The following is a 230,686-nucleotide window of genomic DNA, read 5'->3' as shown; positions in this document are numbered from 1 at the left end:
ATTTGTTTTTTCTCTTCAATTAAAGAGTTAAAGGCGTAAAAAAACTCTTCCTGAGTGCGGTTTTTTTTAGCAAAAAACTGAATATCATCAATCAGTAATAAATCGAGGGAGTGATATTGCTGCTTAAATTCGTCAAACGCTTTGTTTTCGTAAGCTTTTACCACGTCAGATACATAGCGCTCGGCATGCAGATAGCGTATTTTGGCCTCTGGCTTGGCTTTTTTCAGTTCGTTACCAATGGCTTGTAACAAGTGCGTTTTACCCAAGCCAACACCGCCATAAATAAACAAGGGGTTATAAGCCTGCCCAGGGTTACCAGCAACCTGAATCGCCGCGGCACGCGCTAACTGGTTGGCACGGCCGGTGACGTAGTTATCAAACAAAAAGCTGTCATTGAGGCCACTGCTTTTTTCTGCTTTGATATGTTTGGCCGGGGCGCGATTGCTGACAGGTTTTTTATCAATGACTCTGGCTGGCGGCGACGGTACGTGTGATGCGCCAGCACCATAGGCTTCAACCATGGCTTCTACGGATTGTTGTGCTGAGGGCTGCGGCTTAGTGGCGGCGACGGTTGGTGTGGGGGCCGCTTGTTCACTGGTATCCACGATCAGTTCTACCACTGCGGTGGGAGATAGCTCGGTAGCGATAGTCGCAATGCGGGTGAAAAACTTGCTTTTTACCCATTGCATGACAAACTTGTTAGGCGCAACAATTTGCACAGCCTCACCATTGACGCGTGCTTTGAGGGGTTTAATCCAGGTATTGTATTGTTGTGCTGACAGTTCTTTTTCGAACTTGAGCAAACAATAGGCCCAAAAATTTTCCATTGCTCCAGTGCTTTTTTAAAAGTATTAGCAAAAAGTCGGCCTGTTTCCGTGTTTCAGGCACTGTTTGCGTTTATTCGTTATAATTGCCAGGAAGAGTGGCAGAAGACGTGGCCGTGTGGTGATTGCCACCTTGGCTTGTTGCAGACATTCTAAACGTTTTAACCTGAGTTATCCACAGCCACAGTCTATAAAATAATAAAAAAAATCATTGACATAAGGTTGCGATTTGCTGTTTAATTAAGGGTTTTTGAAATCGGCAAATATTCACTGTTAAATCAGCGTTGCCGGATTAGAGTTTAATTGCCTTTTTGGCAGGAGTTTAATAATGAAACGTACCTATCAACCATCCAAAACCCGTCGTGCACGTACCCATGGCTTTCTGGTACGCATGAAAACCAAAGGTGGCCGTGCAGTGATTGCTGCTCGTCGCGCTAAAGGTCGTAAACGTCTGGGTCTGTAATCCCACGATGCATTGCTTGAAACTCAATGCATGACATTGTACAAGCTAAAAAAAACGGATGAATTTTCATCCGTTTTTAGTTTCAGAAAACGGTTTTATGGTGAGTGGCTGTTTGCCAACATCAAACCCAATCTGCAAGACCATCACCGTTACGGTCTGGTTGTGTCTAAAAAAGTCGCAAAACTGGCAGTCAGGCGTAATTATATGAAACGCGTATTGCGTGAGTTGTTACGCGCGCAAGCGTCGCCTGCAGCCAATGGTTTCGATGTTGTGCTTCAGGTGCGCAAGGCTTTTCAGCATGATGATTTTCCGGCCATACAACGTGATTTGTTGCAATTACTGGCAAGGTTGAAAAAAACCGTGCCCGTTTCTTAACGACGCTGATGAAAACAATACTGATTACATTGGTGAAATGCTACCAGTGGGGCTTGAGTCCCTGGCTGGGCCGTCAATGTCGTTTTCACCCAACCTGTTCACACTACGCCATTGAGGCATTGCAACGCTACGGTGCCTGGCATGGTAGCCTGTTGGCTTTGCGCCGCATTGGCCGTTGTCATCCCTGGCATCCTGGTGGTGTGGATCCCCTTCCTTGACTTGTAAAAACGAAACCTTATGGATACTCGCCGTTTAATTCTGTTTGTGATCTTCTCTTTTTCTATTATGTTGCTATGGGATGCCTGGCAACAGCAGCATTCGCCGGCGCCTGTTGCGCAACAAGAGGCGGCACTCGCCTCCCCTGCCGATAAGCCTCAAGAAAGCGGCTTTAAATTGAGCCAGGGCACGCGTATTGCTGTTAAAACAGACCGCTATGCGGCGGTGATTGATACTGTTGGCGGTGATTTACGTCAATTATCACTGTTGGAACATCAGGCAGATGATAACTCGGGTCCTTATGAGTTGATGAGTGATGCCAGTGCGGATAAATTGTATGTGGCGCAGACAGGGTTGAAGGGCGATGGCCTGCCAACTCACTATGTGACGTTTACTGCCGCTGAAAGCAGCTACAGCCTGCAAGAGGGTCAAGACACGCTGGAGGTGCGCTTAACCGCGCCTGAAACCAATGGGGTGGCTGTGGATAAAGTTTACCGCTTTCATCGTGGCCAATACTTGATTGATGTGCGGTATGAAGTTAAAAACAATAGCGATAAAGCAATTTCGCCTTCTGTTTATTACCAGATTATTCATGATAACGAGTCCAATCAGGGCTCAAAAATGATGCCTACCTTTACTGGCGGTGCTTATTTCACCGAGGCGGATAAATATAACAAGGTCAAGTTTGATGAAATGGCCAAGAAAGATGTGTCGATCAATGCCAAGGATGGCTGGGTTGGCTTGGTACAGCATTATTTTGTCAGTGCCTGGGTACCGCAATCTAATGCTGAGCGCAAGTTTTACACTACTAAGTTAAGTGAGCATGACTTTTCTATCGGCACTATTTTACCGGTGGGTGAAATTGCCGCTGGTAGCAGTAAAACTATAGAGGCGAAACTGTTTAGTGGTCCGCAATCTCCTGATGATCTAGAAGCGGCTGCGCCTGGCCTGGAGTATGTCGTTGATTACGGCATTTTGACCGTGATTGCCAAGCCCTTGATGTGGCTGTTGACGCATATTCATGAGCTGGTGAAAAACTGGGGTATTGCCATTATTGTGCTGACGATTTTAATTAAGGCTGCCTTCTTTAAATTGTCTGCTTCTGGTTACCGCAACATGGCGCATCTACGTGAAATGGCGCCACGTATGCAGGCGCTTAAAGACAAGTTTGGCGATGACAAGCAAAAACTGCAACAAGCCATGATGGAGATGTATCGCACCGAGAAAATCAATCCAATGGGTGGTTGTTTGCCTATTCTGGTGCAAATTCCGGTGTTTATTTCTCTGTATTGGGTGCTGTTGGGCTCGGTTGAGTTACGCCATGCGCCATTCTTTGGCTGGATTCAAGATTTGTCAGCCACTGACCCCTACTTTGTGTTGCCGGTACTGATGGGCGCCACCATGATCATTCAAACCTTTTTGAATCCGCCGCCTACCGACCCGATTCAAGCAAAAGTGATGAAAATCATGCCGGTGGCATTTAGTATCTTCTTTTTCTTTTTCCCGGCTGGCCTGGTGTTATATTGGTTGGTAAACAACATTCTGTCTATTTGGCAGCAATGGGCGATTAACCGTATGATTCATGCAGAAGCTGTGACAAAAAAAGGACATGGCAAATAATCAGCCAGTCTTAACAGAGACCATTGCCGCCATTGCAACTGCACCAGGTGCGGGCGGCATTGGCGTGGTTAGGGTATCTGGCCCTTTGGCGGCAGAGATTGCTACGCAGATTTTAGGTCACTGCCCTGCCCCACGCCATGCAGCCTACCTGCCTTTTTTACAGGCTGATGCCACGTTAATTGACCGTGGCATTGCTATCTACTTCCCTAATCCATACTCTTATACCGGCGAAGACGTGCTCGAGTTGCAAGCGCACGGCGGAACCGCGCTGATGCAAATTGTGCTGGCGCGTTGTATCGAATGTGGTGCGCGCCATGCGCAAGCAGGTGAGTTCACGCAGCGTGCTTATTTAAACGATAAGCTCGATTTGGCGCAAGCCGAGGCAGTGGCCGACTTGATTAATGCCGCCACCGTTGAGGCGGCGCGCAGTGCTGTGCGCTCGCTTTCTGGTGAGTTTTCACAAGCGATACAGGCATTGTTGCAACAGCTGGTTGATTTACGCATGTATGTTGAAGCTTGCCTGGATTTTCCTGAAGAGGAAATTGACTTTATTAGCCAGGGCCGCGTCCGCGAAAAGCTGCAGGCAAATCAAGCTGCGTTACAGCATATCTTTGGCCAAGCCAGACAAGGTGCGTTGTTGCGCGAAGGTATTAATGTCGTGTTGATCGGGCAGCCCAACGTAGGTAAGTCTAGCTTATTAAATGCGTTGTCTGGTGAAGAGGTGGCGATTGTGACGCCGATTGCAGGCACGACACGCGATACCATCAAGAGTGCGATTCAAATTGAAGGTGTTCCCCTGCATGTGATAGATACGGCTGGCTTGCGTGAGACAGACGATGCGGTTGAACAAGTAGGCATAGCACGCACCTGGAAAGCGATAGACACCGCGCATGTGGCTTTGTTGCTAGTGGATAGCCAGCATGGTATTGGCGCTCAAGAAATGGCTATTTTGAAAAAATTGCCACCAGAAGTAAAAAAAGTGTGGGTGCATAACAAGATAGATGTTTCACGTGAAACATCGCGCATTGAAAAAACAGAAAATGAGCAACACGTGTTTTTATCGGCCAAGACAGGCGATGGTATTACCAGCCTGCAAAAAACGCTGCTAGAAATTGTTGGTTATCAACCAGGTGGTGAGGGTGTGTTCATGGCTAGGGCTCGCCATTTACTTGCGTTGCAAGAAGTTGAGCGGCATTTGGGTCAAGCAATGTTGCAAATGCATGCAGCTGAGTTGGTGGCTGAAGAGTTACGTTGTGCGCAAGAAGCGCTTGCCAAAATCACCGGTGAATTTACCCCGGATGATTTGTTAGGTGAAATTTTTAGCCGTTTTTGTATAGGCAAATAAAAACCCGCCTTAGCGGGTTTTTTTTCGCGGGAACGGTGTGTTGCGTTGATTAAAGCGTTCATCAATACTGCATACCCGTTTGCAGCCGGTAATCATGGCCCAAATCAGGTTGTCGTGATTGATGAAGCTTTCAAAAATAACCCCCAGCACGTGCACCACCACCACTGCCAGCCACGTCCAGGTCGCGTAGTGGTGTAATACCTTACTCATGTCGTCATCAATCATGCCCCAGCCATTGTTATAGACAATGCAGCCGGAGCCGACGGTGATAATGCCAAGGCCAAGCATGGCATAGATGGCAATTGAACCGGTTGGGTTGTGCCCAATGTAGTGTCTGGCGGTGCCTTTGAGTAACTTGAACAGATGTTTGACTGCCCACACCGGGTTAAGTGGAAAGCTACGAAAACTGGCGTATCCGGTGGCGATTAAGCCCCAGATAATGCGGGCAACAATCAAGCTTCCTGCCACGTAGCCTGCGTAAGCGTGATGTAATTGGTCCCACATGGAGGCGTGGGTATAAAAAGCATACCCAAACGCCGCCACTAAAGACCAGTGGAAGATCCTGATAAAAGGATCCCAGACATACCGTAGCATGTGATTTATTTGCTAGGTTTAGTTTCGGTTAGCAGATAAGCAATGAAGTTGGCTTTCTCTGAAGCTGCGCAGTCGGCACCCAAAATATCATTGCAGTGTTTGGTGAACTCTTCTTCTACTTTGTCTATATCAGTAAAGCGCTTGGTGTTGACGCGTGGTGCCAATGGTGGGATTTCTTTGCCAGTCACAATGTTTTTACCCACGTTGGCTGGATTGTTGGTATGACAAGATGCACAAGCCGCTTCTTTACCGCTGGCTGTATTAAACTTGCGATTAAAGAAAATCTTACCGTCGGTAATAGAGGGCGCTTGAAAAGTTGGGTTCGCTGAGTGTGCGATATTGGTGTATTTGTACACCAGTTTCTCAGCGTTGGTCACATCAGCCAGTGCATGAGCAGAAAATAAGACCCCAAATGCAGCAATAATTGTTTTGATTTTCATGGTAAAGGCTCCTTGGTTGTTATGAAAAAATTCTATTCTTTTTATGTTAAGTAAATATGGCCTGCTTGTAATTGATTTGTATTAAACCGTAATAATTTTGTATTAAAACACGGAACAAGTCGATCAAAGCAGTGAATTAAATGACCATTTGATTAGTTTACGCTAAAATCACAACTCTTTTTAAATCAAACAGTTCAAGATTATTTATGATGGACTTTCCTGATCGATTCGATGTCATTGTGGTGGGTGGTGGCCATGCCGGTACAGAGGCGGCATTGGCGGCTGCGCGCATGGGGCAGAAAACCTTATTGCTGAGCCACAACATTGAAACCTTGGGGCAAATGTCCTGTAACCCTTCTATTGGCGGCATTGGCAAAGGCCATCTGGTGAAAGAGGTTGACGCCCTGGGGGGTGCCATGGCGATGGCGACGGATATAGGCGGCATACAGTTTCGCATTTTAAACTCTAGCAAAGGCCCTGCTGTGCGTGCCACGCGCGCCCAGGCTGACCGTATACTCTATAAAGCGGCCATTCGGCATCGCCTCGAAAACCAGCAAAACTTGTGGCTGTTTCAACAGGCGGTGGACGATATTATTCTGGAGGGTGATCGCGCAGCGGGAGTTGTGACGCAAATTGGTCTGCGTTTTTATGCAAAATCAGTTGTGCTCACTGCTGGCACGTTTTTGGGTGGTTTGGTGCATGTGGGTTTGCAAAATTACAGTGCTGGGCGCGCGGGAGATCCGCCATCCATCTCGTTGGCTGCCAGGTTGCGTGAAATTGGCCTCCCGGCCGGTCGCTTAAAAACGGGCACTCCGCCCCGTATTGATGGCCGTACCATTGATGTGAGTGTGATGACAGAGCAGCCTGGTGATACGCCTGTGCCTGTGTTTTCATTTTTGGGTAATGTCGCGCAACATCCGCAGCAATTACCTTGCTGGATTACACATACCAATCAGCAGACGCATGACATTATCCGCAGTGGTCTCGATCGCTCGCCTATGTATACTGGCGTGATTGAAGGTGTTGGGCCGCGCTACTGTCCTTCAGTGGAAGATAAAATTCATCGTTTTGCCGATAAAGAATCGCACCAGGTATTTTTGGAGCCAGAAGGCTTAACCACACATGAGATTTATCCTAACGGTATTTCTACCAGTTTGCCGTTTGATATTCAGTTGGCATTGGTACGTTCGATTCGTGGCATGGAGAATGCGCACATCCTGCGCCCCGGATACGCCATTGAATATGACTACTATGACCCAAGAGGTTTGAAGTCGACTCTTGAAACCAAAACAGTGGGCGGCTTATTTTTTGCCGGCCAAATCAATGGCACTACCGGGTATGAAGAGGCTGCAGCGCAAGGTTTGTTGGCGGGTGCAAATGCTGCGCTGTTTGCGCAAGATAAAGAGGGTTGGTGCCCTTCCCGCGAGCAGGCATATCTTGGGGTATTGGTAGATGACCTGATTACGACGGGTGTTAATGAGCCCTACCGCATGTTTACCAGTCGCGCTGAGTACCGTTTGCAATTGCGTGAAGATAATGCCGATATGCGTCTTACTGAAAAAGGCCGTGAGCTCGGGTTGGTCGATGATGTGCGTTGGGAGGCTTTTTGTAAGAAACAGGAAGCGGTGGTGCGTGAGCAGGCAAGGCTTAAGCGCACGTTTTTGCAGCCGGATAATGGTCAGGTTGCTGGGGCTGGTCAAAATAAAATTGTTTCACGTGAAACACAGGTGGCTGTTTTTGGTAAGCCACTGGAGCATGAGTATTCCTTATTTGAATTGTTGCGCCGCCCAGAAATTGCCTACCAGGCATTGTTGGCGTTAGTGCCTGCGCCCGAAGTGTTAGCTGATGATGTGCTGGAGCAAGTGGAAATCGCGGCTAAGTATCAAGGCTATATTGATCGCCAAAATGAAGAGATTGTCCGCCAAAAAAATAGCGAGAGCATTAAGCTTGGTGAGGCTATTGATTACAATGATGTACATGGCTTGAGTAATGAGGCGCGGCAAAAATTGTTGGCGCAAACACCGGAAACTATTGGACAAGCCAGTCGTATACAAGGGATTACTCCCGCTACTATTTCGTTGTTGCTGGTTTACTTAAAGCGTAAACAAAAAAAGCAAAGCCAATCTGGCGATATTGCAGCAGCATGATGAGTTTGTTGCCGCAATTAACTGCCGGAGTGGAGGCGCTTGGTTTACAATCTGTTGTGACCGTTGCTATGCAGGAGCAATGCCTGGCTTATTTGGCTTTGCTACAAAAGTGGAATAAGGTTTATAACCTGACCGCGGTGCGTGATCCGCAAGAAATGCTGGTATTGCATTTGCTGGATAGTTTGAGTGTATTGCCTTATATCGCGCCTGGAAATTTGCTGGATGTGGGCAGTGGTGGTGGTTTGCCAGGTTTGGTTGTCGCAATTACGCGGCCAGATGTGCAGGTCACGACGATTGACACGGTGCAGAAGAAAGCCATTTTTATGCGCCAGGTAAAGGCGGAGTTAGGTTTGTCGAATTCAACAGTTGTTCATGGCAGAGTCGAAGCTTATCAGTCGCCCTCACCTTTCAATCAGATTATCTCGCGTGCTTTTTCTGATATTGCGTTATTTAAGCAGTTGACGACGCATTTGATGGCGCCGCAGGGTTGTTGGTTGGCGATGAAGGGGTTGGTGCCAAGTGATGAGTTACAGCAAGCGGGAGTGTTTCCTAAAGAGGTCATCCGTTTGCAGGTGCCAAATCTGCAAGCTGAAAGACATTTAATTGTGTTTGAGAATACATAATGAAAATAATCGCAATCACCAATCAAAAAGGGGGCGTTGGTAAAACGACCACTTGTGTCAATCTGGCAGCTAGTCTGGCTGAGCACGGTAAAAAAGTATTGTTGGTTGATTTGGATCCACAAGGCAATGCCAGTACTGGCAGTGGTATTGATAAAACACATTTAAAAGACAGTATTTATCAGGTACTGATTGGCAACAAGACCTTGCAAGAGGTTGTGATTCATGCTGAAGCAGCCAAGTTTGATGTTGCGCCGTCTAACCGTGATTTAGCGGGTGCTGAGGTTGAGTTGGTGAATGAGATGGCGCGCGAAACGCGTTTGAAAAATGCCATTTTAAAGCTGGGTGATGAGGCCTATGACTACGTACTGCTCGACTGCCCGCCTTCACTCAATCTAGTGACGGTTAATGCCTTAACCGCCGCCCATTCGGTGATGATTCCCATGCAATGTGAATACTATGCACTGGAAGGATTGTCAGATTTGGTCAATACCATCAAGAAAGTGCGCGCTCACTTAAACCCGGTGCTTGAGATAGAGGGTTTGTTGCGCACGATGTTTGATAATCGCAATATGTTGGCGCAGCAGGTATCGGCGCAACTGGTGAGCCATTTTGGCAAAAAGGTGTATCAAACCATTGTGCCGCGCAACGTGCGGCTGGCCGAAGCACCGAGTTATGGCATGCCGGTATTGTTATATGATCGCTCCTCCAAGGGCGCACAAGCCTACCTGGAGTTGGCGCAAGAAATAATCCAGAAAAATTAACCGTCATTTAACGACGCTTTTAGATACTCATTACAAGGAAGTAGCAGCATGGTGAAGCCCAAAGGACTTGGACGCGGACTCGACGCATTGTTATCAGGGGATACAGAAACGATCTCTCAGTCAGATACGTTGCGCACCCTCCCCGTCGGTCAGTTACAGCCGGGAAAATATCAGCCACGCTCTTACATGAACGAAGAGGCGCTGCAAACGCTGGCAGACTCCATCGCTGCGCAAGGCATTATGCAGCCCATCCTGGTACGTGAAATTGGCGCGCAGCAGTTTGAAATTATCGCGGGTGAACGTCGCTGGCGTGCGTCACAAAAAGCCGGCTTGTTAGAGGTGCCGGTGCTGGTGCGTGAAATCGCAGACGAAGCCGCCCTCGCCATGGCATTGATAGAAAACATCCAGCGTGAAGATTTAAACCCGCTGGAAGAAGCGATGGGTATCAAACGTTTGATTGATGAGTTTGATATGACACATGAAAAAGCCGCTGCGGCGGTTGGCCGCTCTCGCGTAGCTGTTTCAAACTTGCTGCGCTTGTTAACGCTGACGCCCATGGTGCAAGACATGCTGCTGGATAACCAGATTGATATGGGCCATGCCCGCGCCTTAGTCGGCAGTGAACCTGCACAGCAAATCTTGCTGGCAAATAAAGTGGTGCAAGACGGCTTGTCTGTGCGCGAAACTGAGCGCTTGATTCAATCTGAGCCAGCCAGCGGTAAAAAACCTAAACAAAGCGTGCATCCTGATGTCGCGACATTGCAAAACCAGCTCAGCGAACAATTGGGCGCAGCGGTCGCGATTAGTAGTAAAGCAAGTGGTGCCGGCGTATTAAAACTGAGCTTTTCAACCCTGGATCAACTGGATGATTGGATAGCGAAACTGACCGATAATCACCTGAAATCGTAAGTTAAATCGCGTATAAGCGGTTCTGAGCCCGATTTTTCCCGCACATTCAGACAGTTAAGTCCTGTTTGGTGCTTGACTTCGGCGAGTGAATAATTCAAAATCTCGCGTCTTTGTAGTATTTTGTCTTGAATTTTAGCGGTCTAACCCCATGAGTGGTCAACAAAACACTGCGGCTGGCATGTCGCTCTATAGCAATATGCTGCGTTGGCAGGTCATGGCGACTTTGGCCGTCACTGTTATTGCCTACGCAGTTGGTGGCTTAACGGCTGGCTTATCCGCTTTAATGGGCGGTGTTTCTGTGGTGATCGGTGCATGGTTTGCCGCGAGAATTGCAGAAAAAGGTCGTTTAAAAACAGACCCAACGGCAGTGTTGGTCAATTTGCTCAAGGCCGAAGCAGTAAAAATAGTAGTCATCGCGATTATCCTGTTTGTGGTTTTCAAGCTGTATCAACCATTGGTGCCTTTTGCACTGGTGGCAGGCTTGGCGGCTGCGGCGCTGTTTTCTGGCGCAGCACTGGCAAAATCACAATTAGATGTGTAGACACGTTAATTTAAAAATAGTTTGAAAATATGACAACCGAACACGCACAACTCACTCCTTCTGAATATATCGCGCATCATTTGAGCTTTAATGCCCAGGGTGTTAACGGCAATACTGCCTCTGAAGGCTTCTGGGTGCTGCACTACGACACCCTGTTTACTTCTGTTGTGCTGGGTTTACTGGTAATGGGCCTAATCTGGTGGGTTGCGCGCGGTGCGACCGCTGGCGTGCCAAGCAAGCGCCAGGCGTTTGTTGAGTTAATGTTTGGTTTTGTGGATGACCAGGTCAAAAACATTTTTCATGGTGACCGTCACTCATTTATTGCCCCTACTGCACTTACAGTGTTTATCTGGGTGCTGGCGATGAACTCGATGGACTTCCTGCCGGTTGACTGGATCGCTTCTATCGTGTCATTTTTTGGTGGCGAACACGCAAAATGGCGCATCGTCCCTACTTCAGATATCAACACCACATTCGCTTTGGCGTTGGCTGTCTGGTTCCTGATGATTTTCTTCTCCATCAAAGCCAAAGGCCTGGGTGGCTGGATTCACGAACTGTTCTGTTCTCCATTTGGCGGCAACCCACTGGTTTGGCCTGCTAACTTCCTGTTCAACCTGATTGAATACGTTTCAAAACCACTTTCTCACTCCTTGCGTCTGTTCGGTAACATGTACGCCGGTGAAATCATTTTCTTGCTGTTGGGTATGTGGGCAGCCACTGGCCTGACCGGTACTGTGTTTGGTGCCATTTTGGGCGCTGGCTGGTCTATCTTCCACATTTTGATTGTGGCATTACAAGCGTTTATTTTCATGATGCTGACTGTGGTCTATCTGGCCATGGCGCATGAGTCGCACTAGTTTTAACTTTGTCGTTGTTTTAATTCTTTATAAGAGAGGGTATTAAATGGAAGCATTAGCATTGATTCAAGCCTACACAGGCGTTGGTATCGGTTTGATCATTGGTTTGGGTGCCGCTGGCGCTTGTATCGGTATTGGTATCATGTGTGCAAGTTTCCTGGAAGGCGCTGCTCGTCAACCAGAAATGATCCCAGCCCTGCAAGGTAAAGTATTCCTGCTGTTAGGTCTGATCGACGCATCTTTCATTATCGGTGTTGGTCTGGCAATGATGTTTGCATTTGCAAACCCATTGTTGAGCGTTGTTGCCAAGTAATTTTTACTCGGTAATCTCCGCCCGGTAGGGTTTAAGTGTGACTTAAACCTTTCAACCAATCAGTATGATGGATCCAAAATGAATATTAATTTCACACTCATCGCGCAAGCTATCGCATTTGCAGTGTTGATCTGGTTCACGGTGAAATTCGTTTGGCCGCCGCTGTTAAAAGCGATCGAAGCACGCCAAAAGGAAATCGCAGATGGTTTGGCTGCTGCCCAGGAAGGCAAAAGTGCCCTGGAAGTGGCTGCCAAAAAATCTGAAACGACGCTGAACGAGGCCAAACACAAAGCAAGTGAGATCATTGGGCAAGCCGAAAAACGCGCCGCTCAAATCATTGATGAAGCCAAGGGTAATGCCAAAGCTGAAGGTGATCGCATTATCGCCGGTGCCAAAGCTGAAATCGATCAGGAAGTGAACCGTGCCAAAGAAGGTCTGCGTGCACAGGTTTCGACATTGGCCGTGGCCGGTGCAGAAAAAATCCTGCGTAAAGAGATCGACGCTAAAGCACACAGCGAAATGTTGGCTAAACTCGCTGCGGAACTTTAAGGTAAAAGGGATAAAACATGGCTGAACTCTCAACCATTGCAAGGCCTTATGCTGTCGCTGCCTACAAGCTGGGCAAAGAAACAAAAGCATTGGCAACATGGTCTGATATGTTGGTATTGGCCGCGGCAGTCGCAGCCAATGACCAAATGAAAACCCTGATTGATGACCCTAAGTTGAATGCGGCAGATGTTGAAGCAGCATTTCTCAAGGTCTGTGGCGACAAGCTCAACGAACAAGGGCAAAATTTGATCAAAATTTTGGTTGAATATGGCCGTTTATCCTTATTGCCTGCCATTGCTGAAGCTTTTGAGGCTTTGAAAGCGCAAGATGAAGGCACCTTGGACGCACAAATCATTGCCGCTGCCAAAATCACAGCAACGCAAACTAAAGATTTGGTAAAACGTCTGGAAGCCAAGTTCGGCAAGAAAATTGAAGCAAGCGTTTCCGTAGATCCGGAAATCATCGGCGGCATCAAAATTATTGTTGGCGACACCGTTATCGACGCGTCTGTCCAAGGTCAGTTACAAAATTTAGCCTATACGCTCACAGCATAAGGCATAGGAGAATTAAATGCAGTTATCTACATCAGAGATTAGCGAGCTCATTAAGAGCCGTTTGGAAAACTTCTCTACTTCTGCGGAAGCCCGTACTCAGGGTACCGTGATTTCCGTAACAGACGGCATTGTGCGTATCCATGGCCTGTCTAACGTGATGTCCGGCGAGATGATTGAGTTTCCAGGCAACACGTTTGGTTTGGCATTGAACCTGGAGCGTGACTCCGTTGGTGCGGTGGTATTAGGTGATTACGAACACATTACAGAAGGCGATACCTGTAAATGTACAGGCCGTATTCTGGAAGTGCCAGTCGGCCCTGAGCTGATTGGTCGCGTGGTGAACGCACTGGGCCAGCCTATTGATGGCAAGGGCCCGGTTAACGCCAAGCTGACAGACAAGATTGAAAAAATTGCACCAGGCGTAATTGCACGTAAATCCGTGTCACAGCCTGTGCAAACTGGCCTGAAGTCTATCGACTCCATGGTGCCGGTTGGCCGTGGTCAACGTGAGTTGATCATTGGTGACCGTCAAACTGGTAAAACAGCCGTAGCGGTTGATGCGATCATCAACCAAAAAGGTCAGAACATGACTTGTATCTACGTTGCGGTTGGTCAAAAAGCGTCTACCGTGGCTAACGTGGTACGTAAGCTCGAAGAGCACGGCGCCATGGCTTACACCATCGTGGTTGCAGCGACTGCTTCAGACTCTGCTGCCCTGCAATTTTTGGCGCCTTATGCCGGTTGTACTATGGGTGAATACTTCCGTGATCGTGGTCAAGATGCATTGATCGTTTACGATGACTTGTCTAAACAAGCGGTTGCTTACCGTCAGATTTCTCTGTTGCTGCGTCGTCCACCAGGCCGTGAAGCTTACCCAGGTGACGTGTTCTACATCCACTCACGTTTGTTAGAGCGTGCTGCGCGTGTAAACGAAGAGTATGTTGAAAAATTCACTAACGGTGAAGTTAAGGGCAAAACAGGTTCATTGACTGCCTTGCCAGTGATTGAAACGCAAGCCGGTGACGTATCTGCATTCGTTCCAACCAACGTGATTTCGATTACCGATGGTCAGATTTTCCTGGAAACTGACTTGTTTAACGCGGGTGTTCGTCCTGCGATCAACGCCGGTATTTCAGTTTCTCGCGTGGGTGGTGCTGCACAAACTAAAATCATCAAAAAACTGGGTGGTGGTGTGCGTTTGGCGCTGGCTCAGTATCGTGAACTGGCAGCGTTTGCGCAGTTTGCTTCTGATCTGGATGAAGCAACCCGTAAACAGTTGGACCGCGGTCGTATGTTTACCGAGTTGATGAAACAGGCACAATATGCGCCATTGAACGTAGCAAACATGGGCGTGAGCTTGTTTGCAGCAAACAAAGGTTTCTTTGATGACGTGCCAACCAACAAGGTATTGGCATTTGAAAATGCATTACATGGTTTCTTGAACTCCAAGTACAAGAACATCATTGACGCAATCGAGTCCAGCAAAGATCTGAGCGGTGACAACGAGAAAGCATTGGAAGCTGCGATTCAAGATTTCAAAGCAACCAACGCTTATTAATCTCTGACACTTCGACTTAGGAACCTAATATGGCAGGTAGTAAAGAGATTAGAACCAAGATCAAGAGTGTAGAAAATACACGCAAGATCACCAAGGCGATGGAGATGGTGGCCGCTTCTAAAATGCGTAAAGCGCAGGACAGAATGCGTGCTTCTCGCCCTTATGCGGATAAAATCCGTAACGTGGCGGCTCACCTCTCCTTTGCACAGTCCGAGTATCGTCATCCGTTTTTGATCAAACGTGACGTGGTGAAAAATGTGGGTCTGATTGTTGTCAGCTCAGACAAAGGCCTGTGCGGTGGTTTAAACACCAACGTATTGCGTTTGTCATTAAACCAGATGAAAGCCTGGGAAGCTGAAGGCAAAGGCATTAGCGTGAGTGCGATTGGTAACAAAGGCTACGGCTTTATGAACCGTATCGGCGCGCAGGTGAAGTCCCATATCACTGGTTTGGGCGATACTCCGCATCTGGAAAAGTTGATCGGTACGATCAAGGTCATGCTGGATGCGTACATTGCCGGTGAAATTGATCAGCTTTACATCTGCTATACCAAATTCATCAACACCATGAAGCAAGAGCCGACCATGCAACAATTGTTGCCACTGACCGGTGAGCAATTGGGCAGCCCGAATGGCCATTGGGATTATATCTATGAGCCTGAAGCAAAACCCGTGGTCGATGAGTTGATGGTGCGTTATATCGAGTCGCTGATTTACAACGCAGTGGCTGAAAACATGGCGTCCGAGCAGTCTGCACGTATGGTGGCGATGAAATCTGCTTCCGATAACGCGAAAAGCGTCATTGGTGAGCTGAAATTGGTTTACAACAAAGCCCGTCAGGCCGCGATTACCAAAGAGATTTCAGAAATCGTCGGCGGTGCGGCAGCGGTCTCGTCCTAAGGCGTACGTTTTAAGGCACATCTGCTTTTAAAGCGTAAGTAAAAGAATTCAATTAGATCTGACTCATACAGTTAGGAAAAGAAAATGGCAAAGGCAAATCAAGCAGTAACAGGTAAAGTAGTGCAGTGTATTGGCGCTGTGGTTGACGTGGAGTTTCCACGTGACCAAATGCCTAAAGTATTCGATGCATTGATTATTGATGCAAAAGACACCAATGCAGAAGCCGGTTTGACACTGGAAGTGCAGCAGCAATTGGGTGACGGCGTGGTTCGTACCATTGCGATGGGCTCTTCTGACGGTTTGGCACGTGGTACCGCATTCAAAAATACTGGTTCAGCGATTTCTGTGCCAGTGGGTGAAGGTACTTTGGGTCGTATTATGGATGTATTGGGTCGCCCAATTGATGAAGTCGGTCCAATCGACTCTACAGAGTTCCGTTCTATTCACCAGAAAGCACCTGCTTTTGAAGAGCTGTCACCTTCTGTTGACCTGTTAGAAACAGGCATCAAGGTGATTGACCTGGTTTGTCCGTTTGCTAAAGGCGGTAAAGTGGGTCTGTTCGGCGGTGCTGGTGTGGGTAAAACCGTGAACATGCTGGAACTGATTAACAACATCGCTAAACAGCACTCCGGTTTGTCCGTGTTTGCTGGTGTAGGTGAGCGTACCCGTGAAGGTAACGACTTCTACCACGAGATGGCCGATGCTGGCGTAATCAAGCTGGACAACATGAAAGAATCAAAAGTAGCCATGGTGTTCGGTCAGATGAACGAGCCACCGGGCAACCGTCTGCGTGTTGCATTGTCTGGCTTGACCATGGCGGAAAAATTCCGTGATGAAGGCCGTGATGTATTGTTCTTCGTTGACAACATCTACCGTTACACATTGGCCGGTACAGAAGTATCTGCGCTGTTGGGCCGTATGCCTTCAGCCGTGGGTTACCAACCTACTCTGGCTGACGAAATGGGCCGTCTGCAAGAGCGTATTACTTCGACTAAAGTGGGTTCTATTACCTCTATCCAAGCCGTTTATGTGCCTGCGGATGACTTGACTGACCCGTCTCCGGCAACCACATTCCAACACTTGGACTCAACCGTTGTGTTGTCACGTGACATTGCTTCCCTAGGTATCTACCCAGCGGTTGACCCGCTTGACTCAACCTCACGTCAGCTGGATCCACTGGTGGTTGGTGAGGAGCACTACGCGGTTGCACGTTCTGTACAAGCAACATTGCAACGCTACAAAGAGTTGCGTGACATTATCGCGATTCTGGGCATGGACGAATTGTCTCCAGAAGACAAACTGTCTGTTGGCCGTGCGCGTAAAATCCAACGTTTCTTGTCACAGCCTTTCCACGTGGCAGAAGTGTTTACTGGCGCGCCAGGTAAATACGTGTCACTGAAAGACACTATCAAAGGCTTTAAAGCGATTGTGGCTGGTGAATACGATCACTTGCCAGAACAAGCGTTCTACATGGTCGGTGCCATTGAAGAAGCGGTTGAAAAGGCTAAAACACTGAACTAAACCATTGTTTGATACAAACAGATGCGATTGCGTCTGTTTGTATTTTCAGTGACATAGAAAAGAGAACATTATGGCAAATACTGTGCATATTGATGTAGTGAGTGCCGAAGAGTCCATCTTCTCTGGTGAGGCCGAGTTTGTGGTTGCACCAGCTGGCGCAGGTGAAGTGGGTATTTATCCGCATCACGCACCGATGATTACTACCATCAAACCAGGCGCATTGCGTATTAAACAAAGCGGCGAGCAAGATGAAACCGTCATTTATATTTCTGGCGGCATGCTGGAAGTACAGCCAGGGCTGGTAACCGTGTTGGCAGACACCGCGATTCGTGGCCAGGATCTGGATGAAGCGAAAGCGATTGCTGCCAAAGAGGCGGCAGAAGAAGCCCTGAAAAACCGTAGTGCTGAGATTGATTATGCCAAGGCACAAGCCGAATTGGCAGAGGCAATTGCACAAATTCAGGCAATTCAAAAACTACGTAAATCTGTGCACTAGATTCCTTGCGAGTCTGGTAATAAAACAGGCGGCTTTCGAGCCGCCTTTTTTGTTTCTGAGATAAAATAACCCCATGACTGATTTAAATATCGTAATTCTTGCCGCGGGTAAAGGCACACGCATGCGCTCAGACTTGCCAAAAGTGCTACATGCGGTAGCGGGCAAGCCTATTTTGCATCATGTAATCGCGGCTGCGCGCCAGTTAAATCCACAAACCATCACAGTGGTGTATGGTTTTGGTGGTGAACAAGTGCAGCAATACACGCCAGGTGACGATTTACAATGGGTATTGCAGGCCGAGCAGCTGGGTACGGGCCACGCTGTACAGCAGGCTTTGCCTACCCTCCCCGCGCAAGGCAAAACATTGATTTTGCTAGGTGATGTGCCGCTGGTGGATGTTAGCGCTTGCCAAGAGATGCTGGCACAGGCCGATCAGCATTTGGTCGTGCAAACTTTTATTAAACATGACCCCACAGGCTATGGCCGCATTCTGCGCAATGCCAGCAATGAGGTGGTGGCGATTGTAGAACATAAAGATGCCACAGATGCGCAACGCGCCATACAAGAAGTGAATACCGGCATTATGGCGATGCCGAATGCGCAATTGAAGGCGTGGCTGGCTAAAATCACTAACCATAATGCGCAACAGGAATATTATTTAACCGATATTATTGCGTTGTCTGTGGGTGAAGGCCGCGCCGTGTTGCCACATGTGGTGGCCGATGCCTGGTCAGTCACCGGCATTAACTCCAAGCTCGATTTGCAGCAGATTGAACGCGAATACCAGCGTCGTCAGGCTGTTAGTTTGATGACACAAGGCGTGACTTTGCTCGATGCGCAGCGCATAGATATCCGTGGCACATTGACCTGTGGTCGTGATGTGCAAATTGATGTGAATTGCGTCTTTGAAGGTCAGGTGACACTTGAAGACGATGTGCAGATTGGCCCCAATTGCGTGATTAAAGACGCGATAATTGCCAAAGGTACCCGTTTGGCCGCTTTTACGCATATTGATGATGCTAAAGTCGGGCCTGGCAGCAAAATCGGCCCGTTCGCACGTTTGCGCCCTGGCACACAACTGGCGGCAGACACCCATGTGGGTAACTTTGTTGAAATTAAAAATGCCACAGTTGGGCATGGCAGCAAGGTCAACCATTTAAGCTATGTGGGCGACGCTAGCATAGGCGCCAATGTGAATATCGGCGCAGGCACCATCACTTGTAATTATGATGGAGCAAACAAACATAAAACCATCATTGAAGATGATGTGTTTGTGGGCTCTGACACACAATTGGTGGCGCCAGTGACTGTGGGTCGCGGTGCGACCATTGCAGCAGGTTCAACCATTACCAAAAACGTGCCGGCAGAGAGCTTGACCTTGTGCCGTGCCCGCGAACAACGTTCAATTCAGGGATGGAAACGTCCGCAAAAGGTGAAAAAATAAGCGTATGTGTGGCATTATCGGTGCGGTTTCAAACAGAAATATCGTTTCACTCCTGATTGAGGGCTTAAGTCGTCTCGAATATCGCGGCTACGACTCAGCAGGGATTGCGATTCTCAACCAAACCATTGAACGCGCGCGCGCGGTTGGGCGCGTGGCTGCATTGCAGCTTAAAGCGCAAGACATGCACAGCCAGATTGGCATTGGTCATACGCGCTGGGCAACCCATGGCGGCGTGACAGAGCAAAATGCGCATCCGCATGTATCGCCAACGCAAGATCAGGCGCAAATAGCCGTGGTACATAACGGCATTATCGAAAACCACGACGAACAGCGCGACCGCCTACAAGCGCTGGGGTATACGTTTTATTCCCAAACTGACACCGAAGTCATTGCACATCTGGTGCATTACTATTATCAGCAAACTCAAGACCTGTTTGCGGCAGTAAAAAAAGCGATTACCGAACTCAGCGGTGCTTATGCCATCAGCGTGATTGCACTTAATCAGCCACATCAGATGGTCGTTGCCCGCCTGGGCTGCCCATTGCTGATTGGTTTGGGGGATGGCGAAAATTTTGTTGCGTCAGATGTGTCAGCGGTACTTTCTGCCACCCGTAAAGTGATCTACCTCGAAGACGGCGATGTGGCCACCCTGCAAACCGATGCGGTGGTGATTGTTGATAAACGCGGCGATGTTGTGCAGCGCAAAGTGCATATGAGTGATGTGTCACTGGCCTCGCTGGAGCTCGGCCCTTACAGCCACTTTATGCAAAAAGAAATCCATGAGCAACCCCGTGCGATTAGTGACACGATTGAGGCGCTGATTGATGATGGCGCGTTCAGGAGTGAGTTGTTTGGCCAATCGGCCGCGAACATTTTTTCACAGATTGATAGCGTATTAATTTTGGCGGCAGGCACCAGTTATTATGCTGGCCTCACCGCCAAATACTGGCTGGAAAGCATCGCCAAAATTCCAACCTCGGTTGAGATCGCCAGTGAGTATCGCTATCGTGAGTCTGTGCCTAATCCTAAGCAGCTGATCGTGACTATTTCACAATCGGGTGAAACGCTAGACACCATGGAAGCGCTCAAACATGCGCAAAAGCTTGGTCATCAGCATAGCCTGGCGATTTGTAACGTACAGGAAAGTGCGATTCCGCGTGCTTCGTCATTGATTTTTTACACGCGCGCCGGTGCTGAAATTGGTGTCGCCAGTACCAAGGCATTCACCACGCAGTTGATCGCACTGTTTGTGCTGGCAGTCACCTTAAGCAAAGCACGTGGCTTACTGAGTGCGGCACAAGAGCAGCAATACTTATCCGACTTGCGTCAACTGACAGGTGGCGTGCAGATTGCCTTGAATCTGGAGCCGCAAATCCGCGAATGGGCGCATCGCTTTGGTGACAAAGAGCATGCCTTGTTCCTGGGCCGTGGCGTGCATTTTCCAATCGCAATGGAAGGTGCCCTCAAGCTCAAGGAGATTTCCTATATTCACGCTGAGGCTTATCCGGCCGGTGAGTTAAAACATGGCCCGCTGGCGCTGGTCGACAGCAATATGCCGGTGGTGGTGATTGCGCCTAACGATGCCCTGCTCGAAAAAGTAAAATCCAACATGCAAGAAGTCAGAGCGCGCGGCGGCGAGTTGTTCGTGTTTGCAGATGCAGACAGCCACTTTAAAGAGTCTGAGGGCGTGCATGTGATTCGTACACCGCGCCATGTTGGTGTGCTCTCGCCTATTTTGCATGCAATCCCGGTACAGTTGCTGGCTTATCACGCTGCCTTGCTTAAAGGCACTGATGTGGATAAACCGCGCAACCTGGCCAAGAGCGTGACCGTTGAATAAGCAATAAAGACCTAAAAAGCCTCGACATTCGGGGCTTTTTTCAAATAAGAAAAAGGCTAGTTTCCCTTATACTGAGAGTAGATGCTCATCAGAAAGGCAGTCATGACCACGTCGCAACACAGTATTATCGGCCGCCAGCCGATTGTTAACAGCCAACAAGAAATTATTGGCTATGAATTCTTTTTCAGAAACGATAGCCCAGGTGGCAATGCGCCCTTTGAAGAGGATATTCAAACCTGCGCCAAAATACTCTCTACCACCATTGATGAGATGCAGGAGAATTGGCTGCTAGGGCAACAAATGGCCTTTATCAATGTCGACCATGTCATGCTTAATAGCGTGTTTCTGGAGCTGATGCCAGCCGAAAAAACAGTGCTAGAAATTGTACACACGGTGGATGTCACGCCAGAAATCATTGCCCGTTGCCGCGAGCTCAAAGAAACTAAATTTAAAATTGCGCTGGATAACCCGCAGCATCACCCGCAACTGGAAGCGTTGATTCCCTACGCGGATTACATCAAGCTTGATATGCGTGATGTTGATATTGCGCAGGCCACGCTTTGGTTAAAAAAATATCAAACCACCAATTGCAAGCTGATCGCAGAAAAAGTAGAGCAAAATGCACAATTTACCAGCTTGCTAGACGCTGGTTATCAACAGTTTCAAGGCTACTTTTACGCCAAACCTGAAAATCTCACTAGCAAAGTGATTAACCCCAGTTTTGACGGCGTGCTGCATTTGTTGAACCTGGTGAGCCAGGAGGCAGATAACAAAACCATTGAAAATGGCTTTAAGCGCGACACCACGCTGAGCTACAAGCTGCTGCGTTACATTAATTCTGTTGGCTTTGGTTTGTCTTGCGAGGTGCAGTCCATAGGCCATGCACTGACCATTTTGGGCCGCAACCAGCTCTATCGCTGGTTAACGCTACTCATGGTCACTGCAGGTAATAATAGTAGCTCGCCAGCCCTGATGAAAACATCCATCACCCGTGGTCGACTCACCGAACTACTGGGCGAGCCATTTTTTGAAAAGCGCGACCGTGACAATTTGTTTGTGGTGGGGGTGTTTTCATTGCTGGATGTGATGCTTAAAGTCCCCATGGAAACGGTGCTGGAAAAATTGCAATTGCCGGAGCCGATTGTAGACGCGCTCACAAAGCGCGCAGGTATTTTCGGCCCCTTTCTTAAGTTGACCGAAGCCTGCGAAGATGCCAATAGTGAAGAAATTCTGCAATTGGCGGCGATGCTGCAATTAAACCCTGATAAGGTCAACCAGTGCCATATGGATGCATTGGCATGGACGGAGGCCTTGGGTATTTAAGCTGCTTGCAAAGCCTTGAAAAAATAAAGCGCACTCCCATATTGAAAATACAGATGCTTGCAGTTTGAGGTCTGTCAATCATGTTAATCGCTTTATTTTTACAAGGATCAACCTATGCGTACGTATGACTTAAGCCCTTTCTATAGAACTGCCATTGGTTTTGACCGCTTGGCCAAAATGCTGAATGAAAACCAGCGCAGTGAAAACGAAATCAGCTATCCACCCTATAATATTGAGCTGGTAGACGAAAACGCCTACAAAATTGTGATGGCGGTTGCCGGGTTCCAGCAAGATGAGCTGGAAATAGAAACCGAACACCAGGCGTTGCGTGTCACTGGCCGTCAGGCGAAAAAACAACAGCAAAACACCTTTTTGCATCGTGGCATTGCCACCCGTGATTTTGAACATAAATTTCAGCTGGCTGACCATGTTAAAGTAACCGGCGCCCACCTTGAGAATGGCTTGCTTACCATCGCCTTATTGCGCGAAGTCCCCGAGGCGTTAAAGCCGCGCAAAATTCAAATTGGCACGCAAGCGCAAACTAATACGACGTTTATTGATCAACGTGTTGCAGCCTAGGTTGTGATTAAATAAAAAGGGCCGTCAGGCCCTTTTTATTTTTAAACCTCCTCGCCGCAGATGCACGCGGATAAATGCAGATGTTGCTTGGTTGACGTAGTTGCATATGATTTATTGAAGCAAAATGAATGGGCTACTTCACTGGTTTTCCGCCGACGCGGTAATCACTGTATTGGCCTAGTAAATATAATCATAAAGATTTCTTATCTGCGTTTATTCATGTTCATCTGCGGCAAAAACAAAACCGTTTTTAAACCACGCTCTGGGTTAAAATACCCGCTTTGATCAAGACTCTGGAACCCATTCGTCATGGCACAATATGTGATGTCCATGCTCCGCGTGAGCAAAATCGTGCCGCCAAAGCGGCAAATTATCAAAAACATTTCCTTATCGTTTTTCCCGGGGGCCAAAATTGGCCTGTTGGGGTTAAACGGCTCCGGTAAATCCACCGTGTTGCGCATCATGGCTGGTGCTGACAAAGAATACGAAGGCGAAGTGCAATGGCAGCCAAATCTGTCGATTGGCTATTTGCCGCAAGAGCCACAGCTAGACCCTGACAAAACCGTGCGTCAGGAGGTTGAGGCCGGGCTGGGCGCGATTATGGAAGCCAAGCAAAAACTGGAAGAAATCTACGCCGCGTATGCCGAGCCGGATGCCGATTTTGACAAACTGGCTGAAGAGCAGGCCAAATACGAAAATATCCTGACTGCCAGCGGCAGTGACGTCGAGCAGCAGCTGGAAATCGCCGCCGATGCGCTGCGCTTGCCCCCTTGGGACGCCTTAGTCGGCCCCTTGTCGGGCGGTGAAAAACGCCGTGTTGCCTTGTGTAAGCTGCTGTTATCGCAGCCGGACATGCTATTGCTGGATGAGCCGACCAACCACCTGGATGCGGAGTCTGTCGAATGGCTGGAGCAGTTCCTGGTGCGCTTTCCGGGCACTGTGGTGGCCGTCACCCATGACCGTTACTTCCTCGATAATGCGGCCGAGTGGATTCTGGAACTGGACCGCGGTGAGGGGATTCCATGGAAGGGTAATTACTCTAACTGGCTGGAGCAAAAAGAAGACCGTCTGGCCTTGGAGCAAAAACAGGAAGATGCCCACCGCAAAGCCATGAAGCAAGAGCTGGAATGGGTACGCCAAGGTGCAAAAGCACGCCAAAGCAAAAGTAAAGCGCGTTTGGCCCGTTACGAAGAAATGTCCAGCGTCGAGTACCAGCGCCGTAACGAAACCCAGGAAATCTTTATTCCACCAGGCGAACGCCTCGGCAATCAGGTGATTGAGTTTAATAACGTCTCCAAAGGCTTTGGTGATCGTCTGTTGATCGATAACCTGTCATTCACTATTCCACCAGGTGCGATTGTTGGTGTGATTGGCCCTAACGGTGCCGGTAAGTCCACCCTCTTCCGCATGTTGCAAGGCAAAGAGCAGCCAGATAGCGGTGAAATTGTCACTGGCCCCACTGTTCAATTGGCAGCGGTAGATCAAAGCCGTGAAGGCCTTGATAACGATAAGACCGTATTCGAAGCGATTTCCGGTGGTCTGGATATACTGACTGTCGGCAAGTTCGAAATGCCAAGCCGCGCCTATATCGGCCGCTTTAACTTTAAAGGCGGCGACCAGCAGAAAGTGGTTGGACAGCTCTCAGGCGGTGAACGTGGCCGTTTGCATCTGGCCAAAACCTTGATTTCAGGCGCCAATGTACTGTTGCTGGATGAACCGTCTAACGACCTCGACGTGGAAACCTTGCGCGCACTGGAAGACGCCTTGCTAGAGTTTGCCGGTTGCGTACTGGTCACCTCGCATGACCGTTGGTTTTTGGACCGGATTGCGACGCATATTCTGGCCGCAGAAGGCGATTCACAATGGACCTTCTTTAACGGTAACTACCAGGAATACGAAGCCGACAAGAAAAAGCGGCTGGGTGAAGAAGGCGCTAAGCCCAAGCGCATTCGCTACAAACCGATTACGCGTTAAATTAAAGGCCCATTCAATTGAATGGGCTTTTTTATGTAGATTATCGCTTGTCGCCACCTAAATATCCTACTAAAATAAAACTTTTGCTGTTGGAGGTTAACTATGCAACAAACATTAAGGCGCGCTGGTGGCTCTTTGGTGATGACGGTGCCCAAGGCTTTTATTGACCAAAATCAGCTTAAAGAAGGATCACAGGTAGAGTTGTTGCTAGAAGGTGACCAGATGAAAATTAAAGCACCCCGCAAGCAGCGTTATGACTTAAAAACATTGCTGGATGAGATGCCAGATGGCCTGCCTCTGGTTGAAGGCTGGGATGAGTTGCCCGCTGTGGGCAAAGAGGCGTTGTAATGGCTTATGTGCCTGCACGAGGTGATATTGTTCACTTGCAGTTTGACCCATCCTCCGGTCAGGAGATGAAAGGCCCGCATTTCGGTTTGGTTGTCAGTGCAAAGCTATTCAACCAGCGTGGCCTGGCAATGATCTGCCCTATCTCGCAAGGCGCAGCCGCAGCGGCCAGAACGCATGGCACAGTGGTGACATTGATGGGAAGTGGTACAGAAACACAGGGTGCAGTACATTGCCATCAGTTAAAGTCACTGGATTGGCGCGTGCGCCAAGCTAAGTTTAAAGAGGCTGCGCCAAGCTTTGTGTTGGATGAAGTGGCGATGCGAATAGAGGCTATTTTGGCTGAATAAATCGATTGCGCATTTAAAATGGGCTTTTTACTGTTTTATCTCGTGATTTTGGTAAAAGGTTGATATCAAGCTTTTAAGAACGTATAGTTTTCGCATGGTGATGAAGCTGTGGCTGTGCATAAGCCCTCAAATCTGAGCCATAAAGCGACTCTATGCACGGGTCGCTTTTCTTCATATTTACCAGACCGGATGATCTACAATAACTAGAGGCGCACTTCTCATCAATCCTGCGTTGTAGCTCCCTCTCTCACCCCGGATGATCTACAATAAAGAGCGAGCGCTTACATTAGCGCGCAATGTTGTAGCTCCCTCTCTCACCCCGGATGATCTACAATATTATTGCCAATGATTAGACCAGCGTTGACGTTGTAGCTCCCTCTCTCACCCCGGATGATCTACAATTGTCTGGGCTATGCGATGTGTTCATGAAGCGTTGTAGCTCCCTCTCTCACCCCGGATGATCTACAATGGTTTCGGTTCTTCTATTGTTAGTGGTGGTGTTGTAGCTCCCTCTCTCACCCCGGATGATCTACAATAAATCGTTCAAGCATGCGCCTAGTGCCAGCGTTGTAGCTCCCTCTCTCACCCCGGATGATCTACAATGGCCCGCACTCAAGCAGATGCTCTTCTCATGTTGTAGCTCCCTCTCTCACCCCGGATGATCTACAATGCATCGTCTTTGCTGTAAATCAGTGTATAAGTTGTAGCTCCCTCTCTCACCCCGGATGATCTACAATGCGAACCAAGTCCTGAACAGGATCGCTTTTGTTGTAGCTCCCTCTCTCACCCCGGATGATCTACAATCTAAAACCCATGCAGCCCACGTCATGAAACGTTGTAGCTCCCTCTCTCACCCCGGATGATCTACAATTATTGATAGACATGATGTATTTCCCTTATAGTTGTAGCTCCCTCTCTCACCCCGGATGATCTACAATCCGATGAAGAAAGGGCATTAAAAGATGCTGGTTGTAGCTCCCTCTCTCACCCCGGATGATCTACAATTATGCTTGAGTGAGTTTCTCATCCTGGTTAGTTGTAGCTCCCTCTCTCACCCCGGATGATCTACAATAGCAACAATTCAAGTATGGTCGCGCTTGCTGTTGTAGCTCCCTCTCTCACCCCGGATGATCTACAATTCGTGCTTCCGATCAATACGCGATCACCGTGTTGTAGCTCCCTCTCTCACCCCGGATGATCTACAATCGGTGCGGATGTCACGCCTTATATTCAGTCGTTGTAGCTCCCTCTCTCACCCCGGATGATCTACAATTTACAATTACAGGTCTTGCTGACCCCGTGGGTTGTAGCTCCCTCTCTCACCCCGGATGATCTACAATGCGTCAAGTAAGTCATGGGATGCGGCAGGCGTTGTAGCTCCCTCTCTCACCCCGGATGATCTACAATTTGATGATCGAGAGGGTCGACGTTCACGCCGTTGTAGCTCCCTCTCTCACCCCGGATGATCTACAATTCAATTATGGGCTTCCGCAACTCTTCCACCGTTGTAGCTCCCTCTCTCACCCCGGATGATCTACAATGTTGGAAGCTCTCCAGTTTCAACGCAATGCGTTGTAGCTCCCTCTCTCACCCCGGATGATCTACAATTCATCTGACCATACTGACGCTGTGCGCATGGTTGTAGCTCCCTCTCTCACCCCGGATGATCTACAATCATCGAACGTAAATATGATTTGTATTACCAGTTGTAGCTCCCTCTCTCACCCCGGATGATCTACAATAAGGTTGTCGCGGACTGACTTGGTGGTCGGGTTGTAGCTCCCTCTCTCACCCCGGATGATCTACAATAAGGTTGTCGCGGACTGACTTGGTGGTCGGGTTGTAGCTCCCTCTCTCACCCCGGATGATCTACAATAGGCCAAGCCCACTTAGCGCAAATGTGCAAGTTGTAGCTCCCTCTCTCACCCCGGATGATCTACAATAGGCTCTCACCAAACCCGTACCAGCTAACAACTGGTGCGGGTTTAATTTTTGAAAACACTGATTTAAAACAAAAGAAGTTGGTCTGATTTGACCTTTTTTTCCTGAAAAAGCGGTAGTCCAACCAGTAGTTTCATACTTGCATACTGTTTTTCTGTGACACTTAAGCACCGTACAGAGCCTTCTGGCGGCAAATTATCGACTAATCGTTTTAGGTGTTTATCAAGCGCATCGTTGCCATTGAGTAGGCGACCGTAAATAGAAAATTGAATCATGTCATAGCCGTCATTGATTAAAAAACGCCTGAAGAGCGTGTAGGCACGACGTTCGGCTTTAGTCACCGTTGGGAGGTCGAATAATACTAGCAGTCGCATATATCGTCTGTTCTCCCCACTCATAGTTAATACTCTAGTTGATGTTGCTCCAACCCTATTAAAACCGGCAGTTCCAACATCTCTGGGCTGCCACCATCGAGTACTCGTGCCAAGCTTTCGACTAATTGTTCTATTGCAGATAACACCGACATAGTGCCGCGTGGCATACTCACATCAATATTGAGCAAGTTCACCAACCCTGCTTTGTGTAAAGGCGTCAAAACATCATTTGCGGGTAGCGGCATATTTTTCACACACAAATCAACCAATGGCCGAAAAGGCTCAATCAGGTCATCGGCCAGATTAAACGCATTTTGCTCACTGGCATGAAAAACCCCCATGGCTGGCATCATGCCGTGCGCGACCAGCCCACGTGCAATCGTGCCGCGCAAAATGGCATAACCATAATCCAGCGCAGCATTGGTAAAGCTCTCTTGCATACGCTTAAAGCCTTTGCCAAATAACAGTGGAAAATAAAAAGCAGCTGCCTGACCCTCCATATTTTCAATATCACCAGAGCGAACGCGTCCCACATAAGACTCTAAGCGCTCAACCCCATCCCGGCCCGAAAGGCGCAAGCAAATTGCCTGATTAGCAATTTTGCGCCGTATGATGGCTGCCCAGGTTTGCTTGGATTTTGGTTTAGGAAAATCTAACTGCAAACGCATCCATTTATTGGCGCGTGAATGCGAAAGGTATGGCAGAAAAATGCCATTTGGTTGGTGATTGTCCCCGGTTGAAAATAAGCTGATGCCATATTCACCACACGCGGAAAGCACAGGATGAGTAAGTGTGATCTCCCGGTTGTTTAGCACAATCACCGCAATATCTTCAAAAGGCACAAATGCGGTTTGTGCCTGCTCAATCGCTAGCGAGAAATGCTCACGTCGTAGCTTGGCTGGTTGGGAGATAACAACGCTACGCCAAGTCACTTCGAGTTTCCTTTGGCGCAGGATAGATATTGCCTAAAACATCGACATTGTATTTCTCTAAACTAATGGCTGTTTTTACGCCTAAGCTTCGTAATAAACCATCTTTACCAATTAATCTGTTTCGGTCATGACTCCATAAGTCAATATTGCCGGTTGTTCTGTCGCATCCGGCATAATATCCATATAAGGGTGACTTTCCTTTTTGAATGAGGCATACATAATCATTAGGATATAGCGTAAATTTGAAAGCAAAACTTTCATCAATCAATGTCCATTCTGCCTCATCTTTAGCTTGTAATATCGCCCGATTCGGTAATCCTGTGACGCGATGATGCACATACACCGGCACAAGATAAAATTTACCTGCTTTGCTAAATACATCCACTCGCAACATGGAGTCATTTTTCGCAACACCGCCCCTAATCGGAATGCCAGATAGTTTATCAATCACTGCCGTCACAGTTCGCACTACAGGCCCTGGCGACCCGTCATTGGTAGGTTTGCGTGGTAAAGCTCTTAGTCGCTCAACTTCTGCTTTTTCTTCAGCAGTCATTTCACGTTTATCTTTACCTCGGCCTAGGCTCGTTTCAATTTCTTTCACGCGCTTTTCTCGCTCGTCCTTTCCTTTCAGCCACTCTGCAATTTCGGCATAAAGTTTTTGATTGCGATGTGGTTCAACGAGCTTATCCAGATCGGATAACTTCAAATCTGTCACGACTATTTTTTGGGTGACGCTGCCAGTTGTTGCTAACTTTTCAGATTGACCATAAATGGTCTCTTTGTGCGCTGCGCCACCATTGCGCCGTTGCGGTGCACGAGAGACAAATAACGTTTTAGCGTGATCTAGTGCATCAGCGTCGTAGCCCATATTTTCCAGCTCATTGCGCATAGCTTGTAAATCATCTGCGAACAATCTTGCTTGTAACTCTTGCCTAAAGTGCGACCAAGGGAATGGAAAGTGTTGCTCGAGTTGAGCATACATTGCGTGATTTGCAATTTCACCCGTGGTTAGGTCCACAAAACCTTCACGCGCAGCCTCAAGTTCTTTACGCCTTGAGTAGTTCGCCAAGCGTTTAACCATACTATGGCTACAAGCTGCAACGATGGCAGCGTCTAAGGCATGGTGTCGGTCGGAGTCTGAACGTACCTTAACTAAACCCCAGCGTGCTCTCAGAAACGAGGTTAATTGACCATTGACGACGACGCAGCGTTTTGCATCACTTTCATCGGCCAGTTTGAGATAGAGCTCGACATAGTTTTTAAAAAAGCGGCAAATATAACGGGTATCGTTTAAATTGCGCTCACTAAACTCTTTGGCGGCTTCCTCACCAAAATCTTTACGCAATAACCGGTTACGTTTGGCTTGGCGATAAGTTTTGTTCGAGTTCACAAAGGCTACGTATTCAATCCAGCGTACATTGTTTTGAGCACCGCCTAAGTACTCGTAAGGTGTCATATTGCCTTTGTTTCTATTCTCGGCAGCTAGCACTAACACTCGATTACTTTTACTATCATCGTAACTACGCGAATACGGAAGTGCATGATCCACTTCCGCATAGCCCATTTCAAATAAGCGATTCATGTCTAATGCTTGTAATGAATAAGCGCACTTTCCATGCTGTTCACGATAAAGCTGCCATTTTTCAAATTCGCGACCTTTCAATTCGCCAGTAGTATTAAATTCAAGGTTAAAGGTTGAGCGATCTTTCTCGTTACGATCTCTGTATTCGTCCTGTGCTTTTTTAATGTCACGTCTATCATCAAATGATTTAGATAAGTCGCGGGCCATTTCAATATGTACCTGATCTGGCGAGCCATATTTTTTGATGATGGCATTGACGACTTTTCTGGCTTGATTTAATGCACGCAGCACAACAGGGTTGCGGGGTATATCCAGCTCTTCGTTAAATTTAAGACGGCCGTCTTTGTCACGACCGCTATAAAATGGCGGTAGATATCGGTACTCACCAGTACTGATGACATGCTGTTGACTATGGTGGTATCCAGCGGCCAGACAGGCCTCGTCATAGCGCTGGCCTTTTTCCATGTGTGGAAGTATGTTGTACAGTGCTTTAAGGGAAAGATTACTAAACTGCTCAAACCGAAAGGTTTGTAATACTGCAACCATGTCAGGTTTGTTGGGTAAATCTAGTTTGTTTAGCTCGCGCTCAACTTCATCATCTTCTTTATAAACACTCAGAATTCTGGCAATGCCATCATAAAGCTGCGCTTTACCATCCAGCGCATCGACTGCTATTTTCTGCCAATCGCTTTCCAAGTTGGCTTCTTTCATGGCTTTGCGTAACTGTTGCCAGGCAGGTAATTTAATCAGCTTTTCATCTTCCGGGTTTTTGGATTTTTCTTGTTCTGATTGGCTAGGGTAAACCAATCCGGCAAAACGGAACTCGCTTGTCAGCCCCGCTTTGACTAAGGCGTTGCGTAATTGCTTATAGCTGAAATCACTGCTTTGGTCATAGGGTAGATTAATGGCAAGTGCGCGTTCTGCTGGTGTCAGTGCACGTTTCTCACCGTCAATAATCAAACGGCAATTATTCAATCGGGTTAACCAAACATGACGTTCTACAGTAAAGCTGCCTTTCGGTGCGCGGTATTCATTTTTCTCTAATGTGCACTTACCTAGCATGTTTAAAAGTGCTTCACCCGATAGCGAGGGCTTTTGTGCCCATAGCAGTCCATGTTTGCTTTCCAGCAGTTTGTTTTCGAATTCACTAGAGGTATTGGGATTGCCGAATGTGCGCTGGCTTTCAAACAGCATGTGCAATTCACTTGAAAGCAGTTCACGAGATAAGGCTTTACTGTAATCGCCACGTTTGTTGCGTTGCGCATCGGGGAATTCGTTGATCACCATTTCAGCCGCCGAACGATAGCCTTTGTCCTGCATCAGCTTTTTAGTCCCTGCCAAGCCCTTTTTGACTGCGCCACCTTCTTTGTCATCATCTGCTTTTTTCTCTTCAGCTTTGCTCTGCCAATGAAAGCCACGATGTTTACATAAATGATAAATGACTCTTGCCCATTCTTCAGCGCTGAGCTTCCTATCCAGTGCTTCAACACGTAATTGCCATAAGTTTGGTGTAGCAAAACCTTTGGCCGGTGGTTGTTTGAGCACATTGACATCAGCAATCAACCCTTCACGTTTGAATAGTCGTGCAAGCTTGGTTAGCCGCCATGCGCGCCTTCTCAAACGTCGGCGTAGTAAACGTGCAGACCGGCGCGCCAAGTTGAGTGACTCACCTTTGTCGGCTGTTTCTGCTTTATCGAAACAACGTACGCCCAAATCAATAACTCGATGCTCTCCCAGTAGTGCCCAGCCTACAGAGGCAATCCCAATATCCAAGCCAATGCTATATTTCACACCCTGCTTGCTATTCATATTTTTATTCCTTATTATTGAGTCGTTGTGGTCATCCGGGGTGAGAGCCGTTGCTACAATAAAGAGTCGAAAGATTCTGTATCCAAGCCCAGCCTTCGTGCTGGGCTTTCTGTTATGGCAATCACCCACAGTTTTTTATTAAAAAGATGACCAGCATTTGTAAATGTAAAGTATTGTGCGCCATTTTATTTTAAAGTTATGTAAAATTGAAAATGCTTCAATGGTTTTTTACCTGTTTGAAGTGCTTTAATGACGTATCAATTTCTCAACACAAATAGGGAGCGGGCGATGGCGGGTTGGTTTGAACTAACAAAAAGTGATGCGAACGGGCAATTCAGTTTTGCATTGAAGGCTGGCAATGGCGAGCAGATTCTCAAAAGTGAGCAGTACACCACTAAAGCGGCGGCACAGAATGGCATTGAGTCTGTGCAAAAAAACAGTCCGTTGGACGAGCGTTATCAGAAGCTAACTGCTAAAGATGGCCGCCCTTATTTCAATCTACTGGCGGGCAATAGCCAGGTCATCGGTACTAGTCAGATGTATTCTGCAGAGTCTGGCCGTGATAATGGTATTGCGTCGGTGAAAACCAACGGCCCTACCGAAACAATTAAAGACTTAACCTAGTCAGGCTAACGTTTTTGTTAAAGCCTCGCCTTGTGCGGGGCTTTTTTCATGATGAGGTCCCACATGCAGGCAGGTAAGAGTCGCATCAGGCGTGCGGCGATGCCCATTTGCCACGGAATAATGGTGAAGCGCCGTTTAGCTGCAATAGACCGTAGCGCTTTGCGTGCAAACACATTGGCGTCCATCAAAAATGGCATGGGGTAAGTGTTAATCTCTGTCATTGGTGTGCGGATATAACCGGGGGCGATGGTGGTGACGGCAATACCGTATAGCTGCATTTCTACGCGCAGGCTTTCCAGGTAAGTGATGGCAGCAGCTTTGCTGGCACTGTAAGCGCCGGAGCCTGGCAGGCCGCGAATGCCGGCGACACTAGCGATGCCGACCAGTTGAGCTGGCTCGCCTTGGTTGGCGGCCGTTTTCATCGCTTCGATCAAGGGCTGAAAGGTGTGCACTAAGCCCATTACGTTGGTTTCAAACACGGCTTGAAACGCTGGGATGTCTTCAGCATATTCGGTGAGTGTGCCACGGCTGACACCGGCATTGCCGATGACAATATGCGGCGTGCCAAAGCGATTTAAAAAGTCTTGTGCCATAGATTGCATTTGCGCCGCGGCACGCACATCCACACAGTAAATGACGCAGGTGGTTTGATATTGCTGTTTTAAGTGCTTGGCCAGGGTTTGCAATGCGACTTCATTTCTGCCACATAAAGCCAACACTAGCTTTTCGCCATATTGTTCTGCATACGCGTTTGCAAGGGCGGCACCGAGGCCGCTAGAAGCCCCGGTAATTAAAATGCGCATGGCGGACACACTACTTTTCGGCATAAAAAACATCACGGTAAACAAATTTTAATCGGGTAGAATGCCATAAAACAATGCGCGGGGAAACGTAATGAATTTGGAAAAAGTGATTTTTGGCTTTTTTATTATTCTGGCCATGACACTCAATTTTGGTTTTTTTGTGGGCGAGATTGATAATCCGCAACATCACTTGCATTACGAGTTATATGTGGCGATTGTGGTTAACTTGATTGCTACCGTGCTTAAGTTTGGCGACCGCACCCAAATTGGTGCGATTCATCTGGCGACCAGCCTGGTGGCTGACATACAACTGATTGCCGCCGCGATTATCTGGGTGGTGGCCGGGAGCCAAGGCGCAGAACCCGAGGTGATGGTCGGTATTGTTTCTTTGTCGGGCGGTGCTTTTCTGGCCAATATCACTTCGGTGATTTTGCTTATTTACGAAACTGTGACCTTGCGTCGCTAGCGTGCACCCGTAGGGACCGTTTGTGAGTCTCAATCACATCATTTTTCTGATTCTGCGGCGCATGCGTGCGCCGCTACTGATGGTCATCATCAGCTATGCCATTGCACTGATTGGTTTCGTGCTTATCCCAGGCGCAGATGACCATGGCCAGCCATATCACTACAGCTTTTTTGATGCGTTTTATATACTAAGCTATACCGCCACCACTATTGGTTTTGGTGAGATTCCCTACCCTTTCACCACGCATCAACGTGTGTGGATGACGTTCTCGATTTACCTGACAGTGATTTCCTGGTTTTATGCCATTGGGGCGATTATTGCGCTGTTTCAAGAGTCTGCCCTAAAGCTAGCTTTTAAAAATGCCATGTTTCAGCGCGATGTGCGTAACCTGATGGAGCCGTTTTACCTCATTTGCGGCTATGGTGAAACCGGTGGTGAACTGGTGCGCGCACTGGATAAAAATGAATTGCGCGTGGTGGTGCTGGAAATTTCGCCTGAGCGCATCAATGAGCTGGAAATGACCGATTACCAGTTTTACATTCCACATTTGTGTGCAGATGCTAAATTTTCTGAAGTGCTACTGTATGCGGGCATTAAACATCCGATGTGCCGTGGGGTGGCGGCCTTGACCGATGACGACCATGCCAATCTGGCGATTGCGGTGGCGGTGAAACTGATCAAGCCCGATTTGCCGGTGCTGGCCCGGGTACAGAATGATGTCATTGCCGCGAATATGGCCTCGTTTGGTACGGACCGCATTATCAACCCTTATGATATTTTTGGTGAGCATTTGGCCATGCGCCTCAATGCGCTGGGCACCTATTTGTTACACGAATGGCTGACTCGCGCGCCGGGCGATGCAATCGCCACACCGGCCGCGGTGCCGCAAGGGCATTGGATTGCCTGTGGCTTTGGCCGATTTGGAAAATCTGTAGTCAACAGCCTGCAAAATGGCGGCATGCATGTCACTATTATTGAGGCAGACCCACAAGGGACACAATGCGAGGAATGTATTGTCGGCAGCGGGGTTGAATCGCACATTTTGCAGCAGGCCGGGGTAGAGCAGGCGGTGGGCATTGTTGCCGGGACCGATAATGATATTAACAACTTGTCGATTGTAATGACGGCGCTTGAGTTGAATCCAAACTTATTCGTGATTATCCGCAAAAACAAACGGCATAACGATCCGCTGTTTCAGCACTTTAATGCCGATAGCACCATGCAACCGAGTGATGTGATTGCGCACACTTGTTTATCTTATATGGTGTCGCCGATGCTGGCCGAATTTCTGGCCACCGCCAGGCATCAGGGCAATGCCTGGGCTAACGCTGTGATTGCGCAGTTGGTTTCCAAGCTGGGTGAGCAAGTGCCTGATACTTGGGATATTACGATTGCGGGCGATATGGCAGTGGCTGTGTGTGCGTTGATGGAGCAGGACATACAGCCTGCACTCAAGCACTTGATGATGAGTCCCGCCGGACAGCAGCGACATGAAATGCCAGTGGTGCCGCTGATGCTGGTGCGGGGCGAGCAAAAAATGTTATTGCCGACATTATCGACGCCATTGCAGATTGGTGACACGATTTTATGTTGCGGGCTGGATCAGGCGAAATCTATTCAGCGTTTTGTGATGCACGATATTAAAACGCTACATTATCTGGTGACGGGGACGGAGATGCCGGAGACATGGGTGGGGCGGTGGCTGAGGGCTGGGCGCTAATGCATTGGTTAGAATTGGCTAATAAGGTCATTGTTAGGGTGTTATTGCCTCTGGGTGACCACCTTCATACCGTCATTGCGGCGTAGATCGGAATCCAGGCGACGTCTGATGACAATAAAAGGTTGCTCTTTGGTTGGGTGGTTTCTTTTCGCCTTGCTGGGCGCGACGTAGGATGGGTATTGATGCCCACGCGGGTTTTGTAGTTGTTTGTTAGGTTGCTTTTCGCCTTTTCGGCGAGTTACTTTTCTTTGCTTGCCCAAAGAATAAGTAACCAAAAGAAATGCACCCCAGCTTCCGCTTGTTTCCTGTGCTACTCGGCTTGTCGGGCGGTCATCGAAACTCGCCCTAGCGGCTTGCAAAAGACGCAAGCCACCGCGGAACTCGAACAGCCGATGACCGACAACTCCCGCCAATCCTGCGTTGCTCGGCGCGTCAGATGGGGACCCCGAACACCATCCGACTGCAACCGTTAGCGAATTAAAGAAAAAAGAATCTGGTTTTTGAACCGTCCAAACCTCGGCGATGTTACTTAGGTGAGAGAAGTCCCATCCCATCACGCTGAGTAGCGGAGACGAAGTGGGAGTAGTCGGCCATCGGCTGTTTGAGCTCCGCAGCAAGCCACGTTTTGTGTGGCTTGTCAGGGCGAGTTTCGTGACCGGCTTATTTTGTTGAGCAACGCAAGGGAGCCGTCAGGCCGTGATGGCTGGGTGCCCTCTTTTTGGTTACTTTTTTGGGGCAAGCAAAAAAAGTAACTCGCCAACAAGGCGAAAAGAATGCTTTGTAAGATTCCTTGCAACGTCTATTCTGAAAATTCTCAGTCATGAAATCCTATAAGGTTTTATCCGCGTGTATCTGCGTTCATCCGCGGCAAAGATGGTTTGCAGGCGCTTAAAACAAAAAAACGCCTGATGCATCACATTAGGCGTTTTTGAGCGGGCAGTGGCTAGATTATTTTTTACCAGTAGCTTTGTCTTTGCGCACATTCTGAATAATAAAGTCTGCGGTTTGCAGGGCTGTTTCATTACCGCCGGCCATCGAGCTGCCGGTGATGTATTTGCCATCAATAATCAGGCTAGGTACACCCGTGGCACCAGAAGAGCGGAATACTTGCATGGCTTTATTCATTTGCATATTGGTGGCAAACGACTTAAAGGCTTTTTCGACCTTGATTTTGTCCAGGCCACCTTGCTTGGTGATCCAGTCAATGGCCGCGGCTTCGTCAGCCGGGTTCAGTGTTTTAGCTTTATGAATCGCGTCAAACAACTGGGTGTGCAATTTATCCAGCACGCCGAGTTCTTGCATGGCGAAATAGGCTTTTGCCATTGGTGCCCAGTTTGCATTAGGCAAGGCTGGCATGCGTTTAAAGTACACATCGGCGGGGAGTTTTTTGACCCAGGCGTCCAGTGGCTGCTCCATGTGGTAACAATGCGGACAGCCGTACCAGAAAATTTCCATGACTTCGATTTTGGCTGGTTGGTCAGTCGAAATTTGTTGTGCAACCTGATCAAACTGCTGACCCATTTGCGGGTCTGCCCAAGCGGTGCTTGCGGTGAAGCCAGCAAAAAGCATCAAACTCAACAACATATTTTTCATAAAGTCAGTTTCCTAAGTTTTGTGTAACGTTATGCATTAACGTGGCAGCTGCCTATGCGATGACAGCGGCATTAATGGTTTGAAGATTCGATATTGACCTTGATCAGATTGGCCTGGAAGCCATTGGTTTCCAGATCGTGGCTGATTTTGTTGATTTTGGCCAAATCATTGAGCGGGCCGATGCGCACGCGGTGCATGGTGCCTTTATTGGGAATGTCTGCGGTTTGTACAAATGCCTCGAAACCGACCAATGCCAGCCTGGTTTTGAGGTTGTTGGCGTCATCTTCTTTGGCAAACGCGCCCACCTGCACAAAATAGCTTTCTTGCTTGATGGTGGGGTTCTTTTTCACTTGCTGTTCGCTAATTTTGCTTTCGGTATCAGGCAAAATCGTATAGAAATCAAACTTGTTCGGGTCTTCGATCGAAGCGCTGCCTGGTTTGACTTCTTCTTCGGTCACGGTGCTTTTAATGGGGATTTCTTGCTGGTCGTCGTCCTTTTTAAACGCACTGGAAAACGGGCTATGATCGCCTTTGATGTAGATGATCAGCGCCACGGTGAGTGCCACGCCCAAAAACAAGCCCACCAACAGGCCATTAAAAAAGGTGCTGCCGCTGCTTTTACTTTTTGCTTTGGCTTGTGAGGGTTTGTAGTCGCGACTCATGTGTGATGTTTACCAATCAATTTAAGCATTTATTGAGCAGGATGCTTACATTTTTTCTGGGGCACTGACACCCAGTAAAGACAAGCCGTTGCGCAATACGGACCGTGTGGCGGTGATCAGCGCCAAGCGTGCCAGTTTAACCTGCGGCTCATCCACCAAAAATTTGGTGTCATTGTAATAACTATGCAAGGCACTGGCTAGCTCCTTGAGGTAGTTGGCCACCATGTGTGGCGCCAACGCCTGGCAGGCGCTGCTGACCACTTCAGGGTATTGGCCCAGCGCTTGCATCAGGGTGGTTTCAGTGGCGCTTTGCAGCGGCGAGAGTTCAGCCGCGGTTAAGCTGGCTACGTCGCCGTTCCACTGGTTGAGCACACTGCAAATGCGGGCATGCGCATACTGAATGTAATAGACCGGGTTGTCATTGGTTTGCGCGCGCGCGAGGTCAATATCAAACACCAGTTGCGAGTCTGCACTGCGCGCCGCCAGGAAGTAGCGCGTGGCATCGCAGCCAACCTCTTCAATCAGGTCGCGCAGTGTGACATAGCTGCCAGCGCGCTTGGACAGTTTGACCTCTTCGCCACCACGCATGACGGTGACCATTTGATGCAGCACGTACTCCGGCCAGCCTTGCGGAATGCCGACATTGAGCGCTTGCAGGCCAGCACGCACCCGGGTAATGGTGCTGTGGTGGTCTGCGCCCTGCTCGTTGATCACGCGTTTAAAGCCGCGGTTCCATTTTTCGCGGTGGTAAGCGACGTCGGGCACAAAGTAGGTAAAGCCACCTTCTTTTTTGCGCATGACGCGGTCTTTGTCATCGCCAAACTCGGTGGTGCGCAGCCATAAGGCGTCGTCTTGCTCGTAGGTGTGGCCGCTGGCAATCAGGGATTGCACGGTATTTTCTACTTTGCCTTCACTGTATAAAGCGCTTTCGAGTGAAAACACATCAAATTTGATCTGAAAAGCCTGTAAGTCGAGGTCTTGCTCATGGCGCAAGTAAGCCACGGCAAACTTACGGATAGACTCGGTATCCTGCACGTCACCGCTAGCGGTCACTTGCATGTCATCGGCAATGATGGTGGCTTTGGCCTGGTAGGCCTGGGCAATATCAACAATATAGTCGCCACGATAACCATCTTCGGGGAAGCCTGCATCGTCCGGGCCTAGGCCTTGCACGCGTGCCAGCACTGACTTGGTCAGGTTGTCGATTTGCGCGCCAGCATCGTTGTAATAAAACTCACGCGTAACATCCCAGCCATTGGCATCTAACAGGCGGCATAAGCAATCGCCCACCGCCGCACCACGGCCGTGACCAACATGCAAAGGGCCGGTTGGATTGGCAGAGACGAATTCCACCTGTACTTTTTCATGTTGACCAAGCTGATTGCGGCCAAAGGCGGCACCTGATTGCAAAACCTCATGCACAATCGCCTGCTTGCTATCTGCCGATACAAAGAAATTGATAAAGCCAGCGCCTGCAATGTCTACCTTGCTAATGACGTTGTTGGCGGGCAAGGCATCAATAATCTGTTGCGCAATTGCACGCGGATTTTGTTTTAAAGGCTTGGCCAGTTGCATGGCGATATTGGTCGCAAAATCACCATGGTCGGCAGACTTTGGCCGCTCAAGAATGATATTGAGGCTGGAGGTGTCTTCTACCAGTGGTTGCACCGCTTGCAGAATGAGTTCTGTGATCGTTTGTTTCAAGGTTAAAATGACGCTGAATAATCAAACCGCCATTTTAACCTAATTAGCCATTTTCACCCATGTGTTCAACCGCCACCGACCTTGAGGCCATCTCTCCTGCCAGCATTGTGCGCGTGGTGCTGGATGTGCCATTGGATCGCTGGTTTGATTATTTGAACCCTGGCCTGCCTATTTGTGTAGGCAATCGCGTGGTGGTGCCTTTTGCCGGGCGGCAATTGGTTGGGATTGTGATGGCGCTGCTGACTGAAACGGATGTGCCGCAGCATAAGCTCAAAGCCGTGCTGCAAGTGTTTGACGATGTGCCGTTTGATGCGGCCACTTTAAAGTTGCTGCGATTTTGCGCCGACTATTATCACTACCCTTTTGGGCAAACCGTGTTGGCTAGCTTGCCGCTACGTTTGCGCCAGATTAAACCCGCGGTGACGCGCACAATGTGGGTATACCACTTGGCGCAGGCGATCCCGGAAGACTTTGTCGGCAAACGGCAACAAGTGCTCACCAGGCTGATTGCCTGTTTGCAGCAGTATGATGAATGCAGTGAAGCAGTGCTGGGTGAAGTGTCTGCCACTTGGCGCAAAGCGATGCAGCCATTGCTTGATGGTGGGTTTGTGACCAGGCGCGAGGTGATTGCGACCCGCCCTTCTCTACCCGCCTCAGACCAGGCGCCGACACTCAATAATGAGCAAGCCGATGCCGTAAACGCCATTTTAAAAGGGCTGAATCGTTTTCAGCCCTGGTTGTTATTTGGGGTGACAGGCTCCGGCAAAACTGAGGTGTATATTCGCTTGCTGCAAACCGTGCTCGCGGAGCCGCACGCGCAAGCACTGATCATGGTGCCGGAAATTAACCTTACCCCGCAGCTTGAAAGCCGCTTTCGTCGTCGCCTGAGTGAGTTTCCGTTGGTGACGTTGCATAGCCATTTAAGCGAGAGTGAGCGCTTGCAAAACTGGCAGGCGGCCCAGTCTGGGGTGGCGCGCATCGTCATCGGCACCCGGTTGAGTGTTTTTACGCCCATGCCGCATCTCAAACTGATGATTCTCGATGAGGAGCATGACACCTCTTACAAGCAGCAAGATGGTATGCGTTACCATGCGCGGGATGTGGCGCTGGTGCGTGCCAAGCAATGCGGGATTCCGGTGGTGCTGGGCAGTGCAACGCCTTCGCTGGAAAGCTGGTATAACGCCACGGGTGACCAGGGGCAAGGCGCGTCGGCTGCCAAAAAGCCAAGCTACCGATTGCTGACCTTAACCAAACGCGCGGCTGCCCAGGCAAAATTACCCCGCATTTTTTGCATAGATACTACGCACAGTCCGCCAGAAGCCGGGCTCACGCCGCAGTTAAAGCAGGCGATTGAGCTGCGTTTGCAGCGAGGTGAGCAGAGCTTGCTATTTATTAATCGTCGAGGTTACGCGCCGGTACTGCATTGCTCTGCTTGCCAGTGGCTGGCAGACTGCCGCCGCTGCTCGGCCAAAGCTGTGTTGCACTTGCGCCAGCGTGTCTTGCGTTGCCATCATTGTGGCGATGAGCAGCCGATTCCTGTGCAATGCCCTAGTTGCGGTAACCCTGATTTGCGCCCGATTGGCCAGGCCACACAGCGCGTTGAAGAAAGTATGCAACAGCTTTTTCCGCAAGCGCGCGTTGCGCGGGTGGATAGAGACACCATTCAGGCCAAGGATGCCTTAACTGAGCTGTTGTCCGCGGTACATGCCGGTCAAATTGATATTTTAATTGGTACGCAAATGCTGGCCAAAGGCCATGACTTTGCCAATTTGACGCTAGTTGGCGTGCTGGATGTCGATGGTGCGCTGTATAGCCCGGATTATCGTGCCAGCGAGCGCCTGTTTGCCCAGCTGATGCAGGTGGCTGGTCGCGCCGGTCGCGGAGACAAGCCAGGGGAGGTGCTGGTACAAACCGCTTTTCCGCAGCATGCTTTATTTGCCGCTTTGCGCGAGCAAAACTACGCCGATTTTGCTAATGATTTGTTGCAAGAACGCATGGCCATGCAGTTTCCGCCGGCGACCTATATCGCCGTAATGAAGGCTGAGGCGGCTGATTACGCGCTGGTGAATCAGTTTTTGAGCGACTTTAGCCAGGCGGCCAGAGAGTATGTTTCGGCACACGCTGCAACCTTGCCCGAGCAGCCGTTGGTGTATGACCCGGTGCGCCCTGGCATTGCCAGGCTAAACAAAATGGAACGCGGCTATGTGATGTTGCAGTCTGTGCATCGCGGCGCCTTGCAGCAGCTGCTTTTGGTGGCGGTCGATTGGGTAAGAACACATCCGCTGCAAGCAAAAGTACGCTGGGTGCTTGATGTGGACGCGCTGGAATACTAGCGAAAATTACAAATATGCTACTAAATGCCTGATTTATTGTAAAAATACGTTAGTATTTGCGTGTTTTTTAAGGTAAATTTTGGCGTTGTTATACTATTTAAATGATATAGATTTTATAAAGTTTTTGGGGAGTCATCTTGAACACACAATTAAAGCGTATAGGCCTGCTGCAGCTGTTGGCAATCGGCTATACATCGCAAGTACTGGCCGGCGGTGTTTCTTTGCCGGACATTCAGCAAAACTTACCAAGACCGGTGTTGCCTGAGCCAAGACCGATCATTCAGGTGCCTGAAGAAACGCCTGCACCAGAAAGAAAACAAAAAAAATCCAGCCTCAAAATTGTGGTTAAAGAATTTAAGTTTTCTGGCAACAAACAATTTTCAGATGAAGTGCTGGCTGCGCAACTGGCGCACCTGACCGGCCATGAAATTGGCTTGCGTGAACTGAATGAAGCGGTTGGTACGGTGCGTAACTATTATCGTCAGCGCGGCTATTTGTTAACGCAAGTGTATTTGCCCACCCAGGATTTGCAGAAAACCACAGAAGCTGCGGCCGTTGTTGAGCTCTCTATTTTGGAGGGCACATTGGGTGACGTTAAAGCTGAAGTTGGCCAAGGCCTGGATCAGCCTTATTTCCAGTCATTGTCAGAATACGGCTTGAATAAGGGTGATGTGCTCAATGAGCGCAACCTGGTGCGTAACATTATGGTGATGAACGGCTTGCCGGGCATACAGGTGACTTCACAGCTTAACCCCGGTGAGGCGGTCGGTAGCTCAGATGTGGCTGTGTCTGTGGAACCTAGAACCAAATACAGTGGTTTTGTCAGTGCAAACACTTATGGTAACCGCTACACCAACCACGAAACGCTGGGCTTTGGTTTGGCCGTGAATAACCTCAATGGCCGTGGCGACCAATTGGCCGTAGTCGGTAAAACTTCAAGAGATGAAGGTCAGCGCTCGTTAAGCGGCTTGTATTTTACTCCTGTGGGCAGTGCAGGCACGATCATGAACTTAGCCTATAGCTATGTAGATTATAAGCTCGGCGGTGATTTCAAGCAGTTTGATGCCTCTGGTGATGCGCATTATCTGTATGCGTCACTTGAGCATCCGTTGTTGCGTGAAACCAAAAAAGGCGTCGCCTTTAAAGTGGGCACTAACTACAAGATTTTAGATGATGATGTTGATGCATTTTCGATTAATAATCGTCGCGATATCAGTAGCCTGGAGCTAGGCCTGGTGGGTGACTGGATTAACGAAACCGGTAGTGTGGCTTATCAATGGAGCTTCTTGGTCACTGGCGGTAATGTCTCTTATAAAGACTCGCTGGCAAAAGCGAATGACCGGGGATTACTTGATACCCAAGGCAGTTTTGTGAAGTGGAACTGGACCTCCAGCCGTACCCAAGTGTTTGACAATGGTGTGAACTGGATTGTGCGGGCCGATTATCAGGGCGCCGGTAACAACCTGGATATTGCTGAGCGCTTTGGTATTGGTGCCATTAACCGCTGGCGTCAATTTTCAGAGATTCCAAGCCAGGCTGACCAAGGCTGGATGGTAGGCACCGACGTGCGCAAAACATTTGCGACTACCGGTGCGGATGTCACGCCTTATATTCAGTCCGTCACGCCATTTGCATTTTTTGATGCGGGCCGCGGCAAGTTGAACCATGACCCGATTGGCAGCAGTCGGTACGTCAGGTCTAACATGGTTGGTGTCGGTACTGATATTCAGTTCCCGGGGCAATGGATTTTAACCACGACCTACACACAGCAGAAACGCGATCTTGATGCTGCCGAAAGTAATACAGAGTACCAACTCTGGGGCCAGTTAAGAAAAAATTTCTAGTATCACCCCGCTAGTAAACAATGATCCAGGCAATAAGTCTGGACATATAAAAAAGTAAGTAGCATCGCTGAATATTGACTAGTCCAATTGGAGTTGGATTAGTCATAGTGGGCTACATACAAAAATAATTTCCTGAACCAAAATTACACCCATATCAGGAATTGAGAGAAGTGATGGTAACCCACTGGTCTTGGAAGATCAGTGGCGTTTCTTACTAAAGGAGAAGTGTCATGAAAGCAGCATCCTTAAACCATGTTTATCGTTTGGTCTGGAGCAAGCTCCAGCAAGCGTGGGTGGCAGTCGCCGAAACAGCCCGTGCCCATGGTAAATCTAATGTGAGTGGTCAAGTGGGCGAAGCGCCGGCGGCAAGCGGGATGCTTGCTGCAGCATTGACCTCTTCGAGCAAATGGCGTTTTGTCGTTGCGAGTGCATTTGCCGCGGCGATCATGCCTCTCTCATCAATGGCAGATACTAACGTTGTGGCTGGTGTGATTGCCGGTGACCTGACCGTGAAAGAGGTCAGCGCGACCCACACCCAGTATATTCATACCGCCAATGTCAACATTGTTGATTTCTACAAGTTCGGCGTGGCGAAAGGCAATCAGCTGGATGTCATCATGCCTGATGCTGGTCGCGCACTGTATCGCGTGATTGGCAACAGCCGTTCCGAAATTATGGGTACGTTAAACGCTAAGGGTAGCCTGTTTCTGGTGAACCAGAATGGCATCCTGTTTGGCAAAGGCTCAGAGGTCAACGTCGGTAATATTGTGGCTTCTACCTTAAATATTTCCAATGAGGCTTTTTTGCAGGGTAATTATCAGTTTACCGCAGGCAACCTTGTGGGCAATATCGAAAACCGCGGCGTGATTAAAGCACAAAACGAAGGTTATATTGTTTTGCTGGGTAAAACAGTAGACAACAGTGGCACTTTGGTCGCCAGCAATGGCAGCGTGGCACTGGGTTCTGCACAAACGGCAACGTTAGACTTTTTTGGCAATGGCTTGGTAAAAGTTAAATTATCAGGCGATGCGCTTGAAGCAACCATTAAAAACAGCGGGTCCATTTATGCAGATGGTGGTTTGGTGCAATTAGCAACGAATGCCCGTTCGTCAGCAATCAATGTTTCCGGCATTGTTGAAGCCAATCAACTGGTTGAACGCAACGGCATGATCAGCCTTGAAGGTGGCGATAACGCTAAGGTTGAGGTGTCAGGCCAGTTGATCGCACAAGGTCAAGGCACGACGGGTGGGTCGATTGAAGTTACCGGTGAGCAAGTGGCCTTGATGAATGGTGCCTTACTGGATGCCTCTGGTGATACGGGTGGTGGCAAGGTGCTGGTTGGTGGTGATTACCAAGGTAAAAACGACGCTGTTTATAACTCAAGAACCACTTATGTTGCGAGTGGCGCGACTATCAAAGCGGATGCACTCCAACAGGGTGACGGCGGTAAGGTGGTTGTCTGGGCCGATAATTTGACCCGTTACTATGGCAGTATTTCTGCACAAGGCGGTGCGGCCAGTGGTAATGGTGGTTTTGTTGAGGTCTCTGGCAAGCAAGACCTGGCTTTTCTTGGCACTGTGAATGTGGCCGCGGCTAATGGCCTTGGCGGTTCAGTGTTGTTGGACCCTGAGACAATCAACTTGATCAGCGGCGGCTCTGCAGTCACCGATAATGCTTCTGGTACGCCAGATGTGGCGTTTGGTGACAATGCTGGCGGTACAACCAATATTAATGTTGCAGGCATCACCGGCTTTAGCGAGTTGTTTTTGCAAGCGACAAAAGACATTAACGTAAATACAGCCGTCACGATGAACGTGGATGGCAATATTCGCCTTGAAGCCAATAACGATATCAATGTGAATGCGGCGTTGACCACCTCAGGCAAAGGCAGTATCAATCTGAAAGCCGATGCTGATACTGATGGAGTGGGTAATTTGGCGATTGGTGCCAATATTACTGGCCCTGGCGGCGTAATTTTGTCTGCAGCAACATTGACTCACACCGCAGGTAATATTAGTGCCAATGGTGATGATAAAGGCTTTGGCCATGCAGGCAGTATCAAAATCACCGTGGCTGGTTTGGCAGATTTAGGCACAGCCAACATTACGGCGAATGGACGCGTTGCACCGAGCGCAAGCAATGGATTTAATGGCGGTAGCGTGGTTATTCAGGCAGGCAGCCTGAATATGACGGGCAGTATCAATACGTCAGGCTCGAATTCTGGCAGTCCTGGTAATGGCAACACGACACCTACAATTGTATCTGTCGTGCCACTGAAAACATTACCAATTGGCAACGGCGGCACTGGCGGTAAGGTCGACATTACCACTACCGGTGATGCCAAAGTAGGCAATATTACGACGGGTGCAGGTAATGCCGGACGTACTTCTATTGTTTCTGTGGCCTCTGGTGAGGTGAGTGTTAAAAGCACTACAGGCAATGTGACCGTTGGCGATGTGTCTACCAAGGGTGGTTTTAACGCTATTGGCAATAAAGTAACGCTTTCTGCTGCTGGTGGAACCGTGGCCGCTGGCAATATTGATACCAGTGCTGGTACCGGCCGTGCTAATACCGATGGCAAGAGTGCTGGTGCTGTGAGCATCACTGCAGCTAAAGGTATTACTGTTCAGGCGATTACAGCTTCTGGTGCAGATGGTAATGGTACGAATAAGTCCGGTGGTGCAGCAGGAGCCGTGACATTAAAAACCACGGCAGTTGACAGCGATATTAACTTTGGCGCTATCACTGTTGAAGGTGGAGACAAAACGGGTACTGGTATAGCGGGCAATGGCGCTAGGATTCTTGTTCAGGCTGTCCGTGATGTATACATGAATGGCGATATCACAAGCAATAGGAATGAAGTTCCAGCTGATGCAGGTAAAGCAGTCCAGCTGGTTGCGGGCCGTCACTTTATTAATAACGCTAGCCCTGCGGGGCACACTATCAAATTTAATGATGGGGCAACCGGCCGTTGGACCATTTACAGTAATGATCCAACCGGCGATGTAAAAGGCAGTAATTTGCTGGCGACTTATGATTACAAGCAATATGGCACTGCATTTGGTGGCGCCTTGTTAGGCACTGGTAACGGCTTTGTACATCAAGTGACGCCAACAGTCACTGCGACCTTGGCGGGTACATCTACCAAGGTGTTTGATGGTACTAATACGGTGACTGATTTAAGTGGCTTGACGCTGACAACCAGCGGCGTGCTTGATAATGATGTGGTTACCTTCTCGCCAGCGGCATTAACCAGCGCATCGTTTGACACAGCAGCTGTGGGCGCAGGTAAGGCGATTACTACGGGTGCGACAACGATCACCAGTGCGGTGACCAATGAGGGCAAAGTTATTTACAATGCTTATACGACGGTCAGCAATAACTCAACCGCAACGGGTAGCATTACAGCTGTGCCAGTCACGCCAACGCCTGCCGGGTTCGCATCACCACGTGATGATGCCGGTTTAGGTGGCTTGATTCCTAACAACCCGATCTTGAATACGATGTTTATCGTTTCTCTGAACCCTGCTGCTGGTGATGAGGATGATCTGGATGCGGTGGCTTGTCCAACCAATGAGGACCATTTGGGCAGTACGCCTATCCTGAGTTCTGGCGTGAAATTGCCAGACGGCGTCAACTCAAATTGTATTTAATTTAATCAGCCTAGCAAAAGCCGGACAATTGTCCGGCTTTTGCTTTTGTGCCGAATAATGTTTTGTATTCGACCAGACACCAAGTAAAATAGCGGTCATTCGTTCGCGGCTGTAGTTCAATGGTAGAACGCCAGCTTCCCAAGCTTGATACGCGGGTTCGATTCCCGTCAGCCGCTCCAAAGGAATTTTCATGGCTAATACTCCTCCCACCGTTTTAACGTTTGCAGCAACCGACCCGAGTAGTGGCGCCGGTGTGCAGGCTGACATCATGGCATTGTCCAGTATTGGTTGTTACCCGCTGTCGGTAATTACTGGTATCACGGTGCAAGATACGGTAGGCGTTGAAAGTGTGATGCCGCTAGATGCGGACTGGATTAATGACCAGGCCCGTGCGATTCTCGAAGATGTGTCTGTGAATGCCTTTAAATTAGGCTTGTTGGGCAGTGTGGAAAACGTGGCAGTGATTGCCGAAATCGTCGCCGATTACCCAGATGTGCCGTTGATCATAGACCCGATTCTGGCTTCTGGTCGAGGCGATGAACTCTCTAATGAAGAAATGCAGGCCGCCATGTGCGAGCTTCTGTTTCCGCAGGCAACCCTGATTACACCGAATAGCCTGGAGGCACGTCGTCTGGCTTATTACGATGAGGGTGATGAGGTAAAACACAGCTCGCTCGAAGAGTGCGCGTTGCGTTTGTTGAGCATGGGTAGCGAGTATGTGATGATTACCGGCACACACGAGCGCTCGCTGGATGTCGTTAACAGTTTATATGGTGTGCAAAACGAGCTGCCGGGGCTGATTAAAGATTATCACTGGGAGCGTCTGCCAGGTAGTTATCATGGTTCTGGTTGTACCTTGACCAGTGCGATTACCGCCTGCTTGGCACATGGCTTGACCATGGAAGAAGCCGTGCATGAAGCGCAGGAATTTACCTGGCAAACATTGCGCTATGCGTTCCGTCCTGGCATGGGGCAGTTTATCCCTGACCGGTTTTTTTGGGCGCGTGAATCTGACGTGCAGGAAAAAGCGAGTGAACTTCAGCATTAGCGGGTTATATCTGGTCACGCCAGATTGTGATGACACCGGATTACTTTGTGCCCAAGTGACACAGGCCTTGCAAGGCGGTGTTGCGTTAGTGCAATACCGCCACAAAACTGCCAGTGATGCTTTGCGTTTAGAGCAGGCAACTGCCCTGCTCGCTATTTGTCGCCAGGCCAATGTGCCTTTGCTGATGAATGACCATGTGGCGCTGGCCGCGGCACTGGATGCTGACGGTGTGCATGTTGGTCAGCACGACAGTGCCATCAGTGCAGCACGGGCGGTGCTGGGTAAACAGAAAATCATCGGTGCCTCTTGCTATAACCGCTTTGAATTGGCCGAGCAGGCGCAGGCAGCAGGCGCTGATTACGTGGCCTTTGGTGCTTGTTACTCTTCTTCTACCAAGCCTGACGCGCCCAGAGCGACATCTGCCTTGTTCACACAAGCCAAGCAGTTATTATCGGTGCCAGTGGTTGGCATTGGCGGCATTACCTTAGATAACGCCCGCCCGCTGATTGAAGCAGGTGCCGATGCGCTGGCAGTGATTACCGATATTTTCCAGGCTGCGGATATTGCTGCGCATTGCCGCCAGTATCAGCCTTTATTTGCAAAAAATTGAGCGCTAATCGCTACCGCTTTACCAGACGTTGTTTGGTAAAATGCATGCGTTAACTGATCTGGTAAATTCTATGCATATTCACATCCTTGGTATTTGTGGCACTTTTATGGGCGGCATTGCCGTACTGGCCAAAGCGGCCGGGCATCGTGTCACCGGGTGTGATGCCAATGTTTACCCCCCTATGAGCACGCAGCTTGAAGCGCAAGGTATCGAGCTGGTTGAGGGGTTTGACCCCGCGCAAACTAGCCTTAACCCCGATATTTATGTGATTGGTAACGTGGTCACACGCGGTAATCCTCTGATGGAAGAAATCCTCAACCAGGGCTTGCCGTATATTTCTGGCCCGCAGTGGCTGGCCGAAAACGTGTTGCAAGGTAAGTGGGTATTGGCTGTCGCGGGTACGCATGGCAAGACGACCACTTCTTCCATGCTGGCCTGGGTGCTCGAATATGCAGGCTTGGCGCCTGGTTTCCTCATCGGCGGTGTGCCGGAAAACTTTGGTGTCTCTGCCCGTTTACCACAAACACCTAAACAAGACCCAGCATCGGTTTCACCATTTTTTGTGATTGAGGCCGACGAATACGATACCGCTTTTTTTGATAAACGCTCAAAATTCGTGCACTACCGCCCACGCACGGCGGTGCTGAATAACCTGGAGTTTGACCACGCCGATATTTTTGAAGACCTGGCGGCGATCGAGAAACAATTTCATCACCTGGTGCGCACCGTGCCGCAACAAGGTCTGGTGGTTGCTAACCAGCAGGACAGCCTGGACCGCGTGATTGCACGTGGCTGCTGGAGTGGCCTGGAGCGCATAGACACTGCCACTGGCTGGCAAGTGCAAAACGTTGATGCCCAAGGCCGTTTTGATGTCTACTTAAATGGTGAGCGCCAGGGCAATGTGAGCTGGGAGTTGCTTGGTGAGCATAACCGTAGCAATGCGCTGGCAGTGATTGCTGCTGCGCGTCATGTCGGTGTCGCGCCCTGTGTCGCGATTGAAGCATTGAGCGAGTTTAAAAATGTGAAGCGGCGCATGGAGGTCAAAGGCGTTATCAACGAGGTGACGGTGTATGATGATTTTGCCCATCACCCGACGGCGATTGCTACCACAGTAGCTGGCTTGCGTGCCAAAGTGGGCGCGGCCAGAATTTTGGCCGTGCTGGAGCCGCGCTCTAACACCATGAAGCTGGGCGTGATGAAAGACGCCCTGCCCGACAGTCTGCGTGATGCCGATGCGGTGTTCTGTTATGCCAATAACCTGGGTTGGGATGCGGCGGCGGCATTAGCCCCCATCCAGCACAAAGCGCAAACGTTTGATGATTTGGGCCAGTTGGTAGCTGCCGTCACCGCCGTGGCAACACCGGGCGATCATGTGCTGGTGATGAGTAATGGTGGTTTTGGTGGTGTGCACCAAAAACTGTTGCAGGCCTTGCAGGGATAAGCAGGCAGATACCCGATGGGTTTTCGCAATGGCTTGAGTCAACGTTCACCGCTGGTATGGGCGTTATGGTTTTCGCTACTGGCGCATGCGGTGGTGTTGACGCTACATTTTCAACCTGAACTCAAAGCGTTTAAAGACCAGATTCCTTCATTGCAGGTGATGCTGGTCAACAGCAAAACGCGCAGTGCCCCCCAAAAAGCGGATGCGCTGGCGCAAGCCAATCTTGATCGTGGTGGCAATACCGACGAAAAGCGGACCATGAAAAGCCCGTTGCCTAGCGTGCAACAAATACAGGCTGCTATGCCGCACGCGGCCCAGGCCACGCTACCATCGGCAACCACTGCCGCCAGCCCACAAGAGACGGAGCTCGTGCGCGAAAAACAGCGTGTGGCCCAACTGGAGCAAGAGGCGCAAGCGCTGTTAACACAGTTAAAAGCCAGCCAGGCGGTGACCAGTTTGCAGACGCCGCCGTTGTCACAGCCGCATCCGGCCACCAGGCAGCAACCACCCTCCCAGCATGTGCTGGTGCAAGCGCAGCCGCAAACGGCGGCCATGCAAGAGATGGCCAAACTGGAAGCCCTGATCGCCAAGCAGCAAGAAGAGTACGAGATGCGGCCCAAGCGCCAGTTTGTTGGCGCACGTACCAGAGAGTACCGGTTTGCCAATTATGTTGAGCAATGGCGACAGAAAATTGAGCGGGTTGGTAACCTTAATTATCCGCAAACGGCCATGACACAAAAGCTTTATGGCAAATTGCAAATGACCGTTTCAGTCAAAGCCGATGGTAGTATAGAGAGTATCCGTATCCATCAAAGCTCCGGCCACCGGATATTAGATGAATCTGCACGCCGCATTGTCCAGCTGGCTGCCCCGTTTCCGGTTTTTTCGGAAGATATTCGCCAGGATACCGACGTACTGAGCATTACGCGTACCTGGACTTTTAGCAGAGATGCCCAACTCTCCACCGAATAAGGGCTGCCTTCGGTAAGAGGCTTTACAAGGTAATCGTTATGACCGTTAGTCACTTTCAATATCACGTCTTTTTTTGTCTTAACCAACGCGAAAATGGTGAAGACTGCTGCATGAACAGAGGCGCCGAGGCCGTGTTTGACTACATGAAAAAGAAAGTCAAACAACAGGGCCTGGCCGGTGCAGGCAAGGTACGCATCAATCGTGCCGGTTGTCTTGATCGCTGCGCCGAGGGGCCGGTGATGGTGGTGTACCCGGATGCCGTGTGGTACACCTTTGTCGATGAAAGCGACATTGATGACATTATTGAAAGCCACCTGCAACAAGGCAAGGTGGTGGAGCGCTTGCTGGTTTAAGGTGGCTACATGCTAAAAGTGTGGTGCAAACGCCTGGTTATAACCGTATTACTAGCCTGCTTGCTGGCAGGCCTCGGTGTGGCTGCCTGGATCTGGCAACCTTATGACAAAACCGCCTGGCGCGTAAAGTTGCCGCTAGGCAGTGGTGTGCAGGTGCGTGTGTTACCTATGCTGATGTTGGCCACCTCTCCGGCTGGCCGCTGGTTGCTGGATAAAAAAGGCTTTAGTCTGCACCAGGGCGATATCCGTTTATACGATGATGATGGCTTGCGCGTGCATTGCCAGCACTGCTGGCTGGAGGCTAAATCGGTTAGTGACCAGCCGCTTATGCTGGACTCGGTTGAACTGTGGTTAAAGCTCGATGGCCAGCAATTAACTGGCTCTTTGCTGGCAGATGCGGCGGAAAATCCGTTCAAGATTTATTTTGATGGCACGGTCAACATGCGTAGCTTGCGATTACGCTGGACCTTGCCTACCACGCCGCTGGCAAGCTTGTTAGCGCCTTTGCGCCAGTATTCGACCACAATTGCACAAGCTAAGGTGGCAGGTGTGCTAACCGCCGAGGGCACGCTGCGCTGGCCCAGGCAGCGCTGGAGTGCGCAACCGCAGCTGGCGCAATTACAGGTCAGCGGCCTTGACTTAAGCAAAGTGACGACGGCGTTGGTGCAATACGATTGCCCGCTGCTAGATGAACAAAAGCACCCGGAAAAAGTGCATTGGCTAAGCTACGATAAAATGGGCCGCTGGTTGCCCATGGCGACCATTATTGCTGAAGATGCCGAGTTCAGGCACCACCCCGGGTATGCCATCACACAAATGCAGCAGTTGCTCGGCAAAGAGAGCGCCGACAAAGCGGTGGGTGGCAGCACCATTACCCAGCAAGTGGTCAAATATATGTTCACCAATGGTGAGCGTACCTGGAAGCGAAAAATAGAAGAATTGCTCTATGCAGTGCAACTGGAAAACACCCTAGATAAAACACAAATTCTTAACCTGTATTTGAATACGGTCGATTTGGGCCCCAGTTTGTGTGGGGCACACGCTGCGGCAAACTATTATTTTGGTTTAACGCCGATGCAACTGAATCCGACGCAGGCCGCCTGGCTGGCCGGGATTATCCGTAACCCGCATCGCGCCTGGAAGCAGCAGTTTGTGGCGCAGCAGCCAGATATGCGGCGTGCTGAAAGCATTTTGCACTATATGCCGGAAAGTGCACGCAAGCAGCCGGGTAGCCTGAATTTTCGTGCGCCAGCAGCCAAATAAACTACAATAGCATCTTGTTCATCTTTCATTAGTGAGACGACTGTTTTGTCTACGCTCAAACTCAATAAATCCCCCGCTGCTGCTGATCAAAAACGCGAGAAAACGGTCAGACAGAGGTCACCAGAGCTGCGTGATCGTACTAAAGCCCCTGTTGTTAAAAAACAACTGAGTGCAGAGATACAGCCAGAGGCTAACCCGCAAACCCAAACGCCGCGTAAGGATAAAACCTTTAAAGATAAAGCCCCGCGTAAACCTGCAGGTAAGCCAGCCTATGCAGGTGGACGTTCATCTGCATCTACGTCTGGCCGTGGTGAAAAACCGCGCGACAACGCCCGCCCGTTTACTGAAAAAACGTTTACCCGCCCAGCAAGCAGGCCAGTACAGGCCGCGCCAGACAGCGACTTGCAACCACGTTTATCTAAAGTGATGGCAGACCGTGGCCTGTGTTCACGCCGTGAAGCGGACGACTGGATCGTCAATGGCTGGGTTAAGGTCAATGGTGACATTATCGAAACATTAGGCACACGCATTGAACCGGATGCCGAGATCGTGATTAGCGCTTATGCCAAAGAGCATCAGGCAGAAACCGTGACCATTCTGTTGCACAAGCCGGTTGGTTACGTCAGCGGTCAGGCCGAAGATGGCTATGAGCCTGCCGTTGTGTTATTTAATCCTGACAATCAATGGTCAGAAGATAGCAGTGGCATTGATTTCAAGCGTGGCCATTTACGAGGCCTGGCCCCGGCAGGCAGGTTGGATATTGATTCCACCGGTTTACTGGTACTCACGCAAGATGGCCGGGTTGCACGCAAGCTGATTGGCGATGACTCCAATGTAGAAAAAGAATATCTGGTGCGTGTAGAAGGCCAGCTGAGCAATAATGGCCTGGCGTTATTAAATCATGGCCTGAGCCTTGACGGCGTCACACTCAGACCTGCCAAGGTCTCCTGGCAAAATGAAGAACAATTGCGCTTTGTGTTACGTGAAGGCCGTAAACGGCAGATTCGACGTATGTGTGAGCTGGTAGGTTTACACGTTGTTGGGTTAAAGCGGATTCGGATTGGTAGTATCAACTTAGGTAAGTTGCCACCGGGGCAATGGCGGTATTTGGGAGAGCATGAGCGGTTTTGACGTCATTCCAGCTTAGGCCGGAATCCAGGCGTGGTGAGATTGCAATAAAAGGTTGTTTTTTGCGGTAGTCGTAGTCGTTGTAGGGTGGGCATGGTTGCCCACGCGGTTGTGGATGTTTGTTAGGTTGCGTTTCGCCTTTTCGGCGAGTTACTTTTCTTTGTTTGCCCAAAGAATAAGTAACCAAAAGAAATGCACCCCAGCTTCCGCTTGTTTCCTGCGTTGCTCGTCAAAATAAGCGGTCACGAAACTCAACCTAGCGGCCTGCACAAAACGCAGGCCACCGCGGGATTCGAACAGTCGCTCCCTTCCTCCTTATTTTGCCTGTGCTACTCGGCGCGGCAGATGGGGACCCCGAGTACCTACTGAGCGCAACGATTGGTGATTTTAATAAACGAATATGGTTTTTGAACCGTCCAAACTGTGGCGATGCTGCTCAAATGAGAAGAATCCCATTCCATCACGCTGAGTAGCGGAGACGAAGTGGGGGTATTCGGCCATCGGCTGTTTGAGTTCCGCAACAAGCCACGTTTTGTGTGGCTTGTCAGGGCGAGTTTCGATGGACGCCCACTTTGTTGAGCAACGCAAGGGAGCCGTAGGCCGTGATGGCTGGGTGCCCTCTTCTTTGGTTACTTTCTGAGGGGCAAGCATCAGAAAGTGACTCGCCGAGAGGCGAAAAAGTAAGATTCAATATAATGATTATTTAGGAGCCATAATGGGATTATTCGATAGCGTCGCCGGTGCCATGATGAACAAAGTCATGGGTGATAAAGGCCCCCTGGCAACATTGGCCATGGAGTTGTTTCAGCAATATGGTGGGTTGCCCGGCATTTTGCAGGCACTGAAAAATGGTGGTTTAACTGAGCAGGTGGATTCCTGGGTTGGCACGGGCGCTAACCAGAATGTCAACGCGCAACAAATCGGTGCTGCATTAGGCAGCTCTGTGTTGGCCGGGCTTGCGGGTAAGTTGAATATGACATCAGATGAGCTGACTGGCAAAATTGCCGAGCATTTGCCAGATGTCGTGAATCAATTGACGCCGAATGGTGCAGTGGAAAATAATCCGGCACTGATCATGTCGCGCTTAATGGGTATGCTGAAATAAATAAAGCGGGCATTTGCTCGCTTTATTGTTTGGCTCACTGTCTTATCGTACGCAATATTGCGCGCGATACGCTTCAATCGCCGGGAAATATTGCGCCAGGTTGTCGTTGCCTTGCAAGTAGGCAAACAGGTCGGCCAGTTTGGCGATGCTGACCACCGGCATCTGGTTGGTTTGCTCCACTTCTTGCACGGCAGATAATTCACCCAAGCCTTTTTCCTGACGGTCTAAAGCAATGCTCACGGCGCAAGGCGTGGCGCCAGCGTTGCGAATCAACTCTACAGACTCGCGGATAGAGGTGCCTGCCGAAATCACGTCATCAATAATCAGCACGCGGCCTTTGAGTGTGGCGCCGACTAGCGTGCCGCCCTCGCCATGGTCTTTGGCTTCTTTGCGGTTGTAGGCGTAAGGGTAATTTTTTCCCATACGCGCAAAGGCGACGCTGATGGCCGTGACCAGCGGAATACCTTTATAAGCGGGCCCAAACAGCATGTCGAATTGCAAGCCAGACTGTAGAATGCTGTTAGCGTAAAATTCGCCCAGTTTGAGCATGCTTTCGCCATCGTCAAACAGGCCAGCGTTAAAAAAATAAGGGCTCAAGCGCCCGGCTTTGGTTTTAAATTCACCAAAGCGTAATACCTGTTTCTGGATGGAAAAAGCAATAAAATCGGCACTGAGTGTGTTGGCAGTCATTTTTAAAAGCAGAAAGTATTTAAACAATGCGTATTATAACCTTGAACCTCAATGGCATACGGTCGGCCTGTAACAAAGGCTTTTTGCCATGGCTGGCCAATAGTGGCGGCGATATTGTGTGCTTGCAGGAGCTCAAAGCACAAGCAGCAGACATGCAGCCCGAGATGTTGCAGCCACCTGGTTACCACGGCTATTTTCACTATGCTGAGAAAAAAGGCTATAGCGGTGTTGGCATCTATAGCAAGCAGCCTGCGGATAAAGTCATTATCGGGCTTGGCCATGCGCATATTGATGCTGAAGGCCGTTATCTGGAGTGTCAGTACGGCAACCTGAGCGTGGTGTCTTTATATCTGCCCAGTGGTTCCAGTGGCGAAGAGCGCCAGCAATTCAAGTTTGAGGTCATGGCTTTATTTTTACCGCACCTGGAACAATTGGTCGCTTCTGGCCGTGAAGTGGTGATTTGTGGTGACTGGAATATTGCGCACCAGGAGATTGATCTCAAGAACTTTAAAGGCAATCGCAAGAACTCTGGCTTTTTGCCAGAAGAGCGCGCCTGGATGACCGACGTACTGGGGCGTGTCGGTTGGGTGGATACTTATCGTGGACTTTATCCAGATACCACCGATGAATGCTACACATGGTGGAGCAACCGCGGCCAGGCCTGGACCAAAAATGTAGGTTGGCGCATTGACTATCAACTGGCAACGCCAGCCTTAGGGGCGAAAGTAGTGGCAGCCAGTGTCTACAAAGCTGAACGCTTTAGTGACCATGCGCCGTTAACGGTAGATTATGCAGACTGATCACGCATGACCGAACAGCGCACTTTCTGGACGCTGGTCATTGCTGCTGCGGCTATTTTGGCCGTGACCATGGGCATACGCCAGTCGTTAGGCCTGTTTGTGTCGCCACTCAACACCAGCACCGGGTTGGGCATTGTGGCCATTAGTTTTGCCATGGCTATCGCCCAGTTTACCTGGGGCCTGGCGCAGCCACTGTTTGGCATGCTGGCGGATCGCGTGAGTGCGTTTAAAGTCATTGTCATTGGCACGCTGTTACTCGCGGCGGGGTTAGCGCTCACGCCGTTTGTGAGCTCACAGGCTGGCCTCATTTTTTCTATCGGTTTGCTGGCAGCCGTCGGCGCCGGTGCCGGTAGTTTTTCTATTTTAATCGGTGCCGTTGCGGCCAAATTGCCTGCCGAGCGCAGGTCATTTGCGGCAGGGTTTATTAACGCTGGTGGGTCCTTTGGCCAGTTTGTATTCGCACCCTTGTCACAGGCATTGATTCATTCGTTTAACTGGATCAATGCCATGCTGATACTGGCATGTGCGTCGCTGTGCAGCATTGCCATGGCGTTGCCCTTGCGAGACAAGCCAGGCGCCAGCAAACACCCATCGGCAAAAGTGGATGAAGGCATCACACTGGGACAGCAATTGCGCATCGCCTTTAAAGACCGCAGCTATTGGTGCCTACATATTGGCTTTTTCACCTGTGGCTTCCATATCGCCTTTTTGGTCACGCATCTGCCGGGTGAAGTAAACCTCTGCGGCTTGACGCCAACAGTGGGTGCAACCTCACTCGCCATTATTGGCTTATCCAACGTGGCTGGCAGCTTATATGCGGGCTGGTTGGGGCAAACCAGGCGTATGAAAATGATTTTGTTCTGGATGTATGCGTTACGCGCTATTGCAGTCGCTGCTTATCTGGCGGCGCCTAAAACACCATGGACGTTTTATCTGTTTGCCGCCGTGCTGGGATTCACCTGGCTCTCAACCGTGCCACCCACCGCCGGATTAGTCGGCAAGTTATTCGGCCCGCGCTATCTGGCCACTCTGTTTGGATTCACCCTGCTCAGCCATCAGATTGGCGGCTTTTTTGGTGCCTGGCTGGGTGGGTTGGTGTTTTATGCCAATGGTAGTTATGTGTGGATGTGGTGTGGGGATATTGTTTTAGCTGTGTTGGCGGCGGTGGCGAATTTGCCGATTCGGGAGGCTAAGCCAGCGTTGGTGTAGCGCATGCGTGTGGGCGTTTACTCTGTCATTTTGGCGTAGGCGTGGTTTGATTGCGATAAAAGGTTATTCTTTGATTCGTCGTCGTAGGGGGCGGCATTGAGGCCCACATGTTTATGGTTGTTTGTTAGGTTTCTTTTCGCTTTTTCAGCGAGTTACTTTTCTTTGCTTGCCCAAAGAACAAGTAACCAAAAGAAATGCACCCCAGCTTCCGCTTGATTCCTGCGTTGCTCGTCAAAGTGGGCGTCCATCGAAACTCGTCCTGACAAGCCACACACTTCGTGGCTTGTTGCGGAGCTCAAACAGCCGATGGCCGAAAACTCCCACTTCGCCTGCGCTACTCGGCGCGGCAGATGGGGGCCCCGAACACCATGCGACTGCAACCGTTAGTGAGCTGAAGAAAGAAAAAAGAATCTGTTTTTTGAATCGTCCAACTCTCAATGATGTTACTTAAATGAGATGAATCCCATTCCATCACGCTGAGTAGCGGAAACAAAATAAGAGAAGAGGGAGCGACTGTTCGAATCCCGCGGTGGGCTGCGGGGTTTGCAGCCCGCTAGGTTGAGTTTCGTGACCGGCTTATTTTGTTGAGCAACGCAAGGAAGCCGAAGGCCGTGATGGCTGGGTGTCGTCCTCTTTGGTTACTTTCTGGGGGACAAGCACCAGAAAGTGACTCGCCGAGAGGCGAAACGAGTCGTCATAACAACTAACAAATGTTGGTGTGTCGAGTAATGCTGGTTGTGAGCAATTAATTAGCGTTCTCGCCAAGGTGCCACTTTAAACAACAGCAACATCCCCGGAATCGCCAGCAGAGTGCACACATAAAAAAACCGCTCCCACCCGAGGCTTTCCACCATGCCACCAGTCAGCGCGTTAAATACCGAGCGTGGTACAGCAGATAAGCTGGTAAACAAGGCGAGTTGTGTGGCGGTATACGCCGGGTTAGTTTCACGTGCCATATAGGCGACATAGGCTGCGGTGCCTAGACCAACGCCAAATGCTTCAAAGCCAATCACAAATGCCAGCATGCTGCGCTCGGCCGCGCCGATTTCTGTAAATGGGCCGCTTTGTGCCAACCAGGCAAAGCCGAGGATAGATAACGCTTGAACCACGCCAAATACCCATAAGCCACGATTGATGCCTAATTTGAGCATCCACAGGCCACCTACAAAAGCCCCAGCAATTTGCATGAGCAGGCCACTGCCTTTGGCGATGGCGCCAATGTCGGTTTTGCTAAAGCCCATGTCTATGTAAAACGGGGTGGCGAGTGCGGTGGCCATGCTATCACCCAGTTTATACAGTAGGATAAACAGTAATACCCACAGCGCGTGTTGCCAGCCGTTGCGTTGCATGAATTCTTTAAAGGGCTCTACGACTGAGGCGAGCAAGGTTTTGGGGACGCTGACGATGGCAGGCTCTTGCGACCACAGGGTAAAGCCGATGCCCGGCAACATAAACAGGCCCACAATGATGAAGACTTGTGACCATGGCAGGTGATCGGCGAGGATGAGCGCCAGTGAGCCGGGCACCAGGCCTGCAATGCGGTAGGCGTTGACGTGTATGCTGTTGCCAAGGCCAAGCTCTTGATCACTTAAAATTTCACGACGGTAAGCGTCAATGACAATATCCTGGCTGGCGGAAAACAGCGCGACCAATGTCGCCAGTGTGGCGACCATGGTGATGTCTTGTTGCGGTTGAAACATGCCCAGGCTGATGATGCTGGCCAGTAGGGCCAGTTGCGTGGCCAGAATCCAGCTGCGGCGACGGCCTAGCGACTGCAATAAGCTGTATCTATCCATCAGCGGTGCCCACAAGAACTTCCAGGTGTAGGGCAATTGTATAAAGGCAAAGGCGGCGATGGTTTTGAGGTTAAGGCCTTCACTGCGTAGCCAGGCGGGCAAGAGTTGCAGTAGCAGGTAAAGTGGCAAGCCGGAGCTAAAGCCTAAGGCCACACACATCAGCATGCGGCGCGTAAACAGGGTTTGTGCGATGGTCATGCCCGCATTGTAAACGCTTTTATAAAGCGGCTAATATTAGCGCAAAAAAAAGCCAACCCTTGCGGGTTGGCCACACTCGGAGATCAATGGTAAAACAATAGAAAACATGGCATCAGTGAACGCGCGGGCGCATGTGCGACACGCAGCCACTGACGCCATGTTGACTAAACTACAGGCTTAACACCCACTGGACGATGGTTTTGATATCGTCGTCCTTTACTTGCGGGCTGTTAGGCGGCATGGGCATTTCGCCCCAGACGCCACCGCCACCGGTTTTGACTTTTTGTACCAGTTTGGCTTCAGCCGTTTTATCGCCTTTGTATTTGGCGGCGACTTCTTTATAAGCCGGGCCAACCACTTTTTTGTCTACGCCGTGGCACAGCAAGCAGCCGCTTTTTTGTGCCAACGCTTCAGCGCCACTGCTTGCAACTGCGGAGGCAGTCATCGCGAGTAACGCTGTTGCCAGCAATGTTTTGTTAAATAATTGCATCAGAGATCCTCTTTTATAAACTGAATACGTTCATGCCACCGCCACCAGGCGCGGCGTTGTATTTGGTCAGCTCTTTGTAACCACCCGCTGCGCCTAAACCATCGGTATCGTTAGTCAGGCCAAGGTTCATCGCCACGCCTGCCCAGCCACCAATGCCAGACAGCACGCCGACGTATTGCTTGCCTTTGTGGCCGTAGGTGATCATGTTGCCGACCACGCCTGAGCCGACCTGGAATTTCCACAGTTCTTTACCGGTTTTGGCATCGAGTGCTTTTACCCAGCGGTCCAGCGTGCCGTAAAACACCAGGTCAGACGCAGTCACTAATGCACCACCCCAGGCAGAGAATTTCTCTTTGTTGTACCACTGGGTTTTGCCTTTTAAACCGTCCCAGGCCATAAAGCCACCCATTACACCGTCCGGGCCAGCAAACATGGTCAAGGTTGCGCCTACCCATGGTTGGCCAGCCACATATTTGGATTCAACCGGCTCATAGGTCATGCACACATGGTTAAGCGGCACGTAAAAGGTTTTGTTTTTTGGTGAGTAAGCCGCGGGTTGCTCGTCTTTGACACCTAATGCAGATGGGCACACGCCTTTGGCGTTGTAGTCCTGGTGCGTGGAGTATTTTGCATCTTTGACCGGGATGCCGGTTTTCAGGTCGATCTTGCTGGCCCAGTTAACGAATGGATGCATTTTTTCGGCCACCAGCAAGGTGCCGTTGGTGCGGTCAAAGGTGTAGCCAAAACCGTTACGGTCAAAGTGTGAGGCCAGTTGTTTGCCATTGGCTTCCCACAAAATGATCTCGTTCATGCCGTCGTAGTCCCACTCGTCATGTGGCGTCATCTGGTAGCCCCAGCGTGCCATGCCTGTATCGAGGTCGCGGGCAAAAATCGTCATTGACCATTTGTTGTCGCCTGGGCGCACGTCCGGGTTCCAGGTGCCTGGGTTGCCGGTGCCGTAGTACATCAGGTTCAATTTAGGGTCGTAAGAGTACCAGCCCCAAGTTGGGCCGCCACCGTTTTGCCAGCCATCTTTCTGCTGCTGTGGTTTCAGCCAAGTGCGTACACCCAGGTCTGCTTCAGGATATTTTAATTGGGATTTATCCAGCGGCTTGAAGGAGCCGCCTTCTTTGTTGCCGCCGTTGACATCCTGATACACAGACAATGCACTGTAATGCGGGTTTTCCTTGTTGAAGTCTTTGCCTATCAGCATTTCGCTGTCAGCACCTGTGCTGTAAGCTTTCCAGGCCAGGCTGCCATCTTTGATGTTGTAAGCAGAAATATGGCAACGCACACCGAATTCACCGCCAGAACAGCCGGTCACGACTTTGTCTTTAAAAACGTGAGGTACGTTGGTATTGGCTGAGCCCATTTTTGGGTCATTCACTTTAACGTCCCACAATTTGGCGCCAGTTTTGGCATCCAGGGCCACTAATACACCGTTGTTTTGCTGCAGGAATATCTTGCCATCGCCGTAGCCCAGGCCTTTGTTCACGTTGTCGCAGCACAACACAGATTGCACATCCGGGTCTTGCTTGGGGAAATAAGACCAGGCAATTTTCTGGTTATCATCCAGGTCGAGTGCGTATACGTTGTTTGGGAACGCGGTGTGGATATACATGGTATTGCCAATCACCAGTGGCGCACCTTCGTGACCACGGTTGACGCCGGTGGCAAATGTCCACGCCAGTTTCAGTTTTTTGACGTTACTCTTGTTGATTTGTGACAAACGACTGTAACCCTGGTTGGCATAATCCTTACGTGCCATTGCCCATTGGTTATCGTCTTTCATCATGGCGTCCAGTTCAGCGTTGGCCCATACGCTGGTGCTGCCGGCTAGCATCATTGCAGTGATGGCGAGCTTGATTTGGTGTTGCATACATACCTCCAAAATGGTGTGTTTGAAGCTGGAATAAGTGGTCTTGCGTGACAGTCAACAAACGCTTCTTTTGTGACTGCTGACGATTGATTGCAACGCCTGTGCCAACCTTGCTAACTATTTTGGAAAATAGAAAAAATGAATTAAAATCAAATGCTTATTTATGTGTTCTAGTTGGCGTGATCATGGCTGAGGCAGTGGTAACTGTTCAGTGGTGTGTCAAACTGGTACAGTTGTTCAATCGGTGATACAGGTGTTCAGGCAGTCATGTCCAAGTTTTCTCAATCTACTTCACAGTCAGCATTACCGGCCATGCGTGACGATCAGCTTGCCATTGCTGAGGCGATTGAACGCTCCTGGCGGCGCTGCATGGTCAAAGGGGTTGATGAGCAGGCGCCGGCCCATGATCAGATCATTACGGCCCAGGAGTTAACGCAGCGACTGGAAAAAAATCGTTTGCTACTGGCGCATGCCGAGCCAGAGATGCTGACCTTGAGTGAGCAAATTGCACATACCCGTAGCCTGGTCATTTTGACCGACAACGAAGGCGTTATTTTGCGCACCATGGGCGAAGGCGTCGCGCAAGGGGATGTGCGTGCTTCCTTGTTGCCTGGTGCGTCATGGAGTGAAGAGCACCGTGGCACCAATGCGATCGGCACGGCGCTGGTAGAGCGCGCGCCTATCAGTGTGCAAGGGGCTGAGCACTTTATGGCTTATCACCATTCATTGAGTTGTTCTGCCGTGCCTATTTTTGCCGCCAACAACCAGCTGGTGGCTACCCTGGATGTGTCCAACGATTTGAATCAGCCTCAGCAACACACGCTGGCGCTGGTTAAAATGGCCGCACAAATGGTAGAAAACCGCTTGTTCCATGCCATGGTAGAAGGCGATATTGGCGTGCATTTTCATGCCAGGCCAGAGTTTATTGGCACCTTGTGGGAGGGCTTGGCCTTGTTTGATGACACTGGTTTGCTGCGTGCGATTAACCGCAGTGGCCAGTTTCAGTTTGGGCTGCCTTTGGATGAAGATGTGCTGGCGAGCAGGCCGGTTAAGTTTGATGACATTTTTGATGAGTCCTGGCTCGCTTTTAAACAGCGCGGTTTAGGCGCAGATTTATTATTCCCACTCAGATTGCGTAATGGTGCGCCGCTGTTTGCACGTGCGTCGGCACGCGCGTCAAGCCGCAAGCCTGCCATGACACAACCACGAGAATCAGCCGCCAGCCTTGAGTTGCTCGACAGTGGCGATCCACAACTGAAATTGGCGATTACACAGGTTAAGCAAGTATTAAATCGTGAGATTCCGGTCTTGGTGCTGGGTGAAACTGGGGCGGGTAAAGAGCTGTTTTCGCGTGCTATCCATGATGCCAGCACACGGCGCGAACGCCCTTTTATTGCTGTGAATTGTGCGGCATTGCCAGAAGGCCTGATTGAGGCGGAGTTATTTGGCTATGAAGAAGGCGCTTATACCGGCGCCAAGCGCAAAGGCAATCTCGGCAAAATTCAGCAGGCTGACGGCGGCACGCTGTTCCTAGATGAAATCGGCGACATGCCTTTATCGTTGCAAGCGCGATTATTGCGTGTGTTACAAGAGCGTAGTGTGACGCCACTGGGTTCTAGCAAATCCATCCCTGTGAATTTTATGCTGATTAGCGCGACCAACCAAAAATTAAAAGATAAAGTCGCCTCGGGTGAGTTTCGCAGTGATTTGTATTACCGTATTAATGGCTTGACGGTACAGTTGCCAGCCTTGCGCCAGCGTAAAGACCTGCAGCGATTAATCAGCCTGATTTTGCAAGTAGAACAGGCAACCAATAGTGACATAGACACTGAAGTCATGGCACTGTTTGCGCGGCATCCATGGCCTGGCAATGTGCGGCAATTGCATAATGTATTGCGCACCGCGGTAGCACTCGCAGACGGTGCTTTGATCGGCTTGCAGCACTTAACGCAAGATTTTTTGGATGAGCTTTATATTGATGCGACGGTAGAACCGCTTGCAGCGCCCATGTTAATGACGTTAAAAGCGCAGTCGGATGAAGCGATCCGGTTGGCAATGCAGCAGCAGGCGGGCAATATCTCTGCCGTGGCGCGCCAGCTTGGCATGAGCAGAAATACATTGTATCGCCGCTTGAAAGCGTTGAATTTGAGTTAATCAACTGCCCAAATACTAAAAAGCCCCGGCGCAATACCGGGGCTTTTTTTCATGGCGTTATGATAGTAGGTATTATTTGCTGCGACGACGTGCAACCGCGCCCATCACACCCAGGCCCAGCATCATCATGGCATAGCTGTCAGCTTCTGGCACTGAGGACACAGAAGCGACCTGGTCAACCTGGAAGGCCAGTGCTTGTGAGAAACCAGCGCTGAAATTTAAGGTGTAAGAGGTGACCGGTGTAGAAATGCCGCTCAAATCCCATGAGTAGTAGTAATAGTCATCCACAGTGCCGGTATTCACAAAGTTAACCAATGTGCCTGCGATTGCCTGGCTACCACCGTTGTAGCTCAGTGTAATCGTGTAGGCTTCACCACCGAATGACGCATTGAAGTCATTGACGATGCCTTGGAATGCCAAAGCGCTGATGTTGTTTGAAACAGTGTTGTCAGTGAATGTCAGGTTACCGTCACCATACAAACCAAAGCCAGCCGGGTAGTAGCTACCGGATACCTGAGTCAGCAATGCGTCGCCGGAACCTGCCACGTTGCCTTCGGTGCCTGCGGCCAATTGCGCTGCTGTTAATGGGGTGGCTGCGCCAGTGTCATCAACGCGGTTGCGGTTGAGCTGGTTCCAGCCGTCAAATGAGACTGAGTCAGCCACATCTACAAAGCTGCTGTAAGTGGTGTTGGCTTGTGCCAGACCAGTGATTGCGAACAGGCTTGCACCAATAGCGATGCTTAAATATTGAGCTTTCATTTTACTAACTTCCTTTTTGAGTAATTATTAATGACTGGCGTCTTTAATACGCGCCAGAATCTTTTAACTGGCTGCGTTACTCACAAACGTCTTTACCATGTATTCCCACATTGATGATAATGGGAATGATTATCATTATCAATAAATAATGGATGGATGTCAATACATCTATTATTTTTAATCGGTGGTCTTTGGTGAGCGATTGGGCGACATGTGAGTTGCGCCCTATCGGTAGGCGTAGATATTCGTCAGCCAGTGTAGGCCGCGAATATAGGGTAATTATTTGATGTGAAGGTGGTTAGGCGCTGTATTTTCGCAGGCGATACATGGCCAGATTGCCCATCAGGTTAGGCAGTAAGTGCACATCCTGGCCGCCAGTGATGACCTTGCGTTCAATCACCTGAATCTGGTGCTGCACGCAAAAATCGTCAAAATCATTGATGGTGCACAAGTGCACGTTTGGGGTGTCGTACCACTGGTAAGGCAGGCTTTTAGACACTGGCATGGCACCGAATGTAATCTGCATGCGGTTGCGCCAGTAGCCAAAATTGGGGAAGGTCACAATCACTTCGCGGCCGACGCGCAACATCTCTTGCACAATGCTTTCGGTGTTATGCATGGCTTGTAAGGTTTGCGACAAAATGACGGTATCAAACGACTGGTCTTCAAAGCCAGACAAGCCTTCTTCGAGGTTCATTTGAATCACATCGACACCATTTTTGAGCGCAGCCAGCCAGTTGCTATCATCTTTTTCAATGCCATAACCGGTGGTTTCCAGCGTTTCGTGCAAATGAGTCAGCAAGGTGCCGTCACCACAACCTAAGTCTAGCACTTTGGCTTTGGTATTGATCCAGTTTGTAATTAATGCAAAATCTGGACGAATATTTGTAATATTTGCATTAATCATACTTTAACTTGCTCCAGATACGCGCGCATGATGTTGTGATAATACGGGTCAGGCATTAAGAATGCGTCATGACCGTGGTCTGAGGTCACCTCGGCATATTTTACCGGTAGGGCATTATCAAGCAGTGCTTTGACAATTTCACGCGAGCGTGCGGGTGAAAAACGCCAGTCGGTGGTAAAAGAAATCACCACAAATTTGGCCTGGGCACGGCTCAATGCTCTGCTTAAATCACCTTCGTAATCCAGCGCCGGGTCAAAGTAATCCAGCGCGCGCGTCATGCGTAAATAGGTGTTGGCATCAAACTCACCGGCAAACTTGTCGCCTTGATAGCGCAGGTAAGATTCCATTTCAAACTCGACATCAAAGCTGTATTTCACATCGCCATGACGCAGTTTGCGGCCAAATTTTTCGCCCATGACGTCGTCAGACAAATAAGTGATATGGCCCAGCATACGCGCAATGCGCAAGCCACGCCGCGGTACTGTGCCGTGGTTGTAATAATCGCCGTCAAAAAACTCGGGGTCGGTAATAATCGCCTGGCGTGCTACTTCGTTAAACGCCATGTTTTGCGCGGTTAAGTTAGGCGCAGAGGCAATCACAAACGCATGGCGTACACGCGCTGGGTAAACGATGTTCCAGTGCAGCGCCTGCATGCCACCCAGGCTGCCACCAATCACGGCTGCTAATTGCTCAATGCCTAAATAGTCAAGTAAGCGGGCTTGTGATTCTACCCAGTCTTCGACGGTGACTACCGGAAAAGTGGCGCTATAGGGCTTGTCTGTGAGCGGGTCAACGCTGGAAGGGCCGCTACTGCCATGACAGCCGCCAAGGTTGTTGAGGCCAATGACAAAAAACTTATTGGTGTCTAACGGCTTGCCAGGGCCAATCAGGTTATCCCACCAGCCTGGATATTTATCGTCTGCCGAATAGCGGCCAGCGACATGATGGTTGCCCGACAGGGCGTGACAGATCAGCACGGCATTGGTTTTAGCCGCGTTGAGTTCACCATAGGTTTCATAGGTCAGGTGGTATTGTGGCAACACGGCGCCGCTTTTCAGGGTGAGCGGCTGGGTGAAATGCGCGACCTGCGCTTTGACGATACCAACAGAATTCGATTCAGACATGCTGCAATTATACTATGCAGCATGCCAAACGGCGAGATGGGGCGTGGCTTGCTTTTAGGAGGGTGTTGCTGACAAGCATCCCAGTAGTGCAGGCAAATCAGAGACTGACGGAATGGTTGCATCAGGCTCTACCGCAGATAGCCGGGTGTAGGTTTCGCGGTATTTGCCGGTTTTGACCAGCACGCCATGTAGTCCGGCATCTTGTGCGCCGCCGACATCGGCATCAATATCATCGCCTACCATCACCACTTCATGCGGTTTGAGGCGCAAAGCATCAATCGCCATATTGAAAAAATGGTGCGAAGGTTTGCCCATGAGCATGGCTTTGGTGTTGCTGGCGTATTCCAGCCCGGTGACAAAGGCGCCTATGTCCATCTGCAGGCCGGTTTCGGTTTGCCAAAAACGGTTTTTGTGGATGGCGATTAATTGCGCACCATTCACCAGGCAATGAAACACCTCATTGAGCAACTCGTAAGACCAGCGGTCGCCAATATCGCCAATCACCACATAATTGGCCGCCGTTTCTGACTGGTCAAAGCAGGAAAAGTCTTTTTTAACATCGTCTGCCAGCAACAGTTTGCACAACGGGTTGGGCTGTTTTTTAAGGTATTGAATGGTCGCTTGTGGTGCACTCATGATTTCTTCTGGCACTACATTGAAGCCAAGCGCACTAATTTTTTGCTGCAATGCCGTGAGTGATAGGGTGCTGGTATTGGTGACAAAGCGCACGGCGATGCCTGCCTGGCGAATCTTGGCTACCGCCTCAATGGCGCCGTCAATTGGCTGTTGCCCGATATAGAGCACACCGTCCAGGTCAAACAGCACCGCTTTGATTGAATTAAAGTTAAACATGGTCGACCTTTCACTACACACAGATAGACTGCTAGCAGCAAAAATCGTGCGCAATGCGCATGCCCTACTTTTTAAACGGATACATTAGTTGTTGCCAGTAGCCGTTTGGCACCGGATGGCCGCCGATGCCATAACCGCTTGGCCATTGATTTTTAGGCATGTAATAAGTGCCAAACAATTTGTCGAACAGCGGGAAGTGAATGGAAAAGTTGACGTCAATCGCTTCTTTTTCAATGCCATGATGCCAATGATGGAAGCGCGGTGTGACGATCAACGGTTTCAGCCACTCCACATTAAAGCGAACATTGGCGTGCACAAAGGTGGCGTTGAGGTAGACCAGCAAAATATAGAGATGCAAGGCGCCTTCAGCAAAACCGAGCACATACATCGGCACTACGGTCATGCTGCGCAAACCGATAATTTCTACAATATGCATGCGTGAGCCTGCCAGCCAGTCCATCTTTTTGGCAGAGTGATGCACGGCGTGGAAGCCCCACAAAAAAGGGATTTGGTGAAAAGCGCGGTGAAACCAGTACTGCACAAAGTCGGTTAAAAACATGATTTCAATCACTTGCAGCCACAGTGGCTGGCTGGCGATGGCTTGTCGCATACTGGCCCAATCACCGGTGTAGTGCAAAATGGTCATCGAAGGCGCTAGCGTGAACAAGGTCAGTGTTTGCACAAACACGCTGCTGATTAAAAAATAAAACAAATCCTCACGCCACTCGTCACGGAACAAGGGTTGCTGGGTCAGGCGGCCAAACAGTTTCTCCAGCGGAATAAACAAAAAGCCAGTGAGCAAGATATTGAGCACAAACCAGTCCAGGCTAAGAGCAACCCCGCTGGTGCGTGTGGCCTGTGCATCTATGGTTTCGGCAATGGTGATGGTGAGCAGCACCAGAAAAATGGCCGTAAAGCCCAGCACACGATTGCGACGTAACACCAGGTTGCTGCAAGCGAGCAAAAAGCTGGCTAATAACAAGGCTTGAACGATGATTGTGAACTGCGGCAAGGCGTAGAGCGGTGACAGCATCTGGGTTGAAAACACACCTTGCAAACGTTCGCCCAGTAACAGGCACAGGCTGGCGATACCAAGCACTAGTGCGGCCACTCCGCTTAACCAGCCTGAGCCAAAGTGCCTGGCCTCTTCTGGTGCCTCCAGGTCGTTGCGGATCGCCAAGCGTAATTTCTGAATCATGTATTGCCCCCTTGGATAATTTTTAAGTTAATTTTATTGATTATTATTGTTCTGTCACAGGTGTCAGCCATTGCGCTAACGTGACTCGCGGATTGCCACCCAAATCATGCTGGGTTTGAATCTGTTGCAGGCCTGCCGTATGCAGCAGTTGTTGCACCGCGTCGGCCTGATTGTAGCCATGTTCCAGCATCAGCCAGCCACCTGCATTCAAGTAGGCTGGCGCTTGGGCAACAATCTGCCGGATATCCTGCAGGCCATCTGCACCAGAGGCCAGTGCACTCATGGGCTCAAAACGCAAATCGCCTTGTTGCAAATGCGGGTCACTGCTTTCGATATAAGGCGGGTTGCTGACGATGAGGTCAAACTTGCTTGCTGGTAATGCAGAAAACCAGTGGCTGGCAATGCATTGCACATTGTTGAGCTGCAACGTTGCTGCATTTTCCGCTGCGACGGCGAGTGCAGCCGCTGACGCATCTACCGCAACCACCTCACAGCTTGGTGTATGCTTGGCAATCGCCAGTGCAATGGCGCCGGTGCCAGTGCCCAGGTCTAACACGCGCATGCGGCCGTTGATTTTTTCTAAGGCGGCCTCGACCAGCGTTTCGGTATCCGGGCGTGGAATCAGCGTGTCTGGCGTGACTTTGAGCGCGAGCCCGAAAAACTCGCGTGAACCTAAAATATGCGCAACTGGTTCGCCTTGCAAACGGCGTTGTAAGAGTGACTCTACCTTGGTGATAGGCGTGTCAGCCAGGCTGTCAGTCGCGTGTGCAATCAACCAGGCACGGTTCACATTCAGCACATGCATCAATAATATTTGCGCTTCCATACTCGCCTCATCGGGCGGGACAAACTGCGCCAACTGTTGCCGGGCCGTTTGTAGCCATTGTTGTACGGTGTGCGACATCATCACCTGCCCCCGGCCGCTTTGCGCAAGGCAATCGCCGTGGCATGGCCTTGTTTGGCCGGATGGCGCACCGCATGGCGGATTACCCATTTCAGGTCTTTGTCGGCATTTGTGAGCCAGCGCTCACATACTTCAAATGCTACTGCCGGATGGTCTTTGGCAATATCGCCCAAATGATTCGCTACGCTGCGACGCACATACAAACTCGGGTCATTTTTTAGTGCCTCTAGTATTGGTAACACTGGCGTCGGGTCGGCAATCAGTTGCGGAATGCGTGCGCCCCACGGCAAGCGGGAGCGACAACCTTCAGAACACAAACGTCGCACATGCGGGTCTGGGTCGTTCAGCCACAGCGTGAGTTGCTTCAGTGTGCGCTCAAAATCGTGTATCAAAAACGGGCGGATCGAAAACTCTGCTGTAAAGCGGCGCGTCAATTCATACTGTGCGCGCATCGCCGCCTCAAATGGATCTTCGCCGCCGTTGTGCTGCGCATCACGGCCATAGTCGGCAATAAAGCGTGTATGTGGCAAGTAGAAAAACACACTTAAGCCTAAGCGCTCGGTATGCACATTGGGTGGTGTGAGCGTGTTGAGTAGAATCTCTGTGGCGTCTGAAAACTTGGCTGGCAGCGTCGCTTTTAAAGCCGCCGCAATATGCGCCGACCTATCCATAAAGCCTAATGGTGCAATATTGGTAAGCGCTAACTGTTTAAAGGCTTGCCCATCAAAAGCACTGTGCACCAGGCCAATGTTATGGGCCAGACAATCAATGGCTTCGCTATCCAGCAAAAACTTGATTGGGTTATCTTTTTGTATGCTGCGAGGAGCGCTAGGAAGGCGGAAGTTCATTTCAAAAGTTATTAAGAGTATATAGAGATCATAAACTATGAGTGCTGGTTTATTGATTGCCAAACTTTATTGATCAGTTTTCTGAACGTTCTATCTGGCGCAACAGTATATTGCTCAGTATCTTTTATTGTTGCTTGATATAGGGGGTCACCACCCAATAAAAAAGCTTCGGTTAGTAGTTTCTCGACATCCCTTTTACGGTTCAATAGCCAATTACAGTAGGCGATATTACCTAAAATGAATGGTTTACTATTGTCATCACAAATTTCAATACCTAATTCAAATGAGCTAAATGCTTTAATTAAAATAGCCTCTCTTTTGCTTTTCTCTTTCCATTCTTGTTTGGCTAATAACAAATCATCGAATCCTTTGCTGTTGTAAGCTTTTGCAACTTCAGTCAGTACTATTGGATATTTATAATTGGAGAACTTTTCTATCAGATTGCTAAGGGTTTCACTGGATAGCTGAGGTTGATGAAGGTACTCTTTTTGTACATGACTTTTGCTACGATAAGCATTTGCAACATGGGCTAAAACTTCAGGGTATTCAGAGTTTGCAAATTTTTCAATTATGGTGTCGTATGAGGCTATCTCTTCTTCGCGTTGATTAAGAACGTTTCCTTGCGTATAGGCTATATTACGATATGCTGTTACTACTTGTTCTTGTAACTGAGGATTGGTAGATTTTTCAAATTTATTAATCGCTGAGCTGAGAGTGTCAATTGCTGACTTCGGATTATTAAGAAATCTGGACAAAGTGACCCCTTTGTTTCCATAAGCACGTGCCACATACTCTTGGACCTCAGGATGTTCGGAGTTGCCAAATTTTGTAATTGACAGCTCATATGATGCAATTTCCTCTTCAGGCCTTGATAACTGGCCTAAAACCACACCTTTATTTAAATAGGCGCGAGCGACTTGTGCCTGAATGGAAGGGTAGCTGGATTCGATAAACTTTTGGATTAATGTATCGTAAGTGAGAATAGCTGCTTCAGGTTGATTATGTGAGTTATTTAGTGAAGAGCCTTTATTCAAATAGGCGCGAGCTACTTGCGTTTGAATTTCTGGGTTTTTGGAATTGCCAAATTTATTAATTAGACTGTCATAGATCGCAATTTCTTTTTCCGGCTCATTTAGCTTACCCAGCCCAAACCCTTTGTTGCAGTATGCACGAGCAAGATGTTCTTGTACTGCAGAGTTTTCTGAGGAGTCGAATCTGCTTATCAATTTATCGTAAATTGCGATTGCATCTGCGTAACCTTTTAATTGTTCAAGTAGAACAACTCCATGGTTAAAGTATGATTGAGCAATCTGCTCTTCACTTGCATCTGATGATTGGGATGCCAAATCCCAAAATTTAGCTGCATTTTTAAAGTCTTTTTGGTGGTAAGACGCGAATGCTTTTGTATTCCAGTCCTGAAATCTGTACATCGCTTCTGCTATTGATTTCAGTTCATCTAATTTTGCACTTAAAGCAAGTTCTTCTTCAGACGAAATTGTTTTTGATTGACTGTCTAACTCAGAGATTGATCTACTTAATACATCATTTAGATGTTTATTGAATAATTCCTTGGTGCTGATGGCTGCTTTTGTTACCTCATCTTCAAGGATTTTTAATTTATTTCTGAGGATATCTATCTCGCCGTTAAGGTCTTTTGTGTTTTTATCAAACCATATTTTGACTTCTTGTTGAGTGACAATTTGAGCTTCTTGTTTGGCAGCAAGTTGGGCATCGGTTTTTGCATTTCTATAAGAGAAAAAGCCGATAAGTAGTAAAAGCACTGTAATAATAGTACTTCCTATAGATAGATTATTCCCAAATGAGCCTATCTGATGATTAACTTGCTCGAGCAGAGTTTTTTGATTATCAATTTGTGCCTGTAATTGAATTAACTCTTGAGTTTTTAAAGTTTTAAGAGACTCTAAGTTTGCTTCTGTTTTAGCTTTAAACGTTTCATATTCAATTTTTTCTTGAATATTATTAGTGGTAGTGGAGATTGTAATTAAAGGAAAGATTGTCAAAAAAACTAAAAATAGAATGATAATTTTTTTCATAAATCTTCCTGTTGATCTTAGTTATCTTCACCCAAACTCGCCAACAAATCGGCCTGATACTCGGTCGCCAGCGCATTAATCAACTCGTCCATATCACCCTCAGTAATTGCTTCAATTTTGTACAGCGTCAGGTTAATGCGATGGTCGGTGATCCGTCCCTGCGGGTAGTTGTAGGTACGGATGCGTTCTGAGCGGTCACCTGAACCAATCAGGTTGCGGCGTTCGCTGGCGATTTTGCTTTGTTGCTCATCGACTTGTTTGGCTTTGATACGCGCAGCTAACACCTGCATGGCTTGCGCTTTGTTAGCGTGCTGGCTACGGCCGTCCTGACATTCGACCACGATGCCGGTGGGGGCGTGGGTAATACGCACCGCAGAGTCAGTTTTGTTAATGTGCTGACCACCGGCACCAGAGGCGCGGAAGGTGTCAATCCGGATATCGGCCGGGTTGATTTCAACGTCACCCACCTCTTCCACCTCGGGCAGAATCGCGACCGTACAGGCTGACGTATGAATACGGCCTTGCGTCTCAGTATCGGGGACACGTTGCACCCGGTGGCCGCCCGATTCGAATTTGAGTTTTGAGTAGGCGCCGTAGCCGATGATTTTGGCGATGACTTCTTTATAGCCACCGACTTCGCCTTCGTTGGCAGAAACGACTTCGACTTTCCAGCCCTGGCGGTCGGCAAAACGGGAATACATGCGGAATAAGTCACCCGCGAACAGGCCGGATTCGTCGCCGCCAGTCCCGGCGCGAATTTCAAGAAAGATGTTTTTTTCGTCGCTAGGGTCTTTGGGCAGCAGCAGTGTTTGCAGCGTCCGTTCAACTTCTTCGAGGCGTTTTTTGCCGCTGTCTATTTCTTCCTGGGCGAACTCTTTCATCTCCGGGTCGGAGAGCATGGCGTGCGCTTCTTTCAGGTCTGACTCGGTTTGTGAGTAGATGTGGTATTGCTCAACAATGGGGGTGATTTCCGTATGTTCTTGCATGATCTTACGGTAGTTATCCATATTGTCAGTCACGCCTTCACTACTGAGCAGGCGGTTGAGTTCTTCGAGGCGCTCGCTTAAGTTAGCGAGTTTTTGCAGCATGCTTGGTTTCATTGTATTTACCTAATATTCAAAGACCGGGCAAAGGCCAGGCCTTGAAAAATCATTCTTTGATTTGAAAAAGTTGTTTGACCAGATGCTCCATGTGGGCATGCGCATCTCCCTGGCTGTTGTTGAGCGCATGGCTGGGGCCGTGCAAAAATTTGTTGGTGAGTGCATTACTCAGGGCTTCGAGCGCTTTTTCGGGTGATTCGCCTTTTTGCAGCAGTTTAAGTGCTTTTTCCAGCTCGGCTTTGCGCACAGTATCTACCTGGTCGCGCAGCGCTTTAATGGTGGGCACGGCTTCGCGCTGTTTGAGCCACTGCATAAAGTGCTCAACACGCGAGTTAACGATCAGCTCGGCATTGACGGCGGCTTCCTGGCGGTTGCCCAGGCCTTCTGTCACTACTTGTGCCAGATCGTCTACCGAGTATAAAAATACATCGTCCAGCGCCGACACCTCGGGCTCAATGTCACGCGGTACGGCGAGGTCGACCATAAACATCGGGCGATGTTTACGTGCTTTAATCGCGCGCTCTACCATGCCCAGACCCACAATCGGCAATTGGCTGGCAGTGCTGGTGATGACAATATCAAACTCTTGAAAGCGCTCGGGCAAGTCATTGAGCAAAATGGCTTGTACGTTTAAACCCTGGCCACGGATTTTTTCCGCCAGCTGTTCGCCACGCTCTAGAGTGCGGTTGGCGACGGTGATCTTTTTGGGTTTTTGTGCGGCAAAGTGGTCGGCACATAGCTCTATCATTTCGCCAGCACCAATAAACAGCACGCTTTGTGCGCTTAAGTCACCAAAAATACGCTGCGCCAGTTTAACTGCTGCGGCTGCCATCGAAATCGAGCTGCCGCCAATGTCGGTATTGGTGCGCACTTCTTTGGCGACTTCAAACGTGCGTTGAAACAGCTTATGCAGCATGGTGCCCAGCGTGCCAGAATCTTGCGCAATTTTAACCGATTGCTTGAATTGCCCCAGAATCTGCGCCTCGCCTAACACCATGCTGTCCAGCCCGCTGGCCACGCGAAACGCATGCTTGACTGCTTCATGGCTGCTGAGCGTGTAGGTGTAGGGCAGCAGTTTGTCGGCTTCCAGGCGGTGGTAGCTGGCTAGCCAGTCAATGACAATTTCGGGGCGGATAGACTGCACATAGATTTCAGTGCGGTTGCAGGTAGACAAAATGGCCACTTCTGTCACGTTGTGGCGTGCCAGATCCGCTAGCGCATGCGGCAAGGTGTCGTTATTAAATGCAACGTTCTCGCGAATGGCAATTGGGGCGGTGGTGTGGTTAACACCAATGGTATACAGCTGCATGGCGCTATTTTACCTGCGGCACGGGGTCAAAAGAGAAACAAATCGGCGCTTGCAAACAGTTCATGGCTATTTGGCGGTGTCATCCATGTCAAAAGTGCCGACATTTTCTTATATTCACGGACCACAAGCAAGAATCCTGTCAATTTGAAACAAAATGGCGTTAAAATATTGGTTTTACTAAAATTTTTATTAGAATTAATTCACGGAACTCAACCTACGGAACACCAGCATGGACAAAACTTTTCGCATTGCCCCTAGTATTCTTTCTGCCAACTTTGCCAAGTTAGGTCAGGAGATCGAAAACGTCATTAAATCCGGCACCGACATCGTGCACTTTGACGTCATGGATAACCATTACGTGCCTAACTTGACCATTGGCCCACTGGTGTGTGATGCCATTCGTGAGTTGTCCCACAATGCTGGCGCGCTGATCGACGTGCATCTGATGGTTAAACCAGTAGACCGCATCATCCCTGACTTTGCCAAAGCTGGTGCTGACATCATCACTTTTCACCCGGAAGCGTCTGACCACATTGACCGTAGCCTGGCATTAATTCGCGACAGCGGCTGTAAAGCGGGCCTGGTGTTTAACCCAGCCACACCATTGCACTACCTGGATTACGTGATGGACAAAGTCGACATGATTTTGTTGATGTCTGTGAACCCGGGCTTTGGTGGCCAGAAATTCATTCCGGCCACATTAGACAAATTGAAACAAGCGCGTGCGCGCATTGATGCTTACGCTGAGCAAACCGGCCGTCAAATCTGGCTGGAAGTGGACGGCGGCGTTAACGCGAATAACATCGCTGAGATTGCTAAAGCCGGTGCGGATACGTTTGTGGCCGGCAGCGCCATTTTTGGCTCGCCTAAAGACACAGACCCTAACCGTTACGACACGGTTGTGGCGGCCATGCGTGCGTCTTTAGCCACCGTTTAAAAACAACATAATCCGTCACAATGCTTCGTTGCTGCTTAAAAAATCAGGACTTACCTACTACTTGTAGGCTGCGTCCTGCTTTTTTGCGCGCGACCAAACTTCCAAATCGTGGCCTTGTTTAGGCTATGTTGTTTTTTGAGGTTGAGTGATGCGGTTTCAAGTCAACGTAGTGATGTTCGATCTGGACGGCACCCTGCTTGATACCGCGCCACAAATTGCCGAGGCCGCCAACCGTATGCTGGTGGCTTTAGGCAAACCGATGTTGCCGCAAGCGCAAATCACAACCTATATTGGTGAAGGTGTGCAAAACCTGATCAAACGTTGTTTGGTTGGCAGCATGCATGGCGAACCTGATGCGCAGGAATTTGCCCGTGCGCAACCGCTGTATCATGGCTTTTATGAGGCGAATGCCACGCAGAGCCAAGCCTTTGCTGGCGTGTTGCCAGCGTTGCAGCAATTGAAAAAACAAGGCTATCGTTTAGCCTGTGTCACCAACAAGCCAGAAAAATTCACTCTACCTTTGTTACAACATGCTGGATTGGCGGATTTTTTTGAGATCGTTGTCTCCGGCGATACCTTGCCCAAAAAGAAACCAGACCCGCTACCACTGTTGCATATTTGCCAAAAGCTAGGCACTTTGCCAGCCGAAGCGATGCTGGTGGGCGACTCTGAAACCGATATTCAGGCGGCCCATGCTGCAGGGTGCTTTGTCGTGACTGTGCCTTATGGGTATAATCAGGGGCGCGCCATTGATACGGCAACCGTGGATGCCACGGTGCAGCAACTCACCGAGGTGGTGAACTTGCTGGAGTTACCCGCTCTCTTAAGCGGGGATCATAAAAAAATTACCTATACATCATGATGTTTTATGCTCATCATTTTTCCAGTTTGCCAGTATTAAGCTGGCGTCGTTCGTGGCGGGGCTAGCCCTTTTCCCCGGCGCCGGTGCACGCCTATTGCACTGACCTGTCGCGAGGCTTACCCGCGACAACCTCAACGATTAATCTGGAAAAAGCATCATGTTAAGCACTTTGAGCAAGACCGAATTTGACGCGCTGGCGGCGCAAGGTTACAACCGTATTCCGCTGGTGATGGAAACCTTTGCCGATTTAGATACACCGCTGTCGTTGTATTTAAAACTGGCTAATCAACCCTACTCTTACCTGCTAGAAAGCGTGCAAGGCGGCGAACGCTTTGGGCGCTATTCTATTATTGGCTTGCCAGCCACCACGCGTATTGTGGTGCGTGACGCGTCGTTGCAGGTAATTCAAGGCGAGGCAGTGATCGAGTCTCACACCGATCAAAATCCACTCGACTTCATAAAGGCCTACCAGGCCCGTTTCAAGACACCACCATACGAAGGTTTGCCGCGTTTTACCGGCGGCCTGGCGGGCTATTTTGGTTACGAGACCATTCAATATATTGAAAAGCGCCTCGGCAAAAACAAAAAGCCGGACGCGATTGGCACGCCAGACATCCTGCTGATGGTGTCAGAAGAAATTGCGGTGGTCGATAATTTGTCTGCCAAATTATATTTTATCGTCTATGCAGACCCGGCGCAGCCAAACGCCTATGAAACGGCCTGTGCACGCATGCATGTCTTGTTGGCAAAACTGCGCACACAAGTGGAGATTCCGGCTGCGTTGCCCACCCGAAAAACACAGGCTTTGTCAGAATTTGGCGAAGACAATTTCAAAGCGGCAGTTAAAAAGTCGCAGCAATATATTTTAGAAGGCGACATCATGCAGGTGGTATTAAGCCAGCGCATGTCGCAAGACTTTGAAGCGTCGCCACTCAGTCTCTATCGCGCTTTACGCGGCCTCAATCCATCGCCTTATATGTTCTATTACGACATGGGCGACCATCATGTGGTTGGCGCTTCGCCAGAAATTCTGGTGCGCTTGGAAGACACTACCGTGACGTCGCGCCCGATTGCGGGCACCCGTCCACGCGGCAAAAACCGCGATCATGATTTAGCACTCGAAGCCGAATTGCTGGCCGACCCGAAAGAGCGTGCCGAGCACGTGCAGTTGATGGATCTGGGCCGCAACGATGTGGGCCGTGTTGCCCTCACCGGCACGGTGAAAGTGACTGATAATATGACCATAGAGCGTTACTCGCACGTGATGCATATCGTGAGTAATGTAGAAGGCCAGCTCAAACCGGGCCTGGATGCAATTGATGTGCTTAAAGCCACGTTTACCGCAGGCACCGTGTCTGGTGCGCCCAAAGTGCGGGCCATGGAGATTATCGAAGAGCTGGAGCCCTCTAAGCGCGGTATTTACGCTGGTGCGGTGGGCTATTTAGGTTTTAACGGTGACATGGACGTGGCGATTGCGATTCGCACCGCCGTGATTAAAGACAAAAAATTGTATGTGCAGGCCGGGGCAGGCATCGTGGCCGACTCTGTGCCGCAAAGTGAGTGGGAAGAAACCCAAAACAAAGCCAAAGCGGTGATTCGCGCGGCTGAGTTAGTGCAAGCTGGCCTGGACAGTGAAGCCCAATTAAACGCAGTCAAAGGAGCCTGATATGTTGTTGATGATTGATAACTACGACTCTTTTACCTATAACCTCGTGCAATATTTTGGCGAGTTGGGGCAAGACGTCCATGTGCATAGAAACGATGAAATCACGCTGGCACAGATACATGCCATGAAACCAGAAAAAATCGTGATTTCGCCAGGACCTTGCACACCGAATGAAGCCGGCATTTCTGTGCCGCTGATTCATGAGTTTGCAGGCAAAATTCCGTTGCTGGGCGTGTGTTTGGGTCACCAAAGCATAGGCCAGGCCTTTGGTGGCAACATCATTAAGGCCAAAACGCTGATGCATGGTAAAACTTCTTTAATCCACCATACCAATACCGGTGTGTTTAAAGATTTGCCTAATCCATACACCGCGACGCGCTACCATTCACTGGTGATTGAGCGCGAAACCATCCCTGATTGCCTGGAAATCACGGCCTGGACCGACGATGGCGAGATCATGGGCGTCAAGCATAAAACACTGGCAGTCGAAGGTGTGCAGTTTCACCCGGAGTCTATCTTGACCGAGTACGGGCATGAGTTGCTGGACAACTTTCTGAAAGGCTATTGATGTCACTCACGCCTAAAATTGCACTACAAAGGCTGATTGATCACACCGACTTCAGTCACGAAGAAATGCTGCAAATCATGCAGCAGATCATGAGTGGCGAGTTTACGACCATACAGATTGCAGGCTTTTTATCTGCGCTGCGGGTGAAAGGTGAAACCGTCACCGAAATTGCTGCGGCCGCGCAGGTGATGCGTGAGTTGTCGAGCAAAGTGGTGGTTGAAGATGCACGACATTTAATTGACACCTGTGGCACGGGTGGCGCGCCCAACAAGGCTTTTAACGTGTCTACGGCATCGGCGTTTGTTGCGGCGGGTGCCGGTGCGCGTATTGCCAAACATGGCGGTCGTGCGGCCTCCTCTAAAAGTGGCTCAGCCGATGTGTTGGAAGCGTTAGGTGTGAACATTAGCTTAACGTCAGAGCAGGTGGCGCGTTGCGTCAATGAAGCGGGCATTGGTTTTATGTTTGCGCCTAATCATCATGCTGCCATGAAATATGCCGCGCCGGTGCGCCGCGAGTTGGGTGTGCGCACCATGTTTAACTTGCTGGGCCCGATGACCAATCCGGCGGGTGCCAAACGCCAGGTGATGGGTGTGTTTCACCGCGATCTGGTGCCACTGCTGGCACAGACGCTGCAAACCTTGGGTAGCGAACATGTGATGGTGGTACACAGCGCCGATGAGATGGATGAAATCTCATTTTCGGCCGACACCTATGTTGCCGAATTAAAAGGCGGCGAGGTGAAGCAATACACTTTGAACCCGGCACAGTTTGGCATGCCCTTGCATGATATCAACAGCATCCGTGTTGAAAGTGCGCAGCATTCGAGTGAGATTATTCTGGGTGTGTTTGCGGGTGAAAAAGGCCCGGCGCGCGATATCGTCTTGTTAAATGCTGGTGCTGCTATTTATGTGTCCGGCCTGGCCGCTGACTTGACTGCTGGCATTGCACAAGCGGCACAGGCGATTGATACTGGCGCTGCACTCAATAAGTTGCAGCAACTTAAAGCACTGAGCCAATCGGTATGAAGCACGTAGCGTTGTGGCTGGTGGCCTGTTGTCTAAGCGCCTGCTTTCAGTCGCCGCAACAAGAGCCAGCCAGCAATGCGCCGCAATCTGCCATTGAGGTTAAATCACAGACACAAACGCTCAATCTGCAGCCGCTGTCTAATGGGCTCAGCAATGAAGCCATCGCCGTGCAACAGGCGTTTGCCCAAAAGCAAAGTCATGTCTGGCTGGAGGGGCGTGGCGTTGTAAAAAAACTGCTGCCCGATGATAACAAGGGCGCGCGACACCAGCGCTTTTTGGTCAGTGTTTCTGCTGAACAAACCTTGTTGTTTGCACACAATATTGATCTGGCACCGCGGGTAGAAAACCTGAACGTAGGTGATGAGGTGACATTTAAAGGGGAATATATTTACAACCCCAAAGGTGGCATCATGCACTGGACGCACCACGATCCGCAGGGCCGCCAGAGTGGCTGGATTACACATCAACATCACACTTACCAGTAACACGCGCACGAGTTAAAGACGCACTGGTTAAGTTAAACGATAAAACATGCGAGTACATTATGTCTGATATTTTAAATAAAATTTTAGCGACCAAACGCGAAGAAATCGCCAAAGCACAAGCACTCAAGTCGCTGGATGCCATGCGTGAAGAAGCGCTGGACCAGCCTGATTGTCGTGATTTTATCGGCAACATTGTCGACAAGGTCGATGCGGATAAACCCGCCGTGATCGCTGAAATTAAAAAAGCCAGCCCATCAAAAGGCATTATTCGCGCTGACTTTAACCCGGCCGAAATCGCTAAAAGCTATGAAAAAGGCGGCGCGGCCTGCTTGTCTGTACTCACGGACGAACAATATTTTCAAGGCTCTGCCGCCTATTTAAAGCAAGCCCGTGCGGCGTGCAAGCTGCCGGTACTGCGTAAAGACTTTATGATAGACCCCTATCAAATCTACGAAGCACGTGCCATGGGTGCTGACTGCATTTTGCTGATTGTCGCTGCCCTGGAGTTGGCGCAGATGCGTGAGCTCGAGCTCACCGCGCACAACCTTGGCATGGCGGTACTGGTAGAAGTACACGATGCTGACGAGCTGGAACTGGCCTTGCAGCTGGAAACACCCTTGCTGGGCATCAATAACCGCAACTTGCGTACATTTGATGTCAGCTTGCAAACCACACTGGATTTACTGGAAAACACGCCTGAAGACCGTTTTGTGGTGACAGAATCCGGTATTTTTACGCCTGAAGATGTCGCACTGATGCGCAGCTACGACGTCAACGGCTTTTTGGTTGGTGAAGCGTTTATGCGCCAGGACGACCCAGGCGCTGAACTGGCCAGAGTGTTCGGCTAATACAAGGACTGACAATGAGCAATCAATTTCTCGCGATTCGCCCGCGTCGTATGCGTAAAGATGACTTTTCGCGCCGTTTGATGCGCGAAAATGTGCTGACCACTAACGACCTGATTTACCCGGTATTTGTACTCGAAGGTGAAGGTCAGATTGAGTCCGTCAGCTCCATGCCTGGCGTGCAGCGTCAAAGTATCGATGTCTTACTGAAAACCGCCGAAGAGTGCGTCAAGCTTGGGATTCCGGCGCTGGCCTTGTTCCCGGTCGTGCCGCAGCAATATAAAAGCCTGGATGCCAGCGAAGCTTACAACCCTGATGGATTGGTGCCGCGTACGGTGCGAGCTCTCAAAAAAGCCTTTCCTGAGCTGGGTGTGATTACTGACGTAGCGCTAGACCCCTACACGACCCACGGCCAGGATGGCCTGATTGACGATAGCGGCTATGTGCTTAACGACGAAACCGTTGAGGTGTTGGTCAAACAAGCCCTGTGCCACGCCGAAGCCGGTGCCGATGTAGTCGCCCCATCTGACATGATGGATGGCCGTATTGGCGCCATCCGTGATGCACTGGAAGAGCAAGGCTATATTTACACCCGCATCCTGGCCTACTCTGCCAAATATGCCTCTGCGTTTTATGGCCCGTTTCGTGATGCCGTGGGTTCTGCAGGCAACCTGGGCAAAAGCAACAAATACAACTACCAGATGGACCCGGCCAACTCTGACGAAGCGCTGAAAGAAGTCGCGCTGGATTTGGAAGAAGGCGCCGATATGGTGATGGTGAAACCAGGCATGCCGTATCTGGATATTGTACGCCGCGTTAAAGACGAGTTTGGCGTGCCGACGTATGCTTATCATGTGAGTGGTGAATATGCCATGCTCAAGGCCGCCGCACAGAATGGCTGGCTGGATGAGAAAGCCTGTGTGCTGGAGGCGATGCTTGGGTTTAAACGCGCAGGAGCGGATGGTGTGTTGACTTATTATGCGATGGATATTGCTAGGTGGTTGAAATAAACAATTTGCCAACCAAAAAGATTATTTACAAAATCACCTACCCCAATGGGAAGATTTACATTGGCAAAGATCTTACAAATAGCCTGACCTACTTTGGTAGCGTGAATGATGCGCTGGTAAAAAAAGACTTTTCAGAAGAGCAAAGAAAGAATTTTACGATCACTAAAGAAATTCTCTTTGAGTCTGATAGCGCTGAAGAAGTAAACCGAATTGAGGCTAAACTCATTGTGCAATATGGAGCAAATAATCCTGAAAAGGGTTATAACCAGTGGCCAAAACTTTCAGGTTGAGTCTTCGTAGGGTCGGCATGAATGCTCACGCGGTTGGGATTCTTTGTGATGTTTCTTTTCGCTTTTACAGCGAGTTACTTTTCTTTGCTTGCCCAAAGAATAAGTAACCAAAAGAAATGCACCCCAGCTTCCGCTTGTTTCCTGCGTTGCTCGTCAAAATAAGCGGTCACGAAACTCAACCTAGCGGCCTGCACAAAACGCAGGCCACCGCGGGATTCGAGCAGTCGCTCCCTTTGTCCTTATTTTGCCTGCGCTACTCGGCGCGGCAGATGGGGACCCCGAACACCTACTGAGCGCAATGGTTGGTGATTTTAATAAACGAATCTGGTTTTTGAACCGTCCAACTCTCGACGATGTTACTTAGGTGAGAAGAATCCCATTCCATCACGCTGAGTAGCGGAGACGAAGTGGGTGTAGTCGGCCATCGGCTGTTCGAGTTCCGCGGTGGCTTGCGTTTTTTGCAAGCTGCTAGGGCGAGTTTCGATGGACGCCCACTTTGTTGAGCAACGCAAGGGAGCCGAAGGCCGTGATGGCTGGGTGCCCTCTTCTTTGGTTACTTTCTGAGGGGCAAGCATCAGAAAGTGACTCGCCGAGAGGCGAAAAGGGCAGTCAAATAAAACCTAATTCAAAGCAGTTAGCTAAAACCTAATGAGTAACTTTTTTACTTAGGCGCAAACGTAAACGCATCACTGTAAAACTCTTCCTCTGGCAAACCACGTTCCACAAACGTTTGTTTAGCAACATCCACCATGCCCGGTGCGCCACACACATACACTTCAAATCCACTCAAATCCGCATGATCTTCCAACACCGCCTGATGCACCAGTCCCCGACGCCCATCCCAGTTGTCGCCATCATTACCATCTGAAATCACCGGGATATACTGAATATTCGGCATAAACTGTGCCCAGCGCTGGCAGAGGTCGTCCATGTATAAGTCACTCACCTGACGCGCACCGCGGTAGAGGTAAACCGGCCGATTGATTTGATTGAAAACCATGTGCTCTATCATGCCTTTGACTGGCGCAAAGCCCGTGCCGCCAACGACCATGATGATGGGTTTTTCATTTTGTTCGCGTAGAAAGAAACTGCCCAGGGGCGCTTCTATGCGAAGTATGGTTTTTACCGGCATCTCATTAAACACTTGCTCGGTAAAATGACCACCGGCAATTTTGCGGATATGGAGCTCGATAAAGCCTTTTTCGTGCGGGGCGTTAGCGATTGAAAACGCGCGACGGCGGCCGTCTTTGAGCAAAAACTCAATATACTGCCCGGCCATAAAGCTGAGTTGTTCGGTGGCGGGTAACTGCAAATGCAGCACCATGACATCTTCGCCCAGCAGTTCTTTATTTTGTACGCGTACAGGCAAAATGCGTGGCTTGATGCCTTGCACCATGTCGATCTGGCGGCATTCGATGACCAGGTCTTCCAGCGGCCTGGCGCAGCAAAATAATGCCATGCCTGCGGCCAGTTCGGCATCGGTCAAGGCGTTGCCCTGATAGTCGTCATGCATCACTTTGCCAGTCAGCACTTTGCCCTTGCAGGCACCGCAGGCGCCGTTGCGACAGCCATAAGGCAGGTTAATGCCCGCTTCAATCGCGGCTTCTAGCACGGTTTGGCTGGGGCGCACGTCAAAGATGTGGCCGCTGTTTTCAATCAATACATGGTTCATGATGCGTTGTATTCTATCGTTTAATCTTTGCGTGGCAAATGGACAACATTGTCAGCAGGCTTGCTGTCAGCTACTTCGGTAAATTCGCCTTCAATCACTTCGTCGTTGGCGCTGGCGCGGCCATAAGCACTACTTTTGTTGCCGGTGTCGCCCTGGCCTGGCGGTTGGCCGGGGATCAATAGCAATATCACTGCGAGTGCATCGCTAATGACGCCGGGGATGAGTAACAATACACCGGCAAACATATTTCTGGCGGTTGAAAACATGGCGGAGATCGGGTTGCTACCGGCGCCCATTTGCTGGAACATGCGTGCCGCGATCAGGTCTTTTTCACTGCGTATTAATTTGAGGCCGAGGTAGCCGATGGTGATTAAATAGACCAGCACCCACCAGCCATAGCGCTGGCTAAGTTCGATCAGGACGGCTATCTCCAGAAACGGAAAAGCCAGTAGAATAGCAAAGATGATAAAACGCATGTCAGAATCCTGTCTGTGAGTCAGCGCGCATGACGCCAAAAGAGGAAATTATAATCGTGTTTACGCATGTGCCGAACAGGGCATGTGCCGAGCATATCGCGCAGACGCTGGTTACAGAGAAGTTGGCGGCATGTGTCAATATTTCAAGTCCGGTGACCTCTATCTATCGCTGGCAAGGGCACATTGAGCAAGCCGAAGAGATTGGCCTGACCATCAAAACCAGTTGTAAGGCGTATGCCGCATGCGAGACTAAATTAAGGATGCTGCATCCTTATGAACTTCCAGAGATTATAGGCATCCATGTGAACGAGGGCTTGCCAGCATATTTGGCGTGGGTGGCAACAGAGACTTTGGGGCAGGGGTGAAGTGTTGATAACAATCGTAATAAGAAGCTATGTACTGTTGGTAATGCTATTGGTGGCCATGGTGCCAGCACAGGCAGGCTCACAGTTCTCCAAGCTGTTCACTGACGGTGAGTCAGATGATTTTTTGCCAGTGGATCAGGCGTTTAAGGTCGAAGCAGGGCTGGTGGATGCCAGCCATGCGCAACTTAAATTTGTGGTGGCGCCTGGGCACTACTTATATCGTGAGCGCATACAACTGGTATTGCCCGCTGGGGATACTGCAAAAATCACATTGCCTGCCGGCGAAACCAAAAATGACCCTAATTTTGGTGAGCAACAGGTGTTTCACCATGACACCTTAGCCGAGGTCACGTTTGCTGGTGCAGCGCCTGCTAACTTGCAAGTGCGCTATCAGGGCTGCAGTGAAAAAGGCTTGTGTTATCCGCCGCAAATCAAGTCATTGCCATTGTCTGCATCTGCGGTTTCCGCTGCTGGCAGCGCCACCTCTCATGCATTAGTCGCCGCGCCTGTTGAAGAGGAATTTTCTGGCAAGCTGTTGTCTTCTGGCCGCTGGTGGCAAATTGTGGCTGGCTTTTTTGGCGCAGGGTTGTTGCTGGCATTCACGCCTTGTGTGTTCCCCATGATTCCTATTTTGTCCGGCATTATTGTCGGCAAAAATGCGCATGTGTCGCGTGGCAAGGCGTTTACGCTGTCATTGGCCTATACCCTGGGCATGTGTTTGACCTACACGCTGGCCGGGGTTGCGGCAGGTTTGTCAGGGCAATTGTTGAGTAATGCGCTGCAAACGCCCGCGGCATTGATTACTGGCGCGCTGATTTTTGTGGTGCTGTCTTTTTCGATGTTTGGTTTTTATGAGTTGAAATTGCCCACCGCGGTTGAGAATTGCTTTTTTAACTGGAGTAGCCGCTTTAAAGGCGGCCATTTGCTCAGTGACTTTCTCATGGGCGCCATTTCTGCGTTAATTATCAGCCCTTGTGTGGCCGCACCGTTGGCGGGGGCTTTGCTGTATATCAGCCAAACCCATGACGTGACGCTGGGCGCGGTGGCCTTGTTCTCGCTGTCTTTAGGCATGGGCGTGCCGTTGTTATTAATCGGTGCATCCGCCGGCACTCTCCTGCCTAAAGCCGGTGAGTGGATGAACGCCGTGCGCCGCTTGTTTGGGGTGCTGATGCTGGGTGTGGCGATCTGGATCGTCAACCCCTTATTGCCGGTGGCTGCGCAGTTGCTGTTATGGGCGGCACTCTGTATTGTGCCTGCGATTTATTTACGCGCAATTGACCCATTACCTGCGACCGCAGGCACGGTACAGCGCTTATACAAAGGCTTTGCCGTCATTTTGTTGTTATATGGGATCGCCTTGCTGGTCGGTGCCTGGTCGGGCGCTCGCTCGCCGTTGCGGCCGTTGCAAACTTTGGTGGCAGACGAATCTGCGCGCGTGCAACCGTTGGCCTTTGAGCGCGTGCATAGCGTGCAGGCGCTTGAGCAACGTTTAAAGGCGGCTCATGGCCAGCCGGTGATGTTGGATTTTTATGCCGACTGGTGTGTGTCTTGCAAAGAATATGAGCAGTTTGTGTTTAGTGACCCAGCGGTGCGCGCTCAATTACAGGGCGTGCTGCTATTGCAGGCTGATGTGACTGACAACCGTGCCGAAGATGCAGCGCTATTAAAGCAGTTTGCGTTATTTGGGCCACCAGGCATTGTCTTTTTTAATGCGCAAGGCCAGGCGTTGCAGCCAGTCATTAAAGGCTATCAGGATGCCGATCGCTTTGCGCGTACGCTGCGCTTACTTAACCTCAAGGCAGTAGAGGCCTCACCGCATGCGTAATGTTGCCCGCGTCGTCATGACGGTTTTATTGATGGTGGTGCTCGGCAGTGGTTTTCGCTGGCTGTATCTTAACCGCGATCAATTTATGGCGAGCGAGTCAGCGTTGCCAACGGCAGCAGACATTGCACCGTTGTGGGCAACCACGCTGTTCGATCATGGCGGCAAAGCGTACCCATTCGCACAATATAAAGGCAAGCCTGTCATTTTAAACTTCTGGGCCACCTGGTGTGAGCCATGCCGCGAAGAAATGCCTGAAATCTCTGCACTGGCCAGTGCGCATCCTGAGGTCGTCATTTTGGGTTTGGCAATTGATGAGGCTGCTGCGGTGCACGAGTTTATTGCAAGCAGCCCCGTCAGCTACCCGCTGCTGATTGCCGAGAATGAAGGCATGCCGTTGGCTGAGTCATTAGGCAATCATAAAGGCGTATTACCGTATACGGTCGTGATTTCTGCGCAAGGTGAGGTGACGCAGATTTTCTTTGGCCGCGTCAACCGTGAAATGCTGCAAAAAGCACTCAATTTGTAGGCTGTTGGCAACTTTTTTATTGTGCGCGCAGGGGGATAATGCCTGCATATTCGCTACAAAAATACTTCAATTGTCGGCGCAATTAGCGACTTTCAATTTTCTTTAAACTGCGAATTCCTCTGGACAAAATGCAATAACTTCGGCAAACTTCGACGCCATGAAGGTTGTATTTTTCTCTCTGAGAGGCATGTGAAATGGGCACCAAATCTATCCTGGTGATTCACGGACCCAATTTAAATATGCTGGGCAGCCGTGAGCCGCAGCACTATGGCAGTCAAACCCTTGCAGACATCAACCAGCGTTTGCAAGCATTGGCGCGCGCCGATCAGGTGCATCTGGAAGCTTTTCAAAGCAACTCAGAAGCCGACATCATTGAGAAAATACATGCACTTTCGGTGAACCGCGTCGATTATGTCATTATTAATCCGGCGGCATTCACACATACTTCCGTGGCTATTCGTGATGCTCTTTCTGCGGTTAACGTGCCGTTTATTGAAGTGCATTTATCGAATGTGCATGCGCGCGAGTCATTTCGGCATCATTCTTATTTCAGCGATATTGCAACCGCAGTGATTTGCGGATTAGGCGCAGAGGGATACTTCGCCGCATATCGTTACATCCAACAACTCTAATAACATTAAAACATTTACATTCGAGGCTTTTATGGATTTACGCAAACTCAAAAAACTGATTGATCTGGTGGAGGAATCGGGGATTTCCGAACTGGAACTGACCGAGGGTGAGGAAAAAGTACGTATTAGTCGCGCCATGGCGCCCGGCGTTGCGCCGATCACACAATATGTGGCGGCACCTGCGCCTGTCGCTGCGCCAGTAGCCGCCGCGGTGGCTGCGCCTGCCGCTGCACTGGCTGAAGTGCTGGATGGTAAAGTAGTTAAATCACCGATGGTGGGTACTTTTTACCGTGCGTCATCGCCTGATGCCAAATCGTTTGTCGATGTTGGCAGTAGCGTTAGCACAGGGGACACCTTGTGTATTATCGAGGCGATGAAGCTGCTCAATGAAATTGAGAGCGAATATGCCGGTACGATTAAAAAGATTTTTGTTGAAAACGGTCAGCCTGTCGAATACGGCGAACCTTTGTTCCTGATTGGTTAATCGCTATGTTTGAGAAAATCCTGATTGCCAACCGCGGCGAGATCGCTTTGCGCGTGCAACGCGCCTGTCGTGAGTTGGGGATTAAAACGGTTGCGGTGCACTCTGAAGCCGACCGCGATGCAAAATACGTCAAGCTGGCTGATGAGTCGGTGTGTATTGGCCCGGCGCCGTCAGCCAAAAGTTATTTGAATATTCCGGCGGTGATTAGTGCCGCCGAGGTTACTGATGCCCAGGCGATACACCCGGGTTATGGCTTTTTGTCTGAAAACGCTGATTTTGCCGAGCGTGTTGAACAAAGCGGGTTCGTGTTTATTGGCCCGCGTGCTGAAACCATCCGCTTAATGGGTGACAAAGTCTCTGCCAAAGATGCCATGAAAAAAGCTGGCGTGCCTTGCGTGCCTGGCTCTGATGGTGCCTTGAATGACGATGCAGCCGAGACCATGAGAACGGCCAAACGCATTGGCTATCCGGTGATTATTAAGGCCGCCGGCGGTGGTGGTGGTCGCGGCATGCGCGTGGTGCATACCGAGGCCGCGCTGCTCAATGCGGTGAATATGACTAAAGCTGAAGCGCAGAGCGCTTTTGGCAACCCCATGGTTTACATGGAAAAATTTCTGGAAAACCCGCGCCATATTGAGGTCCAGATTCTGGCTGACCAACATGGTAACGCGGTCTACCTGGGTGACCGTGACTGCTCCATGCAGCGTCGCCATCAAAAAATCATTGAAGAAGCGCCTTCTCCATTGCTCACCGAGCGTATACGCGACAAGATTGGCGAGCGTTGTGCCGAAGCTTGCCGCAAAATTAAATACCGTGGTGCAGGCACGTTTGAGTTTTTATACGAAAACGGCGAGTTCTATTTTATTGAAATGAACACGCGCTTGCAGGTTGAGCATACGGTGACTGAGATGATCACTGGCATCGACTTGGTGCAACAGCAAATCTTTATTGCTGCGGGTGAAAAATTGCCGTTCCGTCAGCGTGATATTGTGTTGAATGGCCATGCCATTGAGTGCCGGATTAACGCCGAAGATCCTTATACCTTTGTGCCCTCCCCTGGTTTTATCAACCGCTTTCATATGCCCGGCGGCCCAGGTGTGCGCATGGATACCCATGTCTATGGCGGGTATACCGTGCCACCGCACTATGACTCGATGATTGGTAAGCTGATTACGCATGGTGCCACACGTGAGCAGGCGATTGCCAGAATGCGTGTCGCTTTGTCCGAGATGTATGTCGAAGGCATTAAAACCAACACCGCCCTGCATTCTGACCTAATGGCTGATTTGGCCTTTCAGCAAGGCGGGACCAGCATTCACTATCTGGAGCAGAAGCTGGGTATCAGCTCGAAATAATGTTGCATTGGCTGTTACTTAAAATTCAATCGACCGAGCCGCAGGCCGAGTCTCTTAGCGACGTGCTCATGGCGCATGGTGCCTTGTCAGTGAGCATCGAAGATGCACACGCAGACACGCAGGCCGAACAGGCGATTTTTGGCGAGCCTGGTGATCCGCCACCGGGCATCTGGCAACAAAATATTGTCACCGCCATGCTCGATGCTGATGCTGATGTACAAGCCTTGCTGGCAACCGTGCAGTCTGAGTTGGCGCTGGATGGTTTAAAATATCAACTGGAGCAGATTGAGGAGCAAGACTGGGTGCGTGCCACACAAGCCCAGTTTGACCCGATACGCGTGACGGATCATTTGTGGATTGTGCCTTCCTGGCATGAGGCGCCAAATGCAGAGGCAATTAATATCGTGCTGGATCCAGGCCTGGCATTCGGTACGGGTAGCCATCCGACCACGCATTTATGCCTGAGCTGGCTGGCGCACTTGCCTAAAGCCTTATTGGAGAAAGCGAATGTGCTGGATTACGGCTGTGGCTCGGGTATTTTAGCCATTGCCGCTAAAAAACTCGGTGCGCAAAGTGCGATTGGCGTTGATATTGACGGCCAAGCCGTGATTGCCAGCCGTGATAATGCGGCTAATAATCAGGTGGATGCCATATTTTATGACTCTGCAGACTATCTGCATGAGCCGTTTGATATTGTGGTTGCCAATATTCTTTCCAGTGCGCTGATGGTGTTGGCGCCAGTGATTGCCAAGTCTTGTAAAGGTGGCGGCAAAGTTGCATTATCCGGCATATTGGATAGCCAGCAGGACGTGTTGCTGGCGCATTACGCAGAGTGGTTTGACATGGATGCTCCCATCCAGCAAGATGGATGGGTCTTGCTGACGGGAACCAGAAAATGTCCTTAATTACGGCCTGCCCGGCCTGCCAAACCCAATTCGAAGTCACTGACGAACAATTGCAGGCCTATGCAGGCAAGGTGCGCTGCGGCGAATGTGACCATGTGTTTGATGCACACTCGCATTTGCTAGAGTCGGCTGCTGTGGCCGATGTGAGTCACGTGGCCAGCGATGCTGCTGTCTATTTTAAAGTGAGTGCCGAAGCCGCGCAGACTGAGCATGCGCCCGCCGAGGCGGACTTTTCACTGCGGCCTGATTTAGCGTTGGATGACGGATTTTCTGCAGAACCGCATGCGGATGTGAATGATGCCGCTGACTCGGCGCCTGTGATTCCTGCGTTTTTACGCGATATTTCCCTCGCCGACGAGCGGCCACCGCCGCTTGCAAGCCCAGCCAGTCAGCGCGTGTTTGTCACTTTGTCTGGCGCACTATTGCTAGTGCTTGTGCTGCAATGGACCTATTTCACCCGCACCAGTTTGGCCGCCAATTATCCACACACCAAACCGCTATTGCAGACACTTTGCAAAACACTGCATTGTGAGGTCAGTGTGCCGCACGAGATCGCCCAATTGACCATTGACGACGCTGATATTCAGGAACATAAAGAGCGGCAGGGCGTGCTGATATTTTCTAGCGTGCTGATGAATCACGGTATTGTTGCGCAGGCTTACCCTAACGTCGAGTTAACGCTGACCAATACCGCTGATGAACCGGTGTTGCGTAAAACACTTAAGCCAGCTGAATATTTGCCTGTTACGGTTGATGTGGCTGCCGGGTTGGCGCCACAGCAAGAGCAGGCAGTAAAAACCTTGCTGGGTGTCGATGAAAAACTGGTGACCGGTTTTCGCGTCGCCATTGCCTATTAGCACTTTGCCTTTATGCGCGGCGTGACAGCTGCACTTGCGCGGCACCCACTTCTACCATCACTTTTCCCAGTATCTCAATCGCTGCTGTGCGCACAAAGCTTTTGCGCCAGGCCAGCGCAATGCGTCGGCTAGGCGCAGGTTTGCTAAACGGAATCACGCGAATCAGCGGATTTTGATAGCGTGAGACCGTGGCCATGGCGGGTAATACCGTGATGCCCAGGTTTGACGCCACCATATTGCGGATGGTTTCTAGTGAATTGCCTTGCAGCACCTCGCCTTTGCGGCTTAACTCCGGGCAGGCCTGAGTGACCTGGTTGCTAAAGCAATGGCCGGTGTTCAGTAGCAATACTTTCTCGCCGCTTAATTCATCGGCATCTATGCTTTTGCGGTTTGCCCACGGGTGGCTCACTGGCACCACCACATTAAAGTCTTCATCATAAAGTGGGATGGTTTCAATGCCTGGCACATCAAACGGTAAGGCAATCACGGCGGCATCAATCACCCCATTTTTGAGTTGCTGCTCTAAGGTGGCGGTAATATTTTCCTCTACCTCCAGCGGCATATGCGGCGCGGTTTTTATCAACGGCGGAATAATTTCCGGCAGCAAGTAAGGCCCTACTGAGTGAATCATGCCCAGTTTAAATAGGCCGTTGAGGGGGTCGTTGCCATGCTTTGCCATGTCTTTGATTTTGGCGGCCTGCTCCAGCACGATGTTGGTTTGCGCAATAATCTGCTCGCCGATCTTGGTGGGCGTGACTTCATTGCGATTGCGTTCAAACAACGAAACGCCTAACTCTTCCTCTAGTTTTTTAATGCCTAGACTCAAGGCGGGCTGGGTCACAAAGCACTTTTCAGCGGCGCGGCGAAAATTACGCTCCTGTGCCACGGCTAACACAAACTTCAACTCTATCAGGGTCATGGCAGTGTTCTCATTGAATGCATGTTGAATAGTCTAATTTAATTAATTTTATTAATCAATCATATCAAAACATACAATTATGCAAATTGTATGCCGGTCTTTAGAATGATCTTCATCAACTGCACACACAAGGAGAAGCAATGTTCGCCTGGTTGAGTAATGAACAATCGCTATTTCAGGACGTGTTGGCTGCCTATGCAGCCAGTGCTTAAAACCTGTGTTGCGATCTGATTTTTTCAAATCATTATCGTCACAATCAATAAGTAGTATATTTGCAAAATTGGTTGGCATGACGCACGGATGACTAATTATTAAAAAGGAGTTAAAAATGCAGAATCAACAAAACAGCGGCGGCAAGTGTCCTTTCGCACATGGGGCAATTACCGCCAGTGGTCAATCCAATACCAATTGGTGGCCGAATGCTTTAAATCTGGATATCTTGCATCAGCATGATCGCAAGACTAATCCGTTGGGTGATGCGTTTGATTACCGTGAAGCGGTGGCGACACTGGATGTCGCCGCGGTGAAAAAAGACCTGCATGCCTTAATGACAGAGAGCCAGTCATGGTGGCCAGCAGATTGGGGGCATTACGGTGGCCTGATGATTCGGTTGACCTGGCATGCGGCCGGTACCTACCGTGTGGCAGATGGCCGTGGCGGTGCGGGCACCGGTAACCAGCGTTTTGCGCCGCTCAATAGCTGGCCAGACAACGTTAACCTCGATAAAGCGCGCCGCCTGCTGTGGCCGGTAAAGAAAAAATACGGCAATAAACTGTCGTGGGCAGATTTGATTGCATTGGCAGGCACCATTGCTTATGAGTCCATGGGGCTAAAAACCTTTGGTTTCGCCTTTGGCCGTGAGGATATTTGGCACCCGGAAAAAGATATTTATTGGGGTAACGAAAAAGAGTGGCTGGCCAAAACGGGCAGCGCAGGAACCCGCTATTCTGGGCAGCGCGACCTCGAAAACCCGCTGGCTGCGGTGATGATGGGCTTGATTTACGTGAACCCGGAAGGCGTCGATGGCAACCCTGATCCATTAAAAACGGCGCTGGATATTCGCGAAACCTTTGCCCGTATGGCCATGAATGATGAAGAAACCGTGGCCTTAACTGCAGGTGGCCACACCGTGGGTAAAGCACACGGCAATGGCCAGGCGAGCAATCTGGGGGCGGACCCGGAAAGCGCGGATGTGCATGAGCAAGGCATGGGTTGGAACAACCACACCACACGTGGCGTTGGCCGTGACTCGGTCACCAGCGGCATTGAAGGCGCCTGGACCACACACCCAACGCGTTGGGATAACGGTTATTTTGCCATGCTGTTTAACCATGAATGGGCGCTTAGCAAGAGCCCGGCGGGCGCATGGCAGTGGGAGCCGGTCAGTATCCGTGAAGAAGACAAGCCGGTAGATGTCGAAGACCCGTCCATTCGCTATAACCCGATCATGACTGATGCTGACATGGCCATGATTAAAGATCCGATTTATCGAGAAATCTCTGCGCGATTTCGTGATGACCAAGCCTATTTTTCTGAGGTGTTTGCTCGCGCCTGGTTTAAGTTGACCCATCGCGATATGGGCCCCAAAACGCGTTATGTTGGCCCGGATGTGCCGCCAGAAGACCTGATCTGGCAAGACCCGGTGCCAGCAGGCAATGCCACCCTGAATGAGGCTGATATTGCTGCATTGAAAGCGCAGATTCTGGGTAGTGGCCTGGCGACGGCTGAACTGGTTGCGACGGCCTGGGACAGCGCACGTACTTTCCGCGCATCTGATTATCGCGGCGGTGCCAATGGGGCACGTATTCGCTTGGCGCCGCAAAAAGACTGGCTGGGCAATGAGCCTGCCAGGTTGCAAAAAGTACTCGCAGTGCTGGAGGCGATTCAACAAGCGTTTGGCAAACCTGTGAGCCTGGCCGACCTGATTGTACTCGCGGGTTCGGCAGCCGTTGAGCAAGCCGCGAAAGCCGCCGGTGTAGAGGTGCAAGTGCCCTTTGCCGCAGGTCGTGGCGATGCCAGCGAGGCGCAAACCGATGCCGGGTCTTTTGACGTGCTAGAGCCTTTGCATGATGGCTACCGTAACTGGGTCAAGGCCGACTATGTGCCGACGGCGGAAGAAATGCTGCTGGATCGTACCCAGTTGATGGGGCTCACCGCCCCGGAAATGACGGTGTTAATTGGTGGCTTGCGTGTACTGGACACCAACTATGGCGGCAGCAAGCACGGCGTGTTTACCGATAGGCCAGGCGTGCTTAGTAATGACTTTTTTGTCAACCTGACTGATATGCATTACACCTGGGTGCCAACGGGTAAAAACCTGTATGAAGTGCGTGACCGTAGTACTGGCGCGGTGAAGTGGACGGCCACGCGTGTGGACTTGGTATTTGGCTCTAACTCGATACTGCGTTCTTATGCGGAGGTGTATGCGCAAGACGATGCCAAACAGAAGTTTGTGCAGGATTTTGTGGCCGCTTGGACGAAAGTCATGAATGCGGATCGGTTTGATTTGAAGTAATCGCTGTTTGTTTTAAAGCTAGAGCGCCTTGAGCAATCAAGGCGCTTTTTTATTGATGGATGTTTTTTTAGAGTGAGATACAAAGCGCATTTTTGTATTTCTCTGCTTCGATATTTACAACCTTCATGTGTCATTTCGGCGTTGGTCGGAATTCAGGTATGGTGAGATAGCGATAAAAGGTTGTTCTTTGATTAGTCGTTGTAGGGGGCATTGATGCCCACGCGGATTTTGTGGTTGTTTGTTGTGTTTCTTTTCGCCTTGTTGGCGAGTTACTTTTCTTTGCTTTCCCAACGTAGCGGTATTTTGTGAGTGTTTTTTCGCCTTTTCGGCGACCGTTCTTTCTTATGCTTGTCCATAAGAAAGAAGGCAAAGAACAAGACACCCCAGCTTCCGCTTGTATCCTGCGCTACTCGGCTTGTCGGGCGGCCATCGAAACTCAACCTGGCAGCTCACATAAAGCGTGAGCTGCTGCGGGATTCGGACAGCCGATGGCCGACAACTCCCGTCAACCCTGCGTTGCTCGGCGCGTCAGATGGGGACCCCGAACACCTACTGAGCGCCACCATTCGTGAATTGAATAAAAAGAATTTCTTTTTAACCGTTCCAACTTCCACGCTGTTACTTAAATGAGATAAATCCCATTCCATCACGCTGAGTAGCGGAGACGAAGTGGGGGCCTTCGGCCATCGGCTGTCCGAGTTCCGCGGTGGCTTGCGTTTTGTGCAAGCCGCTAGGGCGAGTTTCGATGGACGCCCACTTTGTTGAGCAACGCAAGGAAGCCGTAGGCCGTGATGGCTGGGTGCCCTCTTCTTTGGTTACTTTCTGAGGGGCAAGCATCAGAAAGTGACTCGCCGAGAGGCGAAAAAGAATCTGCCCAACAAGGAATAATTTTTCGTTGCAATGACGCTCAATAATTTTATCTATCCACTATGCCGAAGAACACTACATTTATGACCAAATCTTTCACGGTATGACTAATCCTGCTAATTTCCCCAACATCCCGCAAGTCCTTTGCAGTGTCTGCTAGAATACAACCATGGATATTTATTTGATGCTGAAGGCCGTGATCATGGGCCTGGTCGAAGGCGCGACCGAGTTTATTCCCGTTAGTAGTACAGGACATCTGATCATCACCGGGGAGTGGCTGGATTTTCTCTCTAAAGATAAACGTGATGTGTTTGAAATTATCATCCAGCTGGGCGCGATTCTGGCCGTGTGTGTGGAATACCGCCAGCGTCTCTGGCATACGGTGCAGCGTATTCAAACCGACACCAACGCGCAACACTTTGTGCGTAACTTGATCATCGCTTTCTTGCCTGCGGCTTTAATCGGCTTAGCATTTCATCATCAAATTAAAGAGCATTTGTTTTCATCATTCACCGTAGGTATTGCGCTGGTGGTTGGCGGTGTACTGATTTTACTGATTGAAAAATTTGCGCCTGAAGGCCAAACGCGCGAGGTTGACCAGATTTCTGCCAAGCAGGCGTTGCAGATTGGGTTTGCGCAGGCACTGGCATTGTTTCCTGGTATGTCACGTTCGGGGGCCACGATATTGGGCGGCATGTGTTTTGGTCTTAATCGTCAAACTGCCACCGAGTTTTCGTTCTTTTTGGCGCTGCCTATTATGTTTGCTGCGACCGGGCTGGATTTGTATCAGGCACATGATTTATTGTCTGTTGATGATGCGCTGGTGTTTTTAATTGGTTTTGTGGTTTCTTTCTTGTCTGCGCTGATGGTGATTCGTGCATTGATCCGCTTTGTGGCCCAGCATTCGTTTGTTGTGTTTGCCTGGTATCGCATTGTGTTTGGTATTTTAGTGTTGTTGTTTTTTGCACATTAATTTGTTTAGGGTGTGAATCATGAATCGTGCACTGTTTAAAAAAATCGCGCTTGTTATCGCTGCTGTGCTGGCAGTGTTGTTGCTATTGGTGGTTTATCTGGCAGTGACTTTTAACCCTAACGATTACAAACCAACCGTGATTCAACTGGTGAAAGACAAAAAACAGCGCACGCTGGATATCAAGGGTGACATCAAACTCAGTTTTTGGCCCAAGATTGGTGCCGATTTGGGCGAAATCACCTTGTCTGAGCATCAGTCTGACAAGCAGTTTGTCGCCATTAAGAGTGCCAAGGTGGCGCTGGCAGTGTTGCCCTTGCTTAAAAAAGAAATCGTGGTGGATACGGTTTACCTGGATGGTGCACAGGTCAATGTGATTCAGCATGCCGATGGCAGCTTTAACTTTGATGATTTGCTAAGCAAGGATGAATCAGAGTCTGAGCAGATTAATTTTGATGTGCAAGGCGTCAAAATCACCAACACACAAGCCAGCTTTAGCAATGAAGGTACTGGTGCTAAATATAGCGTAGACCAGTTTAACCTGACCACCGGCCAGGTGGCGTTGAAAAAGCCGTTTGATGTGGCGACTGACTTTCATCTGACTGCGAATCAACCAGCGGTGGATGCCAAAGCTGCGATTAAAGTGAACATCATGGCCGATCCGGAAGGCAAACATTTTGTGGTTAAGGGCCTGGATGCGCAATTAAAAGGCGCTCTGCTCGATGGTCAAAATGTGACGTTAACAGCGCAAGGCGCGATTGATGTTGATGCTGCAAAAACGGCACTGGATGTGTCTGGCTTGAAACTGGCGATGCAGGGTGATTTTAAAGGTGCGCAGCGTGAGATTAGCCTGCAGGCGCCAGCGCTGGCGGTTAATCCAAACTTGATTAGTAGTGACAAAGTATTGCTTTCGCTCAAGCAAAAAGATGCCAATGGCGATGTGAACCTGGCCGTGGTGTTGGCCGAGCTAAAAGGCAACCAGCAAGCGGTAGAAAGCAAAGGCTTGACGGCCGATGTGAGCGTGAATGCCGGTGCGCGCAAGGTAGAAGGCCACTTTGCTTCACCGGTGAAGGCGAATTTGGCCGATCTCATCTTTGATGTGCCAGCGCTGGCCGGTAAGTTTGATATTAAAGACCCGGCGTTGCCAAATGGCGCCATGCAGGGGCAGTTTAAGTTGGCAGCTAATGCTAATGTGAAGCAAGAGCAGGTTAAAACCACGTTTGATTTAAGTCTGGCCGAAACAAAGCTCAATGGCGATGTCAGTGTGGCTGGTTTCGGCACGCCGCATATTGGCTTTAAGCTGCATGCCGATACCTTGAATTTAAATGCGCTGCTTGGTCATACTGGCGGTAAAAAAGAAGCGACTGCCAGCAGCACTAAAGCGAGTAGCAAGTCAGACAAGCCTGCAGATTTGAGCGCTTTAAAAACCTTGTTTCTTGATGGCAGTATTAATGTTGGCAAAGTTTTATATAGCCCATATACCTTGAGTGGATTGAACGTTGGTATTAAGGCTGATGGCCAGAAGCTTGCCTTGCAAGGGCTGGATGTCAAATTGGACGACACGCGTATTCAAGGCAATGTGGGCGTGAGCCAGTTTAGCAAACCGTTGTATACGTTTGATCTCAATATCGACAAGTTGGATTTGAATCGTTACCTGCCGCAATCTACCGCCAGCGCCAGCGAAAACAAACCTGCCGAAAAAACCGCCAATCAGCCTGAGCAGCCGATAGATTTATCGGCTTTGAAAGCACTCAATGCGCAGGGCAATATCCGTGTGGGCTGGTTGAAATATGGTAAAACCGAAGCCAAAAACCTCAATATTGGTTTGAAAGCACAAGATGGCCTGGCCAGTCTCGACCCGCTCAATGTCGATGTTTATCAGGGCACGGTGCGTGGCGCCGTCAAGCTGGATGCGCGTGCCACGCCCGCAGTGGCGATTCAGCAAAATTTGCAAAATATCGCGGTGGGTCCATTGCTGGTCGATACCATTAATAATGACATGCTGTCAGGCAGCGGTAATGTGAGCCTGAATGTCACAGCGCAAGGTAATACGGTGACAGCGCTAAAAAAGTCACTGGGCGGCTCGGTTGATTTGCGTATGGCCGATGGCGCCGTCAAGGGCTTTGATTTGGCGGGGATAATCCGTGACGCCAAAAGCAAATTGAATGTGCTCAAGGGGCAGTCCAGTGCCGACGCCGATAACAGTAAAAAAACAGATTTTAGTGAGCTAACCGCGATTTTTAATATTAAAAATGGTGTCGCGCACAATGATGACTTAGCCATGAAAGCGCCTGTTTTTCGGTTGACCAAGGGTGAGAGCAAAGGTGATATTGATATCGGCAAAGAGCAAATTAACTATCTGGCTAAGCCAACGCTGGTGAATTCACTCAAGGGCCAGGGTGGTAAAGATGCCGAACAACTTGGCAGTTTAAGTATCCCGGTGAAAGTCACTGGCACGTTTGCAGCACCTAAATTTGGCGTTGATATGGCTGCCATGGGGCAGGCACTGGCGAAATCCGTGGCGCTGGATGCACTCACCGAAAAGCTGGGTGGTAGTAAGGCTGATGCTTTAAAAGGCTTGCTCAATGGTAAGTCATCCAGTGATAGCACGGCCGGCGATGCTGCCAAATCTGAGAGCGGGACGACAACAGAACCAGTCAAACCTGCAGACCAGCTCAAGCAAAAGGCTCTCAAAAAGCTGTTGAATTTTTAGCTGTGAGTGTGTTTGCCGAAAAACTGATTGCTTGGCAGCAGGTGCATGGTCGCCATGACTTGCCGTGGCAACAAACACGAGACCCTTATGCGGTGTGGGTGTCTGAAATCATGCTGCAACAAACGCAGGTTTCGGCGGTGATTGGCTACTATGACCGCTTTATGCAGCGGTTTCCTACTATTGCCAGCCTCGCCGAGGCCGAGCAAGACGAGGTGATGCGTCATTGGAGTGGTTTAGGCTATTACTCCCGCGCACGCAATTTGCATCATGCTGCGCAAACCATCATGCGTGAGCATGGGGGTGTTTTTCCAACAGATTTCGATGTGATCCAAACGCTCAAAGGCATTGGCCGCTCAACGGCTGCTGCAATTAGCGTATTCGCTTTTAATCAACGGCAGACTATTTTAGACGGCAATGTCAAACGCGTACTGGCCAGGCTTTATGCAGTTGATGGTTGGCCAGGGTTGCCTGAGGTTGAAAAAAAACTTTGGCAGCTTGCTGAAACATTGTTACCCGCTCAGGGGCTGCCAGCTTATGTGCAAGGATTAATGGATTTTGGCGCGACCTTGTGCACGCGCAGCAAGCCGCGCTGTGATGGCTGCCCCATGCAAGATCACTGTCAGGCTTATCAGCAGCAGCGCGTGGCGCAATTGCCAGTTGCCAAACCTCGTAAGGCGCTGCCCGAAAAACAGGTCACGATGTTGATGATTTTGGATGCGGGTGAAATTTTGCTGGAAAGACGACCTAATCAGGGCATCTGGGGGGGGTTGTGGAGTTTACCTGAGCTATCCTCAACACAAATTGCCGTCCCACATGTGCAGCATCATTTAGGCTTGGCTACCGAGACGCTGGAAGTGCTGCCAGTGTTGTGGCATACCTTTACCCACTTTAAACTGGAAATCACGCCGCAACCATTGCAACTGACTGGGCGGCGACCTGTATTGCCGCCTCACATGCAGTGGTTGGCTATCCCTGATGCGATTTCGGCAGCGCTGCCAACACCGGTGCGCACCCTTATTAAAGCGCTCAAGCCACCTTACGTTTGAGTTTATAGGTGGGCGAGCCGAAACACGTGGCTCGCCAGTTCGGCCTGGTTATTTTTGAGGTGCTTTAAGAGTGACGGTGCGCTATCAGGTTTTACCAGCGCTTTGGTGTAGATCACCGGCAATTCAAAAATCGCTACCTCCCGCTCAACAATATTCAGGTTTGTGTGCGCTGAGCCTTGAATCACATCCAGCAGCTTGTCGTACACATTATCGGTCACGCGGGTATAAGGAAACAAAATCCAAAAGTCGGTGCCCTCTCTGCCAACCAGGTCTGAGCGCCTAAATGAGCGCTGCAAGTCGTGCGTCAAAGATGACAGTTGCCGCAATGCCTCTGGCGCGCCATAAGCCTCGCCCAAACTGTTGTCATCACCATAAGCAATTCTCACCAAGGCGATATTAAAGTCATCGGAATGTCTGATCAGCACTTGGCAAATCCAGTCTAATGTATCAATAAAACGACTACACAACTGAATGTCAGAAATCATGAGAAGCCTCGGTTAAAATTGAATATAAGGAATACAGGCCACAAAAAGACACTGCAAAACATGACTATGCTAGCAGAAACTTTTAGATAAATTTAGTTTGAACAGCCTCATAAAACCACTCCTTTTCATAACCTTGCAATTCGGCGAACTAGTCAGACTGTTGCAAATCTGCAACAAATCAAACTTGCGCTAAGCAATTTGACGTATTCACTTGCGCCAAAAGCACTGCATTTGCAAGAATTGCTCTGACCTTGTTGGAAATGCTTTAAGTGATTCCGCAGGAGTTCTGAAAGTTGAGCGTTTTGTGCGCTCAATCATTAAAAGCAATATCCTTACACAAGTTGTGAAAACAACATTTTTGGAGATTCGTATGAATACAAAATTGAACGTTGCAGTTGCAGCAGCTCTGTTCGCTGCAGCTACTGGCGCACAAGCTGGCATCACTATCCCAGCTGGCGACTGGACTTTGGACATCGGTGGCGTGGTTAACGCTTACTACACTCACACTAGCTTCAGTGGCGATAACGCTGCTGGTACAGGTCCTCTGGGTCTGGGCCGTGGTGATGCAGACAGCTCTGCTAACATTACTACAGGTTTGTTGCCAAACTACCTGAGCGTTTCAGGTAAAACACGTCAGAACGACTTGGATGTTGGTTTCACAATCAGCATTAACCCAGGCGCTTCTACTACAAACTCAGGTCGTCAAACATCACAACAAGAAAACCGTCAAGCATTCTTGACATTCGGTGATGCTTCTTGGGGTTCTGTTAAACTGGGTAAGGATCTGGGCATTTTCGCTTCAGACGCTATCTTGAATGACATGACACTGTTGGGCGTTGGTTCTGGTGCAGGTTCTTTGGCTGGTAACACAACAACATTGGGCCGTATCGGTACAGGTTTCATCTATGCTGACTGGAAATCTCAAGTTGCTTACACTTCACCAAACTGGAATGGTTTTCAATTCACAGCTGGTGTAACTCAAGCTTGGAATGCAGTTGGTGATGGTAGTGGTACAGCAGGTGCATTAGCAGCTTCTTCAAGCGCATTTAGCTCTACACGCGGTGGTTCTCAGACAGCGTTTGAAGGTAAAACTTCTTACGAGTGGACTGGTGATGTAGCTGGTAAAGTTTGGGCTTCTGCTATCAGCCAAAAAGTTGACAATCTGCAAGCATTCGACGGTGTTGGTACTACAGCAGTGTCTTTGGGTAGCGAGCGTGCGTACGCATGGGATATCGGTACTACAGTTAAAGTTGCTGACTTTGGCCTGACAGGTTACTACTACGACGGTAAAGGTATCGGCCAAACTCTGCAATTGAACGGTGGTTTTGATGCAACTGGTAAGCGTCGTGACTCTAAAGGTGGCTACGTACAAGGTACATACACTATTCCAGGTGTTGGTACTAAATTGGGTGCAAGCTGGGGCCAATCTAAACTGGACGGTAACTCTGCAGACGCATTTGACGAAATCAAAGACGAAATGTGGACAGTTGGTGCTTACCACCCTCTGACTAAGCATTTGAACCTGGTTGCTGAGTACTCTGATGTTAAACGTAAAGTTGACAACGCAGGTGCTGCTTCAGACGAAGCAAAAGCAAAAACCATCTCTCTGGGTGCTATCCTGTTCTTCTAGTTTAATTGCAGTTTAACTGCTTAAATTAAAAGTCAGAAAAAACGGCAACTTCGGTTGCCGTTTTTTTATCTATAAAGAGTTTATTGATAACGGTTAATTAATTATGAATTTGTATCCGGTTACCATCGTTGAGAATTTTTATGAAGATCCTGATGCGATACGCACCTTTGCTTTGAATCAGAAGTACCAATATCGACATCAATTGGGGAATGTTCCGTATGTTTTTCCAGGCGCGCGCACAAAAGATTTGTCGGTGATTAATAAACCTTTATTTGAAAACCTCAGCACTAAAATTATCTCATTGTTTCATAACTCTGAATTTGAGCGTATGCGTTGGGCAATCTCAACTAATTTTCAAAGTGTGAGTGAAGACTACGGCAGAGGGGTGATTCATACCGATGGTAACGCAGTATTTGCTGCTGTGTTGTATTTAAGCCCAGATGCCCCGCTGGACTCAGGGACTTCATTATTCAGGCCGAATAAAAGCTTTGATCAGAGTGCTTATGACAACGCATTGAAACAAAACGATAAACGTTTTGCAGATGGCACGGTAAAGATGGATACGGCTTATCACAGTATGTTTGATGAAATCGTACGTATTAATAATGTCTACAATACGTTGATTTTATATGAGGGTAGACATTTTCATGCGGCCAATCAATTCTTTGGCCAAACATTAAAAGACTCACGTCTGGCGCAAGTCTTTTTTGTCAGCAGTATTGATGCGCAAAAACATAGTTCATTTCCGCTATGGCGCAGTCAACAAGTACATATTTAAGTTAATCATCAATCCCGAGCTCCTGAATCTTACGCGTCAAGGTATTGCGGCCCATCCCTAATTGGTTGGCCGCTTCAATGCGGCGGCCATCGGTGTGTGCAAGGGCGCGCGTGATGAGCGTGCGCTCAAACTCTTTGGTTTTGGCATCCAGAATATTGGTTTCGCCACGGTTGAGCGCGTCCGAGACTTTCTCACATGCCCTTGATTTAATCTAGCTCGTCATTTAGACTTAATTTTTGGCAAAAATTGCCAATATTTTATGTGCTGATTGTAAGGAGTGATTGAATGACGACTATGAATATTTCATTACCTGACCAGTTAAAAAAATTTGTGGATGAGCGGGTTGCCAGCGCTGGTTATAGCACCTCAAGTGAGTATTTGCGTGAGTTAATTCGACGAGATCAAGACAGATTGTATTTGCGAGGCTTACTGTTGCTAGGTGCTGAGTCTGAGCTAACTGGTGAAGCAAATGATGCTTATTTTGATGGTTTGCGAGAATCTGTAGGCATTAAACAGCAAAGATAAAGCAATGAAAAAGCTGCTACGCAGAGCGCTTGCAGATCAGGATGTGGTAACAGCAACTGATTATTATCTGAGTCATGCACCAGAGTATATGCATCATTTTATTGATGCGTTACAGCAAGCTTATAAGCATATTCAATGTTATCCAGAATCTGGTTCTTTACGATATGCGCAGATTCTGGATTTGCCTGGGTTGCGTGTTTGGAAATGTCAGAGTTATCCGTATTTAATTTTTTACCTTGACCAAGAAACACACATCGAAATTTGGCGGGTGTTACACGATAAGCGTGATATACCAGCAACTCTGCTAGGTGATTAGTCGTCTATCCCAAGCTCTCGAATCTTACGCGTTAGCGTATTACGCCCCATGCTAGGGAGCGTATGTTACAGCGTCGGATTTCTGAATCATTGATTCTAGATTTAATAGAAACTGGCGAAATACGTAAAAAAGATGAGGTGCGTTTATGGATTTTTAAATCTTACAATGACAGAAATGATAATTTGTTGTGTGTTGCTGTTGTAGTTGAGGCATATTTAGTGGTTAAAACAGTGATGCATCATTTTGAATTGGAGCAGTGAGATGAGAACTACCTATTACCCAGAAGATGACATTTTGAAAATGGTATTTAATGATCAACCGATTTTGCGTGAAACATCGCAAGATTGGAATGTAAATGTGAGTTATGGTGCAGATGGTAGTATTGTTGAAATGGTCATTTTAGATGCAGTAGCTTCAGGTTTAATTCCATTTCATAGTGGAGACTCACTAAAGGCGTCCTAGTAAGATTACAGCATGGCATGCTTTACATCATTTACAATGAAGCTCAGTCGTTTCAGAATAAACGGCAACTTTTGTTGCCGTTTATTTAAAAGACATTAATCATCTATCCCTAATTCCTGAATCTTACGCGTCAGCGTGTTGCGGCCCATGCCTAATTGATTAGCCGCTTCAATACGGCGGCCATCGGTGTGTGCAAGGGCGCGCGTGATGAGCGTGCGTTCAAACTCTTTGGTTTTGGCATCCAGAATATTGGTTTCGCCACGGTTGAGCGCATCGGTGACTTCTTGCGCTAAGGCTTCTTGCCATGAGCCACCGGTATTATGTTTGCCGGTATCTTCTTTTAGCTCTGGCGGCAGGTCGTTCACATCCACATTTTGGCCAGGCGCCATCACGGTGAGCCAATGACAGACGTTTTCCAGCTGGCGGACGTTACCACTCCAATTTACCGACATCAGGTATTTGACGGCGGCCTGGGAGAGTTGCTTGGGCTCTACACCTAACTGCTGAGCGCTGTGAGCCAAAAAGTGCTTGGTCAGCAGGGGGATGTCTTCTCTGCGCTCGCGCAAGGGTGGCAGGCGCAAGCGAATCACATTTAAGCGGTGAAACAAGTCTTCACGGAACAGACCTTGCTTCACACGTTCTTCGAGGTCCTGGTGCGTCGCTGCGATTACGCGTACGTTGACTTTAATTGGCTGGTGGCCGCCGACGCGGTAAAACTGGCCATCAGATAACACACGTAGTAAGCGTGTTTGTAAGTCTGCAGGCATGTCGCCAATTTCATCCAGGAATAAAGTGCCGTTGTCGGCTTGTTCAAAGCGCCCTCTCCTCGCAGCGGCTGCGCCGGTAAAGGCGCCACGTTCGTGGCCAAACAATTCAGATTCTAATAAATCTTTAGGAATAGCTGCGGTGTTAATGGCAATAAATGGCTTGTCTGCACGCGGGCTATGTCTGTGCAATGCGCTGGCGACCAGCTCTTTGCCACTACCTGACTCGCCATTGATGAGCACTGTTGAATGCGAGCGGCTGAGACGGCCAATCGCACGAAAAACCTCTTGCATGGCAGGTGCCTGACCAATAATTTCTGGTGACGGGCCTGACTCTTCAACGGCTTCTACCGATTGGCGCATGCTTTCTTCAACCGCGCGTTTGATGATCTCAATCGCCTGATCGACATCAAACGGTTTAGCCAGGTACTCAAAAGCGCCGCCCTGAAAAGCGGCTACGGCGCTTTCAAGATCAGAGTAAGCTGTCATGATAATGACGGGGATGTCTGGAAAACGTTGTTTGACCTCTGACAGAAAATCGAGCCCTGAACCGTTAGGCATGCGAATATCGCTGACGATGACTTGCGGTTGCTCGCGGTTTAATGCATTGAGGGCTTCGGCAGGTGACGAGAATGTTTTGAAATCAAAGTCAGTGCGTGCCAGTGCCTTTTCAAACACCCAGCGGATGGATTTGTCGTCGTCTAAGATCCAGATTGGCTTCATAGCTATTTCTCGTAAATTATTATGCTGATGATTTTAATTGCGTACTCTCGATGGGTAGCAATATATGAAAAATGGTTTTACCTGGCTGTGAATCGCAATCTATCATGCCATGGTGTTGTGTAATAAAGGTTTGTGCCAGCGCAAGCCCCAAGCCTGTGCCGCCTTCGCGGCCAGAGACCAGCGGGTAAAAAATACGCTCTTTAATACCTGCCGGAATGCCAGGGCCGTTATCAATAATCTCCAGATGGATACCAACCCGGTAGCGTTTTCTGGCCAGTGTAATTTGCCGCTCGGCCCGGGTGCGAAAGGTAATGCTCGCACTCTCTGTCTGATTTTGCTGCATGGCCTGTGCCGCGTTACGCGCTATGTTGAGCACGGCCTGAATCAACTTTTCGCGGTCACCAATGAGCTCTGGCAGGCTGGTGTCGTAATCTCGAATGACGCGAATATGATTGGGTGACTCCGCCAATAACAAGCTGCGCACGCGCTCTAGTACCTCGTGAATGTTAGTCGGCTCGTATTTAGGCACGCGGTGCGGTGCCAGCAACCTGTCCATCAAGCTGTGCAAGCGATCAGCTTCTTTAATGATGACTTGGGTGTATTCTTTCAGGCTTGGTTGCGGTAGCTCAAACTCAAGCAATTGGGCTGCGCCACGCAAACCGCCTAAGGGGTTACGGATTTCATGGGCCAGGTTGCGTAATAGCTCAGAGTTGGCTTGTTGCTGAATCAGCATGCGCTCTTCACGCGCGATACGTAACTGCTGATCCATCTGTACAAACTCCAGAATCAGCATGTCTTCTGGCGCTTGGTTAAATGTGGTCGAAATCGGTGTCACCGTGCAGGTCACGGCCGTAGTATGGCCACGTTGTGTGGTCAGTATGAACTCATGCTCACGATAAGGGCTTTGCGTTTGAATGGCATTGGTGACTGCCATTTGTAAAATCTCGCAATTCACGAACACATCATGAATATGTACGCCGTGGATTTGGTTGGCGCTGAACGCGAACAGAATCTCTGCGCTCGAGTTGGCATAGGTCACTTCCAGTTGGTTATTGAGCAGAATCACTGCGGTGGCAATGTGCTCTAAACCGCTAAACCCGGTGGGAGATTTTTGAACCATATCCTAAGCTTGTTAAAAAGAGTGAATCACGCCCTGTTTTAAAGCAAAAGCCAAGCCAGTTCTAACTTGGTTGCCAAAAATGGTTTAAAGCATTCCCAAAATGGTGCGTTTAAAGATTGAGTTCTTTGTTGAGTAGTTCAATGTTGCGCTCATGCGCCTGAATTTCAGCTTCGATTAAATGCAGTTTTTCATCATATTTGGCGACGTTTCTAAACGTTTTACCGTTGGCACCTTTATAGACCTCAGGGGTGTTTTGTGCGTCTTCATATAACTGTTTAGCGTTCTCAAGTGCTTGTTTTTCTTGAGATAATTCACTCATTAGCAATTCACGTCGCTTTTGGTCGCGCTGGTTCTGTGTCTGGTTATCCACTTTAGGAAAGTTAGCCGGAGAAGGTGTTTTTGCGCTGGATCTTTTTTCACGCGCAACGGGCGGTGGCTCTGCAGATTTAGGGCCGCTGATCACCAACTCAGACTTGCTATTACCTTCTGGCTTTATGTTGGTGTAGGTAGTCACACCATTGCTGTCGGTATATTTATAAATATCCGCCAGAGCGTTGTTTGAGACCAGTACAAAAGCAACAATGTAAAAAAGTCTTTTCATGGCAATAGTTTAGAGTAGATTGTTGAGGTTATCAACGTGTGTTTGCGGCAAAAGGTTGACGATGCCAAGTGGGCATAAAAAAACAGGGCAGCCTGAGCTGCCCTGTTTTGGTGCGTTCTCTTGCGATTAGCAGGAGTAGTACAAACCAAACTCAACAGGGTGTGGTGTTTGACGCAATTTAGTGACTTCTTCCATTTTCAATGCGATATAAGCATCAATCCAGTCATCTGAGAAAACGCCACCGCGGGTCAAGAACTCGCGGTCTTTGTCCAGATACTCAAGCGCTTGCTCTAATGATGAACACACGGTTGGGATCAATGCATCTTCTTCTGGAGGCAGATGGTACAAGTCTTTAGTGGCTGGTTCACCTGGGTGAATTTTGTTTTGAACGCCATCAAGACCGGCCATCAGCAAGGCGGAGAACGCTAGGTAAGGGTTGGCAATCGGGTCTGGAAAACGCGCTTCAACACGGCGTGCTTTATCTGAGTGCACAAACGGAATACGAATAGCAGCAGAACGGTTTTTGGCAGAGTAAGCCAGTTTTACCGGTGCTTCGTAATGTGGCACCAGGCGCTTGTATGAGTTAGTGCCTGGGTTGGTGATCGCGTTTAATGCGCGTGCATGCTTGATGATACCGCCGATGTAGTACAGGGCGAAATCGCTCAGGCCAGCATAGCCGTTGCCAGCAAACAGGTTTTTGCCATCTTTCCATACAGATTGGTGCACGTGCATACCAGAACCGTTATCGCCAAACATTGGTTTAGGCATAAAGGTGGCTGTTTTGCCGTAAGCATGGGCTGTATTTGTGACAACGTATTTCAGGATTTGCGTCCAGTCAGCACGTTGTACCAATGTTGCAAATTTGGTACCAATTTCACATTGACCGGCAGTTGCCACTTCATGGTGATGCACTTCAACTGGTACGCCCAGCTCTTCCAGGGTAATCACCATGGCAGAACGGATGTCGTGCAATGAATCGACTGGAGGTACTGGGAAGTAGCCACCTTTAACACCTGGACGATGGCCTGTGTTGCCGCCTTCGAATTTTTCACCTGATGACCAAGCGGCTTCTTCGGAGTTAATTTTAACGAAACTACCACCCATGGTGGCATCCCATTGCACGCTGTCAAAAATGAAGAACTCTGGTTCTGGACCAAAGTACGCTGTGTCGCCCAGGCCGCTAGACTTCAAGTAAGCTTCTGCGCGCTTGGCCAGGCTACGTGGGTCACGGTCATAGCCTTTACCATCTGTAGGATCCACAACATCACAGGTGAGGACTAATGTTGGCTCGTCAAAAAATGGGTCAATGAATGCACTGCTTGCATCAGGCATCAGTTGCATGTCAGACGCCTGAATGCCTTTCCAGCCTGCGATAGATGAGCCGTCAAACGCATGGCCTTCAGTAAATTTATCTTCGTCGAAGTGAGACACTGGCACGGTCACGTGCTGCTCTTTACCTCTGGTGTCGGTAAAACGGAAATCAACAAATTTGATGTCGTTTTCCGCAACCAATTTCATTACATTAGCAACAGACATTACATTCTCCTCAATGATCAAGCTCAAACAGTGATTCAAGTTACGCACGTCAAAAAGGGATATGTTGCGGATGTCCCAGAACGTGCGCAAGGTAAAAACGATGGATTATTTGAATTCAGTTGAATGACTGAATCCACTAAAACTCAATGTGTAATATTAGCAGGAAGCATGCCACCCCAAAATAACCATTTTGCATGCTTATGGGGTATCTTACATAAAATTGTAAAATCGACATGCACTTTTAAGGTGCGACGCAACAAATTGTGCACCAATATGATGCATTGTGATTTTGGTCAGCTTTCGCAGGTATACTCGCCCTGTCAATACAGGTGATTAAGAGCGAAGGTGTGATTTGAACAGCGTCGAAAATATTTTAAATTTAGCGCATACGCGCGCCGCACAAACCGGATTGTCTTATGCCGGTGCCGTGACGCCGCAAGAGGCCTATGCGTTGATTAGCCAGGATAGTGATGCGGTACTAGTGGATGTGCGTTCGCGCGCAGAGTTAGAGCTGGTAGGGCGTGTGCCGCAAGCGACAGCGATAGAATGGGCATTTTACCCCGGCATGGTGGCCAATGCCGAATTTGCCGCGCAATTGCAGGCGCAAGTTGATAAATCACGCACGGTGGTTTTTATGTGCCGCACCGGCGGGCGCAGCCACAATGCAGCCTTGTTGGCGCAGCAGTTGGGTTATAGCCATGCTTACAACATGATTGAAGGCTTTGAAGGCGAGGCGAACCAGCTTAAGCAGCGGACGCTGATTAACGGCTGGAAGCATGCTGGATTGCCTTGGACTAACTAACCAATTAGACGAATTGAAGTTTCGCCGCGTATGACCGCAAAAAAATATGCAGTGATTGGTCATCCAATCGAACATAGTAAATCGCCACTGATTCATCAGGCGTTTGCCCAGCAGTTTAATCTATCTATTGTGTATGAAAAGGTGCTGGCGCCGCTGGATGGCTTTATGGCCACGGTTAAGCGCTTGCAGGCTGAAGGATTTCTAGGCGCAAATGTAACGGTGCCGTTTAAATTTGAAGCGTTTGATGCCAGCCAGGCCTTGTCCGCCCGTGCGCAGGCAGCGGGCGCGGTGAACACCTTAAGTTTTCAATCTTCGCAGCTGGTGGGTGACAACACGGATGGTTGCGGCCTGGTCAATGATATTCTCAAGCATCAGCATACCGCGTTGGCCGGGAAAAAAGTTTTATTGCTGGGCGCTGGCGGTGCCGCACAAGGGGTGATGCTGCCTTTGCTCGAGCAACAGCCGTTACAGCTGACGGTTGCCAATCGTAGCCTGGATAAGGCGCAAGCCATGGCGGACAGGTTTGCCGCAGACGCCGAGCGTAGCCGGACAGTATTGCAGGTGCACACATTTGCGGATTTATCTCAAACGTATGATGTGGTGATTAATGCGACATCGGCCGGATTAACCGAGAGTAAGCTCGCTATCCCGGCTGTGGTGTTTAAGCCCGGCATGCTGGCCTATGACATGATGTATGGCCGCGAAACGCCGTTTATGCAGCAGGCGCGCGCCGCAGGGGCGCAAGTGGCAGATGGTTTGGGTATGCTGGTAGAGCAAGCCGCCGAAGCATTTTCTCTCTGGCATGGTGTGCGCCCCGAAACGGCACCAGTCATCCAGTCTTTTCGTCAGTCCTAGATTTTTGCCATGAAACAAGCCATTAAGCTTTTTTTTGGCCTCTTGCTGCTGTGGGTCTGCTTGTATCAGCTGTGGGTGTTATTGCACATTTTGTGGTGGGTAGAGCATAACCCTGAGTCGACCGCTTTTATGGCAGCCCGGCTGGAAGTGATGCAAGAAAGCCACCCCGATGCCAAGCTGCAACAGCAGTGGGTGCCGTATGCGCGTATCAGCAGCCATTTAAAGCGCGCCGTGATTGCCGCCGAAGACAGCAAGTTTGTGGACCACCAGGGGTTTGACTGGGTGGGCATAGAAACCGCGTTTGAAAAAAACCTCAAAAAGGGCAAAATTGTGGCGGGCGGCTCTACCATCAGCCAGCAGTTGGCCAAGAATTTATTTTTATCCGGGCATCGTACGCCATGGCGTAAAGCGCAAGAGGCGGTGATTACGTTTATGCTGGAAAAACTACTCAGCAAGCGCCGTATTTTGGAAATTTATCTCAATGTAATCGAATGGGGCGATGGTGTGTTTGGCGCCGAAGCCGCTGCCCGCCATTACTTTCATGGCAATGCCAGGTCACTAGGGCCTGCGCAGGCGGCCAGGCTGGCGGCCATGATTCCTAATCCACGCTTTTATGATGTGCATCGCAGTACGCGCTATTTGAATCGCCACGCGGCCACCATACAGGCGCGCATGCGATTAGTGAAAATACCCTGATTTTAAGGGCTTGTTTCGGTGATTAAACTCACACGCCGCCACATACAATGTTTTATATAAATATATGTATGTGGTTTGAACACATCCGTATTCGATGCACCATTGAGTAAAGGTGCATCAGGGGGCCGGTTGCATGTTGACCTTAACCCTTGACAGCGAGATGTTCTAATAAGGGTATGAGGTAACGGCCAGTATAGCTGGCCGTATTTTTTGCCAGTTCCTCAGGTGCGCCCACGCCAACCACCAAGCCGCCACCATCGCCACCTTCTGGCCCCATGTCTATCAGCCAGTCAGCCGTTTTAATCACATCCAGATTGTGCTCGATAATCACCACGGTGTTACCCGAGTCGCGCAGTCTATGAATCACATCCAGCAATAATTGAATATCGGCAAAATGCAAACCAGTGGTCGGTTCATCCAGAATATACAGCGTGCGCCCGGTATCACGTTTACTGAGCTCCAGTGACAGTTTGACGCGTTGCGCCTCACCGCCAGAGAGCGTGGTCGCGGATTGGCCCAGGGTAATGTAACCCAAGCCCACGTCTAGCAACGTTTTCAGTTTACGTTCAATGACCGGCTGTGCATTAAAGAACTGGTGCGCTTGTTCTACCGTCATGGCCAGCACTTGGTGGATGTTTTTGCCTTTAAACTGAATTTCCAGTGTTTCGCGGTTATAGCGTTGGCCTTTGCACACATCGCAAGGCACATACACATCTGGTAAAAAGTGCATTTCTACACGCAGCACGCCATCGCCCTGGCAGGCTTCGCAGCGGCCACCTTTAACGTTGAACGAGTAACGGCCCGGGCCATAGCCACGGGCACGGCTTTCGGGCACGCTGGCGAATAAATCGCGTATCGGCGTGAACAAGCCAGTGTAAGTCGCTGGGTTAGACCGCGGTGTGCGGCCAATCGGGCTCTGGTCTACATCGACCACCTTATCAAAAAACTCCAGGCCGTCGATGCTCTCGTGTGGCGCGGCCTCAGTTGTGCTGCCATATAAATGCGTCGCCACCACGCGGTAAAGCGTATCGTTAATCAGCGTGGATTTGCCGCTGCCAGACACGCCAGTCACGCAAGTGAGCAGGCCAACCGGGATCTCGATGCTGACATTTTTCAGGTTGTTGCCAGTAGCATTGTTGAGTTTGACCCAGCGTGCCGGATCAGGGCGCGTACGCGGCAGCTTAAAGGTGATCTGTTTTTTGCCGCTGATATATTGCCCGGTCAGTGAGTTTGGGTCCGCTTCAATTTCGGCCGGTGTGCCGAAAGAAACCACATTACCGCCATGCTCGCCAGCGCCGGGGCCGATGTCGACCACAAAGTCAGCCAGCTGGATCGCATCCTGGTCGTGCTCGACCACAATCACGCTGTTACCAATGTCGCGCAGGCGTTTCAGGGTTTCTAGCAAACGGTCGTTGTCGCGCTGGTGCAAGCCAATCGAAGGTTCGTCCAATACATACATCACACCAGTGAGGCCGCTACCAATTTGTGAGGCCAGGCGGATACGCTGCGCTTCGCCGCCAGACAAGGTTTCGGCCGAGCGTGACAGGGACAAATACTCCAGGCCGACGTTGGTTAAAAACTTGAGGCGATTTTCAATCTCTTTGACGATTTTGTCGGCAATAGCCAGCTTTTGGCCGCTCAGTTGCAGCGTTTCAAAGAAGTTTAGCGCCTGTTTTAGCGGCACTTCGCAAATCTGGTGGATGTTTCTGTCGCCCACTTTGACGTGGCGCGCTTCTTTACGCAACCGCGTGCCCGCACACTCAGGGCAGCTAGTCGCATTGATATATTTAGCCAGTTCGTCGCGTACGGCGGTGGAGTCACTCTCACGGTAGCGACGTTGCAGGTTGTTGATAATGCCTTCAAACGTATGCGATTTACTGAAAAACGTGCCGCGTTCGTTGAGGTATTTAAACGTGATTTGTTCGCGACCAGAGCCAAACAGCAAAATTTGCTGGGTGTCTTCCGGCAGGTTTTCAAAGGGTGACTCGAGGTCAAAACTATAATGCTGGCTCAGGCTGGCCAACATCTGAAAATAAAACTGGTTGCGTTTGTCCCAGCCTTTAATTGCGCCGCTTGCCAGTGATAAATGCGGAAAAGCCACCACGCGTTTGGGGTCAAAAAACGTGACCTGGCCCAGGCCATCACATTTAGGGCATGCACCCATTGGGTTATTAAAGCTGAATAAGCGCGGCTCTAGCTCAACCAGTGAGTAATCACACACCGGGCAAGAAAACTTGGCCGAAAACAAATGCTCTTTGTCGGTGTCCATCTCCAGCGCAATCGCTTTGCCGTCGGCCAGGCGCAGTGCTGTTTCAAAGGATTCGGCAATGCGCTGCTTAATGTCTTCGCGCACTTTGAGGCGGTCAACCACTACATCGACACTGTGTTTGGTGGTTTTGGCCAATGGCGGCAGGCTGTCCATTTCATAGATCTTGCCGTCAATACGCAAACGCACAAAGCCTTGTGCTTTGAGGGTGTCGAATAAGTCGAGTTGTTCGCCTTTGCGGTTAGACACCACCGGCGCCAGAATCATCAGTTTGGTGTCTTCTGGCAGCTTGAGGATGCTGTCGACCATTTGGCTGACCGTTTGCGCTTCAAGTTTGATGCCATGCTCCGGGCACTCAGGGTCACCGGCGCGCGCATACAACAAACGCAAATAGTCGTGAATTTCGGTCACGGTGCCCACGGTAGAGCGCGGGTTGTGTGAGGTGGATTTTTGTTCGATAGAAATGGCGGGCGACAAGCCTTCAATCAGGTCGACGTCGGGTTTGTCCATGCGGGCCAAAAACTGGCGGGCATAGGCCGATAAGCTTTCAACATAGCGGCGCTGTCCTTCGGCATAGAGCGTATCAAAGGCCAATGAAGATTTTCCGGAGCCGGAGAGGCCAGTCACCACCACCAGCTGGTTGCGTGGAATATCCAGATTAATGTTCTTCAGATTATGGGTGCGCGCCCCGCGAATTTTGATAAATTCCATGATACTTTCACGAACAGACAGCCAACCTGATAATATACGCAATTATTCAAAATTAAGCCAAGTTTTCTTACAGATTCATGCAGTTCTCCGAAAAAATGACCCAGATAGAAACACGCGCCACGGCAGCATTGGCGTCTATCTACGGGCTGCGTATGTTGGGCATGTTTTTAATCCTGCCTATTTTTGCGATTTATGCTGAAACCCTGCAGGGCGGCGGTAACCATGCACTGATAGGCCTGGCATTGGGTGCCTACGGCTTTATGCAGGTGATTTTTCAGTTGCCGTTTGGCATGGCGTCTGACCGTTTTGGCCGCAAAAAGCTGATTTATCTCGGCTTGATCATGTTTGCCGTGGGTAGTGTGTTTGCCGCCACTGCACAAGATATTTACATGGTGATTATTGGCCGCGCGATTCAGGGCGCTGGGGCTATTTCTGCGGTAGTGACGGCGCTGGTAGCAGACTCCACACGTGAAGAGCACCGTACGCAAGCCATGGCCATGATAGGCGCGACCATAGGCGTGACCTTTGCCGTGTCATTAGTGGCCGGGCCGATTCTTAATCAGTGGATAGGCGTCTCGGGTATTTTCTGGCTGACGGCCGTGCTGTCAATTTTGGCGATTGCCGTGGTGAAGTTTGCTGTGCCAGAGCCATTGCATGCCCATTTTCACTCCGATGCGCAGGCCGCGCCGGCCAAAATACGTGAGGTGTTGCGCGATAAGCAATTGCTGCGTTTAAACTTTGGCACTTTTTGTCTGCATGGCGCACAAATGGCCATGTTTATGGTGGTGCCATTTGCCATTAAACATAGCACCGGCATGAATGAAAATGCACACTGGAAGATTTACCTGCCGGTATTGGTGCTGTCATTTATTCTCATGGTGCCCGCGATTATTTACGCTGAGAAAAAGGCCAAATTAAAGCCGGTGTTTATCACCGCAGTTGGCCTGATGTTGCTAACGCAAATTGCCTTTATGTTCAGTCTGAACAGCTTGTGGGGCATCGTCGCCACATTGTTTTCTTACTTTGTCGCGTTTAATGTGCTCGAGGCCTCTTTACCGTCGCTCATCTCAAAAATGGCGCCTGCCGCCGCCAAAGGCACGGCGATGGGTATCCACAATACGGCACAATCGTTCGGCATGTTTTTGGGCGCCGCGCTGGGTGGCTGGTTATCACATACTTATGGTAGCGCCACCGTGTTTGTGTTTTGCGCCGTCTTGATGGTGATCTGGTTTGGCCTGGCACTAGGCATGCAAGCACCCCCTAGTGTCAAAACAAAAATGTTCCATATACAAGGGTATAATGACGAGCAAGCCGCCAAGCTGGTGCAAGACGTTCGCGCCATGGAAGGCGTGTATGAAGTCGTCGCCATTCCTTCTGAAACCATGCTCATGGTCAAGTTGGAAAATCAGCGCAGCAAAGCATTTCAGGCGGCATTGTCGCAAGCAATTATGAATCGAATAGGGGAGTAGTGACACCATGGCATCAGTCAACAAAGTGATTTTGATGGGCAATCTGGGGCGTGACCCGGAAGTGCGCTATATGCCAAACGGTGAGGCCGTGGCTAACTTCAGTATTGCCACCACCGAAAACTGGAAAGACAAATCCGGCGCGCGCCAGGAAAAAACCGAATGGCACAACATTGTCATGTACCGCCGTTTAGCCGAAATCGCCGGTGAATACCTGAAAAAAGGCCGTCCAGTGTATATCGAAGGCCGTTTGCAAACCCGCAAATGGGAAAAAGACGGTGTAACCCGTTATAGCACAGAAATCGTGGCTGACCAGATGCAAATGCTGGGCACCGGCCGCGAAGGTGGCAGCACTGCGTTTGAGGGCGGCGACATGGAGCAAGGCGGCGGTGGCATGGATGATTACAACCAGGCCCCGGCGCGTCAGCAACCAGCCATGGGTGGCGGTAATAATGCGGGCGGTGGCAACCGTAATGCCTTCCAGCCAGCACCAGCGAGCAAGCCCGCAGGCAATTTTGACGATTTTGATGACGATATTCCGTTTTGACAGTTACCAAATCAGCAATTGTAGATTTAGATTTAATAAAGCCCTGTTTTTACAGGGCTTTTTATTTTCCGTGGCAAAAGCGTAGTGATTTTTTAACCTGCTATCAAGGCTCTTGCTTATTTAACGACTATCTAGATTTTAGGGCAGTTATTCTATCTTACGGCTTATCATGGCGTGTGATCCTGCCTCAAGGTTCTCAAGAATGAATGAATGTTGACATTCTCTTTTTGGGAACTTATAATTGAATTTACCATGGGAACATTAAAAATCCTCTATGCAATTGTTAGGTCTTTTGAAATTAGATGCTTATATAAAAGCACACTCCGATGCTCGCGGAGCATTGAATGCATGGCGGGCTGAGGTTGAGAAGGCTTTGTGGAGCAACCCTCAAGATATTAAGAATGCATACTCAAGTGCAAGTTTCCTTGCTAAGAACAAGGTGATTTTTAATATCAAAGGTAATAAACATAGACTTGTCGTGAAGGTCAGGTATCAAAGTGGGACGGTGTTGATTGAATGGATTGGAACCCACGCTGACTACAGTAAACAAAGTTTTTGATTTTTAATACCGTGTTGCATTCGATAAGGAGATTTAAATGAATCAAGAGGTGCGAGTAATTAAAACGCAGCGTGACTATGACGCAGCTCTTGCACGCCTATCAGTTCTTATGGACGAAGAGTTTGCTCAAGATTCAAAAAAAGGCGCTGAGTTAGAGCTATTAGCATTGGTGATTGAATCTTATGAGAGAAGCCAAATAGATCCAATTAAAGTAGATCCGATCGAAGCTATACTTTTTCGCATGGATCAAATGAATCTTGAGAGAAAAGATCTAGTACCTTATTTGGGCTCTTTGCCCAAAGTTTCCGAAGTGTTATCAGGTAAGCGCGCGCTCAGTCTCTCAATGATTCGTAATTTATATAAAGGTTTGGGCATTCCTGCAGAAGTTTTGATTTCGGGGAATGAAGACTTTGATATGGAGGCCGAGCCTCAATATGAATACTCTAAATTTCCATTGCAGGAAATGCATGAGCGAGGGTATTTCAGTGGGTTCAGAGGAGATGTCAAACGAGTTAAAGAGTATGCTGAGGAGCTCATAAGCAAGTTCATGTCGGAAATGAAAAGCTGCTCAATTAACCCAGCGTTATTGCGCGCTCCCTTGCATCAAAATCAATCAAGATTGATGGATGATTATGCATTATTGATTTGGCGAATGGCTGTGATTAAAAAAGCTAGAAAAAAACAACTCTCCACTGCTTATGTACAAGGATCTATTACTTCTGAATGGTTAAGAGATTTAACTAAACTATCTAGATTTGAACAAGGTCCCCGTTTGGCTCAAGAGTTTTTAGCTGATGTAGGAATTGCTTTAATCATAGAGCCCCATTTTAAGAAGACTTATCTTGATGGTGCCGCAATGCTGGATGGCGATATGCCTATTATTGCTCTCACTCTTCGTCATGATCGACTAGATAATTTTTGGTTTGCTCTACTTCATGAAACGATCCATGTGCAGAAACATCTCAAAAAAGGCTCAGAGAATGATTTCATTCCGGATAATTTGGAAGATAAAACACGAACAAGTCAGATAGAAAAAGAAGCCGATGACGGAGCAACTGAGGCATTTATCCCCAAGGAAGAATGGGATAATTCAGATGCTAAATATTCACCTACATATGAGAATGTGATTGAGTTGGCAAATAAATTAAGAATTCACCCAGCCATTGTTGCCGGAAGAGCACGTCATGAAACGGGTAATTGGCGCATCTTAGGAAATTTATTAGGAAAAGGGGCTGTTTGTAAGAATTTTGAAGATCAACTTGGAGCAATCAACTTGCACACAAGTTAACAAGAATTTGAGTTAACTATTGAGGTTAATTCAAATAGGAGGGGATCGCTGAGGTAGCGTCAACTACCTCAGCGAAAAACGATCTCCGAGGAAATCGCTGGTGTATCAGCCGTGAGTTTCTCAGTTTCCATGCCATTCGTCAAGAATGGCTGTATTCAAGGAGGTCGGCCCCGTTTTAGAAAACGCTCATTTTTACAAGGAGTTACATATGAGCAAATCACTAAAGCCGGGGACTCTAGCGCCTCAATCAGGTCAGTACCTGAACCCTAAAACCGGAACAGAAGTAACAGGAGTGCATGGAAAACCCTTGCCTCCGACACCTCGCCCCGGTCAAGGATATGTTCTCGTAGATCCGACCAAACACAAGCGCTAAATAACCTAGAGCGGTGTTCCTCTTTTGTAGCGGAGCACCTAAACGACCTTATTGAAGGAGATTCATCATGTCTGAACAAGACAAAAAACCGCACGACCCAAATAGACCATTTCATATCATCATCAATGCACGACAACATGAGGTGTATGGGCCAACCATCACCTACCATCAAGTGGTTAACCTTGCATTCCCAAATACTGCAAATGACATTTTGTACTCAGTGCATTATGTCGCACCAAAGCAGCCTGATGGGACCTTAGCAGAAGGCCAACATGTTCAACTTGAATACGGGATGAAATTCGATGTCACTGCAACCAACCGCTCTTAAAGAAGATGTACAAAGACTGGTTGATGAAGGTTACGAGGCCAGTATCTATAATCAGCATCTGATGGTTGAGTCCGTACCTTACGTGACTCCAACCGGGGTGCTGGCATATGGGACTCTAGTCTGTGATTACTCAGACGAAAGTCGGCCTCGTGATCATACTGTTTGGTTCAAGGGGGAGACCCCTTGTAATCATCAGGGGCAGCCTTTGATTCAAGTGATTAACAATTCAAATGCTCAAATTCTGTTTGACCAGTTTGCCGTTAATCATTACTTTTCAAACAAGCCATCAAATCAGCCAGATTTTCCAAGTAATTATCATGTGAAAATGACCCACTACATTGATCTGCTTGGAGCGCAGGCAAGGGTTATTGATCCTGATGCAGATGCCCGTACTGGAAGAGTCGTTGAGTCACGAGATGCCGACTCAGTCTTTAAGTATGGTGATACAGCGTCCGCTAGGGCTGGAATCATGGCTATTTCCCAGAAGCTGAAATTATCTCGTATTGCGATTGTGGGCTTAGGCGGGACAGGTGGCTACATACTGGATCAGCTCGCCAAGACTTCTGTCAAAGAGATACATTTATTTGATGGGGATGACTTGAAACGACACAATGCTTTTCGTGCTCCAGGTGCTATTTCGATTGAGCAGTTGCAACAGTGCCCTAAAAAAGTGGACTATTTTGCGGGCCTGTACGGTGCCTTACGAAACGGTATTGTGAGTCATACATACTATCTTGATGAGTCAAATATTCATGAGTTGGTGGATTTTGATTTTGTATTTGTGTCGGTGGATGATGGTATCTCACGTGGGCTTATCTGCAATCATTTGAAGACCTCAGGCATTCCGTTTATCGATGTGGGTATGGGTCTTAAGAAAGATAGTGGAATGATGGTAATTTCTGGACAGTGTCGTGCAACGCTTTGCTCGCCTGCCAAGAATGAACATATGGACACCTATCTGGATACCCACGACAACCGTGAAGATGCCCTGTATGCAAGTAATATTCAGGTGGCGGATATGAATGCATTGAATGCCATGATGGCTGTATTGTTGTATAAGCAATACTTTGGCTTTTATGCAAACACAGAGCATTCACATAATCTGAGTTTTGCAATTGGTTTTCAGTCTCTTGTCAGATCGGAAGTCATAGCGGAGCCAGTGCTGTGAAACAGTTGAGTATAGAGCCAAAGTTTGTTGAGTTGATTCCAACGCAATTAGACGATGGTATTTTGTACATTAGCCAGAAATATCAAACTGCCATACATAAATGCTGCTGTGGCTGTGGACAAGAGGTGGTCACGCCTCTTTCATCTGCTCAGTGGCGGGTTCAGGTTGCTAAGGGTAAAGTTTCGCTTTTACCGTCCATAGGCAATTGGAACTCAGCATGTAAGTCGCACTACTGGATTAAACAAAACAGAATTGACTGGTCATATGCTTTCAGTGACCATGAGATTCGGCAAGTGAAAGCCAGAGATAGACGTGATTTACAGGAAATGACTCAATATGAGAATCTGCAAAAAGACTTGATAAAAACACATAGCAATAATCGGGAAAATAAGACATTGAGTAAAACTCTTTCAATCTTGCAACGGTTCTGGAATTGGCTTGTTAGTTAAATCAAAGGGCATCAATGCAAGATGTCTTTTTTGATGATGCATGACTTGATATGCAAATAAATCGCAAGTAGTTTGGAATGTTATTTACAGTGAGGCGCGCCGCAGACTTCGATTGGACTACCCACGGTTTACTAGACACCGAGGGTAGTCCAAATTGCGGCATAAAGGTGTCTAGTAAATTAGTGGCGATTCACAGCGACTCAACGATAAACGCTGGTTGGGGTGCTTCAGTCAAAAACTCACATAGTTTTAGGCAAGAATTTAATAAATTTAAGACTTGATTCGACATTTAAATTAATACATTCTTGTGCTATCCATAAATTCATTTATTTAAATGAATAATGCGTATTTTCATGTCAGTCACTCGTTGTAATGCGCTTTTTTAGGAAGGACCCCCACTCATGGCAACCCTCAATATCAATGGTAGCACCCACCAGGTAGATGCCCCGGATGATATGCCCCTGCTGTGGGCGATCAGAGATATTATCGGCCTGACAGGCACCAAGTTTGGCTGTGGAATTGCGCAATGCGGCGCATGCACTATTCATGTGGATGGTCAGGCGACCCGTTCTTGTGTCTTACCGATTTCGGCCGTGAGTGGTAAAAAAATTACGACCATAGAGGCGGTTGGCGAAACCGCAGCCGGTCAGTCAATTCAAAAAGCCTGGTTAGACCAGGAGGTAATGCAGTGTGGTTATTGTCAGTCAGGTCAGATCATGTCAGCCTGTGCTTTGCTTGGCCAACACCCTCAGCCGAATGATGCGCAAATCGATGCTGCCATGTCAGGCAATATTTGCCGCTGTGGCACTTATCCACGCATACGTGCGGCGATCAAGTTAGCTGCCAAGGAAGGGGTCTGATCATGTCACAAGGTCTTATTCAAGCGTTAGCCGATCAATACACGGTGGCTAATCCTCCTCGACGTCACTTTCTTAAAATGGCCGCGTCAGTGAGTGCAACCGCGGCTGGCGGCATGGTGTTAAGTATCAGCTTACCGGCGTTGAGTCAAAGCAAGCAAACCCAGGCCTATAGTGAGTTAGGCAGCGGCAAGGACGTGCTGGCGCCTAATGGATTTATCAAGATTGATAAGACAGGTGAGGTCACCATGATTATGCCCAAGGTTGAAATGGGCCAGGGTGTGTATACCTCTATTCCTATGCTGTTGGCAGAAGAGCTGGAGGTGGATCTGCACACGGTGAAGCTGGAGCATGCCCCGCCCAATGAGAAACTTTATGCGGATGCGCTGCTGGGCGCGCAGGTGACTGGCGGATCAACTTCCATCCGTGCACTGTGGGAGCCGATGCGTCAGGCGGGTGCCGTGTGTCGATCATTGCTTGTGACTGCCGCTGCACAGAAATGGAAAGTGGCTGCAGCGAGCTGTTATGCAAAGTCGGGGGTGGTTTACCACGAGGCATCAGGGCGAACACTGAGCTACGGTGCGCTAGTCGCTGCTGCCAGTCAATTGCCAGTGCCTAAGAGCGTCGTGCTCAAAGACCCTAAAGACTTTAAACTGATTGGGACCTCTGCCAAGCGCTTGGATACCCCTGACAAAGCAAATGGGCAGGCAAAATTTGGCATTGATGCGCGTCCGGACAATGTGAAGTTCGCGGTGATTGCCACCTGCCCTGTATTTGGTGGCAAGCTCGCCAGTGTGGATGAGAGCCGCGCCCTGACAATGCCGGGCGTGCTGCAAGTCGTCAAGGTGGATAATGCGGTTGCGGTGATTGGCACGAATACCTGGGCCGCCAAACGTGGCCTGGGCGCGTTAGAGATCACATGGGATGAAGGCAAAAGCGCTGCGGTCAACACCCGTGATTTGATTCAAGACTTACGTGAGGCCGCCAAAAAACCGGGTGCTGTGGCTAAAAAAACAGGCAATGCCGCCAGTGCCTATAAAAAAGCTGATAAAACGCTCAGTGTCGAGTATGAGCAACCATTTTTGGCACATGCCACGATGGAACCCATGAACTGCACGGTAGAAGTCAGCGCTTCTGGCTGCGATATTTGGGTGGGGACGCAAATCCCTACCTTTGCGCAGGGCATGGCAGCCAAAATACTCAACATGCCGGTTGAAAAAGTCAGGTTACATAACTTCCTGATTGGCGGTGGTTTTGGCAGACGGCTAGAGTTTGATGGCGTTGTGCAGGCGGTGAAAGTGGCCAAGCAAGTGAAGGGGCCAGTCAAGGTGATCTGGACCCGGGAAGAAGATATCCAGCATGATATGTTCCGCCCTTATTACTTTGATCGCATCTCTGCCGGGCTGGATGCCCACGGAAAACCGGTGGCATGGTCACACCGTATTGTCGGCTCGTCCATCATGGCGCGCTTTGCGCCACCATTAGTCAAAAACGGTGTAGACCCGGATGCAGTAGAAGTCTCGGCGGAACTGCCGTATGCCTTACCGAATGTGTATGTCGATTACGTACGGGTAGAGCCGCGGGATGTGCCCACCGCATTTTGGCGCGGCGTTGGCCCGACGCGTGGTACGTTTGTGGTGGAGAGTTTTATTGATGAACTGGCGCACTTGGCTCACATTGATCCAGTGAAATACCGCCTGGATTTGCTTGGTCAAAGCCCTAGGCTGAAAAATGCTTTGCAAACGGCGGTGAGCAAGAGTGACTGGGGTAAGCCACTCGCAAAAGGGCAGGGCCGTGGTGTGTCTGTGATGCATGCGTTTGGCACTTTCTTGGCGATGGTGGTTGATGTCACAGTGAATGAGCAGGGTGAGGTGAAAGTTAACCGCGTGGTCTCTGCGGTGGATTGCGGCATGACGGTGAATCCGGATACCGTGATTGCGCAAATTCAAGGTGGCGTCATTTTTGGCCTGACCGCTGTTTTATTCAACGAAATTACGATTGAACATGGCCGGGTACAGCAAACTAACTTTAATGATTACCGCATGCTACGCATGAATGAATCACCGGCGATTGACGTGCACCTGATTAAAAGTGCTGAGGCGCCAGGCGGTATTGGTGAGCCTGGTACCGCCGCCATTGGCGCTGCGTTAACCAATGCCGTGTTCTCGGCCACGGGCAAACGCATTCGCAAACTGCCGATTGGTCAACAACTGAAAGCATAAGGAGCCGCAATGAATTTGGCATCAGGGTTGATGAAATTAGGTCTTGCAGCCGTCATCTTTACTTACTCTTCGAGCGTGTTTGCCGTCAATCCGGCAGAGGTCAAAAAAGGCGAGTACTTGGCACGCGTCGGGGATTGTATCTCCTGTCACACCGCACCGCATGGTAAACCCTACGCGGGTGGCCTGCCCATGCTGACGCCAGTGGGCGCTATTTATACAACCAATATCACGCCTGATGCCGAAACAGGCATCGGTCGATACACCGAATCCGATTTTGCTCACGCCCTGCGGCGCGGGGTGGCCAAAGATGGCCATCATCTTTACCCGGCCATGCCATATCCCTCTTATGCCAAAGTCAGTGATGCTGACATTCACTCTCTTTATGTGTACTTTATGCATGGCGTTAAACCAGTTCGCCAATCAAACAAGGCGAGCGAGATTCCCTGGCCCTTAAATTACAGGTTTCCTTTGGCCGTCTGGAATCGCATTTTTCTGGATAAGCAGACTTATCAGGCAGATGCCTCAAAAGAGGCCAGCTGGAATCGTGGCGCTTACTTGGTACAAGGGCTGGGGCATTGTGGCGCTTGCCACACACCGCGTGGTCTGGCGTTTCAAGAAAAAGGGCTGACCCATGCCTCGGATCACTTTTTAAGTGGCGAAACCCTCGAAGGATGGTCGGCCACCAACTTACGTGGCGATCACAATACCGGTCTTGGCCGCTGGTCTGAGGCAGATATTCTGGTCTATCTCAAATCTGGGGCGAATCAGCATAGTTCGGCGTTTGGGACCATGACCACCGTCATTAACAACAGCACAGAAGGCATGACAACCGAGGATTTAAGCGGGATTGCGACGTATTTGAAAACAATCAAAGGGACCAATGATCAGCATCAAAAACCTTATCAATACGATCCGAACGCGACCCTGGCTCAATTTAAAACACTGACAAATTATCCAGGCGCCAGGCTGTATCAACAATATTGCGTGGCCTGTCATGGCCAGGATGGTAAAGGGGTGGCGCCTTATTTATCACCGCTGGCTGGCAACCCAGCTGTCATGGACCCGGATCCATCATCATTGATTAACGTGATTTTGAATGGATCGCCGCAGCTTAAAGCGCAAGGCGTGGCGGCACCGTTCAATATGCCGAAATTCCGCCACATGCTGAATGACACGGAGGTGGCGCAGCTTGTCAGTTTTATGCAGACGGCGTGGAATCATCCGCTGGAGGCGACCAGCGCGCAGGACGTCGCCAAGATTCGCAAACTGTCGCCTTCGGCCCATTAACCCAAATTTGTTGGATGTCGCGCAGGCTGATTTCATGGGGGATGTTGTGAATAGCGCCCTTTCAAAACTTTGTCTGCATCACTAATATCAACAGCCCGGGCGATTTACTCGGGCTTTTTTGTTTGATGACGTTTGAAAGGTGAGTGATGCCATTGATACAGCGCCGGCAGGGATGCCGTCATGTGCTATTTGTTTGTATCGCCCTATTGTTGCTTTGTGTGAGTGCAGTCAATGCGCGCGCAGCCACAAAAACTGCGCATGTGGCGCAGTTAACGACTAAACAGGAAGTGAGTGCACATACTGAAGACCTGCGCGCGTTGATGCAGGCGTTGTACACCGAATACCCGGCCGAACTGGCCAAGAGCACCCAGGTAGGGCCGCGCGAGATGACCGAGTGGGTATTTGATGGCAAAGCCAATTGGCGGTTTGAGGGCATTCGCCGTTTGCAAGGCGATGAGGCGTTGGCACTCTTGTTTGATCCGGCATTTGCAGGCGACCATATTATGGCGCTGGTGGTTGGCCTGGAAACTCTGCTATTTGAGGCCTATGGCAGCCAGAACGAGTTTGATATTCCAGCCGAACGTGACCAGCCACGGCTGGTGACATTGCAGTGTCAGTTACAGTCTTTGCCCTTACGTTTGCAGGCTGACACGCTGTCAAATACGGTGTTGAACCAACGTGCTGCTCAGCAACATATTGCCGCGACATTGCACACGCTGCTTGTGCGCTTGCAAGCACTCACTCACGTGGTTGCGGCGTGCCCTTAATTTTTGCTAGCTGAGATGATCTGCAACCAGTGCAAGCTGGTGGCCTAATTTGTGTTTTTTGGTTGCCAGGTAGTGTGCATTTTGTGGGTTGCTTTCAATTTCAAGCGCAACCACTTCTGCAACGACCAAGCCCCAGGCATTGAGGGCGGCAGATTTGTCGGGGTTGTTGCTGAGTAAGCGTATGGAGGCAACCTGCAAATGTTGCAGGATGCCAACCGCAATATCGTATTCACGCTGGTCTACGGGCAGCCCCAATGCAAGGTTTGCCTCCACAGTGTCCAACCCTTGCTCTTGCAAAGTATAAGCACGTATTTTGTTGCTCAGGCCAATGCCGCGCCCTTCTTGGCCGCGTAAATACACAATCACGCCACTGCCTTGCTGCTGTATCAGGCGTTGCGCCTGTTTGAACTGCTCGCCGCAATCGCAGCGTTGTGAGCCAAACACGTCGCCGGTCAGGCACTCTGAGTGCACGCGGGTGAGTACGTTAGACTGTCCAGATACGTCGCCAAGCACCAGCGCGATATGCTCAATGCCTGTGCGACTATCTTTAAATGCATGCAGGCGGTAGGTGCCATATTCGGTGGGCAGGTTGGTACTGGCCTGTGGCGAAATGAGCGCCTGCAAGGAGACGGGGTTTGATTTGAAAGCCAGGTTACTTGAGGGCATTAATCGCTCCCATTTTAATCAGCTTGGCACGCAGTACGTTGCGGCTCAGGCCCAGCAGTTTTGCAGTTTGCACCTGGTTATGATGGCAATGCTGATAAGCCGCGCGCACCAAGGCATCTTCAACATAATCGTATAACTGCGCTTTGTCGGATTCAAACAGCTGCTGCAACGCTTCTTCCAATAGGTCAGGTGCATGGCTGCCTGCTTGTTGTGCTTGCTCCTGTTTGGGGCGGTGCAGTGAAATAGACGATAAGTGTAAGTCTTCGCTACGCACCAGGTTATTGCGGCAAATGAGCAGCGAGTGGTGAATCACATTCTCCAGCTCGCGGATATTGCCTGGCCAGCTGTGCTGTATCAGCTTTTGTTTGGCGGTGTCATCCAGGCGGCTATCTGCGTAGCCCAGCCGGCGCGTATATTCGCCGACAAAGTATTCGGCCAGCGGCAAAATATCACCGGGGCGGTTTCTTAAGGTCGGTAACTCCAGGTGGGCGACGCGCAAGCGGTAAAATAAATCTTCACGAAAGTTGCCTGCCTGCACCGCCTCTTCAAGGCGAACATTGGTGGCGGCGACTAATCTGACATCAATCGGGGTCGCCTTTCTGGCGCCCAGGCGCACCACTTCGCGTTCTTGTAGCACGCGTAGCAGTTTTACCTGTATGCCCAGAGGCAAATCGCCTATTTCATCCAAAAATAAAGTACCGCCGTTGGCCGCTTCAAACCAGCCTGCCTTGGCGACAAATGCGCCGGTAAATGCGCCTTTTTCATGGCCGAACAATTCGCTTTCTACTAATGTGTCAGAAAAAGCGCCGCAGTTAACAGCGACAAACGGCTTGCCTTTACGGTTGCTTAAGGCATGCACATGGCGTGCAATCAGCTCTTTGCCCGTGCCAGTTTCACCGATGATCAGCACATTGGCATCACTGGGCGCAATTTGCTGGATACGGCTGAGCAGGGCGATGGATTTAGGGTCCTCAAACACTTGCGCGGTCGCGCGAATAGAGGTGGTCAGCGTGCGGGAATTGGGCAGCGTCAGCAGGTTTTTTTCATTGTCGCGATAATCCCCGTCATTGCCCTGATCCAGATGCTCGATAAATTTGTCCATAATATTCATGAGTAAAATGTAGGGTGAGGAAAGCTGCCAGTCAGCGCCCATTCACCCAGCTCCTTAATTTTGTAATCTAGTGGATCGTGCAAGGTATGCGTTCTCAGGTTGCGCCAATGCCTGTCTAGTCGCAGCCCGGCATGCGTTGCTCTGGAGCCTGCGACCTCAAACATGCGGCTGGTGAGGTCCAGCCCGGTGCGGGTGGCCAGCACTTTGGCGGCGCTGATACTGGTGGCCAGCAGGCCGCGATCTTCTTCTGTCAGGCTTAAGCCTTTGGCCCAGGCGGCATCCAGCTTTTCTGCCGCCTGATTGGTGAGCGCACGCGTCGCCTCCAAGCCCACCCAAAACTCACCATAATGGGCAAGAATGTAAGGGTCCTGGCTGGTCGTATCAACATTGGCATTTTTCCACGGCCGGGCTTCGCGCAGGGTGTAGTGTTGTGCGTCGTTAAAAGCACCTTCGGCAATGCCTAAATAGATATTGGTCAGAATCAGTTGCGCGATCAACGGCCGCAGGCAGGCAAACGGGTTGCTAAGGGGCCCTGGTTCGGTGAGCAGCTCGTTTTCTTCTACCCGCACTTTTTCAAAATTCACGCTACCGCTATCCGTCTGGCGCTGGCCGATATTATCCCAGTCATCCAGAATAGTAATGCCGGTGCGCAGGGTAGGGATGGCGGCAATCACCAGCTGCCCATCCGTTTTTTTAATAGCCGAGGCAATCAGCATTTCTGAGTCCAGCGCGCCAGAGCAAAAGCTCTTTTTGCCCGAAAACTCATGCCAATGGCTATAACTTTTGCACACCGTGCGCTCATCCAGCGGGTTGAGCGCATTGCCCCAAAACCAGTTAAGTTGCGCGGTTTGTTCGTACCAGCGCTCCCACTGGTCGGGCCGTGAAAACAGCCGCACGGTGGCCAGCATTAGGTGCTGAAAGCCATACACGTGCGCAATCGAGCTATCCACTTTGGCAAACTCGCGTACAACCTGCAATGTTTCCTGCCAGTTGGCGCCATAGCCACCGTATTGGCGCGGAATGATTAACGACAATAAGCCGCTGTTTCTCAGCGCATCCCGTTCCAGTTTCGGCGTGCCGCCCAAGTGATCCCGCTCTACTGCTGTGAGTGAGAATGACTCTGCCAACTGCTTGGCAACAGCCAGTGCATGCTGGCCTTCATTGAGGCGGGCGGTAGGCGGGATTGCAAAAGTATTTATATTCAAAAGTAATATCCATCTAGTTACATATGCTTAATGGTTCAGCATGTTCTATGCCAACTCTGGTACACGCTGTGAATCGTGGTTTTTACCCCGGATGTTAGATGGCTGGTAAATAAATAATCTTTATTAATCATATGCTTGAAGTGAGTTTTATTTAGCAGATAGCAATCTTGTTTGATAGCTATATAAATGCGCCCATCTTCCTGTTGCTGCTGAGTCAGCACACCTGCTGCTGATTCAGCAGCACTCGCAGAAAAGATGCTGATTATTCAGCAATGCGTCTTGATTGGTTTATAAGTGCATGAATTTAATTGATTTTATTTATGGCATGCTCTTTGCAATTGCTTAGTTACCGGCTGCCTGCCATCAGGTATGCCATTAGTGGTAAGCATAAAAAGGAAAGCAATCTCATGGAAATCTTCTGGTTTTTACCCACGCACGGTGACCAGCGTTACCTTGGCACCAGCAAAGGTGCCAGACCGGCAACACTTTCTTACTTAAAGCAAATTGCGCAGGCAGCAGATCGCCTGGGCTATGGCGGCGTTTTGGTGCCGTCTGGACGCTCCTGCGAAGATGCCTGGGTGATTTCTTCTGCCTTAATCAATGAAACCAAACAGCTCAAGTTTCTGGTGGCGACTCGCCCAGGATTTGTTTCGCCGGTGGTGTCTGCGCGCATGGCTTCGACGCTGGATCGGATTTCCGGTGGTCGTTTGCTGATTAATGTGGTGGCGGGTGGTGATCCGGCCGAGCAGCAGGCAGAAGGCAGTTTTTTAGCACACGATGCACGCTATGCTGAGGCCGAAGAGTTTCTGTCTATCTGGCGCGCGGTACTGACTGAAGACGCTGTGGATTATGAGGGCGAATATTTGCGTGTCAAAGGCGCCAGCCTGCCCACCGGCAGTTTGCAAAAGCCTTATCCACCATTATTCATTGGCGGTGCCTCAGACGCGGCCATCGAGCTGAGTAGCAAGCATATTGATGTGCATTTAACCTGGGGCGAGCCACCAGCAGCGGTGGCTGAAAAAGTCCGCGTGATTCGGGAAGCGGCCGCCAAACAGGGGCGCAGCATCCGCTTTGGCATCCGCCTGCATGTGATTGTGCGCGAAACCACTGAACAAGCCTGGCAGGCCGCTGACGAACTGATTTCACATGTGACTGACGAAACCATTGCTGCCGCGCAGGCCGCAGTAGCCAATTTTGACTCAGTAGCGCAAAAGCGCATGACAGCCCTGCATCATGGTCGCCGCGACCAACTGGAAGTCTCGCCTAACTTATGGGCCGGGGTGGGCCTGGTGCGTGGCGGTGCAGGCACTGCGCTGGTGGGTAATCCACAAGAAGTGGCTGAGCGCATTAAAGAATATCAGGCATTGGGCATTGATTACTTTATTTTCTCTGGCTATCCGCATCTGGAGGAGTCGTACCGCGTGGCTGAGTTGTTATTCCCGTTGTTGCCGCTCAAGCAGCAGGCCGATGCAGAGGTCAGCATCAATACCAATATGACAGGCCCGTTTGGCGCAGCCAAACCGGTCAAGCATGCGGCATAGGAGGGCGAGATGACACTGGCACTAAGTTCACGTCTAAAAGACGTTGAAGCAACACACGGCATTGTATTTAACGGTACACCGCAAGAGATCACCCGGCAATTGTGCGATTACCTGGCGCAAACCGCGATTGAACGCGATGCCGCAGGCGGCACCCCTTACGAGCAGCGGCAAGCCGTGCGCGATAGTGGCTTGCTCAAGTTGCTGATTGCAAAAGCCGATGGTGGCGCAGGCGGCAATTGGCAGGAAATCTATAGCATCATCCGCCAGATCGCACGCGTAGATAGCTCGATTGCGCAGGTATTCGCCTTCCAGTTTTTGATGCTGGCCTCCATACGTTTATATGGCGATGAGGCGCAATGGCAGCATTACTTTCGTCTGACGGCTGAACAGAATATCTGGTGGGGCAATGCCTTGAACCCGCTGGATAACCGCACCATTGCACGCAAAGTGGCTGGCGGCTATGTATTTAGCGGGCAAAAAAGCTTTTGCTCCGGCGCCATGGATTCTGACTATCTGATTGTGTCGGCGATTGAAGAAGGCACTGGCAGGTTTTTGGTGGCTGCCGTGCCGACTAACCGTGCCGGTATTCACCTCAATGGCGACTGGGACAATATCGGCCAGCGCCAGACCGATAGCGGTAGCGCCGAGTTTACCCAACTGCGGGTAGATGAACATGAGTTGCTGATGAACCCAGGCCCGCTAAGCTCGCCGTTTGCCAGTTTACGATCATTGGTGGCGCAATTGATTTTTACCAATATCTACCTTGGTATTGCCGAAGGCGCATTGCACGAAGGCGCGAAATATACGCGTAGCAGTAGCCGGGTGTGGTCAGGCTCATTGGCACAAACCATCCATGAGGACCCGTTTACCTTGCTGCATTACGGCGAGTTTTGGGCCAGTTTGCATGCCTCGGCCGTATTGGCTGACCATGCGGCAGGCTTGCTCGATCATGCCTGGCAGCAAAGCTTGGGCCTGGATGAACACACCCGCGGCGAACTGGCACTCGCGGTATTTTCAGCCAAAGTGAATGCGACGCGGGCCGGGCTCGATGTGACCACGCGTATTTTTGAAGTGGCTGGCGCCCGTGCCACCACTGCCAAGCTACGCATGGATAGATTCTGGCGTAATTTGCGCGTCTACACGCTGCATGATCCTGTCGATTACAAACTCAAGGACTTAGGCGATTGGGCGCTCAACGGGCAGTACCCAACCCCCAGCTTTTATGCCTAGCAAGGTGATCACTCACTGCGTGTGCGAACTGCCATTATTAAAGAAAGTATATGAAACAAAAGATCATTGACCTACGCAACCGTCCTGCTTTTTTGCATGACTTTTTTGGCGCGACGCCTGATACGCCATCCTACGAGACTGCTAAATGGCTCAATCAGCGCGTTGGCTCGCTAGAGCCTGAACATTTTCGCCGCAGCTATACCGTAGAAGGCTATTTGCAGGAGATTGACGCCGCAGGCATTGATTTCGCCGTGGTGGTTGGGCGGGAAACGCCCGATTTAACCATAAACGACCAGCAAATTGCCGACTTGGTCAAACACAGCCCCAAGTTAGTGGGCTTAGGCTCGGTGGATATTGAAACGCGTGGCGTGGAAAGTGCGTTGGCGGCGATTGAAAAAGCCGTGAATCATTATGGATTCAAAGCGATTAATATCGAGCCCGGTTTTGGCCAGCCTGCACGTCATGTAGATGACCCCATTTTTGACCCGGTATATGAGGCGTGCCAGCAATACAAGGTGCCGGTGTGCGTGATGTCTGGCCCGACTACGCCAGATTTAGACTATGCGCACCCGAATGCGGTGGCGAGGCTGGCGAGAAAATACCCCAACTTAAACATTATTTGTTTTCACGGCTATTACCCGTTTGTAAACGAAATTGTCGGCGCCGCTTTGCGTTATCCCAACCTGTATTTAGTGCCCGATATGTATATCTTCCAGCCCGGTGCCGAGTTGTATGTGCAAGCAGCCAACCAGTTTTTGGGCGACCAGTTGTTGTTCGGCACCTCTTACCCATTCAGGCCTATGCAGCAAACCATTAATGACTTCGCGGCGCTTGGTTTTAAAGAGGCAGTGCTGGACAAAGTGTTTTATCAAAACGCCGCACGGTTGTTAAACCTCAGCGTTTAGTGTGTTTAAGGAAGCAGTATGTTACAAAAAGCAGAACAATTTGATGCAGTCACCGATGCGATCGAAGCCATTGCTAATGGCGAATTTGTGATTGTGGTGGATGATACCGACCGCGAAAACGAAGGCGATTTGATTATCGCCGCCGAGAAAATCACAACCGAGAAAATGGCGTTTCTGGTGAGGCATAGTAGCGGTCTGGTCTGCGTGGGCATGCCCACGCCACGCTTGCAGGCGCTCGAGTTACCACAAATGGTGACGCACAATGCTGACCCGTTCAGGACAGCTTTCACGGTGAGCGTCGATTACAAATACGGCACCACCAGCGGCATTTCTGCAGCAGATCGTGCGCTCACGCTACGCAAGCTGGCCGACCCTGATAGCCAGGCGGATGACTTTCACCGGCCCGGCCATATTTTCCCGCTACGCGCGCGCCGTGGCGGGGTGCTGGAACGTCCCGGTCATACTGAGGCAGCACACGACCTGGCTGCGATGGCGGGCTTGCAACCGGTGGGCGTGTTATGCGAAATCGTTAATGACGATGGCAGCATGGCCAGACGCCCAGACTTATTCAAATTTGCCAAACGACATGGTTTAACCATCATCACCATTGCCGATATGATCGCCTACCGCGCGCGCCAGCGCAGCGAGACATCACCAGTGCCGTTGTTTCGTCAGCAAAGCCGATTGCTGGATGCGGCCATGGTGTATGGTAGTTGAGTTGGCATTAGGGCGCTCGCAATCTAAGGGTGTCTGTAGGAGTGCAGTCTCTTTACGATAAACTATAGGAGACTTGACGATCATATTTGGTATAGCCACCACACATGCTAAATTCGCTTGTAAGGCTTAAGGAGACTCTCAGGGACAAATGTTAAATTTCCTCTTGCCCTAGAGCAGGCAACATACAGCTTGTTGCGAGTTGCTGTGTTTATGTTCACAAAGCTCCCATTCTGCCAAGCTTCTACGTTAGATTTATTCAAAACCACACAGACGTCCTGATATTGATCAACGCCCTTCGAGGCTCCCCAATTTTGAGAGTAACAGGCGTATTTATAGTGCTCCTGATAAAACAGTTTCACTATCCTCGGATCGTTATAAAGAGCGAACACCTCCACAGGGTTACTCTCGAATTTGATAACGGTTTCTCGATCATCTTCAGCTTCAATCAAGATACCGATCTTATCTGTGATGAATTGGCAGACGCTTTTGCTGCATCGATGGCTCTTTTTAAGGCTACATGTGTCGATTTGAAATTTGGCAGCAGTGAATCTGGTTTTGTACGCCTCGAGGTCATCATGCAGTCCGGCGTTAACATTCCCGTCGCGACTGGTGTCAAACGTGTGTTGGAAAAAGTCGCCCACAAAGGTAGTTTGAAGATTGGCCGCGCTGATTGCCAACAGAAAGTTGAAGTCATGGCCTGCAAAATCTTGGACTTCGTCAACGAAAAAGGCATCAAAATATTTCTCCATCCGTGCTACAACATCGTCAATTAAATTGCACTGCATGATGAAGTTGGCGAGTCGATTTGCATATAGTCGGCGATCAGATGTCATGAAGCGCCTGTCGTCAGTCAACTTATACAATGGAAATGTCGGCGGCAGATTAAAAGTCACACCTTTCGTTTTTTTCTTTGTCCGAAGGAATGGCCGGTAACAGAAACCATGCAGGAACCTGAAGTAGGTATATAACGTAATATTCGGAGGAAAGTAGCCAAATTTCTGGATAATCTTGCTACGCAGATTCTCGTGATTAGACTCTGTATACGTTACAAGTAGGAACCGTTGCTCGTCATTAAGTTTAGAAATGAGGCTGGTTGACTTTCCTGAACCCGCAACAGCGAGGACTACGCTCTTATCCATGCTGTTGCCTGCTGGATATATTTTGGTACGGCAAGCTCGCTGCTTTTTTGCTCAAGTAATTGAAATGCAGCTTCCGTCTTGTTCTTCAGCATGTATTCCATAACGGGCAGCGTCTTACGGCCCGCCTGAAAGAGATTGTCGCAAATAGTCTTGTTGTCTTCATACATGCATACTTCGAATGTGTGCCGGGTATTGTCGGAATCTGCAAAAACTTTTATGGACGCTGATATACAATCGGCATAGTTATCAACGCAATTTAACTGGTAGTCACCATCGTTATCACGAATCACAGCGACTTTGATTCCGAGTAAGTTAGCTAGTTCGAGGTAGCGTTTAAAGCTTGTGCCATCGACAGAGATGACATGAATGCCATCTGCGTTGAGGCTGGCACCATCTGCAGAAATATTGTAAAGCGCTTCTAAAAGAATGAACTCAGCATCGCCCTCTACTAAGATTACTTTCTTGCTAAGCGCAAGCTCAAGTACATTATTGTCAGGAGCCTTCATGAAGAAGTTGGCAGTCTTCTGCCCTAAATTTTTGAGTGATGCAGGTTTGGACGGATTGTGCTCGCTCAATATCAGCACCTTTTTGAGATTCAGTCGTGTTGCAATGAAGCTGCTGTGAGTGGCGATAAAGAGCTGCTTACTGACAGATTCCCTGATGCGTTCAATAAGCTTATTCATATGGATATGACTTAGATGGTTCTCAGGCTCTTCAAGCAGAAGGACATCTAGAGTTTGTTTGCTGTTACGTAAGGCGAATTCTGTCTTGATGAAACACTGGCGGCCCTTCCCTTTGCTGTCGATCGGAATATCTCCCTCTGTGATGATCACATCTGTTTCGACACTTGCTTTGGGACTAGTGCGTATATCAAATTTATAGGTGTCCAGAGTATCATTTACTTCCTTGAAGACTTTCTCTTTGAATGCAGATTTAGCCCTACGGTATTCGAAGCCGTGAAAATTGCGCTGGACAACTGTGGTATGAGCGGAGTACATGGAACGGGAGTACTCTCGCGTTGCATACTCATTGTTAATCTGGGAGCTGTCGATGAGCAGGTGCTTGAGCGGCTTCTTGTAAGGAATGATGACTTCGTCAGTAAACGTCAAAAAATGTATACCGTAATACTCGAAAGGAAAGCTATCATGGTCCTCTTCCAAAATAGTCTTCATTTCATTAGTGTATTCATCAAAAGGTTTGCAGATCATCTTTATACCGAGGTAACCAGTGTCCATGCTGTTGTTTCGGCCATCTAGATCGTGGCGATCATCAATTCCATCTAAGTACACTTCAATCAAGAGCTCTGGGAGGTCTTCGATTTTTCTATCGCTATGAAGGAATTCAGCGATGCACTGTGCATTGAAGATAGTATCGAGACCCAACGCTTCCACCTTGCTCCGGCTTGCACTTAATACGATATCGATAGCTTGGAGAACAGAGCTTTTGCCTGCTTCATTGCCACCAACCAGAATAGTTAGCTCGGGATCAAACTCTAGATCAAGTTCTTTAAACCGCTTGAAATTTTGTAGGACTAGCCGCTTTATTGTCGCCATCCGTTTTCACTCTCGTAATAGTTTTATTTTGCAACTTCCAGTGCACCAGTTCGTACAGAAAAATCAAAGCTTTAGACACGATTGGTTTTAAACACCCTCACTCTAGGCGCAATTTTTGGCATCAATTCGCGTACTGTGGTGCGCATGTCGTATTCGGTTTGCAGGTTTAACCAGTAGCGTGGCTCCATGTCAAAAAACAAGCCTAACCTTAAGGCTGTGTCTGCGCTAATGGGGCGGATGCCGTTCACGATGTCACTAATGCGACTCGGCGGTACGTCAATATCTGCTGAGAGTTGCCTCGCGGTAATTCCCATCGGTTTCATAAACTCTTCCAGTAGAATTTCGCCCGGATGAATTTCTTCAAGTAGTTCGGTCATTATTTACTCCTTAAGTTTAGTGGTAATCCACGATTTCAACATCGTGAGCACCGTCATCACGCCATACAAAACACAGCCGCCATTGGTCATTAATGCGTATGCTATGTTGCCCTAAGCGGTCACTTTTTAAGGCTTCGAGGTGGTTGCCCGGCGGGATCTTGAGGTTGTTGAGTGACACTGTGGCATGTAGTTGAAGAAGTTTTCTTCTGGCGACACGCTCTATATTTTTAAATCTAGGCACGTTCTGACTATTGAATAATGCTTCTGTCTCGTCGCATGCAAATGAATTAATCATGGTTTTATGATGTTCTGATTTTTAGAATCTGTCAAATAGAATTTATATGCTCAAGGAGCGGCCAATAGATAGGCTGAGGTCAGGAACGCTTGAAACTTGGGATGGTTTTTTTTAGGCTGCGTCTTATTTTTGTGCGTTTAGTGAAAAAGAGGTGACCGCTCAACAAAAAGCCCTCTTGCGAGGGCTTTTATCAGATCATTTAGCGCTTAAATCCAAGGGTGACGCGGTGGTTTCACGTTGTTCAAACTGTAATTACCCACTGCGTGATACTTCCAGCGTACCGGGTCATGCAGCGTATGCGTGCGCGCATTGCGCCAGTGGCGGTCAAGGTTGTATTCACCCAGCGTAGAGCGGGTCCCGGCCAGTTCAAATAACTTGCTACCCGCCAGCAAGGCAGTTTCTGTGCTCAGCACTTTGGCTTCGGCCACCGCAATAGACGCTTCTGCCACGGTGTCTTCGTTCGGGTTGCGCTGCGCTTCGTCAATGTATTCACCCGCGCGCGCCAACAAAGCCTCTGTCGCATGCAGGCGAATCTGTAAATCACCGATGTCTTTAATGGTGTGTGGGTCTTCGTAACCATGCTCGAGCTCGGTATCGATCCAAGGGCGCGTGTAATTGCGCACAAAGTGCAGCGTATCTTTAAAGGCTGCGCGGGCAATGCCAGTGTCGACGGCGGCCTGGATAATTTGGGCCACCGGGCCCATGGCGGTCGGTCGGTCAAAGGCCAAATGGTGCGGCAACACATACTCGCTAGGCACAAAAATATTTTCCAGAATGGTGGTGCCGCTGGCGGTGGTGCGTTGGCCAAAGCTGGACCAGTCGTCAATGATGGTCAGGCCTTCGGCACCGGCCGGGACAAACGCCACCACGGTATTGTCGTGCTCATCTTTGGCTACCACTGGCACCCAGTCTGCCAGCAAGGCGCCAGAAGAATAGAATTTTTTGCCATTTAAAAAATAGCCACTGTTGGTCGGTGTGAGTTTGGTTTTGACGTCATTGACGCTACGGGTGCCGATTTCAGAGAAGGCATTGCCAAAGCGCACGCCTTGCAGCACCAGCTCATAAAAGTATTTCTTTTGAAACTCGGTGCCGTCCAGGCGCAGACCTTCCACCATATATAAATGGTTTTGCGGAATCTGGCCGATGCTAGGGTCGGCTTCGGCCACCGTGGCAATCACTTCGGCCAAGGTTTTGTTCGACACAAACGCGCCGCCATATTCTTTAGGCACGGTAATGCCCCATAAGCCGCTGCTAGAGAATAAATCCAGCTCTTGGCGCGGCAAACGTCTTTGCTGGTCGCGGATCACCGCTTCTTTAGCGATTTCACTGGCGACTTGTTTGGCCACGGTAATCGCCTCGGCATCGCTGGTGATGATGTGTGCCGGCTGGCGCGGCTGGTGATTAGGCAAATGCGCAATCTTGCTTGCATGTGCAGTCATATTGAATCCTTATCAAATAAACGTTGGGAATAAATGCGCTGTGCTCTCTCAAAAAGCAATTGCGCGTGACATTGCTACATTGCATTTAATATGCCAAGTGCTAAGTATTTGAATTTAAATGTGAATGTAAAAACTTGATGATGCCCCCGCCTCTATAGAAACAGTTTTCTGCTGAATGACTGCTGATTAATCAGCAGATGCAAGCCATCACTAGCAGGTGAAATGCAAACTCGTCTGCTGCTTTTTGAGAGAAGTTGCTGATATAGCAGCAGTGCATCAGCAAAACTAGCTTGAATTCAACAGGATAAATCGCGCCAAAAAACACCTAAGTGATTGAAATTTATAGGTAATGTTATCTGGCATGGATGCTGCTATGTATATCAGTGCGCTGGTCTGCCTGCGATTGAACACACAAAGCGGCAGCAGCACCCTTAATTAGGAGTCATGATGAGCCGTCCGTTAAAAGTCACTGCCGTGTCCGGTAGTTATAAATTGCCTTCCAGAACTGCTGCGCTGGTGGAGGCAATCACCCAGCAGTTGGGTAAGCAATTGCCTATTGATCTGCACCTGATCGAGTTAAGTGAAATAAGCAGCAGCCTGGTCGCGTCTTACGACCCCAAAGCGCTGCCGCTCAACGTGCAAAAAGATATTCAGGCGATTGAAACAGCCGACCTGCTAGTGGTGGCAACGCCGGTTTACCGCGCGTCTTATACCGGTTTGTTCAAACACCTGTTTGACTTGGTTGACTATGAAGCGCTGGTCGATGTGCCTGTGCTACTGGCTGCGACCGGTGGCAGTGAACGCCATGCCTTGATTATTGATCACGAGTTAAGGCCTTTGTTTAGCTTCTTTCAGGCGCTGACCTTGCCGATTGGTGTGTACGCCACCGAAGCAGACTTTGAAAATTACCAGGTGAAAAGTGAGGCCGTCACTGCGCGTATCGCGTTGGCCGTCGAGCGTGCCCTGCCTTTGCTCAAACATCGCGAGCTGATTAATAAAGACCGTTTGCTGGCGGTATAAGCCAAGCGACTATTTGGAGAATAAACATGAATACAGAAAACATTAAATTTGCCTATTGGGTGCCTAACGTCAGTGGCGGCCTGGTAGTGAGCAATATCGAGCAGCGCACCAGCTGGGATATCGACTACAACCGTAAATTAGCACAAATTGCCGAGAACGCAGGGTTTGAGTATGCCTTGAGCCAGATTCGTTTTACTGCGGGCTATGGTGCGGAGTTTCAGCATGAGTCTGTGTCTTTTTCGCATGCTTTATTAGCAGCAACCACCAAGTTAAAAGTGATTGCGGCGATTTTGCCTGGTCCGTGGAACCCGGTGCTGGCCGCCAAGCAACTGGCGACGATTGATCTGCTGACCGAAGGCCGTGTGGCGGTCAATATTGTGTCTGGCTGGTTTCGTGGCGAGTTTACCGCCATCGGTGAGCATTGGCTCGACCATGATGAGCGCTATCGCCGCTCTAAAGAGTTTATTGAGGCGCTCAAAGGCATCTGGACGCAGGATAATTTTACCTACCGTGGCGATTTCTATCGTTTTAGCAATTACACGCTGAAACCGAAACCATTGCAGCAGCCGCACCCGGAAATCTTCCAGGGCGGTAGCTCACGGGCGGCGCGCGATATGGCGGCCAGCGTGTCTGACTGGTATTTCACCAATGGCAATACGGTTGAGGGCATCAAGGCGCAAGTGGATGATATTCGTGCCAAGGCGGCAGCTAATAATCACAGCGTCAAAATCGGTGTCAATGCCTTTGTGATTGCGCGCGACACCGAAGAAGAAGCCAAAGCGGTGCTGGCAGAGATCATTGCCAAGGCCAACCCGGAGGCGGTGAATGCCTTTGGCCATGAAGTGAAAAACGCAGGCGCTGCCAGCCCGGAAAAAGAAGGTAACTGGGCGAAATCGACCTTTGAAGACCTGGTGCAATACAACGATGGCTTTAAAACTAATCTGATTGGCACGCCACAACAGATTGCTGAGCGCATTGTTGCGTTGAAAGCCGTTGGCGTTGATTTGATCTTATCCGGCTTTTTGCACTTTCAGGAAGAAGTGGCTTATTTTGGCGACAAAGTATTGCCATTGGTGCGTGCGCTTGAGGCGCAAAAATTGGCAAAAGCGGCTTAATCAACTTTGAAATGACCCCCTTATATGGCCGCTGAGACATTACCAAACTGGCTAGCCTGGCAGGCGCAACAACGCCCTGCCAGAGTGGCGATTCGTCACAAGCAACTGGGCATTTGGCAACAACGTAGCTGGCAAACCGTGCATGACTCGGTATTGCGTGCCGCCCGACTATTGCAGCAAAAAGGTTTTGCCAAGGGTGACACGCTCTTTTTACTGAGTGAGCCCCGGCCAGAAGCTTTATTGTTATCACTGGCGGCGCATTGGCTGGGCGGTGTGTCTGCACCGCTGGATGCCGCCTATGCGCAACCACAATTGCTGGATTTGTTGCATACGCTGCGGCCAGCCTTCGTGTTTGCTGAAGCGCAGGCAGAGGTCGATCAGGTGTTGTCAGCGAAGCCAGATGTGCGCGTGGTGATCTATGCGGACGGGCGAGGATTGGCAGATTATCGTCATCCGGCCATACACGCTTATAGCCAGGTGATGGCCTGCGGTGCTGACGAGAGCTTGCCTGCGTTGGACAGGGTTGCGGAGACCAATGACATTGCGTTTCGCTTTTACCGGCTGAGTGAGGCTTATCAGTTGGAGTATCGCGAATTGAGCCATGCCGAGCTATTAAACAATGGCCGGCAACTGGTGGCGCAAGAAGCGCTCACTGATCAAGAGCAGGCGCTGGCAGCACGCGCATTTGCGGCCAGCGGCCATGCCAGATATTTGCTATCACCCTGGTTGCTGGCAGGCTTTACGCTCAATTTTCCTGAAAACCTGGCAACGAGAGATACCGACAGGCGTGAACTGGGGCCTACGCTAGTGGCGGGTACAGCGGCGACTTATCAGCGTTTGTATGCGCTCACGCAATCACGTTGGCCATTGCCGCATAGCTGGCAATTTGCGTTGGTGTCCTGGGCGTTGCGGGTTGCGCAAAAGCAGGTGCCGCTATTGGCAACACTGGCCAGTTGGCTGGTGATACTGCCATTGCAAGACGTGCTCGGCCTGCGCCGTACGCGCGTGCCTTTATTGGTCGGCGAGCCGTTGTCGGCCGAGGCGGAGCAGTTCTTTTTGTCGATTGGCATTAAAGTGCGCAGTTGGCCGGAGGCGACAGCCTGGCAAACCAGCCAGTTGCAGGTGATCCCGCGGCAACCAGAGGCAGTGGATGGTTACTTCGGTTTAAAAACATTGAGAGCCGCCACATGACCGTTGCACAGCCCTTATTGGCGCTAGACCATATTTCACTGTCATTTAAAGGCGTGAAAGCCATTACCAATATCAGCTTTGCTGTCAACAAAGGTGAGATCTGCGCGCTGATTGGCCCTAACGGTGCCGGTAAAAGCTCGTTGCTCAATGTGATTAACGGCGTTTACCAGGCCGATGAGGGGCGTATCACTTACCAAGGCGAATCGCGCAACACTATGCAACCGCAGTGGGCGGCCAAGCGCGGTGTGGCACGCACCTTTCAGAATATTGCCTTGTTCAAGGGCATGTCGGTGTTGGATAACGTACTTAGCGGCACCAACCTTAAAGTGAATAGCAGTTGGCTGGAACAGGTGTTCAATATTGGCCGTGCGCCACAAGATGCATTACGCCAGCGCCAAAAGGCAGAGCGCGTGATTGCTTTTCTTAAACTACAGCCTTGGCGTAACAGTATTGTCGGCAGCTTGCCTTATGGCTTGCAAAAGCGCGTGGAGCTCGCGCGTGCGCTGGCAGCAGAGCCCGCGCTGCTATTGCTGGATGAGCCGATGGCAGGCATGAATGCCGATGAAAAAGCGGATATGAGCCGCTTTATTATTGAAACGCGGCGCGAATTTGGCACCACCATTGTGCTGATTGAGCATGATATTGGCGTGGTGATGTCACTTTCTGACCATGTGGTGGTGCTCGATTATGGCAAGAAGATTGGTGACGGCACGCCAGATCAGGTGCGCGCCAATCCTGAAGTGATTGCAGCCTACCTGGGCACCAAACACAGTGAGCCAGCCTAAGGATTAACCATGAATTTCTTTCTCGAAGTGTTGACCGGGGGGCTGCTGGCAGGCGTGATGTATTCGCTGGTGGCGATTGGTTTTGTGCTGATTTATAAAGCCTCGGGCGTGTTCAACTTTGCCCAGGGTTCTATGGTGCTGTTTGCCGCACTGACCTTTGTCAGCCTGCTGGAGCGAGGCGTGCCGTTTTGGGGCGCGTTTGTCATCACCTTAATTACCATGGCGGTGCTGGCCTGGTTGATTGAACTGCTGGTGTTACGGCATTTAGTTAATCGTTCGCCCATTACGCTGTTTATGGCGACGCTGGGTTTGAGCTATATCGTTGAAGGCTTGGCGCAAGCCGTATGGGGGGCGCAAGTGCATGCGCTGGATATCGGTATCGACGATGAACCTTATGAAGTGTTTGGCATTTTGCTGTCGCAGTTTGATCTGTTTGCCGCGGCCATCGCTGGTGGCCTAGTCGTATTGCTGGGCTTTTTGTTTAATAAAACCCGCGTTGGTATCGCCTTGCGTGCCGTGGCAGACGACCAATTGGCGGCGCTGGCGGTAGGTATACACCTGCAACGCCTGTGGTTAATCGTTTGGGCGGTGGCCGGGTTTGTCGGCCTGGTGGCAGGCATGTTGTGGGGCGCACGCGTTGGCGTGCAGTTTTCGCTGTCTCTCATCGTGCTTAAAGCTTTGCCGGTGCTCATCATCGGTGGCTTTACTTCGATTGAAGGTGCGATTGTTGGCGGCCTCATCGTCGGTGCCAGCGAAAAACTGGCCGAAGTCTTTATCGGGCCACTGATTGGTGGCGGTATCGAAAACTGGTTCCCGTACGTGTTGGCCATGCTGTTTTTGTTGGTCAGGCCATATGGGCTGTTTGGCGACAAAGCCATAGAACGCGTGTAAATAAGGCGCAGGTATCAACACTATGCTGTATCAAGAAACTGGACAATTCATCACCGATTACCGCTTGGATAAACGATTTTTCAGGCTCAAACAAGAGCGCTGGGCGTTTGCTGCTTTGCTGGCATGTGCGTTTCTGCTGGTGCCAGCGATTGGCAATGATTACTGGTTTAGCGCCATCCTTATCCCTTTTCTGGTGTTGTCACTGGCCGGGCTGGGCCTAAATCTGCTCACGGGCTATGCCGGGCAATTGTCACTGGGCTCGGCGGCTTTTATGGCGGTGGGCGCGTTTGCTACCTATAACTTTCATTTGCGTGTAGAAGGCTTGCCATTGCTTGCCAGCTTGATACTGGGTGGCTTAACGGCAGGTGGTGTCGGCTTGTTATTTGGTTTGCCCAGCTTGCGCATTAAAGGCTTTTACCTGATTGTGTCTACGCTGGCCGCACAGTTTTTTGTGTTGTGGGTGTTTACTAATTTCTCGTGGTTTTCCAACCACTCTTCTTCAGGCGTGATTACCGCGCCGCGTTTGCAGCTGCTGGGGATCGATTTAAACTCGCCGGTCGGCCGCTATTTGCTCACCTTAACAGTCGTGTTGGCGCTGGGCTTGCTGGCAAAAACCATTGTCAGTGGCGAGCTGGGCAGAAAGTGGATGGCGGTACGTGATATGGATACCGCCGCTGCCGTCATCGGTATTTCGGTGCCCAAAACCAAACTGTTAGCGTTTGCCATCAGTTCGTTTTATTTAGGGATTGCCGGGGCGTTGTGGGCATTCACTTACCTGGGGACGGTTGAACCACATGGCTTTGATCTGTCACGCTCATTCCAGATCCTGTTCATTATTATCATCGGCGGCATGGGCAGCATATTGGGTAGCTTTCTGGGCGCAGCATTTATTGTGTTGTTTCCTATCCTGCTTTCCAACGTGTCCTCCGGCCTGCTTGCTGGGGCGATAGATCCCGGTCAGCTGGAGAATTTTCAAAAGATGATGTTTGGCGCGCTGATTATCTTTTTTCTGATCAAAGAGCCTAATGGCCTGGCACAGGTCTGGCTCACTCTCAAACAACGACTGCGGGTCTGGCCGCTGCGCTTCTAATCGTTTATTTCTAGGTAGTTCATTTCAAGCAAAGGAGACTTTTCATGTGTTGAACGCCTAATACGGCCTTTTATATAACTAAAAGATATTAACAACCATTTTTATATTTTTATTAAGGAGTTTTAGAGTGAAATTTTTAGGTAAACATCGCTGGCTATGGCTGGCATTAGGCTTGGCAGTGACCAGTGTGAGCACACAAGTGCAGGCCGCCAATGAGCAATATTTCCCGCTACAAAGCTATCGTATCGGGCCTTATGCCGCAGGCGGCTCCGGCTTTTTTGGTGGCTTTATTGACTACCTGCAATACGTGAATGCTAAAGAAGGTGGCGTCAACGGTGTGAAATTCACTTGGAGCGAGTGCGAAACCGAATACGTGGTGGAAAAAGGCGTGGAGTGCTACGAGCGTCTGAAAAAAGGCCTGAATGGCGCACCTGCGGCGGCGACTAACCCACTGTCTGTGGGCATTGCTTATGCAACGCTGGAGCGCTCCACGGCGGATAAATTACCACTCATCACCATTAACCATGGCCGTACCGACTCAACCGATGGCAGCGTATTCCCGTATGCCTTCCCGCTGCAATTAAACCCTTATAGTGAAGTGTCGGCGATTGTGAACTATATCGGTCAGCAATCTGGTGGCCTGGATAAGCTCAAAGGCAAAAAGATCGTCACACTTTACCATGGCTCGCCTTACGGCAAAGAAACCAGCCCGATTTTAGAGCTGCTGGCGAAAAAATATGGCTTTGAACTGACGCTGCTTGAAGTGCCGCATCCGGGTAACGAGCAGCAATCACAGTGGCTGAGCATCCGCCGTATTAAACCAGACTGGGTGATTTTGCGTGGTTGGGGTGTGATGAACCCGGTGGCGTTAAAAACGGCACAAAAAACCGGCTTTCCGGCTGACCATATCATCGGCAACATTTGGAGTAACTCCGAGGACGACGCGGCGCCAGCAGGCAATGCGGCCAAAGGCTTTATCTCGATTACCACCCATCCTTCCGGCACCAGCTTTCCGGTGTTGCAAGGCATTAACCAATACGTGGTCAAAGCCGGTAAAGGCAATCTGCAAGATCCTAAACGCTTCGGTAATGTGTATTACAACCTGGGCGTGGTCAACGGTATTTTGAACGTCGAGGCCGTGCGCGTGGCGCAAGTCAAGTTTGGCAAACGTCCGCTCACTGGTGAAGAAGTGCGTTGGGGCTTTGAGAATATCAAGCTGGATGATGCCCGCCTGAAAGAACTGGGCGCGCTGGGCCTGGTGCAACCGCTGAAACTCAGTTGCGCTGACCACGAAGGTGGTGGTGCAGTCCGTTTTCAGCAATGGGATGGCAGCAAGTGGAAGGTGATTTCTGAGTGGGTGCAGGCAGATCGCCAGTTGTTGCGCCCGATCATTGAAAAGTCATCCCACGAATATGCCAAAGAAAAAGGCATCACACCGCGTGATTGCAGCAAAGAAGAAGTCGCTGCCAAATAAGTTAACTGGCAGTGTTTGAGAGAGGCACATCGCGTAGCGGTGTGCCTCTGTAGTTTGATCACGTGGGCAATGAAGCACATGACGACGTGATCAAATTAAGGAGGCAGTGATGTCGCAAGCACAACAAATAGATTCAATACAGCAGGCTCTGGCGAGTGAGCCTTTATTGCAATTAAACGAGATTGAAGTGATCTATGAAAAGGTCATTTTTGCCATCAAACATATTTCTTTGCAGGTTGGGCCGCAATCTATCGTCGCGCTGCTGGGGGCCAATGGGGCGGGCAAAAGCACCATTTTAAAAGCGATCTCTGGCCTGGCCCCGGCGCAACGCGGTGAAATCGTGCAAGGGCGAATTGTCTACGCCGGGCAGGATATTACCCGGGCAACACCAGGCCAATTGGTCGCGCAAGGCTTGGTGCAAGTGCTGGAAGGCAGGCATTGCTTTGGCCATTTAACAGTAGAAGAAAATCTATTAACGGGCGCATTTATCCGCCGCCCTTCGAGCAGAGCCTTGGCCCTCAGTCTAGAGAAAGTCTATGCCTATTTTCCACGGCTAAAATTGCTGCGCAAAAGCTTCGCCGGCTATACCTCTGGCGGTGAGCAGCAAATGGTTGCGATTGGCCGTGCCCTGATGGCTGATCCTAAACTGATTTTGCTCGATGAGCCGTCTATGGGCCTGGCGCCGCAGATTGTGGAAGAAATTTTTGACATTGTGCATCAGCTACAGCAAACACAAGGCTTGAGTTTTTTACTCGCTGAGCAGAATGCCAGCGTGGCTTTGCGCTATGCCAACTATGCCTACGTGCTAGAAAGCGGTCATATCACCCACCATGGCGACGCCCATAGCATTGCTAGCAGTCAGGCTTTGAGTGATTCTTATCTGGGCGGTCGTTAATTGATCATAGGGAGTGCCCAATAAAAAACGGCCTTGTGGGCCGTTTTTTATTGCCTAAACAATATTTAGAAAAAGTGTGCCACATGGAAAATCGCTTTAATGCCGTCAATGTCGGGCAAGTTGTTGCGATTTTCTCTAAAGTAGAACACATCAATACGTTTGTTGCTGTCGCCATCGATTAAATAGCCAACGCCAACATCAATGCGTTTACGGTCTAGGCCAGTGGTGTCGTTGTTAAGTTCCTGATAAATCACTTTAGGCTGGAATTTGCCTATGCCGACTTTTTCGGCAAACGTATAGCTGCCGTTGACAAAAAAGCCTTTGGCTTCTGGCAACACGGTGTCGCCGGTGTTGTCATTGTCGTAGTTGTAATAAGACGCTTCCGCGCCCAGCACTGCACCGTTGCTGAGTGGTTTTTCCAGGCGTGCATCCAGGTTCCAGTATTTGGAGTCGCCTTTATTCAAAATAGTCCCTGTGCCATCTTTTTGGTAGCGATAAGAGCCGCCGACCGACAAGATAGATTTTTTGCCATCGTAGCTGGATAGGTTGTAAAAGCCTGGCTCGGTATCCCAAAAGTTGTATTGTAGGCGCGTGGCGTAAGACAAATTGTCGGCCTGGTTGGAGCCGCCCTGGCGACCATTGGTGGCTGATAAGTAGTATTTAAACGCGCTGCTGCTATCGGCACCAAAAAAGACGGCGCCATTGTCACGGCCAGCAAACTGGTAAGAGCCTTGCTCGGCAATCGGGAAGTCAAAGGTGGTTGAATACAGCGGCGCGGCAGCAGAGGCGCGGCTGGCGGCGGGTAAGAAGCGGCCTATCCAAATATTGGCGTAATTGTTGAGCTCTAGGCCGAGGTGACCATCGAGCAACTCTACTTTGTCGTCTGCGGTATTACGTGCAAAGTTAAATTCAAATGAGACGTTTTCGTGTAGTTTGCCGTTGGTGTACAAACGGGCTTCTTCGACTTCAAAGTCGTTAGAGCGGTCTTTGCCATTGGGCGCGGCGTCGCTGATGCTACTGAAACTGATGCGTGAGGCGACCCCAATATTAATAAACTGGTTTTCGGTGCGCTGTATGGTGGCTTCGGCATAGGCCTGGCTGCTGAGCAGTGCCAGACTGGTTAATAGCGAAATCCGGCGCAGCTGATGAGAGGTTGGTTTGTTTTTCATGTGTTCACTCTGTGATTAGTCATTGATTGATAAATGGATATCAGTAGTCCTCGTGACGCGCAGGCGTGAGAGGTCACGTTCCAGACTGTCTTATTGCAGAATGTGTGCCATAAAATTAGATGATATAAATCAATGGTTTAGTTTGATTTGTGGCGATTGCTTATGCTGGTTTATCCGCAGGGTGCTGGTCGCCTGCCTTGCAATCAGCATGCGGCAGGTAAGGCGTTGAACAGATATTTTATTAACATAAATTGACATTAAATTTGCCGTGCCACTATAATCTGCCGGTTTGTTAATAAATATTATCTAAATTTACCGAGTGTTATCGCCATCGCTGGCGTCTATCATCATGGCAAATCAGCCTTTATTCCGTCACGCCGCGCTTAACGCACAAAAAAACCACTGGCTGGGCACTATCCTGCTGGTGCGCCCTGTCAGCTACCTGTTTTTAACTGGTCTGGCCATCCTATTTGCGTTGATTGTGGTGGTGTTTATGGCGTGTGGTGCTTACACCAAACGCAGCACTGTCATTGGGCAACTGGTGCCAGAAACTGGCTTGATCAAGGTTTATGCGCCGCAATTAGGCCTGGTGGTTGAAAAAAAGGTGCAGGAAGGGCAGCAAGTCAGGCAGGGCGACATGCTGTTTGTGCTCTCCAGTGAGCGTTATTCGGATGCACAAGGTTCTGTGCAGGCCTCTATCAGTGCGCAGCACACGCAACAACGGCAATCGTTGCGGGACGAGATTGTTAAAACCCGGCTGCAACAGCATGATGAGCAACAGGCATTGCAGTCACGGCTGATGGGCATTAGCGAGGAGTTGGTGCGGCTAGAGGCACAGCACAAGGCGCAGCAAACCCGCCTGCAATTAAGTGCAGAGACTTATCAGCGCTACCAGGGCTTGCTGGAAAAAAACTATATTTCTCGCGAGCAGACGCAGCAAAAGCAGGAGGACTGGTTAGAGCAATCTTCTCGACTGGAGTCGATGGCGCGCGAGCAAGTGCGCATGCAGCGTGATTTGCTGGCCAGGCAGGATGAGTTGTCCAGTGTACGTGCTAAACATCAAAACCAGATTGCGCAGCTGGAGCGCAGTGTCTCGAGTGTGAGTCAACAACTGACAGAAAGCGAAGCCAAACGGCGGCTGGTGGTGCGTGCGCCCGCATCCGGCACGGCGACGGCGGTGGTTGCCAATGTCGGCACAGCGGTTGAAGGCAGCCGGCCACTGGTGAGTATTGTGCCGCGTGGCGCCAAGCTGGAGGCGCATTTGTTTGCGCCCAGTCGCGCGGTTGGTTTTGTGCGCCCGGGCGTGCCTGTGCGTTTGCGCTATCAGGCGTATCCCTACCAAAAGTTTGGTCAGGCCACCGGTCGCGTGGTTTCAGTCTCAAGAACTGCGCTGCCGGCCAGCGAAATGTTCACCATGGGCAACCTCTCTGGCAATAATCAAAACAGCGAGCCTTATTACCGTATCTCCGTCGTTCTCGACCAACAGACCATCGCGGCGTATGGCGTTCAGCAGCCTTTACAGGCGGGCATGCTGCTGGATGCTGACATTATGCTAGAACGGCGCCGCTTGTATGAGTGGGTGCTGGAGCCATTAATCAGTTTGACTGGCAAGTTGTAATCATGTGCGTGAAAGTGAGTCATGTCTTTTATTAGCCAATTGTCATTCGGCCTGGGGCGCACCCTGCCCATTGCGCTACAAACCGAAGCCAGCGAGTGTGGCTTGGCTTGTTTGGTCATGGTGTCGAATTACCATGGTTTTCGCACCGATTTGGCCACCATGCGCCGACTATTTCTTATTTCTATTAAAGGCACGACGCTGAGTCACCTGATGGGGATGGCGCAAGCGGTCGGATTTACGACGCGCCCGGTCAAGCTTGAGCTCGAAGACCTTAAAGAGTTACGCCGTCCGTGTATTTTGCACTGGAACTTCAACCATTTTGTGGTGTTGAAAGAGGTGGGCGCTCGCCACGTGATCATTCATGATCCGGCCATGGGCATGCGCAAGCTGACGTTTGATGAAGTCTCGGCGGCGTTTACCGGGGTGGCGCTGGAGTTGTGGCCTAACCCCGGCTTTAAACGGGTGACCTTTAAACAAAGCGTCAAACTGCGTGACATGATGGGGCATGTCACCGGGCTTTATCGTTCGTTGGGGCAAGTGTTGCTGCTGGCACTGGCGCTGGAAGTATTTGCGCTGGTGTCGCCGTTTTATATGCAATGGGTGGTAGACCATGCGCTGGTGTCGGCAGATCGCGATTTGCTGACCACCCTGGCGCTCGGTTTTGGCTTGCTGGTGCTGATGCAGCAGGCCATTAGCACCGTGCGCGCCTGGGTCATTATGCATATGTCAACGACGCTCAATGTACAGTGGCGTGCCAATTTATTTGCGCATTTGATCCGCTTGCCGGTCGATTTTTTTGAAAAGCGGCACTTGGGCGATGTGGTGTCCAGATTTGGCGCCATCGACCAGATTCAACATACGTTGACCAGCACCTTTGTCGAGGCGATTCTGGATGGCGTGCTTACGGTCGCGACGCTGGCCATGATGCTTTTGTACAGCCCCACCATGGCCTGCATCGCCATTGGTGCCATGTTGCTATATGCGCTGGGGCGCTGGCTCTGGTTTCGGCCTTTGCGCAATGCCACCGAAGAGCAAATCGTGCATGCGGCCAAGCAGCAAACACACTTTATCGAAACGGTGCGTGGCGTGCGCGCGCTTAAACTGTTTCAACGGTTAGACGAGCGCAGAAATAGCTGGCTAGGCTTGTTTGTCGAGCAAGTGAATGCTGACTTACGCACGCAAAAGTTGCAGGTGATGTACCGCTTGTTAAATGGCGTGCTGTTTGGCGTCGAGCGTATCCTCATCATCTGGCTGGGGGCCAGGCTGGTGATGGATGGCGCATTCAGCATTGGTGTATTGCTGGCTTTTATTGCTTATAAAGACCAGTTTGTGACGCGGGTGAGTGGCTTGATTGATAGGCTGGTCGAAATGCGCATGCTGCATTTGCAGGGCGAGCGATTGGCAGATATTGCGCTGGCCGAACAAGAGCCTGAAGCCATTGAGACGATGAGCAGGCAAGAGATTGAAAAGTTACCGGCCACTATTACTATTCAGGGCCTGCGCTACCGCTATGCCGATGGCGAACCGTGGGTGTTGGATGGCGTAGACCTGGAAATTGCAGAAGGCGAATCGGTGGCGATTGTCGGCCCTTCCGGTTGTGGCAAATCTACCTTGATGAACATCATGCTGGGGCTGCGTCCGTTTAAAGAGGGGCAGGTGCTGGTAGGCGGGCAGCCATTATCCAAACTTGGGCTGTCGCACCTACGCAATATGGTGGGCACTGTGATGCAGGACGATGCCCTGTTTGCAGGTTCAATTGCCGACAATATCTCTTTCTTTGACCAGCAAGTCGACCTGTTGTGGGTAGAGGAGTGCGCGCGCAAAGCCGCGGTGTACGAAGAAATTGTCACTATGCCCATGGGTTTTAATACGCTGATTGGCGATATGGGTGCAGCGCTTTCGGGCGGGCAAAAACAACGTATATTGCTGGCACGCGCCTTGTATAAAAAGCCACGCATCCTATTTTTGGACGAAGCCACCAGCCATCTGGATGTGACGCGCGAAACCATGGTGAATCAGGCCATTCAGGCGCTTAATATCACGCGTGTGATAATTGCGCACCGACCGGAGACCATTGCCTCGGCCAAGCGCATCATTGTCATGGCCGCTGGCAAAGTGCATATGACGGCGGTGGCGGAGACATGAGTGTATCGTTGCGCGACTGCTGGCGAGTCTGCTGGGCGTTGAGTGCCGCGCTGCCAGCCAGCGCCAGTGCTTTGCAGCTCACCGATTTTACCGAGTTTCAGGGTCGAGTGGCTGGCAGCCCCGCCAAAGAAATGCTAGTGGCGCCCGCCAGCGCTGAGCTGGCACCGTGTGCTGCAGGCTTGCCGCAGCGGCCATTGACGCTGCTTGATGTGGTGGAGCAGGCGTTGTGTAATAGTCCGCGCACAATGGAGGCTTGGTCGATTGCCAAAGGGCAAGCCGCGCAGGTGGCGGTGCAAAAGTCTAATTATCTGCCGCGCGTGAATGTCAGTGCGGGTGCGGCCAAAGTGAGAAATCACGTTGAAAACTCGCTATTTTCATCGCTAGATCAAGACAATAACATCACCAATCACACGGCCAGCTTGCGCATGAGCTGGCTACTGGCTGACCTCGGGCAGCGCTCGGCTAAGCTGGGCCAGGCGCAGGCGCTATTAAATGCAGCCAATGCGACCCACGATGCCGTGCTGCAAGAGGTATTTATAGCGGCAGCGCAAGCCTATTTTGACAACCTGACCACGCAGGCCACTTTGACTGCTTTTGAATATGCAGAGTCGCTGGCCAAAGAAAGTCTGGCGGCCGCCACGGCCAAATTTAAGGCCGGTGTTGGCCTGCTCACCGACCAGTTGCAAGCGCAAACGGCTTACGCCCAGGCCAGGCTAGACAGAATTAAAGCCGAAGGCGAACTTAAAAACGCGCATGGCACCCTCTGCTCAGCCATGGGCTTAATCGCAAACACGCCTTTTACTTTGTTGCAGCGCAACCAATCGCTGGCGCAAGTTGATTTTGTGCATCGTGTGGATGAGCTGATTCAGCAAGCGCTTGAAGCGCATCCCGCCATTCTGGCTGCCAAAGCTAAAGTCACCGCGGCTGAAGAGAACATTAAAGCGGTCAAGGCAGAAGGCTTGCCTACGCTTAACCTCAATACTGAGCTCAGTCGTAATGACCAAATGGGTTACCAGCAATTAGCTAACTTTCCGGCCAGCAATGTGTACTCGACCACGGCAACTGTCGGCTTGCAATTGAATATGCCGCTGTTTGAAGGGTTTTCACGCAGTTATCAGGTGCAATCTGCTGAGGCCGAGCGCCAGACGCGTACCGCGGAGCTCAATCGCATCATGCAGCAAGTGTCGCTAGAGGTTTGGAGGAGTTATCACAGCCTGCTGTCAGAGCGAGAGAATCTGCGTGCAACAGAGGAGTTAGTGCGTAATTCACAAGAGGCTTTTAATGTGGCACAAGGGCGCTATCACGCTGGGGTTGGCAATATTATAGAGCTGTTAAATGTGCAAAATGCACTCTCCAGTGCCCGCCAGCAGCAGATTAAATCACTGGCGGCGTTGCGCGCAGCCAGGCTTAAGCTCGCTGCCAGCATGGGTAATGTGGGGTTGTGGGCGATTGCGGATTCTTAATTGTAAATAATTGTTCATTAACATATTTACGTTGTTGTTAATTTTAGTTAATATGGCATTGCTGCTCGCAGTTTGACGCATGCAGTGAGCAGCAGCAATGAGTCACGAGAATGGCAATTGGTTTATCAAACAGATGTATTTGCCGAATGCATGTGTTTGATCAATGAAAGATGCGTTGAGTAAAGTAGGTTTAATCAAGTGTGTTAACAATATTCACCCAAATGAGGAGAAGTAAATGGCAATTCAAAGCTTGAAGAACGTCGAAGTTGAGGTTGTGTCTGGTGGTGCGGGATTAGACCTGGGTGGTTTGCTCGGCGGTATCCCGTTGGTCGGTGGTCTACTGGGCGGCGCGACTGGCACTGCCGGTGGCGCTGTAAATACCTTGGTGGGTACAGTGGCAGCGATTCCGCTGGTCGGCCCAATCTTAGGCAGTGTGCTTGGGTTGTTGGGCGGCTTGGTCAGCCTTTAATAGACTCGGTTTCCCCTCCGATGTATTTGCCCTGCGTTGCAGGGCTTTTTTTATGTCCGGCCCGCTTATTTCTTTTCAGGCGGTTTGCACCCTTTGAGGTGCAAGTGATCGCTGTCGTCTAATGTGGTTTGGTCGCCATTCAGGCGCAAGTCCATGGTGCCATAATGATAAAGCTGCTTGTCATTCGCATCTCGTGCCAATCCAATCTCATGGTCCGGCAACATGACCCAGGCTTCTTCACCGTTTGCAGATAACTTAAGCCCAAAAGACTGGTAGTTTTCGCATTGATAATGGATGGCTTCTTTGCCATAGCGCGGCACCTCTTTGGTGCCTTTATCAAACATGCTGGGAAACTCAAAGCTTGCACAGCCAAATAATAAAGTGGTGGTGGTAGCAATCATCAAACGTTGGCAGGTGTTTTTCATTGTGTGTAATCTTGTTCTAATAAGAGGCATATCAATTAATATGCTTGGTATTGTGCCAGTCATACCTAACAGACTCAATCGTTTTGGTCGTGTAGTTGGTATGCAGCGCGTTGTAAGCGATCACGCAAGGCGTCCCATGCCGGCGTGGCTGGCGGCGACTCAATCAGTATCACCTCGGCTTGCGCGGCATCTAATGTATGGAGGGCTGCATAGAGCCGCTCCGCGGCATGTGCCGGATCATTCGGCAGGTAAACATCAGTGAGCGTCACAGGCTGCTCATCACCAAACAGCAAGGCCGCTGCCGCTGGTTTGCTGGCTGCATAGTGCCGCATGGCTGATTTTGATTCAAATAAGAGGCAAGGCGTGCGTGGCGAGTAATGCAACAAATGCTGGCCTGGTGCCTTGGGTGTGTCAGCGGTTGGCTGCGTTGGCAATTTACCCGCAACGGCGGCAATCATCTCAGCATCTATCATGCCCGGGCGTAGCAATTGCCAGTCGTCACCATGCACGCTGACAATCGTTGACTCTATGCCAACCTGGCAAGCGCCACCCTCTAATACGGGAACATCCTGACCCAGGCCAGACGTCACATGCTCGGCCGTAGTCGGACTCAGCTGCGTATACTTATTGGCCGAAGGGGCGGCAAGCCCCAGGCCACTCTCATTTAATAGGGCAAGTGCGACAGGGTGGGCGGGCACGCGCAAGGCCACCGTTGGTTCGCCAGCACGTACGGTCGCTGATACCTCAGCGCGCGCGGGTAAGACTAATGTTAGCGGCCCTGGCCAGAATGCCTGCGCCAGTGTTTGCGCCAATGGCGGAAACTCGCTCGCCCAATCGGCGACTTGCGCCATGCTCGCAATATGCACAATCAGCGGGTTATTGGCCGGGCGCTGTTTAGTTGCATAAATCTTGGCAATCGCCAACTCATTGCGAGCATCCGCCGCCAATCCATAGACGGTTTCTGTCGGGATAGCGACCACCTCACCGCGCTGTAACAGTTCAATCGCCTTTGCCGCGCTAATAAGCATCATGCACTCTAGTTTTGTAAAAAACCTATTTTACTATCGAAAAGCCTGACTGCTAAAGCATGGCTTCCTATAAAATGCGCGCTTCAGTATAAGGAGCGCCAACATGCAAATTCAAGTTCAACACAATCCTGCCGAAACACAACTAAGTAGCCTTGGTGTGAGCAAGTGGCCTACCTGGCAAAAAGAAGTGTCGGTTTTTGACTGGACATTTCATGAGCAAGAGCAGGCATATATATTAGAAGGCGAATGTGTGGTGACCCCCATTGGTGGCGCGCCTGTGCATTTTGGCAAGGGCGACTTTGTTGTATTCCCTGCGGGCCTCAAAGTCAGCTGGGAGGTAAAGCAGCCGTTGCATAAACATTATCGTCTGGATGGTAATGCGCTGACGCAAACCTGGTTACGTATTAAAGCGGCTTTCAAGAAATAGTCATCAATTTGTAACAAAAGTGTAAGGGTGGCGATTGGGGCTTGACCGCAAAGCTCAGCGCTGTAGAATGCGCGGCTCTCTTCAAGAAAACGACAAGTTAGATTGAAGCGATGAAGTAAAAAGGCGGCATCTTAAAGAGGTCTGTTAATAACGAAATAAAAGTTGTTGACGAAGAAAAAAACCTCTGTATAATGCGCCCTTCGCTTGAAACGAAACGTTCAGCGAAAAGCCTTCGAGGCACTGTTCTTTAAAAATTAGGATGACTGATAAGTGTGGGTGTTTGTAGTTGAGTGAAGCGCATTTAATGCGTAGAAACTCAGAAAATACAAATGCTTACACTTAGATTTATGACAAGTATGTACAGTGTAAAAACGCACATACCTTGAAATGAATTTGAGTACTTACATTTATGTAAGTAAAGCGAAACGAATACCGCCTCTGAAAAGAGGTAAAAAAGTAATAGTTAGGAATTAAACTGAAGAGTTTGATCCTGGCTCAGATTGAACGCTGGCGGAATGCTTTACACATGCAAGTCGAACGATGAACCTTAGCTTGCTAGGGGGATTAGTGGCGAACGGGTGAGTAATATATCGGAACGTACCTTGTAATGGGGGATAACTAGTCGAAAGACTAGCTAATACCGCATACGCCCTGAGGGGGAAAGTAGGGGATCTTCGGACCTTACGTTATAAGAGCGGCCGATATCTGATTAGCTAGTTGGTGGGGTAATGGCCTACCAAGGCGACGATCAGTAGCTGGTCTGAGAGGACGACCAGCCACACTGGAACTGAGACACGGTCCAGACTCCTACGGGAGGCAGCAGTGGGGAATTTTGGACAATGGGCGAAAGCCTGATCCAGCCATTCCGCGTGAGTGAAGAAGGCCTTCGGGTTGTAAAGCTCTTTCGCAAGGGAAGAAAACTTACACTCTAATAAAGTGTGAGGCTGACGGTACCTTGATAAGAAGCACCGGCTAACTACGTGCCAGCAGCCGCGGTAATACGTAGGGTGCGAGCGTTAATCGGAATTACTGGGCGTAAAGCGTGCGCAGGCGGTTTTGTAAGTCAGATGTGAAATCCCCGAGCTCAACTTGGGAACTGCGTTTGAAACTACAAGACTAGAATATGTCAGAGGGGGGTAGAATTCCACGTGTAGCAGTGAAATGCGTAGAGATGTGGAGGAATACCAATGGCGAAGGCAGCCCCCTGGGATAATATTGACGCTCATGCACGAAAGCGTGGGGAGCAAACAGGATTAGATACCCTGGTAGTCCACGCCCTAAACGATGTCTACTAGTTGTTGGTGGAGTAAAATCCATGAGTAACGCAGCTAACGCGTGAAGTAGACCGCCTGGGGAGTACGGTCGCAAGATTAAAACTCAAAGGAATTGACGGGGGCCCGCACAAGCGGTGGATTATGTGGATTAATTCGATGCAACGCGAAAAACCTTACCTGGCCTTGACATGCCACTAACGAAGCAGAGATGCATTAGGTGCTCGAAAGAGAAAGTGGACACAGGTGCTGCATGGCTGTCGTCAGCTCGTGTCGTGAGATGTTGGGTTAAGTCCCGCAACGAGCGCAACCCTTGCCATTAATTGCCATCATTTAGTTGGGCACTTTAATGGGACTGCCGGTGACAAACCGGAGGAAGGTGGGGATGACGTCAAGTCCTCATGGCCCTTATGGCCAGGGCTTCACACGTAATACAATGGTCGGTACAGAGAGTTGCCAACCCGCGAGGGGGAGCTAATCTCAGAAAGCCGATCGTAGTCCGGATTGTTCTCTGCAACTCGAGAGCATGAAGTCGGAATCGCTAGTAATCGCGGATCAGCATGTCGCGGTGAATACGTTCCCGGGCCTTGTACACACCGCCCGTCACACCATGGGAGTGGGTTTTACCAGAAGTAGTTAGTCTAACCGCAAGGGGGACGATTACCACGGTAGTATTCATGACTGGGGTGAAGTCGTAACAAGGTAGCCGTATCGGAAGGTGCGGCTGGATCACCTCCTTTCTAGAGAAGATCACTCGGCTTCAAGCATTCACTCTTATCAGTCATCTGAAATATAAGCAGCAACAAAGATTTAGGCAAACCGCCTTAGGGTCTGTAGCTCAGCTGGTTAGAGCACCGTCTTGATAAGGCGGGGGTCGTTGGTTCGAGCCCAACCAGACCCACCACTCTATATTGGGGGATTAGCTCAGCTGGGAGAGCACCTGCTTTGCAAGCAGGGGGTCAACGGTTCGATCCCGTTATCCTCCACCACCTTATTGATGGTTTGGGTGAGTAGATCTTTGTTGTAGTTTAGAGATTAGAAGCAAGCGTTACTTGTGTAGTGTTTGCTTCTAGTTTTTTTACTAGACTGTTCTTTAACAAAATGGAAGAAGTAAAGGAATATAGGTTGTGTGATGACAACTTATATTCAATGGGCGATATTATTTTTTAACCGGAAATAATATCGATTGATTGCAAAATCATAAATATATTAAACGCAAGTTGAGACGCGACATTGATGAGTAATCATAAATGAAGCAAATCTAACGAGGTTTGATAGTGCTTTAGAATTACCTGTAACGCGCGTCTCATGCGCGACGAAATCTAGATTTAAAAAGGGTTTAGGTTTTAACGTTATAGGGTCAAGTGAATAAGTGCATATGGTGGATGCCTTGGCGATTACAGGCGATGAAGGACGTGATAGCCTGCGAAAAGCTTCGGGGAGCTGGCAAATAAGCTTTGATCCGGAGATGTCCGAATGGGGAAACCCACCCGCAAGGGTAACTCCTCCTGAATATATAGGGAGGTAGTGGCGAACCGAGTGAACTGAAACATCTAAGTAACTCGAGGAAAAGAAATCAACCGAGATTCCGTAAGTAGTGGCGAGCGAACATGGAATAGCCTGTTATTTTTAGCAGATGCGATAGTAGAACGGAATGGAAAGTCCGACCGTAGTGGGTGATAGTCCCGTATACGAAATCCCGTCTGTGGAACTAGGGTAACGAAAAGTAGGGCGGGGCACGAGAAACCTTGTCTGAACATGGGGGGACCATCCTCCAAGGCTAAATACTCGTAATCGACCGATAGTGAACAAGTACCGTGAGGGAAAGGCGAAAAGAACCCCGGGAGGGGAGTGAAATAGATCCTGAAACCGTATGCATACAAACAGTGGGAGCCTCTTCGGGGGTGACTGCGTACCTTTTGTATAATGGGTCAGCGACTTACATTCAGTGGCAAGCTTAACCGATAGGGGAGGCGTAGAGAAATCGAGTCCGAATAGGGCGAATTAGTCGCTGGGTGTAGACCCGAAACCAAGTGATCTATCCATGGCCAGGATGAAGGTGCCGTAACAGGTACTGGAGGTCCGAACCCACAAATGTTGAAAAATTTGGGGATGAGCTGTGGATAGGGGTGAAAGGCTAAACAAACTTGGAGATAGCTGGTTCTCTCCGAAAACTATTTAGGTAGTGCCTCGTATATCATTCTCGGGGGTAGAGCACTGTTATGGCTAGGGGGTTCATAAGAACTTACCAAACCATTGCAAACTCCGAATACTGAGAAATGCAATTACGGGAGACAGACCATGGGTGCTAACGTCCGTGGTCAAGAGGGAAACAACCCAGACCGACAGCTAAGGTCCCAAATGACGTGCTAAGTGGAAAACGAAGTGGGAAGGCATAGACAGCCAGGATGTTGGCTTAGAAGCAGCCATCATTTAAAGAAAGCGTAATAGCTCACTGGTCGAGTCGTCCTGCGCGGAAGATGTAACGGGGCTAAGCACGTAACCGAAGCTTCGGATGCCATATTTATATGGCATGGTAGGAGAGCGTTCTGTAGGCCTGCGAAGGTGTGCTGTGAGGCATGCTGGAGGTATCAGAAGTGCGAATGCTGACATGAGTAGCGATAAAGGGAGTGAAAAGCTCCCTCGCCGAAAGCCCAAGGTTTCCTGCGCAACGTTCATCGGCGCAGGGTGAGTCGGCCCCTAAGGTGAGGCAGAGATGCGTAGCTGATGGGAAACAGGTTAATATTCCTGTACCTCTATACAATGCGATGTGGGGACGGAGAAGGTTAGGTCAGCCGGGTGTTGGATGTCCCGGTTCAAGCGTGTAGGTTGGTTCTTTAGGCAAATCCGGAGAGCTAAGACTGAGACGTGATAACGAGTCTGCTTGCAGATGAAGTGATTGATACCATGCTTCCAAGAAAAGCCACTAAGCTTCAGTTGTATAAGACCGTACCGCAAACCGACACAGGTGGGCAGGATGAGAATTCTAAGGCGCTTGAGAGAACCCGGGAGAAGGAACTCGGCAAATTAGCACCGTAACTTCGGGAGAAGGTGCGCCCCGGTAACGTGTATAGACTTGCTCTAGAAGCGTGATGGGGTTGCAGTGAAAAGGTGGCTGCGACTGTTTAATAAAAACACAGCACTCTGCAAACACGAAAGTGGACGTATAGGGTGTGACGCCTGCCCGGTGCTGGAAGATTAAATGATGGGGTGCAAGCTCTTGATTGAAGTCCCAGTAAACGGCGGCCGTAACTATAACGGTCCTAAGGTAGCGAAATTCCTTGTCGGGTAAGTTCCGACCCGCACGAATGGCGTAACGATGGCCACACTGTCTCCTCTCGGGACTCAGCGAAGTTGAAATGTTTGTGAAGATGCAATCTCCCCGCGGCTAGACGGAAAGACCCCATGAACCTTTACTGCAGCTTTACATTGGACTTTGACAAGATTTGTGTAGGATAGGTGGGAGACTATGAAGCGGTGTCGCTAGATATCGTGGAGTCATCCTTGAAATACCACCCTGATGTTGTTGAGGTTCTAACCTAGGTCCGTAATCCGGACTGGGGACCGTGTATGGTAGGCAGTTTGACTGGGGCGGTCTCCTCCCAAAGAGTAACGGAGGAGTGCGAAGGTAACCTAGGTACGGTCGGAAATCGTACTGATAGTGCAATGGCATAAGGTTGCTTGACTGCGAGACGGACAGGTCGAGCAGGTGCGAAAGCAGGTCATAGTGATCCGGTGGTTCTGTATGGAAGGGCCATCGCTCAACGGATAAAAGGTACTCTGGGGATAACAGGCTGATTCCTCCCAAGAGTTCATATCGACGGGGGAGTTTGGCACCTCGATGTCGGCTCATCACATCCTGGGGCTGTAGCCGGTCCCAAGGGTATGGCTGTTCGCCATTTAAAGTGGTACGTGAGCTGGGTTTAAAACGTCGTGAGACAGTTTGGTCCCTATCTGCCGTGGGCGCTGCAAGTTTGAGGGGACCTGCTCCTAGTACGAGAGGACCGGAGTGGACGCACCTCTGGTGGACCAGTTATCATGCCAATGGTATAGCTGGGTAGCTAAGTGCGGAAGAGATAAACGCTGAAAGCATCTAAGCGTGAAACTCGCCTCGAGATGAGACTTGCCTCTGGCTTTAAGCCAGCTAAAGAGTCGTTCAAGACCAGGACGTTGATAGGTCAGGTGTGGAAGTGCAGTAATGCATTAAGCTAACTGATACTAATTGCTCGTGAGGCTTGATCCTATAACCTTAAAACTTAGATGACCTGATAGGTAACTATCAATAATCTGATAAGGTGTAGTTCAAAGCAATATGATTTGGCAATCATCTAGAAATAAGAAACACAAGTTGTTTCATACCCTAATCCCATTGAAAAACAAGCAGAAACGCTTGCATCCTTTACTTCTTCCAATTTGTTAAAGCAGGCCGAGTAACTTCGGCACCATGCATAACATTACCAGTTATGTTTGGGGACAATAGCGGTTTGGAACCACCCCTTCCCATCTCGAACAGGGCCGTGAAACGAACTTGCGCCAATGATAGTGTACTCTTCGTATGCGAAAGTAGGTCATCCCCAAGCTCCTATTCTAAAAACCCAGCACAACAGTGCTGGGTTTTTGCTTATTAGTGTAAGCCAGTGATTTTCTCAAAAAATAATTTATTTATTGCTTGACGAAAATCTTAAGCGCTGTAGAATGCGCGGCTCTCTTCAAGAAAACGACAAGTTAGATTGAAGCGATGAAGTAAAAAGGCGGCATCTTAAAGAGGTCTGTTAATAACGAAATAAAAGTTGTTGACGAAGAAAAAAACCTCTGTATAATGCGCCCTTCGCTTGAAACGAAACGTTCAGCGAAAAGCCTTCGAGGCACTGTTCTTTAAAAATTAGGATGACTGATAAGTGTGGGTGTTTGTAGTTGAGTGAAGCGCATTTAATGCGTAGAAACTCAGAAAATACAAATGCTTACACTTAGATTTATGACAAGTATGTACAGTGTAAAAACGCACATACCTTGAAATGAATTTGAGTACTTACATTTATGTAAGTAAAGCGAAACGAATACCGCCTCTGAAAAGAGGTAAAAAAGTAATAGTTAGGAATTAAACTGAAGAGTTTGATCCTGGCTCAGATTGAACGCTGGCGGAATGCTTTACACATGCAAGTCGAACGATGAACCTTAGCTTGCTAGGGGGATTAGTGGCGAACGGGTGAGTAATATATCGGAACGTACCTTGTAATGGGGGATAACTAGTCGAAAGACTAGCTAATACCGCATACGCCCTGAGGGGGAAAGTAGGGGATCTTCGGACCTTACGTTATAAGAGCGGCCGATATCTGATTAGCTAGTTGGTGGGGTAATGGCCTACCAAGGCGACGATCAGTAGCTGGTCTGAGAGGACGACCAGCCACACTGGAACTGAGACACGGTCCAGACTCCTACGGGAGGCAGCAGTGGGGAATTTTGGACAATGGGCGAAAGCCTGATCCAGCCATTCCGCGTGAGTGAAGAAGGCCTTCGGGTTGTAAAGCTCTTTCGCAAGGGAAGAAAACTTACACTCTAATAAAGTGTGAGGCTGACGGTACCTTGATAAGAAGCACCGGCTAACTACGTGCCAGCAGCCGCGGTAATACGTAGGGTGCGAGCGTTAATCGGAATTACTGGGCGTAAAGCGTGCGCAGGCGGTTTTGTAAGTCAGATGTGAAATCCCCGAGCTCAACTTGGGAACTGCGTTTGAAACTACAAGACTAGAATATGTCAGAGGGGGGTAGAATTCCACGTGTAGCAGTGAAATGCGTAGAGATGTGGAGGAATACCAATGGCGAAGGCAGCCCCCTGGGATAATATTGACGCTCATGCACGAAAGCGTGGGGAGCAAACAGGATTAGATACCCTGGTAGTCCACGCCCTAAACGATGTCTACTAGTTGTTGGTGGAGTAAAATCCATGAGTAACGCAGCTAACGCGTGAAGTAGACCGCCTGGGGAGTACGGTCGCAAGATTAAAACTCAAAGGAATTGACGGGGGCCCGCACAAGCGGTGGATTATGTGGATTAATTCGATGCAACGCGAAAAACCTTACCTGGCCTTGACATGCCACTAACGAAGCAGAGATGCATTAGGTGCTCGAAAGAGAAAGTGGACACAGGTGCTGCATGGCTGTCGTCAGCTCGTGTCGTGAGATGTTGGGTTAAGTCCCGCAACGAGCGCAACCCTTGCCATTAATTGCCATCATTTAGTTGGGCACTTTAATGGGACTGCCGGTGACAAACCGGAGGAAGGTGGGGATGACGTCAAGTCCTCATGGCCCTTATGGCCAGGGCTTCACACGTAATACAATGGTCGGTACAGAGAGTTGCCAACCCGCGAGGGGGAGCTAATCTCAGAAAGCCGATCGTAGTCCGGATTGTTCTCTGCAACTCGAGAGCATGAAGTCGGAATCGCTAGTAATCGCGGATCAGCATGTCGCGGTGAATACGTTCCCGGGCCTTGTACACACCGCCCGTCACACCATGGGAGTGGGTTTTACCAGAAGTAGTTAGTCTAACCGCAAGGGGGACGATTACCACGGTAGTATTCATGACTGGGGTGAAGTCGTAACAAGGTAGCCGTATCGGAAGGTGCGGCTGGATCACCTCCTTTCTAGAGAAGATCACTCGGCTTCAAGCATTCACTCTTATCAGTCATCTGAAATATAAGCAGCAACAAAGATTTAGGCAAACCGCCTTAGGGTCTGTAGCTCAGCTGGTTAGAGCACCGTCTTGATAAGGCGGGGGTCGTTGGTTCGAGCCCAACCAGACCCACCACTCTATATTGGGGGATTAGCTCAGCTGGGAGAGCACCTGCTTTGCAAGCAGGGGGTCAACGGTTCGATCCCGTTATCCTCCACCACCTTATTGATGGTTTGGGTGAGTAGATCTTTGTTGTAGTTTAGAGATTAGAAGCAAGCGTTACTTGTGTAGTGTTTGCTTCTAGTTTTTTTACTAGACTGTTCTTTAACAAAATGGAAGAAGTAAAGGAATATAGGTTGTGTGATGACAACTTATATTCAATGGGCGATATTATTTTTTAACCGGAAATAATATCGATTGATTGCAAAATCATAAATATATTAAACGCAAGTTGAGACGCGACATTGATGAGTAATCATAAATGAAGCAAATCTAACGAGGTTTGATAGTGCTTTAGAATTACCTGTAACGCGCGTCTCATGCGCGACGAAATCTAGATTTAAAAAGGGTTTAGGTTTTAACGTTATAGGGTCAAGTGAATAAGTGCATATGGTGGATGCCTTGGCGATTACAGGCGATGAAGGACGTGATAGCCTGCGAAAAGCTTCGGGGAGCTGGCAAATAAGCTTTGATCCGGAGATGTCCGAATGGGGAAACCCACCCGCAAGGGTAACTCCTCCTGAATATATAGGGAGGTAGTGGCGAACCGAGTGAACTGAAACATCTAAGTAACTCGAGGAAAAGAAATCAACCGAGATTCCGTAAGTAGTGGCGAGCGAACATGGAATAGCCTGTTATTTTTAGCAGATGCGATAGTAGAACGGAATGGAAAGTCCGACCGTAGTGGGTGATAGTCCCGTATACGAAATCCCGTCTGTGGAACTAGGGTAACGAAAAGTAGGGCGGGGCACGAGAAACCTTGTCTGAACATGGGGGGACCATCCTCCAAGGCTAAATACTCGTAATCGACCGATAGTGAACAAGTACCGTGAGGGAAAGGCGAAAAGAACCCCGGGAGGGGAGTGAAATAGATCCTGAAACCGTATGCATACAAACAGTGGGAGCCTCTTCGGGGGTGACTGCGTACCTTTTGTATAATGGGTCAGCGACTTACATTCAGTGGCAAGCTTAACCGATAGGGGAGGCGTAGAGAAATCGAGTCCGAATAGGGCGAATTAGTCGCTGGGTGTAGACCCGAAACCAAGTGATCTATCCATGGCCAGGATGAAGGTGCCGTAACAGGTACTGGAGGTCCGAACCCACAAATGTTGAAAAATTTGGGGATGAGCTGTGGATAGGGGTGAAAGGCTAAACAAACTTGGAGATAGCTGGTTCTCTCCGAAAACTATTTAGGTAGTGCCTCGTATATCATTCTCGGGGGTAGAGCACTGTTATGGCTAGGGGGTTCATAAGAACTTACCAAACCATTGCAAACTCCGAATACTGAGAAATGCAATTACGGGAGACAGACCATGGGTGCTAACGTCCGTGGTCAAGAGGGAAACAACCCAGACCGACAGCTAAGGTCCCAAATGACGTGCTAAGTGGAAAACGAAGTGGGAAGGCATAGACAGCCAGGATGTTGGCTTAGAAGCAGCCATCATTTAAAGAAAGCGTAATAGCTCACTGGTCGAGTCGTCCTGCGCGGAAGATGTAACGGGGCTAAGCACGTAACCGAAGCTTCGGATGCCATATTTATATGGCATGGTAGGAGAGCGTTCTGTAGGCCTGCGAAGGTGTGCTGTGAGGCATGCTGGAGGTATCAGAAGTGCGAATGCTGACATGAGTAGCGATAAAGGGAGTGAAAAGCTCCCTCGCCGAAAGCCCAAGGTTTCCTGCGCAACGTTCATCGGCGCAGGGTGAGTCGGCCCCTAAGGTGAGGCAGAGATGCGTAGCTGATGGGAAACAGGTTAATATTCCTGTACCTCTATACAATGCGATGTGGGGACGGAGAAGGTTAGGTCAGCCGGGTGTTGGATGTCCCGGTTCAAGCGTGTAGGTTGGTTCTTTAGGCAAATCCGGAGAGCTAAGACTGAGACGTGATAACGAGTCTGCTTGCAGATGAAGTGATTGATACCATGCTTCCAAGAAAAGCCACTAAGCTTCAGTTGTATAAGACCGTACCGCAAACCGACACAGGTGGGCAGGATGAGAATTCTAAGGCGCTTGAGAGAACCCGGGAGAAGGAACTCGGCAAATTAGCACCGTAACTTCGGGAGAAGGTGCGCCCCGGTAACGTGTATAGACTTGCTCTAGAAGCGTGATGGGGTTGCAGTGAAAAGGTGGCTGCGACTGTTTAATAAAAACACAGCACTCTGCAAACACGAAAGTGGACGTATAGGGTGTGACGCCTGCCCGGTGCTGGAAGATTAAATGATGGGGTGCAAGCTCTTGATTGAAGTCCCAGTAAACGGCGGCCGTAACTATAACGGTCCTAAGGTAGCGAAATTCCTTGTCGGGTAAGTTCCGACCCGCACGAATGGCGTAACGATGGCCACACTGTCTCCTCTCGGGACTCAGCGAAGTTGAAATGTTTGTGAAGATGCAATCTCCCCGCGGCTAGACGGAAAGACCCCATGAACCTTTACTGCAGCTTTACATTGGACTTTGACAAGATTTGTGTAGGATAGGTGGGAGACTATGAAGCGGTGTCGCTAGATATCGTGGAGTCATCCTTGAAATACCACCCTGATGTTGTTGAGGTTCTAACCTAGGTCCGTAATCCGGACTGGGGACCGTGTATGGTAGGCAGTTTGACTGGGGCGGTCTCCTCCCAAAGAGTAACGGAGGAGTGCGAAGGTAACCTAGGTACGGTCGGAAATCGTACTGATAGTGCAATGGCATAAGGTTGCTTGACTGCGAGACGGACAGGTCGAGCAGGTGCGAAAGCAGGTCATAGTGATCCGGTGGTTCTGTATGGAAGGGCCATCGCTCAACGGATAAAAGGTACTCTGGGGATAACAGGCTGATTCCTCCCAAGAGTTCATATCGACGGGGGAGTTTGGCACCTCGATGTCGGCTCATCACATCCTGGGGCTGTAGCCGGTCCCAAGGGTATGGCTGTTCGCCATTTAAAGTGGTACGTGAGCTGGGTTTAAAACGTCGTGAGACAGTTTGGTCCCTATCTGCCGTGGGCGCTGCAAGTTTGAGGGGACCTGCTCCTAGTACGAGAGGACCGGAGTGGACGCACCTCTGGTGGACCAGTTATCATGCCAATGGTATAGCTGGGTAGCTAAGTGCGGAAGAGATAAACGCTGAAAGCATCTAAGCGTGAAACTCGCCTCGAGATGAGACTTGCCTCTGGCTTTAAGCCAGCTAAAGAGTCGTTCAAGACCAGGACGTTGATAGGTCAGGTGTGGAAGTGCAGTAATGCATTAAGCTAACTGATACTAATTGCTCGTGAGGCTTGATCCTATAACCTTAAAACTTAGATGACCTGATAGGTAACTATCAATAATCTGATAAGGTGTAGTTCAAAGCAATATGATTTGGCAATCATCTAGAAATAAGAAACACAAGTTGTTTCATACCCTAATCCCATTGAAAAACAAGCAGAAACGCTTGCATCCTTTACTTCTTCCAATTTGTTAAAGCAGGCCGAGTAACTTCGGCACCATGCATAACATTACCAGTTATGTTTGGGGACAATAGCGGTTTGGAACCACCCCTTCCCATCTCGAACAGGGCCGTGAAACGAACTTGCGCCAATGATAGTGTACTCTTCGTATGCGAAAGTAGGTCATCCCCAAGCTCCTATTCTAAAAACCCAGCACAACAGTGCTGGGTTTTTTATTGCCTGAAATCAATAGCAAAAATCAAACGTAGCGATACAACATCATGTTGGTTTGATGTGATATCAGCATCTTGTAGGTATCAATTACGCCGTGAGCTACATGTGGCTTGCCCAGAAAAAAACCCGGTGCAAGCACCGGGTTGTCAATGTCTATTAAGATGTTCTCAAAATAGACTGCCATGAAATCTTTACAGCTTAATTAGGTACACCGCTTAGGCGGTTGTTAATTTGGTGTCTTCTCCCTCGTTTTGTGTATATTAAGAGAGTCGGCTGGCGCTGTCATTGACCCAAGTGGGCTATTAAAAAACAACAGCATGTCCTGGTTAATTTTCTGTTGATTTATATATGTTGATGGCGTGTAGTAGCTTGCATGTCTGGCTTTGAATTTAAAAGGAAATTTGGTATAATCAAAATGATAGATGGGCGTTACGCCCATTTTTTGTTTTTGGACGTAACGTTTTGAATTAAGGGTGCGTATGCAAAATTTGCATTCGGTGGTTGAAAAGACGGTTACCCAATTAGGGTATGAGTTGGTTGATTTTGAAACCTCTAATCGCGGCAAATTGCTACGGGTGTTCATCGACAAACTAACGCCAAAAGACAATAAAGACAGCGTCACGATTGACGATTGTGTGTTGGTGAGTAATCAACTGGGCAATGTATTAACCGTTGAGTTGGATATTGATTATGACCGTCTTGAAGTGTCTTCTGCCGGATTGGATCGCGTATTGAGCAAAGAGGGTGATTTTGTTCGCTTTGCCGGTGAGCGTGCGCAAATTAAATTGCGCGTAGGCATTCAGGATGATGGTCCTAAAGCGACCAAGACCAGCTTGCCAAGAAAAACGTTCTTGGGGCTGTTGCAAGGGTTCGAGGCAGGTAAGGTAGTAGTAGAGTGCGATGGCTGGGTTTATAGATTGTCGCTGGATAATATTGATAAGGCTCGTTTGAGTCCTGTCTTTGATTAATTTGTTATAGCTAATCCGTACGGTGAGTTGGAGATTACGATGAGTCGTGAATTATTGTTGTTGGTTGACGCCCTGGCACATGAGAAAAATGTGGATAAAGAGGTGATTTTTACTGCCTTGGAACTGGCGTTGGCTTCGGCAACGAAAAAGAACCATGAAGAAGGTGCTGATATCCGTGTAGACATTGACCGCGAAACAGGTGACTACAAAACCTTCAGACGCTGGCAATATGTGGAATACGACCTGTTGGAAAGCTCCGCTTATCAGTTCGATGAAGAAGACGAGAGAGCAGCCAGCAGACAAATCGGTGACTATTCTGAAGAGCCATTAGAGTCTATCTCCTTTGGCCGTATCGGTGCGCAAGCTGCAAAACAGGTGATTTTGCAAAAAGTACGTGAAGCTGAGCGTGAGCAAATGATTCAGGACTTCCTGGGCCGAGGTGAGAACCTGGTGACTGGCGTGATCAAGCGCATGGAAAAAGGTAATGCGATCATTGAAGTGGGTCGTATTGAGTGCTTGTTGCCACGTGAAGCCATGATTCAAAAAGAAAACCTGCGCGTGGGTGACCGTGTGCGTGCTTACCTGTCACGTGTTGACCGTGGTGGCCGCGGCCCGCAACTGATTTTGTCACGCGTTTCGCCAGACTTCCTCAAGCGTTTGTTTGAGTTGGAAGTGCCGGAAATTGAAGAAGGTTTATTAGAGATTCGCTCTGCGGCCCGTGACCCTGGCTTGCGCTCTAAAATTGCGGTTAAAACCAATGATCAGCGTTTGGATCCGGTCGGGACTTGCGTCGGTATGCGTGGTTCACGCGTGCAGGCGGTGACGTCTGAACTGGGTGGTGAGCGTGTTGATATCATTTTGTGGAGCATGGATCCGGCACAGTTTGTGATCAATGCACTGGCGCCTGCTGAAGTCACCTCCATCGTGGTAGATGAAGATGCGCACAGCATGGATGTGGTGGTGAATGAGGAGCAATTGGCAGTGGCCATTGGTCGTAACGGTCAAAACGTGCGTCTGGCTTCTGAGCTCACTGGTTGGAATTTGAATATTCTGACAGAAGAAGCGGCCGCCCAGAAAAGCCAGGACGAATACGCCAAAATCAGCCAGCTGTTTATTGAAAAACTGGACGTGGATGAAGAGGTGGCAGATATTCTGGTGCAAGAAGGCTTTAGCACCCTGGAAGAAATTGCTTACGTGCCATTGGCTGAAATGGCTGAAATCGAAGCGTTTGATGAGGATACCATCAATGAGTTGCGCTCTCGTGCGCGTGCGGCTTTGCTGACAGAAGCGATTGCCAAAGAAGAAAAGGTCGAAGAAGACACCAACGACTTGATGACACTGGAAGGCATGGATGCGGATACAGCCCATAAACTGGCTGCGAACGAAGTTCATACCAGTGAAGATCTGGCTGAACTGGCCGTCGATGAGTTGGTTGAGTTGACAGGAATAGATGAAGAGCGTGCCAAGTCATTGATTATGACTGCACGTGCGCCCTGGTTTAAGTAACCCATGCGGGTCATAACCTATGCCGAGCAAGACATCATGCATACATCTTAATTAAAAAATAAAGTAATTGAACTGGAGCAGTACATGGCACTTTCAACCGTCGGACAATTTGCCGCAGAGCTGGGTCTTCCAACGACTCTGCTCATCGAGCAACTGAAAAGCGCAGGCGTTAACAAAACGTCTGTAGATGATTTTTTGGAAGAAGGTGACAAGGCTGCCTTGCTGGATTACTTGCGTAAAGAGCATGGTGCGGCAAACGCCCCCAAAAATAAAATCACACTGACACGCAAACAAAATACCGAGATCAAAAAGCTCGATAGTTCAGGTAAGGCGCGTACGATTCAAGTGGAAGTGCGCAAAAAACGCGTGCTGGAGCGTCCGGAAATTGGCTATGACCAACCAGTAGATGCGGCTTACGAAGAGACCGAAAGCGTGTTGCCAGAGGCGTTGGAAGAGCTGCCAGAAGTGATTGAAGAGGTCGTGGCCGAAGTGCCTGTGGTGGAAGAGCTGCCTGAGATATTGCCAGAGCCGGAGCCTGAGCCAGTTGAAGCGCCTGCTGCTGAGCCCGCACCCGTGGCCGAAGTGCCTGTAGTCGCGAAAAAAGCAGCTGTGCTGTCTGCGCAGGAAATCGCCTTGCGTGAGCATGAGGCGGTGCGTGCGGCCAAACTGTCTGCCCTGCAGGCTGAGGATGTGCAGCGTAAGCAGGCATTGACGTTGCGCCGCGCCGAAGAAGAGGCTAAACGCCAGGCAGAAGCAGAAGCGGCGAAAAACAAGCCAGTCCCGACTAAGTTGTCTGAGGGCACGTTGCATAAGCCTGCCAATAAACCGACAGATAAACCAGAAGCAAAAGACAAAAAAGCCAAGACCGATAACCGTGACTGGACTGACAACGAAAACAAAAAACGCGGCATTAAAACACGCGGTGATGCTCCAGGTGGTGCGGCCCAAGGCTGGCGTACCCCTAAAGGCAAGCATCATAAATCAAGCAAAGATGATCAGCACGCATTCAATGCGCCAACAGAGCCGATGATCAAAGAGATCATGGTGCCTGAAACGATTTCAGTCGCTGATCTGGCACACAAAATGTCAGTTAAAGCGGCAGAAGTGATTAAGGCGTTGATGAAAATGGGCATGATGGTGACCATTAACCAGGTGTTGGATCAGGATACAGCGATCATTCTGGTTGAAGAAATGGGCCATAAAGCACAAGCTGCTGCTGCAAATGACCCGGAAAGCTTCCTGGAAGAGACCGAGAGCGTTGAGGCTGTGATGCAAGCGCGTCCACCGGTGGTGACCGTGATGGGTCACGTTGACCATGGTAAAACTTCATTGCTAGATTACATTCGTCGCAGCCGTGTCGCCTCTGGCGAAGCGGGCGGCATTACGCAGCACATTGGTGCCTACCACGTCGAAACACCGCGCGGTATGGTGACATTCCTTGATACTCCGGGCCACGAGGCGTTTACTGCCATGCGTGCTCGCGGTGCCAAGGCCACCGATATTGTGATTTTGGTGGTGTCCGCCGATGACGGCGTGATGCCGCAAACGATTGAAGCGATTCACCACGCCAAAGCGGGTAATGTGCCTATCGTGGTGGCGATCAACAAGGTCGATAAACCCGAAGCGCAACCTGAGCGCGTCAAAAGTGAACTGATTACGCATGAAGTGGTGCCGGAGGAGTATGGTGGTGAAGCCATGTTCCGTGAAGTGTCAGCTAAAACAGGTAAAGGCATTGATGAGTTATTAGAGGCGGTGTTACTGCAGGCTGAAGTCCTTGAGCTGATGGCATCACAAAATACACCGGCCACAGGCCTGGTGATCGAAGGTCGCCTGGATAAAGGCCGTGGTCCAGTGACTACCGTGTTGGTACAGTCCGGCATCTTACGCCGCGGCGATATGCTGCTGGCGGGGACTGCTTATGGTCGCGTACGTGCCATGTTGGATGAAAACGGCAACGACATTAAAGAGGCAGGTCCTTCTATTCCGGTAGAGGTGCTTGGTTTATCTGATGTACCGAGTGCTGGTGAAGAAACCATTGTCTTAAATGATGAGCGCAAGGCACGTGAAATTGCATTGTTCCGTCAAGGCAAGTTCCGTGATGTGAAACTGGCTAAACAGCATGCGGCCAAACTGGAAAATATCTTTGAAAATATGGGTGAGGGCGCAGTACAAACGCTGAACCTGATTATCAAGTCAGATGTTCAGGGTTCTTTCGAAGCCTTGACCACCAGCTTGCAAAAACTGTCTACCAGCGAAGTGCGCGTGAATATTATCCACACGGCGGTGGGTGCAATCAGTGAGTCTGACGTCAACCTGGCAGCGGCCTCTAAAGCGGTGTTGATTGGCTTTAACGTGCGTGCCGATGCTGGTGCCCGCAAGCTGGTTGAAAATCTGGATGTAGACCTGCGCTACTACAACATCATTTATGAAGCGGTCGATGAGATCAAAGCGGCATTGGGTGGCATGTTGGCACCAGAGCAAAAAGAGCAAATGATTGGTACGGTAGAAATCCGCGAGGTATACCGCATCTCCAAAGTGGGTGCAGTGGCAGGTTGTTATGTGCAAGATGGTTCGGTTAAACGTAACTCCAAAGTGCGCGTATTGCGTAACAATGTGATTATTCATACCGGTGAGCTGGACTCTCTGAAGCGCTTTAAAGATGACGTTAAAGAAGTGAAAAACAACTTTGAATGTGGTTTGTCACTCAAAAACTACAACGAGATCGAAGTGGGCGATATTCTTGAAGTCTACGAAGTCGTTGAAGTGGCTAGAACGCTGTAATGGCTAAAGCATTTTCAAGAACTGACCGTGTCTCAGAGCAAATGCGCCGTGAACTGGCGGATTTGCTCATGTTTGAGGTCAAAGATCCGCGTGTACACATGGTCACCTTGACCGGGGTTGAGGTGACTGGTGACATGGCGCATGCCAAAGTCTTTTACACCGCTGCAAAAAACAGCAAAGGCTTGCAGGCCGGTCTGGAAAAAGCCGCAGGCTTTTTACGCTCACAGTTGGGCAAGCGCATGATGCTACGTACCATGCCGCAATTACATTTTGTCTATGACGAATCCATAGACCGCGGCATGCACATGGACAAGCTCATCCATCAAGCATTGTCCGACACCCCTCCGCAAGAATAAGCGCTATGCAAACCAAACGCATTAAACGCGCCGTTAACGGCGTGTTGCTGCTCGACAAGCCGTTTGGCTTTTCTTCTAACCAGGCCTTGCAAAAGGTTAAATGGTTATACCAGGCCCAAAAAGCAGGCCATACCGGCACCTTGGATCCTCTGGCAACCGGCGTGTTGCCGATTTGCCTCGGTGAGGCAACCAAGTTTGCCCAGTATTTAACTGATGAAAATAAAACCTATGTTGCTACCGTCAAGTTTGGCGTGAGCACCACCACCGGCGATAAAGAGGGGGAGGTGGTCAGCCAGGTCGATTGCCATATCACCCGTGCAGACATTGAAGCAGTGTTGCCACAGTTTATGGGCCTGATTACACAAGTGCCGCCTATGTATTCGGCACTCAAAGTGAACGGCAAACCTTTGTATGAGTATGCACGCGATGGCGTTGAGTTGGTGCGTGCGCCACGCCAGGTGACCATTCATGCGTTGCGTGTACTTAGTTGCGTCGACAATAGTGCTGAGATTGAAGTGTGTTGTAGCAAAGGCACTTATATTCGCACCTTGGGTGAGGATATCGGTAACGTTTTGCAGGCAGGCGGCCATTTAACGGCGTTGCGCCGCACGGCGACGGCCACTTATCAATTGGCACATACGGTGACGATTGAGGCATTGGAACAGATGACCGCTGAGCAGCGTGATGCGCTGTTGCTGCCGGTAGATACGGCGATTACCGTCTTACCAAAAATATTGCTGCAAGAAGACGCCGCTTATTATTTCAAGCAGGGCAATCCGGTGTGGGTGTCTGGCACTATTCCAGCAGGTGAGCTGCGCATTTATAGTGAGGCTGGCCTATTTTTGGGCCTCGGCGTACAACAGCGTGATGGCCGTATTGCGCCTAAACGCGTTGTTAATCTATAAGCGCATACTTCAAGCGCTGGCTTGCTTGCCATCGGCCGGGTAAGTTTCTACAATTTGACGAATACACCTCTTTGGCAACCGTCCATGCGGCTAACTGTTCCCCTTCTTTTGCTGAGCATTGTGCCGTCTTGCATGCCTGATGCGGCTGCTCATGAAGCTGATGATAGGCCTGATCAGGCCGCGATCACCATATTGTATGACGCTCGTTTTGAGTTGCACGACACCGGGCCAGACCACCCGGAGCAGGCGCAGCGCGTCAGTGCGATTGTTGAGCGATTACAGCATAGTGCATCATTAAAGCCATGGTTACGCTGGCCCACATTTTCTGCTGCAACGCGCGCCGATTTACTCCGCGTACACAGTCCAGCTTATGTCGAGTTGCTCGATGCGGAACAGGCAGGCGTTAAGCCTGGCGAGCACCGGCTACTCAGCACGGGTGACACCGTAATATCTGCGCATTCGGTGGCGGTGGCCATGCTGGCGTCTGGCGCAGGCATGGCGGGGGTGGATGCTGTTATGCACCAGCAGTCCCCTGTAGCCTTTGCACTAGTGCGCCCACCTGGACATCATGCGACGCGTGAGCGCGGCATGGGGTTTTGCCTGACCAATCATATCGCTGTCGCTGCACGCTATGCGCAGCAGCATTATGCGATTCAACGTATTTTAATTGTTGATATCGACGTGCATCATGGCAATGGCACGCAGGCGATTTTTGAGGCCGATAACAGCGTCTTTTATTTTAGTGCCCATCAGCATCCCTTGTATCCCGGGAGTGGTCGTGCCTCAGAGAAAGGGGTGGGCGCTGGCACTGGCTATACGATGAATGTAGATGTGCCTCCCAGCAGTGATGAACACATTCTTTTACGCGCCTTAGACCAGCAGCTGGTGCCTGCCATGCGCCAGTTTCGGCCGCAGTTAATCATGGTCTCGGCCGGGCTGGATGCACACGCGGGGGATCGTTTAGGCGCATTGCAATATTCTGATCGCGGCTATGGCGAGGTCGCCACGCGTCTTAAGCAATTGGCCGAGACTTATGCCCAAGGGCGTATGGTCTGGCTGCTGGAGGGCGGCTATGTGCCGTTGCAAAACGCTGATGCTGTTGAGGCGATGATTGGCGCACTGTTGCGGTAACCAGCGTCGTTCATTCAGTTGTCATAAATATATGTTAATATATTCAATATGTTAAAGCGTTTTTATGTCTACTTTCTGCTGTCGGTGCTGTTTGCCATTGCGCAAACTGGCATTGTCACGCACGAAATCAGCCATATCAACGAGCTGACACAGCAGTCGCAACCTGACAAAAAACAGGGCAATGAGCCTTGTGCATTATGTGTCAGCCTGGCGCATGCCGCCGGTACACTCACCCAAACGCCACAGTGGCATTTGCCGCCACTCACCAGCTTTGCTATCCCTACCACCGCTGTTATAGCGGTGAACACCTATCGCATTGCGGTTTATTCTGCACGCGCCCCGCCCTTCATTATTTCAGCCTGATTAATTAATCTCGCGTCCTGACTGGCATTTGCTGCCTGGTCTGGCGCTTATTTATTTTGAGTGCAGTGCATGCAAGCACTGTCTCTATCATGTCTGGAACAAGCAATGAATATGATCAAACACATGGCGCCACATGCCTGGCGTCAAAAACCGCTATGGCTGGCAATGATGGCCGCCCTAACCACGCCGATGATCGCCACTGCGGGCGATAACGCGGCCACGATAGATCTGGACCAAGTGCCAGTGACGGGTAATCCTTTGGGGGTCGCCTCCGATGACATGGTCGTCCCGGTCTCTGTCATTAGCGGGCGTGAGTTAAGCCTGCGCCGGCAAGGAACGCTGGGTGAAACGCTTAACGGCATCCCTGGTGTGACTGCGACACAGTTTGGCCCCAATGCTTCGCGCCCGATTATCCGTGGCTTGGATGGCGAGCGCGTGCGCATTATGCAAAACGGGGTGGGCGTGCTCGATGCCTCCTCACTGAGTTTTGACCATGCTGTTGGCATAGACCCGCTGATTATTGAACAAATTGACGTGGTGCGTGGGCCAGCAGCGTTGCTATATGGTGGCAGCGCGATGGGCGGCGTGGTCAACGCGATTGACCACCGTATTCCCAAAGAGTCATTAAATGGCTATACCGGCCGTGCCGAGGCGCGTTTTGGCGGGCCGGATAACACGCGTAACGGCGCAGCTGTGGTTGATGTTGGTAACGGCACTTTTGCATTGCATGCCGATGTCTACAGCCGCGAAACCAGTGACCTGGACATCCCTGGCTATGCTGTCTCTAAGCGTAAAAGCCGGGCCGATGGCACCGCTCGCGAAAATAAGGGCAAGCTGGTCAATAGTGATGCGTTGGCCAATGGCGGTGCCTTAGGTGCAGCCTGGACCTTTGACACGGGTTACCTTGGTGTGTCTTATGCCGACTCTAATAATAACTATGGCACCGTGGCTGAAGAAAACGTGCGCATAGACATGCAAAATAAACGCCTTGAAGTGGCGGGTGAAGTGCGTGAGTTGCGAGGCCCTATCCAAAAACTTAAATTGCGTATGGCGCACACTGATTATCAACACGTCGAGCTAGAAGATGGTGTCGTCGGCACCACTTTTAAAAACCGCGGTGTGCAGGGTAGCCTGGAAGCAACGCATCTGCCGGTGGCCGGCATCAATGGTGTGTTGGGGTATCAATTTCAAAATACGCGCTTTCAGGCGCTGGGTGAAGAGGCTTTTGTGCCTGGGGTGACGACGCAAGACCAGTCTGTGTATTTATATGAAGAATATGCGATTCAACAGCACAAAATAACGTTTGGCGGACGCACAGGTGAAACCGCCGTCAATTCGGCAGACAATGCCACGTTTGGTGCCGGACAAAACAAGCGCTTTAATCCGAGCAGCTTTGCCTTAGGTGGCTTATACGCAATCAATGATCGCTGGAGCACTACGTTTAATCTCTCCCACAATGAACGCGCGCCGAGTTATTTTGAGTTATATGCCAACGGCGCGCATATCGCGACTGGTCAATTTGAGGTGGGTAGCACCCAGCTCAAAAAAGAACGCTCTAATGGCATTGATGCGCAACTAAAATGGAAGTCGGGCGGCCACAGTGTGACCTTGGGCGCCTATGCAACCAAGTTTCAAAACTTTATTGGTTTGTTTAATACCGGCAATGACGTGCTGGTGGGGGGGGACTTATTGCCAGAAGCCGAGTTTAGGGCCGTCCCCGCGCTGTTTAAAGGTCTTGAGCTAGAGGGTAAGTTTGCCTTGAATGATGAGTGGGCGCTTAAATTACGCGGTGACTATGTACATGCCAAAGATACGCGAAACAATGAATATCTACCGCGTATCTCGCCATTGCGTTTAGGCGGCGGCCTGGACTACCATCTGGGTAACTGGAACGCGCGGATGGATGTGTTGCACGCGTTCAAGCAAAACGATGTTGCGCAAAATGAGTTGAAAACCGATGGCTATACCAACCTGAGCGCATTAGTTGCGTTCAAGCTGCCGGTGAAGTATCACGTAGAGCTGTTTGCCAAGGCCAATAACCTGCTCAATGACGAGATCCGCGAGCACGCGTCTTTTCTCAAAGATATTTCGCCTGCGGGTGCGCGGTCTATTCTGGTTGGTGCCAGGGCTGATTTTTAAGGGTTGAGTACTCAATTAAAAAAGGTTGGCATAGCCAACCTTTTTTAATTACCTGCGCTTGGGCTTAGCCAAGCAAAATCAATCCCCAAACGACGGCTAGATTAATTAGCGCCAATAATACTGCAGCGCTGCCAATATCTTTGGCACGTTTGGCCAGGGCATGGCGTTCAATAGACACGCGGTCAACTACCGCTTCTACGGCCGAGTTTAACAATTCGACGATCATCACCAGCAGCACGCTGCCGACCATCAATATGCGGTGCAAGGCTTCGGCTTCGAGATAAAAAGCCAGTGGAATCAGTACCAGCGAGAGCCAGACCTCCTGGCGGAAGGCATCCTCATGCTGATAGGCCGCTTTAAAGCCGTCCATAGAGTAGCCAAAGGCATTGATTAAGCGACGAACACCGGTTTTGCCTTTAAACGGACTTTCCTGGTGGCTGGGTGGTTGATTGTTTTGCATGGATTATCTCTAAATTGCGACATCAGATTTTAACATGCGCTATGATAGCGCTTTTAGCAGTGTAGTGAGGAACGAACATGGCAAGATTGGTGCAATGTGTGAAACTGGGCAAAGAACTTGATGGCATGGATTTTCCGCCTTATCCCGGTGAGTTGGGCAAAAAGATTTATATGCACGTGTCCAAAGAGGCTTGGGCGGGCTGGTTGAAGCAACAAACCATGCTGGTCAACGAAAATCGGTTGAGCCTGGCAGATGCCAGCGCTAGAAAATATTTGGCCGAGCAAACTGAAAAGTACTTTTTTGGCGATGGCGCTGATACTGCCAGCGGTTACGTGCCACCCAGCGCGTAATTGAGGGCCAGCATTAAAAAAGCACTCCTGAGAGTGCTTTTTTGTTGTGTGACACATCTTAAGATTGCGTTTCGCGCTGAATATCTTCCAGGCTGGTGTGGCGCACATCTTTGCCTTTCACCATGTAGACGACATATTCAGAGATGTTTTTAGCGTGATCGCCAATACGCTCAATCGCTTTGGCCACAAACAGCACTTCCAGTGACATGGAGATGGTGCGTGGGTCTTCCAGCATAAAGGTAATCAGCTGACGCATAGCCGCACGGAACTGCTCGTCAACTTGCTCGTCTTGTTTGGCCACTTCTACGGTTTGGCTGACATCCAGGCGCGCAAACGAATCGAGTGACGTGCGCAGCATTTCGCGCACAATGCCGACCATGGATTTAATCTCGTTAAATCGCGGTTTGTACATGCGGTCTTGTTCGTAAATGCGCTGGGCCGTACGGGCAATTTTGGTGGCCTCATCACCAATACGCTCAAGGTCGGTGATGGTTTTAACCATCATCATGATCATGCGCAAATCACGGGCGGCAGGTTGTCTGCGGGCGATGATATGGCTGCAATCTTCGTCGACTTGTACTTCAAGTGCGTTGACGCGGGTGTCACGCTCCATCACATCTTTGGCCAGGTTGACGTCGGCACTGGTCAGTGCCTCCAGCGCATTGACAATCTGCTGCTCAACCAGCCCCCCCATTTCCAGAACCTTGGCGCGTACCGATTCCAGTTCTACATCGTATTGCTTAGAGGTATGTTCAAATTGCATGACAAATTTTCCTAATTATTGTGCCGATGCAGGTTACCAGCACAATATGACAACTTCATGATAATTTCGCAACTACTTCGTCAGTGTCTTGACACCGTTAGGGGTGGCCAGCAGCAGCACATTCGCGGCGCGTGCGGCAAACAGGCCATTGGTGACCACGCCAACGATGGCGTTGATTTTGGCTTCCAGTGCAACCGGGTCGCTAATGGTCAAGCCGTGCACGTCCAGGATCAGGTTGCCGTTATCGGTGGTGAAATCACGCAGCTGTGGCTGGCCGCCCAGTTTTACCAATTCGCGCGCCACATGGCTGCGTGCCATTGGCAACACTTCTACTGGCAGCGGAAACTTGCCTAACACTGGCACGAATTTGCTTTCATCACAGATACAGATAAATGATTTAGCCACTGCTGCGACGATTTTTTCACGGGTCAATGCGCCGCCGCCGCCTTTGAGCATGTGCATGTGTTCGGTGATTTCATCGGCACCGTCGACATAAATATCCAGGCTGTCGACACTGTTCAAATCAAACACCTCAATGCCGTGACCACGCAGGCGCTGCGCGGTGGCTTCAGAGCTGGCAACCGCACCGGTGATTTTGTGTTTTACTTTAGCCAGTTCGTCGATAAAAAAGTTGGCAGTAGAGCCGGTGCCCACGCCGATAATACCGTCTTTTACATACGTCACTGCGGCTTTTGCCACTTCGAGTTTTAGTGCATCTTGTTGTGCTTTATCCAATGCCATTTGCTTCAATCCTTGATTAATTCTTTATAATACAAACAATTCTCTATCATACACTGCAACCCTGCGGTTTTAAAATCTTAACGTATTTCATGACCATCAATTACCGCGAAAAAATCGAACACTCTCAAGTCTATGCCGTGGCCAGGCACACACCGCTCGATGAGATGCCTAATCTGTCTGCCCGCGCTAAAAATCGGGTGCTCTTAAAGCGCGAAGATATGCAGCCAGTCTTCTCATTTAAGCTGCGTGGCGCTTACAACAAGATGGCCCATTTGCCGCCCGATGCATTGGCGCGCGGCGTGATTTGCGCCAGCGCCGGTAATCATGCACAAGGCGTCGCGCTCAGCGCCCAAAAGATGGGCTGCCGCGCGGTGATTGTGATGCCGACCACCACGCCAGCCATTAAAGTGAACGCCGTGCGTGCGCGTGGGGCTGAAGTAGTGTTATTTGGTGACAGCTATTCGGATGCCTATGCGCATGCGCTGGAGGTTGAGAAGACCGAAGGCCTCACCTTCGTACACCCGTATGATGACCCGGATGTGATTGCCGGTCAGGGTACAATCGCGCTCGAAATCGTGCAGGATCATCCTGAGCCAATAGAAGCCATTTTCTGCTGTGTGGGCGGTGGCGGCCTGTTGGCGGGTATTGCGGCCTATATCAAAGCGGTGCGGCCAGAGATCAAAGTCATTGGCGTAGAAGCGCAAGATGCTGAAGCTATGACCGAGTCATTGAAAATTGGCCAGCGGGTCATGCTGGAGCAAGTTGGGCTGTTTGCCGATGGTGCTGCGGTGAAGCAGGTGGGTGAGCATACCTTTGCCCTGGTGCAGCAATATGTTGATGACATGATTGTGGTCGACAATGATGAAGTGTGCGCAGCGATTAAAGATGTGTTTGAAGACACGCGCAGTATTCTTGAACCTGCCGGTGCCTTGGCGTTAGCCGGGCTTAAAGCCTACAGTGAAAAACACCAGTTGCAAGGCAAAACCATGATTGCGGTCGCCTCTGGCGCCAATATGAACTTTGACCGCCTGCGTTTTATTGCTGAGCGGGCCGAGTTGGGTGAGCACCGCGAGGCCGTATTTGCGGTGACGATTCCTGAAGCGCCGGGCGCTTTTAAAGCATTTTGTCGCCAGTTGGGTAATCGCAATATCACTGAATTCAATTACCGTTTTGCGGACAGCCGCCAGGCGCATATTTTTGTGGGCCTGGCCGTGCATAACCCGGCTGAAGCGGCTGATATTGCCAGTGGCCTGAGTGCCGCTGGCTTGCCAACATTGAATTTGAGTGACAACGAAATGGCCAAGTTACATTTGCGCCACTTGGTGGGCGGGCATGCGCCACAGGCGCAACATGAGGTGGTTTACCGCTTTGAGTTCCCGGAGAAACCAGGTGCGTTAATGAACTTTCTCGAATCCATGGGTCACAACTGGAACATCAGTTTGTTTCACTACCGTAATCATGGCGCCGATTTTGGCCGCGTACTGGTAGGGATGCAGGTGCCACCCGACGATAAGGCCGCCTTTGAGCAGTTTTTGCAGCAACTTGGCTATCCTTATTGGGATGAAAGCCAGAATCCGGCCTATCGTTTGTTTTTGGGTTAGTTGGTTTTATATAGCCATTTTGGTGGTTATTTTCAGCCAAGTATCGCAGCCGCGAGGTGTAAGGTGTTGGTGAGCAACGATTTAGCCGTGAGTATGATTCTTGCTGGAATCGTCAAGCTTTAATAAAAAAATCAGGAGATAAATGCAAATGTTGAATTCATCATTGGCGCGTCATACGCGCATGAGCTTGCTGTTGCTGGCATTGGTTGCCAGTGTGGCGGCCTGTAACAAACAGGAAGAGCCTGCGGCAGAAGCTGCAGCGCCAGCCGCCGAGGCAGCTTCTGCGGCTGTAGCTTACGTTTCCACGCAAGATGCAGGCGTGAATGTGATTGATCTGGCGACCATGCAGGTCACCAGGCAGTTCGATGTCAAAGCAAACGGTCCGCGCGGCCTGGCTGTGACCGACGATGGTAAACAGCTGGTGGTTGCCACGCGTGAAAATGGCAGTATTTCTGTGATTGATACCGCCACGGGCGAAGTGGTTAAACAGATTGAGGTTGGTAAAAACCCTGAGTTTGTACGTGTGAGCGGTAATTTTGCATTTGTTTCGTCTGAGCCTAGCGCCAAAGCCGGGCCGCCGCCTAAACCGGGTGAAAAGCACGAAGAAGACGATGATGATGACGATGAAAAAATCCCGGCCAAAATCGCGGTGGTGGATTTAACCAAAGGTGAAAAGATTCGTGAAATCACTGGCGGCCCAGAAACCGAAGGGGTGGAGTTTTCGGCCGACGGCAAGCAACTGGTGATTACTAACGAAGCGGACAATACGGTAACGGTGCATAACATTGAGACTGGCGAGTTGATCAAAACCGTCTCTACACACGAGTACGGCGACAGGCCGCGTGGCATTAAAGTCTCACCTGATGGCAACACTTATTTGGCAACGCTAGAGTTTGGCAATAAATTTATGGTGATGGACAAAGACTTCAATGTCGTGCGCACTGTCGATACCGCTGAAACGCCTTATGGTGTGGCTTACGACAGCAAGGGCGAGCGTATTTTTGTGGCCACCAACAAAGCCAAGCTGCTGCAAGTGTTTGATGCCAAAACCTTTGAAAAGCTGAAAGAGGTGCCGACGGCTAACCGTTGCTGGCATTTTAGCTTTACGCCAGACAACAAGAACATCCTGTTGGCGTGTGGCAAGTCTGATGCTGTGCTGGTAATTGATGCCGAAAAGCTGGAAGTGACCAGCCAGGTGGAAGTGAAAAACATGCCTTGGGGCGTAGTCACCTTCCCTAAAGCGATGGGCAGCCTGGAAAACGTCAAATAAGCGCCAAGTTAAGTAAAGTACTTTGTCATATGCAAAAGCCCGCAGTTGCGGGCTTTTGTGTTTTAAGTGGGGGAATCTTAGGCGCTACGTTTGCGGATCCAGAAGGTGAATACACCTTCGGCCTCTTGCGTGTCTAGCAGGGTGTGGCCGGTTTGGCGACAAAACGCGTCAAAGTCTTTTTTGGAGCCAGGGTCGGTTGCTGTGATTTTAAGTATTTGTTCTGCCGTGAGCTCATTCAAGGCTTTTTTGCAGCGCAGAATAGGTAGCGGGCAGTTCAAGTTGCGGGCATCGAGGTCTTTATCGCTATGCATAAGCCATTCCTGAGTGTGAAAGGTCAAGCCGCGGTGATCGGCAGGCCTGCGTTTGCCCAGGCTAAAATGCCACCTGCCAGATGTGACACATCTGAACGGCCTTGTGCCAGCGCGAACTCGCCTGCGGCAACAGAGCGCACGCCGCTACGGCAATAAAAAACTATTTTTTTGTCTGTAGGGAGCTGGTCAAACACGGCGGTCAGGTTGCCTAAAGGCACATGCAGTGCACCGGGCAAGATGCCTGACACCAGCTCGTGATCATTGCGGATATCAACAAGCAGCAGCGATGGATCATTTAGTAATGGGTGTAGTTCATCCGGTGTTAAGTGTTTTAATGACATCAACAAACCCAGAAAAAGAAGCATGCCGAAAGGCAGGTAAGGAAGTGGTGGCCAGAGGCAGAATCGAACTGCCGACACGAGGATTTTCAATCCTCTGCTCTACCGACTGAGCTATCTGGCCAACAGCAATTTGGGCATGTCCCGAATCGCAAGACGCGCATTATAGCAAAGAACGCCAGGAATGCACACAAAAGATAAAAAAAATCCTGATATGCTGCGCAGGCGGTATTTTATAACGCTTTTTCATCTGTTGCGTGGTATCAGGCGCCGTGGGTTTGGCGGTTGATTGAAACAATTTGTGATTAGGCTAGTCACAAAAATGCAGGCTGTGGATGCGGTTTGGCCTTGCGTTGCAGGCAAGTTGTGATTGTTAATGGTTGTGGGTGTTGAAAGTAAGGTGAAGCGTATGTCGAATTCCATCATGATTTTGGGTGAAGTGCTGGGTGATGTGTTTCCTAAAGAAACCATGATTGGCGGTGCGCCCTATAACGTGGCAAGGCATTGTCATGCCTTTGGTGCACAGGTGCGCTTGCTCACGGCGGTGGGTAAGGATGCGCTGGGCGAGCGTATTTTGGCCGAGATGCGCCATTGTGGGCTGCCTGTCGACGGCGTGCAGCAGTCTGAGCGCTTGCCGACCGGCCAGGTCATGGTGCATTTAGAGCCGCATGGTCACCGTTTTGAGATTCTGGATCGGCAAGCCTACGATGATATGCAGTGGCCGCCTGTGGCCGCGTTAACACAGCAGCATCCACCGCGGCTGGTATATGTTGGCTCGTTGGCATTGCGGCATGCGCCTATGCAGGCACTGGCGGAGCAATGGCTCAAAATGTGTACGGCCACAGTGTTTTGCGATATTAACCTGCGTGCGCCCTGGTATGGCGCCAATAGTCTGCGCCTGGTGTTGCAGGCGACGGATATCCTTAAAATTAATCACGAAGAGCTGCCTGAAGTGTGCGCGTTGCTGGGCTTGCCCGCTTTGGCGGATATAAATGAGGCGGCGCGGCAGTTGCTCATGGTGTTTGGCTTGCGTGAGGTGTTTGTCACTTGTGGTGAGCAGGGCAGTTTTTGGCTGGACGCGTATGGCAATGGCTTTCGGGCGCCGCCCATGAAGTTGCAAGCGCCTTTTGTTGATAGCGTGGGCGCGGGGGATGCTTATGCTGCGGTCGTGATTCGCGGCTTGCTGGCCGGATGGTCGCGGCAAACCATGCTGACGCGTGCCGCCTGGTTTGCTGCTTCTATTTGCAGCATTCGTGGTGCGGTGCCTGCGCAAGCCAGTTTTTATGATGATTTTTTATAGGCGGCATTGGGGCGCCTTAAGCAAATTAATTCATAAAAACAGACGCTTAATCGCATAAAGGTCTATGCAAGGCAGGTGCTTGCCGATATAATGCGCGATTCGTGTAAATTGAATGTCAGCGTGGTAAGGCAAATAGGTTGTCTGGCTGCCGCGACATTGACGCTAACTCAAAGGAAAAAAGATGGCTGTTACCGCAGAACAATCCGCAAAAATCATTAAAGAATATCAACGTAGTGAAGGTGATACCGCGAGCCCGGAAGTGCAAGTGGCTTTGTTGACTAACCGTATCACTTACCTGACTGAGCATTTCAAATCAAACAAAAAAGACAACCACTCACGTCGTGGTCTGTTGGCAATGGTTAGCCAGCGTCGTCGTTTGCTGGACTACCTCAAAGGTAAAGACGTTAGCCGCTATCAAACGCTGATCGAGCGCTTGAACCTGCGTAAATAATTTGGTTAAAGTGTGACACTTAACACTGTTCACTTTTAACGAAATAAAAGCCGATGGCATGGTGATTGCCTCGGCTTTTTTGCTTTAAAAATTCCTGAACGTTTTGAATGCGTCAGGGTTCGGATCACCAAACGGGGTGGCTTCTGTGAGTGCGTTGCATCCGGTGTTGTCAGATGTAGCGTGTTGATGGAAGTCACCACACTTAAATTGATTGTTTCGTTGAGATTGGCTATTGGGTAGTGAATAGCCATGGTAGAGAAAAGGAAAAATATGTTTGAAATTACTAAAAAAAGCATCCAGTTTGGTGCGCATACATTAACCCTGGAAACCGGGGAAATTTCGCGTCAGGCCGATGGTGCCGTGGTTGTTAGCTACGGTGACACTGTAGTATTGGTTGCTGTGACTGCCAAACGTTCAGTTAAAGAAGGCCAGGACTTCTTTCCATTGACCGTGGATTACCAGGAAAAAACCTATGCGGCAGGCCGCATCCCAGGTGGCTTCTTTAAACGTGAAGGTCGCCCTTCTGAAAAAGAAACATTGACCGCACGTTTGATTGATCGCCCGTTGCGCCCATTGTTCCCGGATGCGTTTTACAACGAAGTGCAAGTGGTAGCGACTGTGTTGTCGCTTGATCCTGAAATTGACTCTGATATTCCAGCGGTGATTGGTGCTTCAGCGGCATTGGCTTTGTCTGGTATTCCTTTCTATGGCCCATTGGGTGCTGCAAGAGTTGGTTATATCAATGGTGAATATGTATTAAACCCAACCGCCACGCAGTTAAAAGAGTCTGCGTTGGACTTAGTGGTGGGTGCAACCGAGACTGCCGTAATGATGGTGGAGTCAGAAGCTAAAGAATTATCTGAAGAAGTGATGCTTGGTGCGGTTGTATTCGGTCACGAGCAAATGCAATCTGTGATTAGCGCGATCAATGAGATGGCCGCTGAAGCAGGTAAAGATGCTTGGGACTGGACTGCACCAGCACCAGATGTTGCGCTGATTGAAAAAGTGGCCGCAATTGCTGCAGAAGACATCAATGCTGCCTTCAAAATCAAATCTAAAGGTGAGCGCTCTACCAAGCTGGATGAAGTGAAATCACGTGTCATGAGCACACTGATTACAGAAGAAACTTCAACCGAAGAAGCTAACGCGATTAAAGATGAGTTCTTTAAGCTGGAAGCGAAAACTGTGCGTAGCCAAATCTTGAACGGCGAGCCACGGATTGATGGTCGCGATACACGCACTGTGCGTCCTATTGTGATGCGTACTGGCGTATTGCCACGTACACATGGTTCAGCATTGTTTACACGTGGTGAAACACAGGCGCTGGTTGTGGCCACCTTGGGTACTGGCCGCGATGAGCAAACGATTGATGCCTTGGCTGGTGAGTACTCTGACCGTTTTATGCTGCATTACAACATGCCTCCGTACGCGACTGGTGAAACTGGCCGTGTGGGTACGCCTAAGCGTCGTGAAATTGGTCACGGCAACCTGGCTAAGCGCGCATTGAAAGCAGTATTGCCTGCTAAAGAAGATTTTGATTACACCATGCGTGTAGTGTCAGAAATCACCGAGTCTAACGGTTCTAGCTCTATGGCGTCTGTCTGTGGTGGTTGTTTGTCATTGCTGGACGCTGGTGTGCCATTGACTGCACACGTGGCTGGCGTGGCGATGGGCCTGATTAAAGAAGGCAACCGCGTAGCGGTATTGACTGACATTTTGGGTGACGAAGACCACCTGGGTGACATGGACTTTAAAGTGGCCGGTACTGACAAAGGCGTGACTGCGCTGCAAATGGACATCAAAATCACTGGTATCACGGCACAAATCATGCAAGTGGCACTGGCACAAGCCAAAGAAGGCCGCGCGCATATTCTGGGCTTGATGAAACAATCTGTGTCTGGTGTAAACACCGAAATGTCACAGTTTGCGCCACGCATCATCAGCATGAAAATCAATCCGGACAAGATTCGTGACGTGATTGGTAAAGGCGGTGCGGTGATTCAGGCATTGACCAAAGAAACCAACACCAGCATCGACATCGAAGATGACGGCACCGTGAAAATTGCATGTACCAATGCTGACGAAGGTGCTGAAGCACAACGTCGTATTGCGCAAATCACCGCTGAAGTTGAAGTTGGACAGGTATACGAAGGCCCCGTGGTCAAGATTCTTGACTTTGGTGCCGTGGTGACGTTGATGCCAGGCAAAGATGGCCTGGTACATATTTCACAAATCGCGCACGAGCGCGTAAAAGCAGTGAGCGATTACCTCAAAGAAGGTGACATTGTGAAAGTGAAAGTGGTTGAGTTAGACGACAAAGGCAAAGTGCGTTTGAGCATGAAAGCCCTGATCGACCCACCTGCAAGAGAAGAAGCGCCAGCTGCTGAGTAAGTAGCATGGTTCACAAAAAAGCCCGCGCAAGCGGGCTTTTTTGTGGCTGTTTGCCAGCGTAAACCGGCAATTGCGTCAATTTACTTATAAATGGTTTGCAGTTTTTGCCGCATAATGCCGTCGTATGAACAATAATAAAAAAATCATACGAGAGGGTAGTAGTAAAAATGACAAATAAATCGAGCATATCTCTATTGCTGGCAGGCTTGTTTAGCAGCGTGCCTGGCCTGGCGAGTGAAGCGTTAGAGCTAGAAGAGGTTCAAGTCCGTGCACATTACGATAATGCTATCGGCACCTCAGATGCGGCCAGTGAGGGCAAGGTCAACGCCAGCCTGATTAAAAATCGCCCTATTTCACGTGTTGGTGAAGTGCTTGAGTTTGTGCCCGGCATGATTGTGACGCAACACAGTGGCAGCGGCAAAGCCAACCAGTTTTATTTACGCGGGTTTAACTTAGACCACGGCACCGATTTTGCTACTTATGTAGACGAGATGCCGGTAAATATGCGCACCCACGCACACGGCCAGGGCTACACCGATTTAAACTTTCTGATCCCCGAGCTGGTCAGCCATTTGCACTATAAAAAAGGGCCATATTCAGCTGAAGAAGGTGATTTTTCCTCGGCCGGGGTTGCCCGTATGCACCTGGTCAATCAGTTGCCGCAAGGCATCGCTAGTCTCACCGTCGGCAGTTATGATTACCAGCGACTGCTGCTGGCAAACTCAGTGGCGGTTGGGCAAGGACATTTACTCTATGCGCTGGACGTAAACCACTACGATGGCCCATGGCAGGTGGCTGAGGGCGTTAAAAAATACAATGGCTTGCTGCGCTACAGTGAAGGTGATGCGCACGACAGCATGACCTTGACCGCCATGGCTTACCATAACCAGTGGAATTCGACTGACCAGATCCCGTTGCGCGCTGTGCGTAGTGGGCAACTCGGGCGTTTTGACGCGGTAGATCCCAGCGATGGTGGCGATTCATCGCGCTATAGCCTGTCATTCTCCAAGCAGCATCGCGACCAGCATGGCGGCTGGCAGGTCAGTGCTTATTCAGTGCGCTCCGCGCTCGATTTATATAGCAACTTCACCTATTTTCTCAATGACCCGGTGAATGGCGACCAGTTTAACCAGAGCGAAAAACGCACCATGCTGGGTGTGAACGCCAGCAAATCTTGGCTGGGTGAGCTGGTAGGCATGCCAATGGAAAACAAGCTGGGCATACAAACCCGCTACGACAAACTCTCCCCAGTCGCGCTCTATAACACCGCACAAACCCAGCGCTTATCGCTGATCCGCTCAGATAAGGTTGAAGAAAGCAGTGCCGGATTATTTGCTGAAAACACCCTGTGGTGGCATGAAAAATTGCGCACGGTGGCGGGGTTGCGTTACGACCGTTATCAGTTCGACGTCAAAAGCAGCATCAACGGCAACTCAGGCAATACGAGTGATGGCATTACCTCGCCAAAGTTGTCTGTGATTTTCGGGCCATGGGCAAGTACCGAGCTTTTTTACAATATCGGCAAAGGCTTTCATAGCAACGATGCGCGAGGCACCACCCAGACCCGCCTGCCGGATGGCTCGGCCGCTTCACCCGTCACGCCGCTGGTCAGCACGCGTGGCAGTGAAGTAGGTGTGCGCACAGAGTGGGTGCCCGGTTTGCAAAGCTCGCTGGCAGTATGGCAACTGGATATCGACTCAGAGCTGGTGTTTGTCGGCGATGCCGGGGAAACACAGCCCAGCCACGCCAGCCGCCGTACCGGCATCGAGTGGAATAACCATTATGTGGTCAATGACTGGCTGCTGCTGGATATGGATCTCGCCTTATCAAAAGCGCGCTTCACCAAAGAAGACCCCGCTGAGCCAGGCCGCTATATTCCAGGCTCAATTAACAAAGTCGCCTCGCTGGGCGCAACGGTCACCAATTGTGGCAACTGGTTTGGCAGCATGCAGCTACGCTATTTTGGCCCACGTGCACTCGTCGCGGATAATTCTGTGCGTTCAAACTCAACCATGCTCACCTATGCGCGCGTCGGTTATCGCTACAACCCGCGCACCACGCTGACGCTGGATGTGTTTAACCTGTTTGACCGCAAAGCCAGCGATATCGATTATTACTATGAATCGCAACTGCGCGGCGAGGCAACCGCAGTTGAAGGCAAACATTTTCACCCGGTGGAGCCACGCTCCGCCCGCCTGACACTCACCTATAACTTTTGATTCACATAGTTAGCGCGGCCTAATTTGCGGTATATTAAAAGCATGCGCTCCTGAGAGGGGCGCATGCTTTTTAACTCCAATGAATTGCAGAGAGAGTGTATGCGCCGCATAACTATTTCGGTCGAAGACGACCTGGCCGATGCCTTTGACCAACTGGTGGCCGTGAAAGCCTACCTCAACCGCTCAGAGGCCTTTCGTGACCTCGTGCGCAAAGCGCTCGACGAATCCGTGATGGCCAATGCCGACCACCAACAAGCAGACTGCGTCGCCTCGCTCAGCTACGTCTACGATCACCACGAACGGCAACTCGCCAGCCGTGTGAATCAACTACAGCACGACCATCATGACGTGATTATCACTGCGCAGCATGTGCATCTAGATCATGATAACTGTATGGAAACGGTGATATTGAAAGGCAAGATTGCCGAGGTGGAAGCCTGCGTAAATGCGATCTCGTCACAGACGGGTGTGACGCATGCGAAGGTACATATTATTCCTAGATAGTTGAGATCGTCACTTATTGAATTAATCGAGTCTAATCCCCTATCGATTCTGGTATAGCTGGGCTGTTTAGGAAGTTGAATATATTTGCAGTTAGAATAAGGTGAAAGATTATCTATACAGGGTTTAAATAATGAATGAGCTCAATTTAGAGCAGGCTGAAGCTAGGGTGGCAAACTTACTAAGAGCGAGTGAGAGTAAAACCCTGGAATTCAAGCGCGTGTCTGGTCAAATGGTCAACAAAGCATTAATTGCAATCAGCGCCTTTGCAAACACAGATGGTGGAATTCTCGTTTTGGGAGTCGCGGATGCACGTCAAGAGATTGGTCAAAAAAGGCTATATGGTGTTGAGGAAAATCCAGAGTCAGTAGATGACTTAAGAAGAAAGCTGAGTACACAAATTACACCAGTGATTGGGCATTTAAAGTTTTTTAGATGGGCTTGTAAACTTCGTGATCAGTCAATGGGACACATTGTGCTGATTCAAGTTGGCAAAAGCGATAAAGTACACTCTGTCGCTGACAACGGCACGTTTAAACGCATGGACGCAAGCAGTAGGCAAATGACTGCTGAAGAAATTACTGAGTTGTCGTATCAGCGCGGCGTCCGATCTGCTGAAACTGAGACAATCGATGTTGAGTTTGATTTGCTGGAAACAGATACTTGGAAGGCCTTTTTAGCAGGACGTGGGCTTAAAGTGGGGACTTTTCCTGAGCAACTTAATCGCATAGGTTTAGCGTCGAAAGCTGGGAGTAAACTTATGCCCACCCGAGCGACGGTGTTGCTTTTTGCAGATGAGCCAGGGAGTTTGCTTGCTTCTTTTGGCACTCGAGCTGACATTCGAATTATGGTCTATGATGGCAAGCAGGCTGTCGCAGGGGCTACACCAAACTTAAGAAAAGCGCCTAAAACAATACGTGGTCCACTGGTGGACTTGATTGATAAAGCAGTCGCCGAAGTATTAGATGAGCTTGCAAAAGGGTTAACGCTTAGTGGTAGTGGCTTTAAAACAAAACATTTGTATCCTGAGCGTGTTGTTAAAGAGGCTATAGTTAATGCAGTCATACACCGTGACTATCGTTTAAATCGCGATATTTTTATAAAAATTTTTGATGACCGCATCGAAGTGGAAAGTCCTGGCATTTTCCCCGGCAATATTACGCCATCAAATATTGATAAAGCGGGATCAAAAGCTAGGAATCCACTGATTGCCCAAAACTTAAGAGAGTTTCCTATCCCCCCTAATATTGATGCAGGGGAAGGTGTAAAAATGATGTTTGCAGAAATGGCCAGCGCTAAGCTTTTTCCACCGCAATATTCTCAAAACACGACAGCAGCAGTTGAAAGCGTTACTGTGACACTCAGAAACTTGGAGCGTCCAACAATATGGGATGAGGTCAGTCATTGGATTGATACCCAGGGTGAAATTGCTAATGCCGATTTATGCAAGATTGCAAAAGTAGAAACTTTGGCATCGTCGCGAATGCTAAAAAATTGGGTTGAACAAGGTGTTTTAATTCAATTGCCAGATAGGGGTAAGCGTAACATGGCTTATACGAAGCCAACACTTCCAGAAGAACAAACTTTATTATCTGGAGATGAAGATAATAAAATAGATAATCAGTATTAATCATTATTTATCAATTGCTTAGATTGTTATTCATTTTCAAAAGTATAAAAATTTAAGTAGTTTAAATTTCTTAATATGAGCCTAATTTAAATGCACGAAGTCATCTGTCCACATTGCAGCAAAGCCTTCAAAATTGATGAAGCTGGGTATGCTGACATTCTTAAACAAGTCCGCGATAGCGACTTTGAACGCCAGTTGCATGAACGCTTAGAGTTGGCTGAAAAAGAAAAACAAAGTGCGATTGAATTGGCCACGACCAAAGTTACTAGCGAATTGCAACAAGCCGCGATAGCAAAAGACAGCGAGATTCAATCACTGAAAACTAAGCTGGAATCTGAAGCTGTTGCTCGTCAATTGGCGGTGACTCAAGCATTGAGTGCGGTAGAGAAAGAACGTGATGCTTTGGCGAACCAACTTGCTCAGGCAAAGCAAGAGATTGCTAGTGTGGCTAATTTGGCAGAGGCAAAGCTCACGAATGAAATTCAACGAACGGCCTCAGCCAAAGACAGTGAAATCCAAAGCTTAAAAGCAAAGCTGGAAGCCATTGAAACCGAAAAGAAACTGGCGATTAATCAAGCGGTGAGCCAGGTTGAAAAAGAGCGTGATGAACTCAAAAGCAATTTGGTCCGGGCCGCTCTTGAAAAAGAGTTGGCTGAAAAATCCCTTAAAGACAAATACGAAACGCAAATAAAAGACCGCGATGACGCCATTGAGCGATTGAAGGATTTGAAGGCTAAGCTCTCAACCAAAATGGTGGGTGAAACGCTGGAGCAACATTGCGAAACAGAGTTTAACCGTATCCGTGCCACGGCTTTTCCCAAAGCTTATTTTGAAAAAGACAACGATGCTCGAGGCGGTAGCAAAGGCGACTATATCTTTAAAGACCACGATGACGGTGGTACAGAGATTGTCTCGATTATGTTTGAGATGAAAAACGAGAGTGACACTACTGCCACTAAAAGCAAAAACGAAGACTTTTTAAAAGAGCTGGATAAAGACCGTAACGAGAAGGGTTGCGAGTATGCCGTGCTGGTTTCACTGTTGGAGCCTGAGAGTGAGCTTTATAACACTGGCATCGTCGATATGTTCCACCGCTACCCCAAAATGTATGTGGTACGCCCGCAGTTTTTTATTCCTATGATTACGCTGTTACGTAATGCTGCTTTAAACTCGATGAAGTACAAAACCGAGTTGGCGACCGTAAGGGCACAAAACATAGACATCACCAATTTTGAGAGCGAGCTAGAATCGTTTAAAACCGCGTTTTCTCGTAACTATGAACTCGCCTCGAATCATTTTCAAAAGGCGATTGATGAGATTGATAAATCTATCGATCATCTGCAAAAAACCAAAGATGCATTGCTCAGTACCAGCCGCAATCTGCGTTTAGCCAATGACAAGGCGCAAGACGTAACCATTAAGAAGCTGACTAAAGGTAATCCGACGATGGCTGAAAAGTTTGACGAGTTAAAGCGATAGCGAAATGCCCTTATAGTAATTTAGTGCCTAGCGGAACCTCATGTTCCGGTACACATAAGGTCACTTTTCCTTCCGCATCGTGAAACCCCGTCACCAGGCATTCTGACATCAACGGCCCGATTTGTTTAGGCGGGAAGTTGATGACGGCGACCACTTGTTTGCCGATCAAGCTTTCTGGTGTGTAAAGCGCGGTGATTTGGGCGCTGGATTTACGCACGCCGATTTCTGGGCCAAAGTCTATCTGCAGTTTGTAAGCGGGTTTGCGAGCTTCGGCAAATACTTCGGCGGCAATCACACGCCCAACTCTTAATTCCACTTTGGTAAAGTCGTTCCATTCGATTTGAGTCATATCACCATATCCTTAAAGATCATCTGGCGATGATCGTCGAAGCTTTAAGCCAACGTTAATGGTCATATTCTGCAAGTATTTATTCCCAGAGCAACTCATCGTGCGAGCTGTGCTAAAAAGGTGTCAATTATTACCGCATTTTTTGCGGTGATTAAAGAGGCTTATTACCGCACGTCGAGATATTTGACACCAATGAAGGTCACTAGCGAATCAGCGCCGAAATCACCTTGAACTGCGCATGCGTGGCGCCTTGCATAGGCTCAAACAACATAGACTCTGTGTTTGTAATGATGCAACCAGCTGCGCGCAGGCGTTCGATGGCATTGTGGCGGTTGGCTGCGTCGCGCGAAATGACTGCGTCTTCAACGATAAATACCTGTTTGCCCGCTGCCAATGCATCCAGGGCTGTTTGTAATACGCAAATATGCGCTTCTAGCCCGAATAAAACTACTTGTGGCGCGACGCTGACAGAGGACTCTTGTAACGTTGGCTCTTGCCAGGCAGAGAAGGCGAGTTTGGTGTAGCGTGGGGCGTAGTCTGGTAATAAAGCTTGTAGCTCTGGCAGGGTTTCACCCAGCTTTTCCGGGTATTGCTCGGTGACCCACAAGGGGATGTTGAGTAATTGAGCGCCTTGCAGCAGGCGCTGAATGTTTTTGATCACCGCGGCCATGGCGGTGTCTGGCATGGCTGAACACAAGCGGGTTTGCACGTCGATTAGTATCCAAACGGCGTCTGTGCTGGCGATGGCTTGATTCATAGGTATTAGCGCTTGGCGAGTTGCTGGTCTATATCTTGCAAATCGGCTTCGGAGACGATGCCGCTGGCGGTTTTGAGGCGGATGATATTGACCAGGTAGTTATAGCGCGCCTGCAATAAATCGCGGTTGGCGCTGAAGTACTGTTGTTGTGCATTGAGTACATCGACGCTGTTACGTACGCCGACTTCGTACCCCAGCTTGGTTGAGTCTAGTTGGCTTTGGCTGCTGCGTAGTGCTTGCTCTAGCGCTTTCACCTGGGCGATGCTGGTGTTCAGGTTGAGGTAGGCGCGCTGGGTTTCGAGTGAGGTCTGGCGCAAGGTGTTTTGCAGGTCATCCAGCGCTTTTTGCCGGTTATAAGCCGCCTGGCGCACGCGCGATGTTACTGCCCCACCTTGGTAGAGCGGCACAGAGACCTCTACACCAATGCTGGCACTTTTCAGGTCGGCGCCAAATCCATACTGGCCGCCGTTGGCATGGCTGTCCTGATAGTTGGCCACGGCATCCACTGTTGGATAATGCCCGGCGCGTGCGATTTCGATATCTTTTTCATTGACCTGTACCGTTTGCTGCTGAATCTGGATATTCAGGTTGCTGGCATTGCTTACCTCCTGCCATTCCTGCATGGGCTTCAGGCCAGAACTGATCTGAATATCTGCGCGCACGCTGGCAAGCTGTTCAGGCAGTTTGCCAGTGATCGCTTGCAGGCTGCGTTTGGCAATTTCAACCTCGTTGAGTGCTGCCAGCTCTTGCGCCAAGATGAGGTCGTAGCGCGCTTGCGCTTCATTGATGTCGGTAATGGTGGCGGTGCCCACATCAAAGTTGGCCTGGGCTTGTTGCAATTGGCTCTGGATGGCTTCTTTTTGTGCCTGTATCAGCGTCATGCGGTCTTGCGCCAGCAATACCTCAAAATAAGCCTGGGTGGTGCGTAACATCAGGTTTTGTTGCGCCAGATGGTATTGCTTGTCGGCAATGCTGACTTGCACCTTGCTTTGGTCAATGCGCTCTAGGTTTTCTTTGCGGAAAAGTGGTTGCCTCGCTTGCAGCTGTGCCTGATAACCTTCATAGGTGTTCCGCCCGCCAGGGAAAGGCGCTTGGCTACCGACAATTTTTAAATCGGTGCGATTGGCATTGGCGCCTGCGGTGAAGTTTACAGAAGGACGGTAACCCGCTTTGGCCTGTTCGATGATTTCTTGCGCGGCCAGATTAGCGCTGCCGGCGGAGGCCAGCACCGGGTCATTGGCTTTGGCCTCCTGGTAGATGTCGACCAAGCTTTGTGAAGCGGCAAGTGTGAGTGGCGGTAGCCACAGCGTGCTCACAAGCACTAACAACCAAGGCAAAGGAGTAGTCGACATAAGAGGTTTTTTAAAATGAAAAGGCTTGTGCCTGCGGCGCGTTTTGCATTTCTGTCAGGCTGGTTTCAAACAGCACATCCTGCTTGTAGCTATGCTCAGCCAGGCGTTGAATCAGGGTTGCTTGCATCACTGGTGCCTGGCCGAGAACGATGAGCAGTCTGCCACCAATGCTTAACTGGTAGCGCACACCCTCAGGCTCAACCGGGCTTGAGGCGGTAAAGATAATCGCGTCATAAGGCGCTTGTGATTCATAACCATTGTGGCCGTCTAGCTCAATCACTTGTACATTCTGGATGCCTTGTTTGGTGAGTGATTGCGCGGCTTGTGCACACAGCTCAGGGAAGATTTCCAGCGCGGTGACTTGGGCGCAGTGTTGCGCCATGAGAGCAGCCAGGTAGCCACTGCCGGCGCCAATCAATAACACTTTGTCTTTGGCTTGCAGTTGCAGCGCTTGTAAAAAACGCCCCTCCACTTTAGGGCTGAGCATTTGCTGGCCTTGCGCTAACGGGATCTCGATGTCAGCAAACGCCAGTCCGCGATAGGCCTCGGGTACAAAGGCTTCGCGCGGCATATTGTTCAACGTGGCCAATACGTGCGGGTCCAGCACCTCCCAGGTGCGAATCTGTTGCTCAATCATGTTAAAACGTGCGGTTGCCTGATCTGTCATGTCTTGAATCCCAATGTCGATTATTGATAAGCCGTATTATAGGGCACTTCTATAAATTCAATTTGCGTCGCGATACTGCGTTGCTCATAAAAAATTTCTCCTTACATATAAGCCATATGCGGCGTCATCATTTTTTAATCGCGCCTGGTCTGGCTTAGCCACTTGAACTTATAAAAATGCCCTAGCGTTTATCGCGCCGTGATTGCATGGCGCTTGCCGTGAATCCTGCCCAGAATGTATACAGCGCTGGCACAAACAAAATGGTGAGCACGGTGGCCACCGCCAGCCCGCCCATAATGGCCACTGCCATCGGGCCAAAAAACACGCTGCGCGTGAGCGGAATCATGGCCAAAATGGCTGCGGCGGCCGTTAACACAATCGGCCGGAAGCGGCGTACGGTCGATTGCACCACGGCTTGTTCCAACGAGGCACCTTCGGCAATATCTTGTTTGATCTGGTCGACCAGAATCACTGAGTTGCGCATGATCATGCCCGAGAGCGCAATGCTGCCCAGCATGGCAACAAAGCCGAAGGGCATGTTAAAAATCAACAGCGCAAAAGTGATGCCTATCATGCCCAGCGGTGCAGTGAGCACCACTAAAATGACGTTGGAAATGCTGCGTAGCTGCAACATGAGCAGGGTAAACACTACTGCTAAAAACAGCGGTGCGCCTTTTGCCACTGATGTGGCGCCCTTGGCCGCCTCTTCAATCGCGCCGCCGGTTTCTACCGTCACGCCTGCTGGCAATTGCTGCAAAATTGGCTCTATGGCCTGCTGAATTTGCGCCGACACCACTGGCGCCTGCATATTGCCGCGTAAATGCGCCCGCACGGTGAGTGAGGGCACACGGTTGCGTCGCCAGATCACGCCTTCTTCAAAGCTGTGGTGAATATTGGCAACCTGCGCCAGCGGCACGCGCTCGCCGCGCTGACTTAACACCGTGAGTTGCGCCAGTTGTGAAAGCTTGGCGTGCTGTTCATTGCTGCTGCGCATGACGAGGTCTATGCGCTCGTTGCCCTCCCTAAACTCGCTGACTACCTGCTCAAAATATTGCGTATTCAGCAGCTGTGCTATCTCTGTCGAGCTGACACCTAATAGCCTGGCCTTGTGCTGGTCAATATCGACATGAATCACTTTACTTGGTTCTTCCCAGCCCAGTTGCACATTGCGCAGGTGCGGGTTGGCGCGCATGGCATCGGCAATTTTGTGCGCGACGTCTCGAATCGCCTGCAAGTTTTGGCCATCGACCCGGAATTGCACCGGAAAGCCAACGGGCGGGCCGTTTTCGAGGCGTAGCACCGAGGCACGCAATTGCGTAAAATCATGCTCAAACAAGGTCAGCAGGTCGTTGCGCAGGGCTTCGCGCTGCTCCAGGCTGTTGGTCAAAATCACCAGTTGGGCAAAGGCGCGGTGTGGCAATTGCACATCTAGCGGCAGGTAATAGCGCGGTGCGCCAGAGCCGACGTAAGACACCACATTTTGCAGTGTGCCATGTGTTTTCTGCCAGCCTTGCAGCCATTGTTCCAGTTGGCTCACCGCAGTATCGGTAGACTGGTCGCTGGCATTTTCGGCCAGGCGTAAGTCGACCACGACTTCGAGTCGCGTAGAGTCGGGGAAAAATTGTTGCTGCACTTTGCCAAAGCTCAGCATGGACACCACAAACAGGGCGATGGTGGCTAAAATCACGCTGCCTTTGTGTTGCACGCACCAGCTGATGATGCTTTGTAGCCGTTGGTAAAACGTTGTTTGATAAAGGCCTGCATGGTTGTGAGTGCTTGCTTCGCTGTGATGGCTAGCCTTGGGTAGCAGGTGATAGCCTAAAAATGGAATCACAATCACGGCCGCAATCCACGACAAGGTGAGCGCAATGGCAGAGACCTGAAAAATAGACCGCGTGTATTCGCCGGTGGACGACACGGCGGTGGCAATCGGCAAAAAGCCCGCCACCGTGACCAGTGTGCCTGTGAGCATGGGCATGGCGGTGGAGGTATAAGCAAACGAGGCCGCTTGCAGGCGGTCCCAGCCTTGCTCCATTTTTGCGGCCATCATTTCAACGGCGATAATCGCGTCATCGACCAGCAGGCCGAGTGCCAGAATCAGCGCCCCCAGCGAAATCTTGTGCAGGCCGATGTTCAGCCAGTCCATGAGCAAGAAGGTACCCGACAGCACAATAGGAATCGCCACTGCAACCACGATGCCAGTGCGCCAGCCCAGTGACAGCAGACTCACGGCCAGCACGATAATCAGCGCCTCGCTAAGTGAGCGCACAAAGTCTTGCACCGAGTGTTGCACAATATCCGGCTGCGAGGTGACCAGTTGCAATTGCACACCCAGCGGTAACTGTTTTTGTACGCTGGTGATGGTCTGCTGCATGGCTTTGCCTAGCGCGATCACATCGCCGCCTTGCTGCATGCTGACGCCAATCAAGAGTGCCGAGGTGCCATTAAAGTGGATGCGTTGCGCGGGCGGGTTGGCATAGCCATGTTTGATGGTGGCGATGTCGCCCAATGTCAGGTTCTGGTTGCCTGCCCGAATCGGAAACTGGCGTAGCTCTTCCAGTGACTGTAAGCGCCCACTTACATTCAGCCGTATTCTTTCTGGGCCGGTATCAAAGGTGCCAGCGCCGATGACTGCGTTTTGCTGTTGCAGCAGTTGTGCCAATTGTGCCGGGCTGATGCCGAGCGATGTGAGTTTTTGGTTGGAGATTTCGATGATGATTTTTTGTGGCTGTTCGCCAAATAAATCGACTTTTTCCACATCGGGTAATTTGAGCAGGCGAGCGCGTACCCACTCGGCTTGTCGTTTTAATTGCTGCGGCGTCAGGCCGTCTGCCGTGATGGCGTACATGGTGCCGTAGACGTCGCTAAACTCGTCGTTAAAGGTCAGGCTTTGCAGGTCGGCGGGAAAAGTATGGCGGATATCGCCTATTTTTTTGCGTACCTGATACCACAACTCGGGGATTTTTTCTGAGAAGGTATTATCGCGAATGACGATAAACACCACCGACTCACCGGGGCGCGAATAGCTGCTGGTGTAGTCGATAGACGGTATTTCTTGCAGCTTTTTCTCAATTTTGTCGGTGACTTGCTGCTCGACCTCTTGTGCTGAGGCGCCGGGCCAGCTGCTGCGAATCAACATCACTTTAAAGGTGAACGGCGGGTCTTCTGATTGACCAAGATGCGTGTAGGCAAACATGCCGCCCAGCAAGGTCAGGACAATAAAGTACAACACCAGGGCCTGGTTTTTAAGTGCCCAGGTCGACAGGTTGAAGCCGTGCACGGCTGTAGCCTGCGCCTGCGCTTCGTCGCTGTGGTGAGGCGTGGTCATCAGCGGAGTACCTCGGCGCCGGGCGTCACTGCTTGCACCAGCATGCCTTCTGTTAATGTATGCACACCTATGGTGGCGATGGTTTCTGCAGCTTGCAGGCCGCTGGTAATCTCGATGCCGCTTTCGGTGAGTGCACCCGTGGTGACTGGGCGCAAATGTGCCCGGTGTTTGGCGTCAATCACCCACACGCTGGTTTGTTGTCCCTGGCGCGTGACGGCGGTGCTAGGCACGATGAGTGTTGGCGCCGTGTTGCTTTGTGCAAAGCTTACTTGTGCCGTCATGCCCAGTTTGATGCGTTGGTCGGCATTGAGTAGCTGGATACGTAAATCAAAGGCGTGGGTTTGGCTATTGGCAGCCGGTGAAATCTCACGTATACGGCCCTGATACGCTTGCTGCACATCACTCAGGCTGACGCGCGTGGCATCGCCCACCTGTAAGCGGTCTATTAACGTTTCGGGGACTGCAATCAAAATTTCCAGGGTCTGCAAATCATAAATTTGCGCGACGGTTTGCCCGGCCGCGACCACCTGGCCAGGCTCGGCCTGAATCATGCCAATCACTCCGGCACGGTCTGCCACCAGTTGTGTGTAGCCGGTCTGGTGCTGGCTGACGGCCGCTTGTGACCTGGTTTGTGCCAGGCGTGCCTGAGCGGTTTTTACTTGTGTTTCGTAGCTGTCGAGCGCAGATTTAGAAATAAACTTTTGGCTATATAACTGCTGGCGACGTGCCAGTTCTGCCTGCGCCAATGCCAGGTTGGCCTGTGCGGTTTGTACTTCGGCATCGGCGGCCTGTGCATTGAGGCGGCTGTCGTTAGGGTCTAGCTGGGCAATGAGCTGGCCTTTTTTAACGAAGTCACCCACGTTAACCGAGCGGGAAATTATTTTGCCTGCAATGCGAAAGCCGATGGTTGACTCGTAGCGCGATTTGACTTCACCTGTGTAACTGGCGGCCGTGTGTGCCGGGCTGTTGCCGACTGACATCACCCATACTGGGCGCGGGGCGGCAGCCTCCTCGGTTTGTTGGTGGCAGGCGCTGGCGAGTAAAGCCAGGCACATGCTGCTTATGATTAGCGGTTTATGCATGTGGCGGTTCTTTCATTAATCCATGTAAGCACATGTCTACCATGGCTTGAATACGTGATTCTAATGGCCGCCAGTTAATCCAGGCATCGTCGGCTAAGTTGATTTGCAGCGCACATAAACCATGCATGGCGGCCCAAATGGTTTGTGCAAGTAGCGCCGGGTCGGTCAGGGTGGGTTTAAACACGCCCGCATGCCAGGCACTGGTGACCACGCCTATCAGTTGTGAGTAGGCGTCTTGTTCGGGGTTGTTTTGCTCAATGCTGGAAAACGCAGGGTCGCATGGCGGATGCTGGGTCATAAACATCATGCGGTAATGGTTGGGGTTGGTTAGCGCGAATTGCACATAATGCTGCCCAAACTGCAAAAAACGCTGTAACGGGTCACTAATGTTAAGCGTCGATTTGAGTGCCTGCGCCAGTTTGATCACGTCTGCGTCAACCACCGCTCTTAATAACTGCTCTTTGTCGCCAAAGTAAAGGTAAAGGCTGGTGGCCGAATAGCCAACGCGTTGTGCGACGGCCCGCATAGTCACTGCTTCCACGCCCTGATGAATAAACAGTTCGCGCGCTGCATCCATGATGGCCGTGCGCACGGCATGTTTTTCAGCGTTGGTTTTAACCTTGGGTGGCATGCAAATAAGTCACTTATTAAAAATAACATTGTTAAGTTAACACTGTTATTTTTAATTGTCAAATCATGCTGGTGTTTCTGGCTGGAATGGTGCAGAGTAACAAATGTGATACATCCAAAGCCCAGTTGGGGCTGAGCCGCCGGGGGCTGCGGCTAGATGTTAAACCGGTATGCACATAGCCATGCTTGCCACGTGTGTATTGTGGTGAGGCGGCGCGTTTAATCACAACAAGGAGCGATGAGTATGAATGTACGACAGCGTTGGGTCAGTTTTTTGGGGCGTGTTTTGTTGTCTCTGATTTTTATTGTGAGTGGCATTGCTAAAATCATGGACCCGGCAGGCACCATCGCCTACATTCAAAGTGCACACTTGCCGTTGCCGCACCTGGCTTATTTTGTGGCGCTGGTGGTCGAGTTGGGTCTGGGCATCGCCCTGCTCATAGGCTTTAAAGCGCAATTGGCCGCTGCGGGCATTGCGATGTTTACCTTTGTTACTGCATTAATGTTTCACAGCAATATGGCTGATCCGCTGCAGGTCATTATGTTTTTAAAGAACACGACGATTATTGGGGGCTTGCTGGTGGTGATTGCGTTTGGCCCCGGTGGCTACAGTGTAGATGGTGGCAAGCAGGTAGCGCTCATGGAGTAAAGCTTGGCTGTGGCCGACCCTGATTTTTCAGGCAGCTGTTGGTTGAAACCAATGCCGTAAATGGTCGATCAAGGCGAGCGCATTGGCAGAAACCTGCTTGTGATAAGGGTACATGGCGTAAATACCTGCCTGCTGCATACCATACTCCGCCAGTACTTCGACCAGTCTGCCATGTTGCAAATCATCCAGCACATAAAAAGCCGGCAAGCCGGTAATACCAAGCCCGGCCACGGCGGCATCGCGTAATACCTCGCCATGGTTAGATTTTAAACGCGCCTGAATCGGGATGCGATGTATCTGGTCGTTGTCGGTAAACAGCCATTCACTGGCTCTGTGTGTTAAACAGGCATGCTTAGACAGTGCCTGTGGCGAGGCGGGCGCGCCGTAGCGGGCAATATAATCCGGGCTGCAGCAGTAGCACATCGCAGCATCTTCCAGTTTGCGCGCCACCATGCCTTCTTCGGGCTGGTCGGTCACGCGGATCACCATGTCATAGCCTTCGCTAATCATATCGACATGCCGATTATCCGCATCCAGCCAAATGTCGACCAACGGATGTTGTTGCATAAAGGCCGTGAGCGCAGGGGCCAGCCGCAGGTTGGCATAAGACAGTGGCACTGAGATTTTGAGCAGGCCACGCAGTTCATCTGAGCGGTTGCTGATCTCAAGTTCGGCATCGTGGATTGCTTGCAGAATTTGTTGGGCGCGCTGAAAAAACACTTTACCGGTTTCTGTCGGGGACAGTTTGCGCGTAGTGCGCAACAGTAATCGCACACCCAGTCTGGCCTCGAGCGCGATGATGCGTCGGCTCACCAGTTGTTTGGAGATGCCAAGCGCGTGCGCTGCGCTGGTGAAGTTGCCGTGCTTCACCACCTCAACAAAAAAATGCATTTCTTCTAAGGAGGCCATTGATTGTCAACCCATATGAGACAGTTTTACTATTATGTGTGGGATTATCATTTTTTTGTTTCAGGAATACAATGCCATTTATCAGCTAAACCAATCTAATCAACATTTTCTCAGGGAAGTGTGCGATGTATGGCTGATGATCACATCGCACCACAACACAAAGGAGCACAACATGAACGCAATCCAATCTGCAGCCAGTGTGGCTGGTCGTCTCTTGTTATCACAGATTTTTATTATCAGCGGCCTGAGTAAAGCCGCCAACCCCGCTGGCACCATTGGCTATATTCAGAGTGTGGGCGCGCCGCTGCCTGAAGTGGCTTATGCGATTGCCTTGTTTGTGGAGCTGGTGCTTGGTATTGCTTTGCTGGTGGGTTACAAAACCCGTTTGGCCGCCGCCGGGATTGCTGTGTTTACCGTGGCAACCGCGTTTATGTTTCACAATAACCTGGCAGATCAGATGCAACAGATTATGTTCCTGAAAAACCTGACCATTGTCGGTGGTTTGCTGATGGTGGTGGCGTTTGGCGCAGGTGCGTTTAGTGTAGATAGCCGTCGTCGCTAATGTAAGAGAAAGTGAGCTGGTATGACGACGTTGTTTGTCTCACATGGCGCGCCGACGCTGGCAATCGAGCCGGGTAACACCGGCCTGATGTTGGCAGACGTGGCTGCCGCCTTACCGAGGCCAAAAGCGATTCTGGTGGTGTCTGCGCATTGGGACACGCGCGTGCCGACCGTGAGCCTGGCCCGCGAGCCTGCAACCATCCATGATTTTGCCGGGTTTCCGCCTGCTTTATATGCAAAGCAATACTCGGCACCGGGTGCGCCTGCGCTGGCACAGCAAGTAGTTGCCTTGTTGCAATCGCATGGCATCGCCGTGCAAGCCGAGCCTGAGCGCGGGCTGGATCATGGGGCGTGGGTGCCGCTGATGTTGATATACCCTGAGGCGGATATTCCGGTGACGCAATTGTCGATACAAAGTCGCAGCACGCCAGCCGAACAGTTTGCGTTGGGGCGCGCATTACAAGCCCTGCATGCGCAACATGTGCTGATATTGGCGTCGGGTGCTATCACGCATAACTTGTCAGATTTTTTTACGGCTAATCGCGATGCAGCGCCGCTACCTTACGTGGTGCCGTTTGCAGACTGGATGGCTGAGCGCATCCAGCAGCAACAGTGGCAGCAACTGCTCAATTACCGGGTCGAATGCCCGCAGGGGGTACGGGCGCATCCGAGTGAAGATCATTTAATGCCTTTGTTTGTGGCGGCGGGTAGTGCCATCGGTGAGGCAGCACGGTATACCCCAGAAAATACCTACGGCATTTTGGCCATGGACACGTATCTTTGGGCAAGCTGATTGCTTGTGGGCTGGCAGCGCGTAACTCTAGCGCAAGCCGTACTGATTAAGTTTGTTCCAGAGTGAGCGCTCGCTAATCTCTAATAGCTTGGCAGCTTTGGTTTTGTTACCTTGGCAAGCATCAAGCGCTTGCAAAATCAGGCGACGCTCTATAGCTTCGGTTGCCCGAGGAATGGACAGGTCGTTGCTATCCGTGGCTAGCTGGCTAGACTCCGCAGCCACTGGTGTAAGCGGTTGTGCGATATCGGCTGGCAAATGTTGTGGTTGTATCGTTTGGCTGCCTGCCAGAATCGCGGCACGTTCTAAAATGTTTTCTAGTTCGCGCACGTTGCCTGGCCACCGGTAGTGCTGCAAACTTAAGCGCGCACTTTCGCTAAGCTGGCTTTGGCGTTTGCGCAGAAAGTAGTCAGCCAGCAAGCCGACATCTTCGCCGCGCTCACGCAATGGCGGAATCTGCAACTGAATCACGTTCAGGCGGTAATACACATCCTCGCGCAACTTGCCTTCTTTAACCGCCTGCAGCGGGTCACGGTTGGTGGCGGCGACGACGCGCACGTCGAGCGCAATCTGCCGGTTGCCGCCCAGTTTTTCGACGATGTTTTCCTGTAGCACCCGCAAAAGTTTGGACTGTAACTGGATAGGCATTTCGGTAATTTCATCCAGGAACAGCGTGCCGCCATTGGCGAGCTCGAATTTACCGACACGCTCTTTGACGGCGCCGGTAAACGCGCCTTTTTCATGCCCGAACAATTCTGATTCCAGAATATCGACCGGGATCGCCGCACAGTTCACCGCCACGAATAATTCTGATTTACGTGGTGAGGCATCATGCAGCGCCTTGGCGACCAACTCTTTACCGGTGCCGGTTTCACCGACGATAAAGACGGTTGCCCGCTCAGGGGCCACTTGCTGGATCATTTGCTTGAGCGATTGCATGGGCGGGCTGTTGCCGATCAGACTGGTGACGCCTGGCTGGCTGGTTTCCTTGAGAAAGGCATTTTCCAGCTGAATACGGTTTACCGCCAAGGCTTTCTGGATGGCGATTTCCAGCGTTTCGAGTTCAAACGGCCGCAAAATATAATCGTTGGCACCCAGCTTCATGGCTTCGACCGCGGTTTTAATTTCACCTTGTGCCGTCACCATGATAAATGGCAGGCGCTCATATTGTTTGCGGATGGCTTCCAGCAATTGCAAACCACTCATGCCAGGCATGTGCAAATCACTCACGACCAGGTCAATTTGCTGTTGCTGTATCAGTTCCAGCGCTTCGCGGCCATTGCCCGCAGACAATGCCCGGTAGCCGGCCTGGCGCAGGCTGATTTCCAGCAATCTGCGCATATGCGGTTCGTCATCTACAGCTAAAATAGTATGTTGCGGGGTGGACATGGTTATGCAGTCGCTAACGGAAGTGATAAGTTAAATTGGGCCCCTTGCCAGGGGCTGGTGCTGTAGCTGATTGTACCATCGTGCGCTTCGATGATTTGCTTGACCACGGCCAGCCCCAGGCCAACTCCGCCAGCACGCTGGGTGAAAAAAGCTTCAAATAAATGGTCTTGTTGCGTGGGCGGCACACCTGGGCCGTCATCGGCGACGGCAATATAGGCGCTTTGCGAGTCAGCTGATAATTGCAGGTTGATGCGTCCGCCTGCTGGCAAAATTTGAATCGCATTCATCAGCAGGTTGACCAGCACTTGTGTCATCTGGTCCTGGTCGGCCTCAATGATGATAGGCTGCGAGGCTTGTAGCGTGAGGGTGATCTGTTGTGCCTGTGCAGGTTTTTGCAGCATGGCAACCACGTGCTGCAGGTGGGCTTGCAAGTCTAGCGGGATTTTATTCGGCAAGCGCGGGCGTGCTGCGTCAATGAGGGCGCTGACCAGTTTATTCAGGCGTTCAGTTTCTGAAATAATAAACCCGAGTACTTCGCGGCCATCTTCACTTAGCTGCGGTTCCCTTAACAGCACGTCGGCCGATGAGCGCATGATGCCTAATGGTGTCCTTACTTCATGGCTCATGGCGGCAGCCATTTCACCCACTACCGCTAATTTGGCAGCGCGAGTTAATTGTTGCTCTGACTCAGCCAGGTCTGTGGCCATTTGGGTGAAGGCCTGATGCAACGATTGCACCTCGGCTGGCCCGCTGGAGGCCGGAGGCCGGGAGCCTGGCTGGCGAAACCGTTGTACATAGCGGGTGAGCGCCTCCAGCGGGCGGCTGATATTTTGGGCGAGGGGCCTTACCAGCAACAGTGAGAACACCAGTGTGACGCCGAGCAAGGCAATGAAAATCATGCCTAGTCGGTGTACAGGCGCGACGGCAACATCGTGGTCTTTGTTCAAGTGTATCTGCCAGCCATGGAGTGGCAAACGGCTGGTAATCGCGGCCTTGGCATGCAGGCTGTGTTTTTGGTCCGACCACAGGCTGGATTGCGCCAGCATACGTTGTTTGCTGTCAACCAGTGCCAGTTCGGTGCTATGTTGCGCAGCATGGTCAAGCAGGTTTTCAATCACTCGCCAATTAAAGGTGGCGACGAGTTGTCCCATCGGTTGCCGCGTGTTTTGCGAAAAGACCAGTGCTGAAATCATGAGCTGGTGATTGCTCAGGTGATAGATGCTAATGGTTTGGCCATTGTCGCGAAAAGACATCCAGACCGGCGGCGTATGTAAGGCCTGGCCTATATTGGCGGGGCGGCTGGAGGCGACAATATGGGCTTGCAAATCTGCCACATCCAGACTGATATATTGCTCCGCGTAGCTGTGACGGGTCTCGGCCAGAAAGATCGATAGCCGTTTATCAATGTCACCGATGAGCAGATCCTGCATGATAGCGAGCTGGCTCCAACTGCGCACGTTCTGCACACGCTCATTCAAGACACGGTCTACGTGTTCTGCCACCGCGTTACCAGTGGTTTGCAGGTCGTGCTGGATTTCAATGCGCAATGCCTGCCTGGCTTGATAAAAGCTCAGCAGGCTCACTAGCAGCGTGGGCAGCAAACCAGCCAGCAAAAATGCAATTAAAAGCATTTTGCGGATAGTGAGGGGCGAATGAAAGCGCATGAGATGTGAGAAAATACGGGTTAAATGTTTTTTGCCGAAACGGTCATCCATTAGCCATGTATAGATCAGCGATGTTAAGCCGCCTGCTCAAGGTCACGCTCAGTGTAATCAGCCTGTGTATGCTATGCAAGTCAGTTGTGGCTGAAGAGGCTGACTCGTTCTGGAGCGGCTTTCACGTAGGCGGGTATACCAGCATCGATGCGCGTTTGCCGCGGACTGAAGCCGCACAGCTCAAACTGAATGAAGTCAGCATGATCGTGACCTGGGACCAAGGCACCCGCGTCAAGTTTTTCAGTGAGCTGGAGCTTGAAAATCCGTTTTCCTATGATCACCACGACGGGGTTAACAGCAAGCAAAGTTATGTCGACCTCGAGCGATTTTACTTTGACTATAACCTGAATGAAAAAGCCAATGTCCGCCTGGGCCGCTTCCTGACGCCCGCCGGCCGCTGGAATCAACTGCATGCACCACCGCTGGTGTGGACCGCCAGTCGGCCATTAGTCACTACCCGCCTGTTTCCATCAAGCATTAATGGCGCCATGCTGTTTGGCAGTTTGCCAATCCGTCATATGGACATGGAGTATCAGGTATACGCCGAAGCGCTCAAAGACCAGCGCCAGGACGGTGATGAAATATTGCATCGTGAGGTGAGGGGGGCGCGTCTCGCATTTAATAATATTCTCGGTTTGAGTGGGAGTAATGCCGGATTGAATACTCTGGGTTTAAATGTCATGAGCTATCAAAAAGATATTCATGGCTCGCCGACCTATCACTTATATGGCCTCGATTTTTTGCTGGAATTCAATCGCTGGGAGTTCAGCGGTGAGGTGTATGAACGCAAAACGACGGGCGGTGATGATGGCGGCAGCGGTGCTTATCTGCAAAGTGCCTATTCATTAGGCAGTGAGTGGTACTGGATCACCCGGCTCGAAACCCTGCATGAAGTGGATAGCCAGAATGCAGACCGCTGGGTGTTGGGGTTAACCAAGCGTGTGAAGCCAAACCAGTTGCTAAAGTTCGAATTTATTGGTGGTAGCGGCGAATACGAAGATGTGCCGCGTGGTTTTGTGACCTCTTTTGCGGTGATGTTTTAATGCTGTTCGGTACGACATTCAATATTCGCCGCTGGATGTGCTCGGCCTGCTTATACAGCCTCTTGCTGACGGGCACAGCCGTGGCCGTCGATGATAATCGCGTGATTGCGGTGATCGTGCCTGCACAAGCGGGATTGGCCCCTGAGATTCACCCGGATGAGCTGGGGCTGATTTTTTGGCGCAAGAAACTCTATGCGTCGCATGGACAAGCCTTGCACCCGGTGAATTTGCACAGTGAACACCCGCTGCGATTAAGATTCTCGCAGCAAGTGTTGCATAGCACGCCGAGATCGCAGGTGAGTTACTGGAACGGTTTGTATTTTCACGGCGTGCAGCCACCTTATACCGTGCAGTCAGAAGAAGCCATGATCCGTTATGTCGCTGAGACCGATGGTGCGATCGGGTATATCGATGCGTGCCATGTGGATGAGCGCATCAAGCCATTGTTCTGGCTCACGCCCAGCAAGCTGACCTCAGAGCTGCCAGCCTTGCGTTGCGATAATAGTAATCAGTGAGTACTTGCTTGTTTTGGAAGCAAGTGTTTACGGTGCTCTTCTTGTAACTCTCTGTTTTGCCCCAGCCAGCCAAATTCGGCATGGCAGACTTCAGACTTTAACTCATAAGCTGTCAGCAGTGTACAAAACACATCGTCATGGCTGAGCGGATAGTCCGCATACTGCGAAATTTGTGGCAATTGATAGTCAAAGTGCTGACCTACCCACACAATCGCTGGTACGTGCGTCTGTTCTTGCGGTGCGATCAGGTAAGGCGCGGCGTGCAGGTAGATGCCATGCTCACCCAGTGACTCACCATGGTCAGAGACATATAACATGGCGGTTTCGCGGTGGCTGTCATATTTTTTCAGAAACTGAATGACCTCGGACAAGAAATAATCCGTATACAAAATGGCATTGTCATACGCGTTGTCGACCTCTTGTTGCGAGCATTCTGACAAGCGGCCGGTTTTACAAATCGGCGTAAATTGCTTGAATTGATCGGGATAGCGACGATAGTATTCTGGCCCGTGATTACCCATCTGGTGCAGCACAATCATGATGTCATGGTCTTTGTTGTCTGCCACGAACTTGTCTAAGCCGTGCAGCATGCCAATATCGCGGCATTCGTTGTCGTCACATACCGGATTGTGCGCTGGTGATTTAAAGTCTTCATAAGGTACGCGCAAGGCGACACCTTTGGAGTCTGAGTTGTTATCTCGCCACAATACTTTGACGCCTTGGCGGCTGAGCACATCCAGCGCGTTTTCCATATGCAAGGCCTGCTCTTCGTCGTAGTGCTTTCTACTTAACATTGAAAACATACAAGGCACGGAGACGCCGGTTGAGGTGCCGCAAGACGTGACCTGTTTGAAGCTGACGACGTTTTCTTTGGCCAGCCTGGGGTTGGTGATACGGTGATAGCCATTTAACGAAAAACGATCAAAGCGCGCCGTTTCGCCCACCACCATAATGATGAGCTCATGGTGTTGATCTGTGCCCACATTGCGGGCATCAACAGCTGTTTTTTGCAAACCGGTGATGTGGTGCGTGAACAATTTCTGTGAGGTCCACTTAATCACAGAGTAATGAAAAAAGGTGGGGTTGGCATACATGCGTACCATTTTATGTTCACGGATAAACGACGCATAATCTGCAGAAAATGGCATCGTTACCAGCAGCATGCCCAGCATCAACAGGCCAATTTGTTTTAGTCTGACCGTGATGGCATCCTGCTTAAAAAAGCGTGCAGGCGTTTTTTTAAGCAGGATCAGTGCCGGTATCAGGCCTAATATCAGCATCTTGAACAAAAATGCCCATGACAATAGCCCCATCACTTCTTGCGTATCGGTTTTGGCTGCATTGTCCAGCATGACATGATCAATAATCACACCAAACTCATCCATATAAAAGGCAGCCCATGCCGCAGAAACCAGGATGACAGGTAATACCCATCGCGCCGACTGGCCGTGACTTAATAGCATTAACCATAGCGTAATACTCAAAGTGAAAAACAGGCTGATGCTGACGATAAATCCTGCGTTATGCGCATTCCAGGGATAAAGTTTGAGCAGGCTTCCAAATAAAGCGTGGTTGCCCGTGAGCATTAACCAGAGGCTGACTGCCCAGATCAGGCAGATTTGCGGGCTAAAAAAACTGCGTGAGATACGTGTGAATGTTGAAGTAAGACTCATGAAAAACGACTCTTGGAGAAAGTGAATACCATTAATAACCAGCCGCACATTAACCACAGCGAGGTCAGTGTATGCGACAAAAAGTGGGCACCTCTTAATTGTTGTGCCCAGCCCAATACTCCCCCCACCGCCAGCCCTGCAATGGCCACCAATAACGCCTTGCGTGGTGCCTGCGGCAACCAAAGCAAGCAGAGTGCTGACAACCAGACGCCACTGGTGGCATGCCCGGCTGGAAAGCAATGGCCGGCCTGCATGGCAGGATGGTGGCTAAAGGTTGGCACCCAGGGTGAGGTGCCACCGTAGCGCGCAATGTCCCAGGGGCAAGCGTGCGGCATTTGGTGCTTAAGGCAAGAAACCACGACGGCATTCACTAAGGCCAAAATGGTTACCCAGCGCAATGCGTGTATGGTGGATGCCGAGAAGTGCATTGTTAACTTGGGGCATGGCACATAAGCAATCAGCAATAGCAATATCCAAAAGACGGTGAGGATGGTTTTGGCATAGTCATGCATGACGCTTTCCAGCCACACATTGTGTTTGAGGGTAAATGCATGCTGATGCATATCAAATGCGCTGTCTGCAAGCCAGATATCCAGTGATGTCCGATTTGCCAGCCAGACAATGATGACTGCGGTGATTAGCCACAGCCACCAGAGCCTGATTAATGTTCTGCCAGATATCCAGGGTTCCATAAAGCCAGTTTGTTCGCGTTGAATTGTTGTGTGCCAGGCAAGGGTTTTAATTTGCCAATAAACGGATCGCCGACCAGAATATTGTCTTGCAGGAAGGCCGTGTTGACCAGGCTTTCATCGGCTTTAAAACCATCGAATGACAGGCCGACCATTTCGGCAAAGGTATAAATAAAATCTGCGTTGTCATACTGTCGATGGGTTTGTATCCCGGCAAATGTCGTGCTACGGTTAAACCAGTCATTGGAGTGCCAGACCATGAAGGGAATACTGTACATGGGCAGGGTGGGCGTGGCCTCGTTTCTGCCTTGAAAGGTATAAGGCGCACTGTCATACACATCTTCACCATGATCCGAAAAGTAGACTAGCAGGCTATGCTGACGCTTCGCTTTCAAGGTTGAAATTAACTGTGACAATATCCAGTCGTTGTAGCGGACGGCATTGTCATAACTGTCAATCTGGTCAACTTGGGTGTCATCCAGCGCATGGTTAGGCAGGCCTTGGCCAGACTTGAAGGTTGCAAATGCTTTGGGATAGCGGTAGTCATATTTCATGTGGGTGCCCAGCAGGTGCACCACGATCAACTTCTTCTGATGCGGATCCCCCAGGCTTTTGGCAAAAGGGGTTAACACCTTTTCATCAAAGCTGAACGCATTTTGCTGACGTTCGTTATTAAGAAAGTATTGCCGATCTGCCTGTTTGGCAAAGGTGGTCAGCATGGTGTTGCGACCGGTTAAACTTTGCTGGTTGGTGATCCATATCGTGAAATAACCTGCCTGCTTCATCATGGCAATCAATGACGGCTTGTTTTTGTAGTCGTTGGGATGTAACTGGTCTGCGAATGTCAGGACCTGCTGCAAACTTTCAATGGTGTTTGGCCGCGGAGAGTAAACATTGTCAAACAACACCAGTTCATCTTTGATTTTGCTAAGTTCGGGATTGGTATTTCTCGGGTAGCCATAAAGGCTCATGTGCAAGCGGGATGTCGATTCACCAATCACCAACACCAGCGTGGTTTGTTCTGGTTTAGCCTGTTCGGTGAGGTTTTTTAATGGCGGTATCTTACGCATGCTCAGTAAAATACCTTCGACCTCGGCCAGCTGTTTTTGATAGTTGAAATAACCCAAGATCAACTGAAACGGCGCTGTTGCACCAAAGTGCCTGTCTATGCTTTTTGAGGCGAGATGCCAATGGCCATGAAGTGCGTGGTTTACCGGAGAGGTCAGGGCCAGCAAAATGGCAATCATTGAATAACTCAGTGCTTTGGAGCGACTGAGCTGCGCTGGCTGCAAGGTGCGCCAGAGTTGGTAGGGCACCAGCAGATACACCAGAAAAACAGCAGCAAACCACCACACAAAGTAGTTCTTGAGATACTCCTGCGATTCTGTCTGGTTAGACTCAAACAGAATCATCATCAGGCTTTGTGTGAGCTCTTGGCGATAGACCAAAAAATAGGCGAGCCCTGGCAAGGCCAGGCAGGCAATGCCTATGCCAATGAAAGCACTCAGTGAGCGTATCCGCGTCGGGTTCCACCATAAAGGAATCAGCCACAAAGTCGTGATGAGTGCCGCATCTTTAAAGCCCTCACCAGAGATAGCGCCGGTCATCCATAACAGCAATGGCGTCAGGCCGCTTAATATCAGGAACAGGCCGTAGGCTTTTAAAAATTGATACATAACTTTCTAGGCTCTCAGTTTATAAAACGGCTACGTGATTGAAAAATATGGAGCGAACGAATGCAATTCATATGCCGTTTGTATCGCTGACTAAAACAGTCTTGTCTAACTGATTGAATATAATGGTGAAATTATTTTCAACAATGGCCGAGTGCGCTTGATGAAGCGCCTTATGACCCTAGTGTTATGCAAAAAATGCAGGCTTCATTCTGTTTCGAGCGTCATGGCTCTGCAAAAAGTGCAGAAATGTGGGGTGGTTGTTTATGTAAGTGCATGATTTTAATGTAAAAAATATTTGGCATGCCGCTTGCAATTAGCTAGACAAGATTGTTATCGGCGAAAGAAATGACATGCTGCATTCAGAGTCAAATACATCGTTTTATCATGCGTCATCTGCTTATGAGTTGAGAAGTTTTGCCCAGGCGAAAAGGTATCAGGTGAATGAGATTACAGGCCATTTGGTTGAGCGAGGCGCACCGTGCCGCCAAGAGGTGGAAGCGTTTATTGCCGCTGTATTTAAGCAGGTGTACGGTGCTCAAGTGAATCACTTTATGCCGCAGTTAGTGGCATTGCGTGATGCGAACGGCATATTAATGGCGGCGTTTGGTTTGCGGAATGCGGCGCAAGAGGCATTGTTTCTGGAGCAATATCTGGACGAGCCGATTGAGCAATTACTAGAGCGCCAGTTGGGTAGAAAGATCGCTCGCGAGGAGATTACCTGTATCGGCAATTTGGCGGTCGCCAATCCGCGCAATGCCGGGGTGCTCATCGCCCATGTGATTCAACATAGTTTGAGCATGCATTTGCCGTGGGGCGTAGCGACTGCGCATCACAGCCTGCAAAATGGGTTGATTAAAGGCGGTGTAGATCTGTTTCCACTGGCCATGGCCAACCCTGAGCGATTGAGTGTAGAAGAGCGCGCCAAGTGGGGTCGTTATTACAAACATACGCCGCAGATTGTCGCCATTCGCGGTGTGGCTGATCCTTTGTAACTGACCATACTCAATGTCACCAATATAAGCACTCATCACCATCATGTTATTACAACAGATCCAGGCGCAGGCATTACAAGCACCGACACGCGTTGCCCTCGAGGGTCAAGCTACGCAGCTGACTTACCGTGCGCTGGTGGCTGAAGTTGCACGGCTATCTGGTGCTTTGAAGGCGCTGACAAACCAGGCCACTGTGGCATTGGCGCTGGATAATAGCCCAGCCTGGATTGCGCTGGATTTAGCGATACTGGCCGCTGGTTGCAGCAACGTCCCCGTGCCCGCATTTTTTACGGCGGCGCAAAAACAGCATGCGATTGCAGATGCTGGGGTGAGCCTGGTATTCACCGATATGCCCGCGGCCTGGCAACCGCTTTACCCAGACAGTACGCTGCTTGCTGAGTGGGAGGTGGCGGGTCAAACCGTGGCAGTGTTACGTGTGCATGCCGATGATCGCGTGGCAGCAGCCGATAAAATTACCTATACCTCAGGCACCACTGGGGCACCCAAAGGTGTCTGCCTGTCTGCGCAAACCATGTGGCAAGTGGCGAGTGCTATACGCACATTAATACAACCAGGCGAGGCCGATCGCCACTTTTGTGTGTTGCCTCTGGCCACTTTGCTAGAAAACGTGGCCGGGGTCTATGCCAGTCTGATTGCCGGGGCGACGGTGGTGGTGTATGCGTGCCAGGCGGTTGGTTTTAGCGGCAGCCAGTTTGATATCAGCCGCTTGTATCAAGGCTTGCAAGGCAGCCGTGCCACGACCGCGATTTTGATCCCCGAATTATTGCGTGCGCTGGTGATGTATATGCAAGCAGGCCAGGTGCCACTGGCACAGTTGCGCTTTGTGGCGGTGGGTGGCGCCAAGGTGTTGCCCGAATTGATTCTGCAAGCCCACGCGCTGGGTTTGCCAGTGTTTGAAGGCTATGGTTTGTCTGAGTGTGCGTCGGTGGTTGCATTAAATACACCGCAATCGCACAAACCGGGCAGCATAGGCAAGCCATTGCCACATGTGCAATTACGGGTGGATCTGACCGGCGAGCTGTGGGTGAAAGGCGCGTTGTATCATGGCTATACTCAGGCTGAGGGCGGTATTGCTGCGCCAGTATTGGATGAGGAAGGTTATCTGGCCACCGGCGACCTGGCGTATCAGGATGCGGATGGCTATGTGTATCTGTCAGGCCGCAAAAAGGATATGTTTATTACCTCGTTTGGGCGCAATGTGTCGCCTGAGTGGGTGGAGAGTACATTGATACACGAGCCAGCATTACAACAGGTGTGTGTGTTTGGAGAGGCGCGACCGTTTAATGTGGCGATTGTGGTGCCGCAGCCGCAATTCACCACCGAGCAGGTGGCGCAGGCGATTGCGCAGGCGAACCAATCGCTGCCTGATTATGCGCAAGTGGGCGATGTGGTGTTTGCCAAGCAGCCATTTAGCCCGCATAACGGACAACTGACGGCCAATGGCCGCTTAAAACGCGATGTGATTGCAGCCGCTTATGCTGCTGATATCCATGCGATTTACCAAGGAATTTAAATGACTTTTTACCAGCAATTACTCAATGCAACTGCGCAGGAGCGTCATGCTTTGATGACCTTGCCGCTGATTGTGCAAGGCGCACAAGGCAATATCACCTTAGATACGTATCGGGCGTTTCTCACCCAGGCCTATCACCACGTTAAGCACACCACGCCATTGCTCATGGCGTGTGGTGGGCGATTGAGCGGTGAGTACGAATGGCTGCGCACGGCGATTGGCGAATATATTGAAGAAGAAATGGGGCATCAGGAGTGGGTGCTCAATGATATTGCCGCCTGTGGTGGCGATAAAGAGTCGGTGCGTCATAGCGCGACGAGTGTAGATGCTGCCTGCCATGAGACTGAGCTGATGGTGGCGTATGCTTATGACATGATTAATCGCGTCAATCCAGTCGGCTTTTTTGGCATGGTGCTGGTACTCGAAGGCACCAGCACGGCGGTGGCCACGCAAGCCGGTGAAAAAATCATGCAGGCGCTCAATCTGCCTAAAAAAGCCTTTAGCTACCTGTTTTCACATGGCTCGCTCGATATTAGTCACGTGACATTTTACGAAAGCTTGATGAATCAGCTGACCAAGCCAGAGGACCAGCAAGCCGTGATTCACGCGGCCAAACGCTTTTACCGCCTGTATGGCGATATCTTCAAATATGTCGCGGCGCAGTCAACGGCCAGTCAACCGCTGATAGCCGCCGCTTAGGAGCCCGCGATGGAATTACGTAATTTGCATGTGGTTTTGACTGGCGCCACTGGCGGCTTGGGTGCCACGCTGACTCTGGCGCTCGCTGCACAAGGCGCCGTTGTCGGTTTGGTTGGGCGTGATCCGGTCAAGTTGCATGCGTTGCAAAAAAGAGTCGCTGCGCATGGCGGCAAATCGCATATTATTGTCACCGACTTGGCACAGCCCAATATGGCGAGCCAAGTGTTAAAACAATCGTTGCGCGAAATGGGGCATGTAGATTTACTGATTAACAACGCGGGCATTATCGAGTTTACCGAGTTTGCAGAACAAACCGAGGTGAGTATTGATAATATGGTGCATACCAATGTCACAGCAACGCTGGTCTTAAGTCGTGAGTTTGTTGCTTACTTTTTGCAACGCGGACGTGGTCATCTTACCTTTGTCGGCTCTATTTTTGGCTCGCTGGGGTTCCCGCATTTTGCCACTTACTGCGCGAGTAAATTTGCCATACACGGCTTTAGCCAGGCATTGCGTCGCGAGTTGGTGGCGACAAAGGTTGGTGTCACTTATATTGCACCGCGTGCCATTGCGACCCCCATGAACGATGACCGTACCAACGCCATGTGGCAAGCCTCAGGCCAAACCGTGGATAGTCCGCAAAGTGTGGCAGATAAAATCGTGCGCGCATTGCAAAAAGACCAGCAAGAGTTGTTTATTGGCCAGCCACAGCGTTTCTTTGCCTGGTTAAATGGCCTGGCACCACAGCTGGTGAATCTGGGGTTAAAGCAACAGGCGTTGCTGGCCAAGCGGTTTTTATAAGTTTGTGTGCGAAGTGTGATGGTGGTTGCGTCAGTAATCGCCGGGTTTTCCTTAAGTAGCAAACCAATAGCGGTCATCGTTCCTTTTCAGTATGGGCGGCCTTCGCCGCCCCCACATACTTAACTATTGCTTAGTGCATACCAGTCGACTTTACGCGTAATGACCATGGTGAAAACCAGCAAGCTGAATATCAGCAAAGAGCCCATGAGCAAGGCATTGTCTTCGGAAACCAAAATTGCGTATAGCGTGGCATAGAGCAAGCTCAGCTTAATTGAAAATACCATGCCGTAGCGGATGTTTTGCATCACATTGGTCAGGTAGTAGCCAATCAAGCTGATACAGGCCATGCTTGCAATCAGGTAGGCATAGGCAAAACCGATGTGTTCTGCCAGTGAGATTAGCAGCAGGTAAAAAATTGCCATGGCCAGGCCAACCAGTGTGTATTGCGCTGGGTGAATCCGTAACTGTTTCATTACCTCAAAAATAAAGAAACCAGCAAAGGTGAGCCCTATAAACAGCAGCCCATATTTGGTCGCGCGATCTGACAGACTGTAAATGTTGATTGGTTCAACAAAGCCAACACTGATCGTTTCAAGCGCCAGACTGCCTGAGGGGCGGTTCAGATTGGTGATCAATTTTTGCTGAATATTACTTGCCAGCGACGAGACCTCCCATTGCGCCTCAAAGCCTTTATTGCTGATACGTTGGCTGGCTGCTTCGGGTAAAAAATGACCGTCAAAATGCGGGTGTTGCCAGGCCGAGTGCAGCCTGACAGTATTTTTGTCTGCCAGCGGGGTCATATTAAAGGCCTGCATACCGCGCAGGTGCAAATTGAGCTTGAACGGGACAGATGCCTGCTCGGGCTTTATGCTGCCGAGATCGGCGTGGATGCCTTTATCCAACAGAGATAATTGCGTGCCTTGCTTTAGTGGCAAGGTCTGATTACCCCATTGCAACACTGGTTGACCATCTATGCCGCGTGTGTCACTGAGTCCAATCGCAAGGGTGGTCTGGCCATAGTGGATGTTGCCGTTTTGATGTCTGGTTTGTACCTTGATTTGATCCAAATTAAAAGTGCCCGCAATATCGCCATTGAAGCGATACATGAGCGCCTTGAATATGCCGCGTTGTTTATAGTGGTGTGCAAAGTCGCCAGCAAGGTCTAGCGTGTTCGGCAACAGATAAACGCGACCTTCCTCTTTGCGCTCAATGGTTCTGCTATCTTTTCCAGAGCCTATCGTTTCAGTGTAATGCTCTGTATACGGAATCATTAAAATAGGCCCGGTTAAGGTTTGTTCGGTGGTGGAAGATTGGGCAATATTGTTTTCTACGCTGGCTTGTCTGGCTTGACGTTCGATAATCAGATCATTCACATAACCCAGTGCCAGCGACATGAGTAATATCAGGGCTAAAATGCCCAGGGATTTATATAACAATGGTTTTTGCATGGCAAACTCCTTGATAAGAGAGCTTGCAGCATAGTGCTGGTAGGTGAAGCCTTGTTGTGCTGAATGTGAAGTGGGTGTGAAGTCTGCTTAAATGGTTAGTTTGGCCAGCACAAACGTGCAATCACGCCCGCCGTGTCTGCATTTCTTATATGGAACTGGCCGTCATGCAAAGCCATAATTTGCATGACGAAATTGAGGCCAAGCCCGGTGCTTCTCTGGCCGGCATGTGGCGTGTGAGCAGGTCTTGGCAGTGAGTAAAATTTTTCTTTGATTTTATCGAGCGCGTAGTCAGGAATCCCGCTGCCTTCGTCTTGAATCTCTAGCTGGATGCCTGCTTGGGTGTTGCTCAGGTGTATATGAATACGCGTGTGATTCGCACTAAAATCTAAAGCATTCTCCAGCAAGTTATTGATGGCCTGGCCGCATAAAAAGGCATCCCCTGCGATGGATATTGAGGGGACAAGCGTTGTGATGAGCTGAATGTGGCGTTGGTTGGCACGGTCCTCTACAAGCCGCACCTGTTGTTTAATCAGCTCTGACAGCAGAATCTTGACCGGGTGTGCCAATATTTGCTGTTGCTCCAGTGCTGCTAATCCCAAAATGTTTTGTACCATGTGTTGCAAGCGGCTGGTTTGTGTTTTGATACTGTTCAAGAAATGCGTGCGATCTTGTGATGGCATGTCGGGGGTGATCAGCTCTGTTGCCGCTTGTATGGCCGTGATCGGGCTTTTTAATTCATGGGTGAGCTGGTGTATGGCAGCTTGTATGTGCTGGTGTCCATCCAGCTCCTCCCGCATGGTTTTCATGGCTTGTGCCAGTTCGGCCAGTTCGTCATTACTTGAGTCAGGTGCCGCCACTTTTTTGCCTTGTGCAACCGCAATGGCATAGTCTCGCAAGCGGTGAATAGCCCGTGTAAAACGCCATGTAAATAAGATACCCAAGCATAACGACAGCGCTAACAACAGCGCTAACAACAGCAGCCCCCAGCCCATTATTTTTTCCTGAGCACGTGCAATAAAGGGTTGCATCGTGCTGTTTGGCTTTGCCACGGTCAGCACGCCAATCAATGTCGCGTGATCCATGATGGGGGCGGCGACATACATGACCGTGTCGCCCTCTGGTTTGGTAGCGTCAATCGGCGTTGTGCGTACGCCATACCTGTTTTTTAGGGTCAGGTAGACATCGTTCCAGCGCGAGTAGTCTTGCCCGACTGCCTCATGGCTGGAGTCAAATACAACCATGCCATTGGTGTCGGTGATATAGACCCTGTAATCAGAGGTAAGCTTTGGCACGCCCCAAATACTGGCGATGCCTGGTTTCTCTTGATAGTCCTGCAGGCTGCGTGCAAACTGGCCATTTTGAATGATGCCGTGCTTGAGGTCGTCTTTGGCCAGCTCGGCCAGTAAGCTGGCGGAGTCCACCAGTGTGTCCTCCATTGCCTGCCGCACGCCAGGTTTCACTTCGTCTACAAATACCGTCAATACAAACCATGCGGCAAGCCCCACCAGTAGAAAGTAACCCAGGAAAATTTTAAGACTGATTTTCATGGCATCTCATTAAGGCAGTAGGCTGTAACCCATGCCGCGATGGGTCACAATCCACTCAGCTGCGGCCAGGTTTTGTGCCAGTGCAATGTCACGTAGCTTGCTACGCAACGTTTTAACATGCGTATCTACAGTACGTTCCATAGAGTCTTCAGCCGATTGCCAAACAGTATCCATCAGTGTTACGCGTGAGAACACCCTGTGTGGTTGTGAGATCAGTGTTTTGAGTAGTAAAAACTCGTAACGCGTCAGTTGTAGCAGTTGCTGCTGGTAATAGATGCGACTGGCATGTTCATCCAGTTGAAATCCTGCGACAGTTTGCTCTGTTTCAGGATGCAAGCGTCGTTGAATGGCTTTAATTCTGGCGACAATTTCTCGCGGGCTAAACGGTTTGGTCACGTAATCGTCGGCACCAATTTCTAGTCCCAATATTCTGTCTACTTCATGATTGCGCGCGGTGAGAAATAAAACAGGTGTATTGCAAAAGCGTCTGAGTTGTTTACAAACTTCAAATCCAGTCATGTCTGGCAACCCAATATCCAGAATAATCATATCAAAAGACTGTTTTTTGAGTGTGTCCAGCGCTTGTTGGCCAAACCCGACATGCTGGGTCTGTATTTGCTCAGCATGGCAGGCATACTGTAGGGTTTCTGCGATCGAGAGCTCGTCTTCGACGATTAAAATGGATAGTGGCATGGCTGCATTGTAGAACAGAACTCTTTACAGAGACCAGTCAGACTCTACAGTATCCATTTCCAAGGTGATTGCGGCTATTCCCACTCCAGTTGCGGGTAGATCACATTGACATTACGGCGGTTGGCAATGTCGAACAATTGCCATTTATCTCGTTCCGCCGCCGCTGCGGTGTCCATGGTTTGCTCCATGCTGATACCTTTTTTGATGCTGGTGCGCACATCTGCGAGTAGCAAATTGAGGTAGCGTAGCTCATTGCCGATGATGGTTGGCTGGTCTGCACTTTCCTGTCCATGCCCGGGAACAATGAGTGCGTAGTGTGTCTTATTCACATGTTCAAGCGCTGCAATCAGGCCTTTAATATCCCCCTCCACCACCGGAGTGCGTTGCGCGAATACCAAGTCGCCCGTAAACAAGGTGTTGGTTTTAGTGTCGAGCACGGTTAAGTCTGTGTGCGTGTGGGCAACGCTTTGTGCTTGCAATTGCAATTGGCGGCCGCCTAAGTCTAGCGTCAGTTGATCATGCACTGGCATATCCGGGATGACCGTACTGCTGGCTTTGCCCGCTTCGCCAAGCAGCCGTGTGTTGAGTTTTTCGTATTGCTCTTGCCGCAACAGCATGGTGTTGGCCAGTTTTTCGTGGCCAACAAAATGGGTCGCCCCGTTTTGAAAAGCTGCATTGCCGTAAGTATGGTCGGGATGCACATGCGTGTTGATGACATAGCGTATTGGCAACGGGCTGATCGTTTTGATGGCTTGCAACAGCAGCTCACCCGTGTGTTTGCTGCCGCCAGTATCAATCACGGCAATCGCGTCGTGGCCAATCACCACGCCAATATTGCAAATGTCACCTTGGTAACCGTCGTCGATATCCAGATGGTTGCCATGATGAACGTAGATGCCCTCGGCGAGTTGTTTCAATTCAAAGCTGTCTGCCCATGCTTGGCTACATAACGTTACAAATGTGCAAATAAGACTGACGCAAACCCGGTTGATTTTTGATAACATGACGACTCACCCATGAATGATTCATGCATCATAATCAATTCATGCATGAAGACATAGTGACCACTGTCACAAGCCAATAAAGTTAAGGGATTAAGGAGATTCAATGAGTTCAACGCAGCGTTATAACAAGGTGGCTGTTATTTTGCACTGGCTAATCGCGCTGGCGATCATTGCCATGTTTGCCCTTGGCTGGTATATGGGTGGGTTGCCAAAAGATGGCCCCAAGCAAACTGCTTTTGACTTGTTTGATGCCGGTATTTATACCTGGCAAATGGCCGAGCCAGCCAGTGCCAGAAACCTGTATTTCAACCTGCATAAATCGCTAGGCTTTAGCCTGCTATGGCTGATTTTGTTCCGGGTTTACTGGCGTATCAGCCACACACCACCTGCCATGCTTGCCAGCTATTCTGCGCTGGAGCGCAAAGTGGCTACTGGTGCACATCATTTGCTGTACTTGTTGATGGTTGGCATGCCTTTGACGGGTGTGTTAATGACGCTTTACAGCAAGTTTGGATTGAAATGGTTTGGGCTGGAGGTATTTGGTGGCCTGGATAATGCCGATTTGCGCGATGCCTTCAAAGAGTCCCACGAGTTGTTTGCCAATATTTTGCTGGCGGTGTTTATTGTGCACGTGATTGGTGCACTCAAGCATAAATTGATTGATAAAGACGAGACCATGTCGCGTATGACTTTAAAGTAAGTCTGTGATCAGGCAATAAAAAAACCGCCAATGATGCATTGGCGGTTTTTTTATTCAGGCCTGCATTACAGATGGTATTGCGGGCTCAGCTTGCGCACGGTTTCCAGCATGCAGGCTGCGTGCTCTGGCGGCGTCCACTGTGTAATGCCGTGGCCCAGGTTAAATACATGGCCATGACCGTGGCCGAAGCTTGCCAGAATGCGCGCCACTTCTTTTTCAATCGCGGCAGGGGAGCTCAGTAAAATGGCTGGGTCCATATTGCCTTGCAGGGCGACTTGGCTGCCTACACGCTGCCGTGCTTGTGCCAGGTCTACCGTCCAGTCCAGGCCCAATGCATCGGCGCCAATGGCGGCTTGCGCCTCCAGCCATAAGCCGCCACCTTTGGTGAAAACGACGCTAGGCACAGGTTTGCCCTCGGCAGTTTTAGTCAGGCCAGCGACGATTTTTTGCATATAATTCAGCGAAAACTCAGTGTAGGCATCATGTGATAACGCACCGCCCCAAGAGTCAAAAATCATCACTGCTTGGGCGCCTGCGGCAATTTGGGCATTCAGGTATTGAATCACGGTTTGTGACGTGACTTCCAGAATGTGATGCAGTAACTCCGGTCTGGCATAGCCCATTTTTTTGGTGTTCAAAAAGTCAGTGCCGCCTTTGCCTTCAACCATATAGGTTGCCAGTGTCCATGGGCTGCCGGAAAAGCCGATCAATGGCACGCGGCCATTCAGTGCTTTGCGAATGCTGCTGACAGCATCAAACACATATTGCAATTTAGCCATGTCTGGCACTTCGAGCTTGAGAATATCTGCTTCTGCCTGCAAAGTGCGCTCAAATTTAGGGCCTTCGCCTTCTTCAAAATACAGCCCCAGGCCCATGGCGTCCGGCACGGTCAAAATGTCACTAAAAAGGATGGCTGCATCCAGTTGTGGATAGCGATCTAGTGGTTGCAGGGTCACTTCAGTCGCAAAAGACGGGCTTTGGCATAGCTGCATAAAGCTGCCAGCGGTTTTGCGGCTCTCGCGGTACTCTGGCAAATAGCGGCCAGCCTGGCGCATCATCCAAACCGGGGTGTATTCTGTAGGTTGGCGCAGTAAAGCGCGCAAAAAGGTGTCGTTTTGAAGTTGAGTCATGGGTGATTGATTACCGTAGCTGCCCTGTACAGCGGGTTGCTGGCAGGTCAAGAATATGTAAAAGCATGATTATAAAGGCCAAGCTGCTGTTTCACCTGAAAGAATGCGGTTTTTTTGCGGTATGACAAATAAAAACGCCGATGATAGTCATCGGCGTTTATGAAAGTCTGCGATTGCGCGGACTTATCGTGGCAAGGTAGAGCTGCCCATCAAGAAAGCATCGACTTCGCGGGCGCATTGACGGCCTTCACGGATCGCCCAGACCACCAGGGATTGACCACGGCGCATATCGCCCGCCGCAAATACCTTGGCTTTGCTGGTTTTGTAGCAACCGTCGCCGTCTGTCGTGGCTTTTACATTACCACGGTTATCTTTTTCTACGCCAAAGGCATCCAACACTTTTTGTAGCGGCGAGACAAAGCCCATGGCTAAAAATACCAGGTCTGCTTGAATGGTGAATTCAGAGCCAGGCACTTCAACCATTTTGCCGTCTTTCCACTCTACGCGGGCGCCTTTGAGGGCGGTCAGTTTGCCGTTTTCCCCAATCAGCTCTTTGGTGGTGATAGACCAGTCACGATCTGCGCCTTCTTCGTGTGAGCTGGAGGTGCGCATTTTGAGCGGCCAGTTTGGCCACACCAGTGATTTATTTTCTTTTTCTGGTGGTTGCGGCATTAATTCAAACTGAGTGACGCTGACTGCACCATGGCGGTTAGAGGTGCCGACACAGTCAGAGCCAGTATCACCACCACCGATCACGACAACATGTTTGCCAGTCGCTTTGATCTGATTGGGCACGGTGTCACCGGCCACCATTTTGTTGTTCGGTGTTAAAAAGTCCATGGCAAAGTGCACGCCATCGAGGTCGCGGCCAGAGACTGGCAGGTCACGTGGTAACTCAGCACCACCGGCTAAAATCACCGCGTCAAAATCACGCTCTAACTCAGCCGCGCTCACGTTCTCGCCCACATTCTGGTTCACTTTGAAAGTCACGCCTTCGGCTTCCATTTGTGCCATACGGCGGTCAATGCCTGATTTGTCCAGCTTGAAGTCAGGGATACCATAACGCAGCAAGCCGCCGATACGGTCATTTTTCTCAAGCACCGTGACGCTGTGGCCCGCACGTGCCAATTGCTGTGCCGCAGCCAGGCCAGCGGGGCCTGAACCAACCACCGCAATATTTTTGCCAGTTTTGTTCGGGTTGATTTGCGGTGTGACCCAGCCGTTTTCCCAGGCTTTGTCGATAATCGCATGCTCGATGGATTTAATCCCCACGGCGTCGTTATTGATGTTTAAAGTACAGGCAGCTTCACAAGGTGCCGGGCAAATGCGGCCGGTGAAATCAGGGAAGTTGTTGGTTGAATGCAGCACATCAATCGCATTGCGCCAGTCCTGGTGATACACCAGATCATTCCAGTCAGGAATAATATTGTTGATTGGACAGCCGGTGGTGCAAAAAGGAATGCCGCAGTCCATGCAGCGTGCGCCTTGTTGTTTGGCCTGGTCGTCTGTCAAATGCAGGACGAACTCTTTGTAGTTTTTGACACGATTTTGAACCGGCAGGCTTTCTTCTGCCAGACGATCAAACTCCATGAAACCTGTGACTTTACCCATGTGAAATCATCTCTTCCCTGTTGCTTCGTGAGGACGCAACCTTAACAAGTCCCCGCTTTACGCGGGGCATTCAATTAACAAAAACGATTAAGCGGCTTGTTTGGCAGAAGCTGCAGCCATTTCGGTCAGTGCGCGTTTGTATTCGTTAGGGAATACTTTAACGAATTTTGCACGTGACGTTGGCCAGTCAGCCAGAAGGTCTTTTGCCCGCGGGCTACCCGTTAGCGCAAGGTGCTGTTCGATCAGGCCCTTTAAAATCACTTCATCAGGCTGACCCAGATGCTGCACTTTGCCAATATCGGCTTCAGCGGCTTCCACTTTTTCCAGTGATACCATGCTCATATTGCAACGATGGGCAAATTTGCCGTCAATGTCGTAAACATAGGCGATACCGCCGCTCATGCCTGCCGCAAAGTTCTGGCCGGTTTGACCCAGCACCAGCACTGTACCGCCAGTCATGTATTCGCAACCGTGGTTACCCACGCCTTCAACCACGGCGGTGGCGCCTGAGTTACGCACACAGAAGCGCTCACCTGCGACGCCGCTCAAGAAGCTCTGGCCGGTGGTGGCACCGTACATGACGGTGTTGCCGACAATAATGTTCTCGTATGACAGGCCGCGGAATGTCGCTGGTGGTTTGATAATAATGCGACCACCACATTGGCCTTTACCTACGTAGTCGTTACCTTCACCAGTCAGTTCAAACGTAATGCCTTTGGCCAGGAAAGCCGCAAAGCTTTGGCCAGACGTGCCGGTAAATTTGACGCTAATGGTGTCGTCTGGCAAGCCTGCATGGCCATAACGGCTGGCCACTTCATGCGACAGCATGGTGCCCACTGTACGGTTGGTGTTGACGATAGGCAGGTTGATGCTGACTTTTTCGCCTATTTCCAATGCCGGTTTTGCCAGTTCAATCAGTTGATTGTCCAGTGCTTTCACCAGGCCATGGTCTTGTACATCGTTATTTTTGCGTGACACGCTGGCTGGCATTTCTGGCAAGTGGAATACCTTGCTGAAGTCCAGGCCGTTGATTTTCCAGTGCTCAATCCCGGCTTTCATGTCCAGCAAGTCTGCGCGACCAATCAGGTCGTCAAACTTGGCAATGCCGATGCTGGCCATCAGTTCACGTAGTTCTTCTGCGACAAAGAAGAAGTAGTTGACGACGTGTTCTGGTTGGCCGGTAAATTTCTTACGCAGCTCAGGGTCTTGTGTTGCGACACCGACCGGGCAGGTGTTCAAGTGACACTTACGCATCATGATACAGCCTTCAACCACCAGTGGCGCGGTGGCGAAACCAAACTCATCCGCACCCAACAAGGCACCAATCAATACGTCGCGGCCGGTTTTCATCTGACCATCGACTTGCAATACAACACGGCCACGCAGCTGATTTAATACCAGGGTTTGCTGGGTTTCGGCCAGGCCGAGCTCCCATGGCGTACCGGCATGCTTGATCGATGAAATCGGCGAAGCGCCAGTACCACCGTCATGGCCAGCCACCACAATGTGGTCGGACTTGGCTTTAGCGACACCAGCTGCAACAGTACCAATGCCGGTTTCTGATACCAGTTTTACCGAAATTGAGGCTTTTGGATTGGCGTTTTTCAAGTCATGAATCAGCTGCGCCAAATCTTCAATCGAATAAATATCGTGGTGTGGCGGCGGTGAAATCAAGCCCACGCCAGGCACTGAGAAACGCAGTTTCGCAATGTATGGCGATACTTTATGGCCAGGCAGTTGACCGCCTTCACCTGGCTTGGCGCCTTGTGCCATCTTGATCTGGATCTGGTCAGCGCTGCTTAAGTATTCAGCCGTGACGCCAAAGCGGCCAGAAGCCACTTGCTTGATGCGTGAGCGCATGGAGTCGCCTGCTTTCAAGGCCACATCGGCTTCAATCAGGTCAGAACCCAGCACTTTGGCAATGCTGGAATCCACTTGTACCGGAATGAAACGTTTAACGTCTTCACCGCCTTCACCGGTGTTGGACTTGCCGCCAATGCGGTTCATTGCCACCGCCAGTGTGGCGTGCGCTTCGGTGGAGATTGAGCCCAGTGACATGGCACCAGTTGCAAAGCGCTTAACGATCTCTTTGGCCGATTCAACCTGATCCAACGGAATCGCATTGCCCGCTGCTTTGATTTCGAACAAGCCACGCAAGGTCATGTGACGGCGGGTCTGATCGTTAATCAGTGCAGCATATTCTTTATAAGTCTCATACTGGCCGGTACGTGTGGCATTTTGCAGTTTGCTGATCGACTGCGGTGTCCACAAGTGCTCTTCACCACGTACACGGAAGGCATAATCGCCGCCTGCTTCCAGCGCATTTGACAGCACAGGATCGCTACCAAAGGCTTGGGTGTGCAGGCGCAGGGTTTCTTCGGCCACTTGTTCCAGGCCAATGCCTTCAATCTGGCTCACTGTGCCAGTAAAGTAGTCATTGACGAACTGGCTGTTCAAGCCGATGGCTTCAAAAATCTGCGCGCCACAGTAAGATTGGTAAGTAGAGATACCCATTTTGGACATCACTTTGTATAAGCCTTTGCCGATCGCTTTAACAAAGTTTTTGCCGGCTTTTTCAACATCGCCGGTCATGGTCTTCATGGTTTCATACACCAGCCATGGGCAGACTGCCTCGGCACCGTAACCTGCTAACAGGGCAAAGTGGTGTACTTCACGTGCTGAGCCAGTGTCAATCACCAGGCCGGTGCTGGTGCGCAAACCTGCCTTAACCAGGAACTCATGTGTGGCAGAGCAAGCCAGCAACGCCGGAATCGCGATGCGGCTGGCAGACACGCTGCGGTCTGACAGGATCAGCACGTTGTAACCGTCATGCACCGCTTTTTCAGCTTGGTCATGCAAGATATCCAGAGCCTGTTTCATGCCTGCTTTGCCAAGTGTGGCATCGTAGGTCAGGTCGAGCACGATGGACTTGAACTGTCCTTTGGTCAGGGACTCGATTTGTTTGAGTTTTTCCAGGCCGTCCAGGCTCAATACTGGTTGGCTGCTTTCCAGACGCAATGGCGGATTGGTTTCGTCAACCGCCAGCAGGTTAGGTTTTGGGCCGATAAATGTCACCAAAGACATCACCAATTCTTCACGAATCGGGTCAATTGGCGGGTTGGTCACTTGTGCGAACAGCTGTTTAAAGTAGTTGTACAAAGTTTTGGCTTTGTTGGACAACACCGGCAGCGCCGCGTCGTTACCCATCGAGCCAGAACCCTCTTCGCCGTTATCTATCATCGGCTGCAACACAAACTTGAGGTCTTCCTGTGAATAACCAAAGGCTTGTTGTGTATCCAGCAAGTCGGCATTCAGGCTGACTTCGCCGCTGCCTACATTTGGCAACTCGGTCAGATGAAAACGGGTTTGTTCAATCCATTGACGGTAAGGCTTGGCTTGTGCCAGTTCTGTTTTGACTTCTTCGTCATCAATAATGCGGCCTTGCTCCATGTCGATCAGCAACATTTTGCCTGGCTGCAAGCGCCATTTTTTAACGATTTTTTCTTGTGGGAAGGTGATTACACCCATTTCAGACGCCATCATCACGATGTCATCTTCTGTCACCAGGTAGCGCGCAGGGCGCAAACCGTTACGGTCCAGGGTGGCACCAATCATTTTGCCATCGGTAAAGGCTACAGCAGCCGGGCCATCCCATGGCTCCATCAGCGCGGCATGGTATTCGTAAAACGCACGACGGTCTTCATCCATCAGCGGGTTGCCGGCCCAGGCTTCTGGAATCAGCATCATCATGGCGTGCGGCAGGCTGTAACCGCCAGCCACCAGCAACTCCAGGCAGTTGTCAAAACAGGCAGAGTCAGACTGGCCTTCGGCAATCAATGGCCACAGTTTTTCCAGATCTTCGCCTAATACGGCGGACTTCATGGTTTCGTGACGCGCTGCCATCCAGTTGACGTTGCCCTGTACGGTGTTGATTTCACCGTTGTGCGCGATCATGCGGAATGGGTGTGCCAGATCCCAGGCGGGGAACGTGTTGGTGGAGAAGCGTTGGTGTACCAGCGCCAGCGCCGATACCACGCGCGCATCTTTCAGGTCTTTATAGTAAATGCCCACTTCGTTCGCCAGCAGCATGCCTTTGTAGACAATGGTGCGGGAGGAGAAAGACGGCATGTAAAACTGTGCTTTGTCTTGCAGGTTGAGCGCGCGAATCGCATGCTCAATCCGTTTGCGGATGACGAAGCATTTGCGTTCGAATGCGATGCTGTCTGTTGTAGTGCTGGCAATAAATACCTGGCGCATCACAGGCTCAACGGCGCGTGCTGCATCAGCAATATTGCTGCTGTCGACTGGCACATCGCGCCAGCCTAATAGTGTTTGGTTTTCTTCAGCGATGATTTGCGCAAAAATGGCTTCGCATTTGGCGCGGTTATCAGCGTTTTGCGGCAAGAAGGCCTGGCCCACGGCGTATTGGCCCACGGCTGGCAGCGTCATGCCCAGGTTAGCCGCTTCTTCGCGCATAAAAGTGTCAGGCATTTGCATCAGCAAGCCCGCGCCATCGCCCAGCTTAGGGTCGTAACCAGTT

197 protein-coding genes, 6 tRNA genes, 6 rRNA genes, 1 pseudogene and 1 CRISPR repeat array (2 of these 211 cut by a window edge) are annotated in these 230,686 nt (G+C 50.1%); of the genes and pseudogenes, 139 read left to right on the top strand and 71 right to left on the bottom strand.

Annotated elements, in window-relative coordinates; translation table 11 throughout:
- Positions 1-827, bottom strand: partial view of a chromosomal replication initiator protein DnaA gene (gene dnaA / locus METH5_RS0105990; RefSeq protein WP_029147654.1) — the 5' portion only. 613 nt of this gene lie to the left of the window's left edge; the window shows 827 of its 1,440 coding nt (coding positions 1-827); it begins with the start codon at positions 825-827; its stop codon lies beyond the left edge, outside the window.
- A 325-nt stretch (positions 828-1,152) separates the two neighbouring features.
- Between dnaA and rpmH the strand changes: the two genes are divergently transcribed.
- Genes rpmH through mnmE form a run of 5 tightly spaced genes read left to right on the top strand, consistent with a single transcriptional unit; the run spans position 1,153 to position 4,843 of the window.
- Positions 1,153-1,287: a 50S ribosomal protein L34 gene (rpmH, locus tag METH5_RS0105985; RefSeq protein WP_018987191.1), complete on the top strand. Its 135-nt coding sequence runs from the start codon at positions 1,153-1,155 to the stop codon at positions 1,285-1,287.
- 30 nt (positions 1,288-1,317) lie between these two features.
- Positions 1,318-1,662, top strand: a complete 345-nt coding sequence (gene rnpA / locus METH5_RS0105980; RefSeq protein WP_029147653.1) for a ribonuclease P protein component — start codon at positions 1,318-1,320, stop codon at positions 1,660-1,662.
- Positions 1,663-1,670: 8 nt separating this feature from the next.
- Positions 1,671-1,880, top strand: a complete 210-nt coding sequence (gene yidD / locus METH5_RS15445; protein ID WP_232410957.1) for a membrane protein insertion efficiency factor YidD — start codon at positions 1,671-1,673, stop codon at positions 1,878-1,880.
- Positions 1,881-1,899: 19 nt separating this feature from the next.
- Positions 1,900-3,498 carry a membrane protein insertase YidC gene (yidC, locus tag METH5_RS0105970; protein WP_029147652.1) on the top strand — a complete coding sequence of 533 codons (1,599 nt, stop codon included), beginning with the start codon at positions 1,900-1,902 and terminating at the stop codon, positions 3,496-3,498.
- Positions 3,488-4,843, top strand: coding sequence for a tRNA uridine-5-carboxymethylaminomethyl(34) synthesis GTPase MnmE (gene mnmE, locus METH5_RS0105965; RefSeq protein ID WP_029147651.1), 1,356 nt, complete (start codon positions 3,488-3,490; stop codon positions 4,841-4,843). Before yidC ends, mnmE begins: the two co-directional genes overlap by 11 nt.
- Before the next feature lie 9 nt (positions 4,844-4,852).
- Here the strand turns inward: mnmE and METH5_RS0105960 are convergent, their stop codons facing one another.
- Positions 4,853-5,437, bottom strand: coding sequence for a cytochrome b/b6 domain-containing protein (locus METH5_RS0105960; RefSeq protein WP_029147650.1), 585 nt, complete (start codon positions 5,435-5,437; stop codon positions 4,853-4,855).
- Positions 5,438-5,442: 5 nt separating this feature from the next.
- Positions 5,443-5,877 carry a cytochrome c'' gene (gene cycA / locus METH5_RS0105955; RefSeq protein WP_029147649.1) on the bottom strand — a complete coding sequence of 145 codons (435 nt, stop codon included), beginning with the start codon at positions 5,875-5,877 and terminating at the stop codon, positions 5,443-5,445.
- A gap of 209 nt (positions 5,878-6,086) precedes the next feature.
- Between cycA and mnmG the strand changes: the two genes are divergently transcribed.
- From mnmG to METH5_RS0105855, 20 genes are all read left to right on the top strand, one after another.
- Entirely contained in the window at positions 6,087-8,024 is a 1,938-nt protein-coding gene (gene mnmG / locus METH5_RS0105950; RefSeq protein WP_029147648.1) for a tRNA uridine-5-carboxymethylaminomethyl(34) synthesis enzyme MnmG, read from the top strand.
- Positions 8,024-8,647, top strand: coding sequence for a 16S rRNA (guanine(527)-N(7))-methyltransferase RsmG (rsmG, locus tag METH5_RS0105945; RefSeq protein ID WP_029147647.1), 624 nt, complete (start codon positions 8,024-8,026; stop codon positions 8,645-8,647). Before mnmG ends, rsmG begins: the two co-directional genes overlap by 1 nt.
- A complete protein-coding gene (locus METH5_RS0105940; protein WP_029147646.1) occupies positions 8,647-9,408 on the top strand; it encodes a ParA family protein in 762 nt (253 codons plus the stop codon). Before rsmG ends, METH5_RS0105940 begins: the two co-directional genes overlap by 1 nt.
- A 48-nt stretch (positions 9,409-9,456) precedes the next feature.
- On the top strand, positions 9,457-10,317 hold the full coding sequence (locus tag METH5_RS0105935; protein WP_029147645.1) for a ParB/RepB/Spo0J family partition protein: 861 nt from the start codon (positions 9,457-9,459) through the stop codon (positions 10,315-10,317).
- Between the two features lie 148 nt (positions 10,318-10,465).
- Positions 10,466-10,858: an ATP synthase subunit I gene (locus tag METH5_RS0105930; RefSeq protein ID WP_029147644.1), complete on the top strand. Its 393-nt coding sequence runs from the start codon at positions 10,466-10,468 to the stop codon at positions 10,856-10,858.
- Positions 10,859-10,887: 29 nt separating this feature from the next.
- Positions 10,888-11,715, top strand: coding sequence for a F0F1 ATP synthase subunit A (atpB, locus tag METH5_RS0105925; protein WP_029147643.1), 828 nt, complete (start codon positions 10,888-10,890; stop codon positions 11,713-11,715).
- 46 nt (positions 11,716-11,761) lie between these two features.
- Entirely contained in the window at positions 11,762-12,028 is a 267-nt protein-coding gene (gene atpE, locus METH5_RS0105920; protein WP_018987204.1) for a F0F1 ATP synthase subunit C, read from the top strand.
- A gap of 78 nt (positions 12,029-12,106) precedes the next feature.
- The gene (locus METH5_RS0105915; RefSeq protein ID WP_029147642.1) at positions 12,107-12,577 is read left to right on the top strand and encodes a F0F1 ATP synthase subunit B; all 471 of its coding nucleotides are present in this window, start codon (positions 12,107-12,109) and stop codon (positions 12,575-12,577) included.
- 17 nt (positions 12,578-12,594) lie between these two features.
- On the top strand, positions 12,595-13,131 hold the full coding sequence (locus METH5_RS0105910; protein WP_029147641.1) for a F0F1 ATP synthase subunit delta: 537 nt from the start codon (positions 12,595-12,597) through the stop codon (positions 13,129-13,131).
- A 16-nt stretch (positions 13,132-13,147) separates the two neighbouring features.
- Positions 13,148-14,689, top strand: coding sequence for a F0F1 ATP synthase subunit alpha (gene atpA, locus METH5_RS0105905; RefSeq protein WP_029147640.1), 1,542 nt, complete (start codon positions 13,148-13,150; stop codon positions 14,687-14,689).
- Positions 14,690-14,718: 29 nt separating this feature from the next.
- Positions 14,719-15,588, top strand: coding sequence for a F0F1 ATP synthase subunit gamma (gene atpG / locus METH5_RS0105900; protein WP_029147639.1), 870 nt, complete (start codon positions 14,719-14,721; stop codon positions 15,586-15,588).
- Positions 15,589-15,672: 84 nt separating this feature from the next.
- Positions 15,673-17,109 (top strand): F0F1 ATP synthase subunit beta, encoded by a 1,437-nt coding sequence (gene atpD / locus METH5_RS0105895; RefSeq protein ID WP_029147638.1) that lies wholly within the window; start codon positions 15,673-15,675, stop codon positions 17,107-17,109.
- Between the two features lie 70 nt (positions 17,110-17,179).
- Positions 17,180-17,605 carry a F0F1 ATP synthase subunit epsilon gene (locus METH5_RS0105890; protein ID WP_029147637.1) on the top strand — a complete coding sequence of 142 codons (426 nt, stop codon included), beginning with the start codon at positions 17,180-17,182 and terminating at the stop codon, positions 17,603-17,605.
- A gap of 73 nt (positions 17,606-17,678) precedes the next feature.
- The gene (glmU, locus tag METH5_RS0105885; RefSeq protein WP_029147636.1) at positions 17,679-19,049 is read left to right on the top strand and encodes a bifunctional UDP-N-acetylglucosamine diphosphorylase/glucosamine-1-phosphate N-acetyltransferase GlmU; all 1,371 of its coding nucleotides are present in this window, start codon (positions 17,679-17,681) and stop codon (positions 19,047-19,049) included.
- Between the two features lie 4 nt (positions 19,050-19,053).
- Positions 19,054-20,889 carry a glutamine--fructose-6-phosphate transaminase (isomerizing) gene (glmS, locus tag METH5_RS0105880; RefSeq protein ID WP_029147635.1) on the top strand — a complete coding sequence of 612 codons (1,836 nt, stop codon included), beginning with the start codon at positions 19,054-19,056 and terminating at the stop codon, positions 20,887-20,889.
- A 102-nt stretch (positions 20,890-20,991) separates the two neighbouring features.
- A complete protein-coding gene (locus tag METH5_RS0105875) occupies positions 20,992-22,212 on the top strand; it encodes an EAL and HDOD domain-containing protein (protein ID WP_029147634.1) in 1,221 nt (406 codons plus the stop codon).
- Positions 22,213-22,326: 114 nt separating this feature from the next.
- Entirely contained in the window at positions 22,327-22,791 is a 465-nt protein-coding gene (locus tag METH5_RS0105870; RefSeq protein ID WP_029147633.1) for an Hsp20 family protein, read from the top strand.
- A 309-nt stretch (positions 22,792-23,100) separates the two neighbouring features.
- Positions 23,101-24,765 carry an energy-dependent translational throttle protein EttA gene (gene ettA, locus METH5_RS0105865; RefSeq protein WP_029147632.1) on the top strand — a complete coding sequence of 555 codons (1,665 nt, stop codon included), beginning with the start codon at positions 23,101-23,103 and terminating at the stop codon, positions 24,763-24,765.
- Positions 24,766-24,867: 102 nt separating this feature from the next.
- Positions 24,868-25,113 (top strand): AbrB/MazE/SpoVT family DNA-binding domain-containing protein, encoded by a 246-nt coding sequence (locus tag METH5_RS0105860; RefSeq protein ID WP_029147631.1) that lies wholly within the window; start codon positions 24,868-24,870, stop codon positions 25,111-25,113.
- Entirely contained in the window at positions 25,113-25,460 is a 348-nt protein-coding gene (locus tag METH5_RS0105855) for a type II toxin-antitoxin system PemK/MazF family toxin (protein ID WP_029147630.1), read from the top strand. The genes METH5_RS0105860 and METH5_RS0105855 overlap by 1 nt, the downstream gene beginning before the upstream one ends.
- A 164-nt stretch (positions 25,461-25,624) precedes the next feature.
- A CRISPR array of direct repeats spans positions 25,625-27,403; the repeat unit is 37 nt; unit sequence GTTGTAGCTCCCTCTCTCACCCCGGATGATCTACAAT.
- 63 nt (positions 27,404-27,466) lie between these two features.
- On the opposite strand, the gene cas2 is transcribed toward METH5_RS0105855, so the two are convergent.
- The 3 genes from cas2 to cas9 are packed head-to-tail and all read right to left on the bottom strand — an operon-like array spanning position 27,467 to position 32,098.
- Entirely contained in the window at positions 27,467-27,775 is a 309-nt protein-coding gene (gene cas2, locus METH5_RS0105850; RefSeq protein WP_029147629.1) for a CRISPR-associated endonuclease Cas2, read from the bottom strand.
- A gap of 26 nt (positions 27,776-27,801) precedes the next feature.
- Positions 27,802-28,707, bottom strand: a complete 906-nt coding sequence (gene cas1 / locus METH5_RS0105845; RefSeq protein ID WP_029147628.1) for a type II CRISPR-associated endonuclease Cas1 — start codon at positions 28,705-28,707, stop codon at positions 27,802-27,804.
- Positions 28,694-32,098 (bottom strand): type II CRISPR RNA-guided endonuclease Cas9, encoded by a 3,405-nt coding sequence (gene cas9 / locus METH5_RS0105840; protein WP_029147627.1) that lies wholly within the window; start codon positions 32,096-32,098, stop codon positions 28,694-28,696. Before cas9 ends, cas1 begins: the two co-directional genes overlap by 14 nt.
- A 288-nt stretch (positions 32,099-32,386) precedes the next feature.
- On the opposite strand from cas9, the gene METH5_RS0105835 reads away from it, so the two are divergent.
- Positions 32,387-32,722, top strand: a complete 336-nt coding sequence (locus METH5_RS0105835; RefSeq protein ID WP_029147626.1) for a YegP family protein — start codon at positions 32,387-32,389, stop codon at positions 32,720-32,722.
- Positions 32,723-32,739: 17 nt separating this feature from the next.
- On the opposite strand, the gene METH5_RS0105830 is transcribed toward METH5_RS0105835, so the two are convergent.
- The gene (locus METH5_RS0105830) at positions 32,740-33,558 is read right to left on the bottom strand and encodes an SDR family oxidoreductase (protein ID WP_029147625.1); all 819 of its coding nucleotides are present in this window, start codon (positions 33,556-33,558) and stop codon (positions 32,740-32,742) included.
- A gap of 58 nt (positions 33,559-33,616) precedes the next feature.
- Here METH5_RS0105830 and METH5_RS0105825 point away from each other — a divergent pair, with 58 nt between their 5' ends.
- Both METH5_RS0105825 and METH5_RS0105820 read left to right on the top strand, forming a co-directional pair.
- Entirely contained in the window at positions 33,617-33,991 is a 375-nt protein-coding gene (locus METH5_RS0105825) for a DUF6394 family protein (RefSeq protein ID WP_029147624.1), read from the top strand.
- 61 nt (positions 33,992-34,052) lie between these two features.
- Positions 34,053-35,711, top strand: a complete 1,659-nt coding sequence (locus METH5_RS0105820; protein ID WP_036308195.1) for a TrkA family potassium uptake protein — start codon at positions 34,053-34,055, stop codon at positions 35,709-35,711.
- A 948-nt stretch (positions 35,712-36,659) separates the two neighbouring features.
- On the opposite strand, the gene METH5_RS0105805 is transcribed toward METH5_RS0105820, so the two are convergent.
- The 3 genes from METH5_RS0105805 to argS form a co-directional block, all read right to left on the bottom strand.
- Entirely contained in the window at positions 36,660-37,304 is a 645-nt protein-coding gene (locus tag METH5_RS0105805; protein ID WP_029147622.1) for a thiol:disulfide interchange protein DsbA/DsbL, read from the bottom strand.
- 71 nt (positions 37,305-37,375) lie between these two features.
- The gene (locus METH5_RS0105800) at positions 37,376-37,966 is read right to left on the bottom strand and encodes an SPOR domain-containing protein (RefSeq protein ID WP_029147621.1); all 591 of its coding nucleotides are present in this window, start codon (positions 37,964-37,966) and stop codon (positions 37,376-37,378) included.
- Positions 37,967-38,011: 45 nt separating this feature from the next.
- Positions 38,012-39,670 (bottom strand): arginine--tRNA ligase, encoded by a 1,659-nt coding sequence (gene argS / locus METH5_RS0105795; RefSeq protein WP_029147620.1) that lies wholly within the window; start codon positions 39,668-39,670, stop codon positions 38,012-38,014.
- Positions 39,671-39,729: 59 nt separating this feature from the next.
- On the opposite strand from argS, the gene METH5_RS0105790 reads away from it, so the two are divergent.
- The 12 genes from METH5_RS0105790 to METH5_RS0105735 all read left to right on the top strand — a co-directional run bounded on the left by METH5_RS0105790 (position 39,730) and on the right by METH5_RS0105735 (position 55,420).
- The gene (locus tag METH5_RS0105790; protein WP_036307645.1) at positions 39,730-42,003 is read left to right on the top strand and encodes a primosomal protein N'; all 2,274 of its coding nucleotides are present in this window, start codon (positions 39,730-39,732) and stop codon (positions 42,001-42,003) included.
- A 137-nt stretch (positions 42,004-42,140) separates the two neighbouring features.
- Positions 42,141-43,847, top strand: a complete 1,707-nt coding sequence (locus METH5_RS0105785) for a ShlB/FhaC/HecB family hemolysin secretion/activation protein (protein ID WP_029147618.1) — start codon at positions 42,141-42,143, stop codon at positions 43,845-43,847.
- 230 nt (positions 43,848-44,077) lie between these two features.
- Complete coding sequence (locus METH5_RS0105780) at positions 44,078-47,500, top strand: filamentous hemagglutinin N-terminal domain-containing protein (RefSeq protein WP_029147617.1); 3,423 nt, start codon at positions 44,078-44,080, stop codon at positions 47,498-47,500.
- A gap of 105 nt (positions 47,501-47,605) precedes the next feature.
- Positions 47,606-47,679: transfer RNA gene (locus tag METH5_RS0105775), tRNA-Gly, on the top strand.
- An 11-nt stretch (positions 47,680-47,690) separates the two neighbouring features.
- On the top strand, positions 47,691-48,548 hold the full coding sequence (locus METH5_RS0105770) for a hydroxymethylpyrimidine/phosphomethylpyrimidine kinase (RefSeq protein ID WP_029147616.1): 858 nt from the start codon (positions 47,691-47,693) through the stop codon (positions 48,546-48,548).
- Complete coding sequence (thiE, locus tag METH5_RS0105765; protein WP_029147615.1) at positions 48,532-49,158, top strand: thiamine phosphate synthase; 627 nt, start codon at positions 48,532-48,534, stop codon at positions 49,156-49,158. The genes METH5_RS0105770 and thiE overlap by 17 nt, the downstream gene beginning before the upstream one ends.
- Before the next feature lie 70 nt (positions 49,159-49,228).
- Positions 49,229-50,599: a UDP-N-acetylmuramate:L-alanyl-gamma-D-glutamyl-meso-diaminopimelate ligase gene (gene mpl, locus METH5_RS0105760; protein WP_029147614.1), complete on the top strand. Its 1,371-nt coding sequence runs from the start codon at positions 49,229-49,231 to the stop codon at positions 50,597-50,599.
- A gap of 15 nt (positions 50,600-50,614) precedes the next feature.
- Positions 50,615-51,571 carry an energy transducer TonB gene (locus tag METH5_RS0105755; protein ID WP_029147613.1) on the top strand — a complete coding sequence of 319 codons (957 nt, stop codon included), beginning with the start codon at positions 50,615-50,617 and terminating at the stop codon, positions 51,569-51,571.
- A gap of 38 nt (positions 51,572-51,609) precedes the next feature.
- Complete coding sequence (locus tag METH5_RS0105750) at positions 51,610-51,924, top strand: ferredoxin (protein ID WP_029147612.1); 315 nt, start codon at positions 51,610-51,612, stop codon at positions 51,922-51,924.
- A gap of 9 nt (positions 51,925-51,933) precedes the next feature.
- Positions 51,934-53,187 carry a transglycosylase domain-containing protein gene (locus tag METH5_RS0105745; protein WP_029147611.1) on the top strand — a complete coding sequence of 418 codons (1,254 nt, stop codon included), beginning with the start codon at positions 51,934-51,936 and terminating at the stop codon, positions 53,185-53,187.
- A 45-nt stretch (positions 53,188-53,232) separates the two neighbouring features.
- Positions 53,233-54,318: a pseudouridine synthase gene (locus METH5_RS0105740; RefSeq protein ID WP_029147610.1), complete on the top strand. Its 1,086-nt coding sequence runs from the start codon at positions 53,233-53,235 to the stop codon at positions 54,316-54,318.
- A 712-nt stretch (positions 54,319-55,030) separates the two neighbouring features.
- Complete coding sequence (locus METH5_RS0105735; protein WP_029147609.1) at positions 55,031-55,420, top strand: YidB family protein; 390 nt, start codon at positions 55,031-55,033, stop codon at positions 55,418-55,420.
- A gap of 42 nt (positions 55,421-55,462) precedes the next feature.
- On the opposite strand, the gene pyrE is transcribed toward METH5_RS0105735, so the two are convergent.
- Positions 55,463-56,110, bottom strand: coding sequence for an orotate phosphoribosyltransferase (pyrE, locus tag METH5_RS0105730; RefSeq protein ID WP_029147608.1), 648 nt, complete (start codon positions 56,108-56,110; stop codon positions 55,463-55,465).
- Positions 56,111-56,136: 26 nt separating this feature from the next.
- Between pyrE and METH5_RS0105725 the strand changes: the two genes are divergently transcribed.
- Positions 56,137-56,910: an exodeoxyribonuclease III gene (locus METH5_RS0105725; protein ID WP_029147607.1), complete on the top strand. Its 774-nt coding sequence runs from the start codon at positions 56,137-56,139 to the stop codon at positions 56,908-56,910.
- A 6-nt stretch (positions 56,911-56,916) separates the two neighbouring features.
- Positions 56,917-58,119 carry an MFS transporter gene (locus tag METH5_RS0105720; RefSeq protein ID WP_029147606.1) on the top strand — a complete coding sequence of 401 codons (1,203 nt, stop codon included), beginning with the start codon at positions 56,917-56,919 and terminating at the stop codon, positions 58,117-58,119.
- A 749-nt stretch (positions 58,120-58,868) separates the two neighbouring features.
- Here the strand turns inward: METH5_RS0105720 and METH5_RS0105715 are convergent.
- From METH5_RS0105715 to METH5_RS0105705, 3 genes are all read right to left on the bottom strand, one after another.
- The gene (locus METH5_RS0105715; protein ID WP_029147605.1) at positions 58,869-60,113 is read right to left on the bottom strand and encodes an AmpG family muropeptide MFS transporter; all 1,245 of its coding nucleotides are present in this window, start codon (positions 60,111-60,113) and stop codon (positions 58,869-58,871) included.
- Between the two features lie 169 nt (positions 60,114-60,282).
- Positions 60,283-60,603 carry a c-type cytochrome gene (locus tag METH5_RS0105710; RefSeq protein ID WP_029147604.1) on the bottom strand — a complete coding sequence of 107 codons (321 nt, stop codon included), beginning with the start codon at positions 60,601-60,603 and terminating at the stop codon, positions 60,283-60,285.
- A gap of 13 nt (positions 60,604-60,616) precedes the next feature.
- On the bottom strand, positions 60,617-62,482 hold the full coding sequence (locus tag METH5_RS0105705) for a methanol/ethanol family PQQ-dependent dehydrogenase (protein ID WP_029147603.1): 1,866 nt from the start codon (positions 62,480-62,482) through the stop codon (positions 60,617-60,619).
- Positions 62,483-62,749: 267 nt separating this feature from the next.
- Between METH5_RS0105705 and METH5_RS0105700 the strand changes: the two genes are divergently transcribed.
- Positions 62,750-64,636: a sigma-54-dependent Fis family transcriptional regulator gene (locus METH5_RS0105700; RefSeq protein ID WP_029147602.1), complete on the top strand. Its 1,887-nt coding sequence runs from the start codon at positions 62,750-62,752 to the stop codon at positions 64,634-64,636.
- Between the two features lie 72 nt (positions 64,637-64,708).
- Here the strand turns inward: METH5_RS0105700 and METH5_RS0105695 are convergent, their stop codons facing one another.
- From METH5_RS0105695 to hemA, 10 genes are all read right to left on the bottom strand, one after another.
- A complete protein-coding gene (locus tag METH5_RS0105695) occupies positions 64,709-65,395 on the bottom strand; it encodes a PEP-CTERM sorting domain-containing protein (protein ID WP_029147601.1) in 687 nt (228 codons plus the stop codon).
- 298 nt (positions 65,396-65,693) lie between these two features.
- Entirely contained in the window at positions 65,694-66,302 is a 609-nt protein-coding gene (gene metW, locus METH5_RS0105690) for a methionine biosynthesis protein MetW (RefSeq protein ID WP_029147600.1), read from the bottom strand.
- A complete protein-coding gene (locus METH5_RS0105685; RefSeq protein WP_029147599.1) occupies positions 66,299-67,426 on the bottom strand; it encodes a homoserine O-acetyltransferase in 1,128 nt (375 codons plus the stop codon). The genes metW and METH5_RS0105685 overlap by 4 nt, the downstream gene beginning before the upstream one ends.
- A gap of 54 nt (positions 67,427-67,480) precedes the next feature.
- A complete protein-coding gene (locus tag METH5_RS0105680) occupies positions 67,481-68,278 on the bottom strand; it encodes a TIGR01458 family HAD-type hydrolase (protein ID WP_029147598.1) in 798 nt (265 codons plus the stop codon).
- A 64-nt stretch (positions 68,279-68,342) separates the two neighbouring features.
- A complete protein-coding gene (locus METH5_RS0105675) occupies positions 68,343-69,476 on the bottom strand; it encodes a sterol desaturase family protein (protein WP_029147597.1) in 1,134 nt (377 codons plus the stop codon).
- Between the two features lie 43 nt (positions 69,477-69,519).
- Positions 69,520-70,380 carry a peptide chain release factor N(5)-glutamine methyltransferase gene (gene prmC / locus METH5_RS0105670; RefSeq protein ID WP_029147596.1) on the bottom strand — a complete coding sequence of 287 codons (861 nt, stop codon included), beginning with the start codon at positions 70,378-70,380 and terminating at the stop codon, positions 69,520-69,522.
- 2 nt (positions 70,381-70,382) lie between these two features.
- Entirely contained in the window at positions 70,383-71,228 is an 846-nt protein-coding gene (locus METH5_RS0105665) for a DNA alkylation repair protein (RefSeq protein WP_029147595.1), read from the bottom strand.
- 35 nt (positions 71,229-71,263) lie between these two features.
- The gene (locus METH5_RS0105660; protein ID WP_029147594.1) at positions 71,264-73,282 is read right to left on the bottom strand and encodes a tetratricopeptide repeat protein; all 2,019 of its coding nucleotides are present in this window, start codon (positions 73,280-73,282) and stop codon (positions 71,264-71,266) included.
- Positions 73,283-73,299: 17 nt separating this feature from the next.
- Positions 73,300-74,382, bottom strand: a complete 1,083-nt coding sequence (prfA, locus tag METH5_RS0105655) for a peptide chain release factor 1 (protein ID WP_029147593.1) — start codon at positions 74,380-74,382, stop codon at positions 73,300-73,302.
- A 49-nt stretch (positions 74,383-74,431) separates the two neighbouring features.
- Positions 74,432-75,691 (bottom strand): glutamyl-tRNA reductase, encoded by a 1,260-nt coding sequence (hemA, locus tag METH5_RS0105650; protein ID WP_029147592.1) that lies wholly within the window; start codon positions 75,689-75,691, stop codon positions 74,432-74,434.
- 229 nt (positions 75,692-75,920) lie between these two features.
- Here hemA and rpe point away from each other — a divergent pair, with 229 nt between their 5' ends.
- The 9 genes from rpe to METH5_RS0105605 all read left to right on the top strand — a co-directional run bounded on the left by rpe (position 75,921) and on the right by METH5_RS0105605 (position 83,379).
- Positions 75,921-76,628 carry a ribulose-phosphate 3-epimerase gene (rpe, locus tag METH5_RS0105645; protein ID WP_029147591.1) on the top strand — a complete coding sequence of 236 codons (708 nt, stop codon included), beginning with the start codon at positions 75,921-75,923 and terminating at the stop codon, positions 76,626-76,628.
- Positions 76,629-76,776: 148 nt separating this feature from the next.
- Positions 76,777-77,490 carry a phosphoglycolate phosphatase gene (locus METH5_RS0105640; protein WP_029147590.1) on the top strand — a complete coding sequence of 238 codons (714 nt, stop codon included), beginning with the start codon at positions 76,777-76,779 and terminating at the stop codon, positions 77,488-77,490.
- A 157-nt stretch (positions 77,491-77,647) separates the two neighbouring features.
- Positions 77,648-79,156, top strand: coding sequence for an anthranilate synthase component I (gene trpE, locus METH5_RS0105635; protein ID WP_029147589.1), 1,509 nt, complete (start codon positions 77,648-77,650; stop codon positions 79,154-79,156).
- A 1-nt stretch (position 79,157) separates the two neighbouring features.
- A complete protein-coding gene (locus METH5_RS0105630) occupies positions 79,158-79,724 on the top strand; it encodes an aminodeoxychorismate/anthranilate synthase component II (protein ID WP_029147588.1) in 567 nt (188 codons plus the stop codon).
- Positions 79,724-80,749 carry an anthranilate phosphoribosyltransferase gene (gene trpD / locus METH5_RS0105625; protein ID WP_029147587.1) on the top strand — a complete coding sequence of 342 codons (1,026 nt, stop codon included), beginning with the start codon at positions 79,724-79,726 and terminating at the stop codon, positions 80,747-80,749. The genes METH5_RS0105630 and trpD overlap by 1 nt, the downstream gene beginning before the upstream one ends.
- The gene (locus METH5_RS0105620; RefSeq protein WP_029147586.1) at positions 80,746-81,234 is read left to right on the top strand and encodes a DUF3465 domain-containing protein; all 489 of its coding nucleotides are present in this window, start codon (positions 80,746-80,748) and stop codon (positions 81,232-81,234) included. Before trpD ends, METH5_RS0105620 begins: the two co-directional genes overlap by 4 nt.
- A 59-nt stretch (positions 81,235-81,293) precedes the next feature.
- On the top strand, positions 81,294-82,082 hold the full coding sequence (trpC, locus tag METH5_RS0105615) for an indole-3-glycerol phosphate synthase TrpC (RefSeq protein ID WP_029147585.1): 789 nt from the start codon (positions 81,294-81,296) through the stop codon (positions 82,080-82,082).
- A gap of 14 nt (positions 82,083-82,096) precedes the next feature.
- Positions 82,097-83,089, top strand: coding sequence for a porphobilinogen synthase (hemB, locus tag METH5_RS0105610; protein ID WP_029147584.1), 993 nt, complete (start codon positions 82,097-82,099; stop codon positions 83,087-83,089).
- Complete coding sequence (locus METH5_RS0105605; protein WP_029147583.1) at positions 83,077-83,379, top strand: hypothetical protein; 303 nt, start codon at positions 83,077-83,079, stop codon at positions 83,377-83,379. Before hemB ends, METH5_RS0105605 begins: the two co-directional genes overlap by 13 nt.
- A 661-nt stretch (positions 83,380-84,040) precedes the next feature.
- On the opposite strand, the gene METH5_RS0105600 is transcribed toward METH5_RS0105605, so the two are convergent.
- Together METH5_RS0105600 and METH5_RS0105595 are read right to left on the bottom strand one after the other, a co-directional pair.
- Complete coding sequence (locus METH5_RS0105600; RefSeq protein ID WP_029147582.1) at positions 84,041-85,051, bottom strand: CDP-6-deoxy-delta-3,4-glucoseen reductase; 1,011 nt, start codon at positions 85,049-85,051, stop codon at positions 84,041-84,043.
- 20 nt (positions 85,052-85,071) lie between these two features.
- A complete protein-coding gene (locus tag METH5_RS0105595; protein ID WP_029147581.1) occupies positions 85,072-85,527 on the bottom strand; it encodes an FxsA family protein in 456 nt (151 codons plus the stop codon).
- 29 nt (positions 85,528-85,556) lie between these two features.
- Between METH5_RS0105595 and cutA the strand changes: the two genes are divergently transcribed.
- From cutA to METH5_RS0105555, 8 genes are all read left to right on the top strand, one after another.
- The gene (gene cutA, locus METH5_RS0105590; protein ID WP_029147580.1) at positions 85,557-85,892 is read left to right on the top strand and encodes a divalent-cation tolerance protein CutA; all 336 of its coding nucleotides are present in this window, start codon (positions 85,557-85,559) and stop codon (positions 85,890-85,892) included.
- A gap of 43 nt (positions 85,893-85,935) precedes the next feature.
- Positions 85,936-87,717 carry a protein-disulfide reductase DsbD gene (gene dsbD / locus METH5_RS0105585; protein ID WP_232411083.1) on the top strand — a complete coding sequence of 594 codons (1,782 nt, stop codon included), beginning with the start codon at positions 85,936-85,938 and terminating at the stop codon, positions 87,715-87,717.
- On the top strand, positions 87,710-88,243 hold the full coding sequence (locus METH5_RS0105580) for a TlpA disulfide reductase family protein (protein ID WP_029147578.1): 534 nt from the start codon (positions 87,710-87,712) through the stop codon (positions 88,241-88,243). The genes dsbD and METH5_RS0105580 overlap by 8 nt, the downstream gene beginning before the upstream one ends.
- Before the next feature lie 194 nt (positions 88,244-88,437).
- Positions 88,438-88,875, top strand: a complete 438-nt coding sequence (gene aroQ / locus METH5_RS0105575; RefSeq protein ID WP_029147577.1) for a type II 3-dehydroquinate dehydratase — start codon at positions 88,438-88,440, stop codon at positions 88,873-88,875.
- A 31-nt stretch (positions 88,876-88,906) separates the two neighbouring features.
- Positions 88,907-89,359 carry an acetyl-CoA carboxylase biotin carboxyl carrier protein gene (gene accB / locus METH5_RS0105570; protein WP_029147576.1) on the top strand — a complete coding sequence of 151 codons (453 nt, stop codon included), beginning with the start codon at positions 88,907-88,909 and terminating at the stop codon, positions 89,357-89,359.
- A gap of 5 nt (positions 89,360-89,364) precedes the next feature.
- Positions 89,365-90,714 (top strand): acetyl-CoA carboxylase biotin carboxylase subunit, encoded by a 1,350-nt coding sequence (gene accC, locus METH5_RS0105565; RefSeq protein WP_029147575.1) that lies wholly within the window; start codon positions 89,365-89,367, stop codon positions 90,712-90,714.
- 2 nt (positions 90,715-90,716) lie between these two features.
- Positions 90,717-91,619 carry a 50S ribosomal protein L11 methyltransferase gene (prmA, locus tag METH5_RS0105560; RefSeq protein WP_029147574.1) on the top strand — a complete coding sequence of 301 codons (903 nt, stop codon included), beginning with the start codon at positions 90,717-90,719 and terminating at the stop codon, positions 91,617-91,619.
- Complete coding sequence (locus METH5_RS0105555) at positions 91,610-92,476, top strand: DUF3426 domain-containing protein (protein WP_029147573.1); 867 nt, start codon at positions 91,610-91,612, stop codon at positions 92,474-92,476. Before prmA ends, METH5_RS0105555 begins: the two co-directional genes overlap by 10 nt.
- A 10-nt stretch (positions 92,477-92,486) precedes the next feature.
- On the opposite strand, the gene METH5_RS0105550 is transcribed toward METH5_RS0105555, so the two are convergent.
- Complete coding sequence (locus tag METH5_RS0105550) at positions 92,487-93,395, bottom strand: hydrogen peroxide-inducible genes activator (protein ID WP_029147572.1); 909 nt, start codon at positions 93,393-93,395, stop codon at positions 92,487-92,489.
- A 328-nt stretch (positions 93,396-93,723) separates the two neighbouring features.
- Here METH5_RS0105550 and katG point away from each other — a divergent pair, with 328 nt between their 5' ends.
- The 4 genes from katG to mutY all read left to right on the top strand — a co-directional run bounded on the left by katG (position 93,724) and on the right by mutY (position 101,506).
- Positions 93,724-95,910: a catalase/peroxidase HPI gene (gene katG, locus METH5_RS0105545; RefSeq protein WP_029147571.1), complete on the top strand. Its 2,187-nt coding sequence runs from the start codon at positions 93,724-93,726 to the stop codon at positions 95,908-95,910.
- A gap of 1,036 nt (positions 95,911-96,946) precedes the next feature.
- The gene (locus METH5_RS0105540) at positions 96,947-97,750 is read left to right on the top strand and encodes an undecaprenyl-diphosphate phosphatase (protein WP_029147570.1); all 804 of its coding nucleotides are present in this window, start codon (positions 96,947-96,949) and stop codon (positions 97,748-97,750) included.
- 19 nt (positions 97,751-97,769) lie between these two features.
- Positions 97,770-100,460: an AsmA family protein gene (locus tag METH5_RS0105535; protein WP_029147569.1), complete on the top strand. Its 2,691-nt coding sequence runs from the start codon at positions 97,770-97,772 to the stop codon at positions 100,458-100,460.
- A gap of 2 nt (positions 100,461-100,462) precedes the next feature.
- A complete protein-coding gene (gene mutY, locus METH5_RS0105530; RefSeq protein ID WP_029147568.1) occupies positions 100,463-101,506 on the top strand; it encodes an A/G-specific adenine glycosylase in 1,044 nt (347 codons plus the stop codon).
- 2 nt (positions 101,507-101,508) lie between these two features.
- Here mutY and METH5_RS0105525 read toward each other — a convergent pair whose 3' ends face one another.
- Complete coding sequence (locus METH5_RS0105525) at positions 101,509-101,991, bottom strand: hypothetical protein (RefSeq protein ID WP_029147567.1); 483 nt, start codon at positions 101,989-101,991, stop codon at positions 101,509-101,511.
- A gap of 370 nt (positions 101,992-102,361) precedes the next feature.
- Here METH5_RS0105525 and METH5_RS0105520 point away from each other — a divergent pair, with 370 nt between their 5' ends.
- The gene (locus METH5_RS0105520; RefSeq protein ID WP_029147566.1) at positions 102,362-103,621 is read left to right on the top strand and encodes a porin; all 1,260 of its coding nucleotides are present in this window, start codon (positions 102,362-102,364) and stop codon (positions 103,619-103,621) included.
- Positions 103,622-103,724: 103 nt separating this feature from the next.
- A complete protein-coding gene (locus METH5_RS0105515) occupies positions 103,725-104,399 on the top strand; it encodes a DUF6445 family protein (RefSeq protein WP_029147565.1) in 675 nt (224 codons plus the stop codon).
- 1 nt (position 104,400) lies between these two features.
- On the opposite strand, the pseudogene METH5_RS15430 reads toward METH5_RS0105515, so the two are convergent.
- A pseudogene (locus tag METH5_RS15430) lies at positions 104,401-104,592 on the bottom strand (helix-turn-helix domain-containing protein); the annotation flags it as partial.
- 92 nt (positions 104,593-104,684) lie between these two features.
- On the opposite strand from METH5_RS15430, the gene METH5_RS0105505 reads away from it, so the two are divergent.
- From METH5_RS0105505 to METH5_RS0105490, 4 genes are read left to right on the top strand one after another with little or no spacing between them, the layout of a single operon-like run.
- Positions 104,685-104,924 carry a hypothetical protein gene (locus tag METH5_RS0105505; RefSeq protein WP_029147564.1) on the top strand — a complete coding sequence of 80 codons (240 nt, stop codon included), beginning with the start codon at positions 104,685-104,687 and terminating at the stop codon, positions 104,922-104,924.
- A 4-nt stretch (positions 104,925-104,928) separates the two neighbouring features.
- Complete coding sequence (locus METH5_RS0105500) at positions 104,929-105,240, top strand: type II toxin-antitoxin system RelE/ParE family toxin (RefSeq protein WP_029147563.1); 312 nt, start codon at positions 104,929-104,931, stop codon at positions 105,238-105,240.
- A 38-nt stretch (positions 105,241-105,278) separates the two neighbouring features.
- A complete protein-coding gene (locus tag METH5_RS0105495; RefSeq protein ID WP_255337185.1) occupies positions 105,279-105,500 on the top strand; it encodes a DUF4258 domain-containing protein in 222 nt (73 codons plus the stop codon).
- A gap of 1 nt (position 105,501) precedes the next feature.
- The gene (locus METH5_RS0105490; protein ID WP_029147561.1) at positions 105,502-105,702 is read left to right on the top strand and encodes a DUF2283 domain-containing protein; all 201 of its coding nucleotides are present in this window, start codon (positions 105,502-105,504) and stop codon (positions 105,700-105,702) included.
- A gap of 95 nt (positions 105,703-105,797) precedes the next feature.
- Here METH5_RS0105490 and ntrC read toward each other — a convergent pair whose 3' ends face one another.
- The 4 genes from ntrC to glnA all read right to left on the bottom strand — a co-directional run bounded on the left by ntrC (position 105,798) and on the right by glnA (position 110,446).
- Positions 105,798-107,189: a nitrogen regulation protein NR(I) gene (gene ntrC / locus METH5_RS0105485; protein ID WP_029147560.1), complete on the bottom strand. Its 1,392-nt coding sequence runs from the start codon at positions 107,187-107,189 to the stop codon at positions 105,798-105,800.
- A 19-nt stretch (positions 107,190-107,208) separates the two neighbouring features.
- Complete coding sequence (glnL, locus tag METH5_RS0105480; protein WP_029147559.1) at positions 107,209-108,309, bottom strand: nitrogen regulation protein NR(II); 1,101 nt, start codon at positions 108,307-108,309, stop codon at positions 107,209-107,211.
- Between the two features lie 109 nt (positions 108,310-108,418).
- On the bottom strand, positions 108,419-108,910 hold the full coding sequence (locus METH5_RS0105475; protein ID WP_029147558.1) for a DUF4124 domain-containing protein: 492 nt from the start codon (positions 108,908-108,910) through the stop codon (positions 108,419-108,421).
- A gap of 126 nt (positions 108,911-109,036) precedes the next feature.
- Entirely contained in the window at positions 109,037-110,446 is a 1,410-nt protein-coding gene (glnA, locus tag METH5_RS0105470) for a type I glutamate--ammonia ligase (protein WP_029147557.1), read from the bottom strand.
- Between the two features lie 352 nt (positions 110,447-110,798).
- Here glnA and METH5_RS0105465 point away from each other — a divergent pair, with 352 nt between their 5' ends.
- The 3 genes from METH5_RS0105465 to mtgA are packed head-to-tail and all read left to right on the top strand — an operon-like array spanning position 110,799 to position 112,799.
- Entirely contained in the window at positions 110,799-111,248 is a 450-nt protein-coding gene (locus METH5_RS0105465; RefSeq protein ID WP_029147556.1) for a rhodanese-like domain-containing protein, read from the top strand.
- Between the two features lie 30 nt (positions 111,249-111,278).
- Positions 111,279-112,103, top strand: coding sequence for a shikimate dehydrogenase (aroE, locus tag METH5_RS0105460; protein WP_029147555.1), 825 nt, complete (start codon positions 111,279-111,281; stop codon positions 112,101-112,103).
- A 9-nt stretch (positions 112,104-112,112) separates the two neighbouring features.
- Positions 112,113-112,799 carry a monofunctional biosynthetic peptidoglycan transglycosylase gene (mtgA, locus tag METH5_RS0105455; protein WP_029147554.1) on the top strand — a complete coding sequence of 229 codons (687 nt, stop codon included), beginning with the start codon at positions 112,113-112,115 and terminating at the stop codon, positions 112,797-112,799.
- A gap of 142 nt (positions 112,800-112,941) precedes the next feature.
- Here mtgA and uvrA read toward each other — a convergent pair whose 3' ends face one another.
- Entirely contained in the window at positions 112,942-115,776 is a 2,835-nt protein-coding gene (uvrA, locus tag METH5_RS0105450) for an excinuclease ABC subunit UvrA (RefSeq protein WP_029147553.1), read from the bottom strand.
- 77 nt (positions 115,777-115,853) lie between these two features.
- On the opposite strand from uvrA, the gene METH5_RS0105445 reads away from it, so the two are divergent.
- The 11 genes from METH5_RS0105445 to METH5_RS0105395 all read left to right on the top strand — a co-directional run bounded on the left by METH5_RS0105445 (position 115,854) and on the right by METH5_RS0105395 (position 127,087).
- The gene (locus METH5_RS0105445) at positions 115,854-117,245 is read left to right on the top strand and encodes an MFS transporter (protein ID WP_029147552.1); all 1,392 of its coding nucleotides are present in this window, start codon (positions 115,854-115,856) and stop codon (positions 117,243-117,245) included.
- A gap of 7 nt (positions 117,246-117,252) precedes the next feature.
- Entirely contained in the window at positions 117,253-117,789 is a 537-nt protein-coding gene (locus tag METH5_RS0105440) for a single-stranded DNA-binding protein (RefSeq protein ID WP_029147551.1), read from the top strand.
- Between the two features lie 274 nt (positions 117,790-118,063).
- Positions 118,064-118,348, top strand: coding sequence for a type II toxin-antitoxin system HigB family toxin (locus METH5_RS0105435; RefSeq protein ID WP_029147550.1), 285 nt, complete (start codon positions 118,064-118,066; stop codon positions 118,346-118,348).
- A 37-nt stretch (positions 118,349-118,385) separates the two neighbouring features.
- Positions 118,386-119,636: a type II toxin-antitoxin system HigA family antitoxin gene (locus METH5_RS0105430; protein WP_029147549.1), complete on the top strand. Its 1,251-nt coding sequence runs from the start codon at positions 118,386-118,388 to the stop codon at positions 119,634-119,636.
- Positions 119,637-120,076: 440 nt separating this feature from the next.
- The gene (locus METH5_RS14765; RefSeq protein ID WP_051412865.1) at positions 120,077-120,337 is read left to right on the top strand and encodes a multiubiquitin domain-containing protein; all 261 of its coding nucleotides are present in this window, start codon (positions 120,077-120,079) and stop codon (positions 120,335-120,337) included.
- Positions 120,312-121,505, top strand: a complete 1,194-nt coding sequence (locus tag METH5_RS0105420; RefSeq protein ID WP_029147548.1) for a ThiF family adenylyltransferase — start codon at positions 120,312-120,314, stop codon at positions 121,503-121,505. The genes METH5_RS14765 and METH5_RS0105420 overlap by 26 nt, the downstream gene beginning before the upstream one ends.
- Positions 121,502-121,954, top strand: a complete 453-nt coding sequence (locus METH5_RS0105415; RefSeq protein ID WP_029147547.1) for a DUF6527 family protein — start codon at positions 121,502-121,504, stop codon at positions 121,952-121,954. The genes METH5_RS0105420 and METH5_RS0105415 overlap by 4 nt, the downstream gene beginning before the upstream one ends.
- A gap of 401 nt (positions 121,955-122,355) precedes the next feature.
- Positions 122,356-122,814 carry a (2Fe-2S)-binding protein gene (locus METH5_RS0105410; RefSeq protein ID WP_029147546.1) on the top strand — a complete coding sequence of 153 codons (459 nt, stop codon included), beginning with the start codon at positions 122,356-122,358 and terminating at the stop codon, positions 122,812-122,814.
- Positions 122,815-122,816: 2 nt separating this feature from the next.
- The gene (locus METH5_RS0105405) at positions 122,817-125,033 is read left to right on the top strand and encodes a xanthine dehydrogenase family protein molybdopterin-binding subunit (RefSeq protein ID WP_029147545.1); all 2,217 of its coding nucleotides are present in this window, start codon (positions 122,817-122,819) and stop codon (positions 125,031-125,033) included.
- 9 nt (positions 125,034-125,042) lie between these two features.
- A complete protein-coding gene (locus tag METH5_RS0105400; protein ID WP_029147544.1) occupies positions 125,043-126,320 on the top strand; it encodes a cytochrome c in 1,278 nt (425 codons plus the stop codon).
- Positions 126,321-126,538: 218 nt separating this feature from the next.
- Positions 126,539-127,087, top strand: coding sequence for a hypothetical protein (locus METH5_RS0105395; protein WP_232410956.1), 549 nt, complete (start codon positions 126,539-126,541; stop codon positions 127,085-127,087).
- A gap of 6 nt (positions 127,088-127,093) precedes the next feature.
- Here the strand turns inward: METH5_RS0105395 and ribA are convergent, their stop codons facing one another.
- The 3 genes from ribA to METH5_RS0105380 are packed head-to-tail and all read right to left on the bottom strand — an operon-like array spanning position 127,094 to position 130,069.
- Positions 127,094-127,753, bottom strand: a complete 660-nt coding sequence (gene ribA, locus METH5_RS0105390) for a GTP cyclohydrolase II (RefSeq protein WP_036307633.1) — start codon at positions 127,751-127,753, stop codon at positions 127,094-127,096.
- Positions 127,740-128,855: a sigma-54-dependent Fis family transcriptional regulator gene (locus tag METH5_RS0105385; RefSeq protein ID WP_029147541.1), complete on the bottom strand. Its 1,116-nt coding sequence runs from the start codon at positions 128,853-128,855 to the stop codon at positions 127,740-127,742. The genes ribA and METH5_RS0105385 overlap by 14 nt, the downstream gene beginning before the upstream one ends.
- A 5-nt stretch (positions 128,856-128,860) precedes the next feature.
- Positions 128,861-130,069: an acyl-CoA dehydrogenase family protein gene (locus METH5_RS0105380; protein WP_036307630.1), complete on the bottom strand. Its 1,209-nt coding sequence runs from the start codon at positions 130,067-130,069 to the stop codon at positions 128,861-128,863.
- A 407-nt stretch (positions 130,070-130,476) separates the two neighbouring features.
- Here METH5_RS0105380 and ssuD point away from each other — a divergent pair, with 407 nt between their 5' ends.
- The 4 genes from ssuD to ribB are packed head-to-tail and all read left to right on the top strand — an operon-like array spanning position 130,477 to position 134,462.
- On the top strand, positions 130,477-131,610 hold the full coding sequence (gene ssuD, locus METH5_RS0105375) for an FMNH2-dependent alkanesulfonate monooxygenase (RefSeq protein WP_029147539.1): 1,134 nt from the start codon (positions 130,477-130,479) through the stop codon (positions 131,608-131,610).
- A gap of 9 nt (positions 131,611-131,619) precedes the next feature.
- Positions 131,620-132,840, top strand: a complete 1,221-nt coding sequence (locus METH5_RS0105370; protein WP_036307628.1) for an acyl-CoA dehydrogenase family protein — start codon at positions 131,620-131,622, stop codon at positions 132,838-132,840.
- 50 nt (positions 132,841-132,890) lie between these two features.
- Entirely contained in the window at positions 132,891-133,745 is an 855-nt protein-coding gene (locus METH5_RS0105365) for an amidohydrolase family protein (protein ID WP_029147537.1), read from the top strand.
- An 18-nt stretch (positions 133,746-133,763) separates the two neighbouring features.
- Positions 133,764-134,462 (top strand): 3,4-dihydroxy-2-butanone-4-phosphate synthase, encoded by a 699-nt coding sequence (gene ribB, locus METH5_RS14760; RefSeq protein WP_081726706.1) that lies wholly within the window; start codon positions 133,764-133,766, stop codon positions 134,460-134,462.
- Between the two features lie 107 nt (positions 134,463-134,569).
- Here the strand turns inward: ribB and METH5_RS0105355 are convergent, their stop codons facing one another.
- The 5 genes from METH5_RS0105355 to METH5_RS0105335 all read right to left on the bottom strand — a co-directional run bounded on the left by METH5_RS0105355 (position 134,570) and on the right by METH5_RS0105335 (position 139,265).
- Positions 134,570-135,601: a helicase UvrD gene (locus METH5_RS0105355; RefSeq protein ID WP_029147536.1), complete on the bottom strand. Its 1,032-nt coding sequence runs from the start codon at positions 135,599-135,601 to the stop codon at positions 134,570-134,572.
- Positions 135,586-137,154 carry an ATP-dependent endonuclease gene (locus METH5_RS0105350; RefSeq protein WP_029147535.1) on the bottom strand — a complete coding sequence of 523 codons (1,569 nt, stop codon included), beginning with the start codon at positions 137,152-137,154 and terminating at the stop codon, positions 135,586-135,588. Before METH5_RS0105350 ends, METH5_RS0105355 begins: the two co-directional genes overlap by 16 nt.
- A 71-nt stretch (positions 137,155-137,225) precedes the next feature.
- Positions 137,226-137,531: a HigA family addiction module antitoxin gene (locus METH5_RS0105345; protein ID WP_029147534.1), complete on the bottom strand. Its 306-nt coding sequence runs from the start codon at positions 137,529-137,531 to the stop codon at positions 137,226-137,228.
- A 16-nt stretch (positions 137,532-137,547) separates the two neighbouring features.
- Entirely contained in the window at positions 137,548-137,826 is a 279-nt protein-coding gene (locus tag METH5_RS0105340; protein WP_029147533.1) for a type II toxin-antitoxin system RelE/ParE family toxin, read from the bottom strand.
- A 206-nt stretch (positions 137,827-138,032) separates the two neighbouring features.
- A complete protein-coding gene (locus METH5_RS0105335) occupies positions 138,033-139,265 on the bottom strand; it encodes an SfnB family sulfur acquisition oxidoreductase (protein WP_036307624.1) in 1,233 nt (410 codons plus the stop codon).
- A gap of 444 nt (positions 139,266-139,709) precedes the next feature.
- Between METH5_RS0105335 and msuE the strand changes: the two genes are divergently transcribed.
- From msuE to METH5_RS0105290, 8 genes are all read left to right on the top strand, one after another.
- A complete protein-coding gene (msuE, locus tag METH5_RS0105325; protein WP_232410955.1) occupies positions 139,710-140,285 on the top strand; it encodes an FMN reductase in 576 nt (191 codons plus the stop codon).
- A gap of 26 nt (positions 140,286-140,311) precedes the next feature.
- Positions 140,312-141,400 carry a dimethylsulfone monooxygenase SfnG gene (gene sfnG / locus METH5_RS0105320; RefSeq protein WP_029147530.1) on the top strand — a complete coding sequence of 363 codons (1,089 nt, stop codon included), beginning with the start codon at positions 140,312-140,314 and terminating at the stop codon, positions 141,398-141,400.
- 24 nt (positions 141,401-141,424) lie between these two features.
- On the top strand, positions 141,425-142,591 hold the full coding sequence (locus tag METH5_RS0105315; protein ID WP_029147529.1) for an AMP-binding protein: 1,167 nt from the start codon (positions 141,425-141,427) through the stop codon (positions 142,589-142,591).
- Complete coding sequence (locus METH5_RS0105310; RefSeq protein ID WP_029147528.1) at positions 142,588-143,376, top strand: ABC transporter ATP-binding protein; 789 nt, start codon at positions 142,588-142,590, stop codon at positions 143,374-143,376. The genes METH5_RS0105315 and METH5_RS0105310 overlap by 4 nt, the downstream gene beginning before the upstream one ends.
- Positions 143,377-143,385: 9 nt before the next feature.
- On the top strand, positions 143,386-144,267 hold the full coding sequence (locus tag METH5_RS0105305; RefSeq protein WP_029147527.1) for a branched-chain amino acid ABC transporter permease: 882 nt from the start codon (positions 143,386-143,388) through the stop codon (positions 144,265-144,267).
- Positions 144,268-144,289: 22 nt separating this feature from the next.
- Positions 144,290-145,357 carry a branched-chain amino acid ABC transporter permease gene (locus METH5_RS0105300; protein WP_029147526.1) on the top strand — a complete coding sequence of 356 codons (1,068 nt, stop codon included), beginning with the start codon at positions 144,290-144,292 and terminating at the stop codon, positions 145,355-145,357.
- A 127-nt stretch (positions 145,358-145,484) separates the two neighbouring features.
- A complete protein-coding gene (locus tag METH5_RS0105295) occupies positions 145,485-146,831 on the top strand; it encodes an ABC transporter substrate-binding protein (RefSeq protein ID WP_029147525.1) in 1,347 nt (448 codons plus the stop codon).
- Between the two features lie 109 nt (positions 146,832-146,940).
- Positions 146,941-147,726 carry an ABC transporter ATP-binding protein gene (locus METH5_RS0105290; RefSeq protein WP_036307620.1) on the top strand — a complete coding sequence of 262 codons (786 nt, stop codon included), beginning with the start codon at positions 146,941-146,943 and terminating at the stop codon, positions 147,724-147,726.
- 65 nt (positions 147,727-147,791) lie between these two features.
- On the opposite strand, the gene METH5_RS0105285 is transcribed toward METH5_RS0105290, so the two are convergent.
- A complete protein-coding gene (locus METH5_RS0105285) occupies positions 147,792-148,895 on the bottom strand; it encodes a porin (protein WP_029147523.1) in 1,104 nt (367 codons plus the stop codon).
- Between the two features lie 349 nt (positions 148,896-149,244).
- Between METH5_RS0105285 and METH5_RS0105280 the strand changes: the two genes are divergently transcribed.
- The 4 genes from METH5_RS0105280 to METH5_RS0105265 all read left to right on the top strand — a co-directional run bounded on the left by METH5_RS0105280 (position 149,245) and on the right by METH5_RS0105265 (position 154,590).
- Complete coding sequence (locus METH5_RS0105280; RefSeq protein WP_029147522.1) at positions 149,245-150,513, top strand: HlyD family secretion protein; 1,269 nt, start codon at positions 149,245-149,247, stop codon at positions 150,511-150,513.
- 21 nt (positions 150,514-150,534) lie between these two features.
- Complete coding sequence (locus tag METH5_RS0105275; RefSeq protein WP_029147521.1) at positions 150,535-152,658, top strand: peptidase domain-containing ABC transporter; 2,124 nt, start codon at positions 150,535-150,537, stop codon at positions 152,656-152,658.
- Entirely contained in the window at positions 152,655-154,121 is a 1,467-nt protein-coding gene (locus tag METH5_RS0105270) for a TolC family protein (RefSeq protein WP_036307616.1), read from the top strand. The genes METH5_RS0105275 and METH5_RS0105270 overlap by 4 nt, the downstream gene beginning before the upstream one ends.
- A 235-nt stretch (positions 154,122-154,356) precedes the next feature.
- Positions 154,357-154,590, top strand: a complete 234-nt coding sequence (locus METH5_RS0105265; protein WP_029147519.1) for a hypothetical protein — start codon at positions 154,357-154,359, stop codon at positions 154,588-154,590.
- A 65-nt stretch (positions 154,591-154,655) separates the two neighbouring features.
- Here METH5_RS0105265 and METH5_RS0105260 read toward each other — a convergent pair whose 3' ends face one another.
- The gene (locus METH5_RS0105260; RefSeq protein WP_029147518.1) at positions 154,656-155,015 is read right to left on the bottom strand and encodes a hypothetical protein; all 360 of its coding nucleotides are present in this window, start codon (positions 155,013-155,015) and stop codon (positions 154,656-154,658) included.
- 74 nt (positions 155,016-155,089) lie between these two features.
- Positions 155,090-156,046 carry an L-threonylcarbamoyladenylate synthase gene (locus METH5_RS0105255; RefSeq protein WP_036307612.1) on the bottom strand — a complete coding sequence of 319 codons (957 nt, stop codon included), beginning with the start codon at positions 156,044-156,046 and terminating at the stop codon, positions 155,090-155,092.
- Positions 156,047-156,146: 100 nt separating this feature from the next.
- Here METH5_RS0105255 and METH5_RS0105250 point away from each other — a divergent pair, with 100 nt between their 5' ends.
- The 19 genes from METH5_RS0105250 to METH5_RS0105155 all read left to right on the top strand — a co-directional run bounded on the left by METH5_RS0105250 (position 156,147) and on the right by METH5_RS0105155 (position 178,408).
- A complete protein-coding gene (locus METH5_RS0105250) occupies positions 156,147-156,470 on the top strand; it encodes a cupin domain-containing protein (RefSeq protein WP_029147516.1) in 324 nt (107 codons plus the stop codon).
- A gap of 472 nt (positions 156,471-156,942) precedes the next feature.
- Positions 156,943-158,481 (top strand): 16S ribosomal RNA (locus METH5_RS0105245).
- An 87-nt stretch (positions 158,482-158,568) separates the two neighbouring features.
- Positions 158,569-158,645 (top strand) — tRNA-Ile (locus METH5_RS0105240).
- Positions 158,646-158,654: 9 nt separating this feature from the next.
- Positions 158,655-158,730, top strand: a tRNA-Ala gene (locus METH5_RS0105235).
- 369 nt (positions 158,731-159,099) lie between these two features.
- Positions 159,100-161,984 (top strand): 23S ribosomal RNA (locus tag METH5_RS0105230).
- Between the two features lie 223 nt (positions 161,985-162,207).
- A 5S ribosomal RNA gene (gene rrf, locus METH5_RS0105225) occupies positions 162,208-162,321 on the top strand.
- A gap of 520 nt (positions 162,322-162,841) precedes the next feature.
- Positions 162,842-164,380: ribosomal RNA gene (locus METH5_RS0105220) — 16S ribosomal RNA — on the top strand.
- A gap of 87 nt (positions 164,381-164,467) precedes the next feature.
- Positions 164,468-164,544, top strand: a tRNA-Ile gene (locus METH5_RS0105215).
- Between the two features lie 9 nt (positions 164,545-164,553).
- Positions 164,554-164,629: transfer RNA gene (locus tag METH5_RS0105210), tRNA-Ala, on the top strand.
- 369 nt (positions 164,630-164,998) lie between these two features.
- A 23S ribosomal RNA gene (locus METH5_RS0105205) occupies positions 164,999-167,883 on the top strand.
- Positions 167,884-168,106: 223 nt separating this feature from the next.
- Positions 168,107-168,220 (top strand): 5S ribosomal RNA (rrf, locus tag METH5_RS0105200).
- The 16S, 23S and 5S rRNA genes sit together here with 4 tRNA genes alongside, the layout of an rRNA operon.
- 518 nt (positions 168,221-168,738) lie before the next feature.
- Positions 168,739-169,227: a ribosome maturation factor RimP gene (rimP, locus tag METH5_RS0105190; RefSeq protein WP_029147515.1), complete on the top strand. Its 489-nt coding sequence runs from the start codon at positions 168,739-168,741 to the stop codon at positions 169,225-169,227.
- Between the two features lie 39 nt (positions 169,228-169,266).
- Positions 169,267-170,733 (top strand): transcription termination factor NusA, encoded by a 1,467-nt coding sequence (gene nusA / locus METH5_RS0105185; RefSeq protein WP_029147514.1) that lies wholly within the window; start codon positions 169,267-169,269, stop codon positions 170,731-170,733.
- An 84-nt stretch (positions 170,734-170,817) separates the two neighbouring features.
- The gene (infB, locus tag METH5_RS0105180) at positions 170,818-173,514 is read left to right on the top strand and encodes a translation initiation factor IF-2 (RefSeq protein WP_029147513.1); all 2,697 of its coding nucleotides are present in this window, start codon (positions 170,818-170,820) and stop codon (positions 173,512-173,514) included.
- The gene (gene rbfA, locus METH5_RS0105175) at positions 173,514-173,870 is read left to right on the top strand and encodes a 30S ribosome-binding factor RbfA (RefSeq protein ID WP_029147512.1); all 357 of its coding nucleotides are present in this window, start codon (positions 173,514-173,516) and stop codon (positions 173,868-173,870) included. The genes infB and rbfA overlap by 1 nt, the downstream gene beginning before the upstream one ends.
- A gap of 5 nt (positions 173,871-173,875) precedes the next feature.
- Positions 173,876-174,775, top strand: a complete 900-nt coding sequence (gene truB, locus METH5_RS0105170; protein ID WP_029147511.1) for a tRNA pseudouridine(55) synthase TruB — start codon at positions 173,876-173,878, stop codon at positions 174,773-174,775.
- Between the two features lie 132 nt (positions 174,776-174,907).
- Positions 174,908-175,906 (top strand): histone deacetylase, encoded by a 999-nt coding sequence (locus METH5_RS0105165; RefSeq protein WP_088177797.1) that lies wholly within the window; start codon positions 174,908-174,910, stop codon positions 175,904-175,906.
- A gap of 48 nt (positions 175,907-175,954) precedes the next feature.
- The gene (locus METH5_RS0105160) at positions 175,955-176,269 is read left to right on the top strand and encodes a hypothetical protein (protein WP_029147509.1); all 315 of its coding nucleotides are present in this window, start codon (positions 175,955-175,957) and stop codon (positions 176,267-176,269) included.
- Positions 176,270-176,374: 105 nt separating this feature from the next.
- Positions 176,375-178,408 (top strand): TonB-dependent receptor, encoded by a 2,034-nt coding sequence (locus tag METH5_RS0105155; RefSeq protein WP_029147508.1) that lies wholly within the window; start codon positions 176,375-176,377, stop codon positions 178,406-178,408.
- Between the two features lie 64 nt (positions 178,409-178,472).
- Here the strand turns inward: METH5_RS0105155 and METH5_RS0105150 are convergent, their stop codons facing one another.
- A complete protein-coding gene (locus METH5_RS0105150) occupies positions 178,473-178,868 on the bottom strand; it encodes a diacylglycerol kinase (protein WP_029147507.1) in 396 nt (131 codons plus the stop codon).
- Between the two features lie 77 nt (positions 178,869-178,945).
- Between METH5_RS0105150 and METH5_RS0105145 the strand changes: the two genes are divergently transcribed.
- Positions 178,946-179,218 carry an oxidative damage protection protein gene (locus METH5_RS0105145; RefSeq protein WP_029147506.1) on the top strand — a complete coding sequence of 91 codons (273 nt, stop codon included), beginning with the start codon at positions 178,946-178,948 and terminating at the stop codon, positions 179,216-179,218.
- 58 nt (positions 179,219-179,276) lie between these two features.
- Here METH5_RS0105145 and phoU read toward each other — a convergent pair whose 3' ends face one another.
- Positions 179,277-179,981, bottom strand: coding sequence for a phosphate signaling complex protein PhoU (gene phoU / locus METH5_RS0105140; protein ID WP_029147505.1), 705 nt, complete (start codon positions 179,979-179,981; stop codon positions 179,277-179,279).
- Positions 179,982-180,053: 72 nt separating this feature from the next.
- Positions 180,054-180,722, bottom strand: coding sequence for a ribose-5-phosphate isomerase RpiA (rpiA, locus tag METH5_RS0105135; RefSeq protein WP_029147504.1), 669 nt, complete (start codon positions 180,720-180,722; stop codon positions 180,054-180,056).
- An 89-nt stretch (positions 180,723-180,811) separates the two neighbouring features.
- On the opposite strand from rpiA, the gene ilvA reads away from it, so the two are divergent.
- Both ilvA and METH5_RS0105125 read left to right on the top strand, forming a co-directional pair.
- Entirely contained in the window at positions 180,812-182,323 is a 1,512-nt protein-coding gene (gene ilvA / locus METH5_RS0105130) for a threonine ammonia-lyase, biosynthetic (RefSeq protein ID WP_029147503.1), read from the top strand.
- Positions 182,324-182,465: 142 nt separating this feature from the next.
- Positions 182,466-183,593: a glutaminyl-peptide cyclotransferase gene (locus METH5_RS0105125; RefSeq protein ID WP_198290682.1), complete on the top strand. Its 1,128-nt coding sequence runs from the start codon at positions 182,466-182,468 to the stop codon at positions 183,591-183,593.
- A 77-nt stretch (positions 183,594-183,670) separates the two neighbouring features.
- On the opposite strand, the gene METH5_RS0105120 is transcribed toward METH5_RS0105125, so the two are convergent.
- From METH5_RS0105120 to METH5_RS0105110, 3 genes are all read right to left on the bottom strand, one after another.
- Positions 183,671-183,904 carry a sulfurtransferase TusA family protein gene (locus tag METH5_RS0105120; protein WP_029147501.1) on the bottom strand — a complete coding sequence of 78 codons (234 nt, stop codon included), beginning with the start codon at positions 183,902-183,904 and terminating at the stop codon, positions 183,671-183,673.
- Between the two features lie 23 nt (positions 183,905-183,927).
- Positions 183,928-184,245, bottom strand: coding sequence for a rhodanese-like domain-containing protein (locus METH5_RS0105115; RefSeq protein ID WP_036308183.1), 318 nt, complete (start codon positions 184,243-184,245; stop codon positions 183,928-183,930).
- Positions 184,246-184,290: 45 nt separating this feature from the next.
- A tRNA-Phe gene (locus tag METH5_RS0105110) sits at positions 184,291-184,366 on the bottom strand.
- A 285-nt stretch (positions 184,367-184,651) separates the two neighbouring features.
- Here METH5_RS0105110 and METH5_RS0105100 point away from each other — a divergent pair.
- From METH5_RS0105100 to METH5_RS0105065, 7 genes are all read left to right on the top strand, one after another.
- The gene (locus METH5_RS0105100) at positions 184,652-185,542 is read left to right on the top strand and encodes a carbohydrate kinase family protein (RefSeq protein WP_029147499.1); all 891 of its coding nucleotides are present in this window, start codon (positions 184,652-184,654) and stop codon (positions 185,540-185,542) included.
- Between the two features lie 181 nt (positions 185,543-185,723).
- On the top strand, positions 185,724-185,993 hold the full coding sequence (gene rpsO, locus METH5_RS0105095; protein ID WP_019883778.1) for a 30S ribosomal protein S15: 270 nt from the start codon (positions 185,724-185,726) through the stop codon (positions 185,991-185,993).
- Between the two features lie 270 nt (positions 185,994-186,263).
- Positions 186,264-188,384 carry a polyribonucleotide nucleotidyltransferase gene (gene pnp / locus METH5_RS0105090; protein WP_029147498.1) on the top strand — a complete coding sequence of 707 codons (2,121 nt, stop codon included), beginning with the start codon at positions 186,264-186,266 and terminating at the stop codon, positions 188,382-188,384.
- A gap of 167 nt (positions 188,385-188,551) precedes the next feature.
- On the top strand, positions 188,552-190,603 hold the full coding sequence (locus METH5_RS0105080) for a TonB-dependent receptor (protein ID WP_029147497.1): 2,052 nt from the start codon (positions 188,552-188,554) through the stop codon (positions 190,601-190,603).
- A gap of 99 nt (positions 190,604-190,702) precedes the next feature.
- Entirely contained in the window at positions 190,703-191,107 is a 405-nt protein-coding gene (gene nikR, locus METH5_RS0105075) for a nickel-responsive transcriptional regulator NikR (protein WP_029147496.1), read from the top strand.
- A gap of 130 nt (positions 191,108-191,237) precedes the next feature.
- Positions 191,238-192,734: an ATP-binding protein gene (locus tag METH5_RS0105070; protein ID WP_051412863.1), complete on the top strand. Its 1,497-nt coding sequence runs from the start codon at positions 191,238-191,240 to the stop codon at positions 192,732-192,734.
- A gap of 90 nt (positions 192,735-192,824) precedes the next feature.
- Positions 192,825-194,213, top strand: a complete 1,389-nt coding sequence (locus METH5_RS0105065) for a DUF2130 domain-containing protein (protein WP_029147494.1) — start codon at positions 192,825-192,827, stop codon at positions 194,211-194,213.
- A 10-nt stretch (positions 194,214-194,223) separates the two neighbouring features.
- Here METH5_RS0105065 and METH5_RS0105060 read toward each other — a convergent pair whose 3' ends face one another.
- The 7 genes from METH5_RS0105060 to METH5_RS0105030 all read right to left on the bottom strand — a co-directional run bounded on the left by METH5_RS0105060 (position 194,224) and on the right by METH5_RS0105030 (position 202,379).
- Positions 194,224-194,562 carry a tRNA-binding protein gene (locus METH5_RS0105060; protein WP_029147493.1) on the bottom strand — a complete coding sequence of 113 codons (339 nt, stop codon included), beginning with the start codon at positions 194,560-194,562 and terminating at the stop codon, positions 194,224-194,226.
- Positions 194,563-194,764: 202 nt separating this feature from the next.
- Entirely contained in the window at positions 194,765-195,319 is a 555-nt protein-coding gene (locus METH5_RS0105055; protein ID WP_029147492.1) for an isochorismatase family protein, read from the bottom strand.
- A 5-nt stretch (positions 195,320-195,324) separates the two neighbouring features.
- On the bottom strand, positions 195,325-196,671 hold the full coding sequence (locus METH5_RS0105050) for a TolC family outer membrane protein (protein ID WP_029147491.1): 1,347 nt from the start codon (positions 196,669-196,671) through the stop codon (positions 195,325-195,327).
- A 10-nt stretch (positions 196,672-196,681) separates the two neighbouring features.
- Positions 196,682-197,338: a protein-L-isoaspartate O-methyltransferase gene (locus METH5_RS0105045; protein ID WP_029147490.1), complete on the bottom strand. Its 657-nt coding sequence runs from the start codon at positions 197,336-197,338 to the stop codon at positions 196,682-196,684.
- Between the two features lie 181 nt (positions 197,339-197,519).
- Entirely contained in the window at positions 197,520-200,666 is a 3,147-nt protein-coding gene (locus tag METH5_RS0105040; RefSeq protein WP_029147489.1) for an efflux RND transporter permease subunit, read from the bottom strand.
- Complete coding sequence (locus METH5_RS0105035; RefSeq protein WP_029147488.1) at positions 200,666-201,748, bottom strand: efflux RND transporter periplasmic adaptor subunit; 1,083 nt, start codon at positions 201,746-201,748, stop codon at positions 200,666-200,668. The genes METH5_RS0105040 and METH5_RS0105035 overlap by 1 nt, the downstream gene beginning before the upstream one ends.
- Complete coding sequence (locus tag METH5_RS0105030; RefSeq protein ID WP_029147487.1) at positions 201,741-202,379, bottom strand: TetR/AcrR family transcriptional regulator; 639 nt, start codon at positions 202,377-202,379, stop codon at positions 201,741-201,743. Before METH5_RS0105030 ends, METH5_RS0105035 begins: the two co-directional genes overlap by 8 nt.
- Positions 202,380-202,622: 243 nt before the next feature.
- On the opposite strand from METH5_RS0105030, the gene METH5_RS0105025 reads away from it, so the two are divergent.
- Positions 202,623-203,027, top strand: a complete 405-nt coding sequence (locus METH5_RS0105025; protein ID WP_029147486.1) for a DoxX family protein — start codon at positions 202,623-202,625, stop codon at positions 203,025-203,027.
- A 27-nt stretch (positions 203,028-203,054) separates the two neighbouring features.
- Here the strand turns inward: METH5_RS0105025 and METH5_RS0105020 are convergent, their stop codons facing one another.
- Positions 203,055-203,936, bottom strand: coding sequence for a LysR family transcriptional regulator (locus METH5_RS0105020; protein ID WP_029147485.1), 882 nt, complete (start codon positions 203,934-203,936; stop codon positions 203,055-203,057).
- Between the two features lie 172 nt (positions 203,937-204,108).
- Here METH5_RS0105020 and METH5_RS0105015 point away from each other — a divergent pair, with 172 nt between their 5' ends.
- Together METH5_RS0105015 and METH5_RS0105010 are read left to right on the top strand one after the other, a co-directional pair.
- A complete protein-coding gene (locus METH5_RS0105015; RefSeq protein WP_029147484.1) occupies positions 204,109-204,498 on the top strand; it encodes a DoxX family protein in 390 nt (129 codons plus the stop codon).
- 21 nt (positions 204,499-204,519) lie between these two features.
- On the top strand, positions 204,520-205,290 hold the full coding sequence (locus METH5_RS0105010) for a class III extradiol ring-cleavage dioxygenase (RefSeq protein WP_029147483.1): 771 nt from the start codon (positions 204,520-204,522) through the stop codon (positions 205,288-205,290).
- 27 nt (positions 205,291-205,317) lie between these two features.
- Here METH5_RS0105010 and METH5_RS0105005 read toward each other — a convergent pair whose 3' ends face one another.
- Positions 205,318-206,676, bottom strand: a complete 1,359-nt coding sequence (locus METH5_RS0105005; RefSeq protein ID WP_029147482.1) for a sigma-54 dependent transcriptional regulator — start codon at positions 206,674-206,676, stop codon at positions 205,318-205,320.
- A 2-nt stretch (positions 206,677-206,678) separates the two neighbouring features.
- A complete protein-coding gene (locus METH5_RS0105000) occupies positions 206,679-208,391 on the bottom strand; it encodes a HAMP domain-containing sensor histidine kinase (RefSeq protein ID WP_232410954.1) in 1,713 nt (570 codons plus the stop codon).
- Between the two features lie 20 nt (positions 208,392-208,411).
- Between METH5_RS0105000 and METH5_RS0104995 the strand changes: the two genes are divergently transcribed.
- Together METH5_RS0104995 and METH5_RS0104990 are read left to right on the top strand one after the other, a co-directional pair.
- Entirely contained in the window at positions 208,412-209,434 is a 1,023-nt protein-coding gene (locus METH5_RS0104995; protein WP_029147480.1) for a hypothetical protein, read from the top strand.
- Positions 209,434-209,949, top strand: a complete 516-nt coding sequence (locus METH5_RS0104990; RefSeq protein WP_088177781.1) for a hypothetical protein — start codon at positions 209,434-209,436, stop codon at positions 209,947-209,949. Before METH5_RS0104995 ends, METH5_RS0104990 begins: the two co-directional genes overlap by 1 nt.
- Here the strand turns inward: METH5_RS0104990 and METH5_RS0104985 are convergent.
- From METH5_RS0104985 to cptA, 3 genes are read right to left on the bottom strand one after another with little or no spacing between them, the layout of a single operon-like run.
- Positions 209,943-211,622 (bottom strand): phosphoethanolamine transferase, encoded by a 1,680-nt coding sequence (locus METH5_RS0104985; protein ID WP_029147478.1) that lies wholly within the window; start codon positions 211,620-211,622, stop codon positions 209,943-209,945. The two genes, METH5_RS0104990 and METH5_RS0104985, sit on opposite strands and share 7 nt — an antisense overlap.
- Positions 211,619-212,314 (bottom strand): phosphatase PAP2 family protein, encoded by a 696-nt coding sequence (locus METH5_RS0104980; RefSeq protein ID WP_029147477.1) that lies wholly within the window; start codon positions 212,312-212,314, stop codon positions 211,619-211,621. The genes METH5_RS0104985 and METH5_RS0104980 overlap by 4 nt, the downstream gene beginning before the upstream one ends.
- Entirely contained in the window at positions 212,284-213,987 is a 1,704-nt protein-coding gene (cptA, locus tag METH5_RS0104975) for a phosphoethanolamine transferase CptA (protein WP_029147476.1), read from the bottom strand. The genes METH5_RS0104980 and cptA overlap by 31 nt, the downstream gene beginning before the upstream one ends.
- 350 nt (positions 213,988-214,337) lie before the next feature.
- Between cptA and METH5_RS0104970 the strand changes: the two genes are divergently transcribed.
- The 4 genes from METH5_RS0104970 to METH5_RS0104955 are packed head-to-tail and all read left to right on the top strand — an operon-like array spanning position 214,338 to position 218,013.
- The gene (locus METH5_RS0104970) at positions 214,338-214,979 is read left to right on the top strand and encodes a thermostable hemolysin (RefSeq protein ID WP_029147475.1); all 642 of its coding nucleotides are present in this window, start codon (positions 214,338-214,340) and stop codon (positions 214,977-214,979) included.
- A 43-nt stretch (positions 214,980-215,022) separates the two neighbouring features.
- A complete protein-coding gene (locus METH5_RS0104965; protein ID WP_029147474.1) occupies positions 215,023-216,513 on the top strand; it encodes an AMP-binding protein in 1,491 nt (496 codons plus the stop codon).
- A complete protein-coding gene (locus METH5_RS0104960) occupies positions 216,514-217,212 on the top strand; it encodes a TenA family transcriptional regulator (protein WP_029147473.1) in 699 nt (232 codons plus the stop codon).
- A 9-nt stretch (positions 217,213-217,221) separates the two neighbouring features.
- Positions 217,222-218,013, top strand: coding sequence for an SDR family oxidoreductase (locus METH5_RS0104955; RefSeq protein ID WP_029147472.1), 792 nt, complete (start codon positions 217,222-217,224; stop codon positions 218,011-218,013).
- Positions 218,014-218,132: 119 nt separating this feature from the next.
- On the opposite strand, the gene creD is transcribed toward METH5_RS0104955, so the two are convergent.
- From creD to METH5_RS0104935, 4 genes are all read right to left on the bottom strand, one after another.
- Entirely contained in the window at positions 218,133-219,461 is a 1,329-nt protein-coding gene (gene creD / locus METH5_RS0104950) for a cell envelope integrity protein CreD (RefSeq protein ID WP_029147471.1), read from the bottom strand.
- Positions 219,462-219,556: 95 nt separating this feature from the next.
- A complete protein-coding gene (gene creC / locus METH5_RS0104945) occupies positions 219,557-221,008 on the bottom strand; it encodes a two-component system sensor histidine kinase CreC (RefSeq protein WP_029147470.1) in 1,452 nt (483 codons plus the stop codon).
- Between the two features lie 9 nt (positions 221,009-221,017).
- Positions 221,018-221,701 (bottom strand): two-component system response regulator CreB, encoded by a 684-nt coding sequence (creB, locus tag METH5_RS0104940; RefSeq protein ID WP_029147469.1) that lies wholly within the window; start codon positions 221,699-221,701, stop codon positions 221,018-221,020.
- Between the two features lie 74 nt (positions 221,702-221,775).
- Entirely contained in the window at positions 221,776-222,618 is an 843-nt protein-coding gene (locus METH5_RS0104935; RefSeq protein WP_232410953.1) for a quinoprotein relay system zinc metallohydrolase 2, read from the bottom strand.
- A 190-nt stretch (positions 222,619-222,808) separates the two neighbouring features.
- On the opposite strand from METH5_RS0104935, the gene METH5_RS0104930 reads away from it, so the two are divergent.
- Positions 222,809-223,405 (top strand): cytochrome b, encoded by a 597-nt coding sequence (locus METH5_RS0104930; RefSeq protein WP_029147467.1) that lies wholly within the window; start codon positions 222,809-222,811, stop codon positions 223,403-223,405.
- Positions 223,406-223,470: 65 nt separating this feature from the next.
- Here METH5_RS0104930 and hemE read toward each other — a convergent pair whose 3' ends face one another.
- From hemE to METH5_RS0104915, 3 genes are all read right to left on the bottom strand, one after another.
- Positions 223,471-224,535, bottom strand: coding sequence for a uroporphyrinogen decarboxylase (hemE, locus tag METH5_RS0104925; protein ID WP_029147466.1), 1,065 nt, complete (start codon positions 224,533-224,535; stop codon positions 223,471-223,473).
- 183 nt (positions 224,536-224,718) lie between these two features.
- Entirely contained in the window at positions 224,719-226,146 is a 1,428-nt protein-coding gene (locus METH5_RS0104920) for a glutamate synthase subunit beta (RefSeq protein WP_029147465.1), read from the bottom strand.
- Between the two features lie 87 nt (positions 226,147-226,233).
- Positions 226,234-230,686 carry the 3' portion of a glutamate synthase-related protein gene (locus METH5_RS0104915; RefSeq protein WP_369758915.1) on the bottom strand. It continues 197 nt past the right edge of the window, so only the last 4,453 of its 4,650 coding nucleotides appear in the window; its start codon lies off the right edge, out of view; the stop codon is at positions 226,234-226,236.

It is taken from the genome of Methylophilus sp. 5 (assembly GCF_000515275.1).
GTDB lineage: Bacteria > Pseudomonadota > Gammaproteobacteria > Burkholderiales > Methylophilaceae > Methylophilus.
The sequence above is the reverse complement of the archived record's forward strand: the minus strand, read 5'-3'. Positions and strand labels throughout refer to the sequence as shown.

Excerpts from the sequence above, each read along its gene's own strand:
- rpmH (WP_018987191.1), top strand. The coding sequence starts at position 1,153 with ATGAAACGTACCTATCAACCATCCAAAACCCGTCGTGCACGTACCCAT.
- rnpA (WP_029147653.1), top strand. The coding sequence starts at position 1,318 with ATGACATTGTACAAGCTAAAAAAAACGGATGAATTTTCATCCGTTTTT.
- yidD (WP_232410957.1), top strand. The coding sequence starts at position 1,671 with ATGAAAACAATACTGATTACATTGGTGAAATGCTACCAGTGGGGCTTG.
- yidC (WP_029147652.1), top strand. The coding sequence starts at position 1,900 with ATGGATACTCGCCGTTTAATTCTGTTTGTGATCTTCTCTTTTTCTATT.
- mnmE (WP_029147651.1), top strand. The coding sequence starts at position 3,488 with ATGGCAAATAATCAGCCAGTCTTAACAGAGACCATTGCCGCCATTGCA.
- METH5_RS0105960 (WP_029147650.1), bottom strand. The coding sequence starts at position 5,437 with ATGCTACGGTATGTCTGGGATCCTTTTATCAGGATCTTCCACTGGTCT.
- cycA (WP_029147649.1), bottom strand. The coding sequence starts at position 5,877 with ATGAAAATCAAAACAATTATTGCTGCATTTGGGGTCTTATTTTCTGCT.
- mnmG (WP_029147648.1), top strand. The coding sequence starts at position 6,087 with ATGGACTTTCCTGATCGATTCGATGTCATTGTGGTGGGTGGTGGCCAT.
- rsmG (WP_029147647.1), top strand. The coding sequence starts at position 8,024 with ATGAGTTTGTTGCCGCAATTAACTGCCGGAGTGGAGGCGCTTGGTTTA.
- METH5_RS0105940 (WP_029147646.1), top strand. The coding sequence starts at position 8,647 with ATGAAAATAATCGCAATCACCAATCAAAAAGGGGGCGTTGGTAAAACG.
- METH5_RS0105935 (WP_029147645.1), top strand. The coding sequence starts at position 9,457 with ATGGTGAAGCCCAAAGGACTTGGACGCGGACTCGACGCATTGTTATCA.
- METH5_RS0105930 (WP_029147644.1), top strand. The coding sequence starts at position 10,466 with ATGAGTGGTCAACAAAACACTGCGGCTGGCATGTCGCTCTATAGCAAT.
- atpB (WP_029147643.1), top strand. The coding sequence starts at position 10,888 with ATGACAACCGAACACGCACAACTCACTCCTTCTGAATATATCGCGCAT.
- atpE (WP_018987204.1), top strand. The coding sequence starts at position 11,762 with ATGGAAGCATTAGCATTGATTCAAGCCTACACAGGCGTTGGTATCGGT.
- METH5_RS0105915 (WP_029147642.1), top strand. The coding sequence starts at position 12,107 with ATGAATATTAATTTCACACTCATCGCGCAAGCTATCGCATTTGCAGTG.
- METH5_RS0105910 (WP_029147641.1), top strand. The coding sequence starts at position 12,595 with ATGGCTGAACTCTCAACCATTGCAAGGCCTTATGCTGTCGCTGCCTAC.
- atpA (WP_029147640.1), top strand. The coding sequence starts at position 13,148 with ATGCAGTTATCTACATCAGAGATTAGCGAGCTCATTAAGAGCCGTTTG.
- atpG (WP_029147639.1), top strand. The coding sequence starts at position 14,719 with ATGGCAGGTAGTAAAGAGATTAGAACCAAGATCAAGAGTGTAGAAAAT.
- atpD (WP_029147638.1), top strand. The coding sequence starts at position 15,673 with ATGGCAAAGGCAAATCAAGCAGTAACAGGTAAAGTAGTGCAGTGTATT.
- METH5_RS0105890 (WP_029147637.1), top strand. The coding sequence starts at position 17,180 with ATGGCAAATACTGTGCATATTGATGTAGTGAGTGCCGAAGAGTCCATC.
- glmU (WP_029147636.1), top strand. The coding sequence starts at position 17,679 with ATGACTGATTTAAATATCGTAATTCTTGCCGCGGGTAAAGGCACACGC.
- glmS (WP_029147635.1), top strand. The coding sequence starts at position 19,054 with ATGTGTGGCATTATCGGTGCGGTTTCAAACAGAAATATCGTTTCACTC.
- METH5_RS0105875 (WP_029147634.1), top strand. The coding sequence starts at position 20,992 with ATGACCACGTCGCAACACAGTATTATCGGCCGCCAGCCGATTGTTAAC.
- METH5_RS0105870 (WP_029147633.1), top strand. The coding sequence starts at position 22,327 with ATGCGTACGTATGACTTAAGCCCTTTCTATAGAACTGCCATTGGTTTT.
- ettA (WP_029147632.1), top strand. The coding sequence starts at position 23,101 with ATGGCACAATATGTGATGTCCATGCTCCGCGTGAGCAAAATCGTGCCG.
- METH5_RS0105860 (WP_029147631.1), top strand. The coding sequence starts at position 24,868 with ATGCAACAAACATTAAGGCGCGCTGGTGGCTCTTTGGTGATGACGGTG.
- METH5_RS0105855 (WP_029147630.1), top strand. The coding sequence starts at position 25,113 with ATGGCTTATGTGCCTGCACGAGGTGATATTGTTCACTTGCAGTTTGAC.
- cas2 (WP_029147629.1), bottom strand. The coding sequence starts at position 27,775 with ATGCGACTGCTAGTATTATTCGACCTCCCAACGGTGACTAAAGCCGAA.
- cas9 (WP_029147627.1), bottom strand. The coding sequence starts at position 32,098 with ATGAATAGCAAGCAGGGTGTGAAATATAGCATTGGCTTGGATATTGGG.
- METH5_RS0105835 (WP_029147626.1), top strand. The coding sequence starts at position 32,387 with ATGGCGGGTTGGTTTGAACTAACAAAAAGTGATGCGAACGGGCAATTC.
- METH5_RS0105830 (WP_029147625.1), bottom strand. The coding sequence starts at position 33,558 with ATGTTTTTTATGCCGAAAAGTAGTGTGTCCGCCATGCGCATTTTAATT.
- METH5_RS0105825 (WP_029147624.1), top strand. The coding sequence starts at position 33,617 with ATGAATTTGGAAAAAGTGATTTTTGGCTTTTTTATTATTCTGGCCATG.
- METH5_RS0105820 (WP_036308195.1), top strand. The coding sequence starts at position 34,053 with ATGCGTGCGCCGCTACTGATGGTCATCATCAGCTATGCCATTGCACTG.
- METH5_RS0105805 (WP_029147622.1), bottom strand. The coding sequence starts at position 37,304 with ATGAAAAATATGTTGTTGAGTTTGATGCTTTTTGCTGGCTTCACCGCA.
- METH5_RS0105800 (WP_029147621.1), bottom strand. The coding sequence starts at position 37,966 with ATGAGTCGCGACTACAAACCCTCACAAGCCAAAGCAAAAAGTAAAAGC.
- METH5_RS0105790 (WP_036307645.1), top strand. The coding sequence starts at position 39,730 with ATGTGTTCAACCGCCACCGACCTTGAGGCCATCTCTCCTGCCAGCATT.
- METH5_RS0105780 (WP_029147617.1), top strand. The coding sequence starts at position 44,078 with ATGAAAGCAGCATCCTTAAACCATGTTTATCGTTTGGTCTGGAGCAAG.
- METH5_RS0105770 (WP_029147616.1), top strand. The coding sequence starts at position 47,691 with ATGGCTAATACTCCTCCCACCGTTTTAACGTTTGCAGCAACCGACCCG.
- mpl (WP_029147614.1), top strand. The coding sequence starts at position 49,229 with ATGCATATTCACATCCTTGGTATTTGTGGCACTTTTATGGGCGGCATT.
- METH5_RS0105755 (WP_029147613.1), top strand. The coding sequence starts at position 50,615 with ATGGGTTTTCGCAATGGCTTGAGTCAACGTTCACCGCTGGTATGGGCG.
- METH5_RS0105750 (WP_029147612.1), top strand. The coding sequence starts at position 51,610 with ATGACCGTTAGTCACTTTCAATATCACGTCTTTTTTTGTCTTAACCAA.
- METH5_RS0105745 (WP_029147611.1), top strand. The coding sequence starts at position 51,934 with ATGCTAAAAGTGTGGTGCAAACGCCTGGTTATAACCGTATTACTAGCC.
- METH5_RS0105735 (WP_029147609.1), top strand. The coding sequence starts at position 55,031 with ATGGGATTATTCGATAGCGTCGCCGGTGCCATGATGAACAAAGTCATG.
- pyrE (WP_029147608.1), bottom strand. The coding sequence starts at position 56,110 with ATGACTGCCAACACACTCAGTGCCGATTTTATTGCTTTTTCCATCCAG.
- METH5_RS0105725 (WP_029147607.1), top strand. The coding sequence starts at position 56,137 with ATGCGTATTATAACCTTGAACCTCAATGGCATACGGTCGGCCTGTAAC.
- METH5_RS0105720 (WP_029147606.1), top strand. The coding sequence starts at position 56,917 with ATGACCGAACAGCGCACTTTCTGGACGCTGGTCATTGCTGCTGCGGCT.
- METH5_RS0105715 (WP_029147605.1), bottom strand. The coding sequence starts at position 60,113 with ATGACCATCGCACAAACCCTGTTTACGCGCCGCATGCTGATGTGTGTG.
- METH5_RS0105710 (WP_029147604.1), bottom strand. The coding sequence starts at position 60,603 with ATGCAATTATTTAACAAAACATTGCTGGCAACAGCGTTACTCGCGATG.
- METH5_RS0105705 (WP_029147603.1), bottom strand. The coding sequence starts at position 62,482 with ATGCAACACCAAATCAAGCTCGCCATCACTGCAATGATGCTAGCCGGC.
- METH5_RS0105700 (WP_029147602.1), top strand. The coding sequence starts at position 62,750 with ATGTCCAAGTTTTCTCAATCTACTTCACAGTCAGCATTACCGGCCATG.
- METH5_RS0105695 (WP_029147601.1), bottom strand. The coding sequence starts at position 65,395 with ATGAAAGCTCAATATTTAAGCATCGCTATTGGTGCAAGCCTGTTCGCA.
- metW (WP_029147600.1), bottom strand. The coding sequence starts at position 66,302 with ATGATTAATGCAAATATTACAAATATTCGTCCAGATTTTGCATTAATT.
- METH5_RS0105685 (WP_029147599.1), bottom strand. The coding sequence starts at position 67,426 with ATGTCTGAATCGAATTCTGTTGGTATCGTCAAAGCGCAGGTCGCGCAT.
- METH5_RS0105680 (WP_029147598.1), bottom strand. The coding sequence starts at position 68,278 with ATGTTTAACTTTAATTCAATCAAAGCGGTGCTGTTTGACCTGGACGGT.
- METH5_RS0105675 (WP_029147597.1), bottom strand. The coding sequence starts at position 69,476 with ATGATTCAGAAATTACGCTTGGCGATCCGCAACGACCTGGAGGCACCA.
- prmC (WP_029147596.1), bottom strand. The coding sequence starts at position 70,380 with ATGTCGCACACCGTACAACAATGGCTACAAACGGCCCGGCAACAGTTG.
- METH5_RS0105665 (WP_029147595.1), bottom strand. The coding sequence starts at position 71,228 with ATGAACTTCCGCCTTCCTAGCGCTCCTCGCAGCATACAAAAAGATAAC.
- METH5_RS0105660 (WP_029147594.1), bottom strand. The coding sequence starts at position 73,282 with ATGAAAAAAATTATCATTCTATTTTTAGTTTTTTTGACAATCTTTCCT.
- prfA (WP_029147593.1), bottom strand. The coding sequence starts at position 74,382 with ATGAAACCAAGCATGCTGCAAAAACTCGCTAACTTAAGCGAGCGCCTC.
- hemA (WP_029147592.1), bottom strand. The coding sequence starts at position 75,691 with ATGCAGCTGTATACCATTGGTGTTAACCACACCACCGCCCCAATTGCC.
- rpe (WP_029147591.1), top strand. The coding sequence starts at position 75,921 with ATGGACAAAACTTTTCGCATTGCCCCTAGTATTCTTTCTGCCAACTTT.
- METH5_RS0105640 (WP_029147590.1), top strand. The coding sequence starts at position 76,777 with ATGCGGTTTCAAGTCAACGTAGTGATGTTCGATCTGGACGGCACCCTG.
- trpE (WP_029147589.1), top strand. The coding sequence starts at position 77,648 with ATGTTAAGCACTTTGAGCAAGACCGAATTTGACGCGCTGGCGGCGCAA.
- METH5_RS0105630 (WP_029147588.1), top strand. The coding sequence starts at position 79,158 with ATGTTGTTGATGATTGATAACTACGACTCTTTTACCTATAACCTCGTG.
- trpD (WP_029147587.1), top strand. The coding sequence starts at position 79,724 with ATGTCACTCACGCCTAAAATTGCACTACAAAGGCTGATTGATCACACC.
- METH5_RS0105620 (WP_029147586.1), top strand. The coding sequence starts at position 80,746 with ATGAAGCACGTAGCGTTGTGGCTGGTGGCCTGTTGTCTAAGCGCCTGC.
- trpC (WP_029147585.1), top strand. The coding sequence starts at position 81,294 with ATGTCTGATATTTTAAATAAAATTTTAGCGACCAAACGCGAAGAAATC.
- hemB (WP_029147584.1), top strand. The coding sequence starts at position 82,097 with ATGAGCAATCAATTTCTCGCGATTCGCCCGCGTCGTATGCGTAAAGAT.
- METH5_RS0105600 (WP_029147582.1), bottom strand. The coding sequence starts at position 85,051 with ATGAACCATGTATTGATTGAAAACAGCGGCCACATCTTTGACGTGCGC.
- METH5_RS0105595 (WP_029147581.1), bottom strand. The coding sequence starts at position 85,527 with ATGCGTTTTATCATCTTTGCTATTCTACTGGCTTTTCCGTTTCTGGAG.
- cutA (WP_029147580.1), top strand. The coding sequence starts at position 85,557 with ATGACGCCAAAAGAGGAAATTATAATCGTGTTTACGCATGTGCCGAAC.
- dsbD (WP_232411083.1), top strand. The coding sequence starts at position 85,936 with ATGCTATTGGTGGCCATGGTGCCAGCACAGGCAGGCTCACAGTTCTCC.
- METH5_RS0105580 (WP_029147578.1), top strand. The coding sequence starts at position 87,710 with ATGCGTAATGTTGCCCGCGTCGTCATGACGGTTTTATTGATGGTGGTG.
- aroQ (WP_029147577.1), top strand. The coding sequence starts at position 88,438 with ATGGGCACCAAATCTATCCTGGTGATTCACGGACCCAATTTAAATATG.
- accB (WP_029147576.1), top strand. The coding sequence starts at position 88,907 with ATGGATTTACGCAAACTCAAAAAACTGATTGATCTGGTGGAGGAATCG.
- accC (WP_029147575.1), top strand. The coding sequence starts at position 89,365 with ATGTTTGAGAAAATCCTGATTGCCAACCGCGGCGAGATCGCTTTGCGC.
- METH5_RS0105555 (WP_029147573.1), top strand. The coding sequence starts at position 91,610 with ATGTCCTTAATTACGGCCTGCCCGGCCTGCCAAACCCAATTCGAAGTC.
- METH5_RS0105550 (WP_029147572.1), bottom strand. The coding sequence starts at position 93,395 with ATGACCCTGATAGAGTTGAAGTTTGTGTTAGCCGTGGCACAGGAGCGT.
- katG (WP_029147571.1), top strand. The coding sequence starts at position 93,724 with ATGCAGAATCAACAAAACAGCGGCGGCAAGTGTCCTTTCGCACATGGG.
- METH5_RS0105540 (WP_029147570.1), top strand. The coding sequence starts at position 96,947 with ATGGATATTTATTTGATGCTGAAGGCCGTGATCATGGGCCTGGTCGAA.
- METH5_RS0105535 (WP_029147569.1), top strand. The coding sequence starts at position 97,770 with ATGAATCGTGCACTGTTTAAAAAAATCGCGCTTGTTATCGCTGCTGTG.
- METH5_RS0105525 (WP_029147567.1), bottom strand. The coding sequence starts at position 101,991 with ATGATTTCTGACATTCAGTTGTGTAGTCGTTTTATTGATACATTAGAC.
- METH5_RS0105520 (WP_029147566.1), top strand. The coding sequence starts at position 102,362 with ATGAATACAAAATTGAACGTTGCAGTTGCAGCAGCTCTGTTCGCTGCA.
- METH5_RS0105515 (WP_029147565.1), top strand. The coding sequence starts at position 103,725 with ATGAATTTGTATCCGGTTACCATCGTTGAGAATTTTTATGAAGATCCT.
- METH5_RS0105505 (WP_029147564.1), top strand. The coding sequence starts at position 104,685 with ATGACGACTATGAATATTTCATTACCTGACCAGTTAAAAAAATTTGTG.
- METH5_RS0105500 (WP_029147563.1), top strand. The coding sequence starts at position 104,929 with ATGAAAAAGCTGCTACGCAGAGCGCTTGCAGATCAGGATGTGGTAACA.
- METH5_RS0105490 (WP_029147561.1), top strand. The coding sequence starts at position 105,502 with ATGAGAACTACCTATTACCCAGAAGATGACATTTTGAAAATGGTATTT.
- ntrC (WP_029147560.1), bottom strand. The coding sequence starts at position 107,189 with ATGAAGCCAATCTGGATCTTAGACGACGACAAATCCATCCGCTGGGTG.
- glnL (WP_029147559.1), bottom strand. The coding sequence starts at position 108,309 with ATGGTTCAAAAATCTCCCACCGGGTTTAGCGGTTTAGAGCACATTGCC.
- METH5_RS0105475 (WP_029147558.1), bottom strand. The coding sequence starts at position 108,910 with ATGAAAAGACTTTTTTACATTGTTGCTTTTGTACTGGTCTCAAACAAC.
- glnA (WP_029147557.1), bottom strand. The coding sequence starts at position 110,446 with ATGTCTGTTGCTAATGTAATGAAATTGGTTGCGGAAAACGACATCAAA.
- aroE (WP_029147555.1), top strand. The coding sequence starts at position 111,279 with ATGACCGCAAAAAAATATGCAGTGATTGGTCATCCAATCGAACATAGT.
- mtgA (WP_029147554.1), top strand. The coding sequence starts at position 112,113 with ATGAAACAAGCCATTAAGCTTTTTTTTGGCCTCTTGCTGCTGTGGGTC.
- uvrA (WP_029147553.1), bottom strand. The coding sequence starts at position 115,776 with ATGGAATTTATCAAAATTCGCGGGGCGCGCACCCATAATCTGAAGAAC.
- METH5_RS0105445 (WP_029147552.1), top strand. The coding sequence starts at position 115,854 with ATGCAGTTCTCCGAAAAAATGACCCAGATAGAAACACGCGCCACGGCA.
- METH5_RS0105440 (WP_029147551.1), top strand. The coding sequence starts at position 117,253 with ATGGCATCAGTCAACAAAGTGATTTTGATGGGCAATCTGGGGCGTGAC.
- METH5_RS0105435 (WP_029147550.1), top strand. The coding sequence starts at position 118,064 with ATGCAATTGTTAGGTCTTTTGAAATTAGATGCTTATATAAAAGCACAC.
- METH5_RS0105430 (WP_029147549.1), top strand. The coding sequence starts at position 118,386 with ATGAATCAAGAGGTGCGAGTAATTAAAACGCAGCGTGACTATGACGCA.
- METH5_RS14765 (WP_051412865.1), top strand. The coding sequence starts at position 120,077 with ATGTCTGAACAAGACAAAAAACCGCACGACCCAAATAGACCATTTCAT.
- METH5_RS0105420 (WP_029147548.1), top strand. The coding sequence starts at position 120,312 with ATGTCACTGCAACCAACCGCTCTTAAAGAAGATGTACAAAGACTGGTT.
- METH5_RS0105410 (WP_029147546.1), top strand. The coding sequence starts at position 122,356 with ATGGCAACCCTCAATATCAATGGTAGCACCCACCAGGTAGATGCCCCG.
- METH5_RS0105405 (WP_029147545.1), top strand. The coding sequence starts at position 122,817 with ATGTCACAAGGTCTTATTCAAGCGTTAGCCGATCAATACACGGTGGCT.
- METH5_RS0105400 (WP_029147544.1), top strand. The coding sequence starts at position 125,043 with ATGAATTTGGCATCAGGGTTGATGAAATTAGGTCTTGCAGCCGTCATC.
- ribA (WP_036307633.1), bottom strand. The coding sequence starts at position 127,753 with ATGCCCTCAAGTAACCTGGCTTTCAAATCAAACCCCGTCTCCTTGCAG.
- METH5_RS0105385 (WP_029147541.1), bottom strand. The coding sequence starts at position 128,855 with ATGGACAAATTTATCGAGCATCTGGATCAGGGCAATGACGGGGATTAT.
- ssuD (WP_029147539.1), top strand. The coding sequence starts at position 130,477 with ATGGAAATCTTCTGGTTTTTACCCACGCACGGTGACCAGCGTTACCTT.
- METH5_RS0105370 (WP_036307628.1), top strand. The coding sequence starts at position 131,620 with ATGACACTGGCACTAAGTTCACGTCTAAAAGACGTTGAAGCAACACAC.
- METH5_RS0105365 (WP_029147537.1), top strand. The coding sequence starts at position 132,891 with ATGAAACAAAAGATCATTGACCTACGCAACCGTCCTGCTTTTTTGCAT.
- ribB (WP_081726706.1), top strand. The coding sequence starts at position 133,764 with ATGTTACAAAAAGCAGAACAATTTGATGCAGTCACCGATGCGATCGAA.
- METH5_RS0105355 (WP_029147536.1), bottom strand. The coding sequence starts at position 135,601 with ATGGATAAGAGCGTAGTCCTCGCTGTTGCGGGTTCAGGAAAGTCAACC.
- METH5_RS0105350 (WP_029147535.1), bottom strand. The coding sequence starts at position 137,154 with ATGGCGACAATAAAGCGGCTAGTCCTACAAAATTTCAAGCGGTTTAAA.
- METH5_RS0105345 (WP_029147534.1), bottom strand. The coding sequence starts at position 137,531 with ATGACCGAACTACTTGAAGAAATTCATCCGGGCGAAATTCTACTGGAA.
- METH5_RS0105340 (WP_029147533.1), bottom strand. The coding sequence starts at position 137,826 with ATGATTAATTCATTTGCATGCGACGAGACAGAAGCATTATTCAATAGT.
- METH5_RS0105335 (WP_036307624.1), bottom strand. The coding sequence starts at position 139,265 with ATGACTGCACATGCAAGCAAGATTGCGCATTTGCCTAATCACCAGCCG.
- msuE (WP_232410955.1), top strand. The coding sequence starts at position 139,710 with ATGATGAGCCGTCCGTTAAAAGTCACTGCCGTGTCCGGTAGTTATAAA.
- sfnG (WP_029147530.1), top strand. The coding sequence starts at position 140,312 with ATGAATACAGAAAACATTAAATTTGCCTATTGGGTGCCTAACGTCAGT.
- METH5_RS0105315 (WP_029147529.1), top strand. The coding sequence starts at position 141,425 with ATGGCCGCTGAGACATTACCAAACTGGCTAGCCTGGCAGGCGCAACAA.
- METH5_RS0105310 (WP_029147528.1), top strand. The coding sequence starts at position 142,588 with ATGACCGTTGCACAGCCCTTATTGGCGCTAGACCATATTTCACTGTCA.
- METH5_RS0105305 (WP_029147527.1), top strand. The coding sequence starts at position 143,386 with ATGAATTTCTTTCTCGAAGTGTTGACCGGGGGGCTGCTGGCAGGCGTG.
- METH5_RS0105300 (WP_029147526.1), top strand. The coding sequence starts at position 144,290 with ATGCTGTATCAAGAAACTGGACAATTCATCACCGATTACCGCTTGGAT.
- METH5_RS0105290 (WP_036307620.1), top strand. The coding sequence starts at position 146,941 with ATGTCGCAAGCACAACAAATAGATTCAATACAGCAGGCTCTGGCGAGT.
- METH5_RS0105285 (WP_029147523.1), bottom strand. The coding sequence starts at position 148,895 with ATGAAAAACAAACCAACCTCTCATCAGCTGCGCCGGATTTCGCTATTA.
- METH5_RS0105280 (WP_029147522.1), top strand. The coding sequence starts at position 149,245 with ATGGCAAATCAGCCTTTATTCCGTCACGCCGCGCTTAACGCACAAAAA.
- METH5_RS0105275 (WP_029147521.1), top strand. The coding sequence starts at position 150,535 with ATGTCTTTTATTAGCCAATTGTCATTCGGCCTGGGGCGCACCCTGCCC.
- METH5_RS0105270 (WP_036307616.1), top strand. The coding sequence starts at position 152,655 with ATGAGTGTATCGTTGCGCGACTGCTGGCGAGTCTGCTGGGCGTTGAGT.
- METH5_RS0105265 (WP_029147519.1), top strand. The coding sequence starts at position 154,357 with ATGGCAATTCAAAGCTTGAAGAACGTCGAAGTTGAGGTTGTGTCTGGT.
- METH5_RS0105260 (WP_029147518.1), bottom strand. The coding sequence starts at position 155,015 with ATGAAAAACACCTGCCAACGTTTGATGATTGCTACCACCACCACTTTA.
- METH5_RS0105255 (WP_036307612.1), bottom strand. The coding sequence starts at position 156,046 with ATGATGCTTATTAGCGCGGCAAAGGCGATTGAACTGTTACAGCGCGGT.
- METH5_RS0105250 (WP_029147516.1), top strand. The coding sequence starts at position 156,147 with ATGCAAATTCAAGTTCAACACAATCCTGCCGAAACACAACTAAGTAGC.
- rimP (WP_029147515.1), top strand. The coding sequence starts at position 168,739 with ATGCAAAATTTGCATTCGGTGGTTGAAAAGACGGTTACCCAATTAGGG.
- nusA (WP_029147514.1), top strand. The coding sequence starts at position 169,267 with ATGAGTCGTGAATTATTGTTGTTGGTTGACGCCCTGGCACATGAGAAA.
- infB (WP_029147513.1), top strand. The coding sequence starts at position 170,818 with ATGGCACTTTCAACCGTCGGACAATTTGCCGCAGAGCTGGGTCTTCCA.
- rbfA (WP_029147512.1), top strand. The coding sequence starts at position 173,514 with ATGGCTAAAGCATTTTCAAGAACTGACCGTGTCTCAGAGCAAATGCGC.
- truB (WP_029147511.1), top strand. The coding sequence starts at position 173,876 with ATGCAAACCAAACGCATTAAACGCGCCGTTAACGGCGTGTTGCTGCTC.
- METH5_RS0105165 (WP_088177797.1), top strand. The coding sequence starts at position 174,908 with ATGCCTGATGCGGCTGCTCATGAAGCTGATGATAGGCCTGATCAGGCC.
- METH5_RS0105160 (WP_029147509.1), top strand. The coding sequence starts at position 175,955 with ATGTTAAAGCGTTTTTATGTCTACTTTCTGCTGTCGGTGCTGTTTGCC.
- METH5_RS0105155 (WP_029147508.1), top strand. The coding sequence starts at position 176,375 with ATGAATATGATCAAACACATGGCGCCACATGCCTGGCGTCAAAAACCG.
- METH5_RS0105150 (WP_029147507.1), bottom strand. The coding sequence starts at position 178,868 with ATGCAAAACAATCAACCACCCAGCCACCAGGAAAGTCCGTTTAAAGGC.
- METH5_RS0105145 (WP_029147506.1), top strand. The coding sequence starts at position 178,946 with ATGGCAAGATTGGTGCAATGTGTGAAACTGGGCAAAGAACTTGATGGC.
- phoU (WP_029147505.1), bottom strand. The coding sequence starts at position 179,981 with ATGCAATTTGAACATACCTCTAAGCAATACGATGTAGAACTGGAATCG.
- rpiA (WP_029147504.1), bottom strand. The coding sequence starts at position 180,722 with ATGGCATTGGATAAAGCACAACAAGATGCACTAAAACTCGAAGTGGCA.
- ilvA (WP_029147503.1), top strand. The coding sequence starts at position 180,812 with ATGACCATCAATTACCGCGAAAAAATCGAACACTCTCAAGTCTATGCC.
- METH5_RS0105125 (WP_198290682.1), top strand. The coding sequence starts at position 182,466 with ATGCAAATGTTGAATTCATCATTGGCGCGTCATACGCGCATGAGCTTG.
- METH5_RS0105120 (WP_029147501.1), bottom strand. The coding sequence starts at position 183,904 with ATGCATAGCGATAAAGACCTCGATGCCCGCAACTTGAACTGCCCGCTA.
- METH5_RS0105115 (WP_036308183.1), bottom strand. The coding sequence starts at position 184,245 with ATGTCATTAAAACACTTAACACCGGATGAACTACACCCATTACTAAAT.
- METH5_RS0105100 (WP_029147499.1), top strand. The coding sequence starts at position 184,652 with ATGTCGAATTCCATCATGATTTTGGGTGAAGTGCTGGGTGATGTGTTT.
- rpsO (WP_019883778.1), top strand. The coding sequence starts at position 185,724 with ATGGCTGTTACCGCAGAACAATCCGCAAAAATCATTAAAGAATATCAA.
- pnp (WP_029147498.1), top strand. The coding sequence starts at position 186,264 with ATGTTTGAAATTACTAAAAAAAGCATCCAGTTTGGTGCGCATACATTA.
- METH5_RS0105080 (WP_029147497.1), top strand. The coding sequence starts at position 188,552 with ATGACAAATAAATCGAGCATATCTCTATTGCTGGCAGGCTTGTTTAGC.
- nikR (WP_029147496.1), top strand. The coding sequence starts at position 190,703 with ATGCGCCGCATAACTATTTCGGTCGAAGACGACCTGGCCGATGCCTTT.
- METH5_RS0105070 (WP_051412863.1), top strand. The coding sequence starts at position 191,238 with ATGAATGAGCTCAATTTAGAGCAGGCTGAAGCTAGGGTGGCAAACTTA.
- METH5_RS0105065 (WP_029147494.1), top strand. The coding sequence starts at position 192,825 with ATGCACGAAGTCATCTGTCCACATTGCAGCAAAGCCTTCAAAATTGAT.
- METH5_RS0105060 (WP_029147493.1), bottom strand. The coding sequence starts at position 194,562 with ATGACTCAAATCGAATGGAACGACTTTACCAAAGTGGAATTAAGAGTT.
- METH5_RS0105055 (WP_029147492.1), bottom strand. The coding sequence starts at position 195,319 with ATGAATCAAGCCATCGCCAGCACAGACGCCGTTTGGATACTAATCGAC.
- METH5_RS0105050 (WP_029147491.1), bottom strand. The coding sequence starts at position 196,671 with ATGTCGACTACTCCTTTGCCTTGGTTGTTAGTGCTTGTGAGCACGCTG.
- METH5_RS0105045 (WP_029147490.1), bottom strand. The coding sequence starts at position 197,338 with ATGACAGATCAGGCAACCGCACGTTTTAACATGATTGAGCAACAGATT.
- METH5_RS0105040 (WP_029147489.1), bottom strand. The coding sequence starts at position 200,666 with ATGACCACGCCTCACCACAGCGACGAAGCGCAGGCGCAGGCTACAGCC.
- METH5_RS0105035 (WP_029147488.1), bottom strand. The coding sequence starts at position 201,748 with ATGCATAAACCGCTAATCATAAGCAGCATGTGCCTGGCTTTACTCGCC.
- METH5_RS0105030 (WP_029147487.1), bottom strand. The coding sequence starts at position 202,379 with ATGCCACCCAAGGTTAAAACCAACGCTGAAAAACATGCCGTGCGCACG.
- METH5_RS0105025 (WP_029147486.1), top strand. The coding sequence starts at position 202,623 with ATGAATGTACGACAGCGTTGGGTCAGTTTTTTGGGGCGTGTTTTGTTG.
- METH5_RS0105020 (WP_029147485.1), bottom strand. The coding sequence starts at position 203,936 with ATGGCCTCCTTAGAAGAAATGCATTTTTTTGTTGAGGTGGTGAAGCAC.
- METH5_RS0105015 (WP_029147484.1), top strand. The coding sequence starts at position 204,109 with ATGAACGCAATCCAATCTGCAGCCAGTGTGGCTGGTCGTCTCTTGTTA.
- METH5_RS0105010 (WP_029147483.1), top strand. The coding sequence starts at position 204,520 with ATGACGACGTTGTTTGTCTCACATGGCGCGCCGACGCTGGCAATCGAG.
- METH5_RS0105005 (WP_029147482.1), bottom strand. The coding sequence starts at position 206,676 with ATGTCCACCCCGCAACATACTATTTTAGCTGTAGATGACGAACCGCAT.
- METH5_RS0105000 (WP_232410954.1), bottom strand. The coding sequence starts at position 208,391 with ATGGATGACCGTTTCGGCAAAAAACATTTAACCCGTATTTTCTCACAT.
- METH5_RS0104995 (WP_029147480.1), top strand. The coding sequence starts at position 208,412 with ATGTTAAGCCGCCTGCTCAAGGTCACGCTCAGTGTAATCAGCCTGTGT.
- METH5_RS0104990 (WP_088177781.1), top strand. The coding sequence starts at position 209,434 with ATGCTGTTCGGTACGACATTCAATATTCGCCGCTGGATGTGCTCGGCC.
- METH5_RS0104985 (WP_029147478.1), bottom strand. The coding sequence starts at position 211,622 with ATGAGTCTTACTTCAACATTCACACGTATCTCACGCAGTTTTTTTAGC.
- METH5_RS0104980 (WP_029147477.1), bottom strand. The coding sequence starts at position 212,314 with ATGGAACCCTGGATATCTGGCAGAACATTAATCAGGCTCTGGTGGCTG.
- cptA (WP_029147476.1), bottom strand. The coding sequence starts at position 213,987 with ATGTATCAATTTTTAAAAGCCTACGGCCTGTTCCTGATATTAAGCGGC.
- METH5_RS0104970 (WP_029147475.1), top strand. The coding sequence starts at position 214,338 with ATGCTGCATTCAGAGTCAAATACATCGTTTTATCATGCGTCATCTGCT.
- METH5_RS0104965 (WP_029147474.1), top strand. The coding sequence starts at position 215,023 with ATGTTATTACAACAGATCCAGGCGCAGGCATTACAAGCACCGACACGC.
- METH5_RS0104960 (WP_029147473.1), top strand. The coding sequence starts at position 216,514 with ATGACTTTTTACCAGCAATTACTCAATGCAACTGCGCAGGAGCGTCAT.
- METH5_RS0104955 (WP_029147472.1), top strand. The coding sequence starts at position 217,222 with ATGGAATTACGTAATTTGCATGTGGTTTTGACTGGCGCCACTGGCGGC.
- creD (WP_029147471.1), bottom strand. The coding sequence starts at position 219,461 with ATGCAAAAACCATTGTTATATAAATCCCTGGGCATTTTAGCCCTGATA.
- creC (WP_029147470.1), bottom strand. The coding sequence starts at position 221,008 with ATGAAAATCAGTCTTAAAATTTTCCTGGGTTACTTTCTACTGGTGGGG.
- creB (WP_029147469.1), bottom strand. The coding sequence starts at position 221,701 with ATGCCACTATCCATTTTAATCGTCGAAGACGAGCTCTCGATCGCAGAA.
- METH5_RS0104930 (WP_029147467.1), top strand. The coding sequence starts at position 222,809 with ATGAGTTCAACGCAGCGTTATAACAAGGTGGCTGTTATTTTGCACTGG.
- hemE (WP_029147466.1), bottom strand. The coding sequence starts at position 224,535 with ATGACTCAACTTCAAAACGACACCTTTTTGCGCGCTTTACTGCGCCAA.
- METH5_RS0104920 (WP_029147465.1), bottom strand. The coding sequence starts at position 226,146 with ATGGGTAAAGTCACAGGTTTCATGGAGTTTGATCGTCTGGCAGAAGAA.